Source organism: Rathayibacter agropyri, assembly GCF_013249015.1.
GTDB lineage: Bacteria > Actinomycetota > Actinomycetes > Actinomycetales > Microbacteriaceae > Rathayibacter > Rathayibacter agropyri.
Window position 1 is genome coordinate 115713 of sequence record NZ_JABRPL010000003.1, and the last position, 225858, is coordinate 341570.

Consider the following 225858-nt stretch of genomic DNA (forward strand, 5'->3'; position numbering starts at 1 on the left):
CGCCGCCTCGCGGCGCCTGCGCTGGGGCGTGCCCGTGTAGAGCGCTCCGTCGGCGACGTTGTCGAGCGCTGTCCTGCTCTCGTCGAGGTGGAACTGCTGGAACACGAAGCCGAGCGTCGAGGCCCGCAGGCCCGAGAGCCGGCGGTCACCGAGGGTGCTCACATCGACATTGTCGATGTGGACGGATCCGCTGGTCGGGCGATCGAGGAGACCCATGATGTTCAGCAGGCTGGACTTTCCGGATCCGCTCGGACCGACGATGGCGAGGAGTTCGCCGTGGTCGACGGCGAGCGAAATGCCGTCGACGGCGCGGACCGGCGGAGATCCGTGCTCGCGGGTCACATCGCGCAGATCGAGGAGACTCACGAGCCGGCCGCCCCCACCGTCAAGCCCTCGTGCAGGCCCTCCCCCGAGATTTCCGCGATGTCGTCGGCGACGAGCCCGAGGGTCACGGGGAGCCGGTGGTGCGCGTTTCCCTCGTCGATCACGTCGAGGTCGTAGCCACCGCCGGGATGCGCGAGCAGCGCGTCGACCGGCACAGTGAGGACGTTCTCGTGGCGCTCGCCGACAAAGGCGACCTGCACCGCTGCCTCCTGGGAGCCGCCGGCGACCGACGGATCGGTGAGGCTGATCTCGACGGGGACGACGCGGTTGGCAGCCGAGTCATCCTGGCTGCCGTCGCTGGAACTCGAGCTCCCGCTCTGGCCAGAACTCTGTCCCCCGGCGCCCTGCGCCTGGCCGACCGAGGTGATCGTGCCGGGAGCGGCTGAGCCGTCGGGCATGGTGATGGAGACGGCCGCGCCCGTCGCGGCCAGGTTCTGCTCGGTCAGGGGCAACGAGACCTTCACCGAGGGGGCGGACGCGGTCAGCGTGAGGACCATCGTCCCCGCACCCACCGGAGCCTCTACGGCCAGCGGGGTGCTGCCCACTCGGACCGCGTCCGGAGCGACGGCGATCGCGGTCTGTGCGACCTCTCCGGTCTCGGGGACCTTGAGCGCCTTCTGCCACTTCCGCACCGCCTCCGCCGTCGGCTCGAGGAATTCCTCATCGGGAACTCGCGAGAAGTAGCCGAGGGCGGAAAGGTTCTCCTCTAGCTGGAGGACGTCCTTTCCCTTCGCTCCGACCGAGAGGTCACGCCAGACGGGAGCCGTCCCGATCAGCAGGACGGTCGGCACGGTGTCGACCTCGTACAGGGTGTCGCCGCGCCCAATCGTCGCCCCGACGTCGGGGATGGCGGTGAGCGTTCCACTCGATTTGGAGGTGATCGACTTCACGACGGGGTAGCGGAGGGTTCCCTTCTCCGTCGACGTCTTCGACACGGTGCCCGTCGTCACCTGCACCGTGCGGCCGACCGGTTGGGACGCGCTCGCGGTATCGGCGGTCGGAGCGGACCACGGAGCCCAGAGGACGATCCCGACGACGGCGGCCAGGACGAGAACACCGGCGATGCCGGCGATGAGACGGCGCGGGTGGGCGGTCACTGGCTGATTTCGTCCGCGCACGAGCGGTAGTCGGACATTAACGTCGTGTCGGTCTTCGAGAGCGCCGACATGGCGTCGTTGTCCCAGTTCCCGTCGGCCTTGAGATCAGGCAGCTTGTGGCCCTTGTCGACGAGGCACGCTTGCGCCTTTTTGGTCAGCACGACGTTGGCCGCGGTCTGCTCCGCCGTCGGCACAGGCGGTTCACCGACTTCGCTCGCGCAGGCGGACCGCGCTGCCTCCACCGTGTCAGCCGGATCGTCGCCGGCGTTCTTGACGCCCTTGCTGCCAAGACAGTCGGAGAACTTCTTCTCGTACTCTTTGCTCTGCTGGCTGAACGTCGCGACCGCCGCTTGCGCGTCCTTGACCGACATCGTCGCTTCAGGAGCCGCTCCGTCGGTCGAGGCTGCAGAGCAGCCGGAAAGCAGGAGAGCGCCGAGAGCGAACGACGTCGAGATCAGAGCGATCTTCTTCGTCAGAGTCGTCTTATCGAGAATCATGTGAGTTCCTTTCAAGGAGAAGTCGGGGCGCACTGTGTACGACCGACTCGGAAGACCCTACGAGGCTCTTCGTGAGACATCCGTTGTACTGCGCCACGATCGGATGCGTTTGCGCCGCTTTCCGCGGTCTCTCCGTGCGATATCCCTCGCAAGGATGAGCCGCGGAGTTCGCTCGGAGGAGCCGACCCGTCCGGGGACATCGTCTCGACGACCGGTCTTACCGCGGGGCAATATCGAATTCGTGATCGAGTTGCCTGAAGAGCTGATCGATCGGCATGTACCACATGAAGGTAAGCGCCCCATACATGCCGCCGCTCTGGATAATCCCGTACAGTTGGCCCTGCTGGCTTATCACCGGCCCGCCGGAGTCGCCGAAATCGAGCCCCAGGGCGCTGGTGGCGAAGCCCTGCGCAACGGGGTCCCTCCCCCGGCCCTCCTGCAACAGCCAATAGCAGTTCAGGCCGGTCGTGCTCCCGCTCGTGCAAAAACGCTCACCCAGCGCAGGACTGGCCGGGGGAAGCATTGGCACCGCTCGTTCGCTCCCCTGGACGCGCATGATGACCTGGCCAACAGCGCGCGGTCTCGCGGTACTGCCGATAAAACAGCCGTTGATGGAACCGAAGCAGCCCTGCGGCAGAGTCACTTCAGGAGGCACCTGAACGAGTTCCACGTCATCGGTCGCGGACATCCAGCTGACGGTTCCGATCTGAACGGAATTCAGAGAGTAAGCCGCACCAATCTCCGGAGCGCAATGCTTAGCCAGGACGAGATAGCGGACCGCTCTGAGGAAGGGCGAGAGGGCGGACCCTGGGCCATTCCTCTTGAGCACCGCGCCGACAGTGCAGACTCTTCCCCCCGAACCGACGAGGGCGGTTCCCGCGACGATCGGAGTCCGTGTCCGCGCAGAATCCTGAGCGTTCGCAGGAAGGGCGATGCCGACGAGTGCGGCGACCAGGAGGAGAACGCCGGCCAGGGCGAGAGCGAGCCTTCCGCCGCCGCCGCCGGATGTCAGAGAAATCACGATGAGGACGCTATCGAAGCGACTTCGATGTCCCCATATCAGTGACATGAGCGTTTTGGCACTGTTCCACAGGCGTTGGGAAGGCGGCTTACCAGGGCTCCTCGAGGGGTGGGGCCGGGATCGCCGATCTCGGATCTACTCCGAAAGAGACTTGAAGCATGCCATTGCATCAGAATTCAGCGTTGTATCCGTTTTCGAGAGCCGTTTCATCTCGTCATCGTCCCACTGCCCATCGGCCTTCAGGTCCGGCACCTTGTGGCCCTTGTCCTCGAGGCAGGACCTCAGCGCCCTGCTCATCGTCGCCAGAGCCGCGGCCTGCTCCGCCGTCGGCGCAGGAGGATCACCGATTTCGTCGACGCAAGCCGAGTGGGCCGCATCCTTGGTGTCCCCCGACACCTCGTCGGGATTCTTGACGCCCTTCTTGCCGAGGCAGTCGGAAAGCTTCGTTCTGTACTCATCCTTCTGCTGGCTGTATGTCGAGGCCGCCGCCCGCGCGTCCGCGAGTGACATCGTCGGCTCCGCGGCCGGTCCGTCTGTTGCTCCAGCGGAACAGCCCGAAAGTAGGAGAGTTGCGAGAGCAACGGAACTCGAGAGCAGCGCGATCTTCTTCGTGAGGGTGGTGACAGTACTCGTCATGGATATGCCTTTCTCCAGAGGCCGAACCCTGTCTGGATCCGACTCCGGAGACCCTACGATCCATCGCGACGTCATCTGCCGCGTCGCGCCGCATCTCACGATGAACGCGCCGTTTCCCGGCTCTCACCGACCAGATGTCATTCCCGAGAAGGAGGCATGATGACCGCTGGGACGACGATGGTCCCTCTCTCGGAGGCTCGTCATAGTGGGGCGATATCGAACTCGTGATCGAGCTGCAGGAAGAGATCGGCGGCCGGCATGTACTGCATGACGTTCTCCTGTCCGCGCCCGCCTCCTCTCTGAATAACGCCAATAAAGTGTCCTTCCTCACTGACCACCGGGCCACCGGAATCACCGACGTCGATCCCCTGGGCATTGAAGGCAAACGCCTGCGCGGTTCCCTCCATCCTCCAACGCCTCGTTCCGTACTCATACACCCCCCAATTGCAGTTCACCCCGGTCGTGCTTCCGCTCGTGCAGAAGCGTTCACCCCGAGCAGGGCTGACCGGAGGCAGCATCCGCACCGGCCGTTCGCCGCCGAGAGTGCGCAGAATAACCTGCCCGACAGCGCGCGGTCTCGCCAGGCTGTTGAGAAAGCAGCCGTTGATGGAGCTATGGCAGCCCCGCGGCGGAGTCACTTCAGGGGCAACCTGGACGAGTTCGACATCATCGGTCGCTGAAATCCAGGAGACTCGCCCGACTACCACGGAATTCACCGCGAATTCCATGTTTAATTCCCTAGCGCAATGCTTCGCCAGCACGAGGTATCGCACCGCCCCCATGAAGGGCGAAAGGAGGGCGCCCGGTCCATTTCTCTTAAGCACGGCGCCGACGGTGCAGGCGTTCCCGAAAGGCCCAATCAGCCTGGTTCCCGCGACGATCGGCATCCGCAGTCGCACGGGGTCCTCAGCGTTCGCGGGAGTCGCGACGCCGAGGACCGCGGCGATCACGAGAAGAAGGCTTGTCAGGCTGAAAAACAGCCTTCGACGGCGGGAGTGAGACGGCATCGATGTCACCTTTGCACAGGCGATCAGCGGCGCACCGAAAACGGGAGCACGGCCGATCCAATCGAGAGGTCCCGAGAGTCGCCGTCACGTACGAATGTACCCCAGCGACCGAAAGAACCAACCGAGAGGATTCCCGGTCGAAAAAGACGCTATCGGAGCTGCTATCGAATGCTCATCGTAATGGGATGAGGGTTCTAACACTGTCCTCTAGCTGTCGGATACCCCTCAGAGGTGAACTCTCCTAAGGACAGCGTGAGGGTGCAATTTCGCAGGCGCTGTGAGTACGCCTGTAACTACTCCGCGAGTTCGTTGAAGCACGTCTCCGAATCGGAGTTGAGCGTCGTATCCGTCTTCTGGAGCGCCTTCATGGCGCCGTTGTCCCACTGCCCGTCGGCCTTCAGATCGGGGATCTTATGGCCCTTCTGGGCGAGGCACGAGTGCAGTGCCTTCGTCCACGTTCGCAGCGCCACCTTCTGCTTCTCGGACGGCTGCGGAAGGTCCCCGACTTCCTGGGCACAGGCCGCCTCGTCCGCGTCCTTTTTGTCGGCCGACGGCGAGTCCTGGCGGCCACCTCGGCCTTCAAGACAGGAGCTGAACTTCCCGTCATACTCGATCTGATCCTGATCGATGGTTCCCATCGCGGCAATCGCATCCTTGACCGACATCGTCGGCTCCGCGGTCGCGCCATCCGTCGAGGCTGCGGAACACCCCGAGAGCAGGAGCGCTCCGAGAACGACGGAACCCGAGAGCAGCGCGATCTTCTTGGTGAGGGTTGTCGAGTTACTCGTCATGGAAGTACCTTCCTCCGGAGCCGAATCCCGTGTGGATCTGGCTCCGGAGACCCTACGAGTCGCCCCGAGCACCGCCGCCGGAGCGCGCCGCAATCCGGGGTGATCGCGCCACTTCTCCGCTGTCAGCGACCGGACATCATTCCCTCGAAGGTGGCACGACAACCGGTAGGACGACCCCTCTCATCGAGGGGCGTACCGCGCGGAGATCGCTCCGCAGCGAGTCTGCGATCACCCCGAGATTTCCGTGAAGCACGCCTCCGTGTCGGAGTCGAGAGTGGAGTCCGTCTTGAGAAGTTCCGCCATCGCGGGCTTATTCCACCCTCCATCGGCCTGGAGATCGGGCATCTTGTGGCCTTTGTTAGTGAGGCATGAGGTGAGCGCGCCGTTCCACGTCCGCAGTGCCGCGGTCTCTTCTGCAGTGGGCGCAGGCTCTTGTCCAACTTCGTCGGTGCAGGCTGATACGGCGTCGTCGTCCGCATCGGCCGGCACGAGTGCATCGCCCGGATCGGGCGGCAGGGCTCCGTCGCCCGAACTGTTGACCCCGTGTTTGCCGAGGCAGGCGCTGAACTTCTCCTGGTACTCCATCTGCTGCTGCTCATAGGAGCTGACAGTCACGGAGGCGTCCGCGACCGTCATCTCCTCCGGGGCCTCTCCTTCGGTAGAGGCCGAGGAACAGCCCGAGAGAAGACCTGCTCCGACAGCAATCGAGCCGACGATCAGTGCGATCTTCTTCTTCACAGTTGTCGTGTCGTGCGGCATGGGGCTGCCCTTTCTCATAATCGTGATGTCGTGCGTTGCTCCGACTCCGGAGATGTCATTTCGTGTCGCCGTCAGAGGGCCGTCTGTTTCTCGTGATGACCCCGCCGCTGGCGCAGTGGCCGTCAGACACGGTGAGTCCGCTCCCGCCGACGATCGGCACGCGAAGCCGACACCGATCCGAGGTGCCGACTGGAGTTGCCGAGCCGGCGAGCACGGCAAGGGCGATAAGAGCGACGAGCGCAGCGACGGCAGCGAGAGCGAGGAGGATCAGCAGGCCACTCACGAGGCTGAAGGCAGGTGTTCGACGGGGCGCGGGCGGCGAGCAATTCATAGATAAACCTTGTATGTGAGAGAGATACCCTCATGACGGCGCGATCTCGTAGGCGCGCCCGGTCTGCGCGAACAGTTGATCGATCGGTAGATACTGCATGAGATCCGTATAGGGCCCGGTTCCCACTCTCTGGATGATGCCGTAGAGCTGGCCCTGCTCACCGATCACGGGGCCGCCGGAATCGCCGTGCTCTACCGTCTGACCACTGGTCGACTGGGCTATCGCTCCCGTGTCGTCTCCCCAGTTCGCAGGTCTTTCCGAATCGGTCATCCAGTTGCAGTTCATGTGGCTAACCGCACCGCTCGTGCAGAAGCGCTCATCCGCGCCGGGAACCGCCGGTGCCCTCATCGGCACCGCCCGTTCCCCTCCCCGAGTACTGATAACGACCCGCCCGACAGCGCGAGGGGCGATTATCGAACCGTGGAAGCATCCGTGGGCTCCGCTGCAGTTCTCTGGTTTCGTCACTTCGGGTGCGACCTGAACGAGCTCGACGTCATCGGTGGCGGAGATCCATGTGACGGTGCCGATCGGGCGGAAGTTAAAGGTGATCGTCGCGCCTATCCTCGGAGCGCAGTGCTTGGCGAGGACGAGATATCTCGTTGCGGCCACGTATGGCACGATGTTCGCTCCCGGCCCTGTCCTCTTCAACACTGCGCCGACGGTGCAGAACGCCCCGGTGGACGTCGAGACGGATGCCCCTGCCACGAGAGGGGAAGTGAAGCGCGCGTCGTCCTGAGCGTTCGCGGGAGTCGCCACACTGAAGAGCCCGGCCAGTAGGAAAAGCAGGCTCATCCTGCAGAAAAAATTTTTCCGGCGACGAGTAGAGCGGGAGTATTCCATTGATACACCTTCTGTGAAAGAAGCGGCTAACCACCGAGTTAGTACGGGGCCGCCCATGATGCTAAAGGGAATTGTTTCCCATCACCGTCTCGTGGTGTGAACGTTCTTGCATTCTTCTACAGGTGTCGACCTGCACTGGTGTCGACCTGTACAGGTGTCGACCTGCACTAGCGCCGGGCGGGTGAGTAGCCGCCAGAGCGGGCGAAGTGAAATCCTCGTAGGCGTGGATCTCACTTCGCCCGCTCCGTGGGTCTACTCGATCGGGATGACCGCCATTCTCCGCTTTACAGAGGAGCTATATCGTAACCGTAATCGAGCTGAGAGAGGAGTTCGTCGATGGGCAAATACTGCATGAGGCTCGTGTACGCGCCGTCTCCCGCTCTCTGGATGATGCCGTAAAGCTGACCCTGTTCACCGATGACCGGTCCGCCGGAGTCCCCGTTCTGGGCCCCCCTACCTCCTGTGGTGACAGCAATCGTTCCCCTGTCGTCCCCCCAATTACCGGGCCTGTCTGTGTCCAGCATCCAATTGCAGTTCACGCCACTGAATCCTCCGCTGGTGCAGAAACGCTCATCGGCGCCCGGGACCGCCGCTGGCCTCATCGGCACCGCACGCTCACCTCCCCGAGTGCTGAGGACAACCCGCCCCACGGCGAGGGGAGCGACCTGATTGCCCTGGAAGCAGCCGTGCTGGCCATAGCACCCCCTGGGGCTCGTGACCTCGGGCGGAACCTGCACGAGTTCGACATCATCCGTCGAGGATATCCACGTGACGGATCCGATCTGGCGCCCCTCCAACCTGATCGTGGCGCCGATCTGCGGGGCGCAGTGCTGAGCCAGGACGAGATAGCGCACCCCCGCCGTGACGGAAGAGGCGTTGGCGCCAGCGGTGTTTTTCTTGAGCACCGCACCAACCGTGCAGTAACCCAGAGGAGTCTGGACGACGGTTCCCGCGACGACCGGTGTGCTATTTCGCACCCGATCGAGGGCGTTCGCGGGAGTCGCGAAACCGAAGAGCGTCGCGACTATGAGGAGTATAGTCGTGAGGCCAAGAGTGATTCTCGATTGACGAGCGGAGAGAGATTTTTTCTTTGAGTGCATCGATTTACCTTCCGTGCGGGCGGATGCGTCAGAGATCGGCCGAGCGAGTACCGGGCCGTGGCTGACGCTAGACGCCGTCTTCCCATATTCCCTTCATGATGCCATGAAGGTTCTTGCATGTTTCTCCAGATGCCGACGAGGCCCTTATAGGGGGGCGATGTCATAGGCATAGTCAGTTTGCGCCATGAACGTGGCGATCGGTAGATACTGCATGAGATTCACAAAAGCTCCGGTGCCAAACCTCTGAATGATGCCGTACAGCTCGCCCTCGGACCCGATGACAGGACCACCGGAGTCACCAGCCTCGACTCCGATCGCGTTGGTCGACCGGGCCATCTGACCTCCGTCGTCGCCCCAGGTCCACGGCCTTTCTCTCTCTGACACCCAGTTGCAGTTAATTCTACTGACCGCCCCGCTCGTGCAAAAACGTTCGTCGCCACCAGGGATGGCCATATATCTCATCGGGATAGCCCGTTCGCGTCCATGAACAGCCATCACGACCCTTCCGACGGCGCGAGGGACGATCTGGCTGCCTACAAAGCATCCGTGAGAGCCGTAGCAGCCCTCCGGACGCGTCACTTCGGGTGGAACTTGAACGAGTTCGACATCATCCGTGGCGGAGACCCAGGTAACGATTCCTACCGGTTGACGTCCCAATCCGAGCTGAGCGCCGATCTCCGGCGCACAGTGCTTGGCCAGGATGAGATAGCGGAACGCCGCCGTGTAGGTGGAGACATTGGCATCCCATCCGTTCCTCTTGAGCACAGCGCCGACCGTGCAGAATGTTCCGCTGACCGTCCAGAGCACGGACCCCGCGACGAGTGGGATTTGGGTTCGGAGCAGATCATCCGCGCGCACGGGCGTCGACCCACTGAAGGTCGACACAGTGAAGAGTGTGACGAACACCAGGAGGAAACCCGTCAGGCGGAGCCAGAGACCTCGGCGGCGAGCAGGACATGTCATCGGAATCACCTTCTGTGCACAGGTGATCGGCAGCGCGCCGCCGTCAGGAAGAGGTTCACTGCCGATCGATTGGAGTGAGTTCCTGAAAGCCGCGCAGAAGCGGACGAAGGCGACCCTCAGGAACCGATCGAGTGGACACTCGACCAGTGAAGACGCTATCCGGCTCGCTTCTGTGTACTCATCCCGAGGAAATGAGGGTTCTGTCAGTGTTCTACAGGTGTCGTCGAGGTGATCGGAGAGCCTGGTCAGGGCGGCCTACCGACATCCTTTCCCAGGGACGCGACGTCAGTCGGTCATCCCGCCGGTGCAATAACATAGTTGGGGTCAATCTGAGAGAAAAGTTCTTCGATGGGGAGAAACTGCATGAGGTTCACGTTTGCTCCCTCCCCCTTTCTCTGGATAATGCCGTACAGCCGCGCGTCCTCGCTGATGACAGGTCCCCCGGAGTCACCGACATCTATCCCTTGAGCGTTTGTCGTGCGGGCCATGACCCCCGTGGGGTCTTCCCATCCCGGAGGCCGGCCGTCGTTCAATACCCAATTGCAGTTCACTCCCGTTTCCTGCCCGCTGGTACAGAAGCGTTCGCCCCACGCCGGACTGCCAGGGGGGTTCATCGGGACCGGTCGTTCACCTCTCCGAGTGCTCATCATGACCCGCCCTACGGCGCGCGGCACCACGGCACTCCCGCCAATGCACGCCGCAACGGAGCCAAAGCAGGCTCGAGGCGTTGGGGACGTGTACGGCGGGATCACGGCAAGTTCGACGTCGTCGGTCGAAGACATCCACACGACAGTGCCTATCCTCTCGAAGTTCAGTCCGATCCCGGAATCGATGTACGGGGCGCAGTGCTTGGCTAAGACGACGTATCGCGTCGCCGCCACGTACTGAGAGACCATCGAACCCGGTCCGATCCTCTTGAGCACTGCGCCAACCGTGCAGTAGCTGTGGGTGGGCATTGTCAGAGCGGTTCCCGCGACGATGGGAAAGCGGGTTCGTGGTTGGTCTTGCGCGTTTGCAGGAGCAGTTGGGCCAACAAGTGTGGCGGCCATCAGGAAAATGCCCATGGCGCCGAAAGCAATCCGCCGTCTGCGCGTGGAGCGTGGAAACTTCATTGATTCACCTCGTGTGGGAGGATGCTGGCCGACGTGCCCTAGGCGCAAAAAGGCGCACCGGTGGCCATCCTGAGTAATGTCTCGACTATCGGCATCGCGTTGCTGCACACGATATCGACGTGTCGGGTACGAGCCGAGCGAATACCCGGTCAGCAATGACAGTAACCCGGCTCTTTCAGCAGCATCATCCTTATGTCATGAGTGTTCTCGAACACTTCCACGAGTGTTGGGGCTTTTCATAAGTCCCCCTTAGGGGGCATAGTAAGCCCCTTTCGGGGTACGGAAGAGTTCTCGCTGGCTCAGGAGGTGAGATATCCACTCTGCTGCCGAAACTCCGCTTGCGACTGCACACCACCGCGCGTGCTCCGGCGCCTCGGCGAGAGGGAGGCGTCTCAACGGAGTAGCGGGTTAGCGCGTGGCTGTGGCCGACGCGGTGAGGGCGCGGCGCAGGGCGATGACCGCGACGATCACCGCGCCCGTCTCCGTCAGCACGGCCGCCGCGACCGAGATGGCCGCCCAGACGGCGAAGGGGCCGGAGCCGGCAGCGTCCACAGCGGCGAACTGGGCGCCAACGAGGGTGAAGGTTCCGACGAACAGCCACGCACCAACCAGCGCGAGAATGCAGCTGAGCCACGGCAAGCGCTCCGACCCCGCGCGGATCGCGACGAGAGCTGCCCCCCGGTCGAGAACAACCACAATGAGGACGGCGGCGAACACGGCGCCGATAGCCGCGAACTGAGGTTCGGCGCCCGCATTCCCTCCGACAATGGCACCCAGCTCGATCAGCGGCAAAACAAGAGCGACCCGGGCAGCCCATCGACACCAGCGAAGAGAAGACGAGACAGACACGGGTACTCCTTACATTCGGGTTGGCTCCCACGGTGCCCGCCCCGCACCGCGACAACAACCGCCGCAAGGCCCACCCGCCTCCCCCTCCCGAACGACTCACCTCCCCCCTCCGCCCTACCTCTCCTCCCCGCCGCGAGATGCCAGCTGGGTACGCGACACGCCGATGAAAGCGTGCCCAACTAGCCTCTTGCGGGGGTGAGAAGGGGGCTGAGCGCGCCGGTTATCGGCGGGTGGTCAGGGTGTGGAGGAGGGTCGGGACGTCCACGTCCATCCACCTCGAGGGGGAGGGCTCGCGGCGAGCGAGCGGGCGGGGCAGCCACCGGCCGGTCGCCCACGGGCGGGGCGTGTGGAGGCGCTGCACGCGGCGGAGGTCGCGGCGCAGCCCGGCAGCATCGTGGTAGCCCGCGAGGCGCGCGACGCGGCCGAGTTCGGCCGAGCCGGCGGCCTTTGCCAGGAGCAATTCGGCAAGTTCAAGTCGGCGCGACGCGAGGTGCGCCGCCACGGGCAACCCGTAAAAGCGGCGGAATCGGCGACGGAGCACGGCGGGCGCGATCTTCAACTCCCGGCCGAGGCGACTGATCGTGAATCCCCGGTCGACGTATCGCTCGTTCACCAGGGCCGCGACGGCCATCGCCAGGACATCGTGTCGACCACCGGTCGACTGACTCGGCCGCCTGTCAGCCGCGCTCCGCAGGAATCTCATACCTAAGAGACGGAACGCAACACCCCGGTGTCACGGCGTGGCGCGCTCCGCAAAGGTTCTGACGCAGGCGTCTCGTCGTGATCCCCGTCTGTGCTCGTTCGCCGCCGTCCGGGCGTCCGGTCGCCCATCTTCGTCACGGCCCGCCGCAGCGCACGGACGTCCCGGAACCCCGCCAGCCGAGCGATCTCGGTCTGGGTGAAGGAGGAGCCCTCCGCGTTCCGGGCCAGGTAGGTCCGCGCTATCCGCACGCGCTCGGCCGTGAGCGACGCCTTGGCAGTGGAGCCCGCCTGCGCGAAGACGTGGCGTAGGTTGCGCGGGGAGGTACTGATCGCCGCGGCGAGCAACTCGACGTCGAAGTCCGGATCCGTCGCTTTCGCTGCAATCATCCGCATGGCACTGCGGTGGAGGGCGCTCGACGCCGTCATCAGCCAGGGCGACGTGGTCTCGAGCGCCTGCAGGAGGAGCGCGGTCATCAGGTGCCGCACCCCCGTCGCGAAGTCCGAGAAGCCAGCGTCTTGCACGCTCATACCCGAGTTCAGCGCGGCGTTCGAGGTGGCGGCGACAGCGTCGCGGTACTCCTTGGCCGGTGCGACGAAGATCTTGCCCGCGGCCAGCTCGTCGCGGGCGGCCCGTGGGAGGACGTCGAGGTCGTAGTCGAGTTCGTAGCGGGCGGTCGGCGAGGTGGAGGTGAACCGGAAGGAGTGTTCGCCTCCCGGGAGGACCGCCACGTCTCCCGCGCCGAGTTCAGCCGGCTGCGCCCACGAGTCGGATTCGATCGTCGCGGTTCCCTCTATCTGGAGGAGGAGGAGGGCGTTCGAGGAGTGGCGGGTCACTCGGTAGGAGGCCGCCGTATGCCAGACGCGGGCCATGCGGAGGTCGGGGAGAACGAGTTCGTCGGCGACGAGTCGGACTTCGGGTTCGTCCTCGCTGCTCTCGACCATATCGCGGTCGGCAAGCCAGCTCAGCGCCTCCGGACCGCGAAGGGAGTACTTGTACCGTGGTGTCTCAGTGGGCATTGCCATTCCTTTCTCGTCGATGCCTCGTCACGACATTTTCTCGACCGTCAAGCGGGTCGACTTCGGTGATCTGTTCTGCTTACACCTTGACGACGGCGGCCTGTCAAATACATATTCCGGCAACGTCATGGTCATTTTGCGGCTATTGACGGACGCTCTTCTCGCGAATCGAATTTGTCGAAGAAATGTCGTCGCGACAGTCTTCTGGAGAGGCGGATATCCGTGCAGTGACAATGAAACACAGAAGGAGGAGGACTCTCCGGCTACAGCGCGGTTGGCGCGAATTGCCGGAAAGCGAACGACCTCTTTTGCGCCACGAAGTCACGAGAACCAGCGCCTTGGCAGATAGCCGACTAACATTCCCCTGCTCAAGGGCGCCGCCCGCGCTCCTCCCAGGGCACCGCGGGCCGGACATCCGCACAACGACGGCGATCTGCACCTCCGCGCCCGAGGGCGGAGGAGCACGCGGCGGCGGCAGCGGGTGCCGCGCTTCGACAGCGGAGAGACCCAGCGGCTCCGTCAGCGGCGACCGAAAGCGTCCACTTTCGGCAGTTCGCGAGTCCGTTCCTCAGGGGTCGACAAGCTCCTTCACCGCGATCCGGAGGCGATTCTCATTTCGCCTCTCACCCACTTTCGGCAACCCCCTTGACATTCCCGAAAGACGCACTTCTCGGAGCAACTCCGCACGTCGATGGGCCGCATTAGCGGCTCCTTCCGACGCGCGCTCCTGCGTCTGCCGCACATTACTGGGCTGAAGCCATCCGGTTCTCGAACCGACCCTCGGCTTCCGGTTTTCACTCACGACCGTCGACATTCCGGCTCGATTCTCCGACGCGTCGAACGCGGTGGGCTCGGTGGAGCGAGAGGAGGTCTCCGGATGCCGCCTCGCCTAGTGCCCGAAATGCATCTCGCAATGCGCGTGAGGAGGGAAAGCCGGCGCGGCGCGCGACTTCGTCTATTCCCAGTCCTCGGTGCGTCTCGAGAATCTGGCGGGCGACCCGGGTCCGCTCGAGGCGGATGGCCTGCCGCGGCGTGAGCGCCCGTTCGGCGAAGGCAACCTGGAGCCAGCGCGGTGTCATCCGCTGGGTCGCCGCGAGGGCTGCGACGTCGAAGGAGGGGTCGGTGCAGGAGCGGCGGATCTCCTCGAGCGCGCGATCCACGATCGAGTCGGACGGCGGCTCGTTCGCCTCGACCAGCACCGCCGCGACCAGATTCTCGAGCGCCGCGCGGGTGAAGGACCAGGTCGTGTCGCGGCGCTCCCCACGGGAAGCGAGCGTCGCATTAGCGAGGGTGAGCAGCCACGGAAGGGAGTCGAGGTCGGGCCCGAGCCAGTGCACCCCCTCCGCCACCGAGACGCCGTAGCGCCGCGAGAAGGATTCGCTGACCCGCAGCTCGATGGAGCCGACCGAGTTCTCCACCTCGACCGTCGTCGCCCCGTCAAGAGTGTCCACGAAGCCCTCCCCCTTGCTCACCTCGAGCGACGTCGCTCCCCGCGTGACCCGGATCCGCCCCTCGACCACCAGGCTGATCGCACTCCCGCCATCAACGGCTCGTCGGGTGAGCGCAGAGGCGTCGTGCCAGAGCCGCGCGACAGCGAAGGTGCGACCCCGGATGACGTCGCCGCCCGCCCGCATCCGCGGCGAATCACTCGTGACCTCGTAGCCGAGGCCCGCCATCCACCGGATCGCGGGCTCCCCCTGCACCGCGACGCGACGATCAACCGAGTCGGCCTCTCCTGAATTGCGCAGCACTCGGGACCCCTGTCGTCAGGACGCCCGATCGGCCGCGCGCCTCCTCGATCACGCCTCATCGTCGCGAGGGATGCAGGGGGCGGACGCGAACGCGAAGTCGTGGCGACCTGGACGCGAAGCCCGAACCTGCTCGCGAGGCGCCCTGGAGGCCCTAGCAGACCCTTTACGACCGATAGCGGCAGACGCGCCCACGCTTTCCGGCCGATGTTCGGGCGTAAGAGTGCTCCGAGCGGGGAGCACTGGCAACACTGCCTCTTGTCCGTACACATCCAAAAGAAAGTTCGAGCATCACATGCCGAAGAAGACCCGCGACGTCATCGTCGCTTCGTCCGACTGGACCGTTCCCACCGCCGATGGCGTTCACCGCCGCACCATCGTGAAGGGCGCCGCCTGGACCGTTCCGGTTGTGGCTGTTGCCGTGGCGACGCCTGCTGCTGCGGCGTCGAAGACGCCGACGCTCGCATTCACGCTGGCGAAGTACACCGGGAAAGGCTGCGACACCATCAAGGGTGTGCAGGTCAAGCGGACGACTGACGGGAGCACCGCGGATCCGGGCAAGGTCGTGACCGTGACCCTCAGCGGCGGATATACGTTCGCAGACGGCACCACGAGCTACTCTGGAACAACGGATGCCAGCGGCTTAATTACCCTTCCGAACATCAAAGTCCCCGCGAAGGGCGGCGATAGCACTTTCAGCGCATCGTCCGACACACTTGCCGCGTCAGCCCCCGTCTCGAGCACATCAACGTCGTCGCTCTACCGTCGCAATCTGACGTCCGGCACGGTTGAAGGACCGGACACCATTCCCGGCGACTCGACAGTCGTTGGAAACCTTGTTTCCCTCGCTCCCGACGGCACCCTGCACGACTACAACAACACGACTGCGATAGCGTCAAACGTTACGTCGGCCGTCAGCCAGGTCGCAAACAGCGGCAGCCGCTACGTCACGTACATCATCGGTACTACCCTCTACCGCAAGAATATAAACACAGGGGTATCCGACACTTCCGACACCATCCCCAAGGACTCCAAGGTCGTGGGAAATACCGTCTCGCTCGCTCCCGACGGTACCCTGCACCAGCTCGGTAACACGACCGCGATCGCGAGCAATGTCACCTCTGCCGTCGCGTCGATCGGTGGTAACAACGTCACATACGTCACCTACATCGTCGGTACCAGCCTCTACCGGAAGACTTTGAGCACGGGTAAAGTCGACGGGCCGGATACTATTCCGGAGAACTCCGTCGTCGTAGGAAATACCGTCTCGCTCGCTCCCGACGGTACCCTGCACCAGCTAGGTAGCACGACCTCGATCGCCACCGGAGTAACGTCGGCGGTCGCTCAGATCGGCTCGAATAACGAGACCTACGTGACCTATATCGTTGGTACCAACCTCTATCGTAAGAATCTGACCACCGGAAAGGTCGATGGACCTGACAAAGTCCCTGCCAACTCGACCGTCGTCGGAAACCTCACCTCTCTCGCCCCCGACGGCACCCTGCACCAGCTCGGCACGACAGCGGCGATCGCCACTGGCGTTACCTCCGCGGTCGCCGACATCAACCCTGCGAATAACGATTCGTATGTCACTTACACGAAGCCGGCCTGCTAAACAAAGCTCGAAATACTAAGAAAGACCAGTCGCTTGATCCACTCGGCTTTCATATGAACTGCTCAGTGAAAACCGACGCCTGCTAGTTCCCAAATCAGTGAGGGCTGCCGAATCACCCGGTTCGGCAGCCCTCACTTTTTGCTATCGGAGCAATCCCTTGAGGCTCGTTCAAAGCCCTGTCGAGCCACTACACAATGCTTGATCAGCGCACATCTCGAAGCTAGGGGCCGCCTGCTTTGAATAAGGCTCTTTGACCACAGGCTGGGAGGTGGCTTGCAATCTCGTTGCTCCTGCGCGGACCCGTAGTGATGGAAAAAGCGCTTTTCAGGCTCTTCGGATACCTGGCGAGGCGGGGCATGCCGCAGGGTGCCGTCAAAGTCGTTTCAGTTGGTGAGTATGAGTTTCGTGGGTCTGGCGGTGTCTAGGGCGTGATGTCGGAGGGCGGCGGCGATGTTGGTATGGCCGTCGAGGCGGAGGAGGCTGATCGCGGTGGAGCGCAGGGTCGCCATCACGCGGGACCCGTTCCCAGTTCGTGTCTGGGATCGGTCTTCGTCGATGGCGACGTCGCGGACCCAGTGCACCCGGTTCTCGATACCCCAGTGCCCCTGGATCCATGCGGCGAGCGTCCGCGGCGGGGCGTCCTGTGTAGCCGCGGTCTCCGAAATGGCGTGGCTCGTCGTTCCCCGTGTCGAGGAACCCGGACTCTCGGAGCGCTTTCGCGTCGTGGACGCTGCCGGGCAGCGGATCGGAGACCCAGGCGAGTTGACCGTCGAACGTGCACGCGACTTGCACGGTGACGCCGGTTCGCCGATGTTTCCCGAAGTACAGTTCTGGACGGTTCCGCCATGACCAGCAGGGGAGCAGGCTGCCATCGATGATGTACTAGCCGTTCGAGTCGAGATCATCAACAGCCGGGACCCAGCCGGCCAGCGCGGCCGTCAGCGCAGGAACGAACGCCACGATGATGCGGGAAATCGTGGCTTGTGAAGCACCAGACATTTTCGCCAACTCGTGCTGAACATGATTGAGCCGAAGATAAGCGAGAGTTACCGCGACGAATCGGAAGAAGCTCAGGGCTGGCTTCCTTCCCGTCGTTCGTCTCCGCCTCGGGACGTGCGGCACGACCCGCAAGCACAGTTCCGTTATTTCCGTCGTCGTGAAACCTGTCATATGATGAGGCTCATGCAAAACCGTTTGTGGGTTATAAATTCGATCGTGTCGCTCACGAATGACACCGACCGATCCACTTTACTTGAGAAGTACTTCCGAAGGAGCTTCTCACAAAGGAATCGGCCGGTGCGCACATAGACTACTACGGGAATGACCTCCGAGCAATATGCTCTCCTCGCCGAACGAATCGAGAACGAGTTCATCTGGCGCAGACCTACCGGGCGCCCGCGGAAGCTTTCTCTCTCACAAGCACTTCAGATCATGCTTCTCTAGTTTCGCCACAACGTCACCGAGTAACTGATCGCCGACCTCGTCGGTGTCGACCAATCGACCATCTCGCGCACGATCACAGAGGTCGAAGCGATGCTCAACGTCGTCACCGTGGACGAAAAGCCCGACGTCGCGGCAGCCCTGGGTACAACAACGACTGTCATCGACGGCACCCTCCTGCCCCGCTGGTCCTAGGCAGACGTGCCCGAGCTGTATTCCGGAAAACACAAGACCACAGGACACAACTGCAGGTCCTCGCCGATCTGTCGGGCCGACTGATCTACCTCTCAGATCAGATCGCGGGCAAACATCACGACGCGCACGCACTCCGAGAAACTTTACTGGCCACCATCATCAATTTCTTCAGCACCCTTGCCGATCGAGGATATCAAGGCACGGGCCTCGTCACTCCAATCAAAAAGAAGCCGAGACAAGAGCACCTACCGAACTACGCCAAACAGCACAACAAATTCGTCAAAATCCACCGGTACATCATCGAACGAACAATCGCCAACATCAAGACGTGGCGAATCTTTCACACCGACTACAGGCGCCCACTACGCACATTAACCAACGCATTCGCCGCCGTCCGCGGACTAATCTTCTTCATTCAGAACACCACAGGTTTCGCATAAGCCTCAGAGTTGCAACGACCTGCTTGCGAATGTTCACCAGCACCGGCCGTCCCGACATCTCACCCCTTCCCGCGACAATCTTCCATATCCGAGAGATCGGCCCGTCAATTGCTCCGCATCCAGGCCTGTAGGCGAGTCGTATCGCATCGGCTTCCCGTTCCAAAAATAGCGAGCGTTGGAATTTTTATTTTCTCGAATGGAAAGCCGATGCCCCAGAACGACAAGCCCGAATCAGATTTTATGAATAACGCTCTGAAAAAAAGATAATTGGAATATAAAGGCTTATGAAAAACGGCATCGCGCACTCAATGAAGGTGCCCCCGACCTGGGGGTTTTGTGACGCTCAGGCGAGCGTTGCATAAGCCTCTTAGAAGCTTGTATTGGTAGATTAATATTCTCAGAAAAACCGCCATCTTTAGTTATGACACGCGCGTCGACGGCCGACGGATCAACCATTTTAAATAGGCCTCCATAACCCACAAATGGGTTTTGCATAAGCCTCATGGAATGGCTTCGCCCCTCTCCGGGGCGAAGCCATTCGTGCTTTCACTTGCAAAAAATTTGCCCCGCGGCGGTTGGCGGCACATGGGGCCTCGGGTTACGCCGGACCCGTTGGAACCGTCCTCTCCGCTGATGCTGTCGCCAGGACCGCCCTTGCAAGCGGGCCGTCCTCAGGCAGGGGCGGCGGCGGCTTCCCGAGTCAACAAGTCCTGCGCCGACCGGCCATCTCAGGTGGCCAGTTCGGAGTAGCTCAGTTCCGGGTCACAGACGCTCACGCGAAGCCGGTTCGGCCTCGACGCGAACAGGATCGGCCCCTCGGCCCTTGAGGGGACCAGCACTGCGGACGCTCTCAACTGCCGGATAGCACTTACCAAAAGGTGAGCAGCCGGTGTCGGCTGCCTCAGCCCGCTCACGGCGACGCACTGTCCTCGTGGTGCCCGCCTTCGGCATCCGCGCGCATCACGGCGGGGGCCGACTCCGGCGACCCGGATCAGGGCAGGCCGCATCGGGGGATGCGAGCATCGCTCCGTTGGACATTTTCGGCTAGCCAAACACTGTTTCCGGCATGTAGGTGCCAAAAACGGCCAGCGGGCACAGACCCTCTTGGGTGCTGCCAGGACCGTTCCCGTCATCGCCGCCTCGATGGCAACGCCCGCCGCACCAGCAGCGAACTCGCCAACGCTGGCGTTCATCCAGCCGTCCTCACGAGGCGAAGACCGCAATGCCCGGGCGGCGTTCAAGGGCTCCTTCCCCAACGCCGCTGGTGACCTCTCCCGCGACGACACCCGGCAGATCACCGCAGTGCACCGTCAGCCCACCCACCCTCGGAGACATTTTCGGCGGCCGTGATGCCATTTTCGGCGAGGCTGGCGCAGAAGACGTCGACGCGAACCCCATGTGCCTCCGACGCGAACAGGATCGGCTCCTCGGCCCCATGCGCGACCCGCACTGCGGACACTTTCGCCTGTCAGAAAGACACCTACCGAAAGTTGAGCACCCCATGACCAAGAAGACCCGCGACCTCATCGTCACGACATCCGACTGGACCATCCCCTCCGAAGACGGCCTCCACCGCCGCACGATCGTGAAGGGCGCCGCCTGGACCGTCCCGGTCGTCGCCGTGGCGATGGCCACCCCCGCCGCCGCCGCATCGAACACGTCGTGTCCCACCGTGCCGGCTGCCTCGGCATGGGTCCTCTCCTCGACCCAGGGCAACATTCAAGCTGGAACCGGAGCGCCGACTCGCGACGGATCGAAGGGCAACGAATGGTTCGACTACATCGAACCCGCGACGAACACGGGTAATGCCGGATCAACCTTCACCACGAACATCACGGTCACACCAGGACAGGTCCTGACCTTCAGCTTCTACGCGGCAGCGTCACGCGGTACGGGCGGGAACCAGGCTCCGACGGCGGCCATCTACTCGTTCGGAGTCCTCGCGAACAACTCGCTCAGCGAGCTGGTTTCCAGCACCAGCCAGGACGGAAGCACTCCGAACTCTCCCTCCAACAATCCCTTCACCGTGTACACGCAGAGAACCGCCAGCTACACCGTCCCGGCAGGAGTAACCAGCATTCAGCTCCAGATGAAGTTCTCCCACAACGGAGTAACGGACAACCAGGTCAGCGACGAGTTGGGCGTGACGGCACCGACTGTCACCTGTAGCTGAGCGAGGTGACGAGTGGCTGCGCAACGCGGTCGCCCAGCCTGATCGAGGCGCACCGCAGCGACTGGGAGACGCTAGTCAGGCGTTTCTGCGGGTGACGGCAACTGCGCCACGCCTCTCGGAAGGACGGAGGAGGTCGGAGCACTGGCTCCGACCTCCTTCGTTAGTTGGGTGTCGTCACGAGACCAGAGTTCCCGCTGCCGCTCTGTCTCCACGTTCGCTAACCGCGCTCCCGTGCCGACAGAGCGTTCGCGCAGCCGCCGGGCGGGCGGCTTCACGGCGGGATTCTCCGCTACCGCGGCTTACACCAGATACATATGGGGAAAACTAACCGGGGTAAATATACATATAGTCATTTTCAGGAACTGATCTCACGGAATTCAAGGGCTGAAGCGCTGGTAGGTCACGATTCGACAACCCATCTGGCACACCCCGACCACGATTGTCGCGCTTCGCAGAGTTCTGTCACTAGTAGTCGACCCTGTGCCAAGCATAAGCTGACGAAACTGTGGCAATTTCTGTACCCGGAAAGAGAAAAAACCCATGTTTACCCCCTCACCCGAACTTCTTGTCCCCTCGTCCGGCTACACGTCTGCGCATACCGGCGGCCGTCATCACCAAGACACGACCATGACATCTGAGGTGTGGACCACCCCGGTGGTCTCAAGGATCACCGTCGCGCCGACAATCGCCTCGTCGAGCCAGTCCCTGCTGGCCTTCACGCAGGCGGAGTACCGCGGCACCGCCTGTACGACGATCCCGCGGGTACAGCTCCGCCGCTTGTCTGACGGGTGCACTCCCGTCCAAGGCGCGCTCATCACCGTCACTCTCGCCGGCGGCTACACCTTCGTCACCGGCTCCACCACCTGCTCGGCGACGACCGATGCCCGGGGACTGATCACCCTCCCGTGCATCGTGGTGCCCGTGATGGGCGGAGCCGGCTGCATCACGGCATGGAGCGACGGGATGTCGGTCTCGGCGCGCGTTTGCGCACCGGCACCGGCACCGACGGCGAAGCAGGGCTGATAGGCACTGCGAGAGCCCGGAGTTCCGCCCAAGAGGGGGAGCCACGGCTGCCGCAGGATGGCTGTTCAGGATCTCCCTGCTCACGCCAGAGTGCGCGGGAATCCGGCTAATCGCAGCGGTGACGCTGAGCCGGATTCCCGCGCGCCTCCCGTCGGGCGTCCTCGATCGAGAGCCCGCCCGCGGACGCGCTAACCCGTAGCAGCGGCTCCCGAGGCACCCCCTCACGGCCGGCGCCGATCCGCGCACGACTTCTGCGCCGAAACTTCCGGTTCGCCTGGTTCGCACAGCGACGAAGACGCCTGGGCACGGCCGTCTTCACGGAGAAGCTCCCGGGCTGCCCGTCTCCGCTCCTCCTGGGCTCGGGACCTGGTCGTCACCGAGGCTGGGTGCGGTCAGCGGCGGCTTTTAGGTCCGTTCGCGGCATCTGACCTCGGTAAGGGACAGGTCGAGGACGTACGCGGCCTGCCGAACTCGATCGTCCGCGTCCTACCGAGTTCTGACGCCACGTCTCACTGGAGTCCGAGGGCAGAGCCGTTCATAATTCAGGATGGATTCGATCTGGGGCCTCCAGATCCGCGTGATCTCGGGGCGCCGGTGACGTTCATCCTTCGTTGTGAACACAGTGGCCACGCGGCATCGCCCCCGGCTCGATCAGCTCGGTGTTTCGGACGGCGCCGTCGTGACTGTGGTGCCCTCGGCGATCCCGTCGCCGAGATCTCGATGAGGGAGCCCTCTGAGAGGCCGGTCCTGACGGGGACCGTGGTCCGTGTCGCACCGTCGGTGACACCGTCGCGAGGACGAGGGAGCCGCGTTGCGGGTGCGGATCACTGGTCTCCTCCGTCCTCGCAGGCGTCGAGTTGGGAGTCGTCAATGGTGTCCGGAAGATCAGGCAAGTCGCCTGACGCGGTCAGGTCGGGAACGGTCGCTCCGTTCCTGCGCAGGCAGTCGATCGTGAGCTGGTTGAGCATGCGGACCGCAGCATCCTCCTCGGCCGTGTAAGTGGGCTGCGCGCCGAGCTCGCTCCCGCACGCCATCGAGATCTCCTCGGCGCGCGGGTCGTCGTCGTGCGCGGCAGAGCCGTTGTCGACCACGCCGTTGCGGGCGAGGCAGGCGTTGTATTCGTCATCCCATTTCGCTGCTCTCTGCTCGGCGGCGTCGCGCAGAGAAAGTGCCTGCTCCTTCGTCATAGCGGCGGGCTGGGCGGAGGTGCAGCTGGCGAGGAGGACCGCGGCGAGCACAGTCGCCGAGAGCACACCGGCTCTGCGGAGAAGGGAAATCATGGTCTGTTCCTTTGTGGTCGGGAGGAAAGGAGCGTGCGAATCCAGGTCCTGAGCGACCCCTTTTTCTGACGGAGTGCACGTCGATCCGGTCATCGCCGACCGCTCCACTGTCACGAGCGACCACGGGAATAACCTGAGGAATGCAAGCAAATGGCGGGAAGCGACATCCCCATGCCACCCCCGTCGTCCCTGCGGCAGACGCCACACACGGCGACGACACCGGGTGTCTATTCCGCCGTTCCGCGGGTGGGATGCGCGGGCGTGTGACTTCTGGCTCGCAGAACTCCCTCTCCGGGCCGACCTTGGTGAACCGTCCGGCCGACGCGCCTCTACACCGCAGCTAGCGAGGATGACTCCTTGTCGAAAGGAATTCACCCATGTCGCTCGCGACCCGCTTGGCCGCCCTGGCTCAACCCTCCCCCAGCCCGTGGCGGCCCGACCGGATCGTCGCGCTCGATGTGGCCCGGTTCATTGCTCTGATCGGGATGTTCGGCGAGCACCTGCTCTCGACTAAGCACCCGGGGCTGGTTCAAGAGATCGTGACGGGGTTCCCCTCGACGATGTTTGCCGTGCTGGGCGGCGTCAGCGTGGCGGTCTCGACGCGAAGCCTGGTGACGGCGGGCCGGCCGGTGGCCGCGTGCGTGTCGGTCGCGGTGCGCGGGCTGATCATCGCGGTAATCGGGCTGATCCTGGGAGCCGTCCCGCTCGTGATCGTGATGGTCCTCGCCTACTACGGGGTCGCCCTGATCGCGGTGGCGTTCGTGCTCTGGTTGCCGACCTGGGTCCTCGCGATCGGGGCGGCAGCGCTCACGGCGGCCGGTCCGCACCTCATTCTCTGGGCGCGGACCACCTCGCCGAGCGGCGAGATCCCGTCACCGTCGTTCGAGAATCCGCACGACTTCCTCCAGACGATCTTCTTCACGGGCGCATACCCGGCCATCACCTGGATCACCTACATGGTGATCGGTGTGTGCGCCGGCCGAGTGCTGATCTCGGGGCGGCGGCTCCCGGGCGTGGCGATCATGATTCCGGGCGCCATCATGGCGATCGCCGGATTCGTCAGCGACATCCTGACCCGCCCGGCCGTGATGAGCACGCTCGAAGCGCAGGGGATGACGAGCGACGACGCCCGGGACCTGGTGCTCAAGCAGGGGTTCGGGACTCCGCTCGGCTCCGGCTGGCTCGCCATCCTCAACGCTTCACCCCACTCGGGAACGACCGCCGACGTGCTGCGGACGGCGGGGATGGCGCTGGTCATCCTCGCCGTGCTGGTCCTGACGATCCAGCGCGGCTCGCGCCCACTTCCTCTGCCAGTGCGCGTGATTGCCCGCGCGGGATCCGCTCCGCTCACCCTCTACATCGGGCACTTCTTCGGCTTCTACGCGTTGTTCGCGGTCGTGATACTGCTGCACGCGGACTGGCTGATGGGGCCGGGCGGGTTTGCGGTGCACACGCTGGCGGCGTTGGCGATCGGGGCATACCTCCTGCGGACGGGTCGGCGGGGGCCGCTTGAGGCGTTCGTCAGCAGACGGGTGCGGGAGGTGGTGCGGCGGCTCCCGTCCACGGTGTGAGGCAATTCGCGCCGGGCCTTGACTGGGCTTGACGAGGGAGTACCCTCGAGGAAAACGAAGGAGGACAGATGAACGCCGCATCCGATCGCTATCGGGAGGTGCTCCTCGACCGATTCAGCAGATCTGTCGACGAACTCCTCGACTCGCACGCCATCACGGACTTCTCCCAGGACGCTCTCGAGGCGACCACCACTTCGGCTCTCGCGGGAGTGCGCGAAGCGAACCGGGTGAACACCCAACTCGGAGCGTTCTACAGCAGCGACCGCGTCCGGACTCTGCTTGGCGGCGTCTCGCGCCAGGCCGTTACCGAGCGGGTCGCGAGCCACCGACTCCTCCGGGTCGAGACCTCCGATGGGAAGCTCCTGTTCCCTGCCTTCCAATTCCAGCCAACGGGAGAGATGCGGCCGCGGCTCGCGACACTCCTGCAGACCCTCTTGGCGACCGGCGAGAACAGCTGGACGGTCGCCTACTGGCTCACCACCCCGCTCGCTCCGTTCGACGGTCGAACGGCCCTCGATGTTCTCGACTCACGCCGGGCGGATGAGATTGAGGATCTGATGGAGCTGGCCGCGGACGACGCCGCATCGTGGCGCAGGGGTCCTCGTGGGGAGGTCTGAGAGCACGCTCCGGCCGCCCGATCCGGCGCTCGACCTTGCCCGTTTCCCCCTCCGCGAGCACCGGGGCGGGCAGCGGCTGCACCGGGCGCACCTGAAGTCTCTCAACCCGTGGTGGTTCTCGAGTTCGCAGGGGCGATTCGACCTTGCCGCGCCCCGGGGCACCCTCAACCTGGCGTCGTCGCGGGAGACGGCCGTGCGCGAGTCGCTGGGCGGCGTCCTCGCGACGGCCGCGGCGATTCCTGCCACCGTCGTGGCGGGTCGCGTGGTCAGCTCGCTCGAGCTCCCACGGAGCGGATTCGCCGACTTCGCCGCCGACAGTGCCAGCGCCTTCGGGATCGTGCCGGGAGACGTCGCGGCGCCCCGGGCGGACTACGGACTCACTCAGACCTGGGCGACCGCGATCGCCGCGGCCGGATTCGACGGGATCCGCTCGCGCTCCCGATTCGGCTCCGGCTGCTGCCTGTACGTCTTCGGGGCTGCCGGCGAGCATCCGCTCGGCCCGGTGCTCGCGACAACGACGATGCGCGCTGTCCTCGCCGAGATGCCGGGGATGACGATCGAGCCGACGCCGGCATCCGGGTCGCTGATCATCGATCCCTGAGTGCTCCGGGGTGCCTGCCCTCTGGCGCCGACCGCGACTTCGACCCGCGCGCCGTCGCGCGGCCGACGAGGTCGCTCACCGGCCGCCAGCGCGGGCCTCGATCGCGCGGGACGCCGTCCGCAGGGCGCGGAGCGAACGGAAACCGGACAGCGTGCTCGCACGCTCAATGCCGCGGTACACGCAGGCGGTGGAGATGGGGCGTGCGCCGCGGCAGTTAGCGCGCGTCCGCCGCCAGGAACGTGAGGACCGCGCGGACGCGGCGGTGGCCGGGGTCCTCGGCGGAGAGCCCGAGCTTCGAGAAAATGCTGCCGATGTGCTTGGCGACGGCGGCCTCCGAGACGACGAGGACGCGCGCGATGTCGGCGTTCGACATACCGGTCGCCATTCGCTCGAGCACCTCCCGCTCGCGGGCCGTGAGACCGGCCAGCGGTGAGCCGGGACCGTTGCGGTCGAGGACCTGCTGCACGACCTCCGGATCGATCACGGTGCCTCCCGCGCTGACCACGGCCAGCGAGGACAAGAAGTCGGAGACGCGGCCGACCCGGTCCTTCAAGAGATAGCCCACGCCGCCGGCGCCGTCAGCGAGCAACTCGCGGGCATAGGCGCCGGCAATGTACTGCGACAGGACGAGCACGGGCAGGCCGGGGTGCCGGGAGCGGAGGGCGAGGGCGGCATCGAGTCCGTCGTTGCGCCGGTGCGGCGGCATGCGGATGTCGGTGATGACGACGTCGACTCCGGTGCTCGAGGCGAGGGCTGCCTCGACGGCGGCCTCGAGCGCGGGCGCGTCAGCCACCGGCGTCACAATATGCCCGAAGCGCTCCAGAACGGAGGTGAGCCCGTCACGGAGGAGTACCGTGTCCTCGGCCAGGATGATGCGCACGATCGGGAACGCTAGCGCGGGGCACTGGGTCTCACCCTGGCTGGCGCCCTCGTCGGCGCGGCGGCGGTGCCGGAACCGCTAGCCCGGAACGCTGAGGACCAGGCGCGTCGGTCCCCCCGCCGGACTCGACAGATCGAGGGTGCCGCCGACGGTGGCCGCTCGCTCCTGCAGGCCCGCGAGGCCCGAGCCCCGGGAGGCGTCGGCCCCGCCGGTCCCGTCGTCCTCGACCGTCAGCGTCAGCCCGCTGTCGACCACGTCGATCCCGATGTCGACGGTCGTCGCAAAGGAGTGGCGCACGACGTTCGTGAGGGCCTCGCTCGCGACGAAGTAGGCGCACGCCTCGATCTCCGGGGCGAGACGCTCGGTCGAGCAGGCCCGCAGGGCCACCGGGATCGGGAGGCGGGCGGCGAGTTCGCGCACAGCCGCGGCGAGCCCGTGGTCGGTGAGCACGGCCGGGTGGATCCCGCGGACGGTGTTCCGCAGGTCGACGAGCGCGCCCTCGACGGCGTCGTGCGCGGCGGCCAGCGTCGCGCGCAGCCGGGCCGTGTCAGCGCCGGTGGCCGTGAGGTCGTCCGCGTCTAGCTCGGCAGTGCCGACCAGGAGGGCGGCGCTGACTAAGCGCTGCTGCACTCCGTCGTGCAGGTTTCGCTCGATGCTGTGCCGCTCGGCGTCGAAGGAGGTGACCAGCGTGGCGCGGGACGACGTGAGGTCCCGCACCTGCGCCTCCAGTTCCTCCGGCCGCGCAGAGAGCAGAACCCGCACCAGCGCGCCCTGGCCGAGCGCGAGGAGCGTGCCGAGGTACACGATGGCGAGCTCGATGAAGACCACGACGACCAAGGTCAGGACGAGGGTGAGCGGATCGCTGATGTCGAAGGTGTACCCGGTGATCGGCAGCGTCGGCGGGTGCTCAGAGTAGTAACCGTCGTCGTGCCGGTAGTAGTGCTCGAGAGCACTAGGAAAGGACGCGACGATCACGAGCATCAGGACGTTGAACCCGAGCACGACCGCGTGCAGGATCCCGAAAACAATCGCGACCATGACGTACGCGGTGTCACGCCACGTCGTTGCCTCGACGTACCGGATGGGCAGCCAGCGGTACCACTGCTTCCGCGGGATCGGCACATGCCCGGACGGGAGGCGCGGCTGACCGACAAGGCGCGCCCGTCGCCGCTCAAGGGCAGCGAAGGGCACGGCCCAGACGGGGACGATCAGGACAGTGACGATCGCGAGTGGGAGGACGAGGGCGGTGATCGCGATGCTGGTCAGCGCATAGGACAGGGCGCGCCACGGCCAGGACGAGAAGAGGAAGCCGGGGCGCAGTAGGGCGCGCCATCCGTTCGCCGCGGTACCGCGAGACTCCTGGGCAGGTGATGAGGGTGCGGTGGAGGGCATGGCGCCCACAGTAGGAGCCGGGCGGGCCGAACGCCCGGGTGCGCCAGAGAGGATGGGGGTAGCGCTAGCACCACCTCGGGAGGGGAGTGCGCACGATCGACCAGCCGCGGCCAGGCTGGTCGACTCGCGGCATGGCAGATCATCAGCAGAACGCAGCCCGCACGACCGAACCGCTCGTCGAGGCGGTGGGCATCACGAAGTCGTTTCGCGCCAGTCGCGGAGCGCCGAGCGTCGATGTCCTCACTGACGTGTCGCTCCGGGTGCACCGTGGCGAGTTCGTGGCGATTGTTGGGCCGAGCGGATCCGGCAAGTCGACGCTGCTCTACTGCCTCTCCTCGTTTGAGGCGCCGACCTCGGGGCGCGTCAGAATCGCGGGCACCGCTGTCGGCACCCTCAATGGCGCCGCGCTCGCCCTCTTCAGGCGGAAGACGGTCGGCTTCGTGTTCCAGCGGTTCAACCTGGTTCCCTCGCTCAGTGCCCGAGAGAACGTGGCGCTCGCTGGCCGCCTCGCACGGCTGCGGGACGCGACAGCGCAGGCCGACAAGGCACTCGCGGCCGTGGGGCTGAGCGACCGGGCCCAGCACTCGCCGGGTCACTTGTCGGGCGGCCAGCGGCAGCGTGTCGCGATCGCGCGGGCGCTGGCGGCGGATCCGGCAGTCGTCTTCGCGGACGAGCCGACCGGCTCTCTCGACGGGGCGTCCGGGGCCCGGGTGCTCGCGCTGCTGCGCTCGCTGGCGTCCGGCAAGCGCTCGGTCGTGATGGTGACCCACGACCTCGACGCGGCGACCCTCGCCGACCGCGTCCTCGTGCTGAGAGACGGGCGGATTCACGCCGAGCTCGCCTCTCCGACGCGGCCGCAGATCCTCGCTGCGCTGGACGCGGCGACGAGGGCCGACGCGACGGACGTGGACGCATGATCCGCCTGATCCTGGCCGGTGCCGTCTCTGTGGGGCGCGGGATCGTCGTGCTGCCGTCGATCCCGGTCGCCGGCCGAGTAAGCACGCTTGATGCCGCGGTGCACGCTTGATCGGGACAGTGAGCGTGCGCCGCGGCATCGAGCGCGCGGCGCGTCAGCGGGCGAGCTGCTGCTCGACGAAGGCGCGGATCCCCGTGGTGGGGTGGCCGATCAGTCGGGCGAGGGAGCCGTCGGTCTCACCGAGGAGGCCGTCGGCGATGTTCGCGTCGAGTCCGACGACGAAGCCGACTCCGCCCTCGGGGACGCCGGCCTCGGCGAGGATGCGCGCGTGCTCGTCCGCGGAGACGTGGCGGATCGAGGCGTCGCGGCCGGCGATCTCGGCGACGAGGGCGGCCAGCTCATCGAAGGTCCAGGCGGTGTCGCCCGAGAGCTCGTGCACGGTGCCGACCAGGGAGGCGTCGGTCAGGGCGACTGCCGCGGCCTCGGCGTAGTCGCTCCGTGCGGCACTCGCGACGCGGCCTTCACCGGCGCTCGAGAGGGTGGTGCCGGTGGTCGCGAGTTCGCTCACGGTCTGCGCGTAGTTCTCGTTGTACCAGCCGTTGCGGAGGATGACGGCGGGGAGTCCCGCAGCGGCGATTGCCTCCTCCGTCGCCTTGTGCTCGGGGGCCAGGATCAGCGGGCTGGTGGTCGCCTTCGGGGCACTCGTGTAGACGAGGCGGGCGCCGGCGCGGGCCGCCGCTTCGATCGCGGCGGTGTGCTGCGCGACGCGCTTGCCCACCTCCGAACCCGAGACGAGCAGGACGGCCTCGGCTCCCGCGAAGGCGGCGTCGAGCGAGGCGGGATCCTCGAAGTCGGCCACGGCGGTACGGACGCCGAGGCCGAGGGCCTCGAGCTTCGCGGTGTCTCGGCCGGTGGCGAGGATGTCGGAGGCGGCAGTGCCGCGGGCGAGCAGGTGTTCGATGGCAAGGCGGCCGAGATGGCCGGTGGCTCCAGTGACGACCAGGGTCATAGGGGGGTCCTTCCTAGGGGCAGGGCGGCGAATCCGCCGCTCCGGGGTGCAACGGGGGTGGCACTGAGATGCTTCCCGACATGCGGTCCCCACTCTCTCGCTCTCGGCAGAAATCGTGCCTGGGGGGCTTCTCCTGCGCGCCGCGGGTCGCAATGCTGGTGCGAAGGCACCATTTCAGGGGCCGTCTTCTCCCGGTTGGAGTACAGGTGCGACCCTTCGACGACTGGATGCCCGCGCCCGTCACGCCCGCAGTGCAGCTGACCGGCGACGCCGCGGCGGCCTGGATGCTCACGCTCGGCTGGAAGGAGCCGCGAGCGGGCGGGCTCCGGATCGCCGGCGACGCGGCCCACGACTCCGGCTTCTCGATCGCCCGCGTGCAACACTCGCCCGGCCGGGTTGAAGTGGTCCACGAGGGGCCGGGCGTGGGCGTGCTGCTGGTCACCGAGGGCGAACTGCGGATCAGCGATGCCGACAAGCCGATCCGGGGCGCGCTGCTGTTCCCTACTCCCGCGTGCTTCACCCTCGAGAGCGCGACGCCCTTCGCCGTGGTCGAGCTCGTCTACGGCGCCGCGCACCTCGCGGAATTCTGGATGCCGCTGCCGGAGCAACCGACCGTGGTCAGGCCCGAGACCGCGGCGCTGCAGTTCCTCCTCCCCACGGCGATCGCGGCTCTGGAGGCACGACCCGGCCCCGAGGCGCCGAGCTGGCCGCTGCTGCGCGAAATGTTCGCGATGCTGATCAGCGGGCTCGTCGTCGAGTCAGGGCAGAACGGTGGGAATCTGGTGCGCGCCGCCACCGAGGTGATCGCGCGCGACCGGGAGGATGCGGACGTCGACGTGCCGGCGCTGGCCGCGGAGCTGGGGGTGACAGTGGGCGAGCTGGAGGCGGCGTTCGCGGGGGCGGGGAAAACTCCAGGCGGTGTGCTGCGTGCGGCTCGGGCGGCGGGGGCGCGCACGATGCTCGCGCGGCGGCCGGGGGCGACGGAGTCGGACCTCGCGGCGGTCGCGGAGCTGGCAGGCTTCAGGACGGTGGGCGAGATGCTGGAGGCAATCAGGGAGGAGCAGGGGCGCTTGCTGTGAGCGGCGGTCTCGCGACCGGGCCGGGTACTCCTGAGCAGGAGCCCCCACCGACCACTCGTTCACGTCGCGTTCAGGCCGCGGTCACCTCCGCACCGCATCCCGGTTCGCCGGATTTGGTTCGCTCGTCGCACTCCACGCCTGCGACACCGAAGGACGCGATCACGATGACCGACACCTCCCGCCGACTCCTGCTACCGATGACCGGCCACGTCAGAGGGAAGCGCAGCCCCGTCACCTGCGCGCTGAAGTGCGCGAACGCGTGCTCCATCGCGACCTGCAACACCTCGCGCAACAGCTACTTCCGCGACATCGTCTCATCGCAGCTCTCGCGCCGCAGCGCGCTCGGACTGGGCCTCGCAGGTGCGGTTACCGTGGCCGTCGCCTCGGCCTCGGGCGCGCCCGCCGCGGAGGCCGCCACCACCGACTCCCCGCTCGCCTTCACTCCGATCGCGCCGGTGCCGTACCTGACCGACGAGTTCACGGTGCCGACCGGCTTCGCCTGGCAGCCGATCATCCGCTGGGGCGACCCGCTCTTCGCCGACAGCCCCGCCTTCTCGCTGGAGAACCAGACGGAGGCGGCGCAGTCCGCGCAATTCGGCTACAACAACGACTACACCGACATCGTCGAGATCCCGGGATCGCAGCGGCTACGCGCGTTGCTCGTCGTGAACCACGAGTACACGAACGAGAGCATCATGTTCCCGGCCGCGCAGCTCGAGGGCGAGCGGGAGCGGGTGCGCGCCGTCGGCCGAGCGGCCCACGGGCTCAGCGTGGTCGAGCTGGTCCGCACCGCGGTCGACCGCCCGTGGACGTACGTCCGCGGCGGCGCGCTCAACCGCCGCTACCTGCTCAACACGCCCTACCAGGTCACCGGCGCCGCCGCCGGCTCCGACCTGCTCAAGACGGTCGCCGACCCCTCCGGCCGGACGGTGCTGGGGACGCTCGCCAACTGCTCGGGAGGAACCACGCCGTGGGGAACGATCCTCTCGGGCGAGGAGAACTTCAACGGCTACTTCCGTGTCTCCGGCACGAATGCCGCCGAGAAGCGGTACGGACTCGTCGACTCCGAGACCTCGCGGCACTGGGAACTCGACGACCCCCGCTTCGACGCGCGGACCCCGGGCTACGAGAACGAGCCGAACCGCTTCGGCTGGATCGTGGAGTTCGACCCGTTCGACCCCACCTCGACCCCGAAGAAGCACACCGCGCTCGGCCGCCTCAAGCACGAGGGCGCCAATGTGATCATTGCCCCGGATGGCCGCGTGGCCGCCTACATGGGCGACGACGAGCGCTTCGACTACCTCTACAAGTTCGTCTCGAAGAAGCGCTACATCGAGGGCGACCGTGCCCACAACATGACGCTGCTGGAGGAGGGCGACCTCTTCGTCGCCCGCTTCACCGGCGACTCCCCCGTCGCCGAGATCACCGGCACGGGAGCCGTCCCCTCGGACGGCAGCTTCGACGGGATCGGCGAGTGGCTGCCGCTGGTGGTCGGCGGCGCCTCCGCGATCGCCGGGATGAGCGTGCAGGAGGTGCTCGTGCACACGCGCCAGGCGGCGGACCTCGCTGGCGCCACGAAGATGGACCGCTGCGAGGACGTGCAGCCGAGCCTGATCAGCGGCCGGATCTACGTGGCCTGCACCAACAATTCCGCCCGCGGGACCGAGGGCAAGGAGGGTGCGACCGAGGTCAACCCGCGCACCGAGAACCGCGACGGTCACATTGTCGAGATCATCGAGGACGGCGGCGACCAGACCGGCCGCACCTTCACCTGGAACCTGCTGATGCTCTGCGGTGACCAGGCGCAGGGCGACGTCGTCTACTTCTCGGGCTTCCCGGCCGACCAGGTCTCGCCAATCTCATGCCCGGACAACCTGGCCTTCGACTCGGTCGGGAACCTCTGGATCTCGACCGACGGCGCTCCCACCGGCATCGGCTACAACGACGGGCTCTTCAAGGTGACCCTCGACGGCGCCTCCCGCGGCAAGGTGGAGCAGTTCCTCTCGCTGCCGCGCGATGCCGAGACCTGCGGTCCGATCGTGCACGACCGTGACCAGCACGTGTTCGTGGCGGTGCAGCACCCGGGCGAGGACGGCACCTTCGAGGCGCCGAACTCGCTGTTCCCGGACTACGGATCGACGGCGGCCGGAGCGGTGGCGGCGCCGCGACCGACGATCGTGCAGATTCTGCCGGCCGCGCAGGTCGTGCAGCCCGGGGCGACTCCTGGGCAGACTCCTGGGCAGACGGGTGCGCCGACCGGAAGCCCGAGCGTCGACGCGCCGATGGCGCCGACGTCCTCACCCGCCCAGGCGCCCGTCGCGCCGCCGGTGGGCGGCTCGGGCGGGAAGCTCGCCTCCACTGGCGTCGAGGGCGCTGGCCTCATTGCCAGCGCAACCGCCCTGCTGGCGGTAGGCGCCGCCGCGGTAGGACTGGGTGCCCGTCGCCGCCAGGCCGAGGACGAATCCGAGGCGTGAGGGGGCGGCGGGGGATGCCCGCCGCCCCCTCACGCCCGTGCGCTAGGTTGATCGCGATGCCGACCCTCAGGAGCCGCGAGTCGGCAGTGATCGCCGCGGTGCAGCGCGCACCCTTGACGCGTCCCCTCCTCCCGATTGCCCGCGGGCTGAGCCTCGTCGGCGAACACGCCGCGGGCTGGCTGCTGCTGGGAGTGGTCGCGGCGTTCCTGGATCCCTCGCGGTTCTGGGCATGGGCGCTCTGCGACGTCGCGATCGTGGTGGCGCATGGGCTCTCGATCGTGGTGAAGCGCGTGGTGCGCCGGCCTCGTCCGCACGGCGAAGGCGTGCAGGTGCTCGGGACGGCGCCGAGCAAGCTCAGCTTCCCGAGTTCGCACGCGTCGTCCACGACGGCTGCCGCGATCGTGTTCGCCGTGATGCTGCCGGGGCTCTGGCCGCTGGCGGTGCTCGTGGTGGTCGCGATGCTTTTCTCGCGGCTGGCGCTGGGAATGCATTTCCCGACCGATGTGCTCGCGGGGGCGTTGCTCGGCACGCTGGCGGCCCTCGCCGCGCTGCCGCTGCTGCCCGCACTGTCCTTCTGAGCCGGCGATCATCCGACGCTCCGAGACGGTTGTGTTCATAACTCAGGAAAGATTGCCGCGCGGGCACGGGAACAAGCGGATCTCGCGGCGGTCGGACGAATCCTTCCTGAGTTATGAACCGAACCGGGTTATGAACCACACAGGGTTATGAACCACACCCGCCCGGCTGCGCCGATCGTCAGAGCAGACGCCGTGCGGACGCCCACGCGGTGAGCTCGTAGCGCGACGAGAGCTGGAGCTTGCGCAACACTGCCGACACGTGCGACTCCACTGTCTTCACCGAGATGAACAGCTCAGCCGCCGCCTCCTTGTAGGCGTAGCCGCGGGCGATCAGCCGCATAACCTCCCGCTCACGGGCCGAGAGCCGGTCGAGCTCGTCGCCTGACTCCGCCTGCTCGCCCGCGAGCGCGCCGAACGCGTCGAGCACGAAGCCGGCCAGCCGCGGCGAAAACACGGCGTCGCCGCCCGCCACCGCCAGCACCGCCCGGCTCACCTCCGCTCCACTGCTGGCCTTGGTGATGTAGCCGCGGGCGCCGGCACGAATCACGCCGACCACGTCCTCCGCCGCGTCCGAGACGCTCAGCGCTAGGAACCGCGACGGCGAACCAGCGCTGCGCCGCAGCACCTCCGCGCCGCCTCCACCGGCGCCACCTGGCAGGTGAACGTCGAGCAGTACCACCTCGGGGTTGAGCGACGCGACGAGGGACACGGCGGAGTCGACGTCGGCCGCCTCGCCCACGACCTCAAGTTCGGGCGCCAGGTCGGCGCGGAGGCCGGAGCGGAAGATGGAGTGGTCGTCGACCAGTAGCACGCGGGTCACCGCTCGACCTCCGCCGGGAGCCGCAGGTGCACCTCGGTGCCGGTGCCGCCGACGCCGGGACGCACGCTCGCGCTGCCGCCGGCACGAGCCATCCGCCCGATGATCGACTCGCGGATGCCGAGGCGGTCGCCCGGAACCTCGTCGAGGTCCACCCCGGGGCCACGGTCACGGACGAACACGTCGACCCCCAGGGCCGAGGACTCGAGGTAGACGGAGACGTCGCCGCCGGCGTGGCGCGCGGCATTGAGCACCGCCTCGCGGGTCGCGGCGAGCAGCGGAGCGGCTCCGGGCACCGATGCGCCGACCGCCACCACCTCCAGGTGGACGGGGTAGTCGAGTTCGACCGCGGCGGCGATCGCGCGGATCTCGGCGGCGAGGTCGTTCGTGACAGGGACATCACGCTCGAACAGCCAGTCGCGCAGCTCGCGCTCCTGGGCGCGGGCGATCCGGGCGACCTCGCTGGAGGCGCCCGCGCGGTTCTGGATGAGCGCGAGGGTCTGCAACACGGAGTCGTGCAGGTGCGCGGCGATCTCGGCCCGCTGCTCCTCGCGCACGCGGGCGGCGCGCTCGCCCATCAGCTCGGACCACAGGGTGACCACGCGCGGCGCCGCCAGCACGCCCGCGGCTACGAGGAGAACGCCCACGGCGAGCACCGCGTTCAGGGCGCTGGGTCGGCTGATCAGCACCGCGCCACCCGCGAGCACGAGCAGCGCGCACGTGGCGAGGCGGACAGCGGGGCCGTATCGCGCCGAGCGCGCCGGGTCGCCGCGGTCGGGGCCGAGACTCCAGCCGACCGCGCCGCCCGCAAGTAGGCCGACCGCGACGAGGGCTCGAGTGATGTCGGCGTCGTCGCCACGGACATGAGCGATCAGGACGGTGAGCGTCGCGGCGGCCGCGGCGAGCGCGAGCAGGCCGGCGACCGGGGTTCGGCGGCGGACGGCCGGATCGGCGTCCGGCCTCTCGAGCGGAGCGAGGGGGACCAGCGCCCACAGCCAGAGGTAGAGCAGCGCGCCACTGCCGCCGAGGGCGGTCGTCGCGAGGGCGAGGACGCGGGTCGCTCGGACGCTCCAGCCGAGGTGCTCGGCGAGCGCGGCACAGACTCCGCCCAGCAGGACCGAGCGCGCGCGCCGCAGGGGAGGACGGACGACCGTGCCGGGGAGTGTGCTCACCCCTGCATACAAACAGGTCGGCCGCGGCTGCGGGTCGGAGTCGGGGTCGGATCAGGGGTTCCCCCGATGTCCGGGGTCCTCGCCTCACGGGAGACTCGCAGCATGACAGCAGAGAGCACGACACCACCGGACGGCGGCTCCACGGAGACGGGTGGTGCGCGGGAGGAGCCGACCGGGGTCCGGGAGGGCACGGTGAGCGGTGGATCGACGCCTTCCGGTGCGGCGTCGGAGGGGCCGTCGTCCACCGGTCCGACCTCCGGGGGTCCGACCTCCGAGGCCCCCACCTCCGCCGGAACCCCGCCGCCGATTCCCGAGAACCGTTTCGTACTCTGGCTCCGCGGACTCGATCTGCCACGCCGACCTGGCTGGATCGGCGGCGTCTGCGCAGGGATCGCCGATCGCCTCGGGATCGATCCGCTGATCGTGCGCGGCATCGTGATCGTCGTCGCCGTACTCGGCGGGCCGGCGCTCCTCTTCTACGCGGCGGCCTGGCTGCTGCTCCCCGACCAGGACGGCGCGCTGCCGGTCGAGCGGCTGCTACGCGGCTCCTTCGACCGCATCCACGCCGCGATCGGCGCGCTGGTACTCGCCTCGATGCTGCCGATGGCGCAGGGCTTTTGGTCACTCGGCGGGGCGTACACGGGAGCGATCCCCTGGTCGCCGATGACGGGCCGCACGCTGTGGTCGTCGGGCGTGCTGGCTCTGATCGTGGCGTTCGTGATCTGGATTGTGCGCCGCAGCGGGCGGTCGAGCGCGCCACCTCCCGCCACCGTCGCGGCGCAGCCGACCGAGCCGCTCGCTCCGCAGGATGCGCGCCCCTCCTCCCCCGAGGCCCTCGCCGAATGGCGGGAGCGTCAGGCGGCGTGGCGCGCCGAGAGGGAGGCGTTCCGCGCCCAGCAGAGCGTGTCGGCCCACGAGACAGCCCGCGCCCGTGCGGAGGAGGCGCACCGTGCCGCCGCCGCCATCACCGCGGCCCGCCTGGAGCGGCGGCGCCTGCGCCGGGCCGCGAATCCGCGACTGCGGGCGAGCCTCACGCTGCTCGCGATCGGCGCGGCAGCCCTCACCGGTGCGCTCGTCTCGCTGACCGCCTCCGGACCGACGGCAACCGTCGTCGGATTCGCTACCGCCGCGCTGGTGCTCGGCGCCGTGATCGTGCTCGCCGCACTGTTGAAGCGGCGGGCGGTCATGCTGATCGCGTTCTCCGTGGTCGCGCTGCTGACGGCGACCTCGTCGGCGCTCCTCCCGACCGATCGCACGCTCCTGCCGGTGCTGGGGGGAACCTACACCTTCTCGAACGGGACGCCCGGGAGGTACTCGACGCTTCTGGCGAGCGACCTGCACGTGCGGGTCGTTCCCGGCTTCGAGCGCAACGGCGAGCTCGATCTCTGGATCGGCGTCGGCGTCGTCACGGTCGAGGCGATGCAGGGGACGGCGGTGCGGATCGAGACCACCTCCGAAGACACCGGGCTTCGGGTCATCGACCCCGACAGCGGCAAGACCGAGGCGCCGCGCGAGGTCAGCACGCTCGACGGACGGACGATGTGGACGCAGACATTCGGCGATCCGACCGCGACGCCGTTCGTGGTGCGCATCACGCAGGAGAGCGGCTCGATCAACGTCTACGGCTCCACTCGGGCCTCCGCGCCCGACGGTGGTAGCGACGCCACTCCGGCGCCCGACGCCACCCCGGCGCCCGACGCCACTCCGGCGCCCGACGCCACTCCCGCATCCGACACCACAACAGGAGCCGCACGATGACCATGCAGACCACTCCCACCGCCCCGCGTCCGCGGATCCGCGTCGGCGCAGTCCTTTACGGACTGGTGGCGATCGCCGCCTCCGCCGGTCTGCTCGCGATCTCGGCCGACCCGGTACTACGCGCGGCAGTGGTCGACCGCGGGCTCGCCCTCGAACCAGGCACCGTCTTCGCGCTGATCATCGCCGCGTTCGGCACGATCGCGCTGCTCCTCGGCCTCACGCGGTTCCTCGACCGGCGGTCCAGGAGCGACGAGGGCTGAGGTCCCGGTGCTCGCAACCAAGGTCAGCTGCTTGTTTCCGGCGGTGAACAAGCCGTCACGAGTCTCTGAACCTCGGTTGCGAGCGCGTCCGGCGGTCCCAGCGCCTCACGCGACAGGCGTGCGCGTGACGATCGCCACGACGAACAGCGCCGCCCACAGCGCTCCGCAGATCAGCAGCCGCAGATTGCCGAGCACGAGTTCCTCGGGCGCCGCGGCGCGCCCACGCTCGATGTCGAGCGCGTACAGGAACAGCGCCGCTCCGAATGGCACGACCGACGCGATCGACACCAGCGAATTCTCGCCGTTGATGAACAGCGCCCAGAGCGCGTAGGAGATCATCGTCAGGGAGGCGGCGACCGACCACACGAAGCGCAGGTAGCCCTGCGTGTACACCTTCAGCGTGGCGCGGGTGTGGGCTCCCTCGTGCCCCTCGCTCTGCAGCTTCTCCGAGTAGCGTTTGCCCGCGACCATGAAGAGGGAGCCGGACGAGACGGCGAGCAGGAACCACTGTGTCAGCGGGATGTCAGCGACCGCGGCGCCCGAGATCGCGCGGAGCACGAAACCACCGGCCACGACCAGGATGTCGATCACCGGCTCCTCCTTCAGCCAGATGCAGTAGGCGATTTGCATCACGAGGTAGCCGGCGAGCGTGGCGGCGAACCACGTGAATCCGGCCACGAACGTCACGAGCACCGGCGCGAGCATCAGCACGACGGCCGCCACCCATGCCGCGCGGAGGGGCAGCGCGCCCGAGGCGATGGGGCGGAAGCGCTTCTTCGGGTGCAGGCGGTCGGACTCGACGTCAAGCAGGTCGTTGAGCAGGTAGCCGCCGGAGGAGGCGAGGCTGAATGCCACGATGGCGATCAGGCTCGAGGCGAGGATCTCGGGCTCGAAGATGCGCGCCGAGGCGACCGGCGCGGCGAGCACGAGCACATTCTTCAGCCATTGACGCGGTCGCAGGGCGACGACCAGCGCACGAGCGGAGTTCACGGCGTCTCTCTCTCGGAGAACGCGGCCGAGGCGGCCGAGGCGGACGGAACGGGGAGAACGGACTCAACCTACAATCGTCGTGGAACGCGTCGATCTCACGCCGTTCGTCGCCGCGAAGCCCCAGGGGAGTTCGGATGAGGACGACCGGTCTGTACATCGCATTCGCGATCCTTGCAACGGCGGTGAATCTGGGGACGCAGATGCTCGTCGAGCTGGCCCTGGACGGCGACTGGGCGACGGTGATCGCGGTCCTCGCTGGCACCCTGACGGGGGTAGTAACAAAGTACCTCCTTGACAAGCGCTACATCTTCCGACACGAGACGATTGACACGGCGCACGGTGTGCGGACGTTCCTCCTCTACGGGGTGATGAGCGGCGTGACCACGCTCGTCTTCTGGGGCTTCGAGTTCGGCTTCGATCTCTTGTTCCGCACCGACGTCGCCCGCTACACCGGCGCCGTCATCGGCCTCGCCATCGGCTACGCCGCCAAATACCAGCTCGATAAGACCATCACCTTCCGACCGCCGCGAGAGGAGCACGCATGAGCGCCGCCGTGTCCGCCTGGGGCCTGCTCTCGCGCGACGAGCACCGCGTCGTCGCGATCACGAGCGCGGAGCAGGCGCAGGCGGCGCTCGCCCACGGAGACGGCGGCATCGCGCACGGAGTGGGTCGCAGCTATGGCGATGTCGCTCTCAACGGCGGCGGCGTGCTCTGGGACCTCAGCGGCTTCGACCGGCTGCTCGGCTTCGACGAGGAGACCGGCATCCTGCGCGCTGAGCCGGGCGTGCTGCTCAAGGACGTGCAGGCGGTGTTCGCGCCGCGTGGCTGGATGCTCCCCGTCACTCCCGGCACGAAGAACGCGACCCTGGGCGGCGCGATCGCCAACGACGTTCACGGCAAGAATCACGCCTCCGCCGGCACCCTGGGCCGCCACCTCGTCTCGTTCACACTCCTGCGCACCGACGGCTCCTCGACCCGCTGCATCCCCGGGTCCGACCTCTTCGACGCGACCGTGGGCGGCCTCGGCCTCACCGGGCTGATCGTCGAGGTCGAGTTGACGCTCGCGCGAGTGCCCGGGCCGTGGCTCGTCGCCGAGGACGTGCCGTTCCAGACACTCGAGGAGTACCTCGGGCTAGTGAACGAGTCGATGGACGTCTTCGAGCACACAGTGGCGTGGATTGACGTGACCACGGGGGGTGGTCGTCGCGGCGTGTACTCCCGCGCCGACAGCACCGCCGCTCCCGCGCTGCCTCCGCGTCGTGCCGGCTCACTGCGGGTGCCGTTCACGTTCCCCGTCTCGGTGGTCAACCGCGCGACCCTGCCGCTGCTGAACCGCGCCTACTACCGTCTGAAGGCGACCCGCGCCGGCCGTTCTGTGCAGCATTACGAGCAGTTCTACTACCCGCTCGACACAATCGAGGGCTGGAACGGGATGTACGGGCCACGCGGCTTCTACCAGTATCAGAGCGTCGTGCCGTGGGAGGGGGCGCTCGAAACGACCCGCGACATGCTCGCGCTGATCGCAGCCTCGGGCACCGGCTCATTCCTCGGGGTCCTGAAGACGTTCGGCGCACTCGAGTCGCCCGGGATGCTGAGCTTCCCCGCGCCCGGCGTCTGCTTCGCGCTCGACTTCCCGAACACCCCGGCGGCGCTGCCCCTCTTCGAGCGGCTTGACGCGCTGGTGCTAGACGCCGGCGGGCGGCTGTATCCCGCCAAGGATGCGCGGATGTCGCGCGAGATGTTCGAGGCCGGATATCCGCGCCTCGCCGACTTCACCGCCCAGCGCGACCCGGGGATCTCCTCCGGCTTCTCCCGCCGGGTCCTTGGGAGCTGACGTGAGCACTGGAACCCCCTCGAAGATCGTCGTCGTCGGAGCGACCTCCGCTATCGCCGAGCACACCCTCCGCCTGTGGCTGGCTACGGGTGCGCGCTCGGCCTTGCTCGTCGGCCGCGACTCCGCCCGGCTGGAGGCGCTGGCCGCCGACCTTCGTGCGCGGTTCCCCGCCGCGGCGCTCGCGGTCTCAGCCGTCGACCTGACCGATCCGGCGGCGATTTCGGCGGTGGTCGCCTCCTCGCTCAAGGGCGGGGCGCCCGATACCGTGCTGATCGCGCACGGCGCGATGACGTCGCAGGAGGAGGCCTCCGCCGATCTCGCCGTCGCCCGGGACGTACTCATGGTCACCGGCGTTTCTGTGGCGCTGTGGTTGGAGGCGTACGCGAATGCGCTCCCGTCCGGCACGATCGGCGTCCTCGGCTCGGTGGCGGGTGATCGCGGCCGCAAGACGAACTACGTGTACGGATCCGCGAAGGGCCTGGTGGAGCGTTTCGCCCAGGGTCTACAGCACCGGCTCGCCGGTTCGCGCCTCTCGGTGGTGCTGATCAAGCCCGGCCCAACCGATACTCCGATGACCGCGCACATCAAGCAGTCGGGCGGCTCGCTCGCCCCAGTCGAGTCGGTCGCGCGTGACGTGGCGGCGGCCCTCGCTTCCGGGCGTGCCGTCGCCTACGCTCCGGCGAAGTGGCGCGTGATCATGACCGTGATCAAGCTGCTCCCGGCGCCGGTGTTCAACCGCCTGAACATTTGAGGCTTCAAGCGCGTCACGCTCGTCGCGATGACCCTGCTCAGCAGCTCCGAGCGTTCGCAATCAAGGTCAGGAGCGACATCAGCCGCCCGAAAGCCGCGTCCCAGCACTCTCAACCTTGGTGACGAACAGGACGCGTCACGCAGGGGCGCCAATCGTCGAGTCCTCGTACTCCTCCGTGAGACCGTGCGGCGTCTTCTCCCACTTGTGCGGACTGAAAACGATCTGCGGAAAGGCTCGAGCGTCGCTTTTTCGACCAATTTACGACTCTGGTGTTGGGCATGTGTCGCTCAGTCCCACCTCATGGCCTCCCGGGTAGAACAACGGTCCCGTACGTCGAGCGCGACGGATAACGTCTGACCCGTCTCGAGCGAGTCGACTGGGCAGTTCGAGATCGTTCACCGCGCGGCGTTGCTATACTTCGGGCCGATGTATAACAACGTGAGGGCGAGACCCCGATGATCCTCAGTCCCTACACCCCGGGCTCGGTCCCGCCGAAGCTGCCCGGTCGGGCAGACAAGCTGCAGCAGTTCCGCCAGGCGGCACTCCGAGGCGGCAGAACTAGAATCGTTCTTCTTGTCGCGACTGGCTCGTGTTTCTCTCATCCTCGACGGCAGCTGCACTTTCATCAGCAAGCGCCTTCGCAGCCGGCGGCCACCCGTAGACACTCGACTGCACTGCCCCGGCATCTGCAAGAGGCCGCGCAACGTCTCGTCTCAGCTCGCCACGTCTGCCACGAACAAGAGTCCTAACTATGCGTGCAATCACGCCGACACAGAAGAGCAGCCAAAAGACTATGTGCACCACGTCGACCACCCTAGTCGCCGAAAAGCTACTTGACAAGCTGATCCCATCCATGGTTCGCTGCTTGTGCAAGGACGGGGGCGACTCTCGCTGATCAGGTGATGGCATCTTACATCACCAAGGTTGACGTAGTCCATATGCACATTGGGGGGCACATGCGAATTCACATCAGAATGACCGGGGCCGCGATTCTAGCGGTAGCACTCATATTCACGTCTTCGCCGGTACAGGCCACGGGGATGCCGGAGGGATCAGGCAGCGAATCGGTGTCCCAGTATCTCGCAGCGAAGCACGGCGTCGTGATCGCAGACAAGGCGGTACTCAATTCCGAGACTACTGTCGTGTTCGGCGCGAATGGCGAGACGGTTCAGGTCCTCGATAACGGCCCTGCGTATGAGGCCAAGTCCTCACGCGCCACATCGACGCAAGCCGTGAAGTCGGCCGCCGCTGGGTGCAGTTACCGAAATGCTTCGTTTGTCAACGCATCAGGCTGGGTCGATTCAACTAATGGATGTTCCATCATCGGCTTCGACTCGACCGCGCGGTGGGGCTATAACTGGTACCAGGATATGCACGGCTGGAACAGCGGACCGTCGTGTGTCCAGGGACGGGGATACTCAGCAAGCCAGAGCGTCACTATGCCAGTGTGGTACGCGGCAGGTTGCGGTGGCTCCGGCTCGGTACACGCTCTCATCGGTAATCGCGCGACCGTGGCCAAGATTAGGGGGCATGTAAACGCGCCCGGAACGATCGGATACGTCCGCTGGAAGTGAGACGAGCAACTGTGCGGAGGCTGCTTTGCCTGTCGCTCGGCAGCCTCCTTGCTGCCTCTGCGCTGGTCAGCTGCACTTCGCTCGGGAGTGGCAAGGAGGACTTGACGGTCGATGATCTCGAGGGCATCGCGAATAACCCTGCCTGCGTCAACCCGCATACGATAGGGGGCGACCCTGACTACTGGGGCTCCGCAGCGGGATTATACTGCTTACCTGAATCCGGAGCAGGGGTAGTTATCCGTGTGTACGACCGACACGATGCGACTGCCAAGATGATAGACGACTGGTCGGAACTCGTCACGAACGACAATCAGCTCATCTACGGAGATGATTGGTTCGCAACAGGTCCCGCATCAACGCTCAGCACTCTCCTTGGGGAGTTTCGAGCGAGCGGACCGCAAGTAGACATACCGACGGTCGAACAGCCTACCGAGAGCGAAGCGAACATAGCTTTGTGCTCTTCTCTTGTTTACGATGTAACCAGACAAGTTCTGCGCAGTGGCGAGACGGCCGGTCTTCAGCAGTACTTTGACAACTACACGGGCATGCAGGCGCTCGTCAGTTCGGTCGCGTCCAGCTCACTGAGAGACGGCGCAGAAGCGGTTCGAGACAATAATTTACTATTAATTGCCGCACTGACGAAGTATGATGCGCAGATTAAGGGGTTTTGCAGCAGACAAGGTTAGTAACCATTGCTTCGCGTCGCCTCATTGCTTGCATCACTCTGCAGAGGCTCTAGTCGTCGTCTTTTCGCGCCGCCCGGCCAATAAAGTGTACGGATCGTCGAGCGTCGACAGTCGCCCACTCTTCATAACGACGAACTACGAACGCGCCCGCGATGAAACTGTATCCAATCCCTTCCGCGATGTGACTGAGGACCGGGATGGTCGCGAGGATCTGGCTAATGGTAGGGGAGCCGTTCGGCTGGTATGGGGAAATCCAGATCGGCACGATCACACCGAAGATGATCGCTAGTAGTATTCCGATCACGCCGATCCACAACATGGCAGTGGATGATAGTGTCTTGATCATAACTACTCCTCAGTAGCGAGCTTCTATTATGTTCCTTCGGCGGTGTGCTGACGCCGTTGTTCTCGACCGTTGTGCAGGGCGCTCTCCGGGCGGGACCAGGCGTTGCTCCTCACCACTCACGAACTCTCGTGAGAAAGCCATGCGCGGCTGTGCGACACATCATGCAGCATCTCCGGCTACACGATGGGATGCCGGTCCGCCAACTCGGCATCCGTCAGGCAGGGGCGCCAATCGTCGAGTCCTCGTACTCCTCCGTAAGACCGTGCGGCGTCTTCTCCCACTTGTGCGGACTGAAAACGATCTGCCAGGCGGCCCGCCAGGCCGAGATCGAGTGCAGCACCCAGTAGATGGGGTTCAGCAACGCGAAGGCGGCGATGCGCCAGTTGTAGCGCTTCCACGCCGCGATCCCGGACACCACGATCATCAGTGCGTTCGAGAACAGCATGTTCGTGGTGCCCGCGATGATCAGCCACTCCGGAATGTCGAGCCCGAGGAACTGCACCCCGATGTAGGTGACCACCGTGAATCCCAGCACCAGCGGATAGAGCAGGAACGCCACCGGAGTTCCCATGATCAGCGCCACCAGGCTCAGCGAGCCGAGGATGCCGTTGACCTTAAACCAGCGGATCGGATGCCGCGTGTTGACGCCCGCGGTCATCATGTAGCCCTTGATCCAGCGGGTGCGCTGGCGGATCCACGCGGGGACCTCCGCGCACGCCTCCTCCCATGTGTTCGAGTCGACAACGCCCACCCGGTAGCCGTGCGCGGCGACGCGCAGGCCGAGGTCGGCGTCCTCGGTCACGTTGTACGGGTCCCAGGCACCGAGTTTGCGCAGCACACGAGTGTCGAAGTGGTTCGAGGTGCCGCCCAGCGGGATCGGGAGGTGCGACTGGTCGAGGCCAGGCAGCATCGCACCGAACCAGTGGGCGTACTCGACGGCGAACATCCGGGTGAGCACGTTGTAGTCGGCGTTGAAGTAACTCAGCGCGCCCTGCAGGCAGACGAGCTGCTTCTGTGACGGATCGACGAACTCGCGCTCGAACGCGTCCTCGCGGAACAGCCGCACGCACTTGCGGAGCTGGTCGGGGTCCGGCCGGTCCTCGGCGTCGTAGATCACCACGAACTCGCCGCGGGCGAAGCTGAGCCCGTAGTTGCAGGCGCGCGGCTTGGTCTGCGGTCCGCCCGGCGGCACGATGACCATTCGCACATACTCGGGCGGGCTCATCCGCCGCACCGCCGCGATGGTCTCCTCGTCGTCGGCCTCGAGCAGCACGAGGACCTCGAGCTTGGCTTTCGGATAGTCGAGGGCGCCGAGGTTCACCAGCAGCTTGCTGATGATGTTGGCCTCCTTGTACGCCGGGACGAGGATCGTGTAGATCGGCAGCTCGTCGTCGGTCATACGCGGAAGGTGCGCGGGGAGGCCGCGACGGCCGCGCTCGATCGCAACCTCCTCCTCCCACGCCGTCACCGAACTCCGATTCAGCGGCGCGCGCAGACCGGCCAGGGCCTTGAACGCGATGTTCATCAGGAAGAGCAGGTTAGCGGCCGCGAGCACGATCACGAAGGTGAGGCTCGGCGCCAGCACGGCGCCTCCGACCACGATCGCCGCGACGACGAGCGGAGTGACGACCTGCCAGCGGCGTAGGCCCGCTTTCGCCGACTCGTCGCCGCTCTCGACCGCCAGCGCGTCGGCCGCGCCGAACAGCAGCGCCGACCGGCAGGCGCTCTCCACCGCGCGGAAGATGTCCCAGTCGGTGGTGGTGCGTACCGTCACCCGCTCGACGCCGAGCATTGCGCGCGCCTCGGCGAGCACCGCCGGGGTCGGCGGCACGGAGGTGGCGATCACTCCGGTCCCGTCGGGGAGCACCCGCCAGGGCACCCAGCCGGCGTCGACCAGCGTCTCGGCGCCTCCGCGGGCGAGCAGCTCGGCCTCGGGCGGCTCGGCGATCAGGTCGACGATCGGCGCATCCCACTGCTGCGCGAGAGCGTCGTACATCTCGCGGCGGGTGATCGCCGCGTCGAGGATGAGATGCCGGCCTAGCAGCCCGCCCTCCTTGGCCTGGCGGCGCAGCGCGTCATCGAGCTGTTCCCTCGTGATGAGCCCGCGGTCGAGGAGGATCTCGCCGACTCGGCCCGTGCGCGTCTGGGCCATGCTCAGCCTCCCAGCCGCTCGTAGACGACGTAGATGCCCTGCTCGAACACCGGCCGGTAGCGGGTGTCGAAGGTGGAGTCGCGAGTGAGGGAGTCGTAGACGAGGTCGGCGACGCCGGTCTCGCTCAGCTCGGGAGCGTCGGCGGTGGTCACGAAGACCCACTTTGCGTGGGTCGCGGGATCGGCAAGGGCTTCGTCGAAGAGCTCGCCGGTCGAGCGGTTGTAGTACTCGGCCAGCGGAATGCCGATCTCGGGGAGGAGCGCGTTACCCGCGGCGCTCTCATCCATCAGCACGCCCCCGCCGTCGTAGTGCTCACCGAGGAAGCGCGCCGCCGCGGTGGCTCCGGATGCCTCCTTCAACTGCACATAGCCGCTGGCCTCGGCGATGACCGCGTTGCGGTCGAGGTTCTGCGCCCACCAGGCCGTCTGCGCGCCGAGCAGCACAAGCACCAGGCCGAGCGCGCCGACTCCGACCCGCGGAAGGCGCCGCAGCGCATCGACCAGCACGGCTGCGAGCACGGCGAGGAACGGTAGCACCGAGAGGGCATAGCGGTTGTTCCACCAGTTGGTCGGCAGGGTGTGGTCATTGTTCATGTGCGTCTGGCCGAGGTAGAGGCTCAGGAGCGAGAAGGCGTACGAGACGATCATCAGCCAGATCACGAGGGCGTCGTCCGAGATCCCGCGCCGCCAGGCCAGCACGAGCGCCCCCGCGAGCCCGAGCGCGACGGTGACGAGGCCCGAGGTCTCGAGCACTGCCCAGTTGTAGGTCCAGAGCGTCAGACCCGCATTGCCCTGGTAGGCGAGCAGTCCGGCATCCGCGACCGCCTTCTGGAGGTTCGCCGCCGAGTACTGCCCGTTCATGAATTCGAGCGGGTTGGAGTAGACGGCGAAGTTGTAGACGAGCCACCAGACGATGGCGACCAGCGGCAGGATCCCGAACGCGCACGCCATCTTGACCGCGTAGAAGAAGGAGCGCTTGCGCCGCCACGCGACGATCAGCACGACGACGGTCCCGCCGAAGACGAGCACCCAGCCCTCGTAGCGCGAGAGAGTCGCGGCTGCGGCAGGCAGGCCAGAGAACACCATCATTTCGCCCGCGCTCAGGCTGCGGCGGCTGGTCACCCAGTGCGCCAGACCCGAGAAGCAGGCGACCATCGTCACGATGAGCACCGGCTCCGTCATGGCGGTGGAGAAAGAGTAGAGAATACCCGGATTCGCCAGCACGAGCAGGACGGCGGTGATTCGGCCGGCGCGGAGGTGCCCGACGCGTGCCGAGATCCGGTAGACGCCGCACGCGGTGCCGGCCAGGCAGATCATCCCGAGCAGCCCGGCCGCCCAGCCCGTGTGCCAGAGCCAGAGAGACTGCGCGAACGGAATGAGTACGAGGCTCGGGATGGGCAGCCAGACGGTGCCGAGCTGCGTGAATCCGGGAGATTTCGAGTCGATGATGCGCCGCGAGATAGCGAGGTGGCTCTGCGTGTCGGCGTAGGCGAGGTTGATGCCGGAGGACGTGGTGACCAGGCACGCGACGAAGCCGACCAGCAGCGCGACGACCAGCACCACGACCGTGCCGGGCACCTGGCGGCCGGTGACGGGCCGGCCGAGGCTCTCCCACGCCTGCCGCCACCACGGCATCGGCGCGGGCGCGGGGATGCGCCGGTGGGCGGGGGTGGTGAGCGTACCGGTCACGGCGCTCAGTGGGCCGGGCGTCGGTCGTCAGGGGTGGCGGGGTCGATCGGAGTGACGGGGCCGGCCGCGCCGGCAGCCTCGGTCCCCGGGGCCCCAGCCGCGCGCTCCTGCGCATCGACGTAGGCCGCGACGCGACGCGAGCGGCGGCGGCGCAGCAGCCAGCCCAGCAGGATCAGCAGGCCGAGCACGACAACGGCGACGACAAACCAGATCGCGTAGGCGGAGTAGTCGTCCTTGACCTCGGCCTGCGGGGTGATCTCGTTACTGGTGATCTGCACCGGATCGGCATCGGCACTGCCCGAGACGGCCAGGTCGCCCGCGAGCGAGGTCCAGCCCTCGGTGGCGGCCCAGGCGGCGACGGAGGTTTGCAGCTCGGACGAGGACGCGCCGTCCGGGCTCCAGCCCCCGAGGAGGACGACGTCGCGTCCGGCGGCCGTGAACGCCTCGAGCGCCGCGTAGGGCGCCTCGGTGCCGACTCCGTACTCCATGCGGGAGGAGTCGATGGCCGTGAAGGAGGCGAGGCGCAGTGGCGAGCGCAGCGCCTCCGCCTCGTCTGCGCCCGCGCCGACGACGAGGCCCGAGCTGTCGGAGTCGAGGAAGTCGTTGACCGCGACCACCGAGACGGCGAGCGGCCGGGAGTCGACGCGTTGCAGCGCCGTCACCAGGTCGCCCGCGCTGCGTAGCGCGTCGGAGCCGCTCGCCGATCCGCCGAACGCCACAGCGAGTTCGCCGCCGAATGCCTGCGGGAACCGGCCAAAGCCCGGAGCCGCCGACTCGCCGCGGACGCCCGTCACGGTGGAGCCCGCTCCGTCCACGAAGAACTCGATCGGCACGGCGTCGGCCGAGCCGATGCACTGCCCGTTGCCGTCGCGCACGGCCGAGAGCCGCACCGTCAGGCCGTTCGAGGAGGCGAGCTGACCGGTCGGCACCGTGAGCTGCATGTCGACCGCGGTGTCACCGCCGAGCACGGTTGAGCCGATCAGGAAGTCGTTCCAGTACACGTTCGCGGTCGCGGTGATCCCCGCGGGTATCGCGGAATGTGTGCCGACGAGGTGGACCTTAACCGTCGAGACCGGACCGCCGAACGCCGATTGCGTGATCGTGGTGTAGCTGGTCGACGCACCGGCACTGCCGAGCGCGATCCGGTCGGCACCGAAGTCGGCCAGGGTGTGCTCGAGCGAACTCGATGGGATCACCTTCTGCGACAACCCGGTCGTGCTGGCGCTCGACGCGAGGCCGGCAAACTCGCTGCCAAGCGCCGCTCCGGCCGCGGCAAGGTCACCCTCCGCGCCGGTCAGCGTGAGTTCGGGGACTCCGCCGTTCTGCGCGATCCCCGAGACCACGGTGCCCTCGCCCGCAGTGAAGCGGACGACGCGTCCGGTGGCGGCGTCGAGCTGCGGGCGTCCGCCGGTCGCGCCCTCCTCCGAGACCGTGATGCTCGTGCCCGCCGGGTAGCGGGAGGCGAGCGAGGCAGCCGCCGAGAGCCCGGCGGCGCGCAGAGCGTCGCCTGCACCGTCGGGCACCAGGATCGAGACGGCCGACACCGCGTCGGGGAAGAAGCCACCCACGGTGGTCGGGGCGGTTGGAGTGCCATCGCTGAGCACCGCGACGTCGGAGACGGTGAGCGCACGTCCGACCACCTCGCAGAGCGCGCCGGTCGCAGCGGAGGCGCCGGTGAGCTGAAAGCCGATCGCCAGCGCGCCGTCGACCACGTCGCCCTGCTGGATGGGCAGGTCGAGGGTCTGGGCCGAGGCATCGACGGTCTGCACGGTGCGGCCGGCGACAACCACGACGAGCGAGCCCTGCACTGGGGCATCCGTCGCCAGCGAGGCGAGGACGCGGGTCGGAGTGACGCCCTCGGCAATCGGAACGGTCAGGTACTGCAACGGCGCTCCTGCCGTCACGGTGATCGCGGCGTCGGTCGAGGCTCCCTGCACGACCGCTCCTGTCACCGGGTCGACGATGTCGACGGCGGCGGCCGGAGCGGCGGCACCGAGCGCGAGTCCGAGGCACAGCGCCGGCGCCAGGACAGCGGCCAGGAGGCGCCGATGCGGAAGGCGCCAGTGCGGAAAGCGCCAGTGCGGAACACGCCGGTGCAGGAGGGAGGAGGGCATGGGGCTGTCGATCCGATCAGCGGAGGTGAGCATCCGCTGGGACGGGGCTCGGGTGTCGAGATGTCGAACGGTCGCACTGGTCCCCGTCGGTGCATTGGGGAACGCCCGTTCTCGCGTCATTCTAGGGAATGACCGCGATCGATCCGGTCGTGAGCAGACGATACTCGGCCCCCTTCCGGGTGACGGGTCGGCCGTAGAAGTACCCCTGCACATCCGTCACTCCCAGCTCCTTGAGCAGCTCGATCGTCGCCTCGTCCTCGGCGCCCTCGACAATGGCCCGCACCCCGACCGCATCCGCGAAGGACTGCAGAGCGCGCACAAGCTCGCGGGCGTGCACGTTCCCCAGATCCTCGATCAGGCTGCGGTCGAGCTTGAGGATGTCGAGCGGGAAAGTGACGACGGCGGAGGCGGAGGTGCCCCGAGCTCCGTAGTCGTCGAGCGCGATCAGCAGGCCCGCCTCGCGTAACCGCCGCGCCTGCGCACGCAGAGCGTCGTCCGCCGCGTCGAGCGAACGCTCGTTCAGCTCCACGCACAGACGCAACTGCGGGAATCGCCCGGGCAGCTCGGCCAGATAGCCTCCGAGCCGATCGGCACGGAGCTGCTCGAGGTCCACATTCACGCTCATGCACGTCACGGCTGGCGCGGTAGCGCGGAAGCTCTCGGCCGCGCCCATCGCCTGCTCCACAACCTGAACGGTCAGCTCGTCAAGCAGACCGAGATCCCGCACATGCTCGATCAGCAGGGGCGGATCCACGCGCCCGACGACCGGATCCTCGAGGCGCACGAGCGCCTCGAACGCCCAGATGGATCCAGTGCGCACATCGACGATCGGCTGGTACGCGACATCCAGGGTGTGCTCGCGCACGGCCCGCACCGCCGCCTCCCTGATCGGATCGGTGACGACCGACGTGACATCGATCGCGCTCGAGCGCTCCCGGCCGTTTCCGCCGCGGCTGCGCTTGAGCGCGAGCATGCTGCGGTCGGCCTCGATCACGATCAGTGACGGGTCCGGCTCCTCGTGCGCCGAGAACGCCACTCCGCAGCTCAGTACCGGCACCAGCGTGTCGCCCTCGACCACTCCCGCGGTGCTCACCCTCTCGATCAGCGCCTGCGCCTGCGTGCGCGCATCCGTCGCCGAGCGCAGTCCGCGCAGGATGAACACGAACTCGTCGCCGCCGATCCGCGCCGCGAAGCCGCCAACCTCGGCCGTCGCCTCGCCCAGGCGCTTCCCGACCAGGCGCAGCATCTTGTCGCCGACATGGTGGCCACGACCGTCGTTGAGATTCTTGAAGTCGTCGAGATCAAGGAACAGCACCGCGATCCCCTCGAGCGGAGGCCTGTCGCGGTTGGCCTCGGCGAGCGCCGCCCGGAACGCCCGCTGATTGGGCAGGCCGGTCAGCGCATCGCGGTCGACCCAGCGGCGCAGCGACTCCACGTCGTCGCGGGCGCGCAGCGTGTCGGCGCCCATGTGCGCGAGGGCGTCGAGGACCCGCTCTTCCTCGATCCCGAATGGCACGGCACTAACGCGCTTGGAGGCAACGACGTGGCGAATGCGGCCGTCGGGCAGCAGCATTTCCGAGCCGATTTCGGTCCCGGAAGCGGGCTCGTCGCGCATGACGATGTCGTCGGCCTCGATGCTCGTGCGGGCGTGCGCGAGGAGCGTGCTCTCGGCCTGGGCGACGCCTCCCCAGGGCAGCTCGAGCGCGGCGTCGAGCACCCCGGCCAGGCGGCGGCGGACGCGGTACACCTCCAGCCGCTTGGCGACGCTGAACACCAGGGCCGCGACGACGAGCACCACGATCGGGCTCTGCTCGAGCGACGGATCCACCGCCATCGCCGGAACAACCGTGCGGTCGAGGAAGCGGATCACGACCGCGAGCAGCCACAGGATCCCGAAGTAGAGCGCCACTCGGCGCAGCACCAGCGCGTCGAACCCGGGCGTCCAGTCCATGCTCCACCGCCCGCGCTGACGGAGCAGATCGACGCTGAGCATGATCAGGAGGAACATGGCGGTCGCGGGGAGCAGCGCGAGCGGAGCGGGCACCAGCGTCTCCAGCGCGGCGAGCACCTGCATGTGGGCAAGCGCGGCGAGGGAGCCAAGGCCGGTCACATAGCCGCCGACCGCGACGTTGCGGGTCTGCACGAGCTGTGTGATGAGGGTCGCCGCGGTCAGGATGCCCAGGAGCCGCAGCGGATCGGCGCCGGGCGCCACGATCACCAGGAGGGTGACGCTCAGGCCGGCGGTCGGCATCCCGGAGCGGCGGCCAAGAGGGATGCGCAGAGCGGCGGTGAGAGCCACGGCCGTGCCGAACGCAATGACGAACGACCAGCTCACCGGCGGATCGATGATCAGCAGCGCCGTCGCTCGCGCGATCACCGCGAGAGCGAACAGCCCGAGCAGGCCCGCGATCGCGACGTCGAGGAGCCCCAGTCCATGCGAACGCTGCATGTCTGCATGCTAGGCGCCCGAGTCCAGATCGCGCGCTCCTTCCGCCCGAGCGGCACCCCCGGGCTGATCGAGGACCGTGCGGCTCGGATCCCCCGCCCCACGAGCACTCGCGCACCGGGCTTCGACCGCCAGCCACACCCCCATCCGCGACCACTCGGCCCCCGCTGCACGAGCCGCTTCGCGGCTCCTCGATCACCCTGCGGGGCCCTAGCTCTGGGACGGTTCGGGCAGGGCACGCCGTGAGACCCGCCCCCGCCGACGATCGCTACCGCGGCAACACCCCCGTCCGGAGGGGTGCGCTCGCCACTCCCGCGGTCGACTGTAAGCGCATGCCCCTTTTCGCAGAAATGACCGCTGAGCTCACCCGCCGCGGTCTCTTCGCCACTCCCCTCAGCGCGACGCTCGTCTCCCCCACCTCCGATGACCCGCTCCTCCGCTCCGACATTGGCTCCGCCCGGGGCGTCGCCGGTCTCGACGCCAGCTCGCTCGTTCCCGTCGCGCAGCTTCCGGAGGCAGTGCGTACCGACTCCGGCGAGCGCCCCGTCGCCAAGGGCGAACTGGTCTACAACGTGCAGGATTTCGGCGCGACCGGTGACGGCAGCACGGACGACCTGCCCGCGATCAACGCCACGATCAACGCCGCAGTCGCGTCCTTCGGCGGCGTCGTCTACTTCCCGCGGGGCATCTACCGCATCGCCGGCTCGATCGGCCGGGCAACGGGCCTGGCGAGTATCGCGTTTCGCGGCGCGGGCGAACTCTCGACCCGCATCCGCTCGCTCACGAACGCACCGGTCGTCTCGGGCGCCTTCACCTCGTGCCGCCTGGACAATCTGATCCTCGACGCGGACGGCCGCGGCGCCCCCTGCATCTCGGCGCACCTCGACAAGACCGTGCTCGACTCCCTCCAGCTCTACGGCTGGACCGGATTCGGCATGCGCCTGAACGACGGCACGTTTGGCGACCTCGGCCTGCTCAACCGCATCCAGCGCTGCAGCATCGACCAGTGCACCGGCACCGGCATCTGGGCGAGCTACCGGATGATCGACTCCTGGATCGTCGAGAACAACGTCGGAGCGAGCGAGGCCGACATCTCGGTCGAGGGCGGCCCGCTGCGCATCCTCGGCAACCACCTCGACGGATCGCCGCAGGTCAACATCGAGCTGCGCGGCAACCGGCGGATCACGATCGCGAACAACATCATGGAGGGAGCCCGGCGCCAGTCCCTCGTCTACACGATGCCGCCGTGGCTGAGCGAGGACCTCGCGCAGGTCCAGGTCGTCGGCAACGCGATCAGCAACGGAGGCAAGGCCGCGGCGAACACGTACCCGGCGATCCAGATCCTGGGCGTCTCGCCGACCGCGCGCACGGTCGGGTTCAGCATCACCGGCAACATCTTCGCCTGCGAGGACCAGGGCGCGGGCTGGACCCACTGCGTCGAAGCGGTCAATGCCCGGGCCGTCTCGGTGCTCGGCAACCAGTGGGCGACGGGCCACATGAACGTGAACCCAGTCCGCGCCGTCGGCAGCACGGCCTACGAGGTCATCGGCAACCACGGCGACAACGCGGTCAAGACGACCTAGGCCACCCCCCTTCGCCGCCCTCCGTCACCCGCCGCCGGCGTCCCACCCAGGGAACCCCGGACCGTTGAGGGTCCCTGAGCAGGGGCCGGGGGCGGGCAGGGGCGGTAGCGTCGTGCGGTGACCTCCGACCTCGACCGCAGCATCCTGCGGCTCGCGGTGCCGGCGCTCGGGGCGCTCGTCGCCGAGCCGCTGTTCCTGCTGACCGACTCCGCTCTCGTGGGCCATCTGGGCGCGGTGCCGCTGGCGGGGCTCGCTCTCGGCGGCGCCGTGCTCCAGACCATCGTCGGGCTGATGGTGTTCCTCGCCTACAGCACGACCCCGCGGGTCGGGCGGGCGCTCGGCGAGGGCGACGAGCGCCGCGCGGTCGCCGCGGGGATCGACGGTGGCTGGCTGGCCCTGCTACTCGGAGCAGTCATCGCCCTCGTCGGCGCTCTCACCGCTCCCGCCGTCATCGCGCTCTTCCCAGCGGAACCGGCGGTCGCCGAGGCCGGCACGCACTACCTCGCGGTGAGCATGGCCGGGATCCCCGCCATGCTCGGCGTGTTCGCCCTCACCGGTCTGCTCCGCGGCTTCCAAGACACCCGCACACCGCTCGTGATCGCGGCCGGCGGATTCGCGCTGAACGCCGCACTGAACGCCCTGCTCATCTATCCAGCCGGCCTGGGGATAACCGGATCGGCGCTGGGAACGGTGATCGCCCAGTGGGCAATGCTCGCGGCCTACGCGGGAGTCGCACTGCGCCTCGCGCGGAGGGTCGGCGCGCCGCTGCGCCCCCACCTTGCGGGCCTCGCCTCCTCTGCCGGCTCAGGCGGGTGGATGCTGCTGCGCACCGCGAGTCTGCGCGCGGCGATCCTGCTCGCCGTGGCGATCGCCACCTCCCTCGGTGCGGAGGAACTCGGCGCGTTTCAGGTGGCGATGACGCTGTTCTCGACGGTGGCCTTCGCGCTCGACGCGGTGGCAATCGCCGCGCAGGCGCTGCTCGGCAGGCTCCTCGGTGAGGGCGACCACGAGCGGGCTCGCGCGGTCACGAAACGCTGCGTGACCTGGGGAATTGGCACGGGAGTTGCGCTCGGCGCCGTCGTCGTCTCGCTGAGCGGTGTCCTGCCGTCAATCTTCTCTAGCGATCCGGAGGTGCTGCGCCTGCTGCCAGCGGCCATCGCGGTGGTCGGCCTGACGGCTCCGCTCGGCGGCTTCGTCTTCGTGCTTGACGGAGTGCTGATCGGCGCCGGTGACGGCCGCTACCTCGCGCTCAGCGGCCTGGTGAACCTCGCCGTCTTCGCACCGCTGGCACTGCTCGCACCGGCCGCGCCGACCGAATCGCGGCTGCTGGCGCTGTGGCTCGCCTTCGCCGTGGGCTACCTCGGCGCTCGGGCGCTGACGCTCGGACTCCGGGTTCGCAGCGACGTCTGGCTCCGCTGACCCTGCGCGAGGCTGTGGATGATCCTGGGGACAGGTCCGGCTCAGCGCGGCGGCGCACTCGTGTTGCCGCGGTGGAACACCGCTTCGAAGCAGACAGCCACTGCCTCCTCCTCAGCGAGGAGCGCCACCGCGGCCCGGCCCGCCGCGCGCCCCTTCTCGACCGCGGGCTGCGCCATCGTCGTCAGGTCGTACTCGGCGGCGAGGCCCGGCACCTGCACCCCGTCGAAGCCGACCACCGAGAGATCCCCCGGCACGCGCAGCCCTCGCTCCTCCGCGGCCAGGATCACACCCGCCGCGAGCAGGTCGCTCTGTGCCACGACGGCCGTCGGCGGCTGGGCGACGTCGAGCAGCGCCCGGCCCGCCACGACTCCCTCCTCGACCGTGCTCGCCGCGGCGGCCACCACCTGCACATCGGGGTACACGTCCTGCACGCCAAGGAGGCGGTCGACCGGAGTGACGCTCGGGCTCGAGCGCCACTCGGCCGGGATCGGCCCGCGCCGGCGATCCTTCGCGAACGGAAGCGACACCGCGGCGACGCGCTCGTGCCCCAGCTCGCGCAGGTGTTCGGCCAGGGTGCGGCTCGCCTCGCGATTGTCGAGCGAGATCACTGCGCCGCCGAGCGCCGACACGCCCTCGACCACTACCACCGGCACTCCTCGACGGCGCAGCACGGCAATGGAGTCATCGACCGAGGGGCTGCACCCGATCAGAATCATCGCGTCGACCGGCGCGGTCGCGAGCAGCCCGGCTCCGTCCTCCGTCTCGGTGAGCAGCAGGATGCCCGCGTCGATCCCGCCGAGCACATCCGCGATGCCGTCGAGCATGGCGATCTTGATCGGATCGCGGAAGGCGTGCAGCAGCCGCTCATCGACCACCACTCCGACAATCCCGGAGCGTCCGCGGCGGAGTGAGCGCGCCCGCGGGTCGGGCCCTGCGTACTCGAGCTCGGCCGCCGCGCGAAGTACCCGCTCCTTCGTCGACTCCGAGACCGGTCCGGCGCCGCTGAACACGAGCGAGGCGGTCGAGGGCGAGACTTTGGCCAGGCTGGCGACGCGGGCGAGTGTCGGACGGGGGCTCTTGCGGGGTTCCACGTTCCTCCTCGTCGGGGCTCTCGGTTGACCGTCCCCGGGGTTCCGGATAGCTTAGACCGGCTCGCTTCGAATCGATTCGACCACGCTCCTCGATCCGCCGCCGCCGCCCGGATCCCGCCCGTACCAGGAGAACCGGCATGACCTCGACCTCCGCGCTCACGCACCCGCAGCTCATCGCCTGGCGCAACGCCGTCTTCACGATCTTCGTCCTCAGCGGAATCTCGATCGCCACCTGGGTCTCGCGGACTCCGGCCATCCGCGACGAACTCCGGCTCTCCACCTCCGACGTCGGCCTGCTGATCCTCTCGATGTCGATCGGCGCGATCGTCGGCCTCGGCCTCTCGACGCCGATCATGGGCGCGGTCGGACCCCGGCGCGGGATGGTGCTCGGCCTCACCGTGTCAGCGGCCGGCCTGACCGTGCTCGGCATCGGAGCCGACGTGGTGGGCATCCTCCCGGTCGCCTTCACCGGCATGGCGATGCTCGGCTTCGGCAACGGCGCCGTGGACGTGATGATGAACGTCGAGGGTGCGGCCAACGAAGCGGCCTTCGGCAAGACCCTGCTCCCGCTCTTCCACGCCTTCTTCAGCCTGGGGACCGTCGCGGGCGCGCTCCTCGGCGCGGGTGCTTCCGCTCTCCACGTGAGCGTGGCGGCGCACCTCGGTGCGATCGCCGTGGTCATGGCCGTGACCGCGCTCGTCGCGATCCGCTTCGTTCCCGCCCGGAGGGAGCTTGACACCGTCGGCGCGGTGAGGCCGCCGGTTCGTCAGCGCATAGCCGCCTCCCTCGGCGTGTGGCGCGACGGTCGACTCGTCCTGATCGGCCTGATCATGCTCGGCATGGCCTTCGCGGAGGGCTCGGCGAACGACTGGCTGACCCTCGCGATGGTCGACGGGCACGGCGCCGACAAGACGACCGCCGCCGTGGTCTTCGGCGTCTTCGTGGCGGCGATGACCGTCGGCCGCGTCATTGGCGGCCCCGTGCTCGACCGCTTCGGGCGCGTGCCAGTGCTGCGCGCGTCCGCCCTGCTCGCCGTCGTCGGCATCCTGCTGTTCATCCTCGGCCCGGTCGACGCTCTCGTCATCGTCGGAGCGATCGCCTGGGGGCTGGGCTGCTCGCTCGGCTTCCCCGTGGGGATGTCGGCCGCGGCGGAGGGGCCGCACTCGGCCGCCCGCGTCAGCGCGGTCGCCATGCTCGGCTACGTGGCGTTCCTCGTCGGACCGCCGTCGATCGGCTTCCTGGGTCAGCACTTCGGCCTGCTCAACGCGCTGTTCCTGGTGCTCGCACTCGTCGCCGCCGCCGGGCTGGCCTCGCCTGCTGCCCGCAGTTAACTCCGAAGGACCGGGGTGCGATTCGCAGGACTTTCGCGCGTGAGATCGATCTCCTCCGCCCGGGCGAGATGGCGGGGGCCGAATCCCCTGCGAATCGCACATTCCCAGGGCCGCACGGAGGACGTCTATCCTCGACGGGTGCGTCTCGTCATCGCGCGCTGCTCCGTCGACTACACCGGCCGTCTCAGCGCCCACCTCCCGCTCGCCACCCGACTCCTGCTGGTCAAGGCCGACGGGAGCGTCCTCATCCACTCCGACGGCGGCTCCTATAAGCCGCTGAACTGGATGAGCCCGCCCTGCACCCTGATCACCGGCGAACCCGACGACGAGGCCCGGGCGAGCGGAGTCACGCAGCAGTGGACCGTCGCGCATCGCAAGACCGGGGACGCCCTCGTCGTCTCGATCCACGAGGTCCTGCACGATTCGGCCCACGAACTCGGCGTCGATCCAGGACTCGTGAAAGACGGAGTCGAGGCGCATCTGCAACGGCTCCTCGCAGAGCAGATCGACCTTCTCGGTGAGGGCCACACTCTCGTCCGACGCGAGTACATGACGGCGATCGGACCCGTCGACATCCTCGCTCGGGATTCCCGCGGAGCGGCTGTCGCCGTCGAGATCAAGCGCCGCGGCGAGATCGACGGAGTGGAGCAGCTGACTCGCTATCTCGAGTTGATGAATCGCGATCCGCATCTCGCACCGGTCAGGGGAGTCTTCGCGGCACAGGAGATCAAGCCGCAAGCGCGCACTCTCGCCGAGGACCGGGGTATCCGCTGTGTCGTCCTCGATTACGAGACGATGCGCGGGATCGACGATTCGCACACCCGCCTGTTCTGAGTGGGAACGGGCCTGAGTCAGTACCGGCCGGAGTCGGCACCAGCCAGAATCGGCGCGAGCCAGAGTCCACACGAGCCAGAGTCCACACGAGCCAGAGTCCACACGAGCCAGAGTCCACACAAGCCGGAATCGGCACGGGCGGTTCGGTCACGAGGAAAGCCCCCGGGGATCACTCCTCGGGGGCCCTCCTCGTCTCGGGAGCGAACCCGATGCGAGATTACTTGTTGGCTGCCTGGTACGCGGCCTGGACCTCGGCGGGGATGCGTCCGCGGTCGGAGACCTGGTAACCGTTCGCGTTCGCCCACTCGCGGATCGCCTTGAGCTGCTTGGGGTCGCTCTTGGGCGCGGGGCCCGTCGTACCGGCGGCGCCAGAACGTGCACCAAGACGACGGCCGTTGGAGACGAACTTCTCGAGGGCCGAGTGCAACTCGGTGATGTTCTTAGGACCGAGATCGATCTCGTAGTTCGTGCCCTCGATACCGAAGCGGACGGTGCCGCCGTCACCGGATTCGATAGGGGTTCCGTCGATATCGTCGACAAGAGTGATCTTCTGTGCCACTTCTCCTCCTGGAGTGCTCGGGGCCGACCTGTAGTAGTGCGTGCCGGAGGAAACATTACCCCCTCCGAGAAGATGATGTGGGATGCATGGCGCTTTTCGGTCCATTCACGCGCCACGGTCGAGGAAATGTCCAGGATAAAAGAGGCTAATCGGGTGCGGCCACGACTTCACCCCAGCCACCGATTAGTCGACACAGTGTCCTGATAGAAGGCTCAGACTGCCGCTCGGAGTCGGGGAGGATTCCGAACGAAGGACGAATGTTCGTTAGCGTGGAGTCATGGCTCGACGAGGCGGACCCCCTGCACGACTGGCGCATCCCGGCTCTTACCGTAATACTCCGGCAAGAGAGGCACTTGAGGCATTGGTGGCTTCACCGACCACTGCCGCCGTCGATCTCCTCCTCACCACATGCCTCGAAGGCTCGCTCGTGGTCGACGTGACCGGCTCGCAACCGGGCAGAATCCCGCACGTGCGCACCGTCGCGACGACCACCGGCGAACAGGTTCTGCCGCTGTTCACCTCCACCGACGAAGTCCGCACCGCAGTCCCCCGTGCGCAGCACCCGCGAGTGCAGATGCTCGTCCTCCCGGGCCGCGAGGCGTTCGCCCTCATCGACACCGCCGACTTCGTCGCCGTGCAGCTCGACCCCGGATCGCTCGCGCAGGTCGTGGCCCGCTCCTTCGTTGAAAGGGCCCTCGACACCGAACGGCCGTAGAGTGTGCTCCCCGGCGGGACAGCGCCGGCATCACCGTGTCCCCCGAGGTCAGGAGCCCGTCATGTCCGATACGACCCTCGCCGCTACCAGCGTCGACGAGCGCGCCGGGACCTGGTCCTGCATCCTCTTCGACCTCGACGGCACGATCACCGACTCCGCCCCCGGCATCACCGGCACTCTCGTCGACACTTTCGTCGAGCTCGGCCGCCCCGTGCCCGCTCCGGCCGAGCTGCTGGCCTACGTCGGTCCGCCGCTGCTCGAGGCGTTCCGCGCACTCGGCGGGATGAGCGTCGACGAGGCGCAGGCCGCCCTGGCGGTCTACCGCCGCCGCTACAACGCCGGCGGCCTGTTCGACTCCTCTGTCTATCCGGGGCTGCCTGGCGTTCTCGCACGCATCGCCCAGGCGGGCATCCCGCTCTCGCTCGCGACATCGAAGCCGGAGTCGGCCGCCACGCGGATCCTCGAGCACTACGGGCTCGCTCAGTACTTCACGGTGATCTGCGGTGCCTCCGAAGACGAGGTGCGCAGCGCGAAAGCGGACGTGATCGAGGAGGCGCTGCGTCGGCTCCGCGCCCTCGGCGTCGACCTCTCTGCGCCCGTCATGGTGGGTGATCGCGAGCACGACGTGCAGGGCGCCGCGGCGCACCGGGTGCCCACGATCATGGTCGAGTGGGGCTACGGTTCACCGCTCGAGGCGGTCGGCACGATCGCGAGAGTGACCGGCGCCGACGAGCTGGCGAATCTCCTGCTTCCCTGACCTGCGTACGATGAACGCATGACTGGTCTGGGCGTCGTCCTCTCGTTCGTGCTGTTCCTCGGCGGGATCCTCGTTCTCGGCAACTCGTTCCTGCTGCCCGACATCGCCGGCTTCCTCTTCTTCGGCGGCATCGTGATGATCTCCGGATCGCTCGCGGTCGCCTTCCACGTGCTGCCGAAATCGCAGTAGCCCGCGGGCGAACTACCCCAGGGTGCTCGCGTCGAGGTTCACGACCGAGCCGATGTAGACGGCCTCGCCCGCTCCGGCGACCTTCGGGTTCATCCGCAGCAACTGCTGCACCGGAATGGTGAAGCGCTGGGCGATGTCGAAGAAGGTGTCGCCCTGCACCACCGTGTAGCTCAGGATCTCGCCCGCGCCGTTGCGCGTGGGCTCACCGGTCGCTCCGGGGACCGCGCCGATGTCGGTCGCGGTGGCCGTCTCGGGGATGTTCGGAGTCGGGTTCGGCGTGAAGGTGACGGTCGCCTCCGGAGCCGGAGCGTAGACGGTCGCGGTCGACTGCGGAAGCGGCGCGGTCACGGTCGGGCCAGGGCTTGCGTGAGTCGGTGTCGGTGTAGCGGTCGCGAAGACGGTCACCGTGACGGTGGGGGCCGGTGCGGGCGCCGTACAGCCGGTCAGGATGATCGCGACGATCAGTGCCGTAGCTTCGAGAGCCGTTTTCCGCATGTTGCCGCCTCCCGCGCGCCGGTGGCGCTCGCTCCACCCTAGGAGACGCGGGGGCTCGGCACGCCGCGGGGTCAGGCTGATCGGCGTCAGAACGGTGGTTCGGGGAGCAGACGCAGCCCGCCGCCACTGTTCGCCGCATCCATCAGCAGCTCCACCCAGCCGGGATTGATCGTCGGCTGACGGCTGCCGGAGAAGTGGAACTGGAGCGCGATGTTCGGGTTCATCCAGAAGGAATGCCGCCCGCGGGCGCCCTCGGGCATCGAGTCGAGGGTGAGGCTAAAGCGCTCGTCGCGGCGGAACTTGGCGTAGACCACTATCTGAAGGTGGGCCAGGGTCCGATCCTCGATCTCGATGACGGCAGGCGGAGTGCCGTAAAGGAATTGACCCATTTGGTCAGACTAGAGGCCCTGACGATAGTCACTAGGCCATCTAACTAATTACCTCTAGGGGCTTTCGCGGGGGCAGCGCCGACCGTATGGTGCTCGTCTTCCACGTCCATCTCGTCAACGGCGGCACTCATTCGGCGAAGAAAGTTCACGACGACCTCAGCCTCAGCTGCATCAAGGCCCTCGGCAATCTCTAGCATCCGGCGATGCATCTCCTGCAGCGTCGCGCGGACTTGTTGGTCGCTATCAGCGGTCGCCTCGACGACAATCCCGCGGCGATCCGTGGGGTGCGGCTTACGAAGGAGGTGACCGCTGCGGACCAGCCGGTCGATCAGCACCGTGGTCGACGCGGACGAAATCGAGAGGTGACTGGCCAAATCCTTGCCGGTAACGAGGACACCGCTGCGCTGCTGACGGAGGAGGTACTGCACCGCGACGAGATCGGTCTCGCCCATCGCCATCCGCTCGCGCGTGCGGCGCCGCATCGACATCTCGGACGTGCGGTAGGCGCGCATGGCGCTCAGCACCTCGACGGCGCGGCGGGTCGATGACTCGTCGGGATACCAGTACCCCGCGCCGCTGCGGAGGCTCGTGTCACTCATTTGCCCATCCTAGACCGGCTGATTACGTGACCTTCTAGCAAGGGGGGCCCGCCTACGCTGGAGCCGTGACCGCCACTCTCGTCGCCAAAGACCTCTCCGGAGGCTACGCGCACCGCACCCTGTTCGACCACCTCGACCTGACGGTCGCCCCCGGGGATGTGGTCGGCGTCGTCGGAGCGAACGGAGCCGGCAAGTCCACCCTCCTGCGCATCCTCGCCGGTGAGACTCCTCCGCTCGAGGGCAGCGTGGTGCTCGCCCCCGGCGACGCCTTCGTCGGGTGGCTGCCGCAGGAACACGAGCGCCGCGAGGGCGAGACCGTCGCCGGGTACATCGCCCGCCGCACCGGCTGCGCCGAGGCTTCCGTCGAACTCGACGCCGCCGCCTCCGCCCTCGCCGACCCCGACCCGGACGGCTCGGTCGCCGACCGCTACGCCCTCGCCCTCGACCGCTGGCTGGCCAGCGGAGCGGCCGACCTCGACGAGCGAGTGCCGGTGGTGCTGGCGGAGTTGGGCCTCGCGCTCGGCACCGCGGTCTCCTCCTCCTCGATGACGTCGCTCTCGGGCGGGCAAGCAGCACGCGTCGGGCTCGCCGCCCTGCTGCTCTCGCGCTATGACATCGTGCTGCTCGACGAGCCGACGAACGATCTCGACCTCGACGGGCTGGAGCGCCTCGAAGCCTTCGTTCGCGGACTTCGCGGTGGGGCAGTCCTGGTCAGCCATGACCGCGAGTTTCTCGCCCGCAGCGTCACCCGGGTGCTCGAACTCGACCTCGCCCAGGGCACCAACCGGGTCTACGGAGGCGGCTATGACGCGTTCCTGGAGGAGCGCGAGACCGCGCGCCGCCAGCGTCGCGAGAAGTACGAGGACTTCGCGGAGCAGAAGGCAGACCTGGTCTCGCGCGCCCGGACCCAGCGCGAGTGGTCGAGCCAGGGCGTCCGCAACGCGATGAAGAAAGCGCCGGACAACGACAAGATCCGGCGCAAAGCCTCTGTCGAGTCGAGCGAGAAGCAGGCGCAGAAGGTGCGGCAGATGGAAAGCCGCATCGCACGCCTCGAGGAGGTGGAGGAGCCGCGCAAGGAGTGGCAGCTCGCCTTCACGATCGGCAGTGCACCGCGCTCGAGCTCGGTGGTCTCGACGCTCAATGGCGCGGTGGCCCGGCGCGGCACGTTCACGCTCGGGCCGGTATCGCTCCAGGTCGACGCGGGCGATCGGATCGGCATCACCGGGCCCAACGGCGCAGGCAAGTCGACGCTCCTCTCGCTGCTGTTGGGCCGCTCCGAGCCGGAGGAGGGCACGGCGTCACTCGGCGCGAGCGTCGCGATCGGCGAGATCGACCAGGCGCGGGCGATGCTCGCCTCCGAGGTGCCGCTCGCCGACGCGTTCGAGGCGCTGGTGCCCGAGTGGCCGACCGCCGAGGTCCGCACGCTGCTGGCGAAGTTCGGGCTGAAGTCCGACCACGTCAACCGCCGCGTCAGCGAACTCTCGCCGGGCGAGCGGACCCGTGCGGCACTCGCCCTGCTTCAGGCGCGCGGCACGAACCTCCTGGTGCTCGACGAGCCGACGAACCACCTCGATCTCGCCGCGATCGAGCAGCTTGAGGAGGCGCTCGAGGCCTACGAGGGCACCCTGCTACTGGTCACTCATGACCGCCGCATGCTCGAGACCGTGCAGCTGACCCGCCAGTGGCGTGTCTCAGGGGGCGTGGTCAGGGAGGCGTAGCCGCCCCTCCTACCGGTGCGAGGCTCTCGGGCGGAGGGTGCACCCGGCCGGGGCGGCTTCGCAACCCCGCGCGATGGCAGTCGCGGCGGCGGAGACTGGCCTGGGCCCGCCGCTCGACGGGCTCTCATCGACGGAAGGAACGGCTCCCATGGTGGATCTCGGAGGACTCGCCGACAAGGCGAAGAACGCGGCAAACAGCGACAAGGGCGAGGAGCTGACCGATAAGGGGCTCGACAAGGCCGGGGACGCCGCCGACTCGGCAACCGGCGGGAAGTTCTCCGGGCAGGTCGATAAGGCCCAGGAGGCCGGCGACCAGCACGTCGGCAACGACTGACACTTCCGCCAGCCGGTAGACACCGCCCGGACGGCCCGCTCTCGCGGAGGTGCCGCTTCCTGCGCGGCACCTCCGCGAGAGCGGGCCGTCTCGGCGCTAGGCGAGTGCGCCGAGCAGCGCCCGCACGACGGCCATCGAGCGGTCGGCGGCATCGTCCACGTGCGCCTCAAACTCACCGGGCGCGCAGAGGTCCGAGATGCCGCGGACGGAGACGAACGCGAGCCCGTGCACGTGCGCCGTCTGGGCCAGCGCCACCGACTCCATGTCGGTCGCCAGTGCGCCGGGGAAGTCGCTCCGGACCCGCTCGACGTGCTCGCCCGAGACGAAGGTGTCGCCGGAGACGATGAGGCCCCGCCGCACCGCGATCGCTGAGCCGTCCGGCATCATCGGCGAAAGTTCCGCGGCGAGCGCCGCCGCGTGGCCGGAGTAGCGCGCGGGCATTCCCGGCACCTGGCCGAGCGCGTATCCGAAGGCGCGCGCGTCGGCGTCGGTCTGCACGTACTCGGCGCCGATCACTACGTCGCCCACGCGCACGTCGGCACCCAGTCCGCCGGCCGTCCCCGCGCTGACCACGAGGGGCCGGTCGCCGCCCTCATGCAGGATCGCGGCGGTGAGTCCCCCAGCGGCGTTGACCAGGCCAATCCCGGTGCGCACGAGCAGCACCGGGCGGGAGTCGACCTCAAGCTCCCACTGCAGCGCGTTGCCGACGGCGCGCGGCTCGGAGGCGCGGACCGCCGCTGCGAGGAATGGCGCCGCCTCCTCGTCCATCGCCACCAGGACGATCGCCGCACTCACGCCGTAACCGTCTCCCACTCGGAGCGGTGCGCGAGGAACGTGCGCGCTGCCTCCTGCGCCCCTTCGAGCGAGTGGTGGGCGCCCCAGCCGCACTGGGTTTCGTTGGCCGCCGGGACCTCGTCGGCCTCCGTGATGTCCTGCAGCGTGGCTTCGACCAGTCCCAGGACCTCGGAGAGCTCCGGTTCGCCGGAGAGGATCAGGTAGAAGCCGGTCTGGCAGCCCATCGGCGAGAAGTCCACGACGCGGTCGGAGTGGTTGCGAGACTTCTCGGCGAACAGGTGCTCGAGCGAGTGCACGGTCGGCATCTCGAGGTGGGCGCGGTTGGGCTGGGTGAAGCGCACGTCGTACTTGACGAGGTGATCGCCTCCGGGCAGCGTCTTCGCGTCGGCGAGGCGCACGTAGGGCGCGGCGACGGTGCGGTGATCGAGGTTGAACGATTCGACGTTCATGCGCGGCTGATCCACGGTGGTCTCCTTCGCTGGGGTGCCTCTATTCTCGTCCGCCCGGCGGAGCAGACCCCGGCGGGCCCGCTACTTCTTCTCGGGCGCCGCTCCGGGGTGCGACGGCGGCACGTAGATGCCCGAGCGTCCCGGCGGCGGAGTGGCCGGGGCGGGGTGGCCGTAGGCGGGCGGGTAGCCGCGGGCCATCGATCCGTACATCACGGGAGTCTTGTCGGTCATGGTTCCTCCTCCTCAGCACGCGGGGCGGCCTTCTCGATCCACTCGACGACGGACTGATCGGGCACCGAGAGCCACACTCCACGGGTGCCGTCAATTCTGGCACCGAAGGACCCGTTAGGAAGAACCTCGAACTGCTCCTGGATGTAGATGTCGCGAGATCGGGGGTAGGTGGACGCGAAACTGGCCACCGAGATCCAGCCACCGACTCGTCGCCCGTCCGGCAGTTGCACGCGCACCCAGGTGTCCCTCATCCTCGGTGCCACCTTGTCCCACGCCGTCGGCACGCTTTCGTACGCCGTCGAGCGTCCCGCCGGCACCCGCACCCAGCGGAGCCCGCGCACCCGCAGCACCTGCCACGGCGGCCGCCACCACCGCAGCCGAACGTGCAGGGCCGTCCCCAGCGCCGCCGGCACCAGCACGCCGAGCACCAGGATGCACCGGCCCACGGCCGCGGGCTCACGCACGAGCGCGGCACGCGGATCCGCAGCGAAGCGCATCAGTTCGTCGCCCGCCACGACGAGGTAGGCCGCATCGAGCGCGATGCTCACCAGGACAGCCTCGAACAGCCGAGCCGAGACGCTGTGGTCGGTCCAGCGGAACCCGCCCGCCCAGACCCGAACCGAGGCGTAGAGAACCCCGGGCACGACCAGCGCCACGAGCGCCACCACGCCGAGCACACTGTCCGGAACGACCACCGCCACCACCTCCTCCGCTCGCTGTGTCGAGCGTGCCGTACCCGTCGGCATCACTGGGGAGCCGACCGCCGATCTGTGGAGAACCGCTCGCTGTACGGCCTGGGGAGGGAAGCGGTTACTTTCCGGAAATCGAAGCGGGACGTGCCGAATTGACTACCGCAGCCGCGTCGAAGAAGGACGATATTGTGTCGTTCCGCCGGCCGTTCGCGCCTTTTCGCCCGACCTGCACCCGCCGCTCTCCGCAGAACGGCAGGCAGACGGGGCAGATCAGTCACCCTTTATACCGCGGGAGTCGCTGCGCTGAGCCAGCAGAGAAAATTCGCCAGCACCAGTCGAGAGACCGTGCACACGCGTACACCTGTGGCACCTCTCCGAGCCACTGACCCTCGGTCGGGAGTGTTGATCATTCTCACCCAAAGGGACATTATGAGATCAACGACGACACTATCGAAGCATCAACTATCTGAAGCAACAGGGGGACATCATTGCGGCCACGCAATCACTCGACATTCATCGCCATCAATACAGCAATACTCGCAGTCGTCAGCTGAGGCCTGGCCTCGCCGGCGGAGGCTGCATCAGGACCCAGGGGTAGAGTCATCACGTGCAAACTCGCCGTGCATGACCCTCACAATTCGGGACACGTGAAAGGAACGATCAATGCCAACGGATGGGCGCACCGATACAACGACACGTCTGCCTCGTCCAACGCTGCAAGGCCATGCAAGAACGGCACCTATTGGGGCGTCGGTTCGAGCCTTCCTCGCCGACAGCACTGACACCTCGGCGCTGACGACGCGGTGATTGTTGACGTCAACGCAGTCGAGACCAGGGAATGAAGCATGATCAACGCTGCTACGAGCGCGGCCGATGCAGCGTGGGTCACCGACGGAACAACTCCCCCCTCAGTTCTCGATAGGCGGGATGGTTCCGGTGAGCTTTCCTGCCTACGCACGAGTATTTCACAGCGTCTATCCCGACACCTGGGCATCCGTTGCCGAGGAAGCGGGCGTTGTTCTTACTCCCACGACGCAGTGGGAGGACATCAAGGTCTCGCTCACCGGTGAACCCACTCTGCACACCCCTCGAAAAGGGACGCTTCAGGCAGTTGAATTAAGCAGATTGACTACCATTCTCCACACTCACACACGTACCGCGGAGGACTGTTGGTTCGGCGTTTGGGAGGGGTGGGGAGACATATCACCACCTCCTACTTCCGCGGTGATCAGATGGTTGTTAAGGGATCTTTTTCTTCTGCGAGGATCCGTCTTTGACGCGCCTTTCGCCAGTGCTCGGGGGGCGACGATCTGGTGGCCTTCTGACCGGTCATGGTTCGTGGCAACCGAGGTCGACTTCGACAGCACAATCGTTGCGGGAAGTAGTGAAGCTATCGCTGCGATACTCTCGAGTGAGTTGTGCGCAGGAGAAATCGAAGCACGGGATGAGCTGACTGTGAATCTAATCCAGGAGGCGCCCTCGTGAGGGACGCGGTCACTCCCGCGAGATCACCGCCCTTACTCCCCCGGCACGAACCGGTAGCCCATGCCGGCCTCGGTGAGCAGAGAGCGCGGGTGCGCGGGGTCCGGCTCGAGCTTCTTGCGCAACTGCGCGATGTACAGGCGGAGATACCCCGTGTCAGTCACGTGCGCGGGGCCCCAGATCTCGGCCAGTAGGGAACGTCGGGTGACCAGCTTGCCCGCATTGCGGATCAGGATCTCGAGCACCTGCCACTCCGTCGGGGTGAGCCGCACCGAGGCGCCGTCGCGCGTCGCGCTCTTCGCCACCAGGTCGATCGTCACCTCGCCGATCACGACAAGCGGCTCGCCGTCGGCCGGCTGCACGCGGCGCGACAGAGCCCGGATGCGCGCCAACACCTCGTCCATCGAGAACGGCTTCGTCACGTAGTCGTCCGCTCCCGCGTCGAGCGCCCCCACCTTGTCGGCGGCTCCCGTGCGCCCCGAGACCACGAGAATCGGCGCGCTCGTCCAGCCGCGCAGCCCGTGGATCACCTCGACCCCGTCGAGCCGTGGCATGCCGAGGTCGATCATGTACAGGTCCGGATGCTCGTCCACTGCGCGGTTGATCGCCTCCGTGCCGTCGCCCGCCGTCACCACGTCGTACCCGCGGGCGGTGAGGGTAATGCGCAGGGCGCGCAGGATCTGGGGGTCGTCGTCGGCGATCAAGATCTTCATGCGGCTCCTCCGGAGTCTTCGTGCGGAGCGACGCCCGCGTCGTCGTCGTGCGCAGCGGCGTCGGCTCCCTGCGGCGCCAGCGGCAGCGTCACCACCATCGTGAGCCCACCCCCTGGAGTGTCCTCCGTCTCGAGCGTGCCGCCCATCCCCTCCGTGAAGCCCTTCGAGAGCGCGAGCCCTAACCCCAACCCGGTGAGGTTGTCGTCGTCGCCGAGCCGCTGGAACGGCACGAAAATCTCGGCCCGGCGCTCGGCCGGCACCCCCGGTCCGTGGTCGACGATCCGGAGCTGCGCGGTCCCGCCGAAGGTGCTCGCGGCGACCCGGACGCGCGTCCCCTCCGGCGCAAATCGACTCGCGTTGGCGAGCAAATTGACCACGACCCGCTGCAACAGCACGGCGTCCGCGAGCAGCGCCGGGCCCTCCGGATCAAGGTCGAGGTCGACTTCTCCGGGTCCGAGCCCAAGCTCATCGAGGGCGGGGAGCACCACGTCGGCAGCGTCCAGCGGAGCCAGGGCCACGGCGAGCGCCCCCGCCTCCAGCCGCGTCACGTCGAGCAGATCGGTGACGAGCGCGGCGAGCACGGTCAGGCTTTCGTCCGCGGTCGCGAGCAGCTCCTCCCGGTCGCGCTCACTCCAGACCACGTCGGGCGCGCGGAGTCCGCTCACTGCGGCGGTCGCGGCGGCGAGCGGGCGTCGCAGATCGTGGCTGACCGCCGAGAGCAGGGCGCTGCGCACCCGGTCGGTCTCGGCGAGCGGAGCCAGCGAGCTGGCCGTCTCGCTGAGCGCCGCGTTCTCGAGTACCGAGTCGAGCTGCGCCGCGACCACCTGCACTAGCCGCCGCTCGCTCCCCTCCAGCTCGCGACCGTGCAGCTCCAGCACAGCACCCTCGCCCACGGCGATCCGCGCGGGATCACCGTCAGGCCGGGGTTCACCGTCGGAGGCGACGACCTCGCCGTCGCGCAGCAGCCGCACTCCGATCAGCCCGAACGCCTCCCGCGCGCGCTCGAGGATCGCCTGGAGCGCCCCCTGCCCGCGGATCACCCCGCCCGCGATCGTTGCGAGCAGCTCCGACTCCGCCCCGGAGCGCTTCGCCGCGCGTGCCCGACGCGCCGCACGGTCCACCACAGCGCTCACCAGCGCAGCGTTGAGCACGTACAGCACGAGCGCCAGAGCGTGCAGCGGTTCGTCGACGGTGATCCTGTAGAGCGGATTGACGAAGAAGAAGTCGAGCGTCAGCCCCGAGAGCACCGCCGCAAAGAGGGCGGGCCAGATGCCACCGACCAGCGCGACCAGCACCACGAGCAGCTGGTAGGAAAGCACGTCGCTGGTGATCGACTCCTCGCTGCGCAGGCTCAAGAGCAGCCAGGTCACCAGCGGGCCGCCGGTCAGCGCGAGCGCCATGCCCAGGATGCGGCGCCGCCACGTCAGCGCCCCGTCGAGCCTCGGCAGCACGGCCGTTCGCCCGGCGGCTGAGTGGCTGACGATGTGCACGTCAATGTTTCCGGACTCGCGGATCACCGTCGCCGCAGTCCCCGGAGTTAGCGCCGACGCGAGCCGACTGCGGCGACTGACTCCGATCACGAGCTGCGTCGCGTTCACCGAGCGAGCGAACTCGACCAGCGTGCGCGGCACGTCCTCGCCGACCACCTGGTGATAGCTGCCGCCGAGCTTCTCGACCAGCGCACGCTGAGCTTCGAGCACGTGCGGCCGCGGCGCGCGCAGCCCGTCGGGGGTCACCACGTGCACGGCGACCAGGTCACCTCCGGAGGCGCGCGCCGCAATCCGAGCGCCTCGCCGCAGTAGTGTCTCGCCCTCCGGCCCGCCGGTGAGGGTGACGACCACTCGCTCGCGCGCCTCCCAGGTGCTGTCGATGCCGTGCTCGATGCGGTAGTCGCGCAGGGCGCTGTCGACCTCGTCGGCGAGCCAGAGCAGGGCGAGTTCGCGCAGGGCGGTGAGATTGCCGAGGCGGAAGTAGTTGGACAGCGCCGCGTCGATCCGCTCGGGCGGGTAGACGCGGCCGTCGGCGAGGCGGTCGCGCAGGGCCTGGGGGGCGAGATCAACCACTTCGATCTGATCGGCGGCGCGCAGCACTGCATCCGGGATCGTCTCGCGCTGCGGCGCTCCGGTGATGGCATGCACGACATCGTTCAGCGAGTCGATGTGCTGGATGTTGACGGTGGAGAAGACGGTGATGCCGGCGTCGAGGAGGGTCCGCACGTCCTCCCAGCGCTTCTCATGCCGCGAGCCGGGGGCGTTGGTGTGCGCGAGCTCGTCGACCAAAGCAACGTCGGGACGGCGGGCGAGGACCGCGTCGAGGTCCATCTCGTCGAGCTGCACACCGCGGTGCTCGACGGCGCGGCGCGGCACGACCTCGAGGCCCTCGACCATCGCGGCGGTCGCGGAGCGGCCGTGTGTCTCGACCACGGCGACCACGACGTCGCGGCCCTCGGCGGCGAGCCGACGGCCCTCCTCGAGCATCGTGTACGTCTTGCCCACTCCCGGCGCAGCTCCGAGGAGCACACGCAGACGGCCTGTGCTCATGCCCCACCCCTCACCTTCCGCTCGCAGGCTCGGCGCCGGCTCGCTGAATCCGACGTGTCTGAGGAGCAGAACGCGAGTCTACGAGCCGGGGGCACCGCCGGACGCGCCGCCGGGCGGGTCACAGCCGCGCCAGCGCCACGTTCAGCTCGAGCACGTCCACGCTCGGCTCGCCGAGGAAGCCAAGCGCCCGCCCCTCGGTCCGCGCCTCGACCAGCGTGCGGACCGCGTCCTCGTCGAGCCCGCGGGCCGCGGCGACACGGGGCACCTGCAGCAGCGCGTAGGCCGGGCTGATGGCGGGGTCGAGCCCCGACCCGGAGGCGGTCAGCGCGTCGGCCGGCACCTCTGCCGGATCGACGCCCTCGAACGCCGCGATCGACGCGCGCCGCTCCTGGATCGACGCGACGAGATCGGCGTTCTCGGGCCCGAGGTTACTGCCGGTCGAGGCCCCCGCGTCATACCCCGCGGCGGAGGGGCGCGACTGGAACCACTGCGGCAGCGGCGCCCCGTCGGCGTCGGTGAACGACTGGCCGATCAGCGACGAGCCCACAACCTCACCACCCTGAACAAGGAGCGACCCGCCCGCCTGCGCCGGAAAAGCGAGCTGTCCCGCTCCCCACACGGCGGCCGGATACGCCACCCCCAACACCGCGGTGAACACAACCATCGCGCGCACCGCGACCCCATACGGACGAACTCTCAACATAATCTGAACTCTCTTTCTCACATGGTGCTGGGGCGGGTTAGAAGCCGGGGAGGGGGGCGACGAGCAGGTCGACGAGCTTGATGCCGACGAACGGGGCGATCACGCCGCCGAGGCCGTAGATCAGCAGGTTGCGGCTGAGGATGCGCGAGGCGGCGACCGGGCGGTAGGCGACTCCGCGCAGGGCGAGCGGGATGAGCACGACGATCACCAGCGCGTTGAACACAATCGCCGAGAGGATCGCCGAGGCCGGCGAGTGCAGCTGCATCACGTTCAGCACGGCGAGCCCGGGGAAGACCCCCGCGAACATCGCCGGGATGATCGCGAAGTATTTCGCCACGTCATTCGCGATCGAGAACGTGGTGAGCGCCCCGCGGGTGATCAGCAACTGCTTCCCGATCCGCACGATGTCGATGAGCTTGGTCGGGTCGGAGTCGAGGTCGACCATGTTCCCGGCCTCCTTCGCCGCCGAGGTGCCCGTATTCATCGCCACGCCCACGTCGGCCTGCGCGAGGGCAGGCGCGTCGTTCGTCCCGTCGCCGGTCATCGCGACCAGCGCGCCGCCCTCCTGCTCGCGCCGGATCAGCGCGAGCTTGTCCTCGGGCGTCGCCTCGGCGAGGTAGTCGTCGACTCCCGCCTCCGCCGCGATCGCGCGGGCCGTGAGCGGGTTGTCGCCCGTGATCATCACGGTGCGAATGCCCATTGCCCGCAGCTCAGAGAAGCGCTCTGCAAGCCCGTCCTTCACCACATCCTTTAGATGCACGACACCCAGGAGGCGCGCTCCGGCGCGGTCCTTCACCGCGACCACGAGGGGTGTGCCTCCGCTCTCCGAGACGCCGTCGACCAGAACGGTGAGCCGCGCCGCGATCGTGGACGGCAGCGGCCCCTCCTCCTCCACCCAGGCGCGCACGGCCGAGCCGGCACCCTTGCGGATGGACGAGCCGTCCGGCAGGTCGAGCCCGCTCATCCGGGTCTGCGCAGTGAACGGTACGACGAGCGCCTGCGCGGGCTCGGCCGCTGGCCGGCCCTGGTCGCCCGCGAGATCCACGATCGATTTCCCCTCGGGCGTCGGATCGCTGAGCGAGGAGGCGGCGGCCGCGTCCACGAGGTCGGCGTCAACCGCGCCATCCAGCGGGAGGAACGCGACGGCCCGGCGGTTGCCGTAGGTGATCGTCCCCGTCTTATCGAGCAGGAGGGTCGTGACATCGCCCGCCGCCTCCACCGCACGCCCGGACATGGCGAGGACGTTGCGCTGCACCAGCCGGTCCATGCCGGCGATGCCGATGGCTGAGAGCAGCGCGCCAATGGTGGTCGGGATGAGGCAGACGAGCAGGGCGACCAGCACTGGCACGCTGACCGAGGCGCCCGCAGCGGACGCGATCGGGTTCAGCGTCAGCACGACCACCACGAACACGATCGACAGGCTCGCGAGAAGGATGTCCAGCGCAATCTCGTTGGGCGTCTTCTGCCGCGACGCGCCCTCGACCAGGCCGATCATCCGATCAACGAAAGTCTCGCCCGGGCGGGAGGTGATTCGCACCACGATCCGGTCCGACAGCACCCGGGTGCCGCCCGTGACCGCGCTGCGGTCGCCTCCGCTCTCGCGAACCACCGGGGCCGACTCGCCCGTGATCGCCGACTCGTCAATGGAGGCGATGCCCCAGACGATGTCACCGTCACCCGGCACCAGATCACCCGCCTCCGCCACGATCACGTCTCCCCGTTGCAGCTCGGCCGAAGAGACCTCGACCAGCCGCGCCGACAGCGCCGACGGATCGGCGGAGTCGTAGTCGGCCACGCGCCGCGCCGGAGTGCTGGTGCGGGTGGCGCGCAGGCTCTCGGCCTGCGCCTTGCCGCGGCCCTCGGCCACCGCCTCCGCGAGGTTCGCGAAGACCACCGTGAGCCACAGCCAGATCGCGATCCCCGCGGTGAAGGTGACCGGCACCGCCGAGCCGCCGGAACGCTCCGGGCCGCCGAGGAACGGCTCGGCGACCGCGAGCAGCGTCGTCAGCACGGCGCCAACCTCAACGAGAAACATCACGGGGTTGCGCCACATCAGGCGCGGATCGAGCTTGCGCAGCGCCCCGGGGAGCGCGGCGACGAGCTGGCGTGAACCCAGAGCGGCCGGTCGCGCCGGCGTCTCGGTGAGTGCAGTGGTCATCGGAGTCACAGTGGTCATCGGAGTCACAGTGTTCATCGGAGTCACAGTCCTTCCGCCAGGGGACCCAGCGCGAGTACGGGGAAGTAGGTGAGCGCGGTCACGACGACCGTCACGCCCACGAGGAGGCCGACGAACTGCGGCCGGTGGGTGGGCAATGTCCCGGCGCTGGAAGGCACCGGCGACTGCGCCGCGAGTGAGCCGGCCAGCGCGAGCACCAGGAGGATCGGCAGGAATCGCCCGAGCAGCATCGCGACGCCCAGCGCCGTATTCAGCCACGGCGTGTTCGCCGTCAGCCCCGCGAACGCCGAGCCGTTGTTGTTGGCCGCCGAGGTGAAGGCGTAGAGCACCTCCGAGAGCCCGTGCAGCCCGGGGTTCAGAATCGACGTGCTCTCCACGTCCGCGCGCACCGCGGGGATCGCGAAGCTCAGCGCGGTTCCCGCGAGCACGAGCGTCGGTGTCACCAGGATGTACAGGCTGGCGAGCTTGATCTCGCGTGGGCCGAGCTTCTTGCCCAGGTACTCGGGCGTGCGCCCCACGAGCAGCCCGCCGACGAACACGGCCAGCACCGCGAGCACGAGCATCCCGTAGAGGCCAGAGCCGACGCCACCCGGGGCGACCTCGCCGAGCATCATGTTCAGCATCGGGAGCATGCCGCCGAGCGCGGTGAAGGAGTCGTGCATCGCGTTGACGGCGCCGGTCGAGGTCAGCGTCGAGGCCGTCGCATAGAGGGCGGAGCCGGCGATGCCGAAGCGCGTCTCCTTGCCCTCCATCGCTGCTCCCGCCGCCTGTGCCGCGGAGCCGCCGCCCGCCGCTTCCACGGCGGTGAGCGCCCCGAGCGACACCACGAAGATCGTCGCCATCGCGGCGAGGATCGCGCTCCCCTGGCGCACGTCCCCGACCATCCGGCCGAAAGTGCGCGGCAGCGAGAACGGGATCGCCAGGATCAGCACGATCTGCAGCAACGACACCCAGGCTGACGGGTTCTCGAACGGATGCGCGGAGTTGGCGTTGAAGTAGCCGCCTCCGTTGGTGCCGAGCAGCTTGATCGCCTCCTGCGAGGCCACCATCCCGCCCGGGATGTTCTGCTCGCCGCCCGTGAGCGTGGTCACGGTCAGCGGGTCGTTGAGATTCTGGATCACGCCGCCCGCGACCATCACGATGGCGGCCAGGAGCGATATCGGCAGCAGGAGGCGGAGCGTGCCGCGCACGAGGTCGACCCAGAAGTTGCCGAGCGTGCCGGAGGAGCGCCGCGCGAATCCGCGGATCAGCGCCACCGCGACCGCGAGGCCCACGGCCGCCGAGACGAAGTTCTGCACGGCGAGCCCGCCCACCTGCACGGCAAAGCCGAGGGTCGCCTCGGGCGAGTATGACTGCCAGTTGGTGTTGGTGACAAACGAGACGGCCGTGTTGAACGCCAGCCCCTCCGGCACCGCGGGGAGCCCGAGCGAGCCGGGAAGGACGGCCTGAAGCCGCTGCATCCCGTAGAGCAGGAGCACGCCGACCAGCGAGAAGGCGAGCACGGCGCGGAAGTAGGCGCGCCAGCTCTGCTCGCCGGCCGGATCGACCCCGATCAGGCGGTAGAGGCCGCGCTCGAGCGCGAGATCTCTCGTCGAGGTGTAAACGCGGAACATGTACTCGCCCAGCGGGCGGTGCAGGAGCGCGACGGCCAGACCGACGGTCGCGACCTGGAGGACAGCGAGGAGCGGATCCATCAGAAGCGCTCCGGTCGGATCAGCGCGACGACGAGGTAGACGACCGCGGCGAGCGCCAGCACGACCGCGAGGGCGTCGAAGACGATCATCGGTCGACCCCCGAGCTGCGGGCCGGAGCGGGCGCACCGCCCAGCTTTTCGACCCCCTGGGCCGCGAGGCCGAGGAGCGAGAAGAGGGCGAGCACGCCGAGGAGGTAGGCGAGGTCGAGCACGGAGGACTCCATCCGGAAGAAACGGCACCCGGGGCCCGGGCACCTGCCGAGAAACGGCACGAGTCCCGATGCAACACCCGGCTCGGCCGCCGCACGGCCGTCCTCACGCTTCTCCTACGGCCCTGCGCCTCGTCCTCACGGTTCCCTCACGACGCGGCATCGCCGATCCCGTCGGAGAGCGTTCTCCCACTGCAACGGCGCGGATCGACGGCCGAAGGTCACAGTTCCGCATCGCCTGGACATATTGTCCAGTCGCGCTTTACACCCGCGAATCGAGAGAATATGTTCTCTCCGTGGACAAAGCCCCTCGGGGCTCTCCCGCCTCCCCGGGCGACGACACGATGGCGTGCTCCACCTGTGCATGCCTCGCGCCGTCCTCTCCCTCGGACACTGCTTTCAGAGAGGAATGCACTCCATGAAGTTCTCCCGCGGCATCACCACGCTGGCCGCCGCCGGCATCATCTCCCTCGGCCTCGCCGCCTGTTCGGCCAGCCCCGCCAACTCCGGCGGCGCCGCAGCAGGCGCCGGCGCAGAAGGCGACTGCACCGTCGGCATCTCGATGCCGACCCGCAGCCTCGAGCGCTGGATCAACGACGGCGAAGGTCTCCAGACCAAGCTCAAGGGCGACGGCTGCACCGTCGACCTCCAGTACGCCGACAACAAGACCGACCAGCAGATCTCGCAGATCCAGAACCAGATCGCGGGCGGCTCCAAGATCCTGGTCGTCGCCGCGATTGACGGCGAGGCGCTCGCGCCCGTCCTGGCCGAGGCGAAGAAGCAGAACGCGACCGTCATCGCCTACGACCGTCTCATCAACGGCACCGCGGACGTGGACTACTACGCGACGTTCGACAACTACAAGGTCGGTCAGCTCCAGGGCCAGTACATCGAGACCACCCTCGACCTCAAGAACGCCGCGGGCCCCTTCACCCTCGAGCCCTTCGCCGGCAGCCCCGACGACAACAACGCCAAGTTCTTCTTCTCCGGCGCCTGGGATGTTCTGCAGCCCTACATCGCGAGCGGCAAGCTGACCGTCCCCTCGGGCAAGTCGCCCGCCTCGGATGACGACTGGGCCTCGATCGGCATTCAGGGCTGGGCTTCCGACAAGGCACAGTCCGAAATGGACAACCGCCTCTCCTCCTTCTACACCGGCGGCCAGAAGGTCGACGTCGTGCTCTCCCCTAACGACAGCCTGGCCATCGGCATCGAGGCCTCGCTGAAGTCGGCCGGCTACGCCCCCGGCGCCGACTACCCGATCATCACCGGGCAGGACGCTGACAAGGCCAACGTCAAGGCGATCCTCGCCGACGAGCAGTCAATGACCGTCTGGAAGGACACCCGCACCCTGGGTGACCGTGTGTTCCAGATGGTGCAGTCAATTGTCGCGGGCGAGAAGCCCGAGGTGAACGACACCAAGAGCTACAACAACGGCAGCAAGGTCGTCCCCTCGTACCTGCTCGAGCCGCAGGTCGTCACGAAGAACGACGTGCAGTCCGTCCTCATCGACTCCGGCTTCCTCAAGGCCGGCGACGTCGGACTCTGATCCCCGGGCGGGGGCGGGGAGGAGCGATCCTCCCCGCCCCCGCCGCTCCCCGTCCCCCCACACCACTCTCTGCACAACGAAGTGAGGCCCTGTTGGCCAGTCCCATCCTCATCATGCGCGACATCGTCAAGGAGTTCGGCGGCGGCGTCCGCGCCCTCGACGGCGTCTCGCTCTCGGTTCAGCCCGGCGAGGTCCACGCCATCTGTGGCGAGAACGGCGCCGGCAAATCGACCCTGATGAAAGTCCTCTCCGGCGTGTATCCCCACGGCAGCTTCGAGGGCACCATCGAGTTCGAGGGCAAGGAGGCGCAGTACCGGTCGATCAATGACAGCGAAGCCGATGGCATCGTGATCATTCACCAGGAACTCGCCCTCAGCCCCTACCTCTCTATCGCCGAGAACATCTTCCTCGGCAACGAGAAGTCGACCCGCGGAGTCATCAACTGGAACGCCACGAACGCGGAGGCAGCCCGACTGCTCGCCCGCGTCGGCCTCGCCGAGAACCCGGCGACCAAGATCCTCGAACTCGGCGTCGGCAAGCAGCAGCTCGTCGAAATCGCCAAGGCCCTCGCCAAGGAGGTGAAGCTCCTCATCCTCGACGAGCCCACCGCCGCCCTCAATGACGAGGACAGCGACCACCTGCTCGGCCTGATTGATCAGCTCCGCACCCAGGGCATCACCTGCATCATCATCAGCCACAAGCTGAAGGAGATTCGCGCCATCGCGGACACCGTCACGATCATCCGCGACGGCCGCACTATCGAGAGCTTCCCGATGGCCGGCGAGCAGGCCTCCGAAAGCCGGATCATCCGCGCAATGGTTGGCCGCGACCTCAACAGCATGTTCCCGCCGCGCGATCCCCAGATTGGCGAGGAGAAGCTGCGCGTCGAGAACTGGACGGTCCACCACCCCGTCGATATCAACCGCGTGGTCGTCGATGACGCCTCCTTCACCGTCCGCGCCGGCGAGATCGTCGGATTCGCGGGACTGATGGGCGCCGGCCGCACTGAACTCGCGATGAGCATCTTCGGTCGCAGCTACGGCACCGGCATCTCGGGTCGCGTCTTCAAGGACGGCAAGGAGATCCAGACCCGCACCGTTGACGAGGCGATCCGCAATGGCCTCGCCTACGCAACCGAGGACCGCAAGCGCTACGGCCTTAACCTCATCGGCGATATCACCGTCAATGTCTCGGCTGCCGCGCTCTCGCGTCTGGCCCGGCTCGGCGTGATCGACAAGCACCGCGAATACAAGGTCGCCGATTCCTACCGCTCGAAGATGAACATCAAGGCGCCGACCGTCTCGGCCGTCACGGGCAAGCTGTCCGGAGGCAACCAGCAAAAGGTCGTCCTCTCGAAGTGGATCTTCTCCGGTCCCGACGTACTGATTCTCGACGAGCCCACCCGCGGCATCGACGTGGGAGCGAAATACGAGATCTACGGGATCATCAACGAGCTCGCGGCCCAGGGCAAGGCGGTCGTCGTCATCTCGTCCGAGCTGCCCGAGCTAATCGGCCTCGCTGATCGCATCTACACCATCTCCGAGGGGCGCATCACGGGCGAAATCGACCGCGCCAACGCCACCCAGGAGCACCTCATGCACTACATGACCGCCGGAAAGGAACAGGCCCGATGAGCGCCACGACCACGACAGCGCCGGCGAACACGCCCGCCAACACGCCCTCCACCCCGCCCAAGCGCGCGCGCAAGCTCAACATCAATCTCCGGCAGTACGGCATCCTCGCCGCGCTGGCCATCATCATCCTGCTCTTCCAGGTGCTGACGAATGGGCGCCTCCTGCTGCCCGGCAACGTCAATAACCTGATCCAGCAAAACGCCTACGTGCTGATCCTCGCGATCGGCATGGTGATGGTCATCATCGCCGGCCACATCGACCTCTCGGTCGGCTCGGTCGTGGCGATGGTCGGCGCCATCTCGGCGATCGCGATGAACAACTGGGGCCTGCCCTGGTGGGCGGCTGTTGTCGTGGCTCTGGTCACCGGCGCCGCCGTCGGAGCCTGGCAGGGCTTCTGGGTCGCCTTCGTCGGAATACCGGCGTTCATCGTGACCCTCGCGGGCATGCTGATCTTCCGCGGCTTCACCCTGGTACTGCTCACCGGCGGAACCATCAACGGCCTCCCCACCGAGTTCACCGCGATCGGCGCCGGCTGGCTGCCGGGCATTCTCGGCGGTATCGCCGGCCGCGACGCGCTCACTCTGGTGCTCGGCCTCCTGGTCTGCGTCGTGCTCGTCGCGCAGCAACTCCGGACCCGCGCCACCCTCCGCCGCCTCGAACTCCCCCGCGAGCCGGTCGGCTCGATGGTGGCCAAGGCGGCCATCGCCGTCGTCGCCATCATGGCGCTCGCCTGGCTGCTCGCCGGCTACAGCGGCACCCCGATCATCCTGATCGTGCTCGCCGTGCTGATCCTCGCCTACAGCTTCGTGCTCGGCCGGACGGTCTTCGGCCGCCACATCTACGCGATGGGCGGCAACCTGTTCGCCGCGATGATGTCGGGCGTCAAGACGAAGTGGGTCAACTTCTTCATCTTCGTCAACATGGGCGCACTGGCCGGAGTAGCGGGCATCGTCAGCACCGCCCGCGCCGGCGGAGCGGTCGCCTCGGCCGGTCAGAACTACGAGCTCGACGCCATCGCCGCGGTCTTCATCGGTGGCGCCGCAGTCCAGGGAGGCGTGGGCACCGTCGTCGGAGCCGTCATCGGCGGTCTCGTGATGGGCGTGCTGAACATGGGCCTGTCGATCCTCTCGGTCGACGCCGCCTGGCAGATGGCGATCAAGGGCTTCGTGCTCCTGCTCGCGGTCGCCTTCGACATCTTCAACAAGCGCCGCGCAGGCGGCCGCTAACCCCTCCCGGGGTTCCGCGCGGCCGTCTGCGGCGTTGTCGTCAGGCGCGATACCGCCGGTATCGCTTCCTCCTCCGCCTTGCAGCCGACCGCGCGGAACCCCGGGAGACGGATGGGGGGCCGGCAGTTTTCTCCAGGTCTCGGGCCGATCGGGCCGAGCGACAGACAGGCGATCATGGCAGGGGCAGTTGGAGCGTCCAGCAATGCGCTGTTACGCCGCACCAACCTCACCACCCTCGCCACCCTCGTGCACCGCTCCGGACCCACCAGCCGCGCCGACCTCGGCCGCCTCACCGGGCTCAACCGCTCGGCGGTAGCAAACCTGGTCGGCGAACTGAACGAGTTGGGCTGGGTCGAGGAGGAAACCACCGCACCCGACGGCCGCATCGGCCGCCCGAGTTCCACCGTCGTGCCCGGCCACCGCTTCGCCGCCGTGGGCGTCCACCTCGACACCGACGCGATCATCGTCGGCCTCGTCGGCCTGAACGGCGAGTTGCTGCGCCGCGTCCGCTTCGACACCCCGACGCCCGCGAGTCCCGCCACCGTCGTCCGCGTCGTCACCGGCATCGTCGAGGGCTTCCGCGCCGAGCGGGAGCCGCTACGAGTACTCGTGGGGGCCGGCGTCGCCGTCCCCGGACTCGTTCAGGCCAACTCCGGTTTCGTGCACCGCGCGCCCCACCTCGGCTGGCGCGACGTCGACCTCGCCTCTCAACTCGTCCGAGCCCTCGACCTCCCCGTCGCGGTCGGCAACGACGCGACGCTCGGCGCCATCGGCGAATCTCTCTTCGGAGCCGCGCACGGCGTCGCCGACGTCGTCTACGTGACGGGCGGCGCCGGCGGCATCGGCGGAGGCGTCATCATCGGCGGAGTCCCCCTACAGGGCTCCTCGGGATTCGCCGCCGAACTCGGTCACACCCTCGTCGTCACAGGCGGCCGACGTTGTAGCTGCGGCCGGCACGGCTGCCTCGAGGCCGAGGTGCGGATGCGCTCCCTCCTCGACGTGCTCGGCGCCCGTGTCCTCGACCAGGACGAGCTCGACATCGCCCTCGGTACCTCCCGCGACCCGTCGGTCCTCGCCGAAGTCGCTCGCCAGGTCGACCTCCTCGCGGAGGGCCTCTCGACCTATATCAACCTCTTCAATCCCACCGCCGTCGTCCTCGGCGGCTTCCTCGGCTCGCTGCTCACCGTCGACCGAGAGCGCCTCGCGGCCCGCGTCTCCGCCCGTGCTCTCAGCGACCTCGCCCGCGGCGTGCGGATTGAGCGCGCAGCCCTGCGTTCGAGGCTGGAACTCGTCGGCGCCGCGGAGCTACCCTGGCGGCGGGCGCTGGCGGATCCGGCCGCTGTCAGCGGAGGCACTCCGCCCGGCGACCGCAGTACGCGCGAGGACGCGCTGGGCGCCCCCGTCTGAGACCGACGTCGAGGAGAACACGCATGGCCGACTGGAACGACACCATCATCGAGGAGTTCCGCGCACGCGGCGGGACTGTCACCACGGGCGGCTTCGGGAGGGCCCTGGTCCTGGTGCACCACCGCGGAGCACGCTCCGGCGAGGAACGCGTCACCCCGCTGATGGCACTGCACCCTTCCGCCGACGTCTGGTTGCTCGCCGCGTCGGCCGCCGGAGCCCCGAAACACCCGGCCTGGTTCCACAACCTCGTCGCACACCCCGACCTCGCCATCGAAACCCCCGACGACGGCACCGTCACCGTCCACGCCCGCGTCCTCACCGGCAACGAGCGCGACGCCGGCTGGACCCGCTTCACCACCGCCTCCGCCGGCTTCCGCGACTACGAAAAGCGCACCACCCGCATCATCCCCGTCATCGAACTCACCCGCCGCTGACCCCGCCCACTCTCCCCGCGAGATACGACTTGACGCTGCCTATTGTGAGAGCGATGCAGGGCGCGCAAGAACAGGGTCATGACCGCAGGGTGACCAATTCGAAGGCCGGCTGCATAACAGCGGCCGAACCAGTTATGTGTCCAGATCTTGGTCTCCACCTCGATGATCACAACCCCATCGCCCGCGGAGACGTGAAGCGATGATCGGAAGGTCAGGTGCTTGTCGGAGATACCAAAGACGATGTGTTCTGGCGTCTCTGCGAGCACGGGGAATGGCCCCAGGCGGTCCGCGCGTGTGGATTCCCGAGTGCCAGTGCCATCGGCGAAGGGGTCGATTCCGAACACTCGGCCCACGGCATTTCTCATGCGCAGCGCGGCGACCACGACGAGGGGTTGAGGTGCGAAGAGCGCCTCTCCCCATAAGCGCGCCGTCCGGAGCTCACCGCCCGATAGGCGCGTTCCCTCCCGCCAGATCCGGTTCGGCTCGCCCGGCGCGTCCGACCGACGGGATGCGCTCATCGGATGACGCCCCGACGCCCCTGTTCGAGGCGAATCCTGCCCGCGTTGGCAGAGGATTCGGTTACCTCGCCGGACGGCCGAGTAACGACAGCGTCTGTGAGTACGGCCACTACAACCCGTAGTCCGAAGAGTTTGATGACGTTGGTGAAAGTTTTTACATGCGGGCCGCCAACCAAGACCTCAGTATGAACCGGTGCGTAGGCCGTCGGAACGTGAAGGCTGACGCATGCCCTGTAATTGTGGGACACGCTACTAGGAGTGACCCTTTCGGGGGATTCCCACTGGATGAGCGAAGCGCACTGGAGCATAAACATATCAAGCCTCACGGAGAGCGGAGAGCGGAGAGCGGTTACAAGTTGGCCACTCCCCTCAGTGGCTGGCGCGTCACACGCTAGCGGTGAGATCCGAGTGATAGCAAGTCCACAATCGTGCTGGCTCAAGTCGATAAATCCTGACCGTGATGATCTCAAGGATGAGCCTATATGACTCCCCGGTTCTGGGGTCAATCCAAAACACTAAACCGGGCGAATGGCGGGACGGTAACCACGGGCAGCTTCGGGAGGGCCCCGGTGCACCACCGCGGAACACGCTCCGGCGAGGAGCGCGGTACCCCACTGATGGCACTCCACCCTTCCGCCGACGTCTGGCTGCTGGCCGCCTCCGCCGCGGGCGCCCCCAAGCACCCCCGCCTGGTTCCACAACCTCGTCGCTCACCCCGACCTCGCCATCGAGACCCCCGACGACGGCACCGTCGATGTCCGCGCCCGCGTCCTCACCGGCGACGAGCGCGACGCGGGCTGGGTTCGCTTCACCACCGCCGGCTTCCGCGAGCACGAGAAGCGCACGACGCGCGTCATCTCCGTCATCGAACTCACCCGCCGCTGACGCACAGCCCAACGTCAGCGGCCCGACCCCCCGTCGCTCCGCCCGACCAGAGGTCAGTGCACGACAAGCCCGAAGGTGGATGCAACCCGGAGAAGGTCAGGATCCGTCTTGTCGACTGCTTTCCGGCGAGTGACGTCGCTCTCCGTCCCATCGAACACCGCCCAGCATTCATGGTCCCCGAGTTTCGACACGTAGCGAATACCGGAATAGGAGAGCCCCCCGTCATCACTCATGTGCGTGTAGGCGAATAGGGCGATGGCCCGCGTGACAAGCCGATCGGCACCGCGCACATGAGAGACGTCCAAATTATCGACACCGAGAACCGCGAGCTGCTTCACCATCGCCTGGTTCAGGTGCGCGTGCGTCTCGGGATTCTCCACGTCGAGGAACGGGGCCGGATCGTTGAGTGTGATCTCAATGAGCTTCCTGTTGAGCCGCCAGTCAGCGGGCACACTGCCGGGAAGCATGTAGGCCGGATCGTGTGCGAGTGCCCGCATCCGGCTCGTCGGGCGAAAGCGCGAAATCGTCTCTGCGTACGCTCCGCTCGGCTCCGTCGCCGCGTACAGTACTGCGCCTCCCGGAACGTCGAAGCGGTTGCCAGCTGTCGACGTCGATGCGTCGATCGGATCGACGGTCGCGAAACGTGCTGGGTCACTCGCCCGCCCGACCCTCCAGAGCACGTCGGGAGGGCGAACGGTGTGAGGCTCACCCACCGTTTACGTAGGCACGCGCGGCCGCCATCACTTCGCGATAGCGACCTTCTGCCAGAGCTTCCGCAGGCGCCTCGTCCTCGAGCTGCGGGTTCATTCCCATGAACCAGGCACGCACAGTATGCGAACCCTCCGACGGCGCGAGGAGAGCGTAGATCTGGTAGGTGTTCCGAGCCCTCTGCTCATCATCGGCTCGGAGGCGCAACTGAGGGTTCTCTATCCAGCGACTGATGGTCCGCTCGTCCTTGCCAAAGATGAAGGCGACGACGGGCTTGCTCAGCACGTCGGCCAGTTGCCTGATGATGTCGTCCGGGCTGACTTCAAGCGCATCGACGTGAGCGCTCGTCCGCAGCGATTCCTGGGTCGACATGACCCTCCCTTCTCGATCGAACGTGGAGGTCATGTTTATGTCCTCGATCCGACCGCCCACTGTCCGTGATTTGTCATCGTACTCGCCCACCGACCCAACTCGTCGAGTACCGGAGACACCTCGGCGCGTCACGCCGGAACCGAGGCGCGCACGCCAACGACGACAGAGGCGGATGCGCAGGAGACGACACGGCCCCCGATCGGAGATTCGATCGGGGGCCGTGTGCGGTTCTGACGAACCGTGGTGCGCGAGGGGGGAGTTGAACCCCCACGCCCTTTCGGGCACACGGACCTGAACCGTGCGCGTCTGCCTATTCCGCCACTCGCGCTCACCAACGGCACCGAAGCGCCGACGAGAAATCGTAACATCCCCTGCGCAGGGATCGAACCTCGACCAGCGCGCACGCCGGACGCCGCCGCGCACGCTGCTCCTCAAAATAGCCCGTGCCCGCGAGCATCCACCGCGCACCACCGCCGCCGCGGACCCAACACGCGCCCCCACCGCCCTTAACCCGCGAAACCACCGCCGAGGATCGCGTATCCAGACCATCCCAGTAACATGCCCGTAGCCGTGCGCGGCGCAGACCAGACAGGACAGCGGCAACGGGCGCGCAGACATCTCGATCCGTGCGCGACCGCCGAGAAGGCGACGAACCGGAAGATCGGAAGACTGTGGGCATACTGGACAACTTCGAGAAGGGACTCGAGCGCGTCGTCAACGGCGCTTTCGCGAGGACCTTCAAGTCGGGTTTGCAACCGGTCGAGCTCGCTTCCGCGCTCCGCCGCGAGCTCGACACCACTGCCGCTGTGGTCAGCCGTGACCGCATCCTCGTCCCCAACAGCCTGCTCCTGCGGATGTCCGCGACGGATCTCGAGCGGATGCAGCGGCTCGGCTCAACCCTGATCGACGAGCTCACCACCCTCGCCACCGAGCACGCCACCAAGCAGGGCTACCGCTTTCCCGGTCCAATCGACATCTCGCTCGCCGCAGATGCGTCGCTCAGCGACGGCATGGTCGAGGTCGACTCCCGCAGTGTCAAGGGCACGGTTACCTACATGCCGGTCCTCGACATCGCTGGGACACGCCACCCGATCACCAAAGCGCGCACCGTGATCGGCCGTGGCAGCGACGCCGACATCACCGTGGACGACTCGGGCACCTCGCGCAAACACGTCGAGATCCTCTGGGATGGCTCGCGAGCTCAGGTGCACGACCTCGGCTCGACCAACGGCTCGAAGCTTGACGGCCGCCCCGTCACTCAGGCGCCCCTCGCCCCCGAGCAGACCATCACGATCGGGCGCACGTCCATCGTCTACCGCGTCGTACAGGGCGCCGCGCCCGCGCGCACCGACCGCCCGTCGTCCGGCAGGAGCGCCGGCCGCGGCTCCGAGGGATTCTGGGACGACCGGTTATGAGCGAGCTCACTCTTTTCCTCTTACGCATCGCGTTCCTCGCGCTGCTGTGGTTCTTCGTGTTCGGCATCGTCTACGCCCTCCGCTCGGACCTGTTCGGGCAGCGCGTGCGCAAGCTCCCACCCGGAGGGGCGCCCGAGGCGCCGTTCGTCACTGCGGCGCAGCCCATCGTCGCGGCGGCCCCTGCTCCGGCGCAGCCGTCCGCTCCCGCCCAGCCGTCCGCCCCGTCGGCCCGCCGCACTCGCGAGACGGAGCGCACCGATTCCGGAGGCGTCGCGACGGTCCACACCGCTCAGCGCCTGGTCATCACGTCGGGTCCCAAGCGCGGCACAGAGCTCCCGCTGACCGGTGAGCCCCTGACCATCGGCCGCTCCTCCGAGTCGACCCTGGTGATCCGCGACGACTACACCTCGACGCACCACGCCCGCCTGCTCCTCTGGAACGACGAATGGATGATCCAGGACCTCGACTCCACCAACGGCACGTTCCTCGACGGCCGCCGCGTCGGCGCTCCCACGAAGGTCCCATTGAGCACTCCCGTCAAGGTCGGCACGACCACATTCGAACTGCGGCGGTCATAGCGCGTGGCTCTTTCTCCGCAGAGCGGATCCGGCACCGGCGCGGTGCGCGAGAGCGCTGCCGTCTCGCACGTCGGCCGGATCCGCTCCAACAACCAGGACTCCGGCTACGCAGGCCGGCAGCTCTTCGTCGTCGCCGACGGCATGGGCGGTCACGCGGGAGGAGACGTCGCCTCCTCCATCGCCATCAAGCGGATCGCCGACGCCGACCGTCCCTACGCTTCCACGTACGAGGCCGAGGCCGAGCTCAAGCGCACGCTGCTCGCCGCCAACACCCTGCTCGCCGACGCCGTGGTCGACCATCCCGAGCTCACCGGCATGGGCACTACGGTCAGCGCGATCGCCCGTGTGGGCGACTCGGTTGCGATTGCGCACATCGGCGACTCGCGCATCTACGTGCTGCGCGACGGAAAGCTCGAGCAGGTCACCACCGACCACACCTTCGTGCAACGCCTGGTCGACTCCGGCCGCATTACGGAGGAGGAGGCGATGACGCACCCGCGCCGCTCCGTTCTGATGCGGGTGCTCGGCGACGTGCACACGAATCCCGAGATCGACACTCTGACGCTCGAGACGGAGCCGCACGACCGCTGGCTGATCTGCTCCGACGGCCTCTCCGGCGTCGTTCCGCACGACGAGATTCTGAAGGAACTGAGTCGCGACGAGACCGCCCAGCAGGTCGCCGACCGCCTAATCCGCGACAGCCTCTCGCGCGGCGCTCCCGATAACGTCACGGTCGTCATCCTCGACATCCCGGGCGACGGTGACACCGCGCAAATCCTGGCCCCGAGCGAGGACCCGGTGATCGTCGGTTCCGCCGCGTCACCGACCCCGCTGAGCACGGACGACTCGCAGAGCCGCGCGCGCATCCCGGGGCTCCGTCTGCACACCCGGGTTCCCGCCGCGCAGGGGCCCACCCACTTCGAGCCCGCGTCCGAGGACTACCTCGACGAGCTGATCGAGGAGGATCGCCGCCGGCACCTGCGCCGCCGCATCACCTGGCTGGTCGGCCTCTCGCTCGTGCTGATCGTCGGGTTCCTCGGTCTGCTTTTTGCCTACGACTGGACACAGTCGCGCTTCTACGTGGGCACCGACGGCAACACCGTGATCATCTACCAGGGCATCCAGCAGTCGGTCGGCCCGCTCTCGCTCTCGGAGGTGAGGGAGGACACGGGCATCCCCCTCGGCTCGCTCCGCACCTACGACGTCGAGCAGCTCGAGCAGACCATCAGTGCCGACTCCTACCCCGCCGCGGTCGACATCGTCACGCGCCTCACGGATGCGAACGGAGCACCATGACGGACGTCACCACCGCCCGCCCCACCGCCGAGCGGCAGGGCTTCTTCCGGCAGAAGCTGCGCAACCTCGAGCTGTTGCTGCTGATCGGCGCCTGCCTGATCGACGCCGGTGCGATCGTGCTCGTGCAGCTCGGTGCCCTGGGAGCCGTCGACGCCACCCTCGTCTCACTCGGCGTCGGCCTGTCGGTGCTCGTGCTCGCGGTGCACGTCGTGCTGCGGTTCGTCGCTCCCGCCGCCGACCCCTTCCTGCTGCCGATCGCCACGGTCCTGAACGGTTTGGGCGTCGCCGAGATCTACCGGATCGACATCGCGGATGGAGTGACCGGCTGGGAGTCCGTCGCCGTGCGCCAGATCTTCTGGAGCGCTCTGGCGGTCGTCGCCGCGATCGTGGTGCTGCTGGTCATCCGCAACTACCGCACGCTCTTCCGCTACACCTACGTCGCCGGTTTTGCCGCGATCGTGCTGCTCCTGCTGCCCCTGCTCCCGGTTATCGGCCGCGAGGTCAGCGGCGCGCGAGTGTGGATCGGCATCGGCGACGTCGCGAGCTTCCAGCCGGGCGAGATCGCGAAGATCGCCGTCGCCATCTTCTTCGCCGGCTACCTCGTCCGCAATCGCGACTCCCTCTCGATGGTCGGCCGCACGGTGCTCGGGATGCGCTTCCCACGGCTGCGCGATCTCGGGCCGATCCTCGTCGTCTGGGCCATCACCATGGGCGTCATCGTCTTCCAGCGCGATCTCGGCACCGCCCTGCTCTACTTCGGCCTGTTCCTGGTCATGCTCTATGTGGCGACCGGACGCACCAGCTGGGTTGTGATCGGCGTCGGCCTGTTCCTCGGCGGCGCGCTCCTCGCCAGCCAGACCCTCGACTATGTCGGCAACCGCTTCGCGAACTGGCTCACGCCGTTCACGCCCGAGCGCTACGCGGCCGATCCGGGAGGCAGCTACCAGCTTGTGCAGGGCCTGTTCGGTCTCGCACACGGCGGCCTTCTTGGCACGGGCCTCGGCCAGGGGATGCCGGATCTCACTCCGGTGCCGCAATCCGACTACATCATTGCCAGCCTCGGCGAGGAGCTCGGGCTCGCGGGCCTGTTCGCAATCTTCGGCCTCTACCTCCTGCTGGTGTCCCGAGGGTTCCGGATCGGCTTCGCCGGGCAGGACGACTTCGGGCGCCTCCTGGGAGTCGGCCTCTCGTTCGTGGTCGCCCTGCAGTGCTTCATCGTGATCGGAGGCGTCACGCGCGTCATCCCGTTGACCGGCCTCACCACGCCATTCCTGGCGGCCGGCGGCTCCTCCCTCGTGGCGAACTGGATGATCGTGGCGGTCCTGCTCCGCCTGTCCGACACAGTCCGCAGTCAGCCTCGTTTGGTGGTGTGATCCGTCGATGAACCGAGAATTGAAACGCGTGAGCTTCGTCGTGCTGGCGATGTTCGTCGCCCTCTTCGTGTCCACGACCACGATCCAGATGGTCCAGGCCGACGCTCTCAATGACGACGGCCGCAACACGCGGACCCTCTACGAAAGCTTCTCGACCGAACGGGGCGCTATCCTGGTTGGCGGCCAGCCCATCGCCTCCTCGACACCGACGGGCGATCTGTACAAGTTCCAGCGCCAGTACGCGAACGGCCCGCTCTACTCCGCCGTGACCGGGTACTTCACCCTGAACCAGGGCACCACGGGGATCGAGCGTTCGGAGAACGACTACCTCTCCGGCACCTCGAACTCGCAATTCTTCGACAAGATCAACAACCTCGTCTCGGGCCAGGACCCGAAGGGCGCGTCGGTCGAGCTCTCGATCGACCCGGTGGCCCAGCAGGCCGCCTTCGATGCCCTCGGCAACTACACCGGAGCGGTCGTCGTCACCCAGCCGGCGACCGGCCGGGTCCTCGCGATGGTCTCCAAGCCCACCTTCGACCCCACAGCCCTCGCGTCCCACGACGCGGACGCCGTCCTCGACGCCTACCGTTCGCTGAACGACGACTCCTCCGAGCCGCTCATCAACCGCGCCATCGGCGGCTCGCTCAATCCGCCCGGCTCCGTGTTCAAGCTCGTCGTCGCCTCTGCGGCGCTCGAGTCCGGGCGTTTCACGCCCGACTCCCGCTTCCCGAACGCCCAGTCGTTCACGCTTCCCGGGTCCAGTTCGCAGGTGACGAACTCCGGTGGCGGGCTGTGCGGCTCGGGAGACACGGTCACGCTCGCGACCGCGGTCTCGCTCTCGTGCAACGTCCCGATGGCCGAGATGGGCGTGCAGCTGGGCGCCGACGCCATCCGCTCGCAGGCCGAGAAGTTCGGCTTCGACACCGAACTCGAGATCCCGATGTCGGTCGAGACGAGCACATATCCGACGACCACCGACGACGCTCAGACGGCGCTCACCGCCTTCGGGCAGTACGAAGTGAAGGCGACGCCGCTCCAGATCGCGATGGTCTCGGCCGCGATCGCGAACGGTGGCGAGGTGATGCAGCCGAACCTGATCGACGCGATCCGCTCGCAGGACCTGAGCGTGCTGCAGAAGTTCCAGGAGAAGCCGCTCGGCCGGGCCATCAGCACCGAGACCGCGAGCGCCGTCAAGGCGATGATGGTCGCCAGTGTCCAGGGCGGCGCGGCGACGAATGCAACAATAGGTGGCGTCACTGTGGCCGGGAAGACCGGTACCGCCGAGAACGGCCCGGACGACCCGTACACCCTCTGGTTTACCGGCTTCGCGCCTGCGGACGACCCGCAGTACGCCATCACCGTGCTCGTGGAGAACGGTGGCGGGCTCGGCCAGACCGGGTACGGCAACCTGATCGCCGCACCCATTGGACAAAAGGTATTAGAGGCGGTGCTGAACAAATGAGACCCACAACAGGGCTCACCTTCGGGGGACGCTACGAACTGCAGTCCCGGATCGCCATCGGCGGCATGGGAGAGGTGTGGAAGGCGACCGATCTCGTCATCGGCCGCACGATAGCGATCAAGATTCTGAAGGACGAGTACCTCGGCGACCCCGGGTTCCTCGAGCGTTTCCGCGCCGAGGCCCGGCACGCCGCGCTCGTCAACCACGAGGGCATCGCCAACGTCTACGACTACGGCGAGGAGGACGGCTCGGCCTACCTGGTCATGGAACTCGTCCCCGGCGAGGCGTTGTCGACCGTTCTTGAGCGCGAACGCGTCCTGTCCACCGACAAGGTGCTCGACATCGTCGCGCAGACCGCCCTGGCCCTGCACGCCGCACACGCCGCGGGCCTCGTGCACCGCGACGTGAAGCCCGGCAACCTGCTCATCACTCCCGACGGCCGTGTCAAGATCACCGACTTCGGCATTGCGCGCATCGCCGACCAGGTACCGCTGACCGCGACCGGCCAGGTCATGGGTACCGTCCAGTACCTCTCGCCGGAGCAGGCCAGCGGCCAGCCCGCCTCCCCCGCGACCGACATCTACTCGCTGGGCATCGTCGCGTACGAGTGCCTGGCCGGGAGGCGCCCCTTCACCGGCGAGTCGCAAGTCGCAATCGCCATGGCGCAGATCAACGACACTCCGCCGGAGCTGCCGGTCACCGTCGCCGAGCCCGTGCGCAACCTCGTCTACTCGTGTATTGCCAAGAAGCCGGCCGACCGGCCTGCCACCGCGGCGCACCTCGCGCGGGCTGCCCAGGCGCTGCGCTCCGGAGACGTGCGGGGAGCGACACTCGCCGTCCCCTCGGTCATCGGTGACCCGCCGGCGACCCAGGCGACCACGGTCCTGCCCTCGAACCAGGGCGCGACCCAGGCCACGACCGTCCTGCCGTCGAACTCGATGACGAACCCCGCCACGACTCCGTTCGCCGCCGTCGACGACATGCTCCCCGCCGACGAGCCGCGCAAGCGCAGTCCCTGGACCTGGCCGCTGGTCGCTCTGATCGTCATCCTCGCCGTCGTCATCGCGGGCACGATCTTCGCGCTGACCACCGGAGGCGGTTCACCGGCGCAGCCCACGCCGAGCGCCACGCGCAGCGCCACCCCGTCGCCGAGTCCTTCGCCGACTCCGACCCCCTCGGTGACGCCCACGTCGAACACCGTCGTCATTACCAAGAGCGACTACGTCGGTCGCCCGTTCGGCGAGGTCGAGACGGCGCTCGATCGGTTGGGCATGGGAGTGCGCCGCACCGACGGCCCGAGCGCTCCGACGGCCGAGAAGGTCGGGACCGTCGAGGATGTGAACCCCACCGCCAATGTGATCAAGGGGACCACGATCGACGTCTCTGTCTATACCGAGGTGGCCAAGCCCGACGCACCCACTGCCGTGCCCACGCTGACGCCGGCCGCCTCGAGCGTCCAGGCCGGCGCGGCGTTCACCGTGACGTGGAGCAATTACAACCAGTGCCCGAGCGGAACCTCCGTGTCCGGTTACCGCGTCGCGGCCAGCGGTGACGGCGCGACCGTCGAAAGTGCGAACCCGTCGACCGCGACGACCGCGACCATCCGGTCGGGATCGGCTGCGGGAACGATCGCCGTCACCTACACGGTGCTCTGCGGTCAGGCGGAGTCGGGTGCCTCGCCGACGCTGAACGTCACGGTCGCCCCGACCCCGACCCCGACCGCGACGACGTCGCCCACTGCCACGACCACGGGATAGCCGCTCCTCGCGGGCGGTACGCCGTGTCTCCCGCCGCGGATCGAGACCCCCGTCCCGCCCGCGGTGAACGTCCGGGGGCCCGAAGGTACACTTGCCTCGGCTCCCTCGGGGCCGTGCCACACGGAAGTACAGGCGGGAGCGTGCGCGTGACGGATGAGGGTCGCCTGATCGCGGGACGGTACCTGGTCGGGCCCCGGCTCGGCCACGGCGGAATGTCCGAGGTCCATCTCGGCACCGACACCCGTCTCGGCCGCACAGTGGCGATCAAGGAGCTCAAGCTCTCCCTCTCCTCCGACTCTGCCTTCCGGCTCCGGTTCCGTCAGGAGGCGCAGTCCGCCTCGCGCATGTCGCACCCCACGATCGTCCGCGTCTTCGATGCGGGCGAGGAAGTCAGCGTCGATGACAACGGCGGCGAGTCCCGTCGCCCCTTCATCGTCATGGAGCACATCGAGGGGCGCCTGCTCAAAGACCTCATCGCCGAGGGCCCCGTCGAGATCGATGAGGCCGTCCGGATCACCGAGGGCATCCTCACGGCCCTCGAGTATTCGCACCGCGCGGGTGTCGTGCACCGCGACATCAAGCCGGGCAACATCATGCTGACCCCGTCCGGCCAGGTGAAGGTGATGGATTTCGGGATCGCCCGCGCCGTGTCCGATTCGGCCGCGACCGTCGCGCAGACGACGGCGATCCTGGGTACTGCCGCCTACTTCTCGCCGGAGCAGGCGAAGGGCGAGCAGGTCGATGCACGCAGCGACCTGTACTCGGCGGGGATCGTGCTCTTCGAGCTGCTGACCGGCAGGGCGCCATTCCGCGGCGATACTCCGGTCGCCGTTGCGTATCAGCACGTCAGCGAGACTCCGCCGGCTCCAAGCTCTATCAACCCGGCGGTCCCACCCGCCCTCGATGCGGTCGTCGCGCACGCCCTGTCGAAGGACCGCTATCGGCGCTACCAGGGGGCCGCCGAGTTCCGCGACGACCTCCGCGAGGCCGCCGCCGGCCGCCTCCCCGATCGCAGGCCGATCGACGAGCTAACCACCTCGCTCTTCGCCGCGCGCAGTCAGGGTGGTTCCAACGACTCCGAACTCGCCCTGCGCCAGTTGGCCGAGGACAACTCTGTCGTCCGCACTCAGCGGCGCCCTCCGGTGCTCTGGATCTGGTCGTCGGTCGTCGTGCTCGCGGTGATCGTCGCCGCCCTGGTGATCTGGGTGCTCACGCTCCAACCGTCCTCGACGCTCCCCTCGCAGTCGCGCGAGGTCCCCGCGCTCACCGAGACCACCTACGACAGCGCGCAGGCGACACTCACCGGACTCGACCTCGTACCCAGTCAGGTGGTCGAGTACAACCCGAGCATTCCCGAGGGCGAGGTGATCCGCACGGATCCCGGCTCGGGAACGATCGTCGCTCCGGACACCGTGATCCGCGTCGTCGTCTCCCAGGGACCGCAGCCGGTTGCCGTGCCCGAGATCGCCGGAAAGACTCTGACCGACGCGATCTCGGCGATCACCACGGCCGGCTTCGTCGAGGGATCGCAGACCCGCGAGAATTCGCCGACCGTTGCGGGGGATGTCGTCCTCTCCACCTCGCCCGCAGCGGGACAGGAGGTTGCCCCGGGCACTCCGATCGATCTGGTGATCTCCTCCGGCAAGGTCACCCTCCCCGACCTCGTCGGCACCTCGCTGAGCAGTGCCCTTGCCACGCTTGCGTCCGACAAGCTGCGGCTCGTCGGCGTCGAGGTTCCGGATACGACCTGTGACTCCACGCGGGCGAATCCTCCGATCACTACCCAGTCGATGGTCCCGGGCGATGTGCCCCAGGGCTCGACCATCAAGCTCGGCTACTGCGCGGGTTGAGCCCCCGCCGACCGTCCGAACGCTGATCGGGCCGGCGAGATGATTAGGCGCGGCGCGCGTCCACCAATGGCGGTGACGGGAGGCGCACAAGTTCCCGCTGAGCCGTCCCGTCCTGAGCCCGGCTGATCCCCCCGCGGATGTCGCTCGGCGTGAGTCCCTCGCGACGCCTGAGCGCTCGACGGAGGTGGTCGGCCGAAGAGAAGCCGGATGCCGTCGCGATCACCTCGAGGGGCACCTCCCGCGGGCGTCGACGCAGCAACTCGGTCGCGCTGGCGACCCGCGAGCGCTCGATCTCGCTTGCCACAGTGGTCCCGGCGTCCTCGAAGAGCCGCTGGAGCGACCGGGTCGACACGTTCACCGCATCGGCGACCGCCTCCGGCGTGCAGCGCGGTGTGCGGTGGGTACGGTCGATGACCGTCCGGGCCCGGCCGAGTGTCGCTGCTCGCGCGTTCGTGGTCCCGGGCTGAGCGCTCCCTGCTGTGAGGAAAGCACCGGTTAACAGCTGTTTGACAACGTGACCGAAACCTGTGGCCTCCGCCTCGCCGGGGAGGCCGGTGCCCGACTCCGTCGCAAGCGCGAAGGCAGTGGTGAACGCGTACGCAGCACGGGTCGTGCGGCCGTCGGGGTCGAGGGCGTAGAAGGGCGCTGTGGTGTCGAAGCCGTATCGGCGCATCTCGTCGGCGCGGATGGAGACGTGCAGAAGCGTCGCGGGCGTTGTCGACTCGGTTGTGAAGGTGGTCGTGCCCTGCTGGTATGAGATGGACCCGGGGCGCAGGAGCACCGTGCGATCCGGTAGGACCAGCCGCACGAAGCCCTCCATGAGGAACGTGAAGTTCAGAAACGACGTATCGTCAGCGGCCCAGGTCCCGCGAAGGACCCGCAGCGGAGAGACGGCCATCAGGACGACGCTGAGATCGTCGGTGCTGAAGCCGGACCCTGAGATGCTCGGCGTTGTGCCGGGCTTCACTACGATCCTCGGCCCAAGGTTTTCGAACTCCCGAATACCCGAAAAGGCCCAGGATATTGATTCCACCATCTCGTCCCCCGGACGTGTCTGTTGCACTGCCAAACTTCTGCGAGCACTCTCTGATTATGCCTGGAAGAGACGCCGTGTCCTCCGCCGATGACCCGTCAAAACACGCCACCCAATCGGGGGGTTCTGCGCGGCCCTCACGACCGGTGCGACCCGCAAGCCGGGGAAAACCATCATTTCAGCCGTCATTTGACGCCTTTACCGCGATCTCTGCCATACGAGTCTGAGCCCCATTCGAGGGACACCTCCTTCCTACCTGCGCCATCTCCGAGCAGAGATAAGCGCTCGATAACGAAACGAAGAACCTATTCGAGCCCTACCCCTCTGAAAATTCCGACACGGCGGCGCGAAAGTCTCAGATATGGCGCGAAGTGATCATCTGCACCGTGGTGAGCCAATTGCCAAGAAGTCGGTGCCCGCCTTCTGTGAGCACCGACTCCGGATGGAACTGCACTCCCACCAGCGGTGCGCCGCGGTGCCGCACCGCCATGACCACGCCCTCCTCCGTCGTCGCGATGACGTCAAGCTCACGGGGCAGCGAGCCGCTGTCGACGGCAAGCGAGTGGTACCGCATCGCCGCGAAGCCGGAGGCGAGGCCGGCGAAGAGCGGATCACCGTCGTGCAGGACACGCGAGGTGCGTCCGTGCACCAACTCGGGAGCTGCGGCGACCCGCGCCCCGAGGGTGTGAGCGAGGATTTGGTGGCCGAGGCAGACACCAAGCACGGGCCGCGAGAGCGCGAGTGCCCGCCGGACCAGGGCCGCCGAGGCGGGCACGTCCTCCGGACGCCCCGGCCCGGGAGAGATCAGGATGCCCTCCGCTCGCCCCGCGACCTCAAGCACCTGGTCCTCGCCGAGTTCGGCCGCCTCGACGACCTCGACCTCCGCTCCCAACTCACGGAGATAGGAGACGAGGGTGAAAACGAAGCTGTCGTGGTGATCGACCACCAGGATCCGTGGGGCAACGCCCTCGGTCACGAGCCGACGGTCACGTTCCGGTCGAGCACGAGCGACTGCACCCACGGGAATACCCACTCGTCCAGCGCGACCAGCACGGCCGCCACCAGGACGAGCACGATCAGGAGCCGAACCCACCACGGTCCCGGCAGGATCCGCCACAGCGCTGCGTACACGCTCAGCCCTCCTTCGCCAGGGAAGCGGCGAGCTCTGCGGGGGCGCCCGCCGCGCGCGGCTGCCACGAGTCGAACACGCCGTACGCGATCATCCGCTCGGCCGTGGAGTAGAGGGGATTGCAGGTCGTGAGAGTGATGAGCCTGTCGCCGGGAGCGGTGTCGGGGGTCCATGGCACAGGATCGATAACCTGCACGTCCGAGGGCTGTACGTACTCGAGGTTGCGGAAGCGGTAGGTGTACCAGCCGTCCGCCGTCTCGATGTAGATGGCATCGCCGAGCTGGAGTTCGTCGATCAGGTGCATGCCGCCGCCGTAGGCGCTGCGGTGGGCGGCAAGCGCGAAGTTGCCGGTCTCGCCGGGCATTTGCGTGCCGGGGTAGTGGCCGATGCTGCCCTCGTCGAGGACGTTCTCGGCGTCGATGCCCTCGGCGACTGTCCGCACCCAGCCCTCGCCGTACCTCGGGATGTAGAGATTTGCAAAGGACGTGTCGAGCGCCGCTGCCGTCGTGACGACGGGGTCGACGGGAGCCACCGGAGCGGTTGCCGTCGCCTCCGGAGCCGGAGAGGTCGCGCCCCAGCTCTCGCGCAGATCGGCCGCCTGCGTCGTCTGCTGACCGGCAATCACCGCGTCGTTCCACCACAGTTGCCAGCCGAGGAAAAGCAGCACGAGCGCGCCGGCGGTCATGAGCAGCTCGCCGACGACTCCGAAGAACGAGAGGCGGCGGACCGGGCGGGCCCTTCGTCGCTTTTCTCGCGGCCGCAGAGCCGTCCCGTCGGGGTTCTGGGCGGTCATGCGACGAGTCTAGGTGGGGGCGCGCGGCCCCGGGCTCCTCTGCCGCGACCTGGGGAGAACGCTCCTCCGACCCTTGCTCCGCACCCGCTCAGGATGCGCACGGGCAGGAGTGCTGCCGCCCGACGTCCTCGGCCCGGTACAGTGGTCCGCATGGCACGAGCGACGAAGAGCCCGAAGCCCGAGCGCGACGAAGCCCGGACGAGCGAGGACGCACCGAACCCGGTCTGGTTCAAACCGGTGATGTTCGGCTTCATGCTTCTTGGCCTGGTGTGGATCATCGTTTTCTACGTCAGCCAGGGCCGCCTGCCGATCCCCGACCTCGGCAACCTCAACATTCTTATCGGTTTCGGGATCGCCTTCATCGGCTTCCTGATGACCACCCGCTGGCGCTGAGCCCGCTCGCGTGAACGACGCCCCGTCCGGTCCGCCGACGGGGCGTTCGTCGTCGGTGGCGCGTTTGCGAGCCGCCGGCTGCGTCTTTGCCGAGCAGGAAGCGGAACTGCTCGAGGAAGCGGCCGCCTCCCCCGCCGTCCTGGAGCTGTTGCTGCGCAGGCGTGAGGCGGGAGAACCGCTCGAACAGATCCTCGGGTGGGTCGCCTTCCACGGTGTACGCGTCCCGGTCGCACCCGGAGTCTTCGTTCCACGCGTGCGCACCGAGTGGGTCGTCGACTCCGCTCTGCCGCTGCTGCCCTCGGGAGCCGTCGTGCTCGACCTCTGCTGCGGCGCAGGTGCCATCGCCCGCGTGATCGCCCAGGAGCGCCCCGACGTGCGCCTTCTCGCCGCCGACCTCTCCCCCGCCGCTGTCGCCTGCGCCCGCCGCACCCTTGCCGGACTCGCCTCCGTAATGGAGGGCGACCTCTTTGCCGCCCTGCCCGCTGAGGAGCGCGGGCGAATCGACGTCGTCGTCGTGAACGCGCCCTACGTCCCTACCGAGGCGATCGCCCTGATGCCACCCGAAGCACGCGTGCACGAGCCTCGGCTGACGCTCGACGGCGGAGCAGACGGACTAGCGCTGCACCGGCGAATCGCCAGGGAGGCCCCACTGTGGCTCACTCCAACAGGCATCGTCGTGATCGAGGTCGGCGAGGATCAGGCCGCAGCTAGCGCCTCCGCCTTCGCCGCCTCGGGATTCATCACCTCGATCCGCAGAGACGAGGAGCGCGACGCGACCGTCGTGGTCGCGGCTCAAAGCGGAACTACACCGCTGTAATTATCCCCAGCTGTGGAATCTCCTGTGGAGAAGTGCGTCGGCTACCGCCGACAGGCTGGTCTCAGAGCCGGAACCGCCTCATCACCGCGGCGGCGCGGCTCGACCGATCTCAATCGCTCGCGTGCACGTCGTCGCCCTGGGGACAGCCGAGCGGTTCTCCCCAGTGTTAACAACTCTGTGGATAACTTCGTCCCCACCTGTTGACACCGCTGCGGTCAGGTCGCCGGACTCAGCCGAGTCAGGCCAGGACGTAGGCCCCTGCGGTGATCGCAACCAGGCCGACCCCGACCACACCAACCAGCAAATTCTGCGCGCGGCGCTGCGACCGCTGCCGGGTGCGGGCGAAGACCAGGCCGATCAGAGCGCCCACGACCAGACCGCCCACGTGCGCCTGCCACGCCACGTTCATCCCGGGGAGGAAGCCGATCACGAGGTTCAGCCCGACAAGTACCAGGAGCTGCGAGGCCTGGCCGCCCAGGTGCCGGAGGATCACTAGGTACGCACCCATCAGACCGAAGATTGCCCCGGAGGCGCCGATCACGGGCGTACCGGGGTCTGAGAGGAGCAGAACACCGACGGAGCCGGCGAAGCCGCTCAGCAAGAACAGCGCCACGTACCGGCCACGTCCGAGCATCCGCTCCAGCACCATGCCGAACACCCACAACGTGTACATGTTGAGCGCGAGGTGGAACGGGATAACGAAGAACAGCGCGGTGCTGTGCGCAAAGACGGAGGTGAGCATCCGCCAGGGCTCGAAGGGAAAGCCGTACCCGGGCAGGGTGAAGACGGGCGCATAGGCAAGCTCGGTGAAAACGACATCGCCGATGTACGGCAGGATCTCGAGGATCCAGACCACGACGCAGAGCGCGATAATCGCGTAGGTCACCGTTGGCTGGTCCGCGCGAGTCATCGCCCGCACCCGCGCAACCAGCGGACTGCGGGTGCGGGGAGCAGTGGCGCGTTGCTGTGCCATGTCGTCCGGACAGATGACGCCGACGGGAGCAGGTGTCTGGCACTCCCCGCAGATCGTGCGGCCGCACCGCTGACAGCGCACGAAGCTCTGCCGATCGGGGTGGCGGTAGCAGGCGTAGGCGCTGCTCGGCGGAACCTGGGTCACGGACGTGCCTCCGGGGAGAACGGGGGCCGGGCCCTCATGGACCCGGCCCCCGGATGAGTGGTGGACGAGGCGATCAGACCTCTGTGATGTCGATGGTCTCGATCACAACGTCCTCAAGCGGCTTGTCACGACCATCGGTCGGAAGGCTCGCGAGCGCCTGCACGAGCTTCTTGGACTCCTCGTCGGCGACGGCGCCGAAGATGGTGTGTTTGCCCTGGAGCCAGGTGGTCGGCGCGACGGTGATGAAGAACTGCGAGCCGTTGGTGCCGCGTCCCGCCTGCTTGCCGGCGTTTGCCATCGCGAGGATGTAGGGCTGAGTGAAGTCGAGTTCGGGGCTGATCTCGTCGTCGAACTGGAAGCCCGGGCCGCCGATCCCCTGACCGAGCGGGTCGCCGCCCTGGAGCATGAAGTCCGGAATGATCCGGTGGAAAACGGTGCCGTTGTAGAGCGGCTCCGTCGTCTTCGCTCCCGTGGCCGGGTGGGTCCACTCGATCTCGCCGGTCGCAAGACCGACGAAGTTGCGGACCGTCTTGGGAGCGTGGTTCCCGTAGAGGTTGACGACGATGTCGCCCTTGTTGGTGTGGAACGTCGCGACTGCGGTGTGCAAAGGCATGCGTGGATTCTCGCACAGCGGGTCTGTAAGCCCCCGCACCGCTCGGTGTCAATGCGCTGGGCGCGCGGTGCGGACCCGGATCGATGAGTGGCAGTATTGGGGAGTTCGCTGCTCGTAGCCGATGGAGGACCAACATGGGTCTGTCACGTAAGAACAAGAAGGACCTCAAGCGTCTTCGCAAGAACGCTGAGGCGGTCTGGAACGAGCAGCAGGAGGTCCTGGCACACGCCGCCTCCGTTCTCGAGAAGAGCCGCCGCCAGGCCGGGGTCTACGCAAAGAAGGAGGTCGTGCCCTTCGTGAAGGGCGCGTACCAGGCCCGCGTGAAGCCGGTCTACGACAGCGGAGTCTCCGCCGTCGAGGGCACCTATTCCTCCGCGCGCGACGCCTACCGGCACAAGGTGCTCCCGACCGTTGCCGCAGTCGGAGGCACTGCCGCAGCCGCATTCGAGGCCGCGAAGGACTCGAAGAACCGCGCGAAGCTGGGCGAGATTTCGAAGGCGCGCTGGGAGGAGTTGACCGCTCCCCCCAAGAAGAAGAACCGGGTCGGCACCGTCTTCGCAATTGGCGCAGCGCTCGTCGCCGTCGGTGGGATCGGCTATGCCGTCTGGCAGACATTCCGCGCCGACGACGAGCTCTGGGTCGCCGAGGACGAGCCAGAGAGCGCCGCGCAGAACGCGGCCTCGACCGCTTCCTAAAGGTCCTGCTGGTGAGCCGGGTCCCTCGGGGCTCGGCTCATCGGCGTGCCACTATGGCGCGTGGACGGCTGTGGGCACCGGGTTAGGGTTGTGCGATGGACATCCGGGTCGCCGCGTATGGCGTGATCATCGACGGTGAGCGGATGCTGCTCGCGCACTGGAGTCAGGGGCCCTGGTCGGCCTGGACGCTTCCCGGTGGCGGGATCGATGAGGGTGAGTCGCCGGCCGACGCCGCCGTCCGCGAAATCTTCGAGGAGACCGGCTACCGCGCCGAGCTCGAGTCCCTCATCGGTGTTGACTCGCACGTGATCCCGGCCCATCGCCGCGGCGACCCGGATGCGGGACCACTCCATGCCATCCGCATCATTTACCGCGCTCGCATCGTCGGCGGTGAGCTCACTCACGAGGTCGACGGGTCGACGGATGCCGCTGCGTGGTTCCCCTTTGGCGACGTCGAGGCCCTGGAGCGCGTCGAACTCGTCGATGTCGCCCTGACGATGAACGAGGCCTGGCTCCTGCGCTGACCCGCCGACGGTGCCGGCCGAGCGATTCAGCTCATCGGCGGGCATCGAGACCCCGCGCTCGGCCCTCCGGGGAATCCCCCGCCTTCCGCACCGGTTGTCCCCCTCATGATCGTCGAGCTCTACACCTCCGCCTTCTGCGGCGCCTGCCATGCGGCGCGCTCCGTGCTGGAGCGGGCGTCCGAACTCGTTCCCGCGGCCGAGATCCGTGAGTTCGATGTCGCCTTCCGTCCCGCCGCGGCCGAGGCGGCAGCCATTCGCTCGACCCCGACGGTGATCGTGCGCAGCAATGACGGTGAGGTGGTCTTTCGAGCAGAAGGTGCCCCGTCCCTCCCCCAGGCCCTGACCGCACTGGCCCTCGCCGTGCCCGCGTAGGATCGCGGCGGGAGGCCCCATGCGGCACAGGCCCGCTCTCGTCAGTACGGCTCTCGTCAGTGCTGCACTCGTCGGTGCTGCACTCGTCTTCACAGCGCTGGCGCTCGCGGGCTGCGCGGCGGAGGAGCCTGCAGCAACCGCGACGATTGGTCTGGGCCGAGGTGGGCCACGGGCCGAGGTCCTCGGTCTCGTCGTCGTCTGCTCCGGAGCGGTCGACGGCCTCGATCTGGCGACAGCCGACGTCGCTCCCCTGCTCGTGGGCGACGGGCTGCGAAGGGTCACCCGCTGGGTCGCCCCGGAACCGGTCACGCAGCTCGGCGCCACCGATCTGGCCGGCCGCACGATCTGGCCGGCGGACACCGAGATCGAGCAGTTCTCTCCAGAAATCGACTACGCACTCGGCGCCTACGCGACCGCACGGTCCGTGCTCGCCCGCCCGGTGGTGTTCACGGCGGAGCAGTTCGACACGCTCTCCGTCGGGGAGGTCATCATCGGCGACGTCCGCGATGGCACGTCGATGACGCTCTCGGTCCAGGAGTTCCTCCGCGGGGCCTGCGAACCGAACTGACATGGCCTCGGGGGCGAGGATGCGCACACCAGAAGACGAGGATCCTCTATAAAGGATTAGTTAGCTATCCTTGAATAAGATGATCCCATGAAGCCGCGAGCAGATCCACCAGCAACCTCGCCCTGGCCACCCGTCACGTACGAGTCGCGTCCCTGGGACCGGAGCGGGGACGAAGTTGGCTCCCGCCGACGCCTTCAGGCCGCACGAGGACCGTATCTCGCCTCAGCCCCACCGCTGATTACCGACAGGGAGGTCTCCCTCCCGGCCGATCTCGTCGCCCTGAGCGAGGACGCGGGCCGTGAACTGACGCGCTTCGACGCCGAAGCGGGATCACTGGCCGCGCCCTTCGCGGCGATCCTCCTCCGTTCGGAGAGTGCCTCAAGCTCGGAGGTCGAGAACCTTACTGCCTCGGCCAAGCAGGTGGCTCTGGCGGAGATCGGGGTCGCAACGTCCGGCAACGCGATGCTGGTCGTGCGAAACATAGAGGCGATGAAGGCGGCCGTCTCCCTCTCGGACGATCTCGACACGGACGCCGTGATCACCATGCATCGAGTGCTGCTCGAGCAGAAGGATCCAACCATCGTCGGCAGATGGCGCGACCAGCAGGTCTGGATCGGAGGCGGGAGCATCTCACCCCACCAGGCGACATTCGTCCCGCCCCATCATCGTCTCGTGCCTTCTCTCATGTCCGACCTCCTGAGCTTTTGCAGACGGCTCGATCTGCCCGTCATCGCACAGACTGCGATCGCCCATGCGCAGTTCGAGACCGTCCACCCGTTCCCCGACGGTAATGGCCGCACGGGTCGTGCTCTCGTGCAGGGCATGCTCAGAGCCGGCCGCGTCACGAGGAACGTCGCCGTTCCCGTCTCCGCGGGTCTGCTCGGTGATATGGACGGATACTTTCGCGCCCTGACTGCCTACCGCACGGGCGACGTGAGACCCATCATCGAGAGCCTGGCTGAGGCGTCGTTCGCAGCCGTGTTAAACGGGCGCATGCTGGAGCGGGACATCACTGGCATTGCACAGCGCTGGAACGAGGCTGTCCGAGCCAGATCGGATTCCTCGATCCTCGCACTCCAGCGACTGCTGCTCCGGCAGCCGGTGGTCACGATCACCATGGTCGCGGCCGAGCTGGGAGTGAGCTTCCCAGCGGCGGACGCGTCGGTGCGGAAGCTGGTGGACGCCGGGATCCTGACCCAGTCCAGTACGGGCCGCCGCAACAGGCACTTTCAGGCTTCCGAGGTCTTGCTAGCGCTCGACGACTTCGGGGTTCGTGCGCGACGTCAGCGATCGGGCCGTTAAGGCCGTGCCTACGCGCAAGGAGGAGGGGAGAACTGTGGAGCCTGGGAGAATCGAACTCCCGACATCCTGCTTGCAAAGCAGGCGCTCTACCAACTGAGCTAAGGCCCCGAACGCCATCGCGCGGGTCGTGGTTAGGTGCCGCCGGCCTCGGTCCGCCGCGTACAACGCGGCGGACCGAACGGCACCGTGGGGGTACCAGGACTTGAACCTGGGACCTCTTCATTATCAGTGAAGCGCTCTAACCGCCTGAGCTATACCCCCGGGAAATGGCCAGATGAGACTCTACCCGACGCGGCGTCGGAATCCCAATCGGCCGCGTCTGCTCCTGGCCAGCGACGTTCCGGAACACCGACGCTACTGGTTGGTGAAGCCGACCAGCAAACCGCCCGTGATCTTCACGCTGAGGTTGTACAGCAGCGCGATGATGGCGCCGAGCGCGGTGGCGACGATGGTGTTCAGGACCGCGACGACAATCGCGAAGCCCATCACCTGAGGCAGCGAGATCACGCTGTTCAGATCGAACGCCTGCGCCCCCGCGACGTCCTGAACGAGGCCGTTGATCTGAGTGAACACGCCCGTCTGCGCCAACACCGTGTACACCAGGTACACCACCACGATCGTGACGATCGCGAGCGAGAGCCCGAGCAAGAACGACAGCTTCACGGCCGACCAGAAGTCGATGTAGACGAGCTTGAGCCGGACCTGCTTCGCCGCCGGGCTTTTCGCGGATTTCCTGGCGAGCTTCTCGGCGACGGTGCTACTCATCTACGGACCCATCCTCCTCCGACACCGGGGCGGACTCGGTCGGCGCCGCGGCGTCGGGATCCTCGTCCTGGGCGTCGAGATTGCGTTCGGTGTTCTTGGCGAGTGCGATGATCCGGTCGTCCTCAGCGAATCGTGCGAAAACGACTCCCATGGTGTCGCGACCCTTGGCCGGTACCTCGGCCACGGCAGAGCGTACCACTTTGCCGCTGGCGAGCACGACGAGCACCTCGTCATCCTCCCCGGTGATGATCGCACCGACGAGGTCGCCGCGCTTCTCCTCGAGCTTGGCCACCTTGATGCCCAGTCCGCCGCGGCCCTGCAACCGGTACTGGTCGACAGCGGTGCGCTTCGCGAAGCCTCCCTCGGTCACGACGAACACGAAGCCCTCGTCGCTGACCACGTTCGCGTCGAGGAGGCGGTCCTCCCCGCGGAAGGACATGCCCCGCACGCCCGAGGTGGAGCGCCCCATCGGACGCAGCGCCTCGTCAGAGGCGGTGAAGCGGATCGACATGCCCTTGCGGGACACCAGCAGCACGTCGCTGTCCTCCTCGACCAACAGCGCCGAAACCAGCTCGTCGCCTTCTCGGAGCTTGATCGCGATGATCCCGCCCGAGCGGTTCGTGTCGTACTCCGAGAGGGCCGTCTTCTTGACGAGGCCGTCGCGTGTCGCAAGAACGAGGTAGCGAGCTGCCTCGTAGTCGCGGATGTCGAGGATCTGCGCGATCTGCTCGCCGGGCTCGAGCGCGAGCAGGTTGGCGATGTGCTGGCCCTTCGCGTCCCGGCCCGCCTCCTGCAGCTCATACGTCTTAGCGCGGTACACGCGTCCTGTGTTCGTAAAGAAAAGGAGCCAGTGGTGTGTGGTGGTGACGAAGAAGTGCTCAACGATGTCGTCGGCCTTGAGCTGCGCCCCGCGCACGCCGCGGCCGCCGCGGTGCTGAGCTCGATAGGAGTCGCTGCGCGTGCGCTTGAGATAGCCGCCGCGAGTGACGGTGACGACCATCTCCTCCTCGGGGATCAGGTCCTCGACGCTCATGTCTCCGTCGAAGCCGAAGAGGATCTCCGTACGCCGGTCATCGCCGAACTTGTCAACGATCTCATCGAGCTCGTCTGAGATGATGCTCCGTTGCCGCGCCGGGCTCGCGAGAATCGCCTTGTAGTCCTCGATCTCGGCCTGGATGCGGTCGTGCTCATCGATGATCTTCTGGCGCTCGAGCGCCGCGAGGCGACGCAACTGCATGTCGAGGATGGCGCGCGACTGCACCTCATCGATAGCGAGCAGCTCCATCAGGCCGTCACGGGCCTCCTCGACAGTGGGGGAACGGCGGATGAGCGCGATGACCTCATCGAGCGCGTCGAGCGCTTTGAGGTAGCCGCGCAGGATGTGAATCCGCGCCTCCGCCTCGTCGAGCAGGTACTGCGTCCGGCGGACGATCACCTCGACCTGGTGGTCGACCCACGCGCGAATAAAGCCGTCCAGCGAGAGAGTACGCGGGATACCGTCGACGATCGCGAGCATGTTCGCGCCGAAGTTCTCCTGCAGCGGCGTGTGCTTGTAGAGATTGTTGAGCACGACCTTCGCGACGGCGTCGCGCTTGAGCACGACGACGAGACGCTGACCCGTGCGACCGGAGGTCTCGTCACGGATGTCAGCGATACCCGAGACACGACCATCCTTGACCAGTTCGGCAATCTTGATAGCGAGGTTGTCGGGGTTGACCTGATACGGCAGCTCAGTGACGACGAGGCAGGTACGTCCCTGGATCTCCTCGATCGAGACGACGGCGCGCATCGTGATAGAACCGCGGCCCGTGCGATAAGCATCCTGGATGCCGCGGACACCGAGGATCTGGGCGCTAGTCGGGAAATCCGGGCCCTTGATGCGCTGGAGCAGCGCCTCGAGAAGTTCTTCGCGAGTCGCCTCCGGATTCTCGAGCGCCCACTTGGCGCCGGCAGCGACCTCGCGCAGGTTGTGCGGTGGGATGTTGGTGGCCATGCCGACCGCGATACCGACGGAGCCGTTGACCAACAGGTTCGGAAAGCGTGCCGGGAGAATGGCCGGCTCGCGGGTGCGGCCGTCGTAGTTGTCCTGGAAGTCGACGGTGTTCTTGTCGATGTCGCGGACCATCTCGAGGGCGAGCGGAGCCATCTTGGTCTCGGTGTACCGCGGAGCGGCAGCGCCGTCGTTGCCGGGGGAGCCAAAGTTGCCCTGGCCAAGCGCGAGTGGATAGCGCAGACTCCACGGCTGCACCAGGCGAACCAGGGCGTCGTAGATCGCGGAGTCGCCGTGCGGGTGGAACTGGCCCATCACGTCGCCGACGACGCGGGAGCACTTCGAGAACGCCTTGTCGGGACGGTAGCCGCCGTCGTACATGGCGTAGATGACCCGGCGGTGCACCGGCTTAAGGCCGTCGCGGACCTCCGGGAGGGCGCGTCCGACGATGACGCTCATTGCGTAGTCGAGGTACGACCGCTGCATCTCGAGCTGGAGGTCGACGGGCTCGATCTTGTCGTGCCCGTGGATCACTACACCGGTCTCGGTGATGATCTCGTCGCCGGCATCCGGTCCGGTGGGGGTGTCTGCTTCGTCTGCCATGGTCTCTGTCTTCTCAGCTCGTGCGTCGCGCGAACGCGACCGTTCTCGTCGTCAGGTGCTCGGGACGTCTAGATATCGAGAAAACGGACGTCCTTTGCATTCTTCTGGATGAAGGAGCGGCGGGACTCCACATCCTCACCCATCAGAGTGGAAAAGATCTCGTCCGCGGCGGCCGCATCGTCGAGAGTGACCTGGAGGAGGGTCCGCGTAGCGGGATCCATCGTGGTCTCCCACAGCTCCTTGTAATCCATCTCGCCGAGGCCCTTGTAACGCTGGATACCGTTGTCCTTCGGCATTCGCTTGTTGCTCGCCGCGCCGTGTGCGAGCAGCGCGTCGCGCTCGCGATCGCTGTAGACGTACTCGTGTGCCGAGTTCGACCACTTGAGGCGGTAAAGCGGCGGCTGTGCAAGATAGACGTAGCCAAGATCAATCAGCGGACGCATGTAGCGGAAGAGCAGCGTCAGCAGAAGCGTCGTAATGTGCTGGCCGTCGACATCGGCGTCGGCCATCAGGATGATCTTGTGGTACCGCGCCTTATCGGGGTTGAAGTCCTCACCGATGCCGGCGCCGAACGCCGTGATCATCGCCTGGACCTCGTTGTTGCCGAGCGCCCGGTCGAGGCGCGCCTTCTCGACGTTCAGGATCTTGCCGCGCAAGGGGAGGATCGCCTGTGTCTCGGGGTTTCTGCCCTGCACCGCGGATCCGCCCGCCGAGTCGCCCTCGACGATGAAGATCTCCGAGACCGACGGGTCCTTCGACTGGCAGTCCTTGAGCTTGCCGGGCATCCCGCCGCCTTCGAGCAGGCCCTTGCGCCGCGCAGTCTCGCGCGCCTTGCGCGCCGCCATGCGGGCGGAGGCAGCCTGAATCGCCTTGCGAATGATGTCTTTCGCCTGGCTCGGATTGCGGTCGAACCAGTCGGCGAGTTGCTCCCCCGCGACGCGCTGCACGAACGCCTTCGCCTCGGTATTGCCAAGCTTCGTCTTGGTCTGGCCCTCGAACTGCGGCTCCCCGAGCTTGATCGAGACGACCGCGGTGAGTCCCTCGCGAATGTCGTCGCCGGAGAGGTTCTCGTCCTTCTCCTTGAGAAGGTTGTTCGCCCGCGCATACCGGTTGACCAGCGACGTCAGTGCGGCACGGAAGCCTTCTTCGTGAGTGCCGCCCTCGTGGGTGTTGATGGTGTTGGCGTAGGTATGCACGCTCTCGGTGTAGGCCGTCGTCCACTGCATCGCGACCTCGAGCGAAATGCGCCGCTCGGTGTCCTCCGACTCGAAGTCGATAATCTCGGAGTGCACGAGATCGGACTTCTTGAGCGAGTTGATGTACTCGACGTAGTCGACGAGGCCCTTTTCGTAGTGGAAGACATCGGTGCGGTCGCCCTCGGTCTCGTCCTCGCCCTCCCCGTCGAACTCGACCTCGTTCTGATCGGTCAGCGCGATGCGCAGGCCCTTATTGAGGAACGCCATTTGCTGGAAGCGGGCGCGGAGGGTTTCGTAATCGAACTCGACAGTCTCGAAGATCCCGGAGTTGGGCCAGAAGGTGATGGTGGTACCGGTCTCGTCGCTGGCCTCGCCCTTCTCGAGCGGGGCGTCCGGAACTCCATCCGTGAAGCTCATCCGGTACACCGCGCCCTGACGCTTGACCTCGACCTCGAGTCGCGTCGAGAGCGCATTGACCACGGACGACCCGACGCCGTGCAGACCGCCGGAGACCGCGTAGCCGCCGCCGCCGAACTTACCTCCCGCGTGCAACACGGTCAGCACCAGCTCGACCGTCGAGATGCCCTCGGTCGGGTGCATGTCCACTGGGATGCCGCGCCCGTTGTCGGCGACGGTGACGCCTCCGTCGGCGCGCATCACGATCTCGATGTTGTCGCAGTAGCCGGCGAGCGCCTCGTCGACGGCGTTGTCAACAATCTCGTAGACCAGGTGGTGCAGACCGCGCGGTCCAGTGGAGCCGATATACATACCCGGGCGTTTGCGGACCGCTTCGAGGCCCTCGAGGACCTGGATCTGGTTGGCACCGTAGTCGCCGGAGGACTTGGTCGACATGCTTTCGTGCGGAACGGAGGGGCCGGCGGAGCCGTTCGCATCCAGGTCGTTCGCTGCGGGTGACGTGGAGTCGTTCGGCTCTTGTGTCATAGCTGTGGAGTTCTCCTCTACGGTCCGTCGCGGCGCACGCGAGGATCTGGAGTCCCCCGCGGGGCGGAGTCGCTGCGGTTCGGCGGCCCCCTATTCTACCGCGCGCGAGACGTCTCCGAGGCGCTGAGCGGCGATCTGCGGCGGGAACCTTCAGCGGCCGACCGAAAATGCGTTGTCAGCCGTAGGTGTCGCGCGGACCACGCCCTGGAATCGACCTAAGACCCTTTTTCCAGTTCGGGACGTCCGGTCCTTGGAAACGGATCGAGGCGATGCCAGCGTCAGGAAAGTTGACCGCGATGTGGTTCATGATCTCGATCCGCATCAACCGGAGTTGGGTCGACCACGCCGTCGACTCACACGCCACGGTGAGCACGCCATCCACCACGCCGACCGGAGTGGAGTGCTTGGCAGTCTCCTCGCCCGCGATCGCCGTCCATGACGACATGAGATCGCCCTGAGCGAGCGGCGCCGTCCAGCCCAGTGTGACGGTGAGAGAGTCAAGGACGTCGCCGAGATCGTGCGGGTCGCGGCCGTTGCCGAACGGGATCGCGTCGCCCTTCGGCTCGACGTGCTCCACCGTCTTGCGGATGCGCCGAGGACCGTCGGCGCCGAACACCTCTTTGAGATGGCGGTAGACGCGAGCAGCCTCGGAATCGGAGGGAGGGGAGCTGCGGCGGGAGGGATTAGCCATCGGTCGGCTCCTCGGGAGCGGGTGACGGCTGAGCCGACGACGCTGCGGCCGGCTCCGTGCCGACGATCCGGCCCGCCTCGATCCGCACCGTGTGCGCGGCCAGTACCTCCGGCACGTCGTCAAGGACCGCCGCCGTGATGAGCACCTGCTCGTAGTCGGCGACAACGGAGGCCAGGCGCTCACGACGTCGCGAGTCCAACTCTGCGAACACATCGTCCAGCATCAGCACCGGGTCGCCCATCGGGGAATCCCGGCGCAACAGCTCCGCCGCGCCCAGTTTCAGCGCCAGCGCGAACGACCAACTCTCGCCGTGGCTGGCGTAGCCCTTTGCCGGAAGGCCGTTGAGCTCGAACTGCACGTCGTCGCGGTGCGGTCCGACGAGCGATATCCCGCGGTCAAGCTCGCGGCGGCGGACCCCTGTCAGAGCGGACGCGAACGCCTCCGCCAGCCCCTCGCCCGCGGACTGAGACGGGGAGCCGGTCTGCTCGACCGGCTCATCGTCGTCGTCGACCGCGCCCTCGATGCTGAGGCGCGAGCGGAGCATTGGCCGCTGGTCGGCGCCGGCGACCGCTTCGTACGACGCGCGGACCGGACCGCTCAGTTCCTCCACCAGCGTGAGCCGCGACTGCATGATCTCGGAACCGAGTGCGATCAGGCGCTCGTCCCAAATATCGAGGGTGCCGAGCTTCGACGTCTCGCGGACGCCACTTGCCCGGGCCGACTTCAGCAGCGAGTTCCGCTGGCGCAGCACGCGCTCGTAGTCGGCCTGCACCGCGCTCATCCGCGGGGAGCGGAGGACCACCAGCTGATCGAGGAAGCGGCGACGAGCCGACGGGTCCCCGCGGATGAGCAGCAGATCCTCCGGGGCGAAGAGGACGCTCGAGAAGAAGCGGGGCAGCTCCCGGGGTTTGATACCACCGCGGTTGATCTGCGCGCGATTGGCGGAGGAGCGGTTGATCTGGACCTCCGCGAGCAGCTCCCGCTCCCCGTTGCGGAGGCGGGCGCGCACCACCGCGCTGTCACGACCGGCGCGGATGAGCGCCTGGTCGCTCGAGACGCGATGCGAGCCGAGGGTGGAGAGGTAGCCGAGCGACTCCACCAGGTTCGTCTTGCCCTGCCCGTTGCGCCCCACGAAGAGGTTCGGCCCTGGAACCAGCTCGACGTCGACCGCCTCGTAGTTCCGAAAGTCGCTGAGCGCCAGCTGCGTCACCTGCACGTCGCGCTCCTCTCCGTCCCGACCCTCTGCCCGTCCCCCGACTTCGACACGCCCCAGCGGCGCTACTCGACCAGCATGGTCGGCCCCCGCCAGCACTTCTCCTCGGAACCACCGACCCCTTCTGCCGCCGTTCCCCGCAAGGTAAAGGCGGCCGAAGGCCCGCCGCCCCCGTCCGTCACAGGCTCTGCGAAACGCCACCGTCTCGAGAAGCCGACCGCCGTGAGGCCGGGCAGGGACCGGCCTCACCCGTGGACTCAGTCCACGGCTTTGACGCTATGCCCGCCAAACTGGTTGCGGAGCGCCGCGACCGCCTTCATCGCGGGAGAGTCCTCCTGGCGCGAGACGAAACGGGCGAAGATCGACGCGCTGATCGTGGGTACCGGGACGGCGTTGTTGATGGCCTCCTCGATGGTCCATCGGCCCTCGCCCGAGTCCTGCACGTAGCCCTCGATGTTCGTGAAGTCGGGGTCCTGTTCCAGCGCACGGACGAGGAGTTCGAGCAGCCAGGAGCGGACGACCGTCCCGCGCTGCCAGGCCTTAAAGGTGCCGGTGACGTCCTTGATGATGTCGCTGCGGGTCTCGAGCAGTTCGTATCCCTCGGCGAACGCCTGCATCAGCGCGTACTCGATGCCGTTGTGCACCATTTTCGCGTAGTGGCCGGCGCCGACCTCGCCCACGTGGACGAAACCCTCCTCGCGGGGACCCTCGGGGCGTAGCGCGTCGAAGACGGGCATCGCGTAGTCGACCAGTTCTTTCGGTCCGCCGACCATCAGGCCATAGCCGTTCTGGAGGCCCCAGACACCGCCGGAGACGCCGGCGTCGATGTAGTGAATGCCCTTGGGCTTCAGCAGGGCGTCGTGCTTGAAGTCCTCCGTGAAGCGCGAGTTACCGCCGTCGATGACGAGGTCACCCTCGCCAAGCTTCTCGGACAGGTCTGTGATGACCGCGTCGGTGATCTCCCCTGACGGGACCATGACCCAGACGACACGGGGGGAGGGGAGCCCGGCGATCATCTCGTCGAGAGAGGCGGCGTCCGAGACGTCGGGATTGCGGTCGAAGCCGGTGACCTCGACACCCTTCTCGCGGAGGCGGGAGCGCATGTTGTCGCCCATCTTGCCGAGGCCGACGAGTCCGATGTGCATGGTGAACCTTCCTGGATTCGATGTCCGGCGGGCGGGCGCTCGTCGGGAGCGGATCGGTCGCGGCGCTGCGATCCGAAAATGCTGGCGCCAAAAATACTGATTAGCGCAGGAGCAGGTTGGGCTGGAGCAGGTAGCGGTAGCTGTCGCTGCCGGGCTGCTCGCGTGAGGTCTGCGCGGTGATCAGGACGGGCCCTGGCTTGTTCGGGTTCTCGGTCTTCGTGAACGCGATCCGCACGAACTCCGAGTGCACCGCGGCGAGACCGTCGAGCAAGAACTGCGGCTTGAGGGAGACGACGACGTCGTCCCCGGTCACGATCGCGTCGATGCTCTCGGACGCCTGTGCCTGCTCCGAGCCGATGGCCTCGAGCGTGAGCCCGTCGCTGCTGAAGCTGAAGCGGAGGGCGGCCTCGCGCTCGAGCACGAGCGAAACACGACGGGTGGCCTCGATGAGGTCGCTGGTCGCCATGACCGCGTAGTTCTCGATGGAAGCGGGGAACAGCCGCTTCACGGGCGGATAGTTGCCCTTGATCAGCAGCGACGTCACCGTCTTGCGGTCGGCCGTGAACGCGATCAGTTCGCGCTCGTCGCGATTCGTGATCGCGATCGAGACAGTTCCCGAGTGGCCGAAGGTCTTGCCGACCTCCTGGAGAGTGCGGGCCGGAACCAGCGCGGTGAGCGGTTGCGCCGGCGCGGGGTTGTCGCCGTTGTCCCAGTCGATCTCGCGAACGGCGACGCGGTACCGGTCGGTCGCGACGAGGCTGATGATGTTCTCGGTGATCTCAAGCTGTACACCGGTGATGACGGGAGTCACGTCGTCGCGGGAGGCGGCGACCGCTACCTGCGACACGGCCGCAGCGAAGGCGTCAGCCGGGACGAGGCCGGTGGACGCGTCGATCTCGGGAACGCTCGGGTACTCCTCCACGGGCATCTGCAAGAGCGTGAAGTGCGCGGACCCGGCCGAGACCGAGACGCGCGACTCCTGGGTGGCAATGCGCACGGGAGCGTTGGGCAGCCGGTTGGCGATGTCTGCGAGGAGGCGGCCCGACACCAGCACGGTCCCCGTTTCCTCGACGTCGGCGGCGATCTGCGTCTGCGCCGAGACTTCGTAGTCGAAGGAGGAGAGCGTCAGACCCTCCGCTGTTGCCTCGATGAGGACCCCCGAGAGGATCGGCAACGTCGTGCGCTGCGGTAGCAGCTTTACCGCGAAGGACACCGCCTCGCTGAAGACATCGCGGTTGGCTTGGAACCTCACGAGTACACCCCTGACGAGTCGCGGACGAAGACCGTCGCCCATCGTACCTGCCGGGCTCGTCGAGGTTGGCAGAGGTGGCGGCCCGAACAGGTTTGACCGGCTGTGGAGAGGTTGCTGGTCGGCCCCTGATTAAAGAGAGAACTGCGTTAACAGTGTTAACACGTGTGGAAACTGTGGAAAGCGCACCCGCGCCCTAGGGAACGCTGGGATGGGGCGGGGTCGGCTCTGTGGAGGGCATGTGGGCGCGGTCGTGGACGGCCTGTGGAGCGATCAGGACCGACTGGCCGCCGTCCACAGGTGAACGATGCAGTCGCACAGATCGAGCGCGGTTGTCCACAGTTATCCACAGGTTCTTCACACTGTGGAAATCGCGCCAAAGACCTCCCACTGACAGGGATGGTCCAGCCGCAGGCGGAGTTCCCGACAGCGCCTGCGGACCCTGATTCGTCCCGGTGGCCGTCGAGGCGACAGCTCCTCCGTAGAGCCGGAATCGCGCGCTAGCGGTTGGTCTTGATGCGGGTGGTCAGCTCGGTGACCTGGTTGTAGATGCTGCGGCGTTCCTTCATCAGCTCCGAGATCTTCTTGTTCGCATACATCACGGTGGTGTGGTCGCGGTTGCCGAACAGCTGGCCGATCTTGGGCAGTGACAGGTTCGTCAGCTCTCGGCACAGGTACATCGCGATCTGGCGCGCGGTGGCCACCGCCTGCGAGCGGGAGGAGCCGTAGAGGTCGTCGACCGTGAGCTTGAAGTAGTCGGCGGTGTGATTGATGATGTCGACCGGCGAGATGACGTTGTCTTCGTCGAGCGTGATCAGGTCTTTCAGCACCGTCTGCACGAGCGACATGTCGACCGGCGTGCGGTTGAGGCTCGCGAAAGCGGTGACGCGGATCAGCGTCCCCTCGAGCTCGCGGATGTTACTCGAGACCTTCGACGCCATGAATTCGAGGATCTCGTCGGGGACAAGCAGCTTCTCGCTGACGGCCTTCTTGCGGAGGATCGCGATGCGCGTCTCGAGGTCGGGCGCCTGCACGTCGGTGATGAGGCCCCACTCGAAGCGCGAGCGCATCCGGTCCTCGAAGCCGGTCAGTGCCTTCGGCGGTAAATCGGAGGTGATCACGACCTGCTTGTTGTGGTCGTGCAGCTGGTTGAAGGTGTGGAAGAACGCTTCCTGCGTCTCCGCCTTGCCCTGCAGGAACTGGATGTCATCGATCAAAAGGATGTCGACGTTGCGGTACCGGCCGTGGAACGCGTTGCCCCGGTTGTTCGCGATCGAGTTGATGAAGTCGTTGGTGAACTCCTCGCTCGACACGTAGCGCACGCGGATCCCCGGATACAGGCTCATCGCATAGTGGCCGATCGCGTGCAGGAGGTGCGTCTTGCCCAGTCCGGAGTCGCCGTAGACGAACAGCGGGTTGTAGGCCTTCGCCGGGGCCTCGGCGACGGCGACCGCAGCGGCGTGGGCGAAGCGGTTCGATCCTCCGATGACGAAGTTGTCGAAGCTGTACTTGGGATTCAGTCGGGTGTCGGTCGCCGGCATCGTGCGCAACTCTTCGACCGCGCGGACCGGAGCGAGGGTCGCGGACGAGCCGGTGACCGGCTCGAACGGGTTCATAGACTCCTGCGCCGAGGGGGAGCTCAGCGGCTCGTGCTCGATGTCCGGATTCACGACGAAGGCGAACGTCGTGACGCCGAAAGAGTCGTCGAGGGTGCCGATCGCGCTGAGGAGGGGGACCCGCACACGCTGTTCGAGCATCCCGCGGGTGAACTCATTGGGAACCTCGAGGTAGAAGGTGCCCGCCATGATGCCCTTGGGTTCCACGAGCGAAACGAAGCCGTAGAGGGGAGCGGTGATCCGCTCGTCTTGGGACAGTGCGCCGAGGATCACGTTCCACGCGTCGACCATCGACGTGTCGTCTGGCATGTGTCTCCGGTCCTCGTCGCTCTGTCGGTGTCGCTGTGAAGTCGGTGTCGCTGTGAAGTCGGTGTCGCTGTGAAGTCGGTGCGCTGGGAGATCTCTGTCGGACGTCGTCGCCCGGAGGCCTGGCGAGGGGCCGGTTCGGGACGGGACGCCGTGTCCTCGAAAGAGACGACGTCGGGTCGGCTTCTCCACAGGTTTATCCACCGATCCCGGGCGATTCCAGCACGGGCGCGGAAGAACGCGGGTCCGCCTGTGGATAAATGCGGTTCAACACGGTAACGAACGGAGCCGACGGGAGACAAATCCACCACAGCAACACCCGCGTGTCAATGCAGGGAAGGCGCCGTCCCGTGTGCAGAATCGAGGTTTCGCGGTGTCCACATTTGACCGGTGACGGTGCAGGCCGTAGCTTTAATCAGTTGACGCCTGCCCGGTGTCGTCCGAGCAGCCCTCGCGGGCCCTGCATGGTCGAAGCCGGGCACCCCTTCTTCCCGGAGGATCCGGAGTTGCCGCCCTCGAGGGTGGAGCCGGTTCGTGCCGCGGAACACGTACGTGGAGATCTGATTATGAGCAAGCGAACCTTCCAGCCGAACAACCGTCGTCGCGCCAAGGTGCACGGCTTCCGTCTTCGCATGCGCACCCGTGCCGGCCGCGCCATCTTGAGCGCCCGCCGCGCCAAGGGGCGCACCGAGCTCTCCGCGTAGTACCGAACGGTACCGACCAGCGGTGCTGGCCAGAGCCAATCGCATCGTCCACGGAGGCGAGTATCGGACTGTCGTCCGTCGCGGTGTGCGGTCCACGGGACCGCACACCGTCACGTATGTCCGGCGGACGCCCGGAACGACTCCCGTGCGGTTTGGCTTCATCGTCGCGAAGACGGTCGGAACGGCCGTGACGCGCAACACCGTCCGCCGCAGGCTCAAGGCGGTGGCGTTCGAGTTCGTGGCCCAGACCGATCCGGGGACGGACGTGGTCATTCGCGCGCTGCCGAGCAGTGCCGAGGCGTCGTGGTCGGAGTTGCGCGAGGAGTTCGCCAGCGCGATGGCGCGGATCTCGCGGAAGGCCGGAGGTCTTCGATGACCGCGGTACTCCCCTCCGCTTCCTCGTGGCCGACGCGACTCGCCTGGGGCGTGCTGTTGCTGCCACGTAACATCGGCATCCTCCTGCTTCTCGTCTACCGCCGGGTCATCTCTCCGCTGTATGGCGAGGTCTGCCGCTACTACCCCTCGTGCTCCGCGTACGCGCTTCAGGCAGTCCAGCTTCACGGGCTCGTCCTCGGCTCCGTCCTCGCGACCCGTCGGCTCCTCCGCTGCCACCCGTGGGCGGCCGGTGGAGTCGACGACGTCCCGACCTCGATCCCTCTGCACCGACCGGCTCCCGGCCGGATCCGCTTCGCCGTGACGCGAGCCGGATTCGTCGTGGGTCCTCGAAAGGACTGACCCCACTTCATGGACTTCATCGGCACGATCCTCTGGCCCCTCAAATGGGTGGTCGAGCTGCTCCTTGTCGCCTTCCACCAACTGCTGACGTTCACCGGCATGGAAGCGGCCGCGGGCATCACCTGGGTGCTCTCGATCGTGGGCCTCGTCATCGTCATCCGCGCCGCGCTCATCCCGATCTTCGTCAAGCAGATCAAGAGCCAGCGTCGGATGCTCGAGGTCGCGCCGCAGCTCAAGAAGATCCAGGACAAGTACAAGGGCAAGCGCGATCAGCTCTCCCGCGAGGCGATGTCCCGCGAGACCATGGAGCTCTACAAGAGGACGGGGACGAATCCGCTCGCCTCGTGCCTCCCGCTGCTCATTCAGATGCCGATCTTCTTCAGCCTGTTCTCGGTGCTGAACGCGGCGCAGCACAGCCAGAAGGGCGTCGGCCCGCTCGATGAGACGCTCGCGCGTCAGTTCGGCGAGGCCAACCTCTTCAGTGTCGCCCCGCTGCACCAGTCGATTCAGGGCGCGCTCGCGCAGGGTGGCCAGGAGCCGGTCATCATCATCGCGGTGATCATGGTGGTCCTGATGACTGCCTCGCAGTTCATCACGCAGCTGCAGATCGTCTCGAAGAACATGTCACCCGAGGCCAAGGCATCGCCGACCTTCAAGCAGCAGCGCATTCTGCTCTACATCCTCCCGCTCGTCTTCGCCTTCTCGGGCTTCGCGTTCCCTCTCGGCGTCATGTTCTACTGGCTGACCTCGAACATCTGGACGATGATTCAGCAGTTCATCGTTATCCGGAACATGCCAACCCCGGGCAGCGAGGCCGCGAAGGCGCGCGAAGAGCGCTTGCGCCGCAAGGGCAAGCTCGTCGAGGAGACGACCGCCGCCGGCGACGTCACCCTCGTCGAGAAGAAGGCCGTGCAGCGCCCTCAGCCTGTGAGTAAGAACCGCTCCAAGAAGCAAGCCGGAAAGAAGTAGGGCCGTCATGACCGATCCGATGCAGACCGTCGCCCAGACCAGTGTGGAGGAGGATGCCCGCGTCACCTCGGCGTCCGTCTCGGAGGGGACCGACGAGGCTCCCGAGTCGACGCTCTCGCAGCTTGAGGAGGAGGGCGACGTCGCCGCGGACTATATCGAGGAGTTCCTCGATATCTGCGACCTCGACGGCGATATCGACATCGAGGTGCGCAATGGCCGCTCCTACCTCTCGGTCACCGCCACGGGCGAGACGAACCTCCGCGTGCTGTCGCGACCCGATGCCGTCCAGGCCCTTCAAGAACTCACCCGGCTGGCGGTGCAGACGAAGACCGGCGCATATTCACGCCTGATCCTCGACATTGGTGGCTCGCGCGAGGCTCGCGAGGTGGAGCTGGCGCAGCTGGTCGACCGTGCCATCGAGCGCATCGAGGAGGGGGCGACATCGGCGTCGCTCCCGCCGATGTCGTCGTACGAGCGGAAGCTGGTGCACGACATGGTGGGCGAGCGCGGTTTCGTTTCGGAGTCGCGTGGCGAGGCACGCGAGCGCCACACCGTCATCACCCGCGGCTAAGCCCTGTGGAGCCGACCCTCGAGCCGGAGCCGACTGCCGCTTCCGCGATCGCCGGTGAACGTCTGCCGGCGCTGCGTCGGTTCACTGCGGCGTTAGCTGAGCAGGGCGAGGAGCGCGGGCTGATCGGACCGCTTGAACTCCCCCGCCTGTGGACGCGGCACGTTCTCAACAGCGCCCTGGTGGCTCCTCTCCTCCGTCCCGGTTTGGTCGGTGACGTGGGGAGTGGCGCAGGTCTTCCGGGGCTCGTATTGGCCATCGTGCGGCCCGACGTGCGTTTCGTGCTCATTGAGCCGATGGAGCGACGCATTCTCTGGCTGCAAGAACAGGTTGATGCACTCGGTCTCGATAATGTCTCAGTTCTTCGAGCTCGGGCCGAGGAGGTTCGACTTCCGGAACCGCTCGATCAGGTGACAGCACGCGCGGTGAGCGCTCTCTCCAAGCTGATCCCGCTGACTGCGCCTCTACTCCGACCGGGTGGCGAGCTCGTGCTGCTCAAGGGCATCAATGCGGAGAGAGAGATCGAGGCCGCCTCGAAGCAGATCAAGCGGTTCCGACTCTCCCCGCCGGAGGTCGTGGTTCTCGGCAACGGCGTGCTCTCCGAGGTGACACGGGTGGTCCGGGCTACAGTGGGATGATCGCGACGACGACGCAGTGAGTAGCTCGACTCCCCGGCCGTTGACTCCTCGGTGCCCCCACCTGTCCCCCGTTGAGTAGAGGTTTCACGTGAAACAATCCGGTTCCGCCGGCCTGTCCGGGAGCTTCGACTCCTCCACTCCGCTTGCGCGTGAAATCGCCGACATGACGCGGCGACGGGCTCTGCTCACTGCGCAGCCGCTGCCGAAGCCGGAGTCGACGCGGGTCATCACGATCTCGAATCAGAAGGGCGGCGTCGGCAAGACGACGTCGACCGTCAACCTGGCCGCGGGGCTCGCTCGGGGAGAGGCGAAGGTCCTCGTCATCGATCTCGATCCCCAGGGCAATGCTTCGACGGCTCTAGGGATCGAGCATCGCGCCGAGACGGCGAGCGTGTACGACGTCATCGTCAATGACACTCCCCTCGCAGATGTGGTGCAGAAGAGCCCGGAGTTCGCCTCGCTCTACGGCGTGCCGGCGACAATTCATCTCGCCGGCGCCGAGATCGAGCTGGTCTCGCTCGTGGCGCGTGAGCAACGGCTCCGCCGAGCGCTCGATCGAATGCTCGAGGGGATGGCCGAGCCCTTCGACTACGTCTTCATCGATTGCCCCCCGTCCCTCGGCCTGCTGACCATCAATGCCTTTGTCGCAGCGCGCGAGGTTCTCATTCCGATCCAGTGCGAGTACTACGCCCTGGAAGGGTTAAGCCAGCTGTTGAAGAACATCGACCTCATCGAGCGCCACCTCAACCCCAATCTCGGCGTCTCGACGATCCTGCTCACGATGTACGACGGGCGCACGAATCTCTCTCAGCAGGTTGCAGCTGACGTGCGCGAGCACTTCCCGAAGGAGGTCCTTCGCGCCGTGATCCCCCGCAATGTGCGAATCTCGGAGGCGCCGAGCTACGGCCAGAGCGTCATCAGCTATGACCCGCAGTCATCCGGGTCGCTGGCATACCTCGAGGCGGCGGCGGAGATCGCGCGTCGCGGGGCCCGGATCCCGACCAGCGTTCAGACCGAAGGAGAGGCACGCTGATGGCGTCTAAGCGCACAGGACTTGGCAGGGGGATCGGGTCGCTGATCCCCACGAGTGACGAGACGCGATCCCGGCCGGTCGATATCTTTTTCCCTGATCAGGTGGGCGATTCCGCGCGCGAGGAGGAGCTGCTGGAGGTTCCGGGCGCTCGCCTGGCGCGACTCCCCCTCGCTGAGATCATTCCGAATACTGCCCAGCCTCGATCCGTGTTCGATCAGGATGACCTCGCTGAGTTGGTGCACAGCATCCGCGAGTTTGGGGTGTTGCAGCCCATCGTCGTCAGACCGCGTTCCGGGCGCGGCGGAGCTAAGTACGAGCTGGTGATGGGAGAGCGGCGTTTTCGTGCGTCGAAGGCAGCGGGTCTGACGACGATCCCCGCGGTGATCAAGGACACTGCCGACGAGAACATGCTGCGGGACGCGCTCCTGGAGAACCTGCACCGAGCCGATCTCAATCCACTCGAGGAGGCGTCGGCGTATCAACAACTGCTCAGCGACTTCGGCATCACCCAGGAGGCCTTGGCCACTCGGCTCGGGCGGTCGCGCCCGCAGATCTCGAACACACTGCGCCTGCTGAGACTCCCCGCGGAGGTGCAGGCGCGCGTCGCGGCCGGGGTTCTGACTGCCGGCCATGCTCGAGCGGTGCTGTCGCTCGAGGGGATAGAGGCGATGCGTCGGCTCGCCGAGAAGATTGTGAATGAGGACCTGTCGGTACGCGCGGCGGAGGCGGCGGCGGCCCGGATGAAGGCGCCGAAGTCATCGATGCGGGTCGTACCGGAGGAGCCGGGCGGACACTCGGGGCACCTCTCCTCTATTGCGGATCATCTCGGCGACCGCCTGAATACGCGGGTCAGAGTCACTCTTGGTGCGCGCAAAGGGCAGATGGTCATCGACTTCGCGTCGATTCAGGACCTCAATCGCATCCTTGCCGAGATCGGCGAGCCCTCCGAAGTGTCGCTGACGTCGTAGGACCGTTTCACGTGAAACGGTGCACCGGTCGTTGTTTGATCGAGCGGCATGGTGGTGTGGCAATGCGGCTGGGGTGCTGAATAGGCCCGTCTCGTCTCGGGCTCACGTCCCCGCGGTGACTCATTAAGAGCAAAGGTAGTCTGGTGGTTCGTTCGCCGCCGAGCGTCTAGTCGTGATGATGCCCGACGGACGTTTCACGTGAAACGGCGTCAGCCTTCGAGTGCCAGGCGTGCGAGGGTCGAGTACACGTCGCCGAGGTACCTGCCGGAGGCTTCAATCGCCTGGGGAACCAGCGATGTCTCTGTCATCCCGGGCAGAACATTCGCGTCGAAGAACCACGGGGTCCCTGGCTCGTCGATGATGAAATCGATTCGCGAGAGGTGGCGGAGGCCGAGAAGTTCATGAATCGCCACGGCCACGCGGCAGACATCATCAAGCTGCTCCGTCGATACTCTTGCTGGTGTGTAGAACCGCGTCTCCCCCGCGTTGTACCGAGCTTCAAAGGTGTAGCGGCCAGCGACTGGCTCGATCTCGACCGGGGGCAACGCAAAGGCCCCATCGCCCAGATCGAGCACTCCCACCGAGACTTCGGTTCCTTGAATCTGTTGCTCAATCAGCACGACCTCGCCATAGGTGTACGCCGCCACCATCGCGCGGGGTAGCTGCTCCGGATCCGAGACGATGCTGACGCCCTGAGCAGAGCCACCTTGCGCCGGCTTGACAACCAGCGGCCCGGGGAGGTGCGCGACTACCTGCTCGAGAATGCCGGCAGCTCCGAGCTCGCGGAATGTCTCGCGGGGGAGCGTGATGGAGTCGGGTGTCGAGAAGCCGGCACGCGCGACAAGAGTCTTTGCGGTCGGCTTGAACCAGGCGAGACGGGCGGCGTCGGTTCGCGACCCGACGTACGAGAAGCCGGCGGCTTCGAGCAGCCCGAGCAGGGCGCCGTCCTCACCGCTCGCTCCGTGCACCGCGGGCCAGACGACGTCGGGTCGCATCTGCAGGAGCGTCGTGAGCAGCGTTGCGTCCGGCTCATGCAGCGCCACCCGATGCCCCATCGCCGACAGACGGTCGGCCACCCTCCGTCCAGAGCGAAGCGATACGTCACGTTCGTGGCTGATTCCTCCACTGATCACGAGGATGTCGAGAGTACGGTCGAGCACAGAGAAATCGGTCATGACCAGGGCTTTCTTTCAATCGACTAGCGGAGGTGCTGTCAGGAGGCAGCGGGCGGCAGGAGGCTGTCCTGCGCGTTCGCGTCAGCGTTTGCCAATGAACCAGTGCCGGCGAAGGTGGAGAGGAGGTCGAGTTCGCCATTGATGACTGTTGCGAGTCGGCGGATACCCTCGCCGATCCGTTGAGGGGTGGGGTAGCAGAACGAAAGCCGGATGTTCTGTCGTCCATCTCCGTTGCCGTAGAACGCGGTTCCGGGCGTGTAGGCCACGAGTTCTTTCACTGCGCGGGGAAGCATCGCCTTCGAGTCGAGCTCGGCCGGCAGTGTCAGCCATACATAAAAGCCACCATTCGGATTGGTCCACGTCAACTCCGGGAGGTGTGTCTGCAGGCTGCGCAGCATCGCCTCCTTGCGCTCTCGGTAGACACCCCGGAAGGTATCGATCTGGGCCCGCCAGTCGGCCGTCTCGAGGTACTGGGAGATCACCAGCTGGCTGAAGGACGAGGGGCTCAGGACGGCCGCCTCGTTCGCGAGGATCAGCCGTTCGCGGATCGCATGCGGAGCGAGGGCCCAGCCGACGCGGAAGCCGGGCGCGAGGGTCTTGGAGAAGGTGCCGAGGTAGATGACGCCGTCCTGCTCCAACGAGCGCATCGCCTTGGGCGGCACATCCTCGAAATAGAGCAGCCCGTACGGGTTGTCCTCGAGGACGAGAATCCCCTCGGTCTTGCAGATCTCGAGAATTTCGACCCTCCGCTCCCAGCTCAGGGTGACCCCTGCCGGGTTGTGGAACGTCGGAATCGTGTAGAGGAACTTAATCGTCTTGCCGGCAGCACGCACGCGAGCGATGTGCTCGCGGAGGGCTGCGGGAATCAGGCCGTGCTCGTCCATCGGGATGTGCTCGATCTCAGCCTGATACGAGCGGAAGATGACCATCGCGGTCACGTAACTGGGGCCCTCGGAAAGCACGACGTCGCCGGGGTTGAGGAAGAGCTTGGAGACCAGCTCGAGCGCGTGCTGGGAGCCTGTGGTCACCACCACATCGTCCGCACTGGCAGAGATCCCCTCAAGCGCCATAACGTCGAGGATCTGCTCCCGTAAGGCCGGGAATCCCTGGCCAGAGCCGTATTGGAGAGCGACGGGGCCCTGCTCGCGCATGACCGTGTCGATGGCGCCAGAGACGAGGTCCTGGGGGAGCGCAGCGACGAATGGCATACCACCCGCGAGCGAGACGACTTCGGGACGTGACGCGACCGCGAACAGCGCTCGGACCTCGCTGGCGGCCAATCCGGCCGTGCGCTCCGCGTAGGAGTTGTACCAGGGATCGAGGTTGGTGCCGCGGTTGGTCACGATGGGTTTCGCTTCGCTCGGTGGACGGGGATAACTCGAACACAGCCGAGTCTGTCTACAGTAGCTGCCGCCGCTGAGCATGCCCGAGGGAGATTGGACGCCACTGTGCCATTGGCGGCCTGGCCGCTTTCGGTGGCGTGAATGTGGTTTCACGTGAAACCTCTACGGGACGCAGAAAACCCCCGCGCCAGGAGGCGACGGGGGTTCTCTGCGACCGCGTGGCGATCAGTGTGCTCTGAAACTCAGTGTGCTCTGAAACTCAGAGGAATGCGGCCAGGTCGGCCTCGAGCGCCGGCTTGGGCTTCGCTCCGATGACCGTCTTGACGACCTCACCCTTTTGGTAGACCTTCATCGCCGGGATCGACGTGATCTGGTACTTCGCGGCCGTCTGCGGATTCTCGTCAACGTTGAGCTTGACGATCTCGATCTTGTCGCCGTGCTCGGCCGAGATCTGGTCGAGGATGGGCGACACCATGCGGCAGGGGCCGCACCACTCGGCCCAGAAGTCGACCAGGACGGTCTTCTCGGAGTCGAGAACGTCGGACTGGAACGATGCGTCGGTGACGCTCTTCGCGGTGGACATACGGTTTTCTCCTTCACGAGCCGGCAAAGCCGGCTCCTGCGTGCTGCCCAGTGGGTCAGCGGGTGATGAGTTCGGCTCGGGGTGAGCCGTCGGTGTGGGCAATGCCATCGGCGAGCGCGGCCAGGTAGTGCTCCGCGTCGAGGGCGGCGACCGTTCCGGAGGCGGCGGCGGTGACGGCCTGACGGTAGGTCGGGTCGATGACGTCGCCCGCGGCGAAGACGCCGGGAACGGAGGTCTGGGAGGAGCGACCGACAACGGAGATCGTGCCCTCGGTCGTCAGATCGAGCTTGCCGTGCACGATGTGGGTGCGTGGATCATTGCCGATTGCGATGAAGAGGCCGTCGAGATCGAGGTGCGACTCGATGCCGTCGACTGTGTCGCGCAGCTTTACTCCGGTGACGTGGCTTTCGCCGGTGATGCCCGTGACCTCGGAATTCCAGACGAACTCGATCTTCTCGTTGTCGAAGGCACGCTTCTGCATCACCTTCGAGGCCCGCAACGAACCCTTGCGGTGGATGATGTAGACCTTTGCGGCGTGCTTCGTCAGGAAGGTCGCCTCCTCCATCGCGGAGTCGCCCCCGCCGACGACGGCAATGGTCTTGCCCTTAAAGAAGAAGCCGTCGCAGGTGGCGCACCACGACACTCCGTGTCCCGACAGGCGGTCCTCATCGTGCAGGCCGAGCTTGCGGTACGCGGAACCGGTCGCGACGACGACGCTCTTCGCCTCGATGCTCTCTCCGGAGCCGAGGTACACCGTTTTGATCTCGCCCTCAAGGTCGAGGGAGGTGACATCGTCGTAGAAGGTTTCGGCCCCAAACTTCTCGGCCTGGGCCTGCATCGCGGTCATGAGCTCGGGGCCGAGGATGCCGTCGGGAAAGCCGGGGAAGTTCTCGACATCGGTCGTGTTCATGAGGTCACCGCCGATCTCGACGGAGGAGGCGACGACCACCGGGTGCAGTTCGGCGCGCGCCGCGTAGATGGCGGCGGTCCAGCCGGCCGGGCCGGATCCGATGATGACGATGTCGCGCACGGCAACTCCTCGGGGTCTGTACGAGCGGTGACGGGTGAGGCGGTAAGGCCGAACGCCCGGGGCCGGGCGCTCGATCGTTCCGCGGCTCCGAGGGCTACAACACATCCTAGGCGGGCGCTATTCCGCGAGCCTGGGCACGGTGGATGCGCGACGGCGTCCCGGAGCACCTGTGAACCCCCGTGCCTTAAAAAACGGCGCTCATCAGGGATTTATGTATTTGACGCCTGCGTGCGTCAGCGTCCGAGGCGACGGAAGAACGGCGCGGCCAGGGTGCGCAGCTCCGGCACCCGCATGACCCAGAGGATCGCAATGTAGACGATGGCCATGGCGGTGCCCGCGATGGCCATCGAGACGACCGCGGACAACGGGGTCGCCACGGGGAGGTTGTCCTGCACGCTGAGGAGGATCATGACGACGCCTCCGACGGCTCCTGCCGGCAGGGCGGCGACGGTGTATTGCACGAACCGCCACACGATGACCCATCCGCCGCGTCCGCCGAGGCGGCGCCGGAGAAGGAAACAGGCGAGTATCGCCTGGACGGCGATGCCCAGCGAGACGGAGGCGGCGACGACCAGCGCAGTCGCTCCACGGGGTCCGAAGAGGGCGATCTGGCAGCCGACGACCACGATCGCCGTCTGCACGAGTGTGTAGAAAAACGGAGTCCGTCCGTCGTCGAGCGAGTAGAAGGCGCGTTGCACGATCGCGAGGGTCGAAAAGAGCGGCAGGACGACGACGTAGGCGGTGATGATCGCGGCCATTGGCGCGATGACGTCGTCGCTGTCCGAGAAGACAGCGGCAAAGGGCACGGCGCACACGACCAGGGCGACCGCGGCGAAGACCAAGAAGAGGCCGACGATGCGGATCGAGGCGGAGACGTCGGCGCGGAAGTCGTCGATTCTGCCCGCGGCGGCGTGCCCGCTCATCCGGGTGAAGTAGGCGGTGGCGACCGAAACGGCGATCACGGAGTGGGGCAGCATGAAGATCAGCCACGCCTTTTGCAGCGCAGTGGCCGAGGCGTAGTTGCCGGAACTGCCGCTCACCGTGGAGTTCTCGATGAAGCCTGCCGCGACGGTGAGGAGGAGGGCTCCGAAGGTCCAGATGGCGATGCGGCCTGCGCGCCCCAGGCCCACGCCGCGGAAGCGAAAGTCGGGGCGGTAGGTCAGCCCGACACGTTTCCAGAAGAACACGAGCAGGATCGCTTGGAGTGCGACGCCGAGTGTCGCTGAGCCCGCGAGCACCGCGACCATCTCGGACGTCCACACGGAGGCGGAGCGGAGCTGGACGGTGCCGACCCTGAACAGGGATTGGAAAGCGACGAGACCCGCGATCGTCACGACGTTGTTGACCACGGGGGTCCAGGTGAAGGGACCGAAGGAGCCGCGTGCGTTGAGCACCTCGCCGAGGATCGTGTAGAGCCCGTAGAAGAAGACCTGCGGGAGGCACCAGTAGGCGAATGCTATGGCGAGCTGGAACTGTTGTGGCCCATAGTCGGCTGCGTTGAGCCGCACCAGCACCGGCGCAAGGAGGGTCGCTACGACTGCTGCCACGATGAGCAGCACGAAGGCCAGCGTCAAGAGGCGGTTGATGTAGGCGCGCCCACCATCGGCATGTAAGCCGGCGCGCACAATCTGAGGCACGAGGACCGCGTTCAGAGCACCGCCGGCGATGATCGAGTAGATCGTATTCGGCAGTCCGTTAGCGATGGTGAACGCGTCGGCACCCTGCCCGACCACGCCGATCGTCTGGGCGAAGACGATCGACATGACGAAGCCGAGCACTCGCGAGACCATCGTGCCGGAGGCGAGGACTGCGCTGGCGCGTCCGAGGGAAAAGCTAGCCACGCGGGTCCATTCGGTCGTCGAGGCCAGGCTGAACCGCGAGCGGGGCGTTCGGGTCCTCCTCGTCCTCTGTGGTGTCGCCTCGGCGGCGACGGCGGATGTTACGGAGGATCCCGACGCCAAAGATGATGACCAGCAGGATTCCCAGCGCGAGCGTCCCGACGGTCTCCCAGTCGGCGCGCACGCTGGTTACCACGCTCGTGGGCGTGCCGATCGGGGTGCTATCGAGGGCCGTGAGCTGCACCCGCACCTGCGTCTCGCCATTGCCGACGCGGGCTCTCACCGGGATGGGCAGCCGGCCCTGCGAGCTCGCGTCGATCGAGGCCGGCTTGATCGAGGTCTCGTCGATGTCGAGGACGGCGTTGGAGGTGGAGGCGTCGATCCGTACCTCCACCGGCCACGGCAGATCGTTGCGGACGTACACCGGGATGCTCGAATCGTGCGAGAGCTGCAGCACACTGTCCGAGGACTCGACGCGGACCGCCGAGAGAGTGGTCTCGGCGAGCTGCCGACTCGCTTCGACGGCCTTCTCCCAGCCGGCATCATCTCCACGCCAGGCAACGGCAAGCAGGGCGAGGAGGTCGTTGCGGCTCTTGCCGCGCAGCAGGTCCGGCTCGCGCAGCACGGCAGAGAAGGAGTCGATGAGCGAGGCGGTGGCGAGCAGGTCCCGCACCGTCCCGAGGCGCCGAGCCGGTTCAGCGGAGTCGGTGATCGTCACGCCGTCGGTGGCCGGAGCCGTCAGCGCGGCGCTGAATGACGCCCCCTGTGCCCACGGGAGAGCGTTGAGCGCATCGAGGGTCTGTGCGAGCCGGGCTCCATCGAGCGCCGAGTCACGGTCGAGCGCGAGCACGACAGTGGGAGTCGTGCCCTCGCGCTGCACCTGCGCGAGTCCCGCGGAGAGGGCGCTCATCCGGGCGCGCCACGCGGGTTCGGTGGTGGCGCTGACCGCATCGCTGAAACCGGCGGAGAGGCGGCCATCGGCGACGACGATCTCATGGCCGTCGACCATCGCCCGAGTGGCCGTGTCGACGGCCTTCGGGAGCGTGAGGTCGTCGGAGGAGACGACCGTGCGCGTCAGACCACTCGCGGCGTAGACGTCGAGATCAGCGGCGCGGACGGTCCCGGTCGCCGGCCAGGCGAGGGGGCCGACGGTCGATGACCAGCCAAGGGAGAGCAGGGACTCCGTGCTCGGCCGTTCGGGTCGGGTCGGGGAGCCGGGCTGGTCCGGCCCAGCCGCGGGCGTTGCCGTACTGGAAGCGTTGCCGAAGCGGGTGTCGTCGATGCCGTACTCGAAGGAGGTGGGCGCGAGGAGAGTGTCGAGGCCGGCTTGCGCCTGGGCGGCGATGTCGGCATCGGCGTAGGGCAGGGCGAACACCTCATTGGGTGCGGCCTCGAGCCGTCGCAGCCAGGTCACCGCCGAGTCCGGGGCCGATTCGCCGAGAAGACGGATGGACGCGAGGATGCGCGGGTCCACTCCGATCGTCACGGCGCGGCCGAACACCGCGTCGAGCTGCCGGGAGAGCGTGCCCGTGGGCTGCGTGTAATCGCGCAGGGTGTCGGCCGAGAGCAGTCCGGAATCCGTGTCGGGGACGGTGAGCGGCACGAGGATGTTGACGCCCGTTTCCTGCGCAGAGGCGGTGCTGTCGGTCAGCTCCACCGCGGTACGGGCGGTCGAGACCACACCGTCGGGGTCCGTAATCGTGACGAGGACCGCATGGGTGCCGAGCGCGGTGCGGTCGTTCGAGAAAGGGATCTGCTCGACCGGCACAGTGACGACTGCCTCGGCGGTGCTGGAGGGCAGAAGGCGCAGCTCGGCGCCCGCCTGGACCGGATCGGTGTCGTTGTCGGCCTCGGCGTCGAGCCAGTCGTGCAGTTCAACGCGCGAGTCGAGGGTGGCGTACGAGAGCGCAACGCTCACGGTGGCGGCATCGACCGACTGAGTGGTGCCGTTGCGCACGGCGACCGAAAGCTGGAGGTCCTGGTTCAACGGAAGGACGCCGTCGTTCGCAGCACCGACCGTGGCGGTGACGGTCCCGGAGGGGAAGACCGCGGCTTTGAATCCGGGGGCCTGCTCAGCGACGGCGGGCGTGCCAAGGAGCACTGCCGAGAGCACAGCCGCTCCGGCGAGGCGGATGAGCCGGCGGAGACGGGGAGGGGTGAGGTCGCGCCGATGCATCGGACTCACTCGGCCTCCATGCGGGTGATTCTACGTGCAGGCCCCGTCGGGGCTGCCGGTGGGTCACCTGGGCGCGGCGATCTTGCTGTAACCTGCTGACACGGTTACCGTCTCGCCGGCCGCACTGCCCCAGTAGGATCGGGCGAATGCACAGCGTCCAGACCGCTCTCGAGACACTCCGCTCCCTCGCGTGGACACCGGCGGTCGCGCGGCTGGCCGAGGCGTTCGCCACCCACGGACACGAACTCGCGCTCGTGGGCGGACCGGTGCGCGACGCGTTCCTCGGGCACGACGTCCACGACCTCGACTTCACCACGTCGGCGCACCCCGACGACATCGTGCGCATCGTCGCTCCGATTGCCGAGGCGCACTGGGACATTGGGCGTGCCTTCGGCACCATCGGCGCGCGGGTGGCCGGCGAGACGGTCGAGATCACCACCTACCGCAGCGACAGCTACGACGGGGTGAGTCGTAAGCCCGAGGTCGAGTTTGGCAACTCCCTTGAGGGCGATCTGGTGCGCCGCGATTTCACCGTCAACGCGATGGCGCTGCGGATCCCCGAGGTCGTGCTGGTCGATCCGTCGGGCGGAGTGGAGGACCTGCTCGCGGGGCGGCTGCGCACCCCCTCCGCGGCCGACGTGTCCTTTGGTGATGATCCGCTTCGGATGCTGCGCGCGGCCCGCTTCACGTCGCAGCTCGGCTTTCGCACCACGGACGAGGTGGACTGGGCGATGGCCGAGTTCGCGGGGCGGATCCGCGACGTGTCGGCCGAGCGGGTGCAGGAGGAGCTGCGCAAGCTGCTGGCGACAGCCTCGCCGCGCGCCGGACTGGAACTGCTCGTGGACACCGGATTGGCCGGTTACTTCCTCCCGGAGCTGCCCGCCCTCCGTCTGGAGCAGGACGAGCACCACCACCACAAGGACGTCTACACGCACAGCCTCACGGTGCTCGAGCAGGCGATCGCGCTGGAGGAGGCGCGGCACCCGGGCGCTGAGCCGGACGTGGTGCTGCGGCTCGCGGCCCTGCTTCACGACAGTGGAAAGCCGGCGACACGGCGTATGGAGCCCGGCGGTGCGGTGAGCTTCCACCATCACGATCTCGTCGGGTCCAAGCTCGCACTTAAGCGGATGCGCGCGCTGAAATTCGACAAGCAGTCCACGACGGAGGTCGCGCGCCTGATCGAGCTGCACCTGCGGTTCTTCGGCTACACGGACGGGGCGTGGAGCGACTCCGCGGTGCGCCGCTATGTGACCGATGCCGGGCCCCTGCTGGAGCGCCTGCACATCCTGACGCGCGCCGACGTGACGACGCGCAACCGGCGCAAGGCGGAGCGGCTCGCGCACGCCTACGACGATCTCGAGGCGCGCATTGCCGAGCTGGCCGAGAAGGAGGAGCTTGCGTCGAAGCGGCCCGACCTCGACGGCACGCAGATCATGTCGATCCTCGGCGTTGCGCCCGGCCCCGAGGTGGGAGCGGCCTACCGGTTCCTGTTGGAGTTGCGACTGGAGGAGGGTCCACTCGGCGAGGAGGCCGCGACGCAGCGTCTGCGCGAGTGGTGGGCGTCGCGCTGAGCGGTGGAGCGACTGAGCCGCTGACTGACAGTGCTGCTGAGTGACAGTGCTGCTGAGTGACAGTGCCGCTGAGTGACAGTGCTGCTGAGTGACAGTGCTGCTGAGTGACAGTGCCGCTGGGTGACAGTGCCGCTGAGTGACAGTGCCGCTGAGTGACAGTGCCGCGCATCCGTCCGGCGCGTCGGGGCGGTCCTGTTGTAGTCTGTGGAGGTTGTCCACGAACAGACGCAGTCGCGTCCGCGGGAGTGGGCAGATGCTACATACCCTCCTGTCACGGAAATACCGTGGCCGTTTAGTCCGAAGGAGGTGGGTTAGTGACGCATCAGTACGAAATCATGGTCATCCTGGACCCCGAGATCGATGAGCGCACCGTCGCTCCGAGTCTCGACAAGTTCCTCAACGTCATCCGTACCGATGGTGGATCCATCGACAAGGTCGACGTCTGGGGCCGCCGCCGTCTGGCGTACGAGATCAACAAGAAGTCCGAGGGCATCTACGCCGTCGTCGACTTCACGTCGACCTCCGACGCCGCGAACGAGCTCGACCGTCAGCTGAAGCTGTCCGAGGCCGTCATGCGCACCAAGGTGCTGCGGGCCGAAGAGGGCATCGCCCAGGTCGAAGCCGCCGCGAAGCTCGCTGCCGAGAAGGCCGCCCGCAAGGCTGCCAAGGCTCCGGCCGCTCCCAAGGCGTAGCGCTCATGGCCGGCGAGACGATCATCACCGTGGTGGGCAACCTCACGGCCGACCCCGAACTGCGCTACACGCAGGGCGGGCTTGCGGTCGCGAACTTCACCATCGCCTCCACGCCACGCACCTTCGACCGCCAGGCGAACGACTGGAAGGACGGCGAAGCGCTGTTCCTCCGCGCCTCCGTCTGGCGCGAGTTCGCCGAGAACGTCGCGGGAACGCTGACCAAGGGCAGCCGTGTCATCGCGACTGGCCGCCTGAAGCAGCGTTCGTACGAGACGAAGGAAGGCGAGAAGCGCACCAGCATCGAGCTCGAGATCGACGAGATCGGGCCCTCGCTGCGCTACGCGACCGCGCAGGTCACGCGCACCTCCGGCGGAGGCGGGCGCGGCCAGGCCGGTGGCGGCCAGGGCAACGGCGGGCAGGTCGGCGGCGGCCAGGGCAACCAGGGCGGCTTCGGCGGCGGCAACCAGGGCGGCTCCGGCGCTGTCGGCGGCAACCGCGGTGGCCAGGCTGAGCAGCCGTGGGCGCCCAGCGCTCCTGCCGGTGGCGACGTGTGGAGCACGCCGGGCAGCTACAACGACGAGACGCCGTTCTGAGCCTCGGCTCGAACGCTCTCCTCACCTGAATCCCGCCCCACCCGCACCGCGATCGCTCGCGACGGGACAGGGGCGAACCAGAATCTAAGGAAACCACTATGGCTGGAAAGAGCAGCGGCGACCGCCGCAAGCCGATCCGCGGCAAGGGCGCGAAGAACGCGGCCCCCGCGAAGTCGGTCCGCGTGGGTGTCATCGACTACAAGGACGTCGCGACCCTCCGCAAATTCATCTCGGAGCGTGGGAAGATCCGCGCCCGTCGTATCACCGGTGTCTCCGTGCAGGAGCAGCGCCTCATCGCCCGTGCCGTCAAGAACGCCCGCGAGATGGCGCTCCTGCCCTACGCCGGCAGCGGAAGGTAGGTAACGGTATGTCCAAGGTCATCCTGACCCACGAGGTCGACGGGCTCGGCTCCGCCGGCGATGTCGTCGATGTGAAGAACGGGTTCGCCCGCAACTACCTCATCCCGCAGGGCTTCGGCGTCGCCTGGACCCGCGGTGGCGAGAAGCAGGTCGAGCAGATCAAGTCGGCGCGAGCCGCTCGTGAGCACAAGACCATCGAGGAGGCGCAGCACACCAAGCAGGTCCTCGAGGCCAACCGGGTGAAGCTGACGGTCAAGGCCGGCAAGGACGGCCGCCTCTTCGGTTCGGTGAAGAGCTCTGACGTCGCGAACGCGGTGGCAGCGGCCGGATTCGGCGAGCTCGACAAGCGCAAGATCGTGATCGCCAACGCGATCAAGAACGTCGGCGAGCACGAGGCCGTGGTGCGTCTGCGCGACGACATCCAGGCCACTGTGAAGCTGCAGGTGGTCGCGGCTAAGTAGGGCCGCGAGAACGCCGCAGAGGGCGGTGCGACGGGACTTCTCAGTCCCGACGCACCGCCCTCTGTCGTTGCCGTTGTCCACAGCGCTATCCACATACACCCTCCGGCGGCGGCAACCTTCAACGTGGGCTGAAGGCTGTTTTCCACGCACAGCTGTAGGATGGGAGAAATCCCTGGTCAGGACGTAGAAAAAACTTCGTAGGGGCGTCTAATCCCACAGGGTTCTCCACATGTTGCACACAGTGGGCGCGGCGTTTCTCCGCAGTTGTCCACAGCTCTTTCCACAGGGCGGTTTGCATGGTGTGGCGGGTGGTCCGTAGGGTGGCGCAGCGCCCCGCGAGGGGAGCGGACGGGCGATTCTGCGCCGCTGTCGGAGGTCGCTGGTAGACCAGGACTCGACACCGGCTTGATCGGACGCTCATCCGTTCCGCGAGGCACCCGACAGGAGGAGGCGAAGGCATGACGATCGCGCACCTGGCGGTTCCCGGCTCGGACGGGCGGGACAGTCGCGGCGAGTCCCGCGGCAACGAGCGGACGCCTCCGCACGACCTTCTCGCCGAGCAGTCCGCGCTCGGCGGCATGCTGCTCTCGAAAGACGCCGTCGCCGACGTCGTCGAGAGTGTCAAGGGCACCGACTTCTACATCCCCAAGCACGAGATCGTGTTCGACGCGATCCTCGCGCTCTACTCGCACGGCGAGCCGACCGACGTCATCGCGGTCACCGACGAACTCACCAAGCAGGGCGAATTGCAGCGCGCCGGCGGGGCCGACTACCTGCACACCCTCACCTCGATGGTGCCGACCGCCGCGAACGCGGGCTACTACGCGTCCATCGTCGCTGAGCGCGCGCTGCTTCGTCGCCTGGTGGAGGCCGGTACCCGCATCGCCCAGATGGGCTATCAGGGCGAGGGCGAGGTGCTCGACCTGGTCAACTCGGCGCAGGCCGAGATCTACAACGTCACGGGGTCCGAGACAGCGGAGGACTACGTCCCACTGACCGACGCGGTCACCGTCGCGATTGACGAGATTGAGGCGGCCGCGCACAAGGACGGTGCCTTCACCGGCGTTCCCACCGGATTCGCCGATCTCGACGACCTGACGAACGGCTTCCACGCGGGGCAGATGATCATCGTCGCCGCCCGTCCCGCGCTGGGTAAGTCGACCCTCGCGCTCGACTTCGCGCGCGCCGCCGCCATCAAGCACAACATGCCGACAATCTTCTTCTCGCTCGAGATGGGGCGCAGCGAGATCGCGATGCGCCTGCTCTCGGCCGAGGCCTCGGTGCCGCTGCAACACATGCGCAAGGGCACGGTCGACCAGCGCGACTGGACGACCATCGCCTCTACTCGCGGCCGGATCAATGACGCTCCGCTTTACATCGACGACTCGCCCAACATGACGCTCGTCGAGATCCGTGCCAAGTGCCGTCGGCTCAAGCAGCGCGTCGGTCTCAAGATGGTCGTCATTGACTACCTCCAGCTGATGACCTCGGGCAAGAAGGTCGAGAGCCGTCAGCAGGAAGTCTCGGAGTTCTCGCGCGCGCTCAAGCTGCTCGCGAAGGAGTTGCAGGTGCCGGTCATCGCGCTCTCACAGTTGAACCGTGGGCCGGAGCAGCGGGCCGACAAGCTGCCCGCGATCTCGGACCTGCGCGAGTCGGGCTCGATCGAGCAGGACGCCGACATGGTGATCCTCCTGCACCGCGAGAGCGCCTACGAGAAGGACAACCCCCGCGCAGGCGAGGCCGACCTCATCGTCGCCAAGCACCGCAACGGCCCGACGCGCACGGTGACGGTGGGCTTCCACGGGCACTTCTCGCGGTTCGCGGACATCCCGGCGGTGTGACGCTCCCACGATCAGGGGGCCGAGTTGGAGCGTTGCGCCGACGCTCCAAGTGCACTAGGTCGAACGCCCTCAATTCCAACTTCAACCCCCGATCTGTTGTAGCGTCGACGCATGGACCAGGATCGTTTCGCCGACTCGCCGTTCGGGAGCCCGACTCGGGAACCGGGGAACAAGTGGGCGTTCACTTACTACCTGCCGAAACCCATACCCCGTGCCCTCGATCTCTCCGCGGAGGTGGTGTCAGCCCTGTCGGAGGCTGACGCGGCGCTGGGCCACCTACAGGGCCTCGGGATGCTCATCACCGATCCGGGGCAGCTCATCGGGCCCTACCTGCGGAGGGAGGCTCTGGCAAGTTCCCGCATCGAGGGGACCCAGGCGTCCCTCTCCGACGTTTTCCAGTCCGAAATCGATGAGGACTCACGGAACGACGATACGGCCGAAGTTCACCGCTACCTTGACGCGACGAACCAGGCGTACGAGCTGGCGAAGACCCTTCCCATCACCCAGCGGCTGATACTCGCAGTGCACGCGACGCTCCTCACGGGAGTGCGGGGTGAGGAGAAGAACCCGGGTGAGCTCCGGACTTCGCCGGTCTGGGTCGGGCACGCCCGCGCGACGCCTGAGACTGCCGCCTTCGTTCCTCCATTGCCTGTTCACCTGGGTGATCTGCTTACCGACTGGGAGCGTTTCGTGAATGACGACGGTCGGCGCCTTCCCGCCTTGATCCAGGCGGGCCTCATGCACTACCAATTCGAGACAATTCACCCCTTCCTCGACGGGAACGGGCGGATTGGGCGTCTGCTCATTAACCTGCTTCTCATGGAGCGGAGGAGACTTCCTCTGCCGCTCCTGTACCTCTCCCACTTCTTCGAGACGCACCGCGAGGAGTACTACGAGCGCTTGCAGGCAGTTCGAGAGACCGGCGATATGGATGGATGGCTGACGTTCTTTCTCCGGGCGGTCCGCGCACAGTCGGACGATGCGGTTACGCGTTCCGGGAAGCTCATCCGGATCCGTGAGCGCTATTACGAGGAGGCGATCAAAGAAAGGTCGAGCCTGCCTCGACTCGTCGAGATCATTGTTCGGAATCCGTTCGTTACCGTCCGGCATGTTCAGACCCGCCTCGACATCACGAACCAGGGCGCGAGAAATCTCATCCGCAATGCTGAAGCCCGCGGATGGCTCCGGTCCTTAGGCACGCACGGTCGTGGGGGCAAGGAGCACTGGTACTCGCCGGACATTTTCCAGGTGATGGAGTTACCGATGGCGTACGACGACTCTGACGTTCCTTCCCCGATCGGTCGCTTGTGATGACCGCCGCGGCCGTCCCCGAGCCTGTCGACGTCCCGCTCGGTGGCGGGTCGATCCGCCTGGGCCAGTTTCTGAAGTTCGCGGGCATTCTCTCGGGAGGAGAGGCGAAAGAGTCCGTCGCCGAGGGACGTGTGACGGTGAACGGCGAGGTCGACCTCCGCCGCGGGCGCCAGCTGGTGGTCGGCGACGTCGTCGGGTTCGACGGGAATCGGTTCCGCGTCGGCGCGTGAGGCCGTGCGTCAGGTGAGGTCGTGCGTCAAGGGCTCGTCCGGCTTGTCGATCCCGGTCGCTGATAGCAGATCGGGCGCAGCCGGCGGTAGCAATCGACGTGTCGGCGCAGCGAACACATTCCCGTAACATGTCAAAAATCTTGCTGAATTTTGACATGTTCGCCTCATGTGTCTCTACTGTTGACACATGGCGTGGACTCCGGAGCGGCCCTACAACGATCTGCCGATGGTTCCTCCAGCTGTCGAGCTCGAGACGTCGGTCGTCCTGAAGGCGGTGGTCGAGACGCGATCGGTCCTGGCGGCTCTGGATCAAGCTGCGTCACGGATGACGAACCCGAGTGTCCTCATCAACACGATCCCGTTGCTCGAGGCGCAGGCCAGTTCCGAGATCGAGAACATCGTCACCACGACCGATGAGTTGTTCCGGCATGCTGCAGACGAGGCCGCATCGGCCTCGGCCGAGACGAAGGAGACCCTGCGTTACCGGACGGCACTCGTCGCAGGTATCCAGAGCATTCGGGAGCAACCGATGTCGGTGACCACTGCGGTCGAGATCTGCTCGCAGATCCACCGTCGTGAGATGCGGATCCGGAACCTGCCAGGCACGATAATCGCCAGTCCCGTCACCAGCCGAGCGATCTACACCCCGCCCGAGGGTGAGTCCGTCCTCCGCGCACTGCTGAGTAACTGGGCCGAGTTCGTTTACACTGCGCGGAGCCTTGATCCGCTCGTGCGCATGGCTGTCGCGCACTACCAATTTGAAGCGATCCACCCGTTCACCGACGGCAACGGCCGAACAGGCCGTATCCTCAACATTCTCATGCTCGTTGATTCCGCGGTGCTGCGAGAGCCGATTCTTTACCTCTCGCGGGGAATCATCGAAAGAAGGGACGAGTACTACCGTCTCCTGCTCGATGTCACCCGGCGCGGGGCTTGGGAGGCGTGGTTGCTCTTCGTGCTCCAGGTCGTCCATGATACTGCCGCCGCGACGCTCGCCAAGATTGACGCCGTGGATGCTCTCCAGTCGAGTGCTCGTGATCTCGCGCGTACTACCAGTGCTGGTGCGAACTCGGATCTGCTCGATGTGCTGTTCGAGCAGCCGTACTGCCGCATCGTGAACGTCGTCGATCGGTGCAGAGTCACTCGCCAGACCGCGGCGAAGTGGCTGAGGGAGCTTGCTGAGCGCGGCGTCGTCCGTGATCTCAGGATCGGACGGGAAAGACTGTTCATCAATGAGAAGTTCCTTCGGGTTCTGACCCGGGACGAGCCGCCCACCGGCGACGTCACCCTGTTCTAGGAGTGAGCACCTGGCTACCCGGAGCCGGTGCAGCAGCCGGCTTCGCCGATCCTGATTGGAGGAGGAGGGGAGCGTAAGACGCTTCGGCTCGTGGCGCAGTACGGCGACGCCTGCAACCTCTTCGCGACGAGTACCGAGGATGTGGCGCTCTAGCACTCGCCCCCATAGCCTTCGGCGCTGAGGTGCCCGAGAATGCAGCGATTCGGCGAGATCCGGAGCACTCTCGGGCACCTGAGCGGCGCGAGGCTGGGGGAAGAGGAGGCAATTGCGGCCCCGCGTCGGGAGTTAGTGCCCCCAAAAGGGGTACTTCCTCTAGACGGCCCGTGGGAGCGCGACTTATGGTTCAGGCCACCCATCTAGGGTTCATGAGTCCACGCTGACGTGGGCAGATCGAGGGCATTCATGCCGCACGTGTCCGATCTCACCTCTCTCCGCCATCGTCGGCGGATCCGTGCGAGAGCGGTCGGCGCAGGTATCGTCCTCACCGCGCTCGGAGCAGTACTGTTCTCGCCGACCGCCGCGCAGGCCGCTACCGCGCCGGACCTCGGAACCGCGAAGTCCTACTCCGTCCTCGCGGCATCGACGGTGACGAACACCGGGCCGACCACGATCCCGCTGAACCTGGGCGTGAGTCCGCTGTCGGCGGTCACCGGATTCCCGCCGGGCGAGGTCGGCGGCGCGATCGAGCGCGGCACAGCGGCCGCGGGGCAAGCCCAAGAAGATGTCGGCACGGCCTACGACGACCTGTCGGCGCAGGCCACCACCGCGCAGATCCCCGCCGACATTGGCGGGTTGACCTTGAAGCCCGGCGTGTACACGGCGGACGGACCAGTCGGGATCACCGGCGCCGTGAGCCTCGACGCGGAGGGCGTCAACGAGTCGGTCTTCGTGATCCGGGCGGCGTCGACTCTCATCACCGCTTCGGCGAGTTCGGTCGAGCTCATCAACGGGGCCCAGGCCTGCAATGTGTTCTGGCAGGTCGGAAGCTCCGCGACACTGGGAACGGGATCGCGTTTCGCAGGCTCCATCCTCGCCCAAGCGTCGATCACCGTGACGACAGGAACGACGGTCGAGGGTCGCGCGCTGGCCCGGACCGGTGCGGTCACGCTTGACTCGAACCTGTTCGTCGCGCCGGGCTGCGAGCCGACCGGGGGCGGCGGGCCGTCCCCGACGGTGACGCCCACGGTGACGCCCACGGTGACGCCCACGGTGACGCCCACGGTCACGCCGACGGTGACTCCGACGGTGACGCCCACGGTGACGCCCACGGTCACGCCGACGGTGACTCCGACGGTGACGCCCACGGTCACTCCGACGGTGACTCCGACGGTGACTCCGACGGTCACGCCCACGGTCACTCCGACGGTGACGCCCACGGTGACTCCGACGGTCACTCCGACGGTCACTCCGACGGTGACGCCCACGGTGACTCCGACGGTCACTCCGACGGTCACTCCGACGGTGACTCCGACGGTGACTCCGACGGTGACTCCGACGGTCACTCCGACGGTCACGCCCACGGTGACTCCGACGGTGACTCCGACGGTCACTCCTACGGTCACTCCTACGGTCACGCCCACGGTGACTCCGACGGTCACTCCGACGGTCACGCCCACGGTCACGCCCACGGTGACTCCGACGGTCACGCCCACGGTCACGCCCACGATGACTCCGACGGTCACTCCGACGGTGACGCCGACCGTGACGCCGACCGTGATGCCGACCGTGATGCCCACGGCCACCCCCACGGTGACGCTGACCCCGACGGCCACGCCGGCACCGGCCGTGATGGCACAACCGGCGCAAACCAGCGCCGCCGGCGTCCCGGCCGCAGGGTCGAACGGACCTCGCGGGCCGCAGGCTGGCCTGGCCTCGACCGGAGTTGACCGAGCGGCGACCGCAACCGCGGGAGCACTGGGTCTGCTCGCCCTGCTCGGCGGCGGGCTGATCATGCTCACCTTCCGACGCCGCAGTGAGCGCACCGGCAACTGATCGCCAACTGACCGTGCGCCGGACTCCCGAAAGGTCCGGCGCACGACTGCGTCCCGACGATGAGCCCGGTGCGGTGGACTTGCGCGTGCTGCTGACGCGTCCGGCCGTGCTCGCCGAATACTCGTGCTCGCCAAATACTCGGGTGGAACCCCGTGCGGCAGTCAGTGCTCGCTCACGTCATGCCCTCGCCGTGTTGCTCCTGCTGCCGCTCGGTGTTCGCAACCAAGGTTGAGGGGCGCCGACAACGTCTTAATGGGGCGTAGGGGCCCGCTCAACCTTGGTTGCGAACATCCCTACGCTGCGACCCGAGCGTTCGACTGCGCGAGCAGCGCGACCGAGCGCAGTCGCGCCTCCGTGCGCAGCGACCCGTGCGCGACGATGACCTCGTCGGCGTCAGCTGAGCGGGCGAAGTCGGCGATGTAGTCGGCCACCTGGTCACCGGTCCCGACACCGGTGTAGGTGGTCATGCTTGCGACGTGGGCACCGATCGGGGCGCTGAGCAGGGCGTCGAGTTCCTCGTCGTCGAAGGTCTGGCTGACGGGGATCTGGCCGCTCTGGCGCAGCATCATCATCAGGCGTGCGCGTTTCGTTTGCGCGAACTGCTCCTGAGCGTCCTCCTCGGTGTCGGCCGCGATCGCGTTCACTCCGGCGATGACGTAGGGGGCGCCGAGCTGCTCGGAGGGGCGGAAGCCGCGGCGGTACTCGGCGACGGCCTGATGCAGAGCATCCGGAGCGAAGTGCGAGGCAAACGCATAGGGCAGGCCGAGGGCGGCGGCGAGCTGCGCGCCGAAGAGCGACGAGCCGAGGATGTAGAGGGGGACGCGGGTGCCGGCACCAGGGGTGGCGCTCACGCCGGAGACTCGGGATTCGCCGACGAGGAACGCCTGCAGTTCTAACACGTCCTGCGGGAAGCGCTCGGAGGAGTCGGGGTCGCGACGCAGCGCCCGGAACGTGGCCTGGTCGCTGCCCGGGGCGCGGCCGAGGCCTAAGTCGATGCGGCCCGGGTGCAGGGTTTCGAGGGTGCCGAACTGCTCGGCGATGGTGAGAGGGGAGTGGTTAGGGAGCATGACGCCGCCGGAGCCGAGGCGGATGGTCGAGGTCTGCGACGCGACGTGGGCGATGAGTACTGAAGTCGCGCTGGAGGCGATGCTCGCCATGTTGTGGTGCTCGGCGTACCAGACGCGGCGGTAGCCGTTCCGCTCGGCCTCCTGGGCCAGGGCGACGGAGGCGGTGAAGCTGTCGCGGGCGGTCTCGCTGGGGGCGATGGGGGCGAGATCGAGGATCGAGAGGGGAACACTCATGCAGACGCCAACGCCAGCGACGGCCCGGGTGTTCCCGCCGCGCACACGATCGTTAGGCCTCGGGGATGTCCCGGCCGTACGCCTCGAGCGTCACGGTCTCCGGCGCAGGCCCGCCGCGCACGCCGGTCTCGAGGCCGTCGATCCGGGTGAGTTCGGAGCCGGTGAGCGCGAAGTCGAAGACGTCGATGTTCTCGGCGATGCGCTCCGGTCGTGTCGACTTTGGGATGACCTGGCGTCCCTCCTGAAGATGCCAGCGCAGCATGATCTGCGCGGCCGTCTTGCCGTACTTCGCACCGAGTTCGAGGAGCACCGGCTCGTCGAAGCTGCGGCGGGGGGCGTCGCGGTAGGCGGTGATCCCACCGATCGGCGACCAGGCCTGGGTCAGTATGTCGTGCTCGCAGCCGAAGCGCTCGACTCCGCGCTGCTGGAAGTAGGGGTGCACTTCGAGCTGGTTCACGGCGGGGACGACGTCGGTCTCGGCGAGGAGCCGGGTGAGGTGCTCGACCATGAAGTTGCTGACCCCGATCGCGCGCACGCGCCCGTCGGCGAGCAGCGTCTCGAGGGCGCGGTAGGCGTTGAGCGTTCGCTCGAACGCGCTGGGGAGGGCCTGGTGCAGGATCAGCAGGTCGATCCGTTCGACACCGAGCTTGCCCGCGCTCGTGTCGAAGGCGTGCAGCGTCTCGGCATAGCCGTAGTCGCTGATCCACACCTTCGTCTCGAGGAAGACGTCATCGCGGCCGGCGATCGCCTCCCCCACCTCGCGCTCGTTGCCGTAGGCGGCCGCTGTGTCGATGTGCCGGTAGCCGGCATCGAGCGCTGCGGTGACGGCGGCGCGGGTCTCGTCGGGCGAGGTCTGGAAGACGCCGAGTCCGAGGGCGGGTATCTCGACACCATTGTGGAGAGTAAATGTGTTCATCACTCCACGCTACGTGCGTCGCCGCACTGAGGTGCCCGAGAATGCTGCGTGCCGAACGAATCGGCGACATTCTTGGGCACCTCAGAGCCAGGAGGGTCGCGACAGGGGGCGGTGGGGGAGAATTGCTGCTCACGACACGGAGGAGGTTCTTCGATGTCCCCGTCACGCGGCATCCGCGAGCTGCTTCTCATGTGGCAGAATCCGCGCACCGGACGGTTCCTGCGCGCCGCAGTGCTCTCCGTCGGCGCAGAAGGCTTCGCGTTCCGCTATGAGCAGGAGGTGGTCTCGGACGAGGATTTCTTCCCGCTCGCCGAGTTCCCCGAATTGCAGGGGGAGTACGCGAGCAGTTCGCTTCCCCCGTTCTTCGCGAATCGCGTGATGTCGTCCGAACGAGGCTCCTACGACGACTATCTGGGTTGGCTTGGGCTCACTGCCGCATCCCCCGACCTCCCAGTCGACATCATGGTCCGCACCGGCGCGGGACGAGCCACGGATACATTCCACGTGGTCGAGAAGCCGCTCCGCACCGCACAGACCTTCACGGGCCGTTTCTTCGTATCCGGAGTGCGTCACCGCCCTGAGCACCCGCACTCGGTGCTGAGCCTCCAACCAGGTGCCGGTCTGGTCCTGGTGCCCGATCCCGAGAACGGCCACAGCGCGGAGGCTTACGCGGTAGTGGCGGCGTCCGGTGAGCCGGTCGGCTGGGTTCCCGACTGGCTGTGCGGTGAGATCGCGGCGCTCGCTGGGGCCGGGTGGGCGTTCGAGGCCATCGCCGAGAAGGTACGTCCCGAGGCGCCTGCGCACATCCAGGTGCTGTGCCGGGTCACGGCGACTCTGCGCCGCTGACGGTCGCCGCGGTCAGCTGGCTGCGGCCTCGCGGGGGATGTCGGCGGCGCTGTCGTGGTCGAAGCTGTCGTGGTCGAAGCGGTCGCGGCTGAAGACCTGGTCGGCCGTGGTGAGGGCGAGGCCGATCACTCCGGCGAGCTCGCCGAGGTCGGAGGTGTGGATGGTCAGGTGGCGGGTGGCGAGCGGATGCGTGCGCAGGTACACGCGCTCGCGCAGGCCCGACATCAGCACCTCGCCGCAGTCGCCGAGCTGGCCCGAGACGACGATGGTGCGCGGATTGAGGATGTTGACCAGGTCGGCGACCGCCTCGCCGAGCACGCGGCCGGCCTGCCGAACTGCCTGCGTCGCCCGCATGTCGCCGCGGAGGACGCGCGCGGTGACATCGGCGACATGCGTAATGGAGGGGTCGTCGGCGGAGAGATCGCGCACCAGCGCCCATCCGCTCGCGTAGGCCTCGACGCAGCCGACGTTGCCGCACCGGCAGGGCAGCGGATCGGCGTCGACCGTGCCGGTGACCGCGCGGGTGTGGCCGATGTCGCCAGCGGCCCCTACTGCTCCGCGGATCGTCGCGCCGTTGAAAACGAGGCCCGAGCCGATGCCGGTACCGAGCTTGAGGCTGATCAGGTTGTCCGAGCCGAGGTGCCGCGACTCGGCGAGGGCGCGCGCGTTCGCGTCGTTCTCGATGACGACCTGAACGCCGGGGAACGGCGCGTCGAAGTAGCCGGCGATGTCGAAGTCGTCCCAGCCGGTCATAATCGGCGGGTTGCGCACTCGTCCGGCGGCGAACTCGACGGGGCCGGGGACGCCGATGCCGATGCCCGCCACCGCGTCGCCCTGACGGAGCCGCTCGAAGGCAGCAAGCACGGGCGTGAGGACTGCGTCGGGTCCCTCCCACACGTCGACGACGCCGTTCTCGTGCCGCAGAGGCGTGCCGCGCAGGTCGCAGGCGGCGGCGACGAAGCCGCTTGCACCGATGTCGGCGGTGAGGAACACAGTGCCGACGAGGTTCATCGCGAACATGCTCGAGGGGCGCCCGCCAGTGGACTCGCCGCCGGTTGTGGGGGCGATCAGCCCGAGTTCCACGAGCGTCGCGAGGCGTTGATTGACGGTGGAGCGGGAGAGGCCGGTCTGCTCCATCACGGCGTTGCGCGAGAGTTCGCCCTGCTCGCGGAACAGCGCGAGGACGTCTGCCACGTGCGATCCGGTCTCACCGGTCGTGTACCCCGTCATCGGCGCCCCCTTGTGTCACGGTCAGCGTACAGGTCTGCCGAGGAAAAACCTGAAGTCGTCGTACTTTCGTATTGCCATAACGCGAAAGGGGGGATAGTTTTCACACATCGGCACGCAGTGGTGCCCCAGATCCTCAAGGATGACGATGTCTTCACGGATGACGACGAACCGTACAGCGCGCCGACTCCTTCCGGTGCTCGCACCGGTGGGCGCCCTCGCACTCCTCCTCACCGGCTGCGCCTCCTCGGGTGGCGACGCGGCCTCCGGCGGGTCCGCCTCCGGATCCGCCAAAGTCGCCGCGGTCATCAAGGGCCTCGATAACCCCTTCTTCCAGGCAATGGAGAACGGCATCGAGGACACCGCGACAGGCAGCGGCGTCGACGTCTCGGTGCAGGCCGCCGCCGACATCGGCGACACCACCGGCCAGGTAGACAAGCTCACCACCGTCGCCGGCCAGGACTTCGGCTGCTTGATCGTCAACCCGATCAGCGGCACGAACCTCGTGCAGGCTCTCGCCTCGGCGACCGGCAAGACGATTGTCAACATCGACAGCCCGCTCGACCCCGACGCGGTCACGGCCGCGAACCTCGAGGTGACCACCTACATCGGCACCGATAACAAGGCCGCGGGTGGCAAGGCCGGCGACTTCCTCCTCGAGCAGGTGCCCGCCGGGTCCGAGGTTGCCGTCATCGGCGGAGTCTCGGGAGACGTCACGAGTGCGGCTCGCGTCGACGGCTTCACGGCCGCGATTGGCTCCGACCTGACCGTCGTGCAGGAGGCGGCCGCCGACTGGAAGCGCGAAGTCGCGCTGACCAAGGCGACGGACATCCTCGCCGCCAACCCCACCGTCAAGGCGTTCTTCGCGGCGAATGACGACATGGGCTTGGGTATCGTCAAGGCCGTCGAGAATGCGGGCCTGACCGGCTCCGTGAAGGTGGTCAGCGTCGACGGCAACAAGGATGCGCTGCAATCGGTCAAGGACGGCGGCCTCACCGCGACCGTCGCCCAGTACCCCTACGCGATCGGCCAGCTCGGCGTGCAGGCCTGCGAGGCCGTGCAGGGCGGCGAGAGCATCCCCGCCCAGATCGAGTCGCCGACCGCGCTGGTGACCAGCGAGAGCGCCGACCAGGCCCTCAGCGCTTTCCCGCAGCCGTTCGAGGAGTTCGACAACCCGCTGGCCGCGCTCGTTGCGAGCAAGTAGGCCGTCGGTGTCCAGCCAGGAAACGACCATGACCACAGTCTCCGCCCGTTCGCAGGCGAGCGCGTCCCCGCTGCTCGCGAACATCCGCCAGCTCAGCTTCTGGGCCGAGAACGCCGCTCCGATCGGGCTCGTCGCCCTCGTGATCGTGTTCTCGATCGCGACGCCGACGTTCCTCAGCCTCGGCAACATCAAGGCAATGCTCGTCGCCGCGGCGATCCTGGTGATCCTCTCGATCGGCCAGTCCTTCGTCATTACCACCGGAGGCATCGACCTCTCGATCTCGGCAACGATGACCGTGGGCGCGGTCGGCTTCGGCCTCGCCTGGAGCGCTGGCTGGGGCTTCTGGCCTGCGGCGCTCGCCGCCCTGGCGTTTGCGGGGCTGATCGGAGTGATCAACGGCGTCCTCATCGCGAGGGGCAAGGTCACCGACTTCATCGCCACGCTCGGCACGCTCTCGGTGGCGACCGGCCTCGCGCTGATCGTCTCCGATGGCAAGCCGATCACGGTCGGCAGCCCCGAGCTGCTCCGCCTCACGACCGGCTCGATCGGGATCATTGGCTACCCGATCATCCTCGCGGCGGTCATTGGAGTCGTCGCCTGGGTCGTCATGTTCCGCACCCGCTTCGGGCTGCATGTGCAGGCGGTCGGCGGCAACGAGGAGAGTGCGGTCGCCAACGGCATCAAGGCCGGACGCGTGCGCATCGCGGTGTACATCATCGCGGCGGTGCTCGCCGGAGTCGGCGCGCTGCTCCTGGTGGCGCGTGTCGGAGCGGCGGAGCCCGCCATCAATACACAGTTCCTGCTCAACTCCATCGCAGCCGTCGTGCTCGGCGGAGTGAGCCTGACCGGCGGCAAGGCCAAGATCGTCGGCCCGATCATCGGAGCGTTCCTCCTCACCGCGCTGACCAACGGCCTGACGCTGCTCGGTGTCTCGCAGTTCTACCAGCCGCTCGCCGTCGGCCTGGTGGTCGTGCTCGCCGCCCTCATCACCCGCTACCAGAAGAAGTGAGCCCAGCCATGACCAGCGACATCCTGCTCGAAGCGCGGGACATCAAGAAGTCCTTCGGCGGCGTGCACGCGCTCAAGGGCGCCTCGATGGCGATGCGCCGCGGCGAGATCACCGCCCTGATCGGCGACAACGGCGCGGGCAAGTCCACCCTCGTCCGCTGCCTTTCCGGCGTGCACCCGGCCGACTCCGGCACCATCACCCTTGACGGCGAGGTGGTGCACTTCACCTCACCGCTCGGCGCCCGCGACGGCGGCATCGAGACCGTGCACCAGACCCTCGCCCTGGTCGAGGACCTGACCGTCTGGCAAAACTTCTTCCTCGGGCGCGAGCTGACCACGGGCGTGCCCGGGTTGCGGTTCCTCGACCGCCAGCAGATGAAGAAGACCGCTCAGGAGCTGCTCGGTGACCTCGCCGTGAACGTTCCGCCGGTCACCAGCAAGGTGCGCCGCCTCTCCGGTGGCCAGCGCCAGGCGGTCGCGATCGCCAGGGCCGCCGGCTGGGGGAGCAAGATCGTGATCATGGACGAGCCGACCGCGGCGCTCGGCGTGCAGGAGACGGCGCGGGTCGAGAAGATCATCCTGAAGCTGCGTGACGCCGGAGTGGCGGTGCTGCTGATCAGTCACAACTTCGACCAGGTGATGCGCTTGAGCGATCAGGTGTGGGTGATGCGTGCGGGACTCGCCGTGGCGGGGCGCCGCACCGCCGAGACCAGCGGCGACGAACTCGTCTCGTTGATCACGGGCGCGAAGGCCGCGTGATGCAGCCCGAGTTCCTGCACCGCGGGAGCACGGAGCGATCGTCGCCGATCGGTGTGCACGCGGGGCTGCTCGTGGGCGACTGGACGCCGGAGTCGGCTCGCCGGGCGATCGGCACGGCGGCTTCGATCGGCTTCGACCTGATCGAGATACCGGCTCCGGAGCGTCCTTCGCCCTGGACCGCGGACCTGCTCGACGAGTACGGGATCGACGCGGTCGTCTCGCTCGCGCTGGACGCCGCCTCCGACATCACCGACGCCGCCACCGCTTTGCGCGGTGAGGAGCGGCTGCTCGCCGCGGTGCACTTCGCCGAGGAGATCGGCGCGCGCTACGTCGGCGGAGTCACCTACTCCGCCATGCGCAAGTACGAGCACGCGGCCGACGCGGCGGCCCGGTCGCGTTCGCTCGATGTGCTGCGGAGGGTCGCCGCGGCGGCCGCTTCCTCCGGCATCGCGCTGGGCGCCGAGTACGTCAACCGCTACGAGAGCAACCTGCTGAACACGGCGGCCCAGACCGCTGCGTTCCTCCGCGAGCTCGACGCGCCCACCGTGCTGCTGCACCTTGACACCTTCCACGCCCACCTTGAGGAGGTCGACCTCCCGTCCGCCGTGCGCGATGCGGGGGACCTGCTCGGCTACGTGCACGCCTCCGAGAACCACCGCGGTGAGCTCGGCACGGGTAGCACCGACTGGGCCGGCCTCGCGGCGGCGCTCGCCGCCTCGGGCTACCGCGGACCGCTCACCCTCGAGAGCTTCTCGCCGCGCATTCAGCCGACGGCCTCAGCCGAGGGGATGGGCCTCTGGCGGGAGCTCTGGCACGACCCCGTCGCCCTCGCGACCTCCGGCCACGCGTTCCTCACGGGCCTTCTCGACACCGACCTCGCGGCCTGACGCCGACCCTCGAACCCTGCCGCCGACCCTCGAACCCTGCCGCCCTCGAACCCTGCCGCCCTCGAAACAAGGAGTATCACCATGCCCACGAACCCTCTCGGAGTGCACGCGCTCGTCTTCGCCGGCGGCACCACCCCCGACGAAGTCACTGCCACGATCGAGCAGACGAAGGCCGCCGGATTCGACCTGCTTGAGCTCTCGCTGCACGACGTCGCGAACCTCGACACCGACTCCGCCCGCGCCGCCCTCGAGGCCAACGACTTGGGCATCGTCTGCTCGCGCGGCCTCGCGTTCTCGGCCGATGTCTCCAGCGACGACCCGGAGGTGGTGGCTCGCGGCGCGAAGCTGCTCGCCGACTCCCTCGAGACCACCCACGCGCTCGGCGGCACCCACTTCACCGGAGCCCTCTACAGCGCGCTCGGCAAGTACAGCGCACCCCTCTCGACCGCGGGCCGCGCGAACGTGGTCTCGGTGCTGACCGACCTCGCCGCGGAGGCTGCAGGCAAGGGCATGACCCTCGGCCTCGAAATCTGCAACCGCTACGAGACCAACGTGATCAACACCGCCGCCGACGCACTGCGTCTCGCCGACGACATCGGCGCCGACAACGTGCTGATTCACCTCGACACGTATCACATGAATATTGAGGAGGACGACTTCTTCCGCCCGGTGCTGCTGGTCGGGGATCGGCTCGGCTACGTCCACATCGGCGAAAACCACCGCGGCTACCTGGGCAGCGGTCACCTCGATTTCACGAGCTTCTTCCACGCTCTGGCTGCCGTCGACTACCGCGGACCGATCACCTTCGAGTCGTTCTCGTCGGCCGTCGTCTCGCCGACCCTTTCCAACGACCTCGCCATCTGGCGCAACCTCTGGAACGACGGCCCGGCCCTTGCCCGTCACGCGCACGCGTTCCTGGTCAACGCGCTGGAGGGGACCCGTGGCGACGCCTGAGCTCGCGACGCCCGGCCTTGCGACGCCCGGCCTGGACGAGCTGGCCCGCCGCGCGCTTGCGTTGACCGGCCCCGGACGCCGCGCGATCGTGGCCATCACCGGCAGCCCGGGAGCCGGAAAGACCACGCTGGCCCGCGCAGTCGTCGCCCGGGCGAACGAGATCGCGGGGGAGGGGACGGCGGCCTTCGTCCCGATGGACGGCTTCCACCTCGCGAACGCGATGCTGGACGATCTCGGCCGTCACGACCGCAAGGGCGCTCTCGACACCTTCGACGGGTGGGGCTTCCTCGCCCTGGTGCGGAGGCTGCGCGCTGAGATCGACCATGTCGTCTACGCGCCGACCTTCGAGCGCACGGTTGATGAGGGGGTGGCGGGGGCGCTCGCCGTGCAGCCCGCGGCGGCGCTCGTGGTGCTGGAGGGCAACTATCTGCTGGTGGACGAGAGTCCGTGGGCGCTGTTGCGCGCGGAGTTCGATGAGGCGTGGTTCTGCGCCACCCCAGAGTCAGCGCGTTTCGAGCGCCTGGTGGACCGGCACGTGTCCTTCGGGCGGGCCCCGGAGGCGGCGTCGGCGTGGGCTACGGAGGTCGACGGGGCGAATGCGGTGCTGATCGAGGCGACGCGTGCGCGTGCCGATCTGGTCGTGTCGGGGACGGCGGCGGAGGTCGTCGGGTGAGGCGCGGCTGTGCGGCGCTCTGGTCCCCGAGCGTCGGGGAGCGCCTGGCCGTTCTCCGCTGATCTGAACACACGGTCGCATCCTGCGCAGAGCTGGCCATACGGTAGCCCCGCGCATTCTTACTGAACGCTCGAACTACTGAGCGCCTGAATTACTGAGCGCCCCGGCAGAGAGGAGCCTGATGACGACCACGAACGCGACCATGCGCGCCAGCGTCCTCGAGCGCACCCGGGAGGTGGTCGTGACCGACGTCGCGCGGCCCGCGCCCGACCCCGACCAGGTTGTCGTGCGGGTCGCAGCCGTCGGCGTGTGCGGCTCGGACGTGCATTACTTCCGCGAGGGTCGCATTGGCGACTTTGTGGTCGAGTCGCCGATGATCCTCGGGCACGAGGCCGCGGGCGAGATCGTCGAGGTGGGGTCGGCAGTGTCACCCGACCGCGTCGGCGAGCGCGTGTCGATCGAGCCGCAGCGGGCGTGCCGCGTCTGCACGCAGTGCAAGCACGGGCGCTACAACCTGTGCGAGCGGATGGAGTTCTTCGCGACCCCGCCGATCGACGGTGCCTTCGCGGAGTTCGTCGCGATCCAGGCCGATTTCGCTCACCCGATCCCCGACTCCCTCAGCTTCGAGGCGGCTGCCCTCTGCGAGCCGCTCTCCGTCGGAATCTGGGCCAACCAGAAGGCCGGGATCGGCCCGGGATCGCGTCTGCTGATCGCGGGCGCCGGTCCGATCGGCATCGTCATCGCCCAGGTGGCCGCCGCCTTCGGGGCGAGCGAGATCATCGTGTCGGACGTGGTCGAGGAGCGCCTCGAGCAGGCGAGTCGGTTCGGTGCGACCCGCACCCTCGATCCGCGCAGCGATGACATCTTTTCGCTCGGACTCGACGTCGACGCGTTCATCGATGCCTCCGGAGCGGCTCCCGCTGTGCGCGCGGGGATCATGGCGGTCGCTCCGGCCGGGCGCGTGGTGCTGGTGGGAATGGGTACCGACGATGCGGTGCTCCCGGTGTCCCGCATCCAGAACCGCGAGATCCTGCTGACCGGCGTCTTCCGCTACGCGAATACCTGGCCGCTCGCCATCGAGCTCGCCGCGGCCGGGCGGGTCGACCTCGACTCGCTGGTCACCGGCCGGTTCGGTCTGGCCGACGTTGAGGACGCCCTCGAGGCGGCCGTGTCGCCGTCGAGCCTCAAGGCTGTCGTGCTGCCGGGGTCCTGACGTGCTGGTCGCGCGGAGGTGGTGGCGCGGGCTCGTTGGGCGTCGTGGGCGAGGGGCACCGGGTCCGTCGACATCGTGAAGCGTGGTTCATCCCCGAAGACCCCCTTTTGCGTGGCTAGACAAGACTCGTTAGAGACGAGAAAATCCCTGCTCAAGGCGAACAATCATTGGAAGGTCCCCCGGCTCTTCGAGTCGGTGTTCAGCGGAAACGTGACGAGTGAACTTCTCTCGATGGATCGCAAGACGGACGCTCTCAAAGAGAGATCGCCCTTCGCCTTGCGCTAAACGCTGGAGAAACCATGCAACGTCACGTTCCGGTACAACTTGGCAGGCGTGTTGTACTGGGGGGTGCGGGCGTGCTCGCGGTAGCGGGCCTCGTCGGATTACCACTGTCCGCCCAGGCGGTCGTCACCGTTCAGTACCGTCATCCATTCAGGAATCCAGATCTGGTCGATGGTTTCGCTAAGGCTCCGGCGGTCAACAATTCGGGCCGTTCGCACAACGGGCTCGACTATGCGCAGCCAGCGGGAGTAGCCGTTCCAGCGGTCGCCGACGGCACGGTCGTCGTGAGCGAGCGGAATAGGGCATTCGGAAACGTGGTGGTCATCTCTCACGCCGACGGTTACTTCTCGGGCTACTGCCACTTGATCAATCCCGGTCTGAGTGTCGGAACATCCGTGACTCGGGGTCAGACCATCGGGAACGTCGGAGACACGGGCGACCAGTCGGAGGGGAACCGTCTTCACCTCACGATGGCAACCACGGCCTCCGGCTATACCGGTGCAACTGTCGTCGATCCGTATGCCTTTATCAGTGCGCGACTCGACGCTGTCTCGATCCCCGACTCCGTGGACACGACACGATTCACCGTGAGCGCCGTTCCGCACCCGTCCGGTGTGGACGTGTTCTGGCGTGGGAGCGACGAGGATCCCCAGCTTTACCACCGTTATCAGAGAGCAAGTGGCTGGAGCGAGAATCTCCCACTGGGTGGCGGGCTTGCCTCGGCACCAACCGTTCTCCTCGCGGAGAGCACCATCGACGTGTTGTACGTGAGTCAGACCGGATCACTACGCCACAACTATTTCAACGGCACCGACTGGACTGGGGACTCCCCTATCGCAGCTGGTCCCTCGGTCACAGGCAGAATCAGCGCGGTTCGCCGTCAGAACGGTGACGTCGACGCCTTCTGGCGCGGGTCGACCGGATTGCTCGGACACGCCTACGCGATCGACGGAGTCTGGAGTGCCGGCGGGAGCCTCGCATCCGGTCTTATCGCCGACCCTTTCGCGGTGGTCACCACCTCCGGTGTAGTGAACGTGTACTACGCAGGACCCGACGCGCAACTCCTCCACATCTACAGCCAGCCGGACGGATGGTCCTCGAGCGCGGCACTGCCCGCCGACGAGAACGTCGCAGGCACACCGAGCGCTATCGCGAAAAACGGAAAGGTCAACCTCTTCTGGCGGAGTACTTCGGGCAACCTTGTCCAGTCCTCCTTCGACGGTACCCGCTGGCAGAAGACTGGATCCGCTCTCGCATCTGGGCTGACCGTTGATCCCGTCGCGGTCTCCACAGGCAGCGGTGACCAGCTCGACGTGTTTTACGGGAACGCTTCACGAAACCTCACGCACGTTGGGTACTCGACCGAATGGTCCGCTCCCTCAGACTTGCCCGGCACCTCCAGTATCTCCACACCGGCGATCTCCGCGATCTCGCCGTCAAGCGGGCTAGAGAACGTGTTCTGGCGCGGCAGCGACGGGCGTCTCACCCAGTCGACCTGGGATCCTGCGACGGGCTGGGGACCCTCCGAGCCGCTCTAACCGCGCACTGAGGTGCCCGATATGGTCGTCGCCCGCGGCGTGTTGAAGAATTCTTGGGCGCCTCAGCGGGGTGCGGGTTCGCTACTCGCGTCGAGGGTCATTTCGGTCGTCTGCTGTTTCCCTAACGGGGGAGGTTCATGCGCGGGCTTGCGCCCCGTCGGGCGAGTACCGAGGTGTTGACTGGGCGAACGATTGAGCGCTTCGGCGCGGCAGGGGCAGCGCCACACGGTGGCGCGAGGGGGAGGACGGATGCGGCACACCGATCGCTCTCGCGACCGGACGCTCCAGGGTGCGCTCCTCGTCGGCATCGCTCTCATGGCGGCCGTTGATGAGATCGTGTTCCACCAGATCCTCGCCTGGCACCACTTCTACGACCGCTCGACCCCGGCGATCGGGCTGGCGTCTGACGGGCTGCTGCACGCAGCGGAAGTGCTCGCGCTCGTCGGCGGCTTCTTCCTCCTGGCCGACGCCCGGCGACGGACGCCGCTGCGCCCTCCGACGGTCATCGCCGGCGTCCTGACGGGGGCAGGACTGTTCCAGCTGTGGGACGGAGTCATCGACCACAAGGTGCTTCGCGTGCACCAGGTGCGTTACGACGTCGATCTGCTGCTCTACGACACCGTGTGGATCGCCTCCGGCGCGGCGCTGCTGGCCGTCGGGCTCGCGCTCCTCGCACGTCTGCGGACCTGGTCGGCGTGATCGGCCACTCCGCGCACGGGCTGCTTGATCCCGGCGTTCTCCTGCTCGTGCCGCTCACCGCGGTGGCTGTGCTCGCGACGGGCGCCGCCGCGGCCGAGCGCCGACGGGGGCGGCCGTGGCCACTCCGGCGCTCAGTGCTGCTGCTCGCCGGTCTCGCGGTCTCGGCGCTCTGTTTCGTGGGGCCGCTCGCCCAGTGGTCGCACACGGATCCGCGCGGGGCGATGCTGACGCACCTCGGGTTGGGCATGCTGGCACCGCTCCTGCTGATGTCGTCGGCGCCCGTCACGCTCGCCCTGCGCGCGCTCGACGTGACCGCCGCCCGCCGCCTGTCGCGACTCCTGCGCAGCCGCCCGGCGCGAGTGCTTACGCACCCGGTCACGGCACTGCTGCTGTCGACCGGCTCGCTCTGGGTCGTGCACGCGACCGGTTTGCTCACGGCGGCCCACGCCGATCCGCTGTTGCACCTCGCGCTCGGGGTGCACTTCCTGCTCAGCGGCTGCCTGCTGACAGCGGCGCTCGTCGGAGTGGATCCGAATCCGCATCGCGCGTCGTTCGCCCTGCGCCTCGGCGTGCTCGGGGTGGGCATCGCGGCGCACGCCCTGCTCGCGACCGTCCTCTACGCCGAGGCCGTGTCGGAACTCGACCGGCAGGCGGCGCTGCTCCTCTACTACGGCGGCGACGCCCTCGAGATCGCCCTCGCAGCCCTCCTGTGCGCCCGCCAGTACTCGGCCACGTCTCCCGCCCGAATCCCGCCCCGAGAGATGCCTCTTGGGTACGCGACACGCCGAGGGAGATGAACACAGGTGGCATCTCGTGCGCCCGGAAGGGTGAGCGGATCGGCCTTTGTGGTCGGCAGTCCGTTTAGGGGCGACCAGCGGGCCGACCGGCGTTCGGAGGTCTCGGGGGACGATCCCGTCGCCGCCTCCGCGGTCTACTCCCAGGCGTACGGCGGAGGAGAATTCCGTGTCGCCCCGGCGCAGCACAATTTCTCGTACCGCTACGCCGTGCGCGGCAGCGAGCGCGTGACTCTGCGCACCTCTGACTGCTCCGGATCGCTCATCGGCCGTGTGCCGCACCTGCGCGAATACGTCGTCGGCTGGTTCCGGGCGGGCGGCGGACGACTGGACCTGCCGCCCTTGTCCCGTTCGGGTGCGCTCTCGATGCCGTTCCTGTTGCCTGCGGAGCGACACTTCGGACTCGAGTTCGAGCCGCACCGGCTGAACCTGATCCACTTCGCTCCCGAGTTCCTCGAGGATGTCGCGACGGAGATACACGCGGGGCCCCGTCAGCCGATCTCGTTCGATTACGGAGCAGCCGCGGACCCCTGCGTCCTAGCGCGCTGGCAGGCCGCGGTCTCCACCGCGACCGCCGCGCTGGCGACGGCGACGCTCACTCCGCTCGTGCGCTTCACCGCTGAACTCGACCTCGCTCGTGCGCTGCTCCTGCTGTTCCCGTGGCGGGCGTGGGACGTGCCGGCCACGCTGCGCCGGCCCTCCGGGTCCCGTACTCGGGCGGCGCTGGACTTCCTGCAGCATCACGCGCACGAACCAATCACCCCGGCCGACGCCGCGCGCGCTGCCGGGCTGCACACCCGCACCCTGCAGCAGGCGACGAAGCGGCATCTCGGAGTGTCGCCCTCGGTCTATCTGCGCGACATTCGGCTCGACCGGGCCCACTCCGATCTGGCGGCGGGGGACCCTTGCTCGACGACGGTTGCCGCGGTGGCGCGCGAGTGGGGCTTCGGGAACCTCGGCCGGTTCGCGAGCGCCTACCGTGTGCGGTTCGACGAAAAGCCGAGCCAGACACTTCGACGCTGACGGTCAGCGTGAGCCGCACCGATGGTCTCCCGCGGAAATGAGGACGTCATCACTTGTCCGCACGTCGATCGGCGTCCGAGACGGCTCGACGGACTCCTGCCAGCGTCCGGAGATGGCCCTGTACCCTCTCGGCGAACGTCGGGCAGGAGGCATCACGGAGGGCCGCAGCAAGCGGCTTTCCTTTCCTGCTCTGCCAGTACGCGCGCTGCGCATGTGTCACCCGCATCACCTGCACGGGTGCCCCGTCATCAATGAGCACGAAGAAGTCATCCGCCCGGTATACCTCGTAGAGCGCGTCGTCGCTGGTCTGCAAGCCGCTGTCATTCGTCAGTAAAATGTCAGCGCCGGACCCGAGAGTCGCGGCATGGACGTGACGATCGTCAGGGTCGGAGCCAGGATAGGGAACGGTCCCGTCGAAATCAGTGAGTACCTCGTCGATGAACTCTACGATTCTCGCCCGCCGATCAACGACCAGTCGACCTGGCGCGTCAGGACGCATTCGTCGTAATGAGTACCCGACCTCGGCGAGCACGTCCTCACTTGTCACGAGCGAGAACATTCGCCCTGTCTCTGCGCGGAGCAGGAAAAGCCAGTCCATCAACGTGCGCGACAGAAAGATGTTCGCGTCAACGAAGATGCGTGAGGTCATAGCGCCGATGTCTCGGGCTCAGCCGAGATTCAGCTCATCGTCGATCCGACGCAACTCGTTCAACGCAGTGACTCTTGCCTCACTCCGTACACGAACAAACTCTTCGACGTCCGCTGACTTGAACCGCGTATGGGTACCGACTTTCACCGACGGAAGAAGTCCTTCACGCGCCATCTTCATGAGCGTCGGTCGAGACACGCCAACACGATCGGCAGCGACGGTCGATGTCAGCTCATCCGGTTGCGCCGATATCGAGAATGTAGCGCCCTCCGCTGCCTGCTCGAGTATCCCGAGAAGAAAGCGCGACACGTTCTCTTGAAGCTCGATGGTGCGGTCGCCGACTCGAACGGTGAAGGTGCTCACCTGCTCGTCTCGCGCGTTGCGGACGACTTCGGCCGCTTCGCTTTGAACGGCATGAGTGTTTGCCGGTGCCGCGACCGAAAGCGTTCTCGTCATCTCGTTCTTCCCTCATCGTGCGTCTTTTCAACTGACGACTCCGCTTATAGTACTGACTTTCAGTTGCAAGTGCAAGTTTGGTCGCGTGACACGCGCCCTCACTCCAGCTGGGCACGGTTGCGCAGTGCCGCACGTAGGCTTCGGGAGCTGCGGAATCCGGTGCGGCCCGCGACGTCCTCCCAGTCGAGCAGGTGGGTGGACCGGCCGGCGGCCAGACGTCGCACGACGAGCAGTCGTGCCCGCTCGATCTCGGCGCGTGGGGTGGATCCGGCTGCGGCGAACGCCTCGAAGAGTCGGCGCTCCGAGATGGACACGTGGGAGGCGAGCGTGGCGACTGTCAGCGCCTGGTCGGTGCAGCGCTCGTGGATGATCCGCCTGGCCTGCCGGACGATGTCCGCCTCTGCCCGCGACGTCATCGTCGCCGAGCGGCCCGCCTCGAGAAGGGTCCCCGCCGTGATCGCCTCCAGGGCCAGCATCCAGAGATGCCAGCCCGGACCGGCCGTCGGGAAGGCGGAAAGGAAGGCGTTGCTGCTCGCGACCAGGAACCGTGTCGATCCGGTCGCCGGCAGCGCGAGTGCCCCCCAGAGGCCGCAGAGCTCGAAGCGCCGCTCGAAGTCCTCGCCGAGCGCGATCTCGATCGTACCGGTCGATCCGCCCGTCTCGAGCGTCACTCCGACGCCCGCTCGACGCAAGTAGCCCTCGCCTTTCGCGACGGTGAACTGGGCGGGTCCAGCCACCACCCCAAGGCTGCCCTCGAGGACGAGAGTGATTGCCAGGTCGTCCACCGCGTCGTGATCCCGGGTCCGCAGCCGGGAGAAGGAGTGCCACATTCGGGCCACCGTCAGTCCGTCCGAGCGGACGACGTCCGCGAACACGCGGCCCGTCGGCGGGTCCTCGACGACGTCGAAACCGTTCGCGTGTAGCCAACTCGCGGCGGCTCGGCCGGTCGCCCCCACACCCCGTTCGATCACCACCCCGTTCGTGCTCTGGGTGGCCCCCTCACGCGCACGGTGCATTTCTTCTCCTACTTCTTCTCTTGTCGCGGAGTGACCCTAGGAGACCGGAATCGGAGGATTCGAGGATTGAACGCCTTTCTGCGGATAATGCGACGAGAAGCTGCGGAAGCGCCGTGCGGGAAGCCGTTTGAGCAGCACTGTTGCTGAGTGCCTGCGCAGAGAACGCCCGGGCCAGGGGCCGGCGATACTTCCGGTCCGTTCCTTCACTCCCCAAGGAGACGCAATGACTCATGACCTCACCGGCCCGACGAAGGACATCGTCCTCGGCGACGGCTGGAGCATCGAAGACAACTTGGCCGCGAATCCCGGCCGACGCACGCTCGTCTCGGCCGCGATCTGGACCGTGCCCGCGGTGGGCGTGGCGATCGCCACTCCGGCGGCGGCTGCGTCCGGCTCTGGGGCCGCCGCGAACGCGCAGCCAGCGAGGGCGGATCTGCGGACCACCTACGTCGCCTGGAATGCGCAGGGCGGGCAGCAGGACGTCCCGGCCGACGCCACATTCCACGCGGACAACGGCCTCTTCGTTCACGCTAAGGCGGTCAACGACGGCCCGGATACCATTACAGGCGTCAGGGTCTACCTCTCTCTCCCGCACTACAGTATCCAAATGAATGGCGCCCGCCCGCACTTTCCCGTCGCTGGAAGCGGCTGGGACTACGTAATGAATTACATGGACGCCGGCGACAACCGTAGGTGGGTGTTCGCCTTCCAAAACGCTTCGCTGACACTCGCGCCCGGTCAAACCGCTGAGGTGGTTATCAATTTCTGGACAATTCCTGACGCCGGCCGCACCGAGGACGGGATCAAACCCTTCGTCGTCTTTGGATTGACTAACGCAGAGGAGACCAACCCTGGGAACAACGGGAAGCTGACGGATAACAGCTTTAACGTGCACACCTGATTCGGCGCATCGTGAGAGGGGCTCCGTGCGGCGGGGCCTCTCTGCGTGCATCGGTGGTCTGCCTTCATCATGTGAGCGGTCCCTCCTCGTTGCTCTCGGAAGGCGACCAGGGGTCCCAGTCGCTCGCCGAAACCGACCATAAGAGGTGGGAGTGCAGGAAATCTAGGGTCGGACGCTTTTGCGCAGAAGCGGTGACGGGAATCTGCGGAAGCACCGCGCAGGAGGCCTCGGTCGCCGCACTGTTGCCGAGCGCCTCTGCAGAGAGTGGCTCGGGCGCGAGACCCGGGACGATCCTGGTCTCTCTCTGATCCCTCGAGGAGAGGCAATGACTGACGATCTCGCCGGCCCGACGAAGGATATCGTCCTGGGTGACGGTTGGAGCATCGAGGACCCCTCGGCCCCGAATTTCGGCCGACGTACGCTCGTCGCGGCCTCCACGTGGACCGTACCCGCGATGGGGGTCGAGGTTGACACCTCCGTGGCGGCTGCGCCCGTCACCCTTCCTGTGCGCGGCGCTGAGGACGCCCCGGACCTCACCGCACGGTAGAAACAGAAGAGGGCCGATCTGGTCTACTTTCCTGCTGCCTGAATACGGCAGGGCGGACCGGAAGACGTTTCGGCGAAAGATACGTTCGCCGCGGACCCCGGCCTTCCCGCAATCACCAGCTTCGCCTCTGGCGCCGGACGTCGGACAGGACGTCGCCCGCTGGCTCTCCACAACCGGCGCGGACTACTTCGCACACTGCGCGAGGCTTGCCCGCCGCATCGCCGTGCTTTCCGAGCGCGACGAAACCCTCCGCTCGCCTGGTTCTTCGTGCGGGGCCTCCCACTGCTTGACGCCCCCGCGCGGCCACCGAAAACTTCACCACAGCCGTCGGCGGATGCCCCACCCAGGACGCCGACGTCGTGTGTCGCCTCCAGATGCTCACCACCGCCCGAGCGACCACTACCGAATCCACTTGAACAGTGCCTCCCGCCGCGCTACGCGCGAAGGGCATCAGCAAGGACCAATAGAGTTGTCTGCGTGCACATCATGTTTGTCGATGAGAGCGGTACCGCTCCGGCCCACCAAGTACAACTCGGTGAAGGTCATTGCCGTGGTCGTCGACACCGTCCGTGCGTATAAGCAAACGCACATTAAAGATTAAGTGTCAACGGCATGATCGTCGCCGACAACCGAAATAACGACCAGGACGACCGCCTCAAGGAGTTTCACCAGAGGTTGCTCGCCGGCGGCAAGCATATGTCTAACTACAGCAGTTTTCCGAGCAGAAGCCCGCGGAGACAAGCGCTTTGCTGACCAACTCGATTCCGCCTTCCGCCGCTCCCCAACGGGGAGTGTCGAAGGATACGGGCTCGTCCATGTCCCCCATCGCTGAAAAAAGACGCCGTGTTGAGTTTTCACTCAAACCTGCAAGTATCGGCGCAGTCACGTCGTACTTTTATTCTAGACCATCGGTGCTTCCACCGCCTCCTCTGCGCCCTCGGCGAACGCCTTCCGTACTCCAGCCTTCGCCCAGTCTGCTCGACCCCGCGGCGGGATAGGTCTTCGCCGCCGGCCTCGTCGCGCTCATCGTCGTCCTCAACGCGTTCAAGCCCCACATCAACCTCCGGTGAACGACGCAGGCCGACCCGAACCGGGCCATCTCACGCGAGGTGAAGGATCCCCACCCGGGTGCTCCGGTGTTCGACCACACCGACCACGGCCAGACCCACGGCGCGCGAAACCGAGCGAGTTCGGCGCGCCAGGCGGCGACGTCCGCCGCCGTTTGTCTGTTCTGCTCGTAGTCGGTGAGGCGATCCTGAATCTCCCCAACCCACCCGTTGAAGCGGCTTACGATGATCGAGCGCGCCGACCTCTGCCTTGAACGCCGCAATCTTCTCCACCACGCTTCTCCACCACGCCGTCACTGTCGGAGAAGTCACTCTCGTCAAGAGACAGGGTAGAGACCACGGAGCGAAGCCGGTTGAAATCACTCGAAGAGGTCATGGATCGGGCAGTACCCGAGCCGGTTCGAGTACCGGTAGCTCTCGGTACCTCAGGGGCCGTCACGCCCGCACGCAACTGGCCGGAATACGCATCCGTCGTCGCTCTTCCCTGCACCTTGGCTGAATTACCGGGACGACCGGTGCGCGCGTCGCGTCCTGATGATGTGCCACGGATTGTGAGCATCGCGGCCTCGTCGGCCTCGCCCTCAGCCATCAGGAGAAAGCCATGACCACCACCGCTCCCACCACCAGTTCGTCCGCCAAGCAGGGCACAGCCACCTCCGCTGGCAAGAACACGATTGCCGACGGCGTCGTGGAGAAGGTGGCCGGCATCGCGGCCCGCGAAGTGCCGGGCGTGCACGACCTCGGCAACGGAGCCGCCCGCGCTCTCGGCGCGATCCGTCACGCGATCAACGCGCAGGATCGCGGCCAGGGCATCTCGGTCGAGGTCGGTGAGAAGCAGGTCGCGGCCGACGTCACCGTCGTGGCCGAGTACCCGGTCGCGTTGCAGAAGCTCGGCGACAACATTCGCTCCGCCGTGTCCGAAGCCATCTCCTCGGTCGTCGGCATGGAGGCCACCGAGGTGAACGTGACCGTCTCCGACGTGCACATCCCCTCGGACGATAAGGACGACAAGGATGACGAGTCCGAGAGCCGGGTCCAGTGACATCGTCCCTTCTCGGCCGTCCCGCGCGACGCTGCTGGAGTGCGTCGGCGCGGCGCAGACGAGCATCCGCTCGCGCTGCCGCATGTGCACGGGCTCCGCGGTCGGCCGCGTCGGCGCGGCGGCTGCGCCGGCCTTTGCGCGCGAAGGAGGGTGTCGTAGCGTCCCCCAGTACTGTCAGCCGCACCGTGCGACCGTGCCCGGTGCGGCGCCCGACGCGCTCGTCCCCCTCCGGAGCCGTGATCATGCTCGCTGCCCTGCTCCTCCTCCTGTTCGCGTGGCTCGGCACGGAGGCGGTGCTTGCCGTCGTCGCGCAGCCCGTGCTCCTTGTCACTCCGCAGGACGGAGCGTCGGCCGTGGTCGGCGCGGCTGCCGCCCCTATCGCGCTGACCGCGGCGGCGGGCGCCGTGGCCGCGCTGATTGGGCTAGTCCTGATCGTCGTGTCGTTCGCACCTGCCTGCCGCGCGGCTGCTCGCGGGTGTGCCTGATCGAGAAAAGGGGACGGTCCTGACCGTCCGGCCTGCCCTTCCGACCGGGAGGGCAGGGAAGGGTCCGCTCTGGCGGGTTCATCGCCGTTATAAGGAGCACACATGTCCGATCCGATCGAGCTCGACGCCGAGTGCTCGCGATCCGGGGGAGGAGCGGTGGCGACCGAGAGCCGGATCGCGACCGCTGCGGCCACGAGCGCCGAACGCGTGCCGGGCGTCCACTGCCTGGGCGGCGCCGTGGCGCGCGGGCTCGACCGCGCCTCCCGCCGCGTCCTGGGGACGAGCACGCGGCCCGGAGTGACGGTCGCGACGATCGCCGGCCACACCACCGTCGACATCGACCTCGTTGTCGAGTACCCGCATCCGGTGTGCGACGTGCTGGATGCCGTGCGGGAGCGGGTGCAGCGTGTGGCGGAGCCGGTCGCCGGGACCCGCGTCATCGTCAACGTCGCAGCGACCGACATCCACGGGCCATTCGATCAGGCTGAGACTTCCTGAGGTCCGCCGGGTGAGCCGATGGCGTGGCCCGGGTGAGCCGATAGCGTGGCCCGGATGAGCACAGATTACCTCCGCGCCTACGACGATCAGCTGCGCTCCGACGCCGAGACGCCGAGCGCTCTCTCCGTGACTCGCGAGGGGCCGCTGCGCCTGGTGACCTTCGCGGGCGGACGCGGCTTCGTCACCTACCGCGACCTTGGCGGCGCGGACGCGGGCGAAATCGCGGGTCTGGTTGCGGCCGCGCGCGCCCACTTCGAGGCCGATACCGGCATCCGCAAGGTGGAGTGGAAGGCCCGCGGCCACGACGCCGCTCCCGGATTGCACGAGGCCCTGCTCGCGTACGGGTTCGCGCAGGGGGAGCCCGAGTCGATCATGATCGGCCCCGTCGAGGCGCTGCTGTCTGAGCGGTCGATCCCCGGTGCCGTCGTGCGCCGTGTGGTCGACGAGCACGACGTGCGGGCGATGAGCGCCATGATCGACGCCGCGTTTGGCGAGGACACTGACGTCGACATCGCCGACGCGCTGGTGGCCCGGCTCGCGCGCGGCGACGGCATGGAGTTGTGGGTCGCCGAGGTCGACGGCCGGATGGTGTCGGGCGGCCGGCTCGAGCCGGTGCCCGGCACCGACTTCGCGGGCATCTGGGGCGGAGCGACGCTGCCGGATTTTCGCGGACGCGGACTCTACGGGGCGGTCACGGCCGCCCGCGCCGCCGCCGCGCTGGCGCTGGGGAAGACCCTCGTGCACAGCGACTCGACCGAGTACTCGCGTCCCATTCTCGAACGCGCAGGCCTCGTCCGCGTCTCGACGACGACGCCGTACGTCTGGCGCCGCTGATCCGGTCTGCGCGCTACCTGGCTATCGGGCGGGTCAGTTCGGCGACGAGATCTCGAGCGCGATGTTGTCGGGGTCGCGGAACTTCAGGATGCTCTGCGGTCCCGTGTCCTTGATTGGCTCGTGTGCGATGCCGAGCGCGTCGAGTGCCTCTGCCGCAGCCTTCAGCGCGTCCAGGTCGGCGACGGCGAAGCTCAGGTGGTCGAGTCCGACGCGGTCCTCGTCGAAGCTGTCGCCCGCGGCAGCAACGGGTCGCAGCCCGAGCAGTCCGCCCGGGAACTGGTAGATCACGCCGCCGAAGAGGAACGCGAGCTGCGCCTTCTGCTCCTCGGGAGCATCCTCCGCAGGTGCCTCAAAGGCGACCTTGAACCCGAAGACGGAGTCGTAGAAGGCGCGTGAGACTGCGATGTCGCGGACGGTCAGGAAGCCCGATCGAGTTCAGTCGAGTTCCGTCGGACGCGGCGGTTCGGCCAGCAGGACCCGCGCCGCCATCCCGATCACCGCGCTGTAGGTGGGGTAGGCGAAGCGGACGTTTGCGAGGGTTGCGAGATCGACTCCCGCGGCCATCGCGGTCGTCACCGACTGCACGACCTCGATCGCGTTCTCGCCGACGGCGTGCGCGCCGAGCAGCAGTTCGCGGCGCCGGTCCGAGATGAGGGTGAGGAACCCGCTCTCGCGGTCGTCGATGACGGCGCGATCCACTCTGGAGAACGGTACGGAGGCGACGACGCACAGCGGATCGCGCTCGCGGGCCTGCTCCTGCGTGAAGCCGACGCCCGCGTAGTCCGGGTCCGTGAATCCGCCGGCGGGGAGGAGGAACTGCGGGGTGCGCCGGTTGGCGCCGAGCACCGCGTTCTCGGCCGCCGCCTCCGCCTCGAACTGCGCCGCCTGCACGAGCATGTCGCGCCCGTTCGCGTCGCCGACGGCGAAGATGTGCGGGACGACGGTGCGGAAGTACTGATCGACCGGGATTGCCGAGCGCACGACGTCGATGCCGACGTTCCCGAGCCCGAGATCCTCGACGTCGGCGGGCCAGCCGGTCGCCATGATCACGACATCGACGTCGATGGTCCGGGAGTCGCCGCCCTCGCGCCAGGTGATCGCGAGCGCACCGTCGCTCGTGCGCTCGATGCCCGCGACCGTCTCGATGCCCGTGTGCACGCGCACGCCCTGCCGCTTGAAGGCGCCCGCGATGTGCTCGGAGATGCTGGAGTCTGAGGTCATCAGGATCCGCGGCGCCACGTCGAGCAGCGTCACCTCCGAGCCGAAGGCGTTGAAGACGGTGACGAGCTGGGCGCCCGTGTTGCCGCCGCCGATCACTGCGACACGCCGGGGTAGCTCGGTGAGGCTGAGCACGTCCTCCGGGACCGTGGCGAACTCGGCGCCGGGGATCGGCAGGCGTCGGGAGTGGCCGCCGACGCAGATCATGATCGAGCGCGCGCGGATGCGGCGGCCGCTGTCGAGCACGAGCGTGCTCTCGTCGGCGAAGCGGGCGCGGCCCTCGTGGATCAGGTCGACCCCCGCCTCCTCACACCGCTGCGCCTCGCGCTTGATGGAGCGGACTTTGTCGACCCGCGCGTGCACGTGGCGCACCGTGGTCGTCCAGTCGAGGGTGGGGGTACCGACGTCGATGCCGTACTCGCCGGCGGAGCGGGCCTCGCGCATCATCCGCGCGGTCTTCGCGAGCACGCGGGTGGGCACGCAGCCCGTGTTGACGCAGGTGCCGCCGACGCGGGCGGCCTCGAGCACGACGACCCGCGCTCCAAGTTCTGGCGCGCGGAGGGCGGCCGCGGTCCCGGCCGGCCCCGCTCCGATGACGGCAACGTCGTAGTCGTCCTGAATGGTGTTCACGGCATCCTCCGGTGGTCGGTGTGCCTGCATCCTGCCCTGTGCCGATCGGGGAACCCCCAACCGTCGAGGGCTGCGGGCATGTTCCACGGCACCGCAGGAATCGAAGCGTTGTTCCTACGAGGTCGTCGTGAGCTCGATGCGCTCGCTCGCCTTCGCACGGACCTCGACGTGGTCATTGGTCATGACGATCTCGTCGACGGACTGAGTGATCCGGGTGTCGGGGGCTTCGAGAAACGTCCGAAGCCACGTCTCTTGAGCGCCGGATTCAGCGAAGCACCCGAGGTAGGTCTGGCCAGGTGTGCCTTCGGCCTGCCACTGGAGAGGATTCGACGTGCGGTATTCGAGTGCATAGCTCAGAGCGTTGCACGGCGAATCAACGACGAGGACCGTGCTGCCGTTGAGATCGCTCACCTCGAAGGTGACCGGCTTTTCTTGCAGCCACTCGACGCGGCTTCCGTTCTCCGTCGCCGCGGTACTCGCATAGAACCTGCCCGTCGCGTCTCCTCGGTCGAGAGACGAAGGCGATGCGGTTGCAGTGGGCGGTGTGGTCGCTGGCCCAGCGCAGGCGCTGACAAGAAGAACTGCCGCCGTGGTGACGGTGCAGGCTCGCAGAACGGTGAGCACGCCTAACTCGGTCATAGCTGTCTCGCTGACGTCACATGATGTGGCTGGCGGGGACGAGCTGGTAGCCGCCCTCGATCGAGCCGTCGGGATGGAGGATGACCTGAGTGTAGACGGGGGAGCCGTCGAGCAGGGCGGTGCCGCTGATGCGCAGAGGCTCGCCGGCCCAGAAGGCGTCGGCGCCGGTGCAGCTGGCCGCAAAAGTGGCGTCGGGGCGCTCGAGCGCGAGGCAGAGGGCGGATGGGTCCGGAGCGGTGATCAGGACGCGGTCATCCTGCACGGTGTCGAAAGCGGGACTGTAGACCGGGGCATCGCCGGCGAGGAGCGCGAGACCGGCGGGGATGTCGGTGGTGGGCTCCCAGCGGGCGACCAAGGTGGCGAAGCGGTCGGCGGGCACAGCGGAGGCAGTGGGCGCGCCGCTCGGCCCGGCGGTCGGCGGGAGGAGGACGGCGGACGTGGCGAGGGCGCCGAGCGCGACTCCTCCGGCGACGGCGACGGCGAGGAGGAGGCCGCGGCGGCGGGTTGGGGGTGCGTCGGGCGCCACCGCAGCCTTCTGGGCGGAATCCTCTCCGAGAGCGCGGAGGCGACGCAGGGCTTCGGCACGCTGGTCGCGGTCGTTGTCACTGGGCCGGGCAGAGAGGATCCGCTCGAGTTCCCGGCGTTCGTCGTCCTCGGCCTGCACTCCGTCAGTATGGCGGCGTGTCCGCCGACCCGCCGCACCCAGATGGCCCGCCGCACCCAGATGGCCCGTCGCACCCAGATGGCCCGGCGCGGCGAGATGGCCCGGCGCGGCGCGGCGGAGGCTCAGCCGGACGGGTTCTCGACGGGGTTGCCCTCGGGGTCGGTCGCCGTCTCGGGGTCGATCTGCTCGGGATCGGTGGTCTGCGGGTCCTCGGGAGTGTTCTTCTCGGTCATCGGATCCTCCTTGTCACTCAATGCGGAACATGCGGACTCTTGTCACCCTACGACGCGCCCACCCACGTCCGCCCCTGCTTGACTCCGCCCCGTCCGGGACGCAGGACTGGGTCGCCGCCGCAAGGGCTGGAGGTGCGCTCACCCGCTTCGTAGGGTGAGCGCACCTGAGACGAGGAGCCGCAGCGCCACATGATGACCCGCACCACTGTCACCATCGAGGGCAAGGCCTACCGTCTCTCGCAGGGGACCGATGTCGACCGTCTCAAGAGATCGGCGACCGAGGCGACGCAGGCGGGCGGCGGCCTGATCGACTTCGTCATCGTCGGCAACCGGTGCGTCAGCGTCCTCATTTCGAGTGGAGTGCCGGTGATTTTCGAGGAGGTCGAGGTGCTGCGCGACGACCGGGACACCGGCGATGTGCACAAACCGTGGGACGATGTCGATTACCTCGACTGACCCGATCCTCCCGCCGCCTTCGTACGGTCGGGCGCCAGACGTCTGGGGGGCGCCGCCGGCTGGACCCGGCGTCCCTCGGACACCCGGGTTGCTGCTCAACTCCGCCGGACCTACTCCGATCCGGACCTACTCCGACCAGTGCGCGCACTCGGCCAGCTCGCCCGCCACAAGCGTCTGCGCGGCGGAGGCGAGCGCCGTCTGCACTCGATCGACAGGGATCCGCAGCAGCTCCGCGATGCAGTCGATGTCGTGTCCGCCAGTGTGCCGCAGCAGCCAGCACTGGCGTTCGATGGTCGGCAGGGCGTGCAGACGGCGGTGAAAGCCGGAGCGCAGGAGGTCGTCCTCATCCAGCACGGGTGGAGCCGGCTCAGTCTGCTCGAGAGTGCCGCGCTGGAGGCTGACGCGGCCGATCTCGGCGCGAGCGAGGTCCAGCGCGCCCTTCTCGTCGAGCCCGGAGGGCCGGCCGGTCCGCAGGGTGGCGGCGGTGTGGCGCAGGGCCGCCGCGGCTGCGTCCTCAGAGAGGGTCAGGCGGTACGCGTAGGCGTAGAGGCCGGTGCCGCGGTTCTCGAGGACGTGCCCTGCCAGGAGGTCGCATTGCCGTTGCCCGGTCGCGGCGACGGGCCTCCCCTCTGCGGTCACGTCTTCAGCGGTCACGGTCTCTCCTTGGCATTGCGCGTCCCGATCCGGATCCGCGTTGCAGCCGATGCTAGAACGGTGCGAACGTGCGTTCGACCCTTGACTTCTCGGGATGTATCCGAACTCGGCCCAGGAAAACGCTTCCCCGCGGGGTCTTCACACAAGAGCGGAGCGCTCTCACTCCCGAGCGGACAGGATGCACAACTCGTTGCCCTCCGGATCGGCCAGTACCACCCAGGAGCGCTCGCCCTGGCCGATGTCGACCCGTGTCGCACCGAGGCCGACAAGCCGCGCCACCTCCGCCTCCTGGTCGTCGGGCACGAAGTCGAGGTGCAGCCGGTTCTTGAGCGTCTTGCGCTCGGGCACGTTCAGGAAGAGCAGGCTGGGGCCGCGGCCGGAGGGGGCGAGCAGCTCGATCCCGTCGTCGTCCTCGTCGACGAGGTCCCAGCCGAGCGCCTCCTGCCACCAGTGCCCGACGGCGCGGAAGTCAGTGCAGTCGACAATGATCTCTTCGAGACGGAGGGCCATGTCTCGACGCTAATCCGCGCAATGCGGATCGGGGAAGGGGCGGATCGGGGAAGGGGCGCACCGGCTGTCCTCGACGTGCCGAATCGGCACGATCAGTGGTGTGATCGACGTGGGAGCGGCATCGTCGGTTCGGGCGACATCCGCCGGAGACGAGGACCCGCATGAGCACTCCACGTGAGCACTGGGAGGCGCGCTATGCCGACTCCGACCGCATCTGGTCGGGTCGGCCGAACACCGCGCTCGTCGCCCTCGTCGGCGAGCTGCCGCCCGCGCGAGCGCTCGACCTCGGCGCGGGCGAGGGCGCCGACGCTCTCTGGCTTGCCGCTCTCGGCTGGCGGGTCACCGGCCTCGACCTCTCCGAGACCGCCCTCGTCAGGGCGCGGGAGGCGGCGGCTGCGCAGGGCGCCGACGTCCTCTTCGTGCAGGCCGACCTCGCCGGGGAGTGGCCGGTGACGGGGCCGTTCGAGCTGGTCACGGCGAGCTTCCTGCACTCGATGGTCGAGTTCCCGCGCCTCGACGTCCTGCGCCACGCGGCGTCGGTCGTCGCGCCGGGCGGTCACCTCGCGGTCGTCTCGCACGCCGCGCCTCCGCCCTGGGCGAGTGGCGACGAGCATCGGCACGGCGCGATGCACCTGATGGGACCGGAGGAGGAGTTCGAGGCGCTCGCGCTCGATCCGGCCCGGTGGACGCCACGCGTGGTCGAGACTCGCGCGCGGCCGGTGACCGCCCCGGACGGGGGTGCCGCGACGCTCGTCGACGGCGTGTTCCTCCTCCAGCGCACCGCCTAGCTTTCAGTGCACTGCTTAACTTTTTCAGTGCACTGCTTAACTTTCAGTGCACTGCTTAACTTTCAGTGCACCGCTTGACTGCGGCTGCCGCCCTGCCTCCGGCGTCAGGCCCTGTCGTGCAGGGTGATGTGGTAGCCGTCAGGGTCGGTAAAGGTGAAGGTGCGGCCGAAGGGGCCGTCGACCGGAGCGGCGACGATGCCGTGACCGTCGGCGGCGAGGGCATCGTGGATGTCTTGCACCCCGGTGGCGTGCAGCCAGATTGCCGCGCCGACGCCGGGGTGCGGCGCGGCATTGAGGTCGGTACCCGGCATGATGTCGCGCAGGGCGAAGGCGATCGGGGTCGTCGTGAAGACGACGGCGTGGGGCGGTCCGGCGGGGGAGCGGACGAGGCCGAGGTAGCGCTCATAGAACGCCTGGGAGGCATCGAGGTCGCGGACCTGGAGCGAGACGAAGTCGGGGCCGGTGACGGGCATGGCGGGTTCCTCCTGAGTGATGTCAATCTGCTGACACGTCCTAATGTATGTCAGGAATCTGACATCGGTCAAGGTGCGTGTCAAAATGTTGACATGAACGGTGGTATCGACCTGGAGACCTCGCTCGGCTATCTCCTGAAGGAGGCGTCGAGTGCTTTGCGCGCCGCGATGGAGGCGGTGCTGCGCCCACTCGGCATGAGCGTCACGCACTACTCCTGCCTTGAGCTGCTAGCCCAGCGGCCCGGCCTGTCCAACTCCGAGCTGGCGCGCGGTGCGTTCGTCACCCGGCAGTCAATGAACGTGCTGCTGCAGACTCTCGAGCGCGACGGGATCGTGACGCGCCCCGCGGAGGCGCCGGTCGGCAAGGCTCTGCCTGCCCGGCTCACCCCGCGCGGCAGACGCAGCCTGGCGGAGGCATCGGCGGCGGTCCGCTCCGTTGAGCTGCGGATGCTGAGCGAGCTCGGCGAGGACGAACGGGAGGCGGCGAGCCGGGTGCTGCGGAGCATGATCCGTTCGCTACGCGAGACCGAGCGGCGAGGCTGATCCGACGTTCAGCGCCATTCGGGTCCCTTTCACCGGCGTCCGCCTACCCTCGTGCTCGTCCACCAGTGACCCCGGTAGTGCACTGACCGGACTTCACACCGAAAGGAACCACACGATGACCGAGCACGACGTTCCCCTGATCACGGTGCCGCTGGGCCGACCGGTCGCGGTCGAGGCCCTGCGCTACACCGCCATGTTCGGGCCGCGGCCGTTCCCGGAGGCGCTGCTGATCCTCTTCGACAACGGCTCGTACAAGATCCTCTCCCCGGGCGAGGATCACTTCGGCAGCTACGTGTCGGCGACCGGTCCCGGGGAGGCGCTACGGCACATCGCCTTCCTGTCGTGGCCGTCCGCCGACTGGGATCGGAACGTCGCGTCGCACACCCTCACGTTCGAGCCGGACACCGGCGCGTTCATCCAGACGCTCCGGCTCCCCGCGCAACCCATCCCGCACGCGCAGCACGGGTACGCTGCGGCGGTCGAGGCGCCAGAGACCGTCGACCTCCACGCGTCGTGGGATCAGGTCAGGGCGACGTACGACGCCGTGTTCGCGGAGCTGCTCAAGCGGGCTACGCAGCACTGAGCCGAGCGCTCGTCCGTCACCGAGGTTGAGGGAAAGCACTCAGGCGGCTGAGGAAACACCTGCCCGGCGTCCTGCTGAGCAGATGTCATCCCTGCGGTGCAGCCGGATGGGACGAGCGGGCGATGCCCGCCGCCCGCAGACCCGGAAGGCTGTCTTCGGCGTCGCGGCACCCGCCCGATCACCTTCCGCACTGGAGGCGCCACCCGTCGATCAGTGAGGCGCACGGATGAGTGGAGCGGCTGGACCCGCCGAGAGGGCCGCGACGCCGTCGGCGGAGCCGACCCGTCTCAGGCTCGCCCACATCGACTTCTGGTCGGCGGCGAAGATCGCGTTCCTCCTCGGGCTTGCCGGGGCGATCATCCTGATCGTCACGGTACCCGTCGGCTATGCGGTGCTCGCCAGCACAGATGCCTTCGCCCATGCCGATGCTCTGTTCCGGCAGCTCGCCGGAGCTAGTGCGGAGGATATGCAGGTGATCCCGTCTCTGCCGCAGGTGATGGGCTTCACGGTCATCGTGGGCGTGCTGAACACGATCGTCAGTACGGCACTCGGCGCCACCGCTGCTCTGCTGTACAACCTGGCTGGCACGATCGTCGGCGGGGTGAGCGTCGGCTTCTCCCGCCGATGAGCCCGCCGCTCCGAGGCGATGGGCTCATCGGCGGCCCGCGTCAGCCGCAGCTGCGCGCGGTGTACGGTGCGGTGACCGTGGCGCTGACGGCCTTCCCTCCGACCGTCGCCGTGCCTGTCACCGTCGCCTGACCCGCGGCGAGCTGTGCGCGCACGGTGTAGGCGGCGGAGGCGCTGGCGCCCGGCTTCACTCCGGCGAACGTCTTCACGCCCTCCGGAGTGCTGACCTGAACGTCCATCGGCACGGTGTCGCCGTTCTTCGTGACGACCGTCAGGACGACCTTGCCGGCGAGGCAGCGCGACGACGCGGTCGCGGTCACCGTCAGCGAGGACTGCACTGTGACCGAGACCTGCACCGGCATGCGCGACGCGTCCTGCGCGACTCCCGACACCGTGAAGGTCCCGGCCGAGGCGTAGGAGGCGGGCGCGACCGCGTCCCAGGCGACGTCGACCGTGCTGGTGGTTCCGGCGGCGGTCGTGATCGTGGCGCGAGGCAGGGTGGGCGCGGTACCCGCCGTGGTCGTGGCGGTCAGCGGAGCGACCGAGGCGACGGCGAGGCCGGGGGAATAGCCCTCGAGCACCTTCTGGTACTCGGCGCGGGTCACCGGGATGACCGTGCCGTGGCGGGGCTTGCCGCCGTCGGCGTTCTGCGGCAGATTCGCGCGGAGCTTCGAGCCGAGCGGCTGCCAGGAGTCGCCGTTCGCGAGGTCATCGGTGCCGAACGGAATGTAGTGGTTCGGGCCGTCGTGGTAGTTCGGCTGGTCGATGAAGAGGAACCAGTCGAGGCCATTCACGTCACCCTCGTTGGCGGGGAACACGTTGGGACCCTCGCCGCTGGTGAAGGTCTTGCCGGGCTCGCCGTTGGGCAGGCCCGAGGCGACGCGCTCCTTCACCAGTGACCACTCGTCCGCCGGTCCGCCGGTGCCGGGCAGCGAGCCGCTGATGGTGGCCAGCAGATCGGTGCTCTTCTCCTCGCGCAGCGTCATCGACGCCTCGTCCTTGGTGAAGCGGTAGTAGGTGTCGCCGTCCTTCGCGACGGTCGAGTCGATGGTGCCCTTGCCGGTGCCGCGCTTGACGTCGATCCACGGCTTGGCCGCCGAGAAGGTGACAAAATCGTCGGTCGTCGCGTACATCATCTGGTTGTAGGTGACGGCGGTGCGGTCGGCGGCGTTCGTGGTCGGGTACATGTTCGAGGCCCAGAACACCACGTACGTGTCGAGCTCCTCGTCCCAGTACGCCTCGGGGGCCCAGGTGTTGCCGGCGAAGTCGGTCGACACCTTGACGTGGCGCTGGGCGGACCAGTTCACCAGATCGGTTGACTCCCATACTTCGATGTACGTCGAGCCCGACTTCTGGGCGGTATCGAATCCGCCGGGGAGGCCGTCGATCTTGAGGTCGGTGGCGAGCATGAAGAACTTGTCGCCCTCGGCCGAGCGGATGATGAACGGGTCGCGCAAGCCCTTCGTCCCCAGGCTCGAGGTGAAGACCGGCTTGCCGTCGTTCAGCGTGTTCCAGCTCAGCGCGTCGTCGCCCTTCGAGGCCGCGAGGCTGATCCGCTCGGCGCCGTCGCCCTCGCCGGTGAAGAACGCCCAGACGTACGCCTCAGTGTCGTCGGCACCTGCGGGCAGGGGCTGCACGCGGAGGGTGAAGTCGCGGGTGCGGGTGGTCGCTCCGCTGGTCGCGGTCGCGCGGACGATCACGTCGATCGCGGGGCTGCCGGCGGAGGGACGGTCGACGTCGATCGTGCGGGTCTCGGCGGCACTGCCGTCGCGGACGGTCGCTCCGCTCGGGCTGACGACGCTCCAGGCGATGCTCGAGCCGAGCGCGCCGGTTGAGGGCACCGAGACGTTCGTGCGGATGTCGCCGACGTTCGGGATCGCTATCGCGTCGATGTCGCGCTGCACCGTGGTGGCGTCGTCGAGCTGTGCGGCGACCTTCACGGTGTAGTCGACCGTGCGGGTCTCGGAGCCGACCGTGTAGGTGGCGGTGAGGGTGGCGGAGGCGTCCGGCTGGCCCGCGGCGGGCCGAGTGACGGTCGCGGTGCCGCCGGTGATGGCGACGGCCGCGCTGTTCGAGCGCCAGGTGATGCCGACGCCGCTGGCGGTGGTGGGCACCGTGAAGCCGGTGGTTGCCTCCGTCGGCACGGTGACCGATGCGACGGCGCGGTCGAGGGCCTGCGAGGAGTAGAGCGCCTGCACGGCGCTGGCGCTGAGGGCGCTGCCGTAGACGGCGAAGTCATCCATCTCGCCGTTCCAGCCTGGGTCGTTGTAGGTCGAGCGCGCGATGTAGCCGACGAGCGACGAGCCGAACGAGGCGACGTCGCGGGCGATCGTGCTCTGCGAGATCTGCGTGCCGTTGACGTACACGGTCAGCTTGCCCGTCGTGCCGTCGATGACGGTCGTGTACAGCGACAGGCCAGCGGGGGTGCGGGCGCCGAGGGTCGGGGTGCCGGTGGCGCCGGCTCCGACCTCGGTGTTGTAGGGGGCGTTCGCGTTGACGGAGTTGGTGATGACCGACTTCGTGTAACCGGACAGGTTGCTCGGGTTGAGCAGCCAGTAGCCGGAGGAGAACGGGGCGCCGGTGGCGACGGGAGCGCCAACGAACGCGGCGGCCACGTTGCCCGTGCCGCCCTTGTTCGAGAGCCAGGTGGAGAAGGTGAGATCCTTCTTGCCGACCAGGCCCGTGGTGGGGACGTCGAGGTAGGGGGCGGAGGCGGCGGATCCGCCGGGCAGGCTGATGAGGCCGTTGCGGAACTCGGCCCCGGAGCGGCGCAGCGTTGCGTCGTATCCGTTGCCGCTCGTGTCGGCGATGGTGGTGCCGGTGGGGGCGGTGTCGAAGGTGTAGTGGAGCAGCGGCGTCTCGGTCGCTCCGAAAGCGGAGGTCGGGACCGTGGCGCCGAGTAGCGCTGTGGCGGCGACGGTGGCGACCGCCAGCGCGGTCCTCACCGCCGATCGTGTTCGTCTCATGAAGGCCCTCGTGGTCGGGTGGGGCGTCGACGCACGATCCGCGGGGGCCGCGGAGGTGTGCGTCATCGCACGGAATGTGAACGTGAACACTCTAGGGACGGAGGCGCTTCCTGACCAGGGGCTGATGGCACGATGTCCGCATGGCCTTCGCACGACCCGTCCTACTCGTCGTCGATGTCGCCGACGGTGGCCGCGAGGATCCGGAGTTCGAAATCGAGCTCCAGCTACTCACCGCGAGCGTCGTGACCGCCGCCACCGGGGCCGGCTTCATCGTCGACCGCGTCCCGGCTGCGCAGGTCGGGGCCGTCGAGCTCGAGCGGAGGCTCGACGCGGCCGACGCGGTCGTCGTCACCGGGGGAGAGGACGTCGATCCGCAGTTCTACGACGGCAGGCCCGACGACCCGCATCGCGGCCAGTCCTTCCCCGAGGCCGACCGCGCTCAGATCGCCGTGGTCCGCCGAGCCGTCGAGTCGCGCACCCCGCTGGTCGGCATCTGCCGCGGGATGCAGCTGGTCAACGTGGCGCTCGGTGGCGACCTCGTGCAGCACCTCGACGGTCACGTCGGCCGCTCGGCCCCCGGCGAGCACCTGTCCGCGATGATCGACCACCGCGTGGCCCTCGAGCCCGGCAGCGCCCTTGCCCGCATCCTCGGTGCCGTCGATCTCGACGTGCGAAGCTCCCACCACCAGGCCGTCGGCCGCCTGGGCGAGGGCCTGCGCGTGGTCGGCCGGGCCGACGACGGCACCGTCGAGGCGGTCGAGCACGAGTCCGCTCCGCTCTGGTGCGTGCAGTGGCACCCCGAGGACGCGGGTTCCCGCGGCACCGTTCTGACCGACCTGCTCACTGCCCTCTCCCCCGCGGGTGGGCCATGAGGTCGTGCACGCGCTCGACGTCCTGCATGCCGCCGGCAGTCGGCTGACACCGGGCAGGGCGTGCGGATCGGCGGGATCAGAAGGGCGGCGGCGCCTCGGCGCGCTTCGGAGGTGGCGGATCGGTGAACCGGGGTGCGGGCGGGGCTTCGCGGATGGTGGCGGGGTGGGTGCTGACCCGCCTCCCGGTTGGTGTGGTCCAGTCGGCCGTGCCGTCGGGGTGCAGTCGGTAGGTCCAGCGTTCGCCGTGGCGGACGTGGTGGTGGGCGACGCAGAGCGACGCCAGGTTGTCGAGGGAGGTCTCGCCGCCGTGACGCCACTCCACGGTGTGGTCGGCCTCTGCCGTGGCGGCGGGGCGGGTGCAGCCCGGGAAGCGGCAGGTGCGGTCGCGCAGGTGCAGATGCAGGCGCATCTCGCGCGGTGGGACGCGGTAGGCGCGCCCTACGGAGGTGACCACTCCCGTGTGCGGGTCCATGAGTACGCGATGGAGAGTGGAGGCCGTCGGAAGGAGCCGGCGCGCGACATCGGCGGGGATCTGGCCGTAGCCGTCAAGGCCGGCCGGCGCTGAATCGAGACCGACGGCGGTCGTGGCGGGCAGGGTCAGTCGCACTTCGGCACGGACCCCGGGGACGAAGGTCGGGACCCGCCGCTCAGAGCCGTCGGCAGGTGTGGTGCCGGTGATGTCGCCGTCGCAGAGCAGGTCGGTGAGGGCGTCCGCGCGCAACTGCGCGAGAGTCCGCTCATCAGGCGAGCCGTCGCCCGCGCAGCCGTTCCGCGCCGAACTGTCCCGGGCCGAACCGGCAGCACCCAACCCGTGAGACCCGGCGCCGTCGCGGAGGGTGCGGGCGATGCGGTCGAGCCGGTCGAAGGCTCCGACGGCGACGTGCGCCGGGAGGAACGCGCAGAGCGTGGCCATCCCATCGGTCTCGGGGGTGATCCAGACGGCCCGGTCCTCCCGAGCACGTGCGTGCCGCTCGGCGAGGGGCTGCTCGTGCAGCTGGTCGCGCAGCCGGGCCACCGCGCGCCGTAGCTGGGTGGGTGTCATCGAGACTGCCAGTTCCGCGGCGCGCTCGTCGAGGGCCGTGCGCGCCGGCGGCGGCAGGGTGGCCGCGACCGAGCAGATCACCTGACCCGACTCCCACCGAAGCCGTGCCCCGGCGAGCGCTGCCCGCGTGCGGGGGAGGTGCTCGATGAGCAGCTGCGCGTGCTCGAGTTCTCGCGCCGCGACCCGCTCGGAGACCCCCAGCGCCACCGCGAACTCGGCCCGAACCGAGCGTTCGACGAGGTCTCGCGATTCGCTACGTGTGCGGCCGCGCGCGAACGACTCGGGAGCCGCCAGCGCCGCGCGATACCCCGCGTACAGCTCCTCCGCGCCAGCGAGGAGCAGAGGAGCTGCCGCGCGAGCGAGTTCGCCCGCTCGGTCGCCCCGGGTGCGCACCTCGGTGAGCACCGCCTCCGCCTCGCCTGCTGTTGTCATACGTGTATTGAACCACTGACCACCGACACTGGGGCGGCCGATCGCGCGTGACGGGAAAGAAAGGCCCTGTTTGCGCCCTGTGGAGGAGCGTCATCGCAACATCACAGAGGTCGGGACGCCGGCGCAGCGCCTCGACATCGCGGGGGGATGGCCGACGGCCTCAGTGAGCGGCGTCGAATGCCGCCTGCACATCACGAGGGATCCGGCCTGATCGCGGAACCTCATAGCCCTGGCGGCGTGCCCAGTGCCGGATCGCCGAGAGCATCTCCGGAGTCTTCCGCCCCGCCCCGGCGGCAACGGCGATCACACGGCGCTGGGGAGCCGCCGAGGACAGCGGTCGGGCTGCGGCGATGAATGGCGCGAGAGCGAGGTGCAGCTTCCCGATGTTCCCCGCGGTCAAATCGATCTCGTAGTCGCAGTCATCAATGGAGAAGACGATCGTGCCGCCGCGGCCCTCCGAAATCAGGGCTCCGGTGAGATCGTCTATCAGAACAGTGCGCTCAGCCATCCAGCAAGACTCCTACATTGATATCTACGAACCTCAACAAGTGTCGAGGTCGCACACCAGGGTATCCAGCGCGCGCCACTCGTCCGAATTCAGCACGCCGTGGTAGCTCGAGTATGCGCATCTGCACCCTTATTTTCCCGGCACGATCCGCCTGTGCTGCCGGAACTGCTGCCGCATCCACTGGTGCCCTGCTGACGGCCTCCCTCTGGCGCATCACACAGATAGATCGGCGGGACGACGCGCGCGGCGACTCCTGACTGCGAGGGTGGCACCATGCCCCTATGCTGCCCCCCGATTGGCCGACGTGACAACGTCGCTCCTGCCAGCCCTGTGCCCCCCACGCCTCTGCGCCCCCGCGCCGGCAACTCCGCCCTCCGCGCCCTCTGATGCCCGCCCTCTCGAGCGCCCTCTTCGCGCTGTTCTTCCTCGCGCTCTTCGCCCTCGGCCGCTGGCGAGAACCGCGGATGCTCCGCAACGGCGTGTTCCTGATCGCGGCGATCCTCTTCGCCGCCTTCACGCCCCTCCTGCTCCTCATCGGGGCGGTGCCCGTCGTCGCCTCTTACCTCGTGTCGGCGGCTCTCGTCCTCGTGCCCCTCGCGATCCTGACGCTGGGCGGCGCACTCCTCGTCAACGGCGTGCAGATGATGCGCCGCGAGGGACGCAGCCTTGGCAATCTGCTCTCCCTCTTCGCCGGGATCCTCGTGCTCGTGCTTCCGACGGTCGTGTTCGTCCTGTACGTCGGGGTCGGCGACGGAGCCAACGGAATCAGGCCACTGAACCAGTACGGGGTCGTTCCCGCCGAGCTGATCGTGCTGATCACCGCGTACGTCGCCGCCGCGTTCCTCGCGTTCGCCCTCTACTCCGTCGTCTACGCGCGGATCCGCCTCACTCTCGTCCCCGAGGTGATCGTGATCCTCGGCTCAGGGTTGATCGACGGCGAGGTCCCGCCGCTGCTGGCGAGCAGGCTCGACCGCGGGCTCGCCGTCTACCGGGCGGAGCGGGAGGCGGGGCGCTCGCCGCTCCTCGTCCCCTCAGGCGGCAAGGGCTCCGACGAGTCGCGCGCCGAGGGAGCGGCGATGGCGGAGTACCTCCTGGCGAACGGCGCACGACCCGAGGACGTTCATCCCGAAACCGCCTCCCGGAACACCCGCGAGAACCTCGAACTCTCGCGGGCCCTGCTGGGCACGCTCGGTCTCCACAGCCCCCTCCTCGTCGTCACCAGCGATTACCACGTGCTCCGCACCGCGACCCTCACGCGCCGACTCGGGATCCCGGCGCAGGTTATCGGCGCCCGAACATCCGCCTATTTCGTGCCCAGCGCGTTCCTCCGGGAGTTCGTGGCGGTCGTCGTCGAGCACCGCTGGCTCCACCTCATCGCCTGTGCGCCGTTCCTGGTCGTCGCCGCGTTCCTGCTGTTCTGGCGCGTTGGGCAGTGATGAGCGGCAGCCCGACCAACCCGAGGCCCAGCCGACCACCCTCCCTCCAACCCGAATGGAAACCCTCTTTCAATGACCGACACATCTCCCGTTCTGACGGCGCGCAGCCTGGTGAAGCGCTACGAGACCAGCACGCCGCTCAACGGCGCTGATCTGACCCTCCACTCCGATGAATCCGTCGCCGTCCTCGGCTCGTCGGGATCGGGCAAGACCACCCTCCTGCACATCCTCGCGGGCATCCTCGTGCCTGACTCCGGATCCGTGACCCTCACGGACGGCACTCGCGACCTCGATCTGGCGCGGCTCGACTCCCCCCGCCGCGCGCAGGTCCGGCGGGAGAGGTTCGGCTTCGTGTTCCAGCACGGAGCCCTGTTGCCGGAGCTGACCGCGCTCGAGAACGTCGCGCTGCCCTTGATGCTGCTGGGACGCTCCCGCCAGGACGCGCAGACGCGAGCCGATCGCCTGTTTGCACCGCTCGGCCTCGACGGGCTTCAGAGCCAGCGGATCGGCCAGCTCTCGGGGGGCCAGGGACAGCGGGTGGCAATCGCCCGTGCGCAGATCACCGAGGCGCCCGTGGTCTTCGCCGACGAGCCGACCGGCGCCCTCGACAGCCGCACCGCGCACTCCGTCCTCGACCTCCTTCTCACCGCGACGACGTCCCGCGGCGCCGCCCTGGTCGTCGTCACCCACGATCCGGCGATCGCGCGCCGATGCTCGCGCGCGGTCGAGATCGCGGACGGAGTTGTCCGGGCGGCGACCGCATGACCGCCCTGCGCATCGCCGCCCTGATGCTGCGACCCGGCGCATCGGAGTCGCGCAAGCGCACCCCGATCTTCCTCGTAGCCGCCGCGACGTTCGTCGCTCTCGTGCTGGTGACGTGGATCGTGTACGGCACGACCCACGAGGACGTGACCCAGGGCGGCGCCCAGGTGCTGAGCGTTCTGCTCACCGCGGTCCTGGGAGTCCCGATCGCCGACGTGGTTGCCGCATCGGCCCGGACGTCGACCCGCGAGCGGGAGGCGCGGACGGCCCACCTCGGTCTGCTGGGCGCCTCGCCCCTACTCCTGCGGCGAATCGTCGAGATCGAGACCCTCGTGATCACGTCGGCGGGCATCGGCCTCGCGCTGGTCCTGCTCGCCGTCGCCCTCCCGTTCCTCGCCGTCCTGCCCCTGAGTAGCGGCCCCACCGGCCTTCTAGAACTGATTCCACCCGTTCACGCGGTGCTCGCCGTGATCCTTCCGATCCTCGGCATCGCCATGCTGAGCGCGAGCGGAGCGATTGCGGGAGTCGCCGCCGACCCGCTCAGCGCCTCACGGCGTCAGCGGCCCTACCGGGTCGGCCGGCGGAGACTGCTCACCGCGGCCGGCGTCGTCGGAGTCTCGATGCTCGCGGGAACCTTCGTCTCGGCGGGCCTGTTCGTGCTCCCCGCGATGGCGCTCGCTATCGCGGCGTTCAACTCGGTGATGACGATCGCCGGTCCCTTCGTCATTCGCGTGGTTGCCACGCTCGCGCTGAGACGGGCCCGTTCCGCCGACCGGCTGCTCGCGGCCCGGTCGGCGCTCGAGGATCCGCGGATGACCTGGCGGCAGGTCTCCGGCACAGCGGTCTATGTAACCACCGTCCTCGTCGTGCTGATGGTGCTGCTGTTCCTGAGGATGCTGGGTTCTCAGGAGGGAATGTCGGCGGAGATGGCTGCCGGCTACCCCGACCTCGAGTTGGCTGCCGTGGCGGCGCTCGCCGCGGCCCTCCTCGTGACCACCTGCTCGAGCATCGAGACGCAGCTCGCTGATCTGCGCGACCGGGCGGGCCTCTATCGCGCCCTCGATGCGATGGGCATGCCAGCCGTCGTGATGCTTCGAGCTCGTGGGAGGACCGTGCTCACGGGCGCCGTGATCGCGATCGTGGGATCGCTGCTGATCGCGGGGATCGTGGCCGTCTGGACGGGGATCAGCGTACAAACCCTCCTTGACCCGGTCCTCTCGACGCTCACACTCCCGATGCTGATCGCTGGAGTCGTGCCGATCGTGGTCGGAACTTGGATCAGCGCTCGCTCTCTCGATCGGCTGCTGGTCAGCGCCCGGTAGCTCCGCTGTCCGAGCGTTCAGGCGGTGGCCCAAGCAGCTCTGAGTCAGCGCAAAATAGGGGCATGACCACGACACTCATCACCGGAGCCAACCGCTCCCTCGGCCTTGAGACCGCCCGACGACTCCTCGAGGCAGGCCACACCGTCTACGCGGGGATGCGCGATCCCGCCGACGGCGATGCTGTCCGCGACTTCGGCGCCCACCCCGTCCGGCTCGACGTCACCGACCAGGAGAGCGTCGACTCCGCTCTCGCCTCGCTGCCCGAACTCGACGTGCTCGTCAACAATGCCGGTATCCCCGGGTCCTCCTTCGGAATCGACGATCTCACCGCCCACGCGATGGCGAGCGTGCTCGACACCAACGTTGTCGGGATCGTCCGCGTCACGCAGGCCGCCCTCCCGTTGCTGCGCCGCTCCTCCGCCCCGGTCATCGTCAACGTCGCCTCCGGAGTGGGCTGGCCGCGCTGGCTGAGCACCGAGGGTCGCGACGAGTTCCCCGTCGCGTCCGTGCCGTACCCCGCGTCGAAGGCGGCCGTTATCGCTCTGACGGTCCAGTACGCCAAGAACCTGCCCGCGATGCGCATCAACGCGAGCGACCCCGGCTACACCGCGACCGACTTCAACGGCCACGGCGGACACCAGACCGTCACCGAGGGCACCGATGCGACCGTCGCCCTCGCCCTGCTCGGTCCCGATGGCCCGACCGGCGAGTTCCACGACCGCCGCGGCCGCATCGACTACTGAGACGCGGTGAGGGCACCGGATTCGCCGTTGGCCACCCTCACCCGACCCGAGCGGTCAGCCCAGGTTCGCGGTAGGCGCCGTCTCGAGGTGCCGCAGGTCGCGCCGCAGCCGCTGCGAGCGCACGTAACTGCTCAGCGCGTGCTCCGGAGCGGGCGGGGCATCGCTCCCGCCGAGCATCGCCCGGGCCGTCGTGAGGCGCGCGCGACGGATCTCGTCAAAGACGGTGGTGCCGTTGCGCGCGAAGGTGCGCTGGAGTGTGCGCTTGGGCACGCCCAGGCGTTCGCAGATCTCCTGCACAGACAGGCGAGAATCCGCCGACATCGCAGCGATCAGGGCGAGGGCCCGCGTGTAGACATCCTCGCTGCTCTCGCGAGGGAGCGAGGTCGCCAGCACCGCGCCGGCAAGCTGCTCGAGGGCGGCGCGGACCAGCGGGAACGCGGGCGAGTCGGCGTCGAGTGCCGAACCGAACGTCGAGTTGACGGTCGAAAGCAGGATGCCGCGGCTGGCCGCGTCGGCGTGCGTGACGACGGCTCCGCGGTCCGTCGAGTCGACGAGGCCGAGCAGCGGGCGGTCGAGCGCGATCTCGGTGCGCGCGCTCGGGATGTCGGTGACGAGCGTGTACGACGACTCACACTGGAGGAACGCGATGTCGCCCGGGTCAAGCGTGACCTCGAGCGCCGACGGGTCGTCGGGCTGGACGACCAGCGCGCCCTCAAGCGGGATCAGCAATCGCACCCCGGCTCCGATGCGTGCTGTGCGGTGCACGCGGCCGGGAGTGTGCCATATCCGCAGCACCTCGACGCCGTCGCTCCGCAAAATGTCCGCGACGATGCGGAACGCTCCGGGAGCGCGCACATCCATGCCCCCATCGGCAAGCCACGCGGCTGCTGCTGTATCGCGTCGCGACACACCGCGGTCGATCGTTGCTCTGCTGCCTTCTGTGATCCCCATCACGGCAAAGTCCTCTCGTCTTGTGCGTCCTTCGGGAGACGCGACGACCCTAGCCTGCCCGATTAAGCACCATTCTGAGCAGCTTTCATTCGTGTGCATCCGCCTTTCAGCGCCAGCAGGACGGTCGAGGACCCGCGGAGGAGGAGGAAAAGCGGACTCCGGGGGAGCGTCGCGGATCGAGGTATACCTCGAGCGCGGCGACATCAGTGAAGGCTCGACCCTCGCCCGTGCGGCCCCGCAGCACGATCGAGTGGCGGAGCACCCGAGGGGCGCGCAGTACGGCCACCGTGTAGTGCGCGACGGCCACGAAACCCGCTCCAGGAACCACCTGCTCGGGCCGCCCTACCACGGTGACCGGAGCCTCGTCGTACTCGAGTTCGGCGCCGGAGCCGTCGGTCAACGTGCCACAGAGCAGCGCGAGGTTGTGCAGCGCGCCGGGTCCCGCGTTGTGGAACTGCATCCAAAAGGTGATGACGGCGACGGTCCGTCTCTCGGCCAGGCCGTGCGTGAAAGTGCCGTCGAGGACGAGGCGCGAAGGGGTGGCAGGGGCGGCGCGGCGAAGGATCATCCCTGCCTCCGTGCACCCGGTTCTGGCGCCGAGTTTCGCCTCGCCAATTGCAGGAGGCTGCACGCTGCGAGCACGCCGATGAGAGCCGCCGCCCAGTTCAAGTCGCGCTGATCCAGGCGCATGAGCTGAGCCGGAATGCCCGTGAATCCGAGGATCCCCTGGGCTGCGGACGCTGTCGCGAAGGCGAGCAGGGCGGCCGCTGCGGCGACCGCGGCCGGGCTCGGTGCCGGGTCGTCAGAGGTGCGCGCGAAGGCTCGGAGCGCCCCCGCGAGAGCGAGTGCGCAGAGCGCCACGGCGACCATCGCGGCGGTCGTGTAGGCCGGGCCGGCGGTCACCAGGAGCAGCACACCGGCGACGATCCGCAGGGCGGCGAAGATCAGTACCCGCGACCCCTGTCCGCGCTGAGCGCGCGTGGCGCCGAGCGCGACGGCGAGGTCCGTGCGCGCGCGGAGAACGGCGGACCGCTGGAGGGCTGTCCGCCGCTCGGGATCGCGGAGCACGACGAGCGCCGCACCCGCGCCAGACGCGACCAGGGCCGCGCCGACGAGCAGAGGAAACACGAGGGATGCGGTAGGGAGAATTGTCTCGGACGCGGTGGGGATCATGGGGCTCTCCTTCATGGCGGGCATTGCACGGGAGCATCTTGATGATCAGGGCTGGCGCAGGCTTGTGGAGCGCTCGGCGCGAAGGCTTCGGAGGCAGGCGCGCGGTGCCGTCAAAACCCGCCGTTAATCGCGCCAAACGTGCCTCTGGATCGCGCCACATTCTGTTCGGCCGCGAGGGCCTGAGCACCGGGGCGACGTTGAGGGACGTTTCTGCCGCCCCAGTTGCCGCTCCCGCTCGGCGGCTCCCGAGTCCCGAGTGTCCAAAAGTTGTCGCACTCGACGCCCAGTGCGACAACTCTTGGCTTCTCGAGGGGTGCTGGGGTGAACGGGCAGGGCTGGCTACGCTCGAGGAATGAGCGACGTGCGGGAGGCGTACGCGGCGCGCGCGGGCGAGTACATAGCACTGCTCGGGTCAGTCGAGGCCGCCTCAGGCCAGGATCGGGCGCTGATTGCCCGCTGGGCCGCTGGCCTCACGGGCTCGGTCGTCGACGCTGGCTGCGGTTCTGGGCACTGGACGGAGTTCCTCCGTTGCCGCGGTGTCGCCGTGGAGGGCGTCGATCTGGTGCCGGAGTTCGTGGCGTCGGCGCAGGCGCGATTCCCTGACGCCTCCTTCCGGGTCGGATCGTTGCTCGAGCTCGACGCCGACCTCGATGCGCTTGGCGCGATTCTCGCCTGGTATTCGCTGATCCATTTCGCGCCCGCCGAGCTACCCGGCGCTATCGCCGCCCTGAGCACTCGGCTGCGGCCCGGCGGAAGCCTCCTGCTCGGCTTCTTCGAGGGACCGCAGACGGAGGCGTTCCCCCACGCGGTCGCGCCGGCCTGGTTCCATCCGCTCGAGACGCTCCGTGTGCTGGCCGAGGCGGCGTGCCTCGACGTGATCCATACCGCACGGCGCAGTGCCCCCGGCGCGCGAGGCCACGGCGAGCTGATCGCGGTCCGCCGCTGACGATGCAGTGCGTGCCAGCGTCGAGACGTGGTGCTGGTTGAGGTGTTTCGCGGCCGGAGGTGGTGTCTCGGCCGCGCGGCGTGCGAGCCGCCACGGTTACAGTTGGTCGGCCCGCCACTCCGTCGGAATCTCGTCGCCGCGGCGGAACGCCTCCTCCTCGCGCTCGCGCAGCTCGACGCGGCGGATCTTGCCCGAGATCGTCTTGGGCAGCGGGTGGAACTCGATCCGCCGCACTCGCTCGAAGGAGGAGAGCAGCTCGCGGGTGTGCGCGAAGATCGCCCCCGCGGTCTCGGCCGTCGGCTCCCAGCCCTCGGCGAGCGCGACGTACGCCTTCACGACGCTGTGGCGCACCGCGTCCGGAGCCGGCACGACCGCCGACTCGGCGACAGCCGGATGCTGGAGCAGCACGCTCTCCACCTCGAACGGCGAAATCTTGAAGTCGGATGACTTGAAGATGTCGTCCGTGCGTCCGACGAAGGTGATCGTCCCGTCTGCCGCGCGCACCGCCACATCCCCCGTGTGAAAGTAGCCGTCGGCGCGGGCGCGCTCGGTCCGCTCGTCGTCGCCGTGGTAGCCAGACATCAGGCTGACCGGCTCGACGGAGAGGTCGAGGCAGATCTCGCCGGTCGAGGCGGGCTCGCCGGTCAGCGGATCGATCAGCGTGATCGCGATGCCGGGGAGCGCGCGCCCCATCGCGCCTGGCACGATCGGGGCGCCGGGTGGGTTCGCGATGATCGCGGTCGTCTCGGTCTGGCCGTAGCCGTCGCGGATGCTCACACCCCACTCCCGCTCGACCGTCGCGATGACCTCGGGGTTCAGCGGCTCGCCGGCCGACAGGATCTCGCCGAGCGCGCGCGGCTTCGCACCGAGTTCGGACTGGATGAGCATCCGCCACACCGTCGGCGGCGCGCAGAAGGTGGTGACCGCGGCGCGGTCGAGCTCGCGGTGCAGGGCGGACGGCGAGAAGCGGCTGTAGTTGTAGACGAACACGGTCGCCTCGGCGTTCCACGGTGCGAAGAAGCAGCTCCAGGCGTGCTTGCCCCAGCCGGGCGAGCTAATCGCCATGTGCACGTCGCCGGGGCGGACACCGAGCCAGTACATCGTGCTGAGGTGCCCGACCGGGTAAGACTCGTGCGTGTGCACGACCATCTTCGGCTTGGAGGTGGTGCCGGAGGTGAAGTAGATCAGGCACGGGTCGGTGCTCGCGACGTCGACCGACGGGCTAACCCCGAACGGCTCGAGCGACTCGTCGTAGTCGAGCCAGCCATCGACTGATCCGCCGACCGAGATGCGGCTGAAATCACCGGCCATCCCGTCGAACTTCATCGTCTCGGAGGCGTCCGCGATGACATGCGCGACCTCGCCGCGCTCGAGGCGGTCGGCCAGGTCGGTTGGCGAGAGCAGAGTCGTGGTGGGCAGGATGACCGCGCCCAGCTTCATAATCGCGAGCATCGACTCCCACAGCTCAAGCCGGTTGCCGAGCATGAGCATGACGTGGTCGCCCTGCGAGACGCCGATGGAGTGCAGCCAGGCGGCGACCTCGTCGGAGCGCCAGCGCATCCGGTCGAAGGAGTACTGCTGCTCGGAGCCGTCCTCCTCCACGATCCAGAGGGCGGTGCGCTCGTTGCCGATCGCGATCGCGTCGAACCAGTCGACGGCCCAGTTGAAGGAGGGTCCGACGTCGGGCCATTGGAAGGCTTCGTTCGCGGCCGCCGCATCGGTGCGGTGCTGTAGGAGGGTGTCGCGAGCGGCGCGAAAGCTCCCGGTGGGGTTCATGCATGTCTCCGTAGCGGTCGAGGTCCGGCCGCTGGCGGGACCGTCCCCATTCTGCCCGTGCTGCGGTGCTGGTGCCGCGCGGCCGGATGCCTCCGTCGGGGAGGAAGCGAGCGCCGTACGCGCGGGACGCCCGTGTGTCTTGCCTCTGCTGGCCGCGGCGGAGCGACTGCCCCCCCGGACTCCGAGAGGTCTGCGCGGTCCGCCCCCTTCTGCGGGCTTGGGAATATGCTATCGACGCGATAAAGTCTCACGCGGTAGTGTGTAGAACGTCGGCGTGTAGAACGTCATTATTAAGTGAAGTGAATTACGGAGGCTCCATCCGTTACAGTGAATTAGTGGAATCCTATCGCAGCGGAAGAGTTGAGGTTGTTGGATATCGTCGCGCTGCCCCAGCCCATGAGATGTATGCGCGATTTAGCGACTCTGCGAGGATTGAGGCCTGGACTACTGTTTCCCAGCGAGATAATCAAGGGTTTGAATGCTTGATCGAGACCGCGTGCGCTCTCGATAAATATGCAATAAGCAAGAAGTATTGATGCCCACGAGGGGCATGGCGCCCGGATTGCGCGCTTCTCTCAGTGTCGCTCTTGTGCTTGTGGCCGTCGGTGCGGTAATCGCCGTCCTCGCGACCCTGGTGCTCCTCCTGCTCTCGCCGCACGGAACGGGGTGGCAGGGGATCGACGCCGTGCGGCCGCTGGTTCTGGCGGCGTCGATCACGGTCGCGTGTCTGCTCACGGCTGGCGCTCCCTACTACGCGTTACGCGGACGGGCGCCCTGGCCTGCGCTCTGGCTCGCGTCCGTGCTGTGTCTCCTGGGCTTCGCCCGCGTCGTCGTGGTGGCGGCCGACCGGTTCGGCGCCGACGATGGGACCACTGCGCTCACGGCTCTCGTCTTCAGTGTGCCCGTCTGCTGCTACTGCACCATCGCGATCGTCGTGACGGAGTTGCTACTTCGGCGGAGGGGCAGTCCGCTCAGTACGTGATGGACTGCCCGCCGGCGACCCACCGGTCGTCGGGTCTGCCACGAGATAGCCCTAGTCGGACGAGATGCGGTGCCGCGGCGGCCGATCTCGTCCGTATGGAGCTATCTCGCGACATTTCGCGGGAGAAGGGGAGGTCAGCCGATGGGGACGCCGAGGGCGGACATGAAGGGCTCGGCGTCGACTGCCTCGCCGTCCACGCGCGTCTCGAAGTGCAGGTGGCAGCCGGTGGACGCGCCGGTCGAGCCGCGCAGGGCGATGACCTGGCCCACGGTCACGGTGTCGCCGACCGAGACCATCAGCTCGCTGTTGTGGGCGTAGCCGGTCTCGATGCCGCCGCCGTTGTCGAGCAGGATCCAGTTGCCGTAGCTGCCCTGGTAGGAGGCCTCCTCGACGGTGCCGCTCGCCGCGGCGAGGACCGGCGTGCCGCACGCTCCGGCGAGGTCGGTGCCCTTGTGGAAGAGGTTCACACCGGCGACGGGAGCGTCGGGGCGCGGGCCGTAGCCGCTGCTGACGTGACCGGAGATCGGCACGACCCAGGCGCCGGATACTCCTGCGGCTGCTGCTGTCGACTCGCCCGCAGTGGCAGTGATCGCGGTGAGGGAGGCGGTCGGCACGAGCACCTCGGGCTTCGCCTCCGCGGCGAACGCGTCGCGGGTGACGCTCTGCTGCACTACTCCGGCGGCCACGAAGCTCTGCGGACGGACGGCGGCCACGGCGCTCGCCGTGTCGCGGGCTATCTCGGAGTCGGCGGTGCCGCCGACGGCGAACGCGGGCATGGTCGTGGTGATCGCGATCCCGGCCACGAGCGTCATCGCGGCGACGGCGGAGGCGCGCGGGCGCGGGGCTACGCGGGGCTGACGACGGCGGGACTCCTGCTCGCGGAGGGAGCGACGGGTCGGGAGGGCGGACGGGCTGCCGGTCTCGGCTCCTGCGGGGGTGGGAGTCGAGGCGCGATCGAATCGGTGCATGCAGAGGGTTTTCCGGGTCTGCCGCCGCTCAGGGGTGGGGAGCGGCGGGTGGGGCAGGGGGAGGTCGCTGTTAAGCGACCCTCCAAAGTACCCGTGTTCTGGGGGGCTGCGGCTGAGAGAACACTAGGGAGTCGCGAGCATGCAGGCGTCGATCGGCTCTCGGTTGCGTCGAGTAGCGCCGTCCCGATCCACCGCGCTACGGCCAAGGCACCGCCCGGGGAGCGGCGTCTCGGCGCAGAAGTGGACGCCTCGGCGAGCGGACCCGCCGCCTCCGCTCGCTTAGCGATTCGCCGTGAAGACGAGCAGCGCGATCAGCCCGGCAACCGTGGCCGCCACTCCGGAGCCCAGACGCCACCACATCCACTTGTCGCGCTTCGGACCCCGCATCGGTCGGCGCAGGGCGCCGTGGCCGGAGTAACCGCCGGGGTTTTGTTGGAAGACCATTCCCTCAGACTGCCCGACCGGGCCCGGGGAGGGTCGGGCTCGCCCGCGACTCTCAGGCTGCTGTGGTCTCTCTGACGCCGTCGTCGCTAGCCGCGCGGGAGCATCCGTCGCTACCGTGGACGGTGACGGTCGGATGCGGCCGATGAAGCGGAGGATCGGGACATGGCTGGCAGTGACAAGAGGTCCAAAGACTCGCACAAGAGGTCCAAAGACTCGAAGGACAAGGCCGCGCAGAGGCGTGCGAAAAAGGCCCTGAAGAAGGCCGAGAAGTCGGTGCGCGCGGCGCACGAGGCGGTCCGTCACTCCAGCAAGAAGCTGCGTAAGAAGGCGCGCCTGCTGGCCGAGCAGACTGAGAAGCTCCGGCGCAAGCAGCAGAAGGCGGCGAAGCGGGCCGCGGCAGCCGAGAGTCGCCCGTCCCTGTCGAAGCACGCCGCTCCGGACGCTCCGGTCGACTTCACGCCCCCGCTGCCGAGTGCGCCCGAGCAGGAGCCCACCGCCGATGCGACCTCGGATGACGAGGTCCACGCCAACTCCGACGCTGTCTCCGTGCCCCACCCCGTCCCGTCGCCCGATGTCAACCCGGAGCGCACCCCCGACCTCACTCCGCCACTGCCGCACACCGAACGGTGAGCCACCGCCCGCCTGAGAATCCGCACAGGATACTCGGGTGGGCCTGATCCGCGAAGTGAACACTCGGTGAAGCCTCTCCGCCACGCCGGGCGCGCTCCGCGGGGCGGGAGCATCCTGGCTCCGTGGATCCCTTCATCCTGCTCGCGCTCGTCGTCGTCACGGCCCTCGCCTTCGACTTCACCAACGGCTTCCATGACACGGCGAACGCGATGGCCACCTCCATCGCGACCGGTGCCTTGACGCCCAAGGTTGCCGTCGCTCTCTCGGCGTCGCTCAACCTCGTCGGGGCGTTCCTCAGCATCGAGGTCGCGCTGACCGTGACCAACGCGGTGGTGAAGATCCAGGACTCGACCGGCGCACCGGATCCCACGCTGCTCGAGGATGGCGGATCCGCTCTGCTGCTGATCGTGCTGGCCGGCCTCATCGGCGGCATCGTCTGGAACCTCCTGACCTGGCTGCTTGGCCTGCCCTCGAGTTCGTCACACGCCCTGTTCGGCGGTCTGATCGGCTCCGCTCTCGCGGGCCTGGGCATCAACGGAGTGAACTGGGCCGGCGACGGCACGAAGCTCGACGGCGTGGTCGGCAAGGTGATCTTGCCCGCGCTGATGTCGCCCGTGCTCGCCGGAGCGGTCGCTGCGATCGGCACCTGGCTCGTGTTCCGCGTGATCGGGAACCTCGCCGAGAAGAGCCTGCACCGGGGCTTTCGCATCGGCCAGATCGGCAGCGCCTCGCTGGTCTCGCTCGCGCACGGCACCAACGACGCGCAGAAAACCATGGGAGTGATCACGCTGGCGCTCATCGCGGCCGGTGGCTGGAGCGACACCGCGTCGGTCCCGTTCTGGGTCAAGCTCAGCTGCGCGCTGGCCATTTCGCTCGGCACTTACATTGGCGGCTGGCGGATCATCCGCACCGTCGGCAAGGGCCTGGTCGAGATCGACACTCCGCAGGGCATGGCAGCCGAAAGTTCCTCCGCCGCGGTGATCCTCGCATCCAGCCACCTCGGCTTCGCGCTCTCGACCACCCACGTCGCTACCGGTTCGATCCTCGGCTCCGGCGTCGGCCGACCTGGCGCCCAGGTGCGCTGGCGAGTGGCGCTGCGGATGGTCATCGCCTGGGTGATTACCCTCCCGGCAGCGGCCCTTGTCGGCGCCGTCATGTGGTGGATCGGGCATCTGGTCCCAGGCGCGGCCGGCGGCCTGCTTATGGCCGCGGTCCTCCTCGCCGTCGCGTCGTCCATCTACCTCCGCTCGCGCCGAGACAGCATCGGCGCGCACAACGTCAACGACGAGTGGCAGGACGCGGCCCGCCCCGCGCCCGAGACCGCCGGCGTCTGAGCGAAAGGAACCCCACCGTGCTCCCCCTCTTCTTCTCTGCCGCCGGTCAGGTGGCGGTTGTCGCCGTGCTCCTCGGAGCGGGTCTGCCCGTGCTCTTCGCCGTGGGCGTCCGCTCGTTTGCGGTGGCGGGTGCTCCCGACGCTTCGGGCGGCCTGCCCGCCCCACTCTTGCGCGGGATCGGTGTGGTCTGCTTCGCGCTGGTCGTGACCGCCGTCGCCATCGGGCTCAGCATCATCATCGCCACGGGCCTGGGCCAGTCGGTCAGCTTCGAGCACGGCCTCCCGACGTTCGTCCCCAAGGGCTGACCGTGGCCTCGACCGAACCGATCGCGGCGCGGGAGGGGATCATCGCCCGCGTCGTCGGCTGGCTGCGCGCCGGGTATCCGGCCGGGGTGCCCGAGCAGGACTACCTGCCGCTGCTCGGCCTGCTGCGCCGGAGCCTGACGCCGGACGAGGTGGAGCAGGTCGTCGCGCGGCTCCTGTCGGAGTCGGAGCGGGCCGAGACCGTGGTGTCACCGGCCGTCGTGCGTCGGCGGATCGAGCAGTTGCTCCTCGGACCTGCGCTGCCCGAGGACATCGCGCGGGTGTCGGCGCGTCTCGCGAGTGCAGGCTGGCCGCTCGCCGGTCCGGATGTGCTTGTCGAGCCGGATCCGCCCGAGGGCGTCGTCACACGTACCGTGCGCTGGCTGCGCGCCGGCTATCCCGCCGGGCTGCCCGAGCAGGATTTCGTCCCGCTGCTGGCGCTGCTTCGGCGACGTCTGAGCGACGAGGAGGTGGCGGAGGTGGCCGTCGGCCTGGCCGCCGAGGCTCCCGCTTCTCGGATCGACGTCGGCACGGCGATTGCGGAAGTGACGTCGGAGTTGCCCTCGGAGGAGGACATCGAGCGGGTGCGGCGCTCGCTGGTCGAGCTGGGGTGGCCGGAGGACCTCACGGTGTGACTGGGCTTCCGTGGCCTGTCACGGGGCGGGGCTGGGAGTTGCGCGCATCATCCGTCTTGTGGAGGAGCGGCACCGTCGCAGGGTCGGCTCCCTGCCGTCTCGAAAACTAGATTGATGCTGCGTGCTTGACTGAGGCAAGCTCGGGGATAATGATCGTATGTCAGAACGCCCGTGCCCCGTCAATCTCCCAGAGGCCCTTGACCGGGCGATCGATGTGCTCGGCAACCGGGTCAAGATCGCTGCCCTGCTCGCCCTCCGAGAAGGTGGAGCCACCGGTACTGAGTTGGCTGCGCGTCTCGGCGTGAGTCAAGTGCTCGTGCGGTACCACCTGGTCGCTCTCGAACGGCTCGGCATCCTGACAGTGCAGCCTCCCCGCACCGAGGTCGATGTCAGGCGTCGCTACTTCTACGTCAACCACTGCGCTCTGGCGCGCGTCGTCGACGCGCTGAATGTGGTCGTTGCGAGCACGAGCAAATAGATGCGGTCTCTCGGTGGCGCGTGCCGCAGGTCCGGCCGTTCGTCGGGTCCGGGACGTACGGATCGACAAGCCAGGTAGGTGATGGCGCCGAGCGCGACTGCCTCGGGTGCTCTGGCTGTGCACATCGTGAATTCGAGTGGGTGGCGGGCGCGGAGCCGGTGACCTCGCTCGAACGAGCCAGCAATTGGTACCGATAGCGGCAGATGACGAATTCCTCATCTGACCCTAGAACACGACGCAGCTCGAGAACGTTGGTGCCTGGCTGACGACGGTCATCAGTTGGCTGCGTCTCGACCGGTTGCGCGCGTGCATCCGGTGCCGGTCGACGCGATCGAGCAGGAGGGGCGTTGAGCTCCCTCCCGAGGGTGTGCGAGGGTCGCGGTCGGCAGCGCACTAGCTGGTATGCCGGCCCCCCGCATGGTCTGAGGTGGCGAGGGAGAAGAAGCCGACGGTGCCAAGCGGGATCGCCACGATCGCGAGACCAATGTAGATGCCGAGCCGAAAGCCCTACTACACGAAGGCCAGGGGCCCGATCAGGAGAAGTTGGCCGATACCGCGTCGGAGGGGTTCGGTGAGGCGGAAGTACGTCTCCCGCGCGAGAGCGTGGGCGAGCACCTGAAGCGACAGAAGGACCGCCGCTACGCCTACGGAAACGAAGTCACCGTCGGAGCGAATGCGGTTACGTCGTCGTCGGGACTCCGACGAACTCACCCAGTGTCAGTTCCGCGTCCGTGCCAGCAGCGAGAGGGAACCAGCCGACGAAAGTGACGCCCTCGTGTGTGGCGTCGAACCGGATGATGGTCGTGTGAGCAGGCTCGTAGAACGTGTCTCCGGCGTGAAGGATTACCGGCTCCTGGCCCTCTACATGGAAGTGGACCGACCCAGATTCCACAATGCCCATCACAGGCCCGTTATGCCAGTGTGCACCGGGATGGATGTTCGGGGCGATGGTAATCCGCCTGACCTCGACGGTAGCGACGCTGGCGTCGCCCAGGTTCAGGGAGTCGAGGGTGAGACGTTGCACGGGAGGCTGATCCATCAGGTGATCGTGTCACGAAGAGGATGCCGAGCGCGGTATGTCTCATGGCAGCCTTTATTAGGATTTCGCTGCGGCGACAGATGAATCGGAACAAGAAACGCTGATCCGACTCAATGACATCAATCCCCACTGCGAGGACTGAACGAGCTGGTTCTCTGCGCTCATGGCTATAAAGGTCACCGGCGGGAGCGACCAGCGCCGTCCTCGAGGAAGGTCACCCCAGAAATCCCTGGTCAGGCCCGCTTTCCGCACGCGAGCGAATGTCGCGTATAGTTGACTAAATCTTACTTTTTGCGCAGGATGGTAGCCATGATTCTTCTTGCTTCTGCATCAGCAGTATCGACCGCCCACCCGTCCGGGTTCTACGCTCGGTGGATAGATCTTCGAGGCCACCCGACGTGGAGTTCAAACATGATCTCGATGGACGCCCCTACTCCGCCTCGCGTCGGCACCCGTGGTGTTCTTCGCCCCAAAAAGGGGCCAACCTCGAAGTTCGTCGTCACTGCGCTCATCCCTGATCGCCTCTACGAGGACACGACGCTCCTCCCCGGGGCGCGTCTCGTGTTCAGACACGAGGCCGCCGAGCTGGACGGACGCACGCGGTTGAGTGCTACCGCGACAGTGTCAGGCCCCACCTCTTATCTGTGGGCGGGCCTTCTTCGGAAAGAGATTTCTGGGGCCTTGCAGCGCGACCTGAACACGTTGGTTGGACTCGTCGAGACAACTACTCCCTCGCAATCGAAAGAGCTTTAACCCCGCCGGTCTATTCGCTCTTTACTACGAGATGACGCGAATGCGGCGGGGTGCGCAGGTGCGCCCGGAACGGCCGGGCGCACCTGCAGATCGAGGCGCTACTCCTGGATGAAGGCCAGCAGGTCGGGGTTGATGACGTCGGCGTGGACCGTCAGCATGCCGTGTGGGTAGCCCTCGTAGATCGTGAGCGTGGAGTTCTGGAGCAGCTCGTGCTGCTTCAGTGCCGCGTCCTTGTAGGGCACCACCTGGTCGTCGTCGCCCTGCATGACGAGGACCGGGACCGTGATGGCCTTCAGATCCTCGGTCTGGTCGGTCTCGGAGAACGCCGTGATGCCCTCGTAGTGAGCGAGCGCTCCGCCCATCATGCCCTGACGCCACCAGTTGTCGATCACCGGCTGCGAGACGTCCACGCCGGGTCGGTTGAAGCCGTAGAACGGGCCGGAAGCGACGGCCTGGAAGAAGTCGGCGCGGTTGGCGGCAAGCGCCTCGCGGAAGCCGTCGAAGACGGAGATCGGCGTCCCCTCGGGATTCGACTCGGTCTGCACCATCAGCGGGGGTACCGCCGACACGAGAACCGCCTTCGCCACCCGGCCCTGCGGCTGGCCGTACTTCGCGACGTAACGGGCGACCTGGCCGCCGCCGGTGGAGTGGCCGATGTGGATCGCGTTGCGCAGGTCAAGGTGCTCGACCACGGCGTTGACGTCGCTGGCGTAGTGGTCCATGTCGTGGCCAGTGCCCACCTGGGTCGAGCGTCCGTGGCCGCGGCGGTCGCTCGCGATGACGCGATAGCCGTGGGCGTGGAAGAACAGCATCTGCGCGTCCCAGTCGTCGGAGGACAACGGCCAGCCGTGGTGGAACACGATGGGCTGCGCATCCGTGCTGCCCCAGTCTTTGTAGTAGATCTCCACGCCATCGTCCGTGGTCACAAACGGCATCTTCGAGCCTCCGTGTTCAGGTAGATCCCGAGCCGGGGCCCGGGATGAGTTCAAGGTGATGTCTCCCCTGAATGGGTGGGGAGTTGTTCCACGATAGGGCCGTGGGAGCGCTCTATGAAAGGCTCGTGGGGATCTGCCGTGTGCTGTTCAATCGGCGTCCTCTCGCTCGTCAGGGTCGGCGGGCGGGACGCGGTGGGTCGGGTCCGAGACGTGATTGCGCGGCTGGCCCCCGCCTTACTCTCCACGTCCGCGGAACGTGACGATCGGAGTGATCTCCGACCAGCCGAGGCTGCCGTAGAGCTTGCGCCCGCTGACGCTCGCCAGGAGCAGGCCTGTCGAGGCGCCGTGTTCCGCAGCCCAGGCGCTCAGACCGGTCATAACTAGGCGGCCGAAGCCGCGGCGGCGGAACTCCGGACTCGTTTCGATGCGGTCGAACACGACGTCTCCTGCGCGCACCGCGGCCTGCCCGCGGGCGGCGATCGCGCCCCCTACCTCGATGGAGGCGTGCGCGACGAAGTCGTCCTCCTCGATGCGCACCTCCGCTGGCACCGCAGTGGGCAGGACGCGCGTGGTCATCATGCGCTCGTCGCTCGTCACGGCATCGAGGGCGGCGACGGCGGCGAGGCTGTGGGCGTCGAGGTGTCCGACGAGGGTGAGCCACGTGTCCGGCGCGGTGGTGGCGGCGACCAGTCTGCGGAGTTCGGGGAGTGACGGCATCGCGCTGATGCGCTCCCGGGTTCGTGTATCGGCGGCGACCTCGACGAGCCAGCCGTTGCCGTCGCGTCGGCCGAGTATGCGGCGAGAGTCCATCCAGCCCTCGATCCAGCGGTCGAGGAGGGTGTTCGTGTCGAGCATGGGGACACGGTAGCGGGGGGCGGGCGTGACGGCGTATGTAAGAGGTCGAGTTATGGCGGCAGGCCGCTTCAAGTGATCGTTCTGGCGATTGCTGTGATGATGCAGGCGGGCGTCACGATGATGAGGACAGCGAATCCGAATGCCGCGTTCTTGCAGGCGGCAAATTTTCGATTGGCTGTCTGCGCGAGGTCGTGGGTCTGACGCCACGCGTCTTCGTCTCGGAGTGTTGTGCGGGCGTGGTGCTGTAAGTCTTGCAGGGGAAGCCGCGACATGGCTGGCCACGCAAAGCGGTTCGGCTCCGGCGTCCCGATAGTTCTTGTGGGCGTGATCGCACGGATAATCCAGAAGACTGTCCAAAGCAGCGCTACGGCGGAAGCGCCAGCCAAGACGGTTACGGCTACTCCGGTGGGGGAGCCGTCGATTTGTTGGATCACCGTCGTCGCGTTTGTGACGGACATTGCGAGAACTGCGGCGACGCCGGCGCTGAGGATCGTCGCCTTGGTGTCGGCAAAGCGCACCCAATTGGCGACGTGATCCATCGCTTCCAGCGCGAGGTCAAAAACATGATCGGCAGCGCGATCCCGCTCGCCCTTCACCGCGCGCGTGCAGCCACATCGGAGCGGTAATCCTCCAAGCCTGCCCCCGCTTCTCACTATCGGGGAACCCCTGTCATTCCCCCGGCGAGGAACGCCCCGCGTTCCTCGAGCAGCCGGCGCAGGTGCCGACTGAGGACCAGGCGCTCGGCGATTCGCCCGAGGACTCCCAGGGGCGCGGCATACGACAGTCGGTCGATCATCACAGATCCGGCCCCGTCGGGCTCGAACCGGTGCTCGTGCCGGAACTGCGCGAAGGGTCCCCGCGTCTGCTCGTCCACGAAGGAGCGGGGTGCGTCGAGCGCGGTGATGGTGCTGGTCAGCCGGAAGGGGATGCCGAAGTGGCGGGCGCTCCAGGTGACGTTCTCGCCCAGGCCGATCAGGCCGGTGACCACTCCGGAGACGGCGCGCTCGCGGGCGCCCGCCTGGGACTGGGTGTGCAGGTCGATGTCGCGCGCTCGGTCGAACATCTCGGCGGCAGGGCGGGCGGAGCGGGTCACGACCTCGATGAGCAGGGGCATGGCCTCGATCCTGCCCGGCCGCGGCACCCGCCACCAGCGGGAGGCCCGCACCGATGACGTGGGAGTTGACAGGAATCTTCATGTTCTCGTAGCTTCCGAGCATCGAAGCCTGACCTGGACGCTCAGTCCGGGCAGCTCGCCAGCCGGAGGACCCGGCGTGAACTGGAAAGGACCATCTTCCTGATGCGCTTCAGCCGACGACAACTTTTGGTAACGGCTGACGACCTGAAATCCCGGATCGCTGGAAAATGACCCCTTTCAACGATCAGGCGATGGAAGCCGAGCACAAGCTCGGTAATTTCTCGGTCCTCATCCTCGCCATCGTGGCGCTTCTCTGCGCGGTTGGGCCGACAGCAACCGATTCTCCCCTTGTCGGCATAGCATTCGTCGTCCAGGCGCTGGTCCTAGTCATGATCGGATGGCGCACGCTACAAGTTCAGACAAGGCAACGACGCATCATGTTGAGTCTCGCCACGCTGGTGACGGTCGGAATACCAATCTGGACCGCGGCTGTAACACTTGGCGTGCTGAAGGTGATGCGGTCTGACAACCAGCAGCAGATCGTCTCATGCGGCCAAGCCGCGTCAGCCGACGGTCTCCACCAAAGGATTGGTGATGTTACCGACCAATTGCTGCCGCCCGCGACCATATGTCGAACAGTCGAAGGAAATGTCTATTTCCTGACACCGGTTCCGCAGACTGCCATTCTAACTGTCGTATATGTGGTCTTGCACCTCGTGGTTATCGGACTTCTCTGGATTTCCTTTTTTGGGATAAGAATGCCTAAGCGCTTTTAGTTCATGTTGCATTAACGGAAACTCCCGCGGGGTCCGATGTGGCTGCGTACGGCCGGGTTACCCCGACCTGGCCTTTCAGGAGTACAAGGATTCAGGCGTCCCAACTTGACAGAAGGCCGCCCGCAATGGCGGTTCAATTGAGAGGAGACCTATAAATGAAGAAATGGAATCGAGGATGGGGCCCGATGCGTCCACCGCTCCCGACGTGGCTAGCCGCCGTTTCGACGTCGACCGGATCCTCGGCTAGCACTCATAGTGAAGGGTCGGCGTCTCCTCGGCCGGGAAACCCTGCGCCTCGAGTGGGCGGCGCAGGTGCCGCGTGAGCACCAGCCGCTCAGCGATCCGGCTGCGGATGCCGAAGGGCGCGGAGTAGGACAGCCAGTCGATCATCACGTAGCCCGGGCTGTCCGGGTCGAATCGGTGATCGTGCGGGACGTGAGCGCCGGATGGGCGGCGCCGCCCGAAACGGCGCTCTCGACGTGGTCGATCAGGTGGTGCTCCTTGCGCGCCCGGTCGATGGCGGCGAGCCACTCCTCCCGCGACTGCACCAGGCCCTTGGGGTGCTCGATGACTCATTGTTCGTCGAGGAGGGCGTCGAGCGCGGGCAGGTCGACGAGCTCCAGGGCGTTGAAGCGCGCGGTGTGCACCGCACCGGACCGTCGTCGGTTAGGTCGTTTGAGAGGCTCACGCCGCCGCCACTCCCGGAGGCCCAGTCGTCGCCCGCCGCACCAGCTGCGTCGGCAGCTGCACGTGCAGCGAATGCGGCGCACGCCCGGCCATCAGGGTGATCAGCATCTCGGCGGCGGTCGCGCCGAGGGTCTGCATGGGCTGGCGGACGGTGGTCAGGGGCGGGTCGAAGCGGGAGGCTTCGGGCACGTCATCGAAGCCGATCACCGAGAGATCGTGTGGCACGGCGAGTCCGAGGTGGGTGGCGGTCTCGATGATGGCGAGGGCCGAGACGTCGTTCGCGGCGAAGACGGCGGTTGGCCGGTCCGGGAGGGACAGCATCCAGGAGGCGGGACGCCGTGCGGTGTCGTGGTGGTAGTTGCCCACCCGCAGGAGGCGCTCGTCAAAGGCGACGCTCGCCTCCGCCAGCGCCGCCCGGTAGCCGGCCTCACGCAGCCGCGCCGAGCGCAGGTCGCCGCGGCCGGCCACGAAGCCGATGCGGCGGTGCCCGAGGGCGAGCAGGTGCCGGGTGGCGAGTAGGGCGCCGCCGAAATTGTCGGATTCGACGGTCGGCAGGTCGGCCCGGCCGGTATGCGGGTCGACGGCGACGAGCGGGATATCGGTGGGCGCGCTCACGACGGAGGGGGTCACGAGGATGGCGCCGTCGAGCAGCGTGCCGCTGAGTCGGCTGAGCGAGCGCCGCTCCCAGCCCTCCTGCTCGCCCTCGTGCGAACCGGAGTAGGCGAGCAGGTCGAAGCGGGAGTCGGCGAGTACCGAGCCGACGCCCTTGAGGATCTCGGCGCTGAACGGCTCGAAGCCCGCGACGAGTACCCCTATGACGCCGGTGCGCCGTGAGCGCATGCTGCTGGCGACGAGGCTCGACTCGTAGCCGAGTTCGCGCACGATCTCGAGGACGCGGGTGGCCGTGGCGGGCGCGATCCCGTACCGGCCGTTAACGGCTTTCGACACCGTTGCAACCGAGACTCCGGCCGCTGCGGCGACGTCGTGGATGGTCGGACGCAAGGTCATGCCCGACTGTAGCTCCTGCCTCGAAAACCATTTCGAAAACGTTTGACCCCTCCGAAACCGCCGCTGACACTGACTGTGCCCGCCCTCGCGGCGGACGCACCAGAGCGCCGCTTCCCTCGGCGGTGCTTCTCGACGAAGAGAAACGGTTGAACAATGAAGTTCAGGAAAATAGCGGTGGCCACAGCAGCCCTGCTCGGCGCGGCGGCGGCCCTCAGTGGCTGCTCGGCACAGAACTCGGGGTCGAGCGACGGCACCGTCGCCATGACCCTCTGGCAGAACTCGACCACCGGTCCCGGTCAGAAGTTCTGGGACAAGACGATCAAGGACTTCGAGGCCGCGAATCCCGGAGTGACGATCGAGTCGCAGGCCATCCAGAACGAGGACCTCGACGGCAAGCTGCAGACGGCGCTCAACTCGGGCGACGCGCCTGACGTGTTTCTCCAGCGCGGCGGCGGCAAGCTCGCGGCGATGGTGGCGGGCGGTCAGCTCAAGGACATTACGGGCGGCATTTCGGATCAGGCGCGCAGCGAGATCCCCGAGGGCTCGTTCTCGGCGAACACGCTCGATGACAAGGTGTGGGCGATGCCGGTTGCCGTCCTCCCGGGCGGCCTCTTCTACAGCCAAGACCTTTTCACCGCGGCCGGAATCACCGAGACGCCGAAGACGATCGATGAACTCAACTCCGCGATCACGAAGCTCAAGGGCAGCGGCACCCAGGCGGTCGCGCTCGGCGGCAAGGACGCGTGGCCCGCCGCGCACTGGTACTACTTCTTCGCCCTGCGCGAGTGCAGCGCCGACACGATGGCTGAGGCGGCCGACACCAAGGACTTCTCGGATGACTGCTGGGTCCGCGCGGGCAAGGACCTGAAGGACTTCGCCGCCACCGAGCCGTTCAACGAGGGCTTCCTCACCACCGCCGCCCAACAGGGGGCGGGCAGCTCGGCCGGCCTCCTCGCCAACCACCAGGCATCGATGGAACTCATGGGCGCGTGGGACCCGGGCGTGATCGCCTCCCTCACTCCCGACGAGAAGCCGCTGCCCGACCTGGGCTGGTTCCCGTTCCCCGAGATCGACGGCGGCGACGGCGAGGCCGGCGCGATCATGGGAGGTGTCGATGGCTACTCCTGCTCGGCCGGCGCGCCCGACGAGTGCGTCGACTTTCTCAACTACCTGGCCACCGCTGACGTGCAGAAGGAGTATTACGCGGCCTTCAACGCTCCTCCGGTGAACACCGTGGCGCAGGAGGCGGTCACGGAGCCGTACCTCCAGCAGATTCTCGCGGCCTACAACTCGGCGCCCTCCGTTTCGCAGTGGCTCGACACCGTCTATGGCCTCAACGTCGGCAACGCGCTGAACGTCGGAGTCGTCGACCTGCTCGCCGGCAAGAGCGACCCGGAGAAGCTGGTCCAGGCCGTCAACGCCGCCGCGGCGAAGGCGTAACGACCGTGGCACTCCGCGAGAGCCCGCTCCTGCCCGTGGAGCCGACCCGCGGGACCGAGCGCACCGGAGGCGTCACCGCGACGCTTCCGGTGCGCCGGCGCCGCCGCAGTGTGGGCTGGTCGGGGCGGCTCGAGATCGCGCTCCTGGTCGGCCCCGCGCTGATCGTGTTCCTCGCCTTCGTGATCTTCCCGGTCGTGATGGCGGCGTATTACGGCTTCTTCAGTTGGCAGGGCTACGGCGCCCCGACCGACTTTGTCGGGCTCCGCAACTACCTCACGATCCTCCAGGACCCGACGTTCCACGACGCGCTTGCGCACAACGGGATCATCGTGGTGCTCTCGCTGGTGCTCCAGGGGCCGGTCGCGATCCTTCTGGCGCTGCTGCTGAACCGCAAGCTGCGCGGGCAGTCGATCATCCGCGTGCTGATCTTCGTGCCGTACGTGATCTCGGAGGTCGTCGTCGGCACCGGCTGGAGCCTGATGCTCCAGACGAGCGGAGCGGTGAACGGGCTACTCGAAAAGGTCGGCCTGGGTGCGCTGAAGCAGGACTGGCTCTCGGATCCGGCTATCGCGATCTGGACGCTGATGCTGATCATTACGTGGAAGTACGTCGGCTTCGCGGTCATCCTTTTCCTCGCCGGGCTCCAGGGCATCCCCGAGGAGCTTTCGGAGGCCGCGGCGATCGATGGCGCCTCTTACTGGCAGGTGCAGCGACGGATCACCCTGCCGCTGCTCGCGCCGACCCTCCGGATCTGGGCGTTCCTCTCGATCATCGGCGCGCTGCAACTGTTCGACCTCGTGTACATCATCTGGGGGCAGTACGTGTCCTCGACCGCGGGTACCTCGACGATGGCGATCTACCTCGTCACCAACGGGCGGAACGCGGGTAATTACGGGTACGGGAACGCCGTCGCGGTGGTCCTGTTCTTGATCTCGCTCGTGGTGGCGCTGCTTTATCAGCGCTTCGTGCTGCGGCGCGATACCGCGGGTGCACTGACGGGAGAGAAGCGATGAGCACCCTGACCGCCGTGCCCCCGGGCACCGCCTCCCCTCTGGCGTCGATGCCGCCGAAGCCGCGGCGGAAGCCGCTCGGCCGCGGCACCACCATCGCCTATATCGTCGCGATCGTCGTGATTGCGCTGATGCTCGCTCCGGTGGGGTACATCATCCTTGGCGGGTTCCGTACTAACGCGCAGATTACGACCGATCCGGCCGGGCTCCCGTCGCCGTGGAATGTGCAGAACTACCTCGACGTGATCACCGGTGGCGTCTTTTGGCAGGAGGTGGGAAACTCCACGATCGCCGCGCTCGCCACGACGCTCGGCGTTGTCGTGCTGGGCCTGATGGCCAGCTACGTTCTCGCCCGCTACGACTTCACCGGCCGCGGCGTGTTCTACGCGCTCTTCGCCGCCGGCCTGATGTTCCCGATGACCGTGGCGATCACTCCGCTCTACCTGGTGATCAAAAGCCTCGGCCTGATGAACTCGCTCGCCGGAGTCGTGCTGCCGCAGATCGCGTTCGGCCTGCCGACCACGATCATCATCCTGGTGCCATTCCTGCGGGCGATTCCGGACGAGATTCAAGAGGCGGCGTTTATTGATGGCTGTAGCCGAATCGGGTTCTTTTTCCGGATGGTCGTGCGCCTCGCACTGCCGGGCGTGATTACCACGGGGATTCTCGCGTTCATCGCGAGCTGGAACAGCTACCTGCTGCCCCTGTTCATCCTCAATAACGAGTCGACGTTCACGCTCCCACTCGGGGTGCAGGCGTTCTCGTCGCAGTACTCCGTCGACACGGCGAAGGTGCTCGCCTTCGTGTCGCTGTCGATGATCCCGGCGCTGATCTTCTTCAGCGTCTTCGAGCGCCGCATCGTCGGTGGCCTGACCGGGGCGGTCAAGGGATGAGTTCCGCCGTGCCCGTCGTCCACCCATCTACAGAGAGGGTCACACCGTGACCGCATCGCACGCACCCCGAGACCCGTCCCCGCAGGCTCCCTCCGCTCGTGTCGCCGAGCTGCTGGGCCGGATGACGCTCGAGGACAAGCTCGCCCAGCTCGTCGGCTACTGGGTCGACCAGGGCGGAGAGGTCGTCGCTCCGCTCGCCGGCGAAATGGCTACGTCGACCGGATACGCGGAGGCCACCCGAGACGGGATCGGCCAGCTGACCCGGGTCTACGGCACGCGCCCCGTCGATCCGCTCGAGCGTGCGCAGTGGCTCTGGGCCGAGCAGCGCAGACTCGTCGAGGAGACCCGGCTGGGCATTCCGGCGATCGTGCACGAGGAGTGTCTCACCGGGCTTGCGGCCTGGCGGGCCGCGACGTTCCCCACTCCGCTGGCCTGGGGCGCCGCCTTCGACCCGGTGCTCGTGGAGGAGTTGGGGCGGGTAATCGGCGGCTCGATGCGCGAGCTGGGGATTCACCAGGGCCTCGCGCCTGTGCTCGACGTGATCCGCGACCCTCGCTGGGGCCGGGTGGACGAGTGCATCGCCGAGGACCCCTACGTTGTCGGCACCCTCGGCACCGCCTACGTGCAGGGGTTGCAGTCGGCCGGAGTCGACGCGACGCTGAAGCACTTCGTCGGCTACTCCGCCTCCCGCGGCGGGCGCAACCACGCGCCCGTCCACGCCGGGCCGCGCGAGATTGCGGATGTGCTGCTGCCCCCGTTCGAAATGGCGATCCGCGATGGCGGCGCCCGCTCGGTGATGAACTCGTACGCGGAGATCGACGGCGACCCCGTCGGCGCCACTCCCGCCTACCTGACAGGGGTGTTGCGCGAGCGCTGGGGCTTCGACGGAGTAGTGGTCGCCGACTACTTCTCGGTCGCGTTCCTGCACCTCATGCACGCGGTCGCCGCCGACCTCGGCGAGGCGGCAGAACTGGCGCTGTCCGCAGGGATCGACGTGGAGCTGCCCACGGGTGACGCGTTCCTCGCTCCGCTCGCCGCGCGCATCCGTTCAGGAGCGACCGACGAGACGCTGGTCGACCGGGCCGTGCTGCGCGTGCTCGCACAGAAGGAACGGCTCGGGCTGCTCGACGCGCGTTTCGACGACGTGCCGCACTCGATCGATCTCGATTCGCCGGCCCACCGCGATGTCGCCCGCCGCCTGGCCGAGGAGTCGGTGGTGCTGCTGTCGAACGACGGGACGCTGCCGCTCGCCGCTCCGCGCCGACTCGCGCTGATCGGGCCGAACGCCGACAGCGCACCCGCGCTGATGGGCTGCTACTCCTTCGCGAACCACGTGCTGGCGCACCATCCTGACGTGCCGCTCGGCTTCGAGATCCCGACGGTCGCCGACGCGCTCGCCGCGGAGTTCGCCGCGGCGGAGTTGCTTCTCGCCGAGGGCTGCTCGGTCGAGGGCGACGACGGCTCGGGGATTGCCGCGGCGGTCGATGCGGCTGCCGGCGCCGACGTGGCGGTCGTGGTCGTCGGCGACCGCGCGGGCCTCTTCGGCCGCGGCACGGTCGGTGAGGGCAACGACGTCGAGAGCCTTGAGCTTCCGGGCCGTCAGCGCGAGCTAGTGGAAGCGGTAGTCGCCACGGGTACGCCGGTCGCGCTCGTCCTGCTCACTGGCCGCCCGTACGCGGTGGGCTGGGCGTTCGAGGGTCCGTCGGCTCCGGCTGCGGTCCTCCAGGCGTTCTTCCCGGGGGAGGAGGGCGCAGGCGCGATCGCGGGCGTCCTCTCCGGCCGCGTCGCGCCCTCGGGGCACCTGCCGGTGTCGCTCCCGCGCTCGGCGGGGGCGCAGCCGTTCTCGTACCTGCACCCGATCCTCGGCGGACCCTCCGACGTGACCAGCGCCGACAGCACTCCGGTGCTGCCGTTCGGGCACGGGCTCACTTACACGTCGTTCTCGCGCTCGGAGTTGGCGGTCACGGGATCCTCGGCGGCCACCTCCGGTTCGTTCACCGCGACCGTACGCGTGCGCAACACGGGCGAGCGCGCGGGCACCGACCTGGTGCAGCTGTACGCGCGTGACGTCGTCGCGAGCGTCACCCGGCCGGTGGCGCAGCTGCTCGGATATGCCCGCATTGGGCTCGAGGCCGGCGAGGAGGCGGAGATTCGCTTCGAGGTGCCGGCCGCGCGCCTGGCCTTGACCGGGCGCCACGGTGTGCGCATCGTCGAACCGGGACGGATCGAACTCTGGGTCGGACCGGACTGCGCGACCCGCGAGACGGAGGCCGCGGTCGAGCTGGTCGGCGACGCCGCGCCTGTCGACGGCTCCTCGCAGCGGTTCGTGCTGGTGGAGGTGCTGCGCGAGGAGGCACTGGTGGCGCTCGCCGACTGACGGTCGCGTCGACAACGAAGGAGGGAATGCTTGGGCGAGCCGGACATCAGCGGGCTCGCCGAGCAGATCCTTCCTTCGGCGTCTTTCACGGGCGCTCCTGAAAAGAGAAAATCGGCCCGAGCCAGGAGGCGAGCGGGCCGATCGTGTTGAGTCGACCGTACTCCATAATCCCAGGCATGTCCTGTGGCAGGCGCGTCGCGCAGCTCCCGTCAGCTCCCGCGGTCCTGGCGGGTCTGCGGTCGGCGCGGCAGGCTGGGGGGATGAGCGACGACGCGAAGCAGACCCTCCTCCGCTACCTGCAGGAGGGGCGCGACGCCCTGCTGCACAAGCTCGACGGACTCGGCGAGTACGACGTCCGGCGACCGCTGGTCGCGACCGGCACGAACCTGCTCGGGCTGGTGAAGCACGTGGCGGGCACGGAAGCGGGCTACCTCGGCGCCGTCTTTGGCCGCCCGTTTCCGGAGCAAATGCCCTGGATGGAGGCGGATTCCGCTCCGAACGCCGATATGTGGGCCACTGCCGAGGAGTCGCTCGAGGACGTGATCGCGCTGTACCGCCGCGTCTGGACGCACTCGGACGCGACCGTCGCCGCGCTCCCACTGGACGCGCCGGGGGTCGTGCCGTGGTGGACCACGCGCGACGTGACGCTGCAGCGGATCCTCGTGCACCTCATCGCCGAGACGCACCGGCACGCGGGGCACGCCGATATCGTTCGCGAGCTGATCGACGGGCGGGTCGGGCTTCGGTCGACGGGAGACAACCTCCCGTCGGTGCCGAGCGAGTGGTGGCCGGACTACACGGCCGGCCTGGAGGCCGTGGCGCGCGACGTGCGCGACCGGGGCTGAAGCGGGGGCAAACGGGTCCGGTGCCGAGATGCCGAATTCCGATGCCGGGTCTCATGCACCCCGTCAAGGGGGTAGGGACGCCCGCGGCCCGGCCATAGCGTCAGAGCCTGAGGCCCACCGGGAGGTTGCGGTCGAGACGGAGGAGGATGCCATGCAAAAGCTGTACTACGCGAGCGGCTACGTGCTACTGGGGAACGAGGTGTGCACGGCGGTCGTCGAGTACGCGCAGGCGTTGGCGAACGTAGGTAAATCGGACCTGGTGGTGGTCCCCTCTCTCTCGGACGAGGGGTTGCGTGGGGAGACCCGACTCCTGCTCGGCCCAGCCAGCCAACTCTTCACCAGCCCGGCGCTCGACCGCGGCGTCGACCTTGACGACCCGACCGCCGTGGAGTCCATGCGCGAGAAGACGCGCCACCTCCAGCCCTCCCGGCCGACCGTCCAGCCCCGAGGCGAGGTCGAACTGGATGAGACCGACTACCTCTGATGCGGCTCAGATTCAAGAGGCCCCTCATGTCAGGGTGATCTTTGCGCGCTTCATAGCGTGGAGTGTGAGTGATCAACGGGGCGGTTCTTGCGCCACTCACACACCCTCCGTCGCTTCCCAGCGAAAACTGTTACTGTGCGCTGCATGACCTCGACCACGGTGACTCCGCGCCTGCGACTTGCAAGGCCGCCAGTCATTCGCGTGCGGACGACAATTCATTTTGCCGAGATTGAGGACCTTACTCTTAGTGAGTTGGCACCATTTGTCGTCGAAATGAGTCAAAATTACCCGAGCATCTCGGAACACTTCCCCTTGCCTCCTATTGGGGATGATGGTAGTGCCGTTGAATTTGCAGGAAGAAGTTCGGGGCTGCCGATGCCGCTTGTCTCAATGGTCGCCGACTCGGGTAACGAGATAAGTTTTCAGGCGGACAGATTGAGCCTGTCGTGGAACTTCGACCGACTGAAGCCCGACAAAATCTACCCTGGCTTCGAGCTTCTCAGAGAAGAGCTTTTGCAAGCGTTTTCGACCTTCGAAGAACAGTTGCAATCGCTTGGTCACCAAATTACTATTCAAGCGTCTCAGGTTCTCTACCGAAATTCGGTGAACGAGTTGCCGGGCGCCGGAGTGGCGCTCTACCTTTTGACCGGTCTTGAAAACATTACTGCCAGGCATATAACAGACGACCGAACGTATGCTGGCGCTCGTCTTCGCTTTCCAGCTAACGAAGGCGGCATTCGTCGATCGGTCGCAGCCGGAGTTGACAGTTCATCAGACGAAACGACTGTCCTCTGGATAAAAGTTCTCTCCCGGCCGGCTAGCAGCGAAAGCGCGTTTGTTTTGCTTGACGACGCGCACGACGAGTCAATCCGCCGGTTCATTCAATTCACGCCCGGATGGCTTCGGGAGACGTGGGGTGTCGTAGGAGGTTCCTCTTGACTCTGCTGCAAGACGAATTTTTGACTTCCCCGAGGCATGAGGTGAAAGAGCCTTATTTCCGGGCGCGGACGTGTGCAACTGTAACTGCACGGGAATCAAGTCCTACAAGCGGCTCTGGCGGATTCGGAGAAATGGCGGATGACGCCATCGATCAAGTCGCTCCGACTCCTCGTCCTGACTGTGACCACTACCTTCGCCACCTCCTGTTTTCAATGGCTGCTGACCCTCGTTCAGGTTTTACCTATAGAATAGTAAATTATTTGCTGATTCTCTTGCGACGGGTAATGGACGAAAGTAGTGTTTATCCTGCTATTACTCCCGATGGTGAAGGTGGAGTTTCGTTTGAATGGTCTTCTCAGGACTGGCTGATCGAACTAGACCTCATTGCTGATGGTTCGTATATTCTTGTGCGGCGGCGCGGGGATGGGGTTAATGGTCAAGCGACCGTCTCTCACGGCCGCATCAAGCAGATGCCGATAGCGTACCTGCGCTCACTTATTGACGACTATTCGAGATTCGTAGAGCTACGAAACCCGAACTGGCGCCTTAACTTTAAATAACATGAGCCAGTGGATCAAGGATCAGTCCGATATTGCGGATGACGGTTGGATTTACCGTCGAATACGTCTCATCCCCGAGCACTATGTACCCATTGATCCAATTTCGGGTTTGCCAAAGATTACAAACGCCGCCTTGGCTTATCGAGATGATGGCATGTCTGTTGCAATTGGTGAGCTTATGCAGCATCAGCAGGTGGAGGTATCGGACTTAGCCGATTTTGCTCGTCACGCGGTTGCTCGTTGTGGAGTTATAGATATCCGTGCTGCGACTGCCGGCGTTATTGCCTCTGTAGACGAGCGTGATGAGAATGAAGGACGCGGCCGGGCTCACGGCTTGGTTCGAACTGATGCACCGCCGCCGGATCGCGAACGGTGGGCGCTTGTTCGTGACCAGATTAGGCGAAAGATGTCTCTCTGCGACTCGCCCGCTCTCGAGTGGGTTCACACTAGTTAGCGTGCCTCTTGTGGAGGCACTGATGCACAGTCACGACTCAAGCGTCGTGCTGGGGCGCTCGCCGAAGCGGTGAGCGTAGGAGGCCGAAAAGCGGCCCAGATGCGCGAAGCCCCAGCGCCGCGCGACCTCGCTCACGCTGACGATCCCGGACTCGCCGGCGCGCAGCTCCGAGCGCACGCCATCGAGGCGGATGCGGCGCAGATAGTCGACGGGAGTGACGCCGAACTCGCGGCGGAACTCGCTTTGCAGCGTGCGGAGGCCGACTCCGGCCGCCTGGGCGATGTGCTCCATGCGCAGTGGCTCGTGCGCGTGGGCGTACATGAAGTCGATCGCCGAGCGCAGCCGTCCTGAGCGGGGCACGGCGAGGTCGCTGGGCGCCTCGAGTGCGGCGTGCGGGAAAGTCTCGAGGAGGGCGACCGCGACGGTGCGGTCGGCTTCGCGGCGCAGAAGCGGTGAGCTCTCGGCGTCGTAGATCACTCGGGCGACCGTCGCGACGGTGGCGGACCAGCGGCGGAGGGCTGCGCCCTCGGGTCGGGCTGTCGTGTCGAAGAGGAGGGGGCCGCCGTGCGTGCCCTCCACTTCCTCCGCGATGTGCTCAAGGTAGACGCCGTCGAAGTGGATGAGGTTCTGCCGGTAGTCGTGGAATTCGAACCGGCTCGGCCTGTTGGTGACGAAGACCGCCGGCCGCCCGACTCCAAGGGTCACGGCGTCGCCGTCGAGGTCCGTGGCTCCCTCTCCGGCGGTCAGCCACGAGACAACGTACTCGCCCTCCGTCTGGATCGAGCCCTGCACCGATCCGGCGAACTGACTGCCGCGGAGGGTAACGTCGCCGTCGCCGACGGAGGTGTAGCGGTAGGAGAAGTCGGGGCTGGGCTCGACCACGAATCGGTCCCCGTTATAGGACTGCTCAAAGAGCGCCCGTGCTTGCTCGATGTCCCGCCCGTGGATGTCGGAGCGGAGGACCTCGCCGTTCTGTGCATCCATCGGCGCCAGGGTCGCACGACCTCTGGTCGATTGCGGCTCATGCAGCGGTGACAGTTCGCTAGGCGGATACGGCGTCCGCCGGGCCGGCCGCTCGCGTCATGGCCTGCACGCTCGCGGCGTGGAACTGGGCAAGCAGGACGACGGTGTGCCGCGCCTTCGCTTCGATCGCGAGGGAGAAAGTGGCACCGGAGAGGGTGACGCGCCACGAGCGGATGTCGTCGGTGCCGACCCTGGCCGTGATGCCCACTGGTGCGCCGCCGCTGGTGTCGCTCCCGCCGAGCACGAGCGTGGTGTCGGTGACGCAGAGACTGCCGCTGACTCCGCCGATCGTGGAGGAGCACTCGAAAGCCGCATTCTGCTCCGCGGGCCCCGCGAGTTGCACGAAGTCAGAGGCGTCCTCTGCGTCCGGCGCCCGCGCGCGGTGCGTCATCGGATGCTCAGGCCGCGTGCGTCAGCCCGGCGGAATCCGGCTGCTGCGCGGGCTCGGCGACGAGGCGCAGGCCTCGACCGCTGTTCGCCTCCTCCATCAGTACCCGAACCCAGCCGGCGTTAATGGCCGGCATGCGGCTGCCGTGGAACGAGAACTGCAGGGGGATGCTTGGGTGCAGCCACAGAGTCTGGCGGCCGGTGCCGTGGGCACTGGAGGCGTCGAGTTGGAACGCGAACGCCTCGTCGCGCCGGAACTTGTTGATCATGACGATTTGAAGGTGCGCGAGTGCGCGGTCGTCGATCTCGTGGGAGGTAGGAGGAGTGCCGTAGAGGAGTGCGCCCATGTGCGGTGCCGCCATTCTGTGCTGGTGCCGCGGTGCCGGCCGCAGCGGAGAGGGGAGAGGACGCCCCGGCGAGCGCCGTCGAGGATGGTTGCGGTTGTCGTGGTGTTCAGTTGCTCCGAGGCCGGACTCTTCGGACGCCTGCTCAGCAGGGCGGTGGAGTCGGGCGGTCGGGCCGTCCCTCCGGCTGTTCTTCGAACGTACGCGCCTCCTCCGACCGCCGCGGGCGACTATCCGCATTGCGAAACGTGTTATCGGGTCACTGTGCTGACTCCCAGCAACGCGGCGCTCGGTTCCGGGGCGCGTCAGTAGAGTCCGCTTGATGAACGACCCAACAGAAGGCCCGCGTCCCGTCGATTTGTTCGCGCTGCCGCCGGAACTCGCCGCCGCGCTCGCCTCGGTCGACCAAGCCCTCTCGGCAATGGCGGCGGGGGATCCGGAGCCGTACCGCCGCTGCTGGGCTGACTCCGCCGACTCCACCCTGTACGGCGCCTTCGGCACGATCGAGCGAGGTCGAGCGGACATCGACGAGACCCTCGGCTGGGTCGCTGGTCGCTTCGCCGACGGGGAGCTGCATCCCCGCTATGACGTGGTGTACACCTCGGGCGACCTCGCTTACGCGGTGGGCAGCGAGAGCGGGAGGACCCGGCTCGACGGTGGGGAGGTGCGTCCGCTCGTCATCCGGGTGACTCACATCCTCCGGCGCATCGACGGGCAGGGGTGGCGGATCGTGCACCGGCACGGCGACCACCCGCCCGCGCTCGACCGCTGAGGTGTCGCGGTCGGCTCGGCCGCAGCACGGAGGCCCGGAACGCGCGCGACTGTCCAAAAGTTGTCGCACTCGACGTCGAGTGCGACAACTTTTGGACAGTCGCGCGCCCGGCTCAGGCCCGGTCGCGGTGGGATTGCCTGCCTCCCCGACGCCGCGGCCGCTGCGGCTGGCGCGTACATCGCACCGCATCTTCGCCGCGAACGACCAGATGGCGCTCGGCGTGCTGCGGGCGCTGCACGAGGCGGGGCGCGCGGTGCCGGGAGACGTGAGCGTCGTCGGCTTCGATGACGTGGAGGAGTCGGCGAGCTTCTGGCCGCCGCTGACGACGGTGCGGCAGTTCTTCGGCGACACGGGGCGCCGCTCGGTCGACCTGCTGCTGCGCGAGCTGGAGTCGGGCGAGCGCACCGGCGTCTCGCTGGTGCCGACGCGCCTGATGGTGCGCGAGAGCACGGGGCCGCCGCCGCCGGGGTCCTAAGGTGCGATGTGCAGGGTGCGATCTGCAGGACTTCCGTGGTCCTGGAGCCTGCTCGCGCGGGTGAGAGCGCTCTTCTGGGCGTAGATCCGGCAGATCGCACGCCCGCGGGTCAGACCGGACGTCGCGCGTGCAGACGCTTTCTCAGAGCGACGAGGGCTATGGCCGTCCCCGCAATCAGTGCGATCACTCCGCCGCCGAGAGTCCCGGACTGGAGCTGCGCCGAGATCTCCACGAGTGATGATCCGAGTGCCAGGCCGGCTGCGACTCCCCACTGCTGGGCGGCGGTGAGAATCCCTGCGGAGGCTCCGTGCTCGCCGCTCCGAAGGCCACGAGAACCAACGACGGTCGCCACGACACCGCACAGCACAAGACCGAAGCCGGCGAGACTCGTGCCGACGACGACTTGCACGAGTGCGGCGACCCCGTGGTCGACCGGGGCTGACAGGGTCACTAGGCCGAGCGCCATGGCGACGAATCCGCTGAGCGCGGCGCGGTGGGGGCCGATCGTTCGCAGAAAACGCGGTGCGATGTACGCGCCAGCCGCAGCGGCCGCGGCGTCGGGAAGGAAGGCACTCCCGGAGGCAAACCGAGACCACCCGAGGACGTCCTGCATATAGATGGAGGCGAAGTAGACCATCGCCCCGCCGGAGAGCGGTGCTGCGAAGCTGAGTAGCGCGGCGGCGCGGACCGATCGGCGTGCGAGAAGCCCGGGCGGCACCAAGGGGTTCGAGGTCCGCCGCTGCTGACGAGAGAGCACCACGAATCCTGAGAGAGAGACGGCGGCGAGGCCGAGAAGCCACGGTCCTCGGCTGGCTTCGTTACTCAGCACCGACAATGCTGCGACCAGGCTGACACTGGCCGTCGCAAAAAGCAGGGCACCGACAATGTCGACTCGCTCACCGGGCACTCTCGTTCGAGGGAGCACCGAGGCGGCGGCAGCCCCGAGCACTGCCGCGAGGATGGTGCAGAAGACGAAGACGCTCCGCCAGTCGGCGAATCCGACGAGTACGCCACCGAGGACGACACCGGCGGCGAATCCGGCTGACGCCGCTGCCCCCCACAGACCGAGCCACCTCGGCCGCTCCGCCGAGCTAGTGAGTTGAGTGAGAAAGGCGAGAGCTGATGGCGCCAACAATGCTGCGGATGCTCCCTGCGCAACCCGAGCGACGATCAGCACACTGAAAGACCAGGCCAGTGCGGCGAGCAGACTCGTCATCGCGAAACCGCTGATACCCCAGAGAATCAGGTTCTTCGGACCCCAGCGTTCTGAGGCGCGCCCACCCAAGAAGAGGAGCGCGGCGAACCCGACCGCGTACCCCGTCACAACCCAGTGCGAGAGAGCTGGGCTGACGCCGAAGTCGTCCTGGAGGTCAGGGATCGCAATATTGATGATGGAGAACTCCATCGCAACCAGCAGCTGCATGCCGCAGAGCAGCCACAGACCCGCGGGATCACGACGGGACCGTAGTTGAGTTCCGGCGCGGGCGCTCCCTGTCACCGTCCCTCGGCCGGAAAGAGCGGAAGGTGCGTCAGGACATCAACGTCACTGCGTTCATCGCCCTCGGTAGCGATCGCGAGTACCTGGATGACGTGCCCGCCTGCTTGATCAGCGAGGCTACGCAGTGCTTCGACAGTTGCTCCGCTACTGACGACCTCATCAACGATCGCGACACTATTGCCGTGAAGCTTCGCTCTGTCCGCCTCGTCGATAAATAGCATTTGCTCGCCAGCGGTGCCCATTGTTGTCAGCGATACAGCGAGCGGCTGACGCATAGTGGGTCTCCTTTTCTTGCGCGCGAGCACATAGCTGAGACCTCGACGTCTGGCGATCCCATGAGCGAGCAGTATCCCGCCGCTCTCTCCGGCGAGCAGCACATCGGCATGAGACGTGAGCCGGGCGGTTAGCTGATCGGCGCAATGCTCGGTCAGTTCGACATCGCCATAGAGTTTCAGGAAGGCGACGCTCACCATCTTCGACACCGGGACCACAGGGAGATCCCTGCTCACGCCGTCAAAAGACGCAGTGTGCGCGGTCATTGAAGTTTCTCCTTCTCGGGTCGGTGTGCCACCGCTGCCCGTAGGTCGGCAAGGCGGTTGGGGAAAGTTTCGCGCGCGGGAAAAACCGAACTGCCCAGAACGAACGAATCGGCTCCTGCCTCGAGGAGTGGTGTCACGCGTTCGGGACTGATCGCTCCGTCGACCTCCACACGGCGAACGGAGGACTGACCCACCCACGAAGCCGCCGCCCGAACAGTCTGCACCGCCTCTGGACGGAACGGTCGTCCGGTTCCGCCGGGCACGACGCTCATCACGGTCAGTCGCTGGGGCTCGACCGCGTCCATAACCCACGGCTCGGGAAGCTCGTCGCCGTCCAGCACCAGACCGACCTCCACGCCTGATGCGGCGGCAGACCTTAGCATCGAGATAGCCCTCGGGTTCAGTGAGCACTGATGCAGGCATATGGCGGCGGGCGTGCGATCAAGGATCAGTGGGAGGAGCTGTTCGGGCTCGGCGAGCATGACGTGAACATCCACGGGCATGGTGAGGCGTGCCTGAAGGTCGCTGATCACCTCGGGCGGCAGTCCGAGGTTCTTGTAGGACGGGTCGATGATGTCAATGTGCAAACGTTCGACACCCAGAGCCGCGATCTTTGTCAGCTCATGCTCGAGACGCGTCTGGTCAATACAGATGACCGATATCGACAGTCGCAGATACCGCGGACGCGTCATGCGAACACTCCGCTGTGATCAGTGTGGTCACAGCGGTCGGACGCCGGCGCGAGTAGCGGTCGAAGCTGCTCGGCGCATCCATCGACGAAGGACGTGGTCGACACCCGCGCGATCGAAGGGTCGGGGTAGGTGTCAAGAGCGGCGAGATTCTCTAGTCGTCCGTCACTGAGGAGCCGGCGGACTCGGTTCCGACCGGTCTCCGTTAGCCGAAGGTGGGCCGCTGCCGCAGCTATTCTGGACGCCCCGAGCGCTTCGAGCGCGTCTACCGCCTCCTTCATGGTGCCGGCACTGCACACGAGGTCGTCAAGGATGAGGACGTCGCGTCCCGCGAGACTGTCTCCGTCAATCTCCAGCGTCACCGTGACGGTGGACGCTCCAAGCCGCAGCTTCTCGGCCACGAGGTACTCGAGTCCGACTGTTCGGGCTACTTCGGTGACCAGCCCCGCAGAACCAGCGTCTGGTGCGACGAGCACGGGGTTGACGAAACCGGAGTTCGACACGCTCGAGCGGAAGAAATCGATCGCCGACGCTTGAGAGAGACGAAGCGGTTCATAGGCCTTCGACAGCACGTCGACTGAGCCCGACTGGATCGTCACGATGCGGTCTGCTCCTGCGACTCGGAGGAGATCCGCAACGAGCGCGGCCGTCGTTGACCGATACTCTCCTTCGACCGGGCGGTCTTCTCTCGAGTACGGAAGGTGTGGCACGAACACGGTCACCTCTGCCGCGCCGTATTGGCGGTAGGCACGCACAGTGACAAGCAGGGCGAGTAGCGCCGTATGCAGATCCTCCTCTGCGCCGGACAGCGACTGGAGAATCAGCACGTGAGCACCATCCGCTCGCCCTGGAAGCTGAGCATAAATCTCTCCGTCGGGGAACGTTCCATCACTGCAGCGGCATAGCCATGTGACTGACGGCAGCAGGGCGAGTATCCGTTGAGACGCCCCCGGGTGGCTGGCTTCGAAAGCAGAACACGTCGTAAGGATCATGCTGGACGACTTCCCTGATCGTCAGAGAGATCGATTTCGAGAGCAAGCGCGTCCATCATGTTCGAGCCGGAGTATGAATGCCGCGCGAGTGCAAGCAGATCCTCAGTGGCGTTGACGGCGATCGTCCGCTTGTATTTCGTGAAAAGAGGCACATCTGATGCGGAGTCGCCCAGCGCGACGATATCGTCATCAGCAGCGCCGATCGCTGACTGGATCTGCGCGGCAATGCGGGGCTTGTCTTCGGGGTTCAGTATCTTCATGCCGTACTGAGAGCCACGAACATGGTCGAAGTCTCCGACGAGGCGCGCAAATTCTTCCGGTGCCATTGTGAGGAGGCAGGTGACGATTCCGACGCTGCGGAGCCCCGAGATGGCAGCATCCAGGTCGTCGATCTTCGCCACACTCGCCCAAGCGTCGCTGAAGTACATGAGGTGATCCGGCCCCCACAACTCGAGTGCTCGACGCGAGAAGTGAACACTGTCTATGTGGCCGGCGCGGAATTCGGCCTCGAGGAGTTGAATTTCAGGTAGAGTTCCCGCCGCCAGCGAAATCGCTTGCGCCGCCGTGGAATCGCGGATGATAGTTCCGTCGAGGTCGAAGATGACCAGTTTTGTGGTCACGATGCGGCGACCTCGATGGCCGCCTCGACGTCGCCGCCATTCACCAGCACTTCATCGGCGATCGCGCCCGTCAACCCTGGAGCACAGCCGTCGATCACGGCGCTGCCGCTCGATGCCAGAAGAGCACCCCTAGGCGGCGCAGCGACCTCAGAGGACGGAAACGTTCCCATTGACGCTCCGCAGAACACAGCACTATCACTCAACACGACCCCCCGGTCAAGTTCTGTATGTCAGTCACGTTCTGCGCGATGTCAGTCACGTTCTGCGCGGTGAACTAAGCTTGCCCGAGCCTAGTCGCGCTCATGATGATGCGCAACCGGCATCGAAAGCTCGCGCAATGCTCGTGAGCAATCAGGTTGGCGGCGAAGAGGCACTGCGTATCCGTTCTTCGCGCAGCCCACGCGCTCATATGCTGATTCCGCGTTCAGCGAGTTGAGAGCGTTAATGGATTTTTGTCGATCGGACCGAGGCTGCGTCTGCTGCGAGAGCGCTACTGATCGTGGTCACGGAGTGAGCCCGGCAGGAATCCCGCCTGGATCCTCAGTGCTGTGCGACATCGATCACCTGCACGTGTGATTCTGATTGCCTCGCTCAGGTCCTGGGAAGCAGCGCGGAGGAGGTGCATGGTCGTATCGCTCTCGCAATCGAGCTAGGCCTTGGCCGCGGAGTCGACAGCGCACGATACTGTGAGTATTTTCACCCCCCGAACTACAAGGAGATGCACATGTCGGTCGGCCTGCTGGCGGTTGTCGATGACATCCTCACCGCTGCCCTGAAGGCGAGCGCCAAGACGGCGGGTGTCGTGATCGATGACGCGGCGGTGACTCCGCAGTATGTGCAGGGACTCACGCCCGCGCGGGAGCTGCCGGTGGTGTGGCGGATTGCGCTCGGGAGCCTGTTCAACAAGTTCATCATCATTATTCCGCTGGCGCTGCTGCTCTCGGCGTTCGCGCCCTGGGTGCTGCCGTACTTGCTGATCCTCGGCGGCGGCTTCCTCTGCTTCGAGGGAGCGGAGAAAGTGCTGGAGTGGTTCGGCGTGCAGCACGCGGCGGGTGAGACTCAGGCGCGCGACGAGAAGAAGCTCGTCTTCGGCGCCATCCGCACCGACCTGATCCTGAGCACCGAGATCATGCTCATCGCGCTCGACGGCCTCGACCCCGACTTCGGCGTCGGTCCGACGCTCGGCGCGCTGGCTCTCGTCGGGTTGGGGATGACCCTGCTCGTGTACGGCGCGGTCGCCCTGCTGGTCAAGATCGATGACGTGGGCCTGGGGATGATGAAGAACGCGGCCCGGGGCGTGCGGCGCGCGGGAGCGAGGATCGTTGCGTCGATGCCCGCCGTCTTCCGTGCGATCAGTATCGTCGGCACGCTCGCCATGCTGTGGGTCGGTGGCCACCTCGTCGTCGCGAACCTGGCCGAGACGTTCTGGCATGCGCCCTCCGACCTGGTTCACGCCGTCACGCACGCCGTCGAGACGGCCGGGCCGGTCGTCGTCTGGCTCGCGGATACGGCTGTCTCGATGGTGTTCGGCCTTGTGCTGGGGCTGGTCATCGCCGCCGTGGTGCTGGGCGTCTCGCGCCTCCTCCAGCGCGATACGGCGGCCGCCACGCACTGACGCCCGGCGTGCGCTCGAGTGTCCAAAAGTTGTCGCACTCGCGGTCGAGTGCGACAACTTTTGGACACTGGGCGTGGGGGGTGCGCGCGAAGGGCCGCCCCCGCGCCTCAGGGCCGGTGTGTCGACTCCGGGAACGCCTCGGGCTCGCACTGGATCGTCGCGTGCTCGATGCCGTGGCGGTCGCGGAGGACGGCGAGCACCCGCCCGAGCGCCGTGCGGTAGTCAGCGTCCGGAGCGACCACCACGTGGCCGCTCGCGCTCTCCATGCCGGAGGTGATCGTCCAGACGTGCAGATCGTGTAGCGCCAGCACGCCCGGCACGGCGCAGACATCGCGTTCTAACGCGTCGAGGTCCACGTGCGCGGGCGCCGACTCCATCAGGATTCCGAGTGCCTGCCGTGTCAGCGACCAGGTGCGCGGCAGGATCAGCAGCCCAATCAGCACGCCCACGATCGGATCGACCCAGGCCCAGCCAGTGCTGAGCAGCACGATCCCGGCGACGATCACACCCACCGAGCCGAGCGCATCCCCGAGCACCTCGAGCGAGGCTCCGCGGAGGGTGATGCTCTCTTTCGCGCCGACCGAGAGCAGGCGCAGACTCAGCAGGTTCACGGCCAGTCCGACGACGGCGGTGATCAGGAGGGGACCACCTGGCACCGCGGGCGGCTCGGCGAAGCGCCGCACCGCCTCCACGATCACGAAGCCGGCGACGGCGAACAGCAGCAGGCCGTTCGCGAGGGCGGCGAGCACTTCAAGGCGGTAGGAGCCGTAGGTGCGCCCCTTCGTGGCGGGACGTGCAGCGAGGGTGATCGCCGCGAGCGACATCCCGAGCGCGAGGACGTCGGTGCCCATGTGTGCGGCGTCCGAGAGCAGCGCGAGCGAGCCTGTCGACACTCCGACGGCGAACTCGACCACCATGAACGCCGCGGTCAGCAGGAAGGCGGCGACCAGCGGACGCCGGTGCCGCGCGGCAGCGGACCCGGCCGCACCGCCGTGCGAGTGGCCCATTAGCTCTGCGCATCCCTGTTCATATGCGTAGTCTTGCATATGTCTCGCCGACACGCCGCCCCGCCCTGCGCACTGCGGTCGCGAGGTCCCGTCGGCTCAGCTCAGCTCAGCAGCGGATCCAGCGCGCGTCCGAGGTAGGGCGCGAGTGTGCGCGCATACGTCTCGGTGAGGTGTCCGAGATCGCGATACACCTTCACCCCACCGATGACCAGCGGGCAGCCGTCGTCGTCGCAGAACCAGCGGGTCATGTCGGCGGCGGCGGCGCCTGGCCAGCCCTCGGCGGCGGCGGCCATCAACTCGCGGTCGGCGAACGCCTCGTCCAGCGGGATCCGGCAATCCTCGGCGGTTGCCGGCCCTTCGGCGCAGGCGAGTAGCGAGAGGGACGGCAGGACGGGATTGTCGCGAATCGCGACGACCGTGGATCCGCGGGCGATCAGCGGCGCCCACGATTCGCGGAAACCGTCGATCGCCGCCTGCTCGTCTGGCGTGCCCGAGGCATCGACGAACACCGACTTCTTCGCCGAGTAGGCCGTGACCATCAGGTCGTACGGTTCCTGCTCGGCCAATGCCTTCTGGAGTGACTCGTTCCAGGTGGCGCAGGAGCGGCGGGAGGCGGAGGAGTCGTCGCGGCGCTCGGCCGTTGAGAAGACGCAGCCGGTCTTGTAGTAGGTGTGCAGGTCCCAGCCCCGTTCCTCGGCGACGATGCGCAGCGCCGGGAAGAAGGAGGCGGCATGGGAGTTGCCGATCAGGAGGACGCGGCGTCCGGTCGGGTCGCCGAAGCGGCACTCCTTGAGCTCGATGCCCGAGTTACCGGTGCTGCACTCGTCGGTGTTGAGGGCCGAGCCGTCCTCGGAGGCATCGACGGCGGGGACGCTCGTGGTCCACGAGCGCGTCGCGGCACAGGCCTCGGCGTTCTCGAGGGCAGCGGCGCCGACACAGCCCTGCGTCGAGACGGGGAGTTCGTGCGCGCGGGAGAGGTCGGCGCCAATAGCGGCAGTGGTGCCCGTGAGGGCGGCGACTCCGACGAGAGCGGCGACACTCAGCAGGGCTGCCGGAGCGAGCGTGCGGTGTCGCTGAGGACGGTCGGCAGGTGCGCGGCGGTGCAGCGGATCCTCGACGAAGGTCTTCGAGAGCAGGGCGAGCAGGACCGCGGCGGCGATGATCCCGAGGCCGGCGAGGGCACCCGGATCCTCGCCCGTACTCTCGCGCCAGAAGACGAGGATCGGCCAGTGCCAGAGGTACAGGCCGTAGCTGATGCCGCCCAGCCAGACGAGCGGGCGCAGGGCGAGCAGGCGAGCGACTCCGTACGTCGGGGCCGGGCCGGAGCCCGCCACGAGCACCAGTACCGCCGAGAGCGTCGGCCAGAGCGCTGCCGCGCCGGGGAACGCGGTCGAGACCTGCAAGACGACACCGCAGGTGACGACTCCGATCAGCCCGAGCCAGCCGGCGATCACTCGCAGGGCGGTCGGCAGCGTGCGGCCGGGCAGCACGAGCGCGGCGAGCGAGCCGAGGCCGAACTCCCACGAGCGGGCGAGGGTGCTGTAGTAGGCGGTCGGCTGATCGATGCCGACCCGCACCACCGAGAACGCAAACGAGAGGGCGGTGAGTGCCGCGATGAGGACCAGGAGGATCCGCAGCGCGTGAGCGCGACGCCGCACAAGCACGGCAAGGAGGAGGGCGATCAGGGCCATCCCGAGCCAGATCACGTAGAACTGCCCCTGCACCGACATCGCCCAAAAGTTCTGCACGGGCGAGTGGAAGTCGTCCTGCGCGAGGTAGTCGACCCCGGCCCTAGCGAGCGCGATGTTCTCGACGTAGAAGGTCGAGGCGAGCACTTCGGTGAAGGTTTGCAGCAGCTGCGAGGGGCGCAGGAGTACCGGGGCCAGCGCGGCGACCGCGACCAGCACCACCGCGGCGGCGGGGAACAGGCGCGAGGCGAGCCGCGAGATAAACGCGATCGGGCGTACACGGCCGTAGCGGCGAATGTGGCCGACGAGGGTGATCGTGGTGAGGAAGCCGGCGACGACGAAGAAGACGTCGACGCCTCCGGAGACGCGCCCGAGCCAGATGTGGAAGGTCGCGACCAGGAGTGAGGCGACTGCGCGCAGTCCCTCGATCTCGGGGCGGTAGCCGGTCGCATCGGCCTTGCGCACCAGCGTGGGCCGACTGGTGACGGGCGCTGCGGAGGGAGCGGGCACGGCGCTGAGTTCCTTATCTCGGGGACGGGATCGAGCTCCCGGCGGAGGAGCCCGGCCGACCGCCGGAGTCCAGGATCGCGCGCTCGTGCTCCGAGGGGAAGACCGACTGTCGTATTTTCCGCCCCCAATTGGGGGTTTCAGTAGCGGCTTGTGTCCCGTCTCTCTGCGCCTGGTTCTGTGCCTGCGTGCGCGCCTCGCGCGATCCAGCACGGTGCGGCACTCAGGCGCGAATGCCGTGTTCCTTGAGGAGGAGAGGCCCGAAAAGCAGTGCCTGAGGTGAGAGGGAGCCGGGCTGGCGCGAAATGATCGGCGCGCATTGACGGGGTCAAGAGAGGTAAGGCTATGCTTACCCGCGCTGTGCACCGGCTCCTCTGCCGAACGCTCACAGCACACGCGCCAGCACGCCGACCACTCCGGGAGATCTATGTCCACGTCTCGACGACGCCCCGCCGCCCTCGTCCTCGCCGCTCTGACCCTCGTGGCCCTCACCGGCTGTGGCGCCTCCGAGGCGGTCGCGCCCGCGAGCACGGCCGCAGTCGGCGAGGGCACCACGAGCTACCCGGTGACCCTCGACAACTGCGGCGTGCAGACCACCGTCTCGGCGCCTCCGCAGCGGGTGGTGTCGCTCGATCAGGACTCGACCGAGATCCTGCTCTCCCTCGGCCTCGAGGACCGGATGGTCGGCACCGCCTCCTGGACCGACCCCGTGCTCGAAACCCTCGCTGCCGCCAACGAGAAGGTGCCCCGGCTGTCCGACAACGCGCCCACCTACGAGGTGCTGCTGAACGCGAATCCCGACTTCGTCACCGCCTCCTTCGGCCGGCACTACTCAGCGGAGGGAGTCGCCTCGCGCGACCGGCTCGCCGAGACGGGCATCGGCTCCTACCTCGCACCCACCGACTGCGACAACGGAGCAAGCGTCAACGGCGGTACCGGCACGCGCACGGTCCCGCTCACGGTCGACGTGCTCTACCAGGAGATCCACGAGCTGGCCACGATCTTCGACGTGCAGGAGCGCGGCGATGCGCTCATCGCGCAACTGAAAACCCGGGCGGCGGCCGCGACGGAGGGCGTCGACTTCCACGGACACTCGGTCGCGTTCTGGTTCGCCGACACCAAGGTTCCCTACATGGCGGGCGGCTACAATTTCGCCTCAATGCTGGCCACCATGACAGGCATGACGAACGTCTACTCCGACCGCACCGCCGACTGGGCCGCGGAGGGCTGGGAAAACCTCGTCGCGGCCGATCCGGACATCCTGGTGCTGGGGGACTTGCAGCGCGACCGGTTCCCCGGCGATCGCCTCGCCGACAAGACCGCCTTCCTGGAGAGCGACCCGCTCACGAGCACGCTTCCCGCGGTGCGCGACAAGCGCTACATCGCCTTGCACGGCGCCGAGCTGAACCCCTCCATCCGCTTTGTTGATGCCCTCGACAAGATCAAGGCGTGGTGGGACTCGAACGGGGCGGCGCTCTGACCGCCGCGGCTCTCGAGCGGGAGCTGCGCCGGCCGCAGCGGGGAGTGGTTGCGGCGGCTCTCGTCGTCGGCGGCCTCCTTGCGCTCGCCCTCTCGGTCGGAGTCGCGGTGACCCTCGGTCCGGCGGACGTCTCGCTCGTGAATGTGCGCGACATCCTGCTGAACCACCTCGGGCTCGCGGACATCCCCGTCCGCACCGCCGAGGACGCTATCGTCTGGCAGGAGCGCCTACCGCGCGCGCTCGTGGCTGCCTCCTGCGGCGCGGGACTTGGTGTGTGCGGCGTGATCCTGCAGTCGCTGCTGCGCAATCCGCTCGCCGACCCGTTCGTGCTTGGCGTCTCCTCCGGGGCGTCGACGGGCGCCGTCGTCGTGGGTGTGCTGGGGGTCGGCGGCGGCGCGATCGGCCTCTCCGGAGGCGCCTTCGTCGGCGCGCTCGTCGCGTTCGGCTTCGTCCTGCTGCTCACGCGGTTCTCGTCTGGCGGCACGTCGGGAGTGATTCTGGCCGGAGTGGCGAGCACACAGCTGTTCTCGGCGCTGACCTCGCTGATCGTCTTCGCGCTCGCCGACTCGGACGAGACGCGCGGAGTGATGTTCTGGCTGCTCGGCTCGCTGGAGGCGATGCGCTGGGACGACGTGGCGCTGAGCGGCTCCGTCGTGCTGGTCGGATCGCTGGTGTGTCTCGCCTGCGCGCGCACCCTCGACGCGTTCGCGTTCGGCGAGGACGTCGCCGCCTCCCTCGGGGTGCATGTGGGGCGCACGCGGCTCCTGCTGCTCGTCGTGACGGCGCTGCTGACGGCGACCCTGGTCAGCATCGCGGGCGCGATCGGCTTCGTGGGGCTGGTGCTGCCGCACGCGGCGCGGCTCGTGTTCGGGCAGCGGCACTCCCGGGTGATCCCGGCGACCATCCTGCTCGGCGCGGTCTTCATGGTGTGGGTCGATGCGGGATCGCGGGTCGTCTTCGCGCCGACGCCGCTCCCGGTCGGGGTTGGCACGGCACTCGTTGGCGTGCCGGTATTCATGCTGCTGCTGCTGCGCCGGGGGCGCTCGTGACGCTCGAGGCCGATCGCGTCGCATGGCGGCGGGGCGGGCGGCTCGTCATCGACGGCGTCACCCTCCGCCCGCGGCCCGGATCGACGGTCGGCCTGCTCGGGCCGAACGGCTCCGGCAAGTCGTCGCTCCTGCGGCTGCTTCAGGGGGTTGCCGCGCCGGATACGGGAGTGGTCACCCTCGACGGCACGGTGCTCTCGACCCTGCGCCGGCGCGAGGTCGCGCGAGCGGTCGCAACGGTCACGCAGCAGGCCGAGACGGAGGCGGACCTTCCCGTGCGCGACGTCGTGCGGCTCGGACGCACCCCGCACCGCTCCCTCCTGGGCGGCGATTCCGCCGAGGATCTCCGCGCCATCGATCGTGCGCTGGAGCATGTCGGCTTGCTGGCGAAGGCCGACCACCTCTGGCGCACCCTCTCGGGCGGCGAACGTCAGCGCGCGCACATCGCCCGTGCCCTCGCTCAGGAGCCGCGCGAGCTGCTGCTGGACGAGCCGACGAACCACCTCGACATCCGCCACCAGCTCGAGCTGCTCGCCCTGGTGCGGGAACTGCCCGTCACCACGATCGTGGCGCTGCACGACCTGAACCTCGCCGCGCTCTTCTGCGACGACCTGCTGGTGCTGCGGGAAGGACGTGTCGTCGCGGGCGGGACGCCGGAGCAGGTCCTGACTCCGGCGCTGATCGCGGACGTCTACGGGGTGCGCGCCCGGGTGATCCTCGACGCGGGACGTCCGCACGTCCTCTTCGACGCCCTCGATGCCGCGAGGGCTGAGACGCCGTACTGACAGACGATCGTCGATCAGTCAATGCCCTCGTCCTCCACGGCGGGGTCGATCTACGGTCGATATACCGGCTTCGCGACCTCACAGGTTCTCGCGTTCGAGGGACTCTCGTGGAGAGGGTCGACGACCCGCCGGACGAGGAGGGGAGTCGAGATGTCGAGAGACGATGTAGCGCCGGGACGGTTCGCCCGGTTCGTGAAGTGGGTGCACAAGGCCGACGGCTGGGAGCCCCAGTACCTCCGCGGCCGCGTCGTTGCGAAGAAGGACGGCGAGTGGATCGTCGCGGTCGACGGCGAGGAGCGCCGGATCGTGAAGAAGGAGTGGAGCGTCTACCGCTGAGTCCGGCCCGCTGAGTCCGCCCGCTGAGTCCGGCCGCTGAGTCCGGCCGCGAGAAGCCACAAGTTGTCGCAGTGGGCACCGAGTGCGACAACTTTCGGACACTCGCGGCAGCGCGTTGCCGGGTCGGCCCGCGTCGGCTCACACGGACGGGGTAAAGAACTCCTCGATGGCGCGCGTCAGCGCGACCAGGTCGTCCACGTGCGCCAGCTCCCGCGCCGAGTGCATGGAGAGCAGCGGCACTCCCACGTCGACGGTGGCGATCCCGAGCCGGGTCGCGGTGAGCGGGCCGATCGTCGAGCCGCACGGGACCGTGTTGTTCGAGACGAACTCCTGGTACTCGACGCCGGCCCGCGTGCAGATGCCCGCCCAGAGCGCCGCGCCCCGTGCATCTGTGGCGTAGCGCTGTGACGCGTTGATCTTGAGCAGCGGCCCGCCGCCGGCAACCGGCTGGTTCACGGGGTCGTGCTTCTCGGGGTAGTTGGGATGGACGGAGTGCCCTGCGTCCGCCGAGAGGCACCATGAGGCGGCGAGTGCCCGGGCGCGCTCGTCCACGCCAGCGCCGAGCGCGGCGCTGATCCGGTTCAGCACGTCCTCGAGGAACGGGCCGCTCGCGCCGGAGCGCGACGCGGAGCCGAGTTCCTCGTGGTCGAAGGCGGCGAGCATGCTGATGTGGGGTGTCGCAGTCTGTGTCTCGGCGCTCGCCGCGAGGAGCGCGACGAGACCGGCGTGCACCGAGCTGAGGTCGTCCATCCGGCCGGCGGCGAGGAACGCCTCGTCGAGGCCAAAGCGGCGGGGCGCCTGCGTGTCGGCGGTGACGAGGTCGTAACCGGCGATGTCCGCGGCGTCCTCGAGCCCGGCCTCCGCGGCGAGCAGATCGAGCAGGTCGACCTCGGACACGTCGCCGATCCCGAACACGGGGACGGTGTGCTTCTGCCGATCCAGGGTCAGGCTGTCGTTGGCCGACCGGTCGAGGTGGATGGCGAGCTGCGGGATGCGCAGGAACGGGCCGGTGCGCAGGAGCAGTTCCCTGCCGTCTCGCGCGACGACGCGGCCGGCCAGCTCGAGTTCGCGGTCCAGCCACGAGTTCAGTAACGGCCCGCCGTAGACCTCGACACCGGCCTGGAGCCACCCCTTCGATCCGATCGTCGGGCGCGGCTTGAGCGTGAAGCCGGGCGAGTCGGTGTGCGCGCCCAGGATGCGGAACGGCGTCACCGCGTCGGCCCCCGCCGGAAGGTGCCAGGCGATGACGGCACCGTCGCGGCGGACGTAGTAGCGTCCCGGCGCGGTCGGCCACGTCTGCGTCTCCTCCAGCCCCGTGAATCCGGCGCCCTCAAGCCGACGCGCGCTCTCACTCGCAGCGTGAAAGGAGGAGGGAGAGGCCGTCAGAAACGCGCAGAAGTCGGCAATATGGTCAATCATCCCCCCAGTGAAGCATGGGACTCACGCGCGCTGAGGTGCCCGAGATGGCGATGCCCTGCGGCGTGTCGGGAGCATTCTCGGGCACCTCAGCGACCAAGGGAGGCGCGTTAGAGGTGGCGGCCCGGTCGTTGGACGCCGACGACGGTGACCGTCAGGGTTGCGGAGGTGGACTGCGCGGAGGAGGGCGCCGACTCCGCCAGGCGCAGGGTGAGGCGGAGATGGTCGGTCGCGCCGACCGCGAGGGCGGGGGAGCCGGGCAGGTCGATGTGGGAGGAGGAGGGGCGGTCAGCGGTGACGGTGCTCACGGTGCCGGCACAAGTCGCCGCGTCGGCGGACCAGGCGAGCGAGCAGCGTTCGACGGTGAGTTGCAGGCCGTCCGAGCTGCTGGTCGCCGTGCTGGTCGCAAGCTGGAGGGCCGACAGGGGCACGGTGCCGGCGTGGGTGACGTCGAGCAGGCGCTGCACGGTGCCACCGGGGAGCAGGCCGGTGATCGGGACGGGCACGGTGGTCGCTCCGGTGGCGTCGACGTCGACGATCACGGTGCCGGACGCGACTCCGGCACCCGCGGAACCGCGGTCGAGGAGCACGGCTGCGGCGGTCGCGGCGGCGGTGAGCACGAGCACGCCGGAGACGAGTGCGATGACGCCCGCGCGCGAGACGACGCGCCGACGCACGTCGGGCACATGCCGCGGAGTGCCGCGCTCGTGCGGGGTGCGGCGACCGCTGCGGCGGCCGTGCTGCTCCGCAGGCTGTTTCTCGCTCAGATGCCGCTCCTCGAACCCCTCCGGCTGTTCCACGCCCGGCGCGTCCTCGGGCGAGCGGTGCCCGCCGCTCACGAGGCGACCT

Annotated in this window: 229 protein-coding genes, 3 tRNA genes and 5 pseudogenes (2 of these 237 running past the window's edge); 120 read left to right on the forward strand and 117 right to left on the reverse strand. The window is 67.5% G+C overall.

Annotation, left to right across the window (positions count from 1 at the left end):
- The 17 genes from HRF29_RS09260 to HRF29_RS09340 form a co-directional block, all read right to left on the reverse strand.
- Window positions 1–366: the 5' portion of an ATP-binding cassette domain-containing protein gene (locus tag HRF29_RS09260; protein ID WP_173248089.1), read on the reverse strand. 324 nt of this gene lie to the left of the window's left edge; 366 of the gene's 690 nt are visible here — the first part of the coding sequence; its start codon is at window positions 364–366; its stop codon lies off the left edge, out of view.
- Entirely contained in the window at window positions 363–1481 is a 1119-nt protein-coding gene (locus HRF29_RS09265; protein WP_173248091.1) for a peptidoglycan-binding protein, read from the reverse strand. Before HRF29_RS09265 ends, HRF29_RS09260 begins: the two co-directional genes overlap by 4 nt.
- Window positions 1478–2011 (reverse strand): hypothetical protein, encoded by a 534-nt coding sequence (locus HRF29_RS09270; RefSeq protein WP_173248093.1) that lies wholly within the window; start codon window positions 2009–2011, stop codon window positions 1478–1480. The genes HRF29_RS09265 and HRF29_RS09270 overlap by 4 nt, the downstream gene beginning before the upstream one ends.
- A gap of 184 nt (window positions 2012–2195) precedes the next feature.
- A complete protein-coding gene (locus HRF29_RS09275; RefSeq protein ID WP_173248095.1) occupies window positions 2196–2666 on the reverse strand; it encodes a chymotrypsin family serine protease in 471 nt (156 codons plus the stop codon).
- Window positions 2667–3134: 468 nt separating this feature from the next.
- Window positions 3135–3635: a hypothetical protein gene (locus HRF29_RS09280; RefSeq protein ID WP_173248097.1), complete on the reverse strand. Its 501-nt coding sequence runs from the start codon at window positions 3633–3635 to the stop codon at window positions 3135–3137.
- Window positions 3636–3835: 200 nt separating this feature from the next.
- Window positions 3836–4642 carry a chymotrypsin family serine protease gene (locus HRF29_RS09285; protein ID WP_222929631.1) on the reverse strand — a complete coding sequence of 269 codons (807 nt, stop codon included), beginning with the start codon at window positions 4640–4642 and terminating at the stop codon, window positions 3836–3838.
- Between the two features lie 293 nt (window positions 4643–4935).
- Window positions 4936–5433, reverse strand: coding sequence for a hypothetical protein (locus HRF29_RS09290; protein WP_173248101.1), 498 nt, complete (start codon window positions 5431–5433; stop codon window positions 4936–4938).
- Between the two features lie 228 nt (window positions 5434–5661).
- A complete protein-coding gene (locus HRF29_RS09295; protein ID WP_173248103.1) occupies window positions 5662–6192 on the reverse strand; it encodes a hypothetical protein in 531 nt (176 codons plus the stop codon).
- Window positions 6193–6247: 55 nt separating this feature from the next.
- Window positions 6248–6475 (reverse strand): hypothetical protein, encoded by a 228-nt coding sequence (locus tag HRF29_RS09300; protein WP_222929632.1) that lies wholly within the window; start codon window positions 6473–6475, stop codon window positions 6248–6250.
- A 78-nt stretch (window positions 6476–6553) separates the two neighbouring features.
- Complete coding sequence (locus HRF29_RS09305) at window positions 6554–7363, reverse strand: chymotrypsin family serine protease (RefSeq protein ID WP_173248107.1); 810 nt, start codon at window positions 7361–7363, stop codon at window positions 6554–6556.
- 284 nt (window positions 7364–7647) lie between these two features.
- Window positions 7648–8463 (reverse strand): chymotrypsin family serine protease, encoded by an 816-nt coding sequence (locus tag HRF29_RS09310; RefSeq protein ID WP_173248109.1) that lies wholly within the window; start codon window positions 8461–8463, stop codon window positions 7648–7650.
- Window positions 8464–8607: 144 nt separating this feature from the next.
- On the reverse strand, window positions 8608–9348 hold the full coding sequence (locus HRF29_RS09315) for a chymotrypsin family serine protease (protein WP_173248111.1): 741 nt from the start codon (window positions 9346–9348) through the stop codon (window positions 8608–8610).
- Window positions 9349–9719: 371 nt separating this feature from the next.
- Window positions 9720–10382, reverse strand: a complete 663-nt coding sequence (locus HRF29_RS09320; protein ID WP_173248113.1) for a chymotrypsin family serine protease — start codon at window positions 10380–10382, stop codon at window positions 9720–9722.
- Window positions 10383–10946: 564 nt separating this feature from the next.
- Complete coding sequence (locus tag HRF29_RS09325) at window positions 10947–11387, reverse strand: hypothetical protein (protein WP_173248115.1); 441 nt, start codon at window positions 11385–11387, stop codon at window positions 10947–10949.
- Between the two features lie 220 nt (window positions 11388–11607).
- Entirely contained in the window at window positions 11608–12018 is a 411-nt protein-coding gene (locus tag HRF29_RS09330; protein WP_173248116.1) for a helix-turn-helix domain-containing protein, read from the reverse strand.
- A 74-nt stretch (window positions 12019–12092) separates the two neighbouring features.
- Window positions 12093–13106, reverse strand: coding sequence for a helix-turn-helix domain-containing protein (locus HRF29_RS09335; protein WP_173248118.1), 1014 nt, complete (start codon window positions 13104–13106; stop codon window positions 12093–12095).
- Between the two features lie 794 nt (window positions 13107–13900).
- Window positions 13901–14857, reverse strand: coding sequence for a helix-turn-helix domain-containing protein (locus HRF29_RS09340; RefSeq protein ID WP_173248119.1), 957 nt, complete (start codon window positions 14855–14857; stop codon window positions 13901–13903).
- A gap of 292 nt (window positions 14858–15149) precedes the next feature.
- Between HRF29_RS09340 and HRF29_RS09345 the strand changes: the two genes are divergently transcribed.
- Entirely contained in the window at window positions 15150–16469 is a 1320-nt protein-coding gene (locus tag HRF29_RS09345; protein ID WP_173248121.1) for a hypothetical protein, read from the forward strand.
- Between the two features lie 383 nt (window positions 16470–16852).
- Here HRF29_RS09345 and HRF29_RS15520 read toward each other — a convergent pair whose 3' ends face one another.
- The 3 genes and pseudogenes from HRF29_RS15520 to HRF29_RS09360 all read right to left on the reverse strand — a co-directional run bounded on the left by HRF29_RS15520 (window position 16853) and on the right by HRF29_RS09360 (window position 17639).
- Window positions 16853–17215, reverse strand: a complete 363-nt coding sequence (locus HRF29_RS15520) for a transposase (RefSeq protein ID WP_425503125.1) — start codon at window positions 17213–17215, stop codon at window positions 16853–16855.
- A pseudogene (locus HRF29_RS15525) lies at window positions 17103–17348 on the reverse strand (transposase family protein); the annotation flags it as partial. The pseudogene HRF29_RS15525 and the gene HRF29_RS15520, both read right to left, overlap by 113 nt.
- Before the next feature lie 3 nt (window positions 17349–17351).
- Window positions 17352–17639, reverse strand: coding sequence for a hypothetical protein (locus HRF29_RS09360; RefSeq protein WP_173248123.1), 288 nt, complete (start codon window positions 17637–17639; stop codon window positions 17352–17354).
- Between the two features lie 515 nt (window positions 17640–18154).
- Between HRF29_RS09360 and HRF29_RS15530 the strand changes: the two genes are divergently transcribed.
- The 3 genes from HRF29_RS15530 (at window position 18155) to HRF29_RS09375 (ending at window position 21740) form a co-directional block, all read left to right on the forward strand.
- Complete coding sequence (locus HRF29_RS15530; protein WP_425503126.1) at window positions 18155–18544, forward strand: transposase family protein; 390 nt, start codon at window positions 18155–18157, stop codon at window positions 18542–18544.
- A gap of 1501 nt (window positions 18545–20045) precedes the next feature.
- Window positions 20046–20717, forward strand: coding sequence for a hypothetical protein (locus HRF29_RS09370; RefSeq protein ID WP_173248125.1), 672 nt, complete (start codon window positions 20046–20048; stop codon window positions 20715–20717).
- Window positions 20718–21344: 627 nt separating this feature from the next.
- On the forward strand, window positions 21345–21740 hold the full coding sequence (locus tag HRF29_RS09375) for a hypothetical protein (RefSeq protein ID WP_173248127.1): 396 nt from the start codon (window positions 21345–21347) through the stop codon (window positions 21738–21740).
- Between the two features lie 824 nt (window positions 21741–22564).
- Here HRF29_RS09375 and HRF29_RS09380 read toward each other — a convergent pair.
- Window positions 22565–23020 carry a hypothetical protein gene (locus HRF29_RS09380; RefSeq protein ID WP_173248129.1) on the reverse strand — a complete coding sequence of 152 codons (456 nt, stop codon included), beginning with the start codon at window positions 23018–23020 and terminating at the stop codon, window positions 22565–22567.
- Window positions 23021–23397: 377 nt separating this feature from the next.
- Here HRF29_RS09380 and HRF29_RS09385 point away from each other — a divergent pair, with 377 nt between their 5' ends.
- The 3 genes from HRF29_RS09385 (at window position 23398) to HRF29_RS09395 (ending at window position 25809) form a co-directional block, all read left to right on the forward strand.
- Window positions 23398–24591 (forward strand): heparan-alpha-glucosaminide N-acetyltransferase domain-containing protein, encoded by a 1194-nt coding sequence (locus HRF29_RS09385; protein ID WP_173248131.1) that lies wholly within the window; start codon window positions 23398–23400, stop codon window positions 24589–24591.
- Window positions 24592–24659: 68 nt separating this feature from the next.
- Window positions 24660–25208, forward strand: a complete 549-nt coding sequence (locus tag HRF29_RS09390; RefSeq protein ID WP_173248133.1) for an antitoxin Xre/MbcA/ParS toxin-binding domain-containing protein — start codon at window positions 24660–24662, stop codon at window positions 25206–25208.
- Window positions 25195–25809, forward strand: a complete 615-nt coding sequence (locus tag HRF29_RS09395) for an RES domain-containing protein (RefSeq protein ID WP_173248135.1) — start codon at window positions 25195–25197, stop codon at window positions 25807–25809. Before HRF29_RS09390 ends, HRF29_RS09395 begins: the two co-directional genes overlap by 14 nt.
- 214 nt (window positions 25810–26023) lie before the next feature.
- Here the strand turns inward: HRF29_RS09395 and HRF29_RS09400 are convergent, their stop codons facing one another.
- Window positions 26024–26689, reverse strand: a complete 666-nt coding sequence (locus HRF29_RS09400; protein WP_343043706.1) for a LuxR C-terminal-related transcriptional regulator — start codon at window positions 26687–26689, stop codon at window positions 26024–26026.
- Between the two features lie 78 nt (window positions 26690–26767).
- A complete protein-coding gene (locus tag HRF29_RS09405) occupies window positions 26768–28081 on the reverse strand; it encodes a sensor histidine kinase (RefSeq protein WP_173248137.1) in 1314 nt (437 codons plus the stop codon).
- A 131-nt stretch (window positions 28082–28212) separates the two neighbouring features.
- On the opposite strand from HRF29_RS09405, the gene HRF29_RS09410 reads away from it, so the two are divergent.
- Window positions 28213–28998 carry an ABC transporter ATP-binding protein gene (locus HRF29_RS09410; RefSeq protein WP_173248139.1) on the forward strand — a complete coding sequence of 262 codons (786 nt, stop codon included), beginning with the start codon at window positions 28213–28215 and terminating at the stop codon, window positions 28996–28998.
- A 153-nt stretch (window positions 28999–29151) separates the two neighbouring features.
- Here the strand turns inward: HRF29_RS09410 and HRF29_RS09415 are convergent, their stop codons facing one another.
- Window positions 29152–30006 (reverse strand): NAD(P)H-binding protein, encoded by an 855-nt coding sequence (locus tag HRF29_RS09415; protein ID WP_173248141.1) that lies wholly within the window; start codon window positions 30004–30006, stop codon window positions 29152–29154.
- Between the two features lie 206 nt (window positions 30007–30212).
- Here HRF29_RS09415 and HRF29_RS15165 point away from each other — a divergent pair, with 206 nt between their 5' ends.
- The 3 genes from HRF29_RS15165 (at window position 30213) to HRF29_RS09430 (ending at window position 34137) form a co-directional block, all read left to right on the forward strand.
- Window positions 30213–31085, forward strand: a complete 873-nt coding sequence (locus tag HRF29_RS15165) for a hypothetical protein (RefSeq protein ID WP_173248143.1) — start codon at window positions 30213–30215, stop codon at window positions 31083–31085.
- A gap of 164 nt (window positions 31086–31249) precedes the next feature.
- Window positions 31250–33559, forward strand: a complete 2310-nt coding sequence (locus HRF29_RS09425; RefSeq protein ID WP_173248145.1) for a PhoX family protein — start codon at window positions 31250–31252, stop codon at window positions 33557–33559.
- Window positions 33560–33615: 56 nt separating this feature from the next.
- Window positions 33616–34137, forward strand: a complete 522-nt coding sequence (locus HRF29_RS09430) for a phosphatase PAP2 family protein (RefSeq protein ID WP_173248148.1) — start codon at window positions 33616–33618, stop codon at window positions 34135–34137.
- Window positions 34138–34315: 178 nt separating this feature from the next.
- On the opposite strand, the gene HRF29_RS09435 is transcribed toward HRF29_RS09430, so the two are convergent.
- Window positions 34316–34957 carry a LuxR C-terminal-related transcriptional regulator gene (locus HRF29_RS09435; protein WP_173248150.1) on the reverse strand — a complete coding sequence of 214 codons (642 nt, stop codon included), beginning with the start codon at window positions 34955–34957 and terminating at the stop codon, window positions 34316–34318.
- The gene (locus HRF29_RS09440; RefSeq protein ID WP_343043707.1) at window positions 34954–36126 is read right to left on the reverse strand and encodes an ATP-binding protein; all 1173 of its coding nucleotides are present in this window, start codon (window positions 36124–36126) and stop codon (window positions 34954–34956) included. The genes HRF29_RS09435 and HRF29_RS09440 overlap by 4 nt, the downstream gene beginning before the upstream one ends.
- A gap of 102 nt (window positions 36127–36228) precedes the next feature.
- On the opposite strand from HRF29_RS09440, the gene HRF29_RS09445 reads away from it, so the two are divergent.
- On the forward strand, window positions 36229–37884 hold the full coding sequence (locus HRF29_RS09445) for a PspC domain-containing protein (RefSeq protein WP_173248152.1): 1656 nt from the start codon (window positions 36229–36231) through the stop codon (window positions 37882–37884).
- Complete coding sequence (locus HRF29_RS09450) at window positions 37881–38144, forward strand: hypothetical protein (protein ID WP_173248154.1); 264 nt, start codon at window positions 37881–37883, stop codon at window positions 38142–38144. Before HRF29_RS09445 ends, HRF29_RS09450 begins: the two co-directional genes overlap by 4 nt.
- A 105-nt stretch (window positions 38145–38249) precedes the next feature.
- Here HRF29_RS09450 and HRF29_RS09455 read toward each other — a convergent pair whose 3' ends face one another.
- Window positions 38250–39134 (reverse strand): decaprenyl-phosphate phosphoribosyltransferase, encoded by an 885-nt coding sequence (locus HRF29_RS09455; RefSeq protein WP_173248156.1) that lies wholly within the window; start codon window positions 39132–39134, stop codon window positions 38250–38252.
- 134 nt (window positions 39135–39268) lie between these two features.
- Here HRF29_RS09455 and HRF29_RS09460 point away from each other — a divergent pair, with 134 nt between their 5' ends.
- The 5 genes from HRF29_RS09460 (at window position 39269) to HRF29_RS09480 (ending at window position 43979) form a co-directional block, all read left to right on the forward strand.
- A complete protein-coding gene (locus HRF29_RS09460) occupies window positions 39269–39679 on the forward strand; it encodes a GtrA family protein (RefSeq protein WP_173248157.1) in 411 nt (136 codons plus the stop codon).
- Entirely contained in the window at window positions 39676–40968 is a 1293-nt protein-coding gene (locus HRF29_RS09465) for an FAD-binding oxidoreductase (protein ID WP_173248159.1), read from the forward strand. Before HRF29_RS09460 ends, HRF29_RS09465 begins: the two co-directional genes overlap by 4 nt.
- A 1-nt stretch (window position 40969) precedes the next feature.
- Window positions 40970–41719 carry an SDR family NAD(P)-dependent oxidoreductase gene (locus tag HRF29_RS09470; RefSeq protein ID WP_222929634.1) on the forward strand — a complete coding sequence of 250 codons (750 nt, stop codon included), beginning with the start codon at window positions 40970–40972 and terminating at the stop codon, window positions 41717–41719.
- A gap of 902 nt (window positions 41720–42621) precedes the next feature.
- Window positions 42622–43293 (forward strand): hypothetical protein, encoded by a 672-nt coding sequence (locus HRF29_RS09475; protein ID WP_173248163.1) that lies wholly within the window; start codon window positions 42622–42624, stop codon window positions 43291–43293.
- Between the two features lie 101 nt (window positions 43294–43394).
- Window positions 43395–43979: a hypothetical protein gene (locus HRF29_RS09480; protein ID WP_173248165.1), complete on the forward strand. Its 585-nt coding sequence runs from the start codon at window positions 43395–43397 to the stop codon at window positions 43977–43979.
- A gap of 49 nt (window positions 43980–44028) precedes the next feature.
- On the opposite strand, the gene HRF29_RS09485 is transcribed toward HRF29_RS09480, so the two are convergent.
- The 5 genes from HRF29_RS09485 to HRF29_RS09505 all read right to left on the reverse strand — a co-directional run bounded on the left by HRF29_RS09485 (window position 44029) and on the right by HRF29_RS09505 (window position 52728).
- Window positions 44029–44325: a hypothetical protein gene (locus HRF29_RS09485; RefSeq protein ID WP_173248167.1), complete on the reverse strand. Its 297-nt coding sequence runs from the start codon at window positions 44323–44325 to the stop codon at window positions 44029–44031.
- A gap of 214 nt (window positions 44326–44539) precedes the next feature.
- The gene (locus tag HRF29_RS09490) at window positions 44540–46477 is read right to left on the reverse strand and encodes a glycosyltransferase (protein WP_173248169.1); all 1938 of its coding nucleotides are present in this window, start codon (window positions 46475–46477) and stop codon (window positions 44540–44542) included.
- 2 nt (window positions 46478–46479) lie between these two features.
- Window positions 46480–48165, reverse strand: coding sequence for an ArnT family glycosyltransferase (locus HRF29_RS09495; protein WP_173248171.1), 1686 nt, complete (start codon window positions 48163–48165; stop codon window positions 46480–46482).
- A gap of 5 nt (window positions 48166–48170) precedes the next feature.
- The gene (locus tag HRF29_RS09500; RefSeq protein WP_173248174.1) at window positions 48171–50279 is read right to left on the reverse strand and encodes a hypothetical protein; all 2109 of its coding nucleotides are present in this window, start codon (window positions 50277–50279) and stop codon (window positions 48171–48173) included.
- A 121-nt stretch (window positions 50280–50400) separates the two neighbouring features.
- Entirely contained in the window at window positions 50401–52728 is a 2328-nt protein-coding gene (locus HRF29_RS09505) for a bifunctional diguanylate cyclase/phosphodiesterase (RefSeq protein ID WP_173248176.1), read from the reverse strand.
- A 329-nt stretch (window positions 52729–53057) separates the two neighbouring features.
- On the opposite strand from HRF29_RS09505, the gene HRF29_RS09510 reads away from it, so the two are divergent.
- Window positions 53058–54308 (forward strand): glycosyl hydrolase family 28-related protein, encoded by a 1251-nt coding sequence (locus tag HRF29_RS09510; protein WP_173248178.1) that lies wholly within the window; start codon window positions 53058–53060, stop codon window positions 54306–54308.
- Between the two features lie 117 nt (window positions 54309–54425).
- A complete protein-coding gene (locus HRF29_RS09515) occupies window positions 54426–55727 on the forward strand; it encodes an MATE family efflux transporter (RefSeq protein ID WP_343043708.1) in 1302 nt (433 codons plus the stop codon).
- Between the two features lie 41 nt (window positions 55728–55768).
- Here HRF29_RS09515 and HRF29_RS15345 read toward each other — a convergent pair whose 3' ends face one another.
- Entirely contained in the window at window positions 55769–56818 is a 1050-nt protein-coding gene (locus HRF29_RS15345) for a substrate-binding domain-containing protein (protein ID WP_173248180.1), read from the reverse strand.
- Between the two features lie 137 nt (window positions 56819–56955).
- On the opposite strand from HRF29_RS15345, the gene HRF29_RS09525 reads away from it, so the two are divergent.
- Both HRF29_RS09525 and nucS read left to right on the forward strand, forming a co-directional pair.
- Complete coding sequence (locus HRF29_RS09525; protein ID WP_173248182.1) at window positions 56956–58149, forward strand: MFS transporter; 1194 nt, start codon at window positions 56956–56958, stop codon at window positions 58147–58149.
- A 138-nt stretch (window positions 58150–58287) separates the two neighbouring features.
- Complete coding sequence (nucS, locus tag HRF29_RS09530; protein WP_173248185.1) at window positions 58288–58983, forward strand: endonuclease NucS; 696 nt, start codon at window positions 58288–58290, stop codon at window positions 58981–58983.
- Between the two features lie 217 nt (window positions 58984–59200).
- Here the strand turns inward: nucS and HRF29_RS09535 are convergent, their stop codons facing one another.
- Window positions 59201–59542, reverse strand: a complete 342-nt coding sequence (locus HRF29_RS09535; protein ID WP_173248187.1) for an Lsr2 dimerization domain-containing protein — start codon at window positions 59540–59542, stop codon at window positions 59201–59203.
- A 277-nt stretch (window positions 59543–59819) separates the two neighbouring features.
- Between HRF29_RS09535 and HRF29_RS09540 the strand changes: the two genes are divergently transcribed.
- The 3 genes from HRF29_RS09540 (at window position 59820) to HRF29_RS09550 (ending at window position 61203) form a co-directional block, all read left to right on the forward strand.
- Window positions 59820–60257, forward strand: a complete 438-nt coding sequence (locus HRF29_RS09540) for an SseB family protein (protein ID WP_173248189.1) — start codon at window positions 59820–59822, stop codon at window positions 60255–60257.
- A 61-nt stretch (window positions 60258–60318) separates the two neighbouring features.
- On the forward strand, window positions 60319–61014 hold the full coding sequence (locus HRF29_RS09545) for an HAD hydrolase-like protein (RefSeq protein WP_173248191.1): 696 nt from the start codon (window positions 60319–60321) through the stop codon (window positions 61012–61014).
- An 18-nt stretch (window positions 61015–61032) separates the two neighbouring features.
- On the forward strand, window positions 61033–61203 hold the full coding sequence (locus tag HRF29_RS09550) for a hypothetical protein (RefSeq protein WP_160487398.1): 171 nt from the start codon (window positions 61033–61035) through the stop codon (window positions 61201–61203).
- A gap of 12 nt (window positions 61204–61215) precedes the next feature.
- On the opposite strand, the gene HRF29_RS09555 is transcribed toward HRF29_RS09550, so the two are convergent.
- The 3 genes from HRF29_RS09555 to HRF29_RS09565 form a co-directional block, all read right to left on the reverse strand.
- Entirely contained in the window at window positions 61216–61698 is a 483-nt protein-coding gene (locus HRF29_RS09555; protein WP_173248193.1) for a LysM peptidoglycan-binding domain-containing protein, read from the reverse strand.
- Between the two features lie 86 nt (window positions 61699–61784).
- Window positions 61785–62087 carry a DUF7882 family protein gene (locus HRF29_RS09560; protein WP_173248195.1) on the reverse strand — a complete coding sequence of 101 codons (303 nt, stop codon included), beginning with the start codon at window positions 62085–62087 and terminating at the stop codon, window positions 61785–61787.
- Between the two features lie 44 nt (window positions 62088–62131).
- Window positions 62132–62686 carry a MarR family winged helix-turn-helix transcriptional regulator gene (locus tag HRF29_RS09565; protein ID WP_173248197.1) on the reverse strand — a complete coding sequence of 185 codons (555 nt, stop codon included), beginning with the start codon at window positions 62684–62686 and terminating at the stop codon, window positions 62132–62134.
- A gap of 65 nt (window positions 62687–62751) precedes the next feature.
- Here HRF29_RS09565 and HRF29_RS09570 point away from each other — a divergent pair, with 65 nt between their 5' ends.
- Window positions 62752–64404, forward strand: a complete 1653-nt coding sequence (locus HRF29_RS09570; RefSeq protein ID WP_173248199.1) for an ATP-binding cassette domain-containing protein — start codon at window positions 62752–62754, stop codon at window positions 64402–64404.
- Window positions 64405–64552: 148 nt separating this feature from the next.
- A complete protein-coding gene (locus tag HRF29_RS09575) occupies window positions 64553–64738 on the forward strand; it encodes an antitoxin (RefSeq protein WP_173248201.1) in 186 nt (61 codons plus the stop codon).
- A 96-nt stretch (window positions 64739–64834) separates the two neighbouring features.
- On the opposite strand, the gene mtnN is transcribed toward HRF29_RS09575, so the two are convergent.
- From mtnN to HRF29_RS15175, 11 genes are all read right to left on the reverse strand, one after another.
- A complete protein-coding gene (mtnN, locus tag HRF29_RS09580; RefSeq protein ID WP_343043709.1) occupies window positions 64835–65533 on the reverse strand; it encodes a 5'-methylthioadenosine/S-adenosylhomocysteine nucleosidase in 699 nt (232 codons plus the stop codon).
- Entirely contained in the window at window positions 65530–65982 is a 453-nt protein-coding gene (locus tag HRF29_RS09585) for an S-ribosylhomocysteine lyase (protein ID WP_173248681.1), read from the reverse strand. The genes mtnN and HRF29_RS09585 overlap by 4 nt, the downstream gene beginning before the upstream one ends.
- An 81-nt stretch (window positions 65983–66063) precedes the next feature.
- Window positions 66064–66213: a hypothetical protein gene (locus tag HRF29_RS09590; RefSeq protein WP_173248203.1), complete on the reverse strand. Its 150-nt coding sequence runs from the start codon at window positions 66211–66213 to the stop codon at window positions 66064–66066.
- Window positions 66210–66959 carry a DUF6338 family protein gene (locus HRF29_RS09595; protein WP_222929635.1) on the reverse strand — a complete coding sequence of 250 codons (750 nt, stop codon included), beginning with the start codon at window positions 66957–66959 and terminating at the stop codon, window positions 66210–66212. Before HRF29_RS09595 ends, HRF29_RS09590 begins: the two co-directional genes overlap by 4 nt.
- 1463 nt (window positions 66960–68422) lie before the next feature.
- On the reverse strand, window positions 68423–69100 hold the full coding sequence (locus tag HRF29_RS09600; RefSeq protein ID WP_173248207.1) for a response regulator: 678 nt from the start codon (window positions 69098–69100) through the stop codon (window positions 68423–68425).
- Entirely contained in the window at window positions 69097–71640 is a 2544-nt protein-coding gene (locus tag HRF29_RS09605; RefSeq protein ID WP_173248209.1) for a sensor histidine kinase, read from the reverse strand. The genes HRF29_RS09600 and HRF29_RS09605 overlap by 4 nt, the downstream gene beginning before the upstream one ends.
- 118 nt (window positions 71641–71758) lie before the next feature.
- Window positions 71759–72343, reverse strand: coding sequence for a potassium-transporting ATPase subunit KdpC (gene kdpC / locus HRF29_RS09610; protein ID WP_173248211.1), 585 nt, complete (start codon window positions 72341–72343; stop codon window positions 71759–71761).
- 37 nt (window positions 72344–72380) lie between these two features.
- Window positions 72381–74501 carry a potassium-transporting ATPase subunit KdpB gene (kdpB, locus tag HRF29_RS09615; RefSeq protein ID WP_246226927.1) on the reverse strand — a complete coding sequence of 707 codons (2121 nt, stop codon included), beginning with the start codon at window positions 74499–74501 and terminating at the stop codon, window positions 72381–72383.
- A 41-nt stretch (window positions 74502–74542) separates the two neighbouring features.
- On the reverse strand, window positions 74543–76213 hold the full coding sequence (gene kdpA, locus HRF29_RS09620) for a potassium-transporting ATPase subunit KdpA (protein WP_173248215.1): 1671 nt from the start codon (window positions 76211–76213) through the stop codon (window positions 74543–74545).
- Window positions 76213–76302, reverse strand: coding sequence for a K(+)-transporting ATPase subunit F (kdpF, locus tag HRF29_RS09625; RefSeq protein WP_173248217.1), 90 nt, complete (start codon window positions 76300–76302; stop codon window positions 76213–76215). Before kdpF ends, kdpA begins: the two co-directional genes overlap by 1 nt.
- On the reverse strand, window positions 76299–76424 hold the full coding sequence (locus HRF29_RS15175; RefSeq protein ID WP_281357311.1) for a hypothetical protein: 126 nt from the start codon (window positions 76422–76424) through the stop codon (window positions 76299–76301). The genes kdpF and HRF29_RS15175 overlap by 4 nt, the downstream gene beginning before the upstream one ends.
- 415 nt (window positions 76425–76839) lie before the next feature.
- On the opposite strand from HRF29_RS15175, the gene chvE reads away from it, so the two are divergent.
- The 5 genes from chvE (at window position 76840) to HRF29_RS09650 (ending at window position 82668) form a co-directional block, all read left to right on the forward strand.
- The gene (gene chvE / locus HRF29_RS09630; RefSeq protein WP_425503123.1) at window positions 76840–77967 is read left to right on the forward strand and encodes a multiple monosaccharide ABC transporter substrate-binding protein; all 1128 of its coding nucleotides are present in this window, start codon (window positions 76840–76842) and stop codon (window positions 77965–77967) included.
- 113 nt (window positions 77968–78080) lie between these two features.
- The gene (gene mmsA, locus HRF29_RS09635) at window positions 78081–79601 is read left to right on the forward strand and encodes a multiple monosaccharide ABC transporter ATP-binding protein (RefSeq protein WP_173248221.1); all 1521 of its coding nucleotides are present in this window, start codon (window positions 78081–78083) and stop codon (window positions 79599–79601) included.
- Window positions 79598–80827 carry a multiple monosaccharide ABC transporter permease gene (mmsB, locus tag HRF29_RS09640; protein WP_173248223.1) on the forward strand — a complete coding sequence of 410 codons (1230 nt, stop codon included), beginning with the start codon at window positions 79598–79600 and terminating at the stop codon, window positions 80825–80827. The genes mmsA and mmsB overlap by 4 nt, the downstream gene beginning before the upstream one ends.
- A 174-nt stretch (window positions 80828–81001) precedes the next feature.
- Window positions 81002–82234, forward strand: coding sequence for an ROK family transcriptional regulator (locus tag HRF29_RS09645; RefSeq protein WP_173248225.1), 1233 nt, complete (start codon window positions 81002–81004; stop codon window positions 82232–82234).
- A gap of 23 nt (window positions 82235–82257) precedes the next feature.
- On the forward strand, window positions 82258–82668 hold the full coding sequence (locus tag HRF29_RS09650) for a nitroreductase/quinone reductase family protein (protein ID WP_173248227.1): 411 nt from the start codon (window positions 82258–82260) through the stop codon (window positions 82666–82668).
- On the opposite strand, the gene HRF29_RS15535 is transcribed toward HRF29_RS09650, so the two are convergent.
- Window positions 82614–83186, reverse strand: a complete 573-nt coding sequence (locus HRF29_RS15535) for a DUF2867 domain-containing protein (protein WP_173248229.1) — start codon at window positions 83184–83186, stop codon at window positions 82614–82616. The genes HRF29_RS09650 and HRF29_RS15535 overlap by 55 nt on opposite strands.
- 482 nt (window positions 83187–83668) lie before the next feature.
- Here HRF29_RS15535 and HRF29_RS15540 point away from each other — a divergent pair.
- Window positions 83669–83809, forward strand: a pseudogene (locus HRF29_RS15540) (hypothetical protein); the annotation flags it as partial.
- Between the two features lie 103 nt (window positions 83810–83912).
- Window positions 83913–84071 (forward strand): hypothetical protein, encoded by a 159-nt coding sequence (locus HRF29_RS15545; RefSeq protein ID WP_425503127.1) that lies wholly within the window; start codon window positions 83913–83915, stop codon window positions 84069–84071.
- A 53-nt stretch (window positions 84072–84124) separates the two neighbouring features.
- Here HRF29_RS15545 and HRF29_RS09665 read toward each other — a convergent pair whose 3' ends face one another.
- The 3 genes from HRF29_RS09665 to HRF29_RS09675 all read right to left on the reverse strand — a co-directional run bounded on the left by HRF29_RS09665 (window position 84125) and on the right by HRF29_RS09675 (window position 85479).
- The gene (locus HRF29_RS09665) at window positions 84125–84784 is read right to left on the reverse strand and encodes an RES domain-containing protein (protein WP_343043710.1); all 660 of its coding nucleotides are present in this window, start codon (window positions 84782–84784) and stop codon (window positions 84125–84127) included.
- Window positions 84777–85184 carry a hypothetical protein gene (locus HRF29_RS09670; RefSeq protein ID WP_173248231.1) on the reverse strand — a complete coding sequence of 136 codons (408 nt, stop codon included), beginning with the start codon at window positions 85182–85184 and terminating at the stop codon, window positions 84777–84779. Before HRF29_RS09670 ends, HRF29_RS09665 begins: the two co-directional genes overlap by 8 nt.
- 208 nt (window positions 85185–85392) lie before the next feature.
- A tRNA-Leu gene (locus HRF29_RS09675) sits at window positions 85393–85479 on the reverse strand.
- Between the two features lie 343 nt (window positions 85480–85822).
- Between HRF29_RS09675 and HRF29_RS09680 the strand changes: the two genes are divergently transcribed.
- From HRF29_RS09680 to pknB, 7 genes are all read left to right on the forward strand, one after another.
- Complete coding sequence (locus HRF29_RS09680) at window positions 85823–86566, forward strand: FhaA domain-containing protein (protein ID WP_173248233.1); 744 nt, start codon at window positions 85823–85825, stop codon at window positions 86564–86566.
- Complete coding sequence (locus HRF29_RS09685; protein WP_173248235.1) at window positions 86563–87144, forward strand: FHA domain-containing protein FhaB/FipA; 582 nt, start codon at window positions 86563–86565, stop codon at window positions 87142–87144. Before HRF29_RS09680 ends, HRF29_RS09685 begins: the two co-directional genes overlap by 4 nt.
- Window positions 87145–87147: 3 nt before the next feature.
- Window positions 87148–88440, forward strand: a complete 1293-nt coding sequence (locus HRF29_RS09690; protein WP_343043711.1) for a Stp1/IreP family PP2C-type Ser/Thr phosphatase — start codon at window positions 87148–87150, stop codon at window positions 88438–88440.
- A complete protein-coding gene (locus HRF29_RS09695; protein ID WP_173248237.1) occupies window positions 88437–89813 on the forward strand; it encodes an FtsW/RodA/SpoVE family cell cycle protein in 1377 nt (458 codons plus the stop codon). Before HRF29_RS09690 ends, HRF29_RS09695 begins: the two co-directional genes overlap by 4 nt.
- 7 nt (window positions 89814–89820) lie before the next feature.
- Window positions 89821–91275, forward strand: coding sequence for a peptidoglycan D,D-transpeptidase FtsI family protein (locus HRF29_RS09700; protein ID WP_173248239.1), 1455 nt, complete (start codon window positions 89821–89823; stop codon window positions 91273–91275).
- A complete protein-coding gene (locus HRF29_RS09705; RefSeq protein ID WP_173248242.1) occupies window positions 91272–93032 on the forward strand; it encodes a protein kinase domain-containing protein in 1761 nt (586 codons plus the stop codon). Before HRF29_RS09700 ends, HRF29_RS09705 begins: the two co-directional genes overlap by 4 nt.
- Before the next feature lie 140 nt (window positions 93033–93172).
- Window positions 93173–94882, forward strand: a complete 1710-nt coding sequence (gene pknB / locus HRF29_RS09710; RefSeq protein ID WP_343043712.1) for a Stk1 family PASTA domain-containing Ser/Thr kinase — start codon at window positions 93173–93175, stop codon at window positions 94880–94882.
- A gap of 43 nt (window positions 94883–94925) precedes the next feature.
- Here the strand turns inward: pknB and HRF29_RS09715 are convergent, their stop codons facing one another.
- The 4 genes from HRF29_RS09715 to HRF29_RS09730 form a co-directional block, all read right to left on the reverse strand.
- Window positions 94926–95849 (reverse strand): helix-turn-helix domain-containing protein, encoded by a 924-nt coding sequence (locus HRF29_RS09715; protein WP_173248244.1) that lies wholly within the window; start codon window positions 95847–95849, stop codon window positions 94926–94928.
- Between the two features lie 421 nt (window positions 95850–96270).
- Complete coding sequence (locus tag HRF29_RS09720; protein WP_173248246.1) at window positions 96271–96891, reverse strand: glutamine amidotransferase-related protein; 621 nt, start codon at window positions 96889–96891, stop codon at window positions 96271–96273.
- Complete coding sequence (locus tag HRF29_RS09725; RefSeq protein ID WP_173248248.1) at window positions 96888–97046, reverse strand: hypothetical protein; 159 nt, start codon at window positions 97044–97046, stop codon at window positions 96888–96890. Before HRF29_RS09725 ends, HRF29_RS09720 begins: the two co-directional genes overlap by 4 nt.
- A gap of 2 nt (window positions 97047–97048) precedes the next feature.
- Window positions 97049–97837 carry a class E sortase gene (locus tag HRF29_RS09730; protein ID WP_173248250.1) on the reverse strand — a complete coding sequence of 263 codons (789 nt, stop codon included), beginning with the start codon at window positions 97835–97837 and terminating at the stop codon, window positions 97049–97051.
- A 150-nt stretch (window positions 97838–97987) separates the two neighbouring features.
- Here HRF29_RS09730 and HRF29_RS09735 point away from each other — a divergent pair, with 150 nt between their 5' ends.
- Together HRF29_RS09735 and HRF29_RS09740 are read left to right on the forward strand one after the other, a co-directional pair.
- The gene (locus HRF29_RS09735; protein ID WP_173248251.1) at window positions 97988–98230 is read left to right on the forward strand and encodes a cell division protein CrgA; all 243 of its coding nucleotides are present in this window, start codon (window positions 97988–97990) and stop codon (window positions 98228–98230) included.
- Window positions 98231–98240: 10 nt separating this feature from the next.
- Entirely contained in the window at window positions 98241–99047 is an 807-nt protein-coding gene (locus HRF29_RS09740) for a putative protein N(5)-glutamine methyltransferase (RefSeq protein WP_173248253.1), read from the forward strand.
- Window positions 99048–99285: 238 nt separating this feature from the next.
- On the opposite strand, the gene HRF29_RS09745 is transcribed toward HRF29_RS09740, so the two are convergent.
- Together HRF29_RS09745 and HRF29_RS09750 are read right to left on the reverse strand one after the other, a co-directional pair.
- Entirely contained in the window at window positions 99286–100164 is an 879-nt protein-coding gene (locus tag HRF29_RS09745) for a rhomboid family intramembrane serine protease (RefSeq protein WP_173248255.1), read from the reverse strand.
- Window positions 100165–100237: 73 nt separating this feature from the next.
- Window positions 100238–100777 carry a peptidylprolyl isomerase gene (locus HRF29_RS09750; protein WP_173248257.1) on the reverse strand — a complete coding sequence of 180 codons (540 nt, stop codon included), beginning with the start codon at window positions 100775–100777 and terminating at the stop codon, window positions 100238–100240.
- Between the two features lie 134 nt (window positions 100778–100911).
- On the opposite strand from HRF29_RS09750, the gene HRF29_RS09755 reads away from it, so the two are divergent.
- The 5 genes from HRF29_RS09755 to HRF29_RS09775 all read left to right on the forward strand — a co-directional run bounded on the left by HRF29_RS09755 (window position 100912) and on the right by HRF29_RS09775 (window position 104238).
- Window positions 100912–101472, forward strand: a complete 561-nt coding sequence (locus HRF29_RS09755; protein WP_173248259.1) for a hypothetical protein — start codon at window positions 100912–100914, stop codon at window positions 101470–101472.
- A 95-nt stretch (window positions 101473–101567) separates the two neighbouring features.
- Window positions 101568–101996, forward strand: a complete 429-nt coding sequence (locus HRF29_RS09760) for an NUDIX hydrolase (protein ID WP_173248261.1) — start codon at window positions 101568–101570, stop codon at window positions 101994–101996.
- 105 nt (window positions 101997–102101) lie between these two features.
- Entirely contained in the window at window positions 102102–102368 is a 267-nt protein-coding gene (locus HRF29_RS09765; RefSeq protein ID WP_173248263.1) for a thioredoxin domain-containing protein, read from the forward strand.
- Window positions 102369–102387: 19 nt separating this feature from the next.
- Complete coding sequence (locus HRF29_RS09770; RefSeq protein WP_173248265.1) at window positions 102388–102936, forward strand: hypothetical protein; 549 nt, start codon at window positions 102388–102390, stop codon at window positions 102934–102936.
- Window positions 102937–103023: 87 nt separating this feature from the next.
- Window positions 103024–104238 carry a Fic family protein gene (locus HRF29_RS09775; RefSeq protein WP_173248267.1) on the forward strand — a complete coding sequence of 405 codons (1215 nt, stop codon included), beginning with the start codon at window positions 103024–103026 and terminating at the stop codon, window positions 104236–104238.
- 35 nt (window positions 104239–104273) lie between these two features.
- Here the strand turns inward: HRF29_RS09775 and HRF29_RS09780 are convergent.
- The 10 genes from HRF29_RS09780 to dnaA form a co-directional block, all read right to left on the reverse strand.
- A tRNA-Ala gene (locus tag HRF29_RS09780) sits at window positions 104274–104346 on the reverse strand.
- 79 nt (window positions 104347–104425) lie between these two features.
- Window positions 104426–104499 (reverse strand) — tRNA-Ile (locus tag HRF29_RS09785).
- A gap of 93 nt (window positions 104500–104592) precedes the next feature.
- A complete protein-coding gene (locus tag HRF29_RS09790) occupies window positions 104593–105003 on the reverse strand; it encodes a DUF3566 domain-containing protein (RefSeq protein WP_173248269.1) in 411 nt (136 codons plus the stop codon).
- Entirely contained in the window at window positions 104996–107596 is a 2601-nt protein-coding gene (gyrA, locus tag HRF29_RS09795) for a DNA gyrase subunit A (protein WP_173248271.1), read from the reverse strand. The genes HRF29_RS09790 and gyrA overlap by 8 nt, the downstream gene beginning before the upstream one ends.
- A 68-nt stretch (window positions 107597–107664) precedes the next feature.
- Window positions 107665–109644: a DNA topoisomerase (ATP-hydrolyzing) subunit B gene (gene gyrB, locus HRF29_RS09800; RefSeq protein ID WP_173248689.1), complete on the reverse strand. Its 1980-nt coding sequence runs from the start codon at window positions 109642–109644 to the stop codon at window positions 107665–107667.
- 265 nt (window positions 109645–109909) lie between these two features.
- Complete coding sequence (locus HRF29_RS09805) at window positions 109910–110425, reverse strand: DciA family protein (protein WP_173248273.1); 516 nt, start codon at window positions 110423–110425, stop codon at window positions 109910–109912.
- Window positions 110418–111641 (reverse strand): DNA replication/repair protein RecF, encoded by a 1224-nt coding sequence (gene recF / locus HRF29_RS09810; protein ID WP_173248275.1) that lies wholly within the window; start codon window positions 111639–111641, stop codon window positions 110418–110420. The genes HRF29_RS09805 and recF overlap by 8 nt, the downstream gene beginning before the upstream one ends.
- A 254-nt stretch (window positions 111642–111895) precedes the next feature.
- Window positions 111896–112783 carry a phosphogluconate dehydrogenase (NAD(+)-dependent, decarboxylating) gene (gnd, locus tag HRF29_RS09815; RefSeq protein WP_173248277.1) on the reverse strand — a complete coding sequence of 296 codons (888 nt, stop codon included), beginning with the start codon at window positions 112781–112783 and terminating at the stop codon, window positions 111896–111898.
- Window positions 112784–112883: 100 nt separating this feature from the next.
- Entirely contained in the window at window positions 112884–114035 is a 1152-nt protein-coding gene (dnaN, locus tag HRF29_RS09820) for a DNA polymerase III subunit beta (RefSeq protein WP_173248279.1), read from the reverse strand.
- A 497-nt stretch (window positions 114036–114532) separates the two neighbouring features.
- On the reverse strand, window positions 114533–115957 hold the full coding sequence (gene dnaA / locus HRF29_RS09825; protein WP_173248281.1) for a chromosomal replication initiator protein DnaA: 1425 nt from the start codon (window positions 115955–115957) through the stop codon (window positions 114533–114535).
- A gap of 563 nt (window positions 115958–116520) precedes the next feature.
- On the opposite strand from dnaA, the gene rpmH reads away from it, so the two are divergent.
- The 8 genes from rpmH to HRF29_RS09865 all read left to right on the forward strand — a co-directional run bounded on the left by rpmH (window position 116521) and on the right by HRF29_RS09865 (window position 121569).
- On the forward strand, window positions 116521–116658 hold the full coding sequence (gene rpmH, locus HRF29_RS09830; RefSeq protein ID WP_027692766.1) for a 50S ribosomal protein L34: 138 nt from the start codon (window positions 116521–116523) through the stop codon (window positions 116656–116658).
- Window positions 116659–116680: 22 nt separating this feature from the next.
- The gene (gene rnpA / locus HRF29_RS09835; protein WP_173248283.1) at window positions 116681–117034 is read left to right on the forward strand and encodes a ribonuclease P protein component; all 354 of its coding nucleotides are present in this window, start codon (window positions 116681–116683) and stop codon (window positions 117032–117034) included.
- The gene (gene yidD / locus HRF29_RS09840) at window positions 117031–117393 is read left to right on the forward strand and encodes a membrane protein insertion efficiency factor YidD (protein WP_173248285.1); all 363 of its coding nucleotides are present in this window, start codon (window positions 117031–117033) and stop codon (window positions 117391–117393) included. Before rnpA ends, yidD begins: the two co-directional genes overlap by 4 nt.
- A gap of 9 nt (window positions 117394–117402) precedes the next feature.
- Window positions 117403–118362 carry a membrane protein insertase YidC gene (yidC, locus tag HRF29_RS09845; RefSeq protein ID WP_173248287.1) on the forward strand — a complete coding sequence of 320 codons (960 nt, stop codon included), beginning with the start codon at window positions 117403–117405 and terminating at the stop codon, window positions 118360–118362.
- Between the two features lie 7 nt (window positions 118363–118369).
- Complete coding sequence (locus tag HRF29_RS09850) at window positions 118370–118933, forward strand: Jag family protein (RefSeq protein ID WP_246226911.1); 564 nt, start codon at window positions 118370–118372, stop codon at window positions 118931–118933.
- Between the two features lie 5 nt (window positions 118934–118938).
- Entirely contained in the window at window positions 118939–119568 is a 630-nt protein-coding gene (rsmG, locus tag HRF29_RS09855) for a 16S rRNA (guanine(527)-N(7))-methyltransferase RsmG (protein WP_173248288.1), read from the forward strand.
- A 163-nt stretch (window positions 119569–119731) separates the two neighbouring features.
- Complete coding sequence (locus HRF29_RS09860) at window positions 119732–120601, forward strand: ParA family protein (protein WP_173248692.1); 870 nt, start codon at window positions 119732–119734, stop codon at window positions 120599–120601.
- Window positions 120601–121569 carry a ParB/RepB/Spo0J family partition protein gene (locus HRF29_RS09865; protein ID WP_173248290.1) on the forward strand — a complete coding sequence of 323 codons (969 nt, stop codon included), beginning with the start codon at window positions 120601–120603 and terminating at the stop codon, window positions 121567–121569. The genes HRF29_RS09860 and HRF29_RS09865 overlap by 1 nt, the downstream gene beginning before the upstream one ends.
- 209 nt (window positions 121570–121778) lie before the next feature.
- Here HRF29_RS09865 and HRF29_RS09870 read toward each other — a convergent pair whose 3' ends face one another.
- The 6 genes from HRF29_RS09870 to HRF29_RS09895 form a co-directional block, all read right to left on the reverse strand.
- Window positions 121779–122744 (reverse strand): D-alanine--D-alanine ligase family protein, encoded by a 966-nt coding sequence (locus HRF29_RS09870; RefSeq protein WP_173248292.1) that lies wholly within the window; start codon window positions 122742–122744, stop codon window positions 121779–121781.
- A 38-nt stretch (window positions 122745–122782) separates the two neighbouring features.
- Window positions 122783–124087 (reverse strand): aminotransferase-like domain-containing protein, encoded by a 1305-nt coding sequence (locus tag HRF29_RS09875; protein ID WP_343043713.1) that lies wholly within the window; start codon window positions 124085–124087, stop codon window positions 122783–122785.
- Between the two features lie 259 nt (window positions 124088–124346).
- Window positions 124347–124670 carry a thioredoxin gene (gene trxA, locus HRF29_RS09880; protein WP_055784535.1) on the reverse strand — a complete coding sequence of 108 codons (324 nt, stop codon included), beginning with the start codon at window positions 124668–124670 and terminating at the stop codon, window positions 124347–124349.
- Window positions 124671–124725: 55 nt separating this feature from the next.
- A complete protein-coding gene (gene trxB, locus HRF29_RS09885) occupies window positions 124726–125700 on the reverse strand; it encodes a thioredoxin-disulfide reductase (protein ID WP_173248297.1) in 975 nt (324 codons plus the stop codon).
- A gap of 233 nt (window positions 125701–125933) precedes the next feature.
- Entirely contained in the window at window positions 125934–127541 is a 1608-nt protein-coding gene (gene murJ / locus HRF29_RS09890) for a murein biosynthesis integral membrane protein MurJ (RefSeq protein ID WP_343043714.1), read from the reverse strand.
- Window positions 127534–129714, reverse strand: a complete 2181-nt coding sequence (locus tag HRF29_RS09895) for a DUF6049 family protein (RefSeq protein WP_246226932.1) — start codon at window positions 129712–129714, stop codon at window positions 127534–127536. Before HRF29_RS09895 ends, murJ begins: the two co-directional genes overlap by 8 nt.
- Before the next feature lie 146 nt (window positions 129715–129860).
- Between HRF29_RS09895 and HRF29_RS09900 the strand changes: the two genes are divergently transcribed.
- From HRF29_RS09900 to HRF29_RS14625, 12 genes and pseudogenes are all read left to right on the forward strand, one after another.
- On the forward strand, window positions 129861–131285 hold the full coding sequence (locus HRF29_RS09900; protein WP_173248300.1) for a CCA tRNA nucleotidyltransferase: 1425 nt from the start codon (window positions 129861–129863) through the stop codon (window positions 131283–131285).
- Between the two features lie 335 nt (window positions 131286–131620).
- Window positions 131621–131977, forward strand: coding sequence for a 30S ribosomal protein S6 (rpsF, locus tag HRF29_RS09905; protein ID WP_187698392.1), 357 nt, complete (start codon window positions 131621–131623; stop codon window positions 131975–131977).
- Between the two features lie 5 nt (window positions 131978–131982).
- Entirely contained in the window at window positions 131983–132570 is a 588-nt protein-coding gene (locus HRF29_RS09910) for a single-stranded DNA-binding protein (RefSeq protein WP_173248304.1), read from the forward strand.
- A gap of 98 nt (window positions 132571–132668) precedes the next feature.
- Window positions 132669–132929: a 30S ribosomal protein S18 gene (gene rpsR, locus HRF29_RS09915; RefSeq protein WP_055784551.1), complete on the forward strand. Its 261-nt coding sequence runs from the start codon at window positions 132669–132671 to the stop codon at window positions 132927–132929.
- Window positions 132930–132937: 8 nt separating this feature from the next.
- Window positions 132938–133390, forward strand: a complete 453-nt coding sequence (rplI, locus tag HRF29_RS09920) for a 50S ribosomal protein L9 (RefSeq protein ID WP_173248306.1) — start codon at window positions 132938–132940, stop codon at window positions 133388–133390.
- Between the two features lie 458 nt (window positions 133391–133848).
- Window positions 133849–135231, forward strand: a complete 1383-nt coding sequence (dnaB, locus tag HRF29_RS09925; RefSeq protein ID WP_173248308.1) for a replicative DNA helicase — start codon at window positions 133849–133851, stop codon at window positions 135229–135231.
- Between the two features lie 111 nt (window positions 135232–135342).
- On the forward strand, window positions 135343–136542 hold the full coding sequence (locus tag HRF29_RS09930; protein WP_173248310.1) for a Fic family protein: 1200 nt from the start codon (window positions 135343–135345) through the stop codon (window positions 136540–136542).
- The gene (locus HRF29_RS09935; RefSeq protein WP_173248312.1) at window positions 136542–136772 is read left to right on the forward strand and encodes an RNA-binding S4 domain-containing protein; all 231 of its coding nucleotides are present in this window, start codon (window positions 136542–136544) and stop codon (window positions 136770–136772) included. The genes HRF29_RS09930 and HRF29_RS09935 overlap by 1 nt, the downstream gene beginning before the upstream one ends.
- A 187-nt stretch (window positions 136773–136959) precedes the next feature.
- Entirely contained in the window at window positions 136960–138069 is a 1110-nt protein-coding gene (locus tag HRF29_RS09940; RefSeq protein WP_173248314.1) for a Fic family protein, read from the forward strand.
- Window positions 138070–138114: 45 nt separating this feature from the next.
- Window positions 138115–138207: pseudogene (locus HRF29_RS15180) on the forward strand (LLM class F420-dependent oxidoreductase); the annotation flags it as partial.
- Window positions 138208–138471: 264 nt separating this feature from the next.
- Window positions 138472–139128 (forward strand): annotated as a pseudogene (locus HRF29_RS14620) (ice-binding family protein); the annotation flags it as partial.
- A 669-nt stretch (window positions 139129–139797) separates the two neighbouring features.
- Window positions 139798–140061: a hypothetical protein gene (locus tag HRF29_RS14625; protein ID WP_187698405.1), complete on the forward strand. Its 264-nt coding sequence runs from the start codon at window positions 139798–139800 to the stop codon at window positions 140059–140061.
- Window positions 140062–140354: 293 nt separating this feature from the next.
- Here HRF29_RS14625 and HRF29_RS09955 read toward each other — a convergent pair whose 3' ends face one another.
- On the reverse strand, window positions 140355–141362 hold the full coding sequence (locus tag HRF29_RS09955; protein ID WP_173248318.1) for an LLM class flavin-dependent oxidoreductase: 1008 nt from the start codon (window positions 141360–141362) through the stop codon (window positions 140355–140357).
- A gap of 52 nt (window positions 141363–141414) precedes the next feature.
- Entirely contained in the window at window positions 141415–142278 is an 864-nt protein-coding gene (locus tag HRF29_RS09960) for an aldo/keto reductase (RefSeq protein ID WP_173248320.1), read from the reverse strand.
- Between the two features lie 153 nt (window positions 142279–142431).
- Here HRF29_RS09960 and HRF29_RS09965 point away from each other — a divergent pair, with 153 nt between their 5' ends.
- Window positions 142432–143124: an HIRAN domain-containing protein gene (locus tag HRF29_RS09965; RefSeq protein WP_173248322.1), complete on the forward strand. Its 693-nt coding sequence runs from the start codon at window positions 142432–142434 to the stop codon at window positions 143122–143124.
- Window positions 143125–143136: 12 nt separating this feature from the next.
- Here the strand turns inward: HRF29_RS09965 and HRF29_RS09970 are convergent, their stop codons facing one another.
- A complete protein-coding gene (locus HRF29_RS09970) occupies window positions 143137–144354 on the reverse strand; it encodes an ROK family transcriptional regulator (RefSeq protein ID WP_173248324.1) in 1218 nt (405 codons plus the stop codon).
- A 157-nt stretch (window positions 144355–144511) separates the two neighbouring features.
- Between HRF29_RS09970 and HRF29_RS09975 the strand changes: the two genes are divergently transcribed.
- The 11 genes from HRF29_RS09975 (at window position 144512) to HRF29_RS15350 (ending at window position 155385) form a co-directional block, all read left to right on the forward strand.
- Window positions 144512–145555, forward strand: coding sequence for a substrate-binding domain-containing protein (locus HRF29_RS09975; protein ID WP_173248326.1), 1044 nt, complete (start codon window positions 144512–144514; stop codon window positions 145553–145555).
- Window positions 145556–145583: 28 nt separating this feature from the next.
- Entirely contained in the window at window positions 145584–146564 is a 981-nt protein-coding gene (locus HRF29_RS09980; protein WP_173248328.1) for an ABC transporter permease, read from the forward strand.
- An 8-nt stretch (window positions 146565–146572) separates the two neighbouring features.
- Window positions 146573–147322: an ATP-binding cassette domain-containing protein gene (locus HRF29_RS09985; protein ID WP_173248330.1), complete on the forward strand. Its 750-nt coding sequence runs from the start codon at window positions 146573–146575 to the stop codon at window positions 147320–147322.
- On the forward strand, window positions 147322–148209 hold the full coding sequence (locus tag HRF29_RS09990; RefSeq protein WP_173248332.1) for a sugar phosphate isomerase/epimerase family protein: 888 nt from the start codon (window positions 147322–147324) through the stop codon (window positions 148207–148209). The genes HRF29_RS09985 and HRF29_RS09990 overlap by 1 nt, the downstream gene beginning before the upstream one ends.
- 81 nt (window positions 148210–148290) lie before the next feature.
- Window positions 148291–149163: a sugar phosphate isomerase/epimerase family protein gene (locus tag HRF29_RS09995; protein WP_173248334.1), complete on the forward strand. Its 873-nt coding sequence runs from the start codon at window positions 148291–148293 to the stop codon at window positions 149161–149163.
- Window positions 149150–149836, forward strand: coding sequence for a nucleoside/nucleotide kinase family protein (locus HRF29_RS10000; protein WP_173248336.1), 687 nt, complete (start codon window positions 149150–149152; stop codon window positions 149834–149836). Before HRF29_RS09995 ends, HRF29_RS10000 begins: the two co-directional genes overlap by 14 nt.
- Window positions 149837–150017: 181 nt before the next feature.
- Window positions 150018–151049: an NAD(P)-dependent alcohol dehydrogenase gene (locus HRF29_RS10005; protein WP_173248338.1), complete on the forward strand. Its 1032-nt coding sequence runs from the start codon at window positions 150018–150020 to the stop codon at window positions 151047–151049.
- Window positions 151050–151405: 356 nt separating this feature from the next.
- Complete coding sequence (locus HRF29_RS10010) at window positions 151406–152869, forward strand: peptidoglycan DD-metalloendopeptidase family protein (protein ID WP_173248340.1); 1464 nt, start codon at window positions 151406–151408, stop codon at window positions 152867–152869.
- A gap of 249 nt (window positions 152870–153118) precedes the next feature.
- Window positions 153119–153568: a DUF2243 domain-containing protein gene (locus HRF29_RS10015; RefSeq protein WP_173248342.1), complete on the forward strand. Its 450-nt coding sequence runs from the start codon at window positions 153119–153121 to the stop codon at window positions 153566–153568.
- A complete protein-coding gene (locus HRF29_RS10020; protein ID WP_173248344.1) occupies window positions 153565–154365 on the forward strand; it encodes a cytochrome c oxidase assembly protein in 801 nt (266 codons plus the stop codon). Before HRF29_RS10015 ends, HRF29_RS10020 begins: the two co-directional genes overlap by 4 nt.
- Before the next feature lie 6 nt (window positions 154366–154371).
- Window positions 154372–155385: a helix-turn-helix transcriptional regulator gene (locus HRF29_RS15350; RefSeq protein WP_222929637.1), complete on the forward strand. Its 1014-nt coding sequence runs from the start codon at window positions 154372–154374 to the stop codon at window positions 155383–155385.
- Between the two features lie 49 nt (window positions 155386–155434).
- Here the strand turns inward: HRF29_RS15350 and HRF29_RS10030 are convergent, their stop codons facing one another.
- The 3 genes from HRF29_RS10030 to HRF29_RS10040 all read right to left on the reverse strand — a co-directional run bounded on the left by HRF29_RS10030 (window position 155435) and on the right by HRF29_RS10040 (window position 157506).
- Entirely contained in the window at window positions 155435–156034 is a 600-nt protein-coding gene (locus HRF29_RS10030) for a PIN domain-containing protein (protein WP_173248348.1), read from the reverse strand.
- An 18-nt stretch (window positions 156035–156052) separates the two neighbouring features.
- Window positions 156053–156490, reverse strand: coding sequence for a helix-turn-helix domain-containing protein (locus HRF29_RS10035; protein ID WP_173248350.1), 438 nt, complete (start codon window positions 156488–156490; stop codon window positions 156053–156055).
- Between the two features lie 98 nt (window positions 156491–156588).
- Window positions 156589–157506: a hypothetical protein gene (locus tag HRF29_RS10040; protein ID WP_173248352.1), complete on the reverse strand. Its 918-nt coding sequence runs from the start codon at window positions 157504–157506 to the stop codon at window positions 156589–156591.
- 223 nt (window positions 157507–157729) lie between these two features.
- Here HRF29_RS10040 and HRF29_RS10045 point away from each other — a divergent pair, with 223 nt between their 5' ends.
- The 6 genes from HRF29_RS10045 to HRF29_RS10070 all read left to right on the forward strand — a co-directional run bounded on the left by HRF29_RS10045 (window position 157730) and on the right by HRF29_RS10070 (window position 162880).
- Window positions 157730–158407 (forward strand): hypothetical protein, encoded by a 678-nt coding sequence (locus HRF29_RS10045; RefSeq protein ID WP_173248354.1) that lies wholly within the window; start codon window positions 157730–157732, stop codon window positions 158405–158407.
- A 325-nt stretch (window positions 158408–158732) separates the two neighbouring features.
- Complete coding sequence (locus HRF29_RS10050) at window positions 158733–158954, forward strand: hypothetical protein (protein WP_173248356.1); 222 nt, start codon at window positions 158733–158735, stop codon at window positions 158952–158954.
- 1668 nt (window positions 158955–160622) lie between these two features.
- A complete protein-coding gene (locus tag HRF29_RS10055) occupies window positions 160623–161063 on the forward strand; it encodes an Asp23/Gls24 family envelope stress response protein (protein ID WP_173248358.1) in 441 nt (146 codons plus the stop codon).
- Window positions 161064–161263: 200 nt separating this feature from the next.
- On the forward strand, window positions 161264–161548 hold the full coding sequence (locus HRF29_RS10060; protein WP_173248360.1) for a hypothetical protein: 285 nt from the start codon (window positions 161264–161266) through the stop codon (window positions 161546–161548).
- A gap of 102 nt (window positions 161549–161650) precedes the next feature.
- Window positions 161651–162046, forward strand: coding sequence for an Asp23/Gls24 family envelope stress response protein (locus HRF29_RS10065; RefSeq protein WP_173248362.1), 396 nt, complete (start codon window positions 161651–161653; stop codon window positions 162044–162046).
- Window positions 162047–162100: 54 nt separating this feature from the next.
- Window positions 162101–162880, forward strand: a complete 780-nt coding sequence (locus HRF29_RS10070) for a GNAT family N-acetyltransferase (RefSeq protein ID WP_173248364.1) — start codon at window positions 162101–162103, stop codon at window positions 162878–162880.
- Window positions 162881–162913: 33 nt separating this feature from the next.
- Here HRF29_RS10070 and HRF29_RS10075 read toward each other — a convergent pair whose 3' ends face one another.
- The 4 genes from HRF29_RS10075 to HRF29_RS10090 all read right to left on the reverse strand — a co-directional run bounded on the left by HRF29_RS10075 (window position 162914) and on the right by HRF29_RS10090 (window position 166031).
- Window positions 162914–163300 (reverse strand): VOC family protein, encoded by a 387-nt coding sequence (locus HRF29_RS10075; protein WP_173248696.1) that lies wholly within the window; start codon window positions 163298–163300, stop codon window positions 162914–162916.
- Window positions 163301–163315: 15 nt separating this feature from the next.
- Entirely contained in the window at window positions 163316–164728 is a 1413-nt protein-coding gene (locus HRF29_RS10080; RefSeq protein WP_343043715.1) for a dihydrolipoyl dehydrogenase family protein, read from the reverse strand.
- A 114-nt stretch (window positions 164729–164842) separates the two neighbouring features.
- On the reverse strand, window positions 164843–165367 hold the full coding sequence (locus HRF29_RS10085; protein ID WP_173248367.1) for a hypothetical protein: 525 nt from the start codon (window positions 165365–165367) through the stop codon (window positions 164843–164845).
- 16 nt (window positions 165368–165383) lie between these two features.
- Window positions 165384–166031, reverse strand: a complete 648-nt coding sequence (locus HRF29_RS10090) for a hypothetical protein (RefSeq protein ID WP_173248369.1) — start codon at window positions 166029–166031, stop codon at window positions 165384–165386.
- A 422-nt stretch (window positions 166032–166453) separates the two neighbouring features.
- Here HRF29_RS10090 and HRF29_RS10095 point away from each other — a divergent pair, with 422 nt between their 5' ends.
- Entirely contained in the window at window positions 166454–166720 is a 267-nt protein-coding gene (locus HRF29_RS10095; RefSeq protein ID WP_173248371.1) for a hypothetical protein, read from the forward strand.
- Window positions 166721–166846: 126 nt separating this feature from the next.
- Here the strand turns inward: HRF29_RS10095 and HRF29_RS10100 are convergent, their stop codons facing one another.
- Together HRF29_RS10100 and HRF29_RS10105 are read right to left on the reverse strand one after the other, a co-directional pair.
- Window positions 166847–167374: an RNA polymerase sigma factor gene (locus HRF29_RS10100; protein WP_173248373.1), complete on the reverse strand. Its 528-nt coding sequence runs from the start codon at window positions 167372–167374 to the stop codon at window positions 166847–166849.
- 159 nt (window positions 167375–167533) lie between these two features.
- Window positions 167534–167884, reverse strand: coding sequence for a VOC family protein (locus tag HRF29_RS10105; protein ID WP_173248375.1), 351 nt, complete (start codon window positions 167882–167884; stop codon window positions 167534–167536).
- A gap of 161 nt (window positions 167885–168045) precedes the next feature.
- Between HRF29_RS10105 and HRF29_RS10110 the strand changes: the two genes are divergently transcribed.
- Window positions 168046–168672: a class I SAM-dependent methyltransferase gene (locus HRF29_RS10110; RefSeq protein ID WP_173248377.1), complete on the forward strand. Its 627-nt coding sequence runs from the start codon at window positions 168046–168048 to the stop codon at window positions 168670–168672.
- 104 nt (window positions 168673–168776) lie between these two features.
- Here the strand turns inward: HRF29_RS10110 and HRF29_RS10115 are convergent, their stop codons facing one another.
- Window positions 168777–169145, reverse strand: coding sequence for a VOC family protein (locus HRF29_RS10115; protein ID WP_173248379.1), 369 nt, complete (start codon window positions 169143–169145; stop codon window positions 168777–168779).
- A 93-nt stretch (window positions 169146–169238) separates the two neighbouring features.
- On the opposite strand from HRF29_RS10115, the gene HRF29_RS10120 reads away from it, so the two are divergent.
- The 3 genes from HRF29_RS10120 to HRF29_RS10130 all read left to right on the forward strand — a co-directional run bounded on the left by HRF29_RS10120 (window position 169239) and on the right by HRF29_RS10130 (window position 170899).
- Window positions 169239–169688 (forward strand): MarR family winged helix-turn-helix transcriptional regulator, encoded by a 450-nt coding sequence (locus HRF29_RS10120; RefSeq protein WP_173248381.1) that lies wholly within the window; start codon window positions 169239–169241, stop codon window positions 169686–169688.
- 115 nt (window positions 169689–169803) lie between these two features.
- Window positions 169804–170271, forward strand: a complete 468-nt coding sequence (locus tag HRF29_RS10125; RefSeq protein WP_173248383.1) for a hypothetical protein — start codon at window positions 169804–169806, stop codon at window positions 170269–170271.
- Between the two features lie 226 nt (window positions 170272–170497).
- Window positions 170498–170899 carry a DUF3566 domain-containing protein gene (locus HRF29_RS10130; RefSeq protein ID WP_173248385.1) on the forward strand — a complete coding sequence of 134 codons (402 nt, stop codon included), beginning with the start codon at window positions 170498–170500 and terminating at the stop codon, window positions 170897–170899.
- A gap of 40 nt (window positions 170900–170939) precedes the next feature.
- Here the strand turns inward: HRF29_RS10130 and HRF29_RS10135 are convergent, their stop codons facing one another.
- Window positions 170940–173864, reverse strand: a complete 2925-nt coding sequence (locus HRF29_RS10135; RefSeq protein ID WP_173248387.1) for an immunoglobulin-like domain-containing protein — start codon at window positions 173862–173864, stop codon at window positions 170940–170942.
- A gap of 140 nt (window positions 173865–174004) precedes the next feature.
- Here HRF29_RS10135 and HRF29_RS10140 point away from each other — a divergent pair, with 140 nt between their 5' ends.
- Window positions 174005–174736, forward strand: coding sequence for a gamma-glutamyl-gamma-aminobutyrate hydrolase family protein (locus HRF29_RS10140; RefSeq protein ID WP_173248389.1), 732 nt, complete (start codon window positions 174005–174007; stop codon window positions 174734–174736).
- A gap of 76 nt (window positions 174737–174812) precedes the next feature.
- Here HRF29_RS10140 and HRF29_RS10145 read toward each other — a convergent pair whose 3' ends face one another.
- Complete coding sequence (locus HRF29_RS10145) at window positions 174813–176210, reverse strand: HNH endonuclease signature motif containing protein (protein WP_173248391.1); 1398 nt, start codon at window positions 176208–176210, stop codon at window positions 174813–174815.
- Between the two features lie 160 nt (window positions 176211–176370).
- Window positions 176371–176718, reverse strand: coding sequence for a histone-like nucleoid-structuring protein Lsr2 (locus HRF29_RS10150; protein ID WP_173248393.1), 348 nt, complete (start codon window positions 176716–176718; stop codon window positions 176371–176373).
- Between the two features lie 386 nt (window positions 176719–177104).
- Between HRF29_RS10150 and HRF29_RS10155 the strand changes: the two genes are divergently transcribed.
- The 4 genes from HRF29_RS10155 (at window position 177105) to HRF29_RS10170 (ending at window position 180981) form a co-directional block, all read left to right on the forward strand.
- Window positions 177105–178154, forward strand: a complete 1050-nt coding sequence (locus tag HRF29_RS10155) for a YdcF family protein (protein ID WP_173248395.1) — start codon at window positions 177105–177107, stop codon at window positions 178152–178154.
- Window positions 178155–178226: 72 nt separating this feature from the next.
- A complete protein-coding gene (locus HRF29_RS10160; RefSeq protein WP_173248397.1) occupies window positions 178227–178919 on the forward strand; it encodes an ABC transporter ATP-binding protein in 693 nt (230 codons plus the stop codon).
- Window positions 178916–180238 carry a hypothetical protein gene (locus HRF29_RS10165; RefSeq protein ID WP_173248399.1) on the forward strand — a complete coding sequence of 441 codons (1323 nt, stop codon included), beginning with the start codon at window positions 178916–178918 and terminating at the stop codon, window positions 180236–180238. The genes HRF29_RS10160 and HRF29_RS10165 overlap by 4 nt, the downstream gene beginning before the upstream one ends.
- A 62-nt stretch (window positions 180239–180300) precedes the next feature.
- Window positions 180301–180981, forward strand: a complete 681-nt coding sequence (locus HRF29_RS10170; protein WP_173248400.1) for an SDR family NAD(P)-dependent oxidoreductase — start codon at window positions 180301–180303, stop codon at window positions 180979–180981.
- A gap of 54 nt (window positions 180982–181035) precedes the next feature.
- Here the strand turns inward: HRF29_RS10170 and HRF29_RS10175 are convergent, their stop codons facing one another.
- From HRF29_RS10175 to HRF29_RS10185, 3 genes are all read right to left on the reverse strand, one after another.
- Window positions 181036–181932: an AraC-like ligand-binding domain-containing protein gene (locus tag HRF29_RS10175; protein ID WP_173248402.1), complete on the reverse strand. Its 897-nt coding sequence runs from the start codon at window positions 181930–181932 to the stop codon at window positions 181036–181038.
- Window positions 181933–182038: 106 nt separating this feature from the next.
- Entirely contained in the window at window positions 182039–182500 is a 462-nt protein-coding gene (locus HRF29_RS10180) for a hypothetical protein (protein ID WP_173248404.1), read from the reverse strand.
- Window positions 182497–183105 carry a hypothetical protein gene (locus tag HRF29_RS10185; protein WP_173248406.1) on the reverse strand — a complete coding sequence of 203 codons (609 nt, stop codon included), beginning with the start codon at window positions 183103–183105 and terminating at the stop codon, window positions 182497–182499. The genes HRF29_RS10180 and HRF29_RS10185 overlap by 4 nt, the downstream gene beginning before the upstream one ends.
- Window positions 183106–183457: 352 nt before the next feature.
- On the opposite strand from HRF29_RS10185, the gene HRF29_RS10190 reads away from it, so the two are divergent.
- Window positions 183458–184051: a class I SAM-dependent methyltransferase gene (locus tag HRF29_RS10190; protein WP_173248409.1), complete on the forward strand. Its 594-nt coding sequence runs from the start codon at window positions 183458–183460 to the stop codon at window positions 184049–184051.
- Between the two features lie 96 nt (window positions 184052–184147).
- On the opposite strand, the gene HRF29_RS10195 is transcribed toward HRF29_RS10190, so the two are convergent.
- Window positions 184148–185827, reverse strand: coding sequence for an AMP-binding protein (locus HRF29_RS10195; protein ID WP_173248411.1), 1680 nt, complete (start codon window positions 185825–185827; stop codon window positions 184148–184150).
- Between the two features lie 535 nt (window positions 185828–186362).
- Here HRF29_RS10195 and HRF29_RS10200 point away from each other — a divergent pair.
- The gene (locus HRF29_RS10200; protein ID WP_173248413.1) at window positions 186363–186809 is read left to right on the forward strand and encodes a hypothetical protein; all 447 of its coding nucleotides are present in this window, start codon (window positions 186363–186365) and stop codon (window positions 186807–186809) included.
- A 134-nt stretch (window positions 186810–186943) separates the two neighbouring features.
- On the opposite strand, the gene HRF29_RS10205 is transcribed toward HRF29_RS10200, so the two are convergent.
- The gene (locus HRF29_RS10205) at window positions 186944–187777 is read right to left on the reverse strand and encodes a M23 family metallopeptidase (protein WP_173248415.1); all 834 of its coding nucleotides are present in this window, start codon (window positions 187775–187777) and stop codon (window positions 186944–186946) included.
- A 279-nt stretch (window positions 187778–188056) separates the two neighbouring features.
- Window positions 188057–188221: a hypothetical protein gene (locus tag HRF29_RS10210; RefSeq protein WP_173248417.1), complete on the reverse strand. Its 165-nt coding sequence runs from the start codon at window positions 188219–188221 to the stop codon at window positions 188057–188059.
- 162 nt (window positions 188222–188383) lie between these two features.
- On the opposite strand from HRF29_RS10210, the gene HRF29_RS10215 reads away from it, so the two are divergent.
- From HRF29_RS10215 to HRF29_RS10235, 5 genes are all read left to right on the forward strand, one after another.
- A complete protein-coding gene (locus tag HRF29_RS10215) occupies window positions 188384–188851 on the forward strand; it encodes a hypothetical protein (RefSeq protein ID WP_173248419.1) in 468 nt (155 codons plus the stop codon).
- A gap of 122 nt (window positions 188852–188973) precedes the next feature.
- Complete coding sequence (locus HRF29_RS10220; RefSeq protein ID WP_173248421.1) at window positions 188974–190185, forward strand: inorganic phosphate transporter; 1212 nt, start codon at window positions 188974–188976, stop codon at window positions 190183–190185.
- A gap of 17 nt (window positions 190186–190202) precedes the next feature.
- Window positions 190203–190490 carry a hypothetical protein gene (locus HRF29_RS10225; protein WP_173248423.1) on the forward strand — a complete coding sequence of 96 codons (288 nt, stop codon included), beginning with the start codon at window positions 190203–190205 and terminating at the stop codon, window positions 190488–190490.
- A 2-nt stretch (window positions 190491–190492) separates the two neighbouring features.
- Window positions 190493–191122, forward strand: a complete 630-nt coding sequence (locus HRF29_RS10230) for a DUF3349 domain-containing protein (protein ID WP_343043716.1) — start codon at window positions 190493–190495, stop codon at window positions 191120–191122.
- 157 nt (window positions 191123–191279) lie between these two features.
- A complete protein-coding gene (locus tag HRF29_RS10235; RefSeq protein ID WP_173248425.1) occupies window positions 191280–191600 on the forward strand; it encodes an ArsR/SmtB family transcription factor in 321 nt (106 codons plus the stop codon).
- Window positions 191601–192279: 679 nt separating this feature from the next.
- Here HRF29_RS10235 and HRF29_RS10240 read toward each other — a convergent pair.
- The 5 genes from HRF29_RS10240 to HRF29_RS10260 all read right to left on the reverse strand — a co-directional run bounded on the left by HRF29_RS10240 (window position 192280) and on the right by HRF29_RS10260 (window position 196296).
- Window positions 192280–192639, reverse strand: a complete 360-nt coding sequence (locus HRF29_RS10240) for a cupin domain-containing protein (RefSeq protein ID WP_173248427.1) — start codon at window positions 192637–192639, stop codon at window positions 192280–192282.
- Between the two features lie 851 nt (window positions 192640–193490).
- Complete coding sequence (locus tag HRF29_RS10245) at window positions 193491–194327, reverse strand: alpha/beta fold hydrolase (protein WP_173248429.1); 837 nt, start codon at window positions 194325–194327, stop codon at window positions 193491–193493.
- Between the two features lie 234 nt (window positions 194328–194561).
- Window positions 194562–195182 (reverse strand): GNAT family N-acetyltransferase, encoded by a 621-nt coding sequence (locus HRF29_RS10250; protein ID WP_173248431.1) that lies wholly within the window; start codon window positions 195180–195182, stop codon window positions 194562–194564.
- 68 nt (window positions 195183–195250) lie between these two features.
- The gene (locus HRF29_RS10255; protein ID WP_173248432.1) at window positions 195251–195778 is read right to left on the reverse strand and encodes a Pycsar system effector family protein; all 528 of its coding nucleotides are present in this window, start codon (window positions 195776–195778) and stop codon (window positions 195251–195253) included.
- 56 nt (window positions 195779–195834) lie between these two features.
- The gene (locus HRF29_RS10260; protein ID WP_173248434.1) at window positions 195835–196296 is read right to left on the reverse strand and encodes an SRPBCC family protein; all 462 of its coding nucleotides are present in this window, start codon (window positions 196294–196296) and stop codon (window positions 195835–195837) included.
- Window positions 196297–196544: 248 nt separating this feature from the next.
- Between HRF29_RS10260 and HRF29_RS10265 the strand changes: the two genes are divergently transcribed.
- The gene (locus HRF29_RS10265) at window positions 196545–197093 is read left to right on the forward strand and encodes a hypothetical protein (protein ID WP_173248436.1); all 549 of its coding nucleotides are present in this window, start codon (window positions 196545–196547) and stop codon (window positions 197091–197093) included.
- A 243-nt stretch (window positions 197094–197336) separates the two neighbouring features.
- Here the strand turns inward: HRF29_RS10265 and HRF29_RS10270 are convergent, their stop codons facing one another.
- The 3 genes from HRF29_RS10270 to HRF29_RS10280 all read right to left on the reverse strand — a co-directional run bounded on the left by HRF29_RS10270 (window position 197337) and on the right by HRF29_RS10280 (window position 198788).
- Window positions 197337–197483, reverse strand: a complete 147-nt coding sequence (locus HRF29_RS10270; RefSeq protein WP_173248438.1) for a hypothetical protein — start codon at window positions 197481–197483, stop codon at window positions 197337–197339.
- Window positions 197483–197641, reverse strand: coding sequence for a hypothetical protein (locus tag HRF29_RS10275; protein ID WP_173248440.1), 159 nt, complete (start codon window positions 197639–197641; stop codon window positions 197483–197485). Before HRF29_RS10275 ends, HRF29_RS10270 begins: the two co-directional genes overlap by 1 nt.
- Before the next feature lie 136 nt (window positions 197642–197777).
- Window positions 197778–198788, reverse strand: coding sequence for a LacI family DNA-binding transcriptional regulator (locus tag HRF29_RS10280; protein WP_173248442.1), 1011 nt, complete (start codon window positions 198786–198788; stop codon window positions 197778–197780).
- 153 nt (window positions 198789–198941) lie between these two features.
- Between HRF29_RS10280 and HRF29_RS10285 the strand changes: the two genes are divergently transcribed.
- The 9 genes from HRF29_RS10285 to HRF29_RS10325 all read left to right on the forward strand — a co-directional run bounded on the left by HRF29_RS10285 (window position 198942) and on the right by HRF29_RS10325 (window position 207790).
- Window positions 198942–200228 (forward strand): extracellular solute-binding protein, encoded by a 1287-nt coding sequence (locus tag HRF29_RS10285; protein ID WP_173248444.1) that lies wholly within the window; start codon window positions 198942–198944, stop codon window positions 200226–200228.
- Window positions 200229–200263: 35 nt separating this feature from the next.
- Entirely contained in the window at window positions 200264–201241 is a 978-nt protein-coding gene (locus HRF29_RS10290) for a carbohydrate ABC transporter permease (RefSeq protein WP_343043722.1), read from the forward strand.
- A gap of 47 nt (window positions 201242–201288) precedes the next feature.
- Window positions 201289–202131: a carbohydrate ABC transporter permease gene (locus HRF29_RS10295; protein WP_246226936.1), complete on the forward strand. Its 843-nt coding sequence runs from the start codon at window positions 201289–201291 to the stop codon at window positions 202129–202131.
- Between the two features lie 121 nt (window positions 202132–202252).
- Window positions 202253–204508 (forward strand): beta-xylosidase/alpha-l-arabinosidase, encoded by a 2256-nt coding sequence (locus HRF29_RS10300; protein ID WP_173248702.1) that lies wholly within the window; start codon window positions 202253–202255, stop codon window positions 204506–204508.
- Window positions 204509–204768: 260 nt separating this feature from the next.
- On the forward strand, window positions 204769–205353 hold the full coding sequence (locus tag HRF29_RS10305; RefSeq protein WP_173248448.1) for a DinB family protein: 585 nt from the start codon (window positions 204769–204771) through the stop codon (window positions 205351–205353).
- 151 nt (window positions 205354–205504) lie between these two features.
- Entirely contained in the window at window positions 205505–205837 is a 333-nt protein-coding gene (locus tag HRF29_RS10310; protein ID WP_173248450.1) for a hypothetical protein, read from the forward strand.
- 144 nt (window positions 205838–205981) lie between these two features.
- Entirely contained in the window at window positions 205982–206776 is a 795-nt protein-coding gene (locus HRF29_RS10315) for a hypothetical protein (protein WP_173248453.1), read from the forward strand.
- A complete protein-coding gene (locus HRF29_RS10320; protein ID WP_173248455.1) occupies window positions 206773–207336 on the forward strand; it encodes a hypothetical protein in 564 nt (187 codons plus the stop codon). Before HRF29_RS10315 ends, HRF29_RS10320 begins: the two co-directional genes overlap by 4 nt.
- Before the next feature lies 1 nt (window position 207337).
- Window positions 207338–207790: a hypothetical protein gene (locus HRF29_RS10325; protein WP_173248457.1), complete on the forward strand. Its 453-nt coding sequence runs from the start codon at window positions 207338–207340 to the stop codon at window positions 207788–207790.
- A 30-nt stretch (window positions 207791–207820) separates the two neighbouring features.
- Here HRF29_RS10325 and HRF29_RS10330 read toward each other — a convergent pair whose 3' ends face one another.
- The 3 genes from HRF29_RS10330 to HRF29_RS10340 are packed head-to-tail and all read right to left on the reverse strand — an operon-like array spanning window position 207821 to window position 209547.
- Complete coding sequence (locus HRF29_RS10330) at window positions 207821–208774, reverse strand: helix-turn-helix transcriptional regulator (protein ID WP_173248459.1); 954 nt, start codon at window positions 208772–208774, stop codon at window positions 207821–207823.
- Between the two features lie 58 nt (window positions 208775–208832).
- On the reverse strand, window positions 208833–209204 hold the full coding sequence (locus HRF29_RS10335) for a hypothetical protein (RefSeq protein ID WP_173248461.1): 372 nt from the start codon (window positions 209202–209204) through the stop codon (window positions 208833–208835).
- Between the two features lie 7 nt (window positions 209205–209211).
- A complete protein-coding gene (locus tag HRF29_RS10340; protein ID WP_173248705.1) occupies window positions 209212–209547 on the reverse strand; it encodes a DUF7882 family protein in 336 nt (111 codons plus the stop codon).
- Between the two features lie 319 nt (window positions 209548–209866).
- On the opposite strand from HRF29_RS10340, the gene HRF29_RS10345 reads away from it, so the two are divergent.
- Window positions 209867–210316 (forward strand): YybH family protein, encoded by a 450-nt coding sequence (locus tag HRF29_RS10345; protein ID WP_173248463.1) that lies wholly within the window; start codon window positions 209867–209869, stop codon window positions 210314–210316.
- A gap of 187 nt (window positions 210317–210503) precedes the next feature.
- A pseudogene (locus HRF29_RS14700) lies at window positions 210504–210791 on the forward strand (substrate-binding domain-containing protein); the annotation flags it as partial.
- 109 nt (window positions 210792–210900) lie between these two features.
- Here HRF29_RS14700 and HRF29_RS10355 read toward each other — a convergent pair.
- The 5 genes from HRF29_RS10355 to HRF29_RS10375 form a co-directional block, all read right to left on the reverse strand.
- Window positions 210901–212214: an MFS transporter gene (locus HRF29_RS10355; RefSeq protein WP_173248465.1), complete on the reverse strand. Its 1314-nt coding sequence runs from the start codon at window positions 212212–212214 to the stop codon at window positions 210901–210903.
- A gap of 71 nt (window positions 212215–212285) precedes the next feature.
- Window positions 212286–212828, reverse strand: coding sequence for a phosphoribosyltransferase family protein (locus tag HRF29_RS10360; protein WP_173248467.1), 543 nt, complete (start codon window positions 212826–212828; stop codon window positions 212286–212288).
- A complete protein-coding gene (locus HRF29_RS10365) occupies window positions 212825–213520 on the reverse strand; it encodes a ribulose-phosphate 3-epimerase (RefSeq protein ID WP_173248469.1) in 696 nt (231 codons plus the stop codon). The genes HRF29_RS10360 and HRF29_RS10365 overlap by 4 nt, the downstream gene beginning before the upstream one ends.
- Entirely contained in the window at window positions 213517–214509 is a 993-nt protein-coding gene (gene prs / locus HRF29_RS10370; RefSeq protein ID WP_173248471.1) for a ribose-phosphate diphosphokinase, read from the reverse strand. Before prs ends, HRF29_RS10365 begins: the two co-directional genes overlap by 4 nt.
- Window positions 214506–215129 (reverse strand): haloacid dehalogenase-like hydrolase, encoded by a 624-nt coding sequence (locus tag HRF29_RS10375; RefSeq protein WP_173248473.1) that lies wholly within the window; start codon window positions 215127–215129, stop codon window positions 214506–214508. The genes prs and HRF29_RS10375 overlap by 4 nt, the downstream gene beginning before the upstream one ends.
- Before the next feature lie 724 nt (window positions 215130–215853).
- Between HRF29_RS10375 and HRF29_RS10380 the strand changes: the two genes are divergently transcribed.
- Entirely contained in the window at window positions 215854–216744 is an 891-nt protein-coding gene (locus HRF29_RS10380) for a DUF808 domain-containing protein (protein ID WP_173248475.1), read from the forward strand.
- Between the two features lie 107 nt (window positions 216745–216851).
- Here the strand turns inward: HRF29_RS10380 and HRF29_RS10385 are convergent, their stop codons facing one another.
- Complete coding sequence (locus tag HRF29_RS10385) at window positions 216852–217751, reverse strand: cation diffusion facilitator family transporter (RefSeq protein ID WP_173248477.1); 900 nt, start codon at window positions 217749–217751, stop codon at window positions 216852–216854.
- A gap of 101 nt (window positions 217752–217852) precedes the next feature.
- Complete coding sequence (locus HRF29_RS10390; protein ID WP_173248479.1) at window positions 217853–219949, reverse strand: SGNH hydrolase domain-containing protein; 2097 nt, start codon at window positions 219947–219949, stop codon at window positions 217853–217855.
- 424 nt (window positions 219950–220373) lie between these two features.
- Between HRF29_RS10390 and HRF29_RS10395 the strand changes: the two genes are divergently transcribed.
- From HRF29_RS10395 to HRF29_RS10410, 4 genes are all read left to right on the forward strand, one after another.
- Window positions 220374–221426, forward strand: coding sequence for an ABC transporter substrate-binding protein (locus HRF29_RS10395; RefSeq protein WP_173248480.1), 1053 nt, complete (start codon window positions 220374–220376; stop codon window positions 221424–221426).
- A complete protein-coding gene (locus HRF29_RS10400) occupies window positions 221399–222475 on the forward strand; it encodes a FecCD family ABC transporter permease (RefSeq protein ID WP_173248709.1) in 1077 nt (358 codons plus the stop codon). Before HRF29_RS10395 ends, HRF29_RS10400 begins: the two co-directional genes overlap by 28 nt.
- Window positions 222472–223257, forward strand: coding sequence for an ATP-binding cassette domain-containing protein (locus HRF29_RS10405; RefSeq protein ID WP_173248482.1), 786 nt, complete (start codon window positions 222472–222474; stop codon window positions 223255–223257). Before HRF29_RS10400 ends, HRF29_RS10405 begins: the two co-directional genes overlap by 4 nt.
- 150 nt (window positions 223258–223407) lie before the next feature.
- On the forward strand, window positions 223408–223593 hold the full coding sequence (locus tag HRF29_RS10410; RefSeq protein WP_104354370.1) for a hypothetical protein: 186 nt from the start codon (window positions 223408–223410) through the stop codon (window positions 223591–223593).
- Window positions 223594–223731: 138 nt separating this feature from the next.
- Here the strand turns inward: HRF29_RS10410 and HRF29_RS10415 are convergent, their stop codons facing one another.
- From HRF29_RS10415 to HRF29_RS10425, 3 genes are all read right to left on the reverse strand, one after another.
- Window positions 223732–225012 (reverse strand): M18 family aminopeptidase, encoded by a 1281-nt coding sequence (locus tag HRF29_RS10415; protein ID WP_173248484.1) that lies wholly within the window; start codon window positions 225010–225012, stop codon window positions 223732–223734.
- Window positions 225013–225119: 107 nt separating this feature from the next.
- Complete coding sequence (locus tag HRF29_RS15185) at window positions 225120–225848, reverse strand: peptidase (RefSeq protein WP_173248486.1); 729 nt, start codon at window positions 225846–225848, stop codon at window positions 225120–225122.
- Window positions 225845–225858 carry the 3' end of a signal peptidase I gene (locus HRF29_RS10425; RefSeq protein ID WP_173248488.1) on the reverse strand. The gene runs 523 nt beyond the window's last position, so the window shows 14 of its 537 coding nt (coding positions 524–537); its start codon lies off the right edge, out of view — the gene reads right to left on this strand; the stop codon is at window positions 225845–225847. Before HRF29_RS10425 ends, HRF29_RS15185 begins: the two co-directional genes overlap by 4 nt.

Coding starts and splice junctions, on each gene's coding strand:
- HRF29_RS09275 (WP_173248095.1), bottom strand. CDS start 2,666: ATGTCCGCGACCGATGACGTGGAACTCGTTCAGGTGCCTCCTGAAGTG.
- HRF29_RS09280 (WP_173248097.1), bottom strand. CDS start 3,635: ATGACGAGTACTGTCACCACCCTCACGAAGAAGATCGCGCTGCTCTCG.
- HRF29_RS09285 (WP_222929631.1), bottom strand. CDS start 4,642: ATGCCGTCTCACTCCCGCCGTCGAAGGCTGTTTTTCAGCCTGACAAGC.
- HRF29_RS09290 (WP_173248101.1), bottom strand. CDS start 5,433: ATGACGAGTAACTCGACAACCCTCACCAAGAAGATCGCGCTGCTCTCG.
- HRF29_RS09295 (WP_173248103.1), bottom strand. CDS start 6,192: ATGCCGCACGACACGACAACTGTGAAGAAGAAGATCGCACTGATCGTC.
- HRF29_RS09305 (WP_173248107.1), bottom strand. CDS start 7,363: ATGGAATACTCCCGCTCTACTCGTCGCCGGAAAAATTTTTTCTGCAGG.
- HRF29_RS09310 (WP_173248109.1), bottom strand. CDS start 8,463: ATGCACTCAAAGAAAAAATCTCTCTCCGCTCGTCAATCGAGAATCACT.
- HRF29_RS09320 (WP_173248113.1), bottom strand. CDS start 10,382: ATGCCCACCCACAGCTACTGCACGGTTGGCGCAGTGCTCAAGAGGATC.
- HRF29_RS09330 (WP_173248116.1), bottom strand. CDS start 12,018: ATGGCCGTCGCGGCCCTGGTGAACGAGCGATACGTCGACCGGGGATTC.
- HRF29_RS09335 (WP_173248118.1), bottom strand. CDS start 13,106: ATGCCCACTGAGACACCACGGTACAAGTACTCCCTTCGCGGTCCGGAG.
- HRF29_RS09345 (WP_173248121.1), top strand. CDS start 15,150: ATGCCGAAGAAGACCCGCGACGTCATCGTCGCTTCGTCCGACTGGACC.
- HRF29_RS09360 (WP_173248123.1), bottom strand. CDS start 17,639: ATGACAGGTTTCACGACGACGGAAATAACGGAACTGTGCTTGCGGGTC.
- HRF29_RS09370 (WP_173248125.1), top strand. CDS start 20,046: ATGACCAAGAAGACCCGCGACCTCATCGTCACGACATCCGACTGGACC.
- HRF29_RS09375 (WP_173248127.1), top strand. CDS start 21,345: ATGACATCTGAGGTGTGGACCACCCCGGTGGTCTCAAGGATCACCGTC.
- HRF29_RS09380 (WP_173248129.1), bottom strand. CDS start 23,020: ATGATTTCCCTTCTCCGCAGAGCCGGTGTGCTCTCGGCGACTGTGCTC.
- HRF29_RS09385 (WP_173248131.1), top strand. CDS start 23,398: ATGTCGCTCGCGACCCGCTTGGCCGCCCTGGCTCAACCCTCCCCCAGC.
- HRF29_RS09390 (WP_173248133.1), top strand. CDS start 24,660: ATGAACGCCGCATCCGATCGCTATCGGGAGGTGCTCCTCGACCGATTC.
- HRF29_RS09405 (WP_173248137.1), bottom strand. CDS start 28,081: ATGCCCTCCACCGCACCCTCATCACCTGCCCAGGAGTCTCGCGGTACC.
- HRF29_RS09410 (WP_173248139.1), top strand. CDS start 28,213: ATGGCAGATCATCAGCAGAACGCAGCCCGCACGACCGAACCGCTCGTC.
- HRF29_RS09415 (WP_173248141.1), bottom strand. CDS start 30,006: ATGACCCTGGTCGTCACTGGAGCCACCGGCCATCTCGGCCGCCTTGCC.
- HRF29_RS09425 (WP_173248145.1), top strand. CDS start 31,250: ATGACCGACACCTCCCGCCGACTCCTGCTACCGATGACCGGCCACGTC.
- HRF29_RS09430 (WP_173248148.1), top strand. CDS start 33,616: ATGCCGACCCTCAGGAGCCGCGAGTCGGCAGTGATCGCCGCGGTGCAG.
- HRF29_RS09445 (WP_173248152.1), top strand. CDS start 36,229: ATGACAGCAGAGAGCACGACACCACCGGACGGCGGCTCCACGGAGACG.
- HRF29_RS09450 (WP_173248154.1), top strand. CDS start 37,881: ATGACCATGCAGACCACTCCCACCGCCCCGCGTCCGCGGATCCGCGTC.
- HRF29_RS09460 (WP_173248157.1), top strand. CDS start 39,269: ATGAGGACGACCGGTCTGTACATCGCATTCGCGATCCTTGCAACGGCG.
- HRF29_RS09465 (WP_173248159.1), top strand. CDS start 39,676: ATGAGCGCCGCCGTGTCCGCCTGGGGCCTGCTCTCGCGCGACGAGCAC.
- HRF29_RS09475 (WP_173248163.1), top strand. CDS start 42,622: ATGGCATCTTACATCACCAAGGTTGACGTAGTCCATATGCACATTGGG.
- HRF29_RS09485 (WP_173248167.1), bottom strand. CDS start 44,325: ATGATCAAGACACTATCATCCACTGCCATGTTGTGGATCGGCGTGATC.
- HRF29_RS09490 (WP_173248169.1), bottom strand. CDS start 46,477: ATGGCCCAGACGCGCACGGGCCGAGTCGGCGAGATCCTCCTCGACCGC.
- HRF29_RS09500 (WP_173248174.1), bottom strand. CDS start 50,279: ATGCCCTCCTCCCTCCTGCACCGGCGTGTTCCGCACTGGCGCTTTCCG.
- HRF29_RS09505 (WP_173248176.1), bottom strand. CDS start 52,728: ATGCAGCGTTCGCATGGACTGGGGCTCCTCGACGTCGCGATCGCGGGC.
- HRF29_RS09510 (WP_173248178.1), top strand. CDS start 53,058: ATGCCCCTTTTCGCAGAAATGACCGCTGAGCTCACCCGCCGCGGTCTC.
- HRF29_RS09525 (WP_173248182.1), top strand. CDS start 56,956: ATGACCTCGACCTCCGCGCTCACGCACCCGCAGCTCATCGCCTGGCGC.
- HRF29_RS09540 (WP_173248189.1), top strand. CDS start 59,820: ATGGCTCGACGAGGCGGACCCCCTGCACGACTGGCGCATCCCGGCTCT.
- HRF29_RS09545 (WP_173248191.1), top strand. CDS start 60,319: ATGTCCGATACGACCCTCGCCGCTACCAGCGTCGACGAGCGCGCCGGG.
- HRF29_RS09550 (WP_160487398.1), top strand. CDS start 61,033: ATGACTGGTCTGGGCGTCGTCCTCTCGTTCGTGCTGTTCCTCGGCGGG.
- HRF29_RS09555 (WP_173248193.1), bottom strand. CDS start 61,698: ATGCGGAAAACGGCTCTCGAAGCTACGGCACTGATCGTCGCGATCATC.
- HRF29_RS09560 (WP_173248195.1), bottom strand. CDS start 62,087: ATGGGTCAATTCCTTTACGGCACTCCGCCTGCCGTCATCGAGATCGAG.
- HRF29_RS09565 (WP_173248197.1), bottom strand. CDS start 62,686: ATGAGTGACACGAGCCTCCGCAGCGGCGCGGGGTACTGGTATCCCGAC.
- HRF29_RS09575 (WP_173248201.1), top strand. CDS start 64,553: ATGGTGGATCTCGGAGGACTCGCCGACAAGGCGAAGAACGCGGCAAAC.
- HRF29_RS09585 (WP_173248681.1), bottom strand. CDS start 65,982: ATGAACGTCGAATCGTTCAACCTCGATCACCGCACCGTCGCCGCGCCC.
- HRF29_RS09590 (WP_173248203.1), bottom strand. CDS start 66,213: ATGACCGACAAGACTCCCGTGATGTACGGATCGATGGCCCGCGGCTAC.
- HRF29_RS09595 (WP_222929635.1), bottom strand. CDS start 66,959: ATGCCGACGGGTACGGCACGCTCGACACAGCGAGCGGAGGAGGTGGTG.
- HRF29_RS09600 (WP_173248207.1), bottom strand. CDS start 69,100: ATGAAGATCTTGATCGCCGACGACGACCCCCAGATCCTGCGCGCCCTG.
- HRF29_RS09605 (WP_173248209.1), bottom strand. CDS start 71,640: ATGAGCACAGGCCGTCTGCGTGTGCTCCTCGGAGCTGCGCCGGGAGTG.
- kdpC (WP_173248211.1), bottom strand. CDS start 72,343: ATGTTGAGAGTTCGTCCGTATGGGGTCGCGGTGCGCGCGATGGTTGTG.
- kdpB (WP_246226927.1), bottom strand. CDS start 74,501: ATGACCACTGCACTCACCGAGACGCCGGCGCGACCGGCCGCTCTGGGT.
- kdpA (WP_173248215.1), bottom strand. CDS start 76,213: ATGGATCCGCTCCTCGCTGTCCTCCAGGTCGCGACCGTCGGTCTGGCC.
- kdpF (WP_173248217.1), bottom strand. CDS start 76,302: ATGATCGTCTTCGACGCCCTCGCGGTCGTGCTGGCGCTCGCCGCGGTC.
- chvE (WP_425503123.1), top strand. CDS start 76,840: ATGAAGTTCTCCCGCGGCATCACCACGCTGGCCGCCGCCGGCATCATC.
- mmsA (WP_173248221.1), top strand. CDS start 78,081: ATGCGCGACATCGTCAAGGAGTTCGGCGGCGGCGTCCGCGCCCTCGAC.
- mmsB (WP_173248223.1), top strand. CDS start 79,598: ATGAGCGCCACGACCACGACAGCGCCGGCGAACACGCCCGCCAACACG.
- HRF29_RS09645 (WP_173248225.1), top strand. CDS start 81,002: ATGGCAGGGGCAGTTGGAGCGTCCAGCAATGCGCTGTTACGCCGCACC.
- HRF29_RS09650 (WP_173248227.1), top strand. CDS start 82,258: ATGGCCGACTGGAACGACACCATCATCGAGGAGTTCCGCGCACGCGGC.
- HRF29_RS15535 (WP_173248229.1), bottom strand. CDS start 83,186: ATGAGCGCATCCCGTCGGTCGGACGCGCCGGGCGAGCCGAACCGGATC.
- HRF29_RS09670 (WP_173248231.1), bottom strand. CDS start 85,184: ATGACCTCCACGTTCGATCGAGAAGGGAGGGTCATGTCGACCCAGGAA.
- HRF29_RS09685 (WP_173248235.1), top strand. CDS start 86,563: ATGAGCGAGCTCACTCTTTTCCTCTTACGCATCGCGTTCCTCGCGCTG.
- HRF29_RS09695 (WP_173248237.1), top strand. CDS start 88,437: ATGACGGACGTCACCACCGCCCGCCCCACCGCCGAGCGGCAGGGCTTC.
- HRF29_RS09700 (WP_173248239.1), top strand. CDS start 89,821: ATGAACCGAGAATTGAAACGCGTGAGCTTCGTCGTGCTGGCGATGTTC.
- HRF29_RS09705 (WP_173248242.1), top strand. CDS start 91,272: ATGAGACCCACAACAGGGCTCACCTTCGGGGGACGCTACGAACTGCAG.
- HRF29_RS09730 (WP_173248250.1), bottom strand. CDS start 97,837: ATGACCGCCCAGAACCCCGACGGGACGGCTCTGCGGCCGCGAGAAAAG.
- HRF29_RS09735 (WP_173248251.1), top strand. CDS start 97,988: ATGGCACGAGCGACGAAGAGCCCGAAGCCCGAGCGCGACGAAGCCCGG.
- HRF29_RS09750 (WP_173248257.1), bottom strand. CDS start 100,777: ATGCCTTTGCACACCGCAGTCGCGACGTTCCACACCAACAAGGGCGAC.
- HRF29_RS09755 (WP_173248259.1), top strand. CDS start 100,912: ATGGGTCTGTCACGTAAGAACAAGAAGGACCTCAAGCGTCTTCGCAAG.
- HRF29_RS09760 (WP_173248261.1), top strand. CDS start 101,568: ATGGACATCCGGGTCGCCGCGTATGGCGTGATCATCGACGGTGAGCGG.
- HRF29_RS09765 (WP_173248263.1), top strand. CDS start 102,102: ATGATCGTCGAGCTCTACACCTCCGCCTTCTGCGGCGCCTGCCATGCG.
- HRF29_RS09770 (WP_173248265.1), top strand. CDS start 102,388: ATGCGGCACAGGCCCGCTCTCGTCAGTACGGCTCTCGTCAGTGCTGCA.
- HRF29_RS09775 (WP_173248267.1), top strand. CDS start 103,024: ATGAAGCCGCGAGCAGATCCACCAGCAACCTCGCCCTGGCCACCCGTC.
- HRF29_RS09790 (WP_173248269.1), bottom strand. CDS start 105,003: ATGAGTAGCACCGTCGCCGAGAAGCTCGCCAGGAAATCCGCGAAAAGC.
- gyrA (WP_173248271.1), bottom strand. CDS start 107,596: ATGGCAGACGAAGCAGACACCCCCACCGGACCGGATGCCGGCGACGAG.
- gyrB (WP_173248689.1), bottom strand. CDS start 109,644: ATGTCGACCAAGTCCTCCGGCGACTACGGTGCCAACCAGATCCAGGTC.
- HRF29_RS09805 (WP_173248273.1), bottom strand. CDS start 110,425: ATGGCTAATCCCTCCCGCCGCAGCTCCCCTCCCTCCGATTCCGAGGCT.
- gnd (WP_173248277.1), bottom strand. CDS start 112,783: ATGCACATCGGACTCGTCGGCCTCGGCAAGATGGGCGACAACATGCGC.
- dnaA (WP_173248281.1), bottom strand. CDS start 115,957: ATGCCAGACGACACGTCGATGGTCGACGCGTGGAACGTGATCCTCGGC.
- rpmH (WP_027692766.1), top strand. CDS start 116,521: ATGAGCAAGCGAACCTTCCAGCCGAACAACCGTCGTCGCGCCAAGGTG.
- yidD (WP_173248285.1), top strand. CDS start 117,031: ATGACCGCGGTACTCCCCTCCGCTTCCTCGTGGCCGACGCGACTCGCC.
- yidC (WP_173248287.1), top strand. CDS start 117,403: ATGGACTTCATCGGCACGATCCTCTGGCCCCTCAAATGGGTGGTCGAG.
- HRF29_RS09850 (WP_246226911.1), top strand. CDS start 118,370: ATGACCGATCCGATGCAGACCGTCGCCCAGACCAGTGTGGAGGAGGAT.
- HRF29_RS09860 (WP_173248692.1), top strand. CDS start 119,732: ATGACGCGGCGACGGGCTCTGCTCACTGCGCAGCCGCTGCCGAAGCCG.
- HRF29_RS09865 (WP_173248290.1), top strand. CDS start 120,601: ATGGCGTCTAAGCGCACAGGACTTGGCAGGGGGATCGGGTCGCTGATC.
- HRF29_RS09870 (WP_173248292.1), bottom strand. CDS start 122,744: ATGACCGATTTCTCTGTGCTCGACCGTACTCTCGACATCCTCGTGATC.
- trxA (WP_055784535.1), bottom strand. CDS start 124,670: ATGTCCACCGCGAAGAGCGTCACCGACGCATCGTTCCAGTCCGACGTT.
- HRF29_RS09895 (WP_246226932.1), bottom strand. CDS start 129,714: ATGCATCGGCGCGACCTCACCCCTCCCCGTCTCCGCCGGCTCATCCGC.
- HRF29_RS09900 (WP_173248300.1), top strand. CDS start 129,861: ATGCACAGCGTCCAGACCGCTCTCGAGACACTCCGCTCCCTCGCGTGG.
- rpsF (WP_187698392.1), top strand. CDS start 131,621: ATGGTCATCCTGGACCCCGAGATCGATGAGCGCACCGTCGCTCCGAGT.
- HRF29_RS09910 (WP_173248304.1), top strand. CDS start 131,983: ATGGCCGGCGAGACGATCATCACCGTGGTGGGCAACCTCACGGCCGAC.
- rpsR (WP_055784551.1), top strand. CDS start 132,669: ATGGCTGGAAAGAGCAGCGGCGACCGCCGCAAGCCGATCCGCGGCAAG.
- rplI (WP_173248306.1), top strand. CDS start 132,938: ATGTCCAAGGTCATCCTGACCCACGAGGTCGACGGGCTCGGCTCCGCC.
- dnaB (WP_173248308.1), top strand. CDS start 133,849: ATGACGATCGCGCACCTGGCGGTTCCCGGCTCGGACGGGCGGGACAGT.
- HRF29_RS09930 (WP_173248310.1), top strand. CDS start 135,343: ATGGACCAGGATCGTTTCGCCGACTCGCCGTTCGGGAGCCCGACTCGG.
- HRF29_RS09935 (WP_173248312.1), top strand. CDS start 136,542: ATGACCGCCGCGGCCGTCCCCGAGCCTGTCGACGTCCCGCTCGGTGGC.
- HRF29_RS09940 (WP_173248314.1), top strand. CDS start 136,960: ATGGCGTGGACTCCGGAGCGGCCCTACAACGATCTGCCGATGGTTCCT.
- HRF29_RS14625 (WP_187698405.1), top strand. CDS start 139,798: ATGCCCACGGCCACCCCCACGGTGACGCTGACCCCGACGGCCACGCCG.
- HRF29_RS09955 (WP_173248318.1), bottom strand. CDS start 141,362: ATGAGTGTTCCCCTCTCGATCCTCGATCTCGCCCCCATCGCCCCCAGC.
- HRF29_RS09960 (WP_173248320.1), bottom strand. CDS start 142,278: ATGAACACATTTACTCTCCACAATGGTGTCGAGATACCCGCCCTCGGA.
- HRF29_RS09965 (WP_173248322.1), top strand. CDS start 142,432: ATGTCCCCGTCACGCGGCATCCGCGAGCTGCTTCTCATGTGGCAGAAT.
- HRF29_RS09970 (WP_173248324.1), bottom strand. CDS start 144,354: ATGACGGGGTACACGACCGGTGAGACCGGATCGCACGTGGCAGACGTC.
- HRF29_RS09975 (WP_173248326.1), top strand. CDS start 144,512: ATGACGACGAACCGTACAGCGCGCCGACTCCTTCCGGTGCTCGCACCG.
- HRF29_RS09980 (WP_173248328.1), top strand. CDS start 145,584: ATGACCACAGTCTCCGCCCGTTCGCAGGCGAGCGCGTCCCCGCTGCTC.
- HRF29_RS09985 (WP_173248330.1), top strand. CDS start 146,573: ATGACCAGCGACATCCTGCTCGAAGCGCGGGACATCAAGAAGTCCTTC.
- HRF29_RS09990 (WP_173248332.1), top strand. CDS start 147,322: ATGCAGCCCGAGTTCCTGCACCGCGGGAGCACGGAGCGATCGTCGCCG.
- HRF29_RS09995 (WP_173248334.1), top strand. CDS start 148,291: ATGCCCACGAACCCTCTCGGAGTGCACGCGCTCGTCTTCGCCGGCGGC.
- HRF29_RS10005 (WP_173248338.1), top strand. CDS start 150,018: ATGACGACCACGAACGCGACCATGCGCGCCAGCGTCCTCGAGCGCACC.
- HRF29_RS10015 (WP_173248342.1), top strand. CDS start 153,119: ATGCGGCACACCGATCGCTCTCGCGACCGGACGCTCCAGGGTGCGCTC.
- HRF29_RS10030 (WP_173248348.1), bottom strand. CDS start 156,034: ATGACCTCACGCATCTTCGTTGACGCGAACATCTTTCTGTCGCGCACG.
- HRF29_RS10035 (WP_173248350.1), bottom strand. CDS start 156,490: ATGACGAGAACGCTTTCGGTCGCGGCACCGGCAAACACTCATGCCGTT.
- HRF29_RS10040 (WP_173248352.1), bottom strand. CDS start 157,506: ATGCACCGTGCGCGTGAGGGGGCCACCCAGAGCACGAACGGGGTGGTG.
- HRF29_RS10045 (WP_173248354.1), top strand. CDS start 157,730: ATGACTCATGACCTCACCGGCCCGACGAAGGACATCGTCCTCGGCGAC.
- HRF29_RS10050 (WP_173248356.1), top strand. CDS start 158,733: ATGACTGACGATCTCGCCGGCCCGACGAAGGATATCGTCCTGGGTGAC.
- HRF29_RS10055 (WP_173248358.1), top strand. CDS start 160,623: ATGACCACCACCGCTCCCACCACCAGTTCGTCCGCCAAGCAGGGCACA.
- HRF29_RS10065 (WP_173248362.1), top strand. CDS start 161,651: ATGTCCGATCCGATCGAGCTCGACGCCGAGTGCTCGCGATCCGGGGGA.
- HRF29_RS10070 (WP_173248364.1), top strand. CDS start 162,101: ATGAGCACAGATTACCTCCGCGCCTACGACGATCAGCTGCGCTCCGAC.
- HRF29_RS10085 (WP_173248367.1), bottom strand. CDS start 165,367: ATGACCGAGTTAGGCGTGCTCACCGTTCTGCGAGCCTGCACCGTCACC.
- HRF29_RS10095 (WP_173248371.1), top strand. CDS start 166,454: ATGATGACCCGCACCACTGTCACCATCGAGGGCAAGGCCTACCGTCTC.
- HRF29_RS10105 (WP_173248375.1), bottom strand. CDS start 167,884: ATGGCCCTCCGTCTCGAAGAGATCATTGTCGACTGCACTGACTTCCGC.
- HRF29_RS10110 (WP_173248377.1), top strand. CDS start 168,046: ATGAGCACTCCACGTGAGCACTGGGAGGCGCGCTATGCCGACTCCGAC.
- HRF29_RS10115 (WP_173248379.1), bottom strand. CDS start 169,145: ATGCCCGTCACCGGCCCCGACTTCGTCTCGCTCCAGGTCCGCGACCTC.
- HRF29_RS10120 (WP_173248381.1), top strand. CDS start 169,239: ATGAACGGTGGTATCGACCTGGAGACCTCGCTCGGCTATCTCCTGAAG.
- HRF29_RS10125 (WP_173248383.1), top strand. CDS start 169,804: ATGACCGAGCACGACGTTCCCCTGATCACGGTGCCGCTGGGCCGACCG.
- HRF29_RS10130 (WP_173248385.1), top strand. CDS start 170,498: ATGAGTGGAGCGGCTGGACCCGCCGAGAGGGCCGCGACGCCGTCGGCG.
- HRF29_RS10135 (WP_173248387.1), bottom strand. CDS start 173,864: ATGAGACGAACACGATCGGCGGTGAGGACCGCGCTGGCGGTCGCCACC.
- HRF29_RS10140 (WP_173248389.1), top strand. CDS start 174,005: ATGGCCTTCGCACGACCCGTCCTACTCGTCGTCGATGTCGCCGACGGT.
- HRF29_RS10145 (WP_173248391.1), bottom strand. CDS start 176,210: ATGACAACAGCAGGCGAGGCGGAGGCGGTGCTCACCGAGGTGCGCACC.
- HRF29_RS10150 (WP_173248393.1), bottom strand. CDS start 176,718: ATGGCTGAGCGCACTGTTCTGATAGACGATCTCACCGGAGCCCTGATT.
- HRF29_RS10155 (WP_173248395.1), top strand. CDS start 177,105: ATGCCCGCCCTCTCGAGCGCCCTCTTCGCGCTGTTCTTCCTCGCGCTC.
- HRF29_RS10160 (WP_173248397.1), top strand. CDS start 178,227: ATGACCGACACATCTCCCGTTCTGACGGCGCGCAGCCTGGTGAAGCGC.
- HRF29_RS10165 (WP_173248399.1), top strand. CDS start 178,916: ATGACCGCCCTGCGCATCGCCGCCCTGATGCTGCGACCCGGCGCATCG.
- HRF29_RS10170 (WP_173248400.1), top strand. CDS start 180,301: ATGACCACGACACTCATCACCGGAGCCAACCGCTCCCTCGGCCTTGAG.
- HRF29_RS10175 (WP_173248402.1), bottom strand. CDS start 181,932: ATGGGGATCACAGAAGGCAGCAGAGCAACGATCGACCGCGGTGTGTCG.
- HRF29_RS10180 (WP_173248404.1), bottom strand. CDS start 182,500: ATGATCCTTCGCCGCGCCGCCCCTGCCACCCCTTCGCGCCTCGTCCTC.
- HRF29_RS10185 (WP_173248406.1), bottom strand. CDS start 183,105: ATGATCCCCACCGCGTCCGAGACAATTCTCCCTACCGCATCCCTCGTG.
- HRF29_RS10190 (WP_173248409.1), top strand. CDS start 183,458: ATGAGCGACGTGCGGGAGGCGTACGCGGCGCGCGCGGGCGAGTACATA.
- HRF29_RS10195 (WP_173248411.1), bottom strand. CDS start 185,827: ATGAACCCCACCGGGAGCTTTCGCGCCGCTCGCGACACCCTCCTACAG.
- HRF29_RS10200 (WP_173248413.1), top strand. CDS start 186,363: ATGCCCACGAGGGGCATGGCGCCCGGATTGCGCGCTTCTCTCAGTGTC.
- HRF29_RS10205 (WP_173248415.1), bottom strand. CDS start 187,777: ATGCACCGATTCGATCGCGCCTCGACTCCCACCCCCGCAGGAGCCGAG.
- HRF29_RS10210 (WP_173248417.1), bottom strand. CDS start 188,221: ATGGTCTTCCAACAAAACCCCGGCGGTTACTCCGGCCACGGCGCCCTG.
- HRF29_RS10215 (WP_173248419.1), top strand. CDS start 188,384: ATGGCTGGCAGTGACAAGAGGTCCAAAGACTCGCACAAGAGGTCCAAA.
- HRF29_RS10235 (WP_173248425.1), top strand. CDS start 191,280: ATGTCAGAACGCCCGTGCCCCGTCAATCTCCCAGAGGCCCTTGACCGG.
- HRF29_RS10240 (WP_173248427.1), bottom strand. CDS start 192,639: ATGGATCAGCCTCCCGTGCAACGTCTCACCCTCGACTCCCTGAACCTG.
- HRF29_RS10245 (WP_173248429.1), bottom strand. CDS start 194,327: ATGCCGTTTGTGACCACGGACGATGGCGTGGAGATCTACTACAAAGAC.
- HRF29_RS10250 (WP_173248431.1), bottom strand. CDS start 195,182: ATGCTCGACACGAACACCCTCCTCGACCGCTGGATCGAGGGCTGGATG.
- HRF29_RS10260 (WP_173248434.1), bottom strand. CDS start 196,296: ATGCCCCTGCTCATCGAGGTCGTGACCCGCTCCGCCCGCCCTGCCGCC.
- HRF29_RS10265 (WP_173248436.1), top strand. CDS start 196,545: ATGACCCCTTTCAACGATCAGGCGATGGAAGCCGAGCACAAGCTCGGT.
- HRF29_RS10270 (WP_173248438.1), bottom strand. CDS start 197,483: ATGATCGACTGGCTGTCCTACTCCGCGCCCTTCGGCATCCGCAGCCGG.
- HRF29_RS10280 (WP_173248442.1), bottom strand. CDS start 198,788: ATGACCTTGCGTCCGACCATCCACGACGTCGCCGCAGCGGCCGGAGTC.
- HRF29_RS10285 (WP_173248444.1), top strand. CDS start 198,942: ATGAAGTTCAGGAAAATAGCGGTGGCCACAGCAGCCCTGCTCGGCGCG.
- HRF29_RS10295 (WP_246226936.1), top strand. CDS start 201,289: ATGCCGCCGAAGCCGCGGCGGAAGCCGCTCGGCCGCGGCACCACCATC.
- HRF29_RS10300 (WP_173248702.1), top strand. CDS start 202,253: ATGACGCTCGAGGACAAGCTCGCCCAGCTCGTCGGCTACTGGGTCGAC.
- HRF29_RS10305 (WP_173248448.1), top strand. CDS start 204,769: ATGAGCGACGACGCGAAGCAGACCCTCCTCCGCTACCTGCAGGAGGGG.
- HRF29_RS10310 (WP_173248450.1), top strand. CDS start 205,505: ATGCAAAAGCTGTACTACGCGAGCGGCTACGTGCTACTGGGGAACGAG.
- HRF29_RS10315 (WP_173248453.1), top strand. CDS start 205,982: ATGACCTCGACCACGGTGACTCCGCGCCTGCGACTTGCAAGGCCGCCA.
- HRF29_RS10325 (WP_173248457.1), top strand. CDS start 207,338: ATGAGCCAGTGGATCAAGGATCAGTCCGATATTGCGGATGACGGTTGG.
- HRF29_RS10330 (WP_173248459.1), bottom strand. CDS start 208,774: ATGGATGCACAGAACGGCGAGGTCCTCCGCTCCGACATCCACGGGCGG.
- HRF29_RS10335 (WP_173248461.1), bottom strand. CDS start 209,204: ATGACGCACCGCGCGCGGGCGCCGGACGCAGAGGACGCCTCTGACTTC.
- HRF29_RS10340 (WP_173248705.1), bottom strand. CDS start 209,547: ATGGGCGCACTCCTCTACGGCACTCCTCCTACCTCCCACGAGATCGAC.
- HRF29_RS10345 (WP_173248463.1), top strand. CDS start 209,867: ATGAACGACCCAACAGAAGGCCCGCGTCCCGTCGATTTGTTCGCGCTG.
- HRF29_RS10355 (WP_173248465.1), bottom strand. CDS start 212,214: ATGCAGCTGCTGGTTGCGATGGAGTTCTCCATCATCAATATTGCGATC.
- HRF29_RS10360 (WP_173248467.1), bottom strand. CDS start 212,828: ATGACCGCGCACACTGCGTCTTTTGACGGCGTGAGCAGGGATCTCCCT.
- HRF29_RS10365 (WP_173248469.1), bottom strand. CDS start 213,520: ATGACGCGTCCGCGGTATCTGCGACTGTCGATATCGGTCATCTGTATT.
- prs (WP_173248471.1), bottom strand. CDS start 214,509: ATGATCCTTACGACGTGTTCTGCTTTCGAAGCCAGCCACCCGGGGGCG.
- HRF29_RS10380 (WP_173248475.1), top strand. CDS start 215,854: ATGTCGGTCGGCCTGCTGGCGGTTGTCGATGACATCCTCACCGCTGCC.
- HRF29_RS10385 (WP_173248477.1), bottom strand. CDS start 217,751: ATGGGCCACTCGCACGGCGGTGCGGCCGGGTCCGCTGCCGCGCGGCAC.
- HRF29_RS10395 (WP_173248480.1), top strand. CDS start 220,374: ATGTCCACGTCTCGACGACGCCCCGCCGCCCTCGTCCTCGCCGCTCTG.
- HRF29_RS10410 (WP_104354370.1), top strand. CDS start 223,408: ATGTCGAGAGACGATGTAGCGCCGGGACGGTTCGCCCGGTTCGTGAAG.
- HRF29_RS10415 (WP_173248484.1), bottom strand. CDS start 225,012: ATGATTGACCATATTGCCGACTTCTGCGCGTTTCTGACGGCCTCTCCC.